We start from the raw sequence: 230,686 nt of genomic DNA on the forward strand, positions 1-230,686 counted from the left end.
CGGGAGGCGGGCCATGGGGAGGTGCTGCAGGAGATGGCGGACCGGTGGCACTTTTTCCAGACCGTGGTCTCCAATGTGGAAATGACCTTGGTCAAGACGGACCTGGACATCGCCGCGCACTATGTAGCCACGCTGGTGCCGGCCCGGCTGCAGCACCTGTTCGACCGGATCCGCGAAGAGTTCGAGCTCACGGTGTCCGAGGTCCGGCGCCTCACCGGCGAAGTGCGGCTGCTGGACAACCAGCCGGTGCTCAAAAAGTCGTTGGAAGTGCGGGACCAGTACCTGGATCCGATCTCCTACATGCAGGTGGAACTGCTGCGCAGGCTGCGCGCGAACGGGACCTCGGGCGGCGGCGCACCGGATGAAAGCCTGCAGCGGGCCATGCTGATCACGGTCAACGGCGTGGCGGCTGGCCTGCGCAACACCGGCTAAGGCTGGCGGCAGACGCCGTAACCACGCCGCCGGGCAGGAAGAGGACGTCGGCGACGCTTCCGGCCAGCGGAAACCGATTGTTGCCACGGCCATGGCGGCTGGTCCACGGTGGGAAGATGACCAAGTTCCTGCCTTCCGCCAACCAGTACGGCCACGACGTCACCGGCGCCATTGCGGCAAATCCCGATGGCGTAATCGCACTGGGCCCGGTCCTCGCCGGGATCTGGGAGCTGGCGGCACCCTTGCTGGCCGTCCGCGACAACGACGCGCACACCCTCTACGCCTTCGGCCTGGCCCACGCCTTACTGGACTTGCACGCAGAGGCGGATGCCGACGTCGTTCTTCCGGCGATCATGCTGCACGACATTGGCTGGTCACAGGTGCCCCCGGACGAGGTGCTCTCCGCAATTGCTCCCGGCGGCGGGCGGCCAGATCTGGTGCTGCTCCATGAGAAGGAAGGTGCCCGCCTGGCCGCGGACATTCTGGCCGAGGTCCACTACGACGCCGCCAAGGTGCCGGCGATTCTGCAGATCATCGACGGGCACGACTCGCGGCGCCAGGCCCTCTCGATCGAGGACGCCATTGTGAAGGACTCAGACAAGACGTGGCGGTTGAGCCCGCACGGCATCGACACCGTGATGGACTGGTTCGGCCTGGAGCGGAAGCAGGCCGTTCGTCTGTGCAGCCAGCGGGTCCACGGTCACCTATTCACCGAAGAGGCGAAAGCCATGGCGCGGGCGTTGTCGGCGCTGGAATCGGTGACCCTGTGGCCGCAACGGCGTGCCCTGCTCGGGGAAGGCTAGACTCGGTTTCGGCCGGCGGAAGCGGCCGCACTGGACCGGACGGACGGTCAATAGCCGGACTTGATCCGCAATTGGTGGGCCGAGGGCAGCCGGAGGAGGAGGCAACGATGGCGGGCGGGAGCCGCGACGCGGGACGGTCCGTGACCTCCAAGGTGCTTGCCATCCTCGAGGCCTTCGAAAAGGCCCGCGGATCGCTCAGCCTCACAGAGATTTCCGAGGGATCTGGCCTGCCGCTGAGCACCACCCACCGGCTGGTCGCCGAGCTGACCGATTGGGGATTTCTCTCGCGTGGAGCCAACGGCCGCTACCAGCTGGGCATCCGGCTGTGGGAGCTGGCGCAGAACGCAGGACGGCAACTGCGCGAGGCCGCGCGACCGTTCGTCCAGGACTTGTTCTCGCTCACCGGTGAGACATCCCAGCTCGCGGTCCGCGAGGGGCACGAAGTGCTTTACATCGAGCGCATTTACGGAACGAAACGTGTCCCGCGGGCTTCACGGGTCGGCGGACGGCTGCCCATGCACGCGACCGCCGTCGGCAAGGTGATCCTGGCCTTCGAGGAGGAGTGGGTCCGCATCGCCTACCTGAACCGCGAGCTGGAGCGCGCCACTGCCCATACACATATCCACGCCGGGCGGCTGGCCAAGGAGCTCGACACCATCCGCGAGCAGGGCTTCGCCACCACGATGGAGGAAGTTCGGCTTGGCTCCTGCTCGATCGCCGTGCCGGTTTTCCACACCGGCGCCATCGGGGCCGGTCTGGGGCTTGTGCTGCCGACAGCGCAGGCAGCCACCATGAACCGGCACCTGCCGGTGCTCAAAGGCGTCTCGCTGCAGATTGAACGCGCCACTGCCCACATCCCGCTCGAAACGCTGCTAGGCAGCCACCGCAAGTAAACGCAGCCGCCCGCAGGCAGGGAACCTGGCCGCCGTCGTCGTTCAATTCGGTTTCCACTGAGTGGAAGACGGTGATGTGCGCCATGGGGTGATCTGGACAACACTGGTGTGAACGAACCCGTTGGATGGCCCAGCAGCCGCCAACGGGAACCAACCCCAAGGAGAACAGATGTCACCCTCGACGGAAACGGCGGCCCGTTGCCCGTTCGGCCACGGAGCCGAGGCACCTGCCGGGCACCACGGCTACGAACCGTTCCAGATGAAGGATCCGTTCCCTGCCTATGCGGAACTGCGGGCCGAGCAGCCGGTCATGTTCGATGAGCGCATCGGCTACTACGTGGTTTCCCGCTACGACGACATCAAGGCAGTCTTCGAGGACTGGGAGACCTTTTCCAGCGAAAACGCACAGGCCCCGGTCCGCGAGCGTGGCCCGGCTGCGAAGAAGATCATGGAAGAGGGCGGCTTCACCGCGTACTCGGGGCTCTCGGCACGGCGTCCGCCGGAGCACACCCGTATCCGCTCGGTAGTGCAAAAAGCTTTCACACCCCGCCGCTATAAGGCGCTGGAGCCTTTCATCCGCCAGAACGTAGTGGACCTGGTGGAGCAGATGCTGGCCCGGCCGGAGCGCACCGGCGACCTGGTGAAGGACCTGGCCTACGATGTCCCGACGATCACTATCCTCACGCTGATCGGCGCCGATGTCAGCCAGGTGGATCAGTTCAAGCGTTGGAGCGATTCCCGTGCGGCGATGACCTGGGGCGACCTGAGTGATGACGAGCAGGTCCCGCATGCGCACAATCTGGTGGAGTACTGGCAGGAATGCCTGCGTCTGGTCCGGGTCGCCCATGAGGAAGGCGGCGACAACCTCACCGCCGACCTCGTGCGTGCGCAGAACGAGGGCGCGGAGATCTCCGACCACGAGATCGCGTCCGTCCTCTACAGCCTGCTTTTCGCCGGCCACGAAACCACCACTACGCTGATCGCCAACTCGTTGCGCGTGCTGCTGGCCCGCCCGGAACAGTGGGCGATGCTGGTCGAGGAGCCGAAGAAGATCCCCGGCGCCATCGACGAGGTGCTGCGCTATGCCGGCTCGATTGTCGGCTGGCGGCGCAAGGCACTCAAAGACACCGAGGTCGGCGGGGTGAAGATCGAAGAAGGCGGGCAGCTGCTGTTGCTGATGGGCTCGGCGAACCGCGAAGAGGGCAAATTCGAGAACGGCGAGGACATCGACATCTCCCGCCCCAACGCCCGCGAGCACCTGTCCTTCGGCTTCGGCATCCACTACTGCCTGGGCAACATGCTGGCCAAGCTGCAGGCCAAGATCGCCCTCGAGGAAGTCGCCCGGCTTGCCCCGAACCTCAAACTGCAGGATCCCGAGAACATCGCGTTCCGCGAAAACCTCTCCTTCCGGGTCCCCGAAACCGTTCCAGTCAGCTGGGAGGCATAAGCACGTGGAAAGCAACGAGTACATCCAGTTTTTCGACGGCGGCCTCGAGCCGAAGCTCGAAACGCTCGGCGGCAAGGGCGCGTCCCTGGTCACCATGACCGACGCCGGCATGCCGGTTCCGCCCGGATTTGTGGTCACTACCGCCCAGTTTGATGCGTTTATGGCAGAAGCGGGCATCACCCTGCACATCAACGAACTGCTGGCAGGCCTCGATCCCGAAAACGTGGCCCAGGTAGACAAGGTCTCCGCTGCCATCCGCGAGGACATCTGCTCCCGGCCGGTGCCGGAAGCCATCCGGGCCATGACCATCCAGGCCTACGACTCCCTGATGTCCCGGTTCGAGACGCCGGTCCCGGTGGCCGTGCGCTCCAGCGCCACGGCCGAGGACCTGCCGGACGCCTCCTTTGCCGGCCAGCAGGATACCTACCTGTGGCTGGAAGGCGTCAAAGCCGTCACCGAGCACATCCGCCAGTGCTGGGCCTCGCTCTACACCTCACGCGCCATCATCTACCGGCTGAAGAACAACATTCCCGACGAGGGACTGTCCATGGCCGTGGTGGTGCAGAAAATGGTTAACTCCAAGGTCTCCGGCGTGGCCATCACCATGGACCCGGCCAACGGGGACCGCTCCAAGATCACCATCGACTCTTCCTACGGGGTCGGCGAAATGGTGGTCTCGGGCCAGGTCACCCCGGACAACATCGTGCTGGACAAGGTGACGCTTGCGCTCGTGTCCGAACACCTGGGCGACAAGCACGCCGAACTCGTTCCCGACAGCACCGCACGCGCCCTGGTGGAACGGGAGGTCGATGCCGAGCGACGCGCCCGTCGCAGTCTGAACGATGAGGAAGCCAAGGCCGTGGCGCAGATGGCCAAGCGGGCCGAGAAGCACTACAAGTGCCCGCAGGACGTGGAATGGGCGCTGGATGCGGACCTGCCTGACGGCGAGAACCTGCTGCTGCTGCAGTCCCGCCCCGAAACAGTGCACTCCTCCAAGCCGGCGGTCCCCGCCGCCGCCAGCACCGGCGGATACGCCGCAGCCTTCGGCGCCACCGGGACCAAGGCTGGTTCCACCACTACCGGCTCCGCCCCGGCAGCGGGCTCTGCAACAGTTGCCGGTTCCGTCACCAGCTCCACCGGCACCGCCAGCAGCGGCTTCAGCCTCGGCAGCATCACCGCTTCGCTGCTCAAACCCTCGGTCTGAAACCCGCCGCTACCGACCCACAGGCTCACCGCCGAGCCACCATCGAAAGGACCGCCATGTCCATGAAGTCTTTCCCGAAACCCTCCGAACTGCCGGTGCCCGCCGGCGCCGAAGGATGGGAGAAAATTTATCCGTACTATCTGGTCTTCCAGGACAAGCTCAAGGAGCAGGAAGACGCGAAGTTCTGGTTCTGCGACAGCCAGCACTGGCCCACGGTCTACAAGCCGTTCGAAACGATCGGCGGGGAGTTCGCGGTCAAGTGCCTGGGCCAGTACAACGCCCGGCACCTGATGATCCCCAACGCCAACGGGATTGAGTTCCGCGTGCACCTGGGCTACCTGTACATGTCACCCATTCCGGTCCCCGAGGACCAGATCGCGGCGCGGGTCCCGCATTTCGAGCAGCGCGTGGGCCATTACTTCCAGAACTGGGAGGAACTGCTCAAGCAGTGGCACTTCAAGGTCCGCGGCACCATCGACGAGATGGAGAAGCTGTCCTTCAACAAGCTGCCGGACATGGTCCCGATGGACGACATCACCACCGGCAAGGCGATGGACGGCTCCGAAGTCCTGCTGGAAAACTACGACCGGCTGATCCAGTTGGCCTACCAGAACTGGCAGTACCACTTCGAGTTCCTGAACCTGGGCTACATCGCCTACCTGGACTTCTTCAACTTCTGCAAGGAAGTGTTCCCCAACATCCCGGACCAGTCCATCGCGACCATGGTCCAGGGCGTGGACATGGAACTGTTCCGGCCCGACGATGAGCTCAAGAAGCTCGCCAAACTGGCCGTGGAGCTCCGTCTGGAATCCGCCTTCGGCAATACGGACGACGTCGATGCCACCCTGGGTGCCATCGCTGCGGCACCGGGCGGGGACCGTTGGATTGCCCAGTACGAGGGCGCGAAGGATCCGTGGTTCAACTTCACCGTGGGCAATGGTTTCTACGGGCACGACAAGTACTGGTACGAGCACCAGGAGATCCCCCTGGGCTACATTGCCGACTACATCCGCCGGCTCGGCGAGGGCCAGAACATCATGCGCCCCACCGAGGAACTCATCGCGGAGAAGGAACGCATCGTCGAGGAATACCGGGACCTGCTCGAAGGTGAAACTCAGGCTCTCTTCGACGCCAAGCGCCAGCTCGCCGCCACCGCCTACCCGTACGTGGAAAACCACAACTTCTACATCGAGCACTGGACCATGGGCGTCTTCTGGCGCAAGATCCGCGAACTGTCCCGGATGATGCATGCCGAGGGCTTCTGGACCGAACCCGATGACCTGCTCTACCTGACCCGCAACGAGGTCCGCGATGCACTGTTTGACCTGGTCACCGGCTGGGGCGTGGGCGCCGAACCGATCGGCCCCACCTACTGGCCGGAGGAGATCGAACGCCGCCGCGGCATTGTCGATGCGCTCAAGACCGCCCGTCCGCAGCCGGCGCTGAACACGCCGCCGGAATCCATCACCGAACCCTTCACCCGCATGCTCTGGGGCATCACCACCGAGCAGGTCCAGCAGTGGCTGGGCGCGGGCGAGGAAGTCGAGGGCGGCGGACTGCGCGGCATGGCGGCCTCGCCCGGCGTCGTCGAGGGCCTGGCCCGCGTCGTCCATGACTCGGATCAGCTCACCGAAGTCCAGCAGGGCGAGATCCTGGTGGCCACCGTGACTTCGCCGTCCTGGGGCCCGATCTTCGGCAAGATCAAGGCCACTGTGACGGACATCGGCGGCATGATGAGCCACGCCGCTATTGTCTGCCGCGAGTACGGGCTGCCGGCAGTCACCGGAACGGGCAGCGGCTCGACCACCATCAAGACCGGGCAGCTGCTACGGGTCGACGGCACCAAGGGCATCGTCCAGATTCTGGATATCGAGGAACCTGAACCCCTCGTGACCGGTCCCGGCGCCCACAGCCACAGCCACGCCTGAGTACCTCCACCTCAGGTGATCCCAGTGCCGGGCCGGGCGAGCCAGCCCTTCCCACGGCCCCGGTCCGGCACAACCCAACGCAAAGGTTTGAAGATGACGCAGCAACCCACCGATGCCAACGACGCCGCTGCTACCAGCAGGGAGCGGACGGATGCTGGTACGGCACAGCGGACCGTGCTGATCACCGGTGCCGCCGGGGGCCTCGGCCGGGCCTTCGCGCTCGGTTTCGCCGGCCGCGGCTACCGGGTGGCCGTCGCGGACGTGAACCTGGAAGGCGCGGAAGAGACGGCCAAGCTGGTCCGCGAAACCGGTGCCGACGCGGCGGCCTACCGGGCAGATGTGACCGACCCGGCGTCCACTGAGTCGCTCGCTGCCCAGGTGGCGGAATTCGGGAACGGTCGCATCGACGTCGTACTCAATAACGCGGCCATTTACGCCACGGTGACCCGCACGCCCTTCGAGGACATCGACCCGGACGAATGGGACCTGGTCATGAATGTGAACCTCAAGGGGCCTTGGCTGGTGACCCGTGCGGCGAGCCCCTACCTGGCCGATGGCGGGCGCGTTATCAACCTGTCCAGTGCCACCATCTTCTCCGGGTCCGAGCAGTGGCTGCACTATGTCGCTTCCAAGGGCGGGGTGGTGGCGCTGACCCGGGTGCTGGCCAAGGAGCTGGGCCGGCGCGGCATCACGGTCAACGCGATCGCGCCGGGCTTCACGCTCACCGAAGCCAGCTACTCGCTGATGGAGGACGCCGAAAGCTACGGCGTGGACCGCGGGGCGCTCAAGCGGGCCAGCCAGCCCGAAGACATCGTCGGGGCGGCGCTGTTCCTGGCCGGTCCGGACAGCTCGTACATCACCGGCCAAACCATGGTGGTCGACGGCGGCCGCCAGTTCATCTAAAAACTTCAACCGTCATTTCCAACAAGATTTCCAGCACAAGGAGGAGCCATGCCAACGGTTTATTTCACCGACACGGAAGGCACCACACGCGAGATCACCGGCAACCCCGGGGACTCGGTCATGGAGACGGCCGTCCGCAACGGCGTCCCCGGCATCGTCGCCGAATGCGGCGGTTCGCTGTCCTGCGCCACCTGCCACGTCTTTGTCCGCGAGGACGAGCTGCCCGAGCTGCCGCCCATGGAGGACATGGAGGACGAAATGCTCTACGGCACCGCGGTGGACCGGGAGGAGAACTCCCGCCTGTCCTGCCAGCTGAAGCTGTGCGAGGGTCAGGACCTCCACGTCACTACACCGGAAACGCAGGTCTGATGATGGGCACCGGAACCGCTGACGCGGAAGCCAAGACCAACGACGGCGCCGCCGCCGCTGCAGGGAAGGCGCCGGCCCGGACCGGGCTGCTGATCATCGGCGCCAGCCAGTCCGGCGTGCAGCTGGCCGTGTCGCTGCGGGCCCTGGGCTTCGACGAGCACATCACGCTGCTCGGCGACGAGGACCACCGGCCCTACCAGCGCCCCGCGCTGTCCAAGGAGTTCCTGCAGGGCACGGTGGAGAGCGAATCGCTGATTTTCCGCTCCAACGAGTACTGGGACGAGCACAACATCACCCTGGTCAAGGGCGAGTACATCACCCGGATTGATAAGAACGACGACGGCTCCGGCACCGCGCACGCCGCCTCCGGTGCCGAATTCGGGTTCAAGCGCCTGGCCCTGACGGTCGGCGCCCGGGCGCGGAAACTCGACCTGCCCGGGGCAGACCTGGGCGGCGTGGTTTACCTGCGCAACGCGGACGACGCCCTGGCACTGAAGGCACAGCTGGACAGCGTGCGCGAAGCCGTGGTGGTAGGCGGCGGCTTCATCGGGCTGGAAGCGGCGTCCAGCCTGCACAAGATGCGCAAGTCCGTCACCGTCCTCGAGTACGGCCCGCGCCTGATCGGCCGCGCCGTGGGCGAGGACACCAGCGACTACTTCCTGCAGGCCCACCGCGGCCGCGGCATCGACATCCGGCTCGATGCCCGGATGAAGCGCCTGACCGCAGCCGAAGACGGAAGCCGGGTGGCCGGCGTCGAACTTGAGGACGGCACGGTGATCCCCGCGCAGCTGGTACTCGTCGGGATCGGCGTGGTCCCCAACACCGAACTCGCCGAGCAACTGGGACTGGAAGTCGACAACGGCATCGTAGTGGACTCCCACGCCTTGGCATCGGACGGCACCACCGTGGCGGTGGGCGATGTGGCGAATATGCCCAACCCGCTGCCCGGCTCGCCCGAGGGAGAGCACATCCGGCTGGAAAGCGTGAACAACGCGATCGAGCACGCCAAAGTGGCCGCCTATTCGCTGATGGGCCGGCGCGAGGACTATGCCGGCATCCCATGGTTCTGGTCCAACCAGGCGGACCTGAAACTGCAGATCGCCGGACTGACCCTCGGCTATGACCAGACCGTGGTCCGGCGCGACGACGAACGCGGCAAATTCTCCGTGCTCTACTACCGCAACGGCCGGATCATAGCCGCGGACTGCGTCAATGCACCGCTGGATTTCATGTCGGTCAAGAACGCTCTGGCCAAGGGCCAGAACATACCCGCGGACGCGGCGGCGGATCCCGCCGTCATGCTGAAGACCATCATCACGGACGGCTAAGGAACCCCATGAGAACCCCCGACACGCAGAGTCCGCAGACCAACCCCGACGCCGCCGCCGGCACCGCCTGGTCCGCAGCGGATCCGGCAGCGCACGCGGAAGATCCCCGCGCCACCGCCTTTGCCGCCGCGTACCCCGTACGGCCCGTTCCGGCCACCGGCACCCTGGACACCTCGCCCATCGCCGGCACACCGGCGGCCGAAGACCTGGACAGGCTCTGGAAGGCCGTGGTGGAGGAAACCCGCAGCCGCGGCAACGACATCCACCTGCCCATCTCGCTGGCCTACGCCGAACGGCTCTGCCGGGCCTACCCGGAGGCCGACGCCGAAGTGGTCCGCGTGGCCATCGTGCTGCATGACACCGGCTGGGCGCACGTGGACGAATCACGCATCCTCTCCGAAGGTTTCACCGGCGACTGGCGGAAGGCCGCCATCCGCTTCGAGCACGAAACCGAAGGCTGCAAGGTGGCCCGCCGGGTGCTGCCCGGACTGGGCTACCCGGACGGCTTCATCGCGCGGGTCTGCGAAATCATCGACGGCCACGACACCCGCCATGTGGCCTTCTCGCTGGAGGATGCCCTGGTCCGCGACGCCGACCGGCTGTGGCGCTTCGACCACGCCGGCATCGCACTGGCCTCGTCCTGGTTCGCCATGACGCCTGCCGTCTACACGGACCGCCTGGCCGCGGAGATCATCCCCGAACTCATCACCGAAGCCGCCTACGCGATGGGCACGGCCGACCTCGCCCGGTCCAACGCACTGCTCAAGACAGGAGTGATCCGATGACTTCCGCCGCCCACAGTGCCACCGAGGCAACCAGGCAAGCGCCGGCGGCGTTCTCCGGCCCTGCCGTGGACGCCCGCGCCGCGCTCTCCCTGCCCTACACCCACGTGGACGACGTCTTCATCAATGGCGCCTGGGTTCCCGCCCGCGGCACCGGCCGCAACCCCGTCACCGATCCGGCCACCGGCCAGATCTGGGGCTCGGTTCCGGACGGCACGCCCGAGGATATCGACGCCGCGGTCGGTGCGGCGCGCAAGGCGTTCGACGGCGGGTGGGCCCGGCTTGCTCCATCCGAGCGGGCCGCCTACCTGCTGCGCATCGCCGACGAGGTGGACAAGCGGGCGGAGGAAATGTCGCTGACCAACACCCGCGAAAACGGTTCGCCGGTCTCCGAGTCCACCGGGGCCGCGGCCAACGCGGCGAGTATCTTCCGCTATTTCGCCACCCTCGCGGAGTACCTGGAGCGCGACGACGTCCGCCCGTTCCCGCGCGGCGGCGGTGAGTCGGTGGTGCGCCGGGATCCGGTGGGCGTGTGTGCGCTGATCGCGCCGTGGAACTTTCCGATCAACCTGATGGTGATCAAGCTGGCGCCGGCGCTGCTGGCAGGCTGCACCGTGGTGATGAAACCGGCCTCGCCCACTCCGCTGTCCTTCCGGCTGGTTGTCGACGCCGTGGCCGCCGCCGGTGTACCCGCCGGCGTGGTCAACCTGGTCACCGGTTCCGGCCGGCTGGGCGATGCGCTGGTCAGGCACCCAGGCGTGGACAAGGTGGCCTTCACCGGTTCAACCCCGGTGGGCCGGAAGATTGCCGCGGCCTGCGGCGAACTGCTGCGGCCGGTCACACTGGAACTCGGCGGCAAGTCCAGTGGCATCGTGCTGCCGGACGCGGACCTGGACGCCATGTCCAGCGGACTGGTGCGCTCCTGCATGCGCAACACCGGCCAGACCTGCTACATCTCCACCCGGATCCTGGCCCCCGCCGGACGCTACGACGAGGTGGTGGACATGGTGACCGCAACCATCGCCGCCGGGGTGCAGGGAGACCCCTTGGATCCTGCAACCGTCTTCGGGCCGGCAGCCACCGAATCCCAGTACCGGACCGTGCTGGAATACGTGGACGCCGGCCGGGCCGAAGGCGCCCGGGCGACCACCGGTGGCCGCGCGGCACGGCTCGGCGGCGGACTCGAAGGCGGCTTCTTCGTGGAACCCACGGTCTTCGCCGACGTCACACCGTCCATGCGGATCTCCCGCGAGGAAATCTTCGGCCCGGTGATCTCCGTCCTGAAGTACACGGACGTGGACGAGGCTGTCGCCTTGGCGAACAACACCGAGTTCGGCCTGGGCGGCCTGGTATTCGGCACGGACCAGGACGCTGCCCTCGCCGTCGCTGACCGGATGGACACCGGCTCCGTGGGCATCAACTTCTTTGCCTCCAACCATTCCGCGCCGTTTGGCGGGCGGCACGATTCGGGTCTCGGCACGGAATACGGCATCGAAGGGCTCAACGCTTACCTCAGCTACAAATCCATCCACCGCCGGCCATAGTCTGCCATCCTGCAGGCTCCTGCTGCCGCACGGAAATGCCCGGATGGAACCTCCACCCGGGCATTTCCTTATCTAGATGTCGGCGGTATGTTCCGCGTCAGTCGAGGTTGACCTTGGTGCCTTCCGGCGTGGCGCGGACGGCAATGGTGCCGGCGAGGATGACGGCGATCCAGAACGCTCCGACCAGCCAGATGCTGCCGTTGCCCGCGATCATCAGGCCGGTGGCGATCATCGGGGTGAAGCCGGCGCCGAGCACCGAAGCGCCCTGGTAGGACAGCGAGGCTCCGGTGTAGCGCATGCGGGTGGGGAACTGCTCGGCGATGTAGGCGCCGATGGGGCCGAAGAGCGCGCCCTGGACGATGCCGTTGCCGACCACGATGGCGATGGCGAAGCCCCACAGCGTGCCGTTGCTCAGCAGCATCAGCAGCGGGTAGGCCAGCACAATGCCGGTGATGCCTGCAACGGTGAGGACCTTGCGGCGGCCGATCCGGTCACTGAGCCGCGCAGTGTAGAAGCACATGATCAGGGTGAGGACGGCGCCTGCCGCCTTCCAATTGAGTACGCCGGAACGGTCCACCCCGTTGCCGACGGCGATGGAAACGCCCCACACGGTCAGGATGCCCTGGCAGGCGTAGAAGCTCATGGTGGCGATCAGGGCAACAACGACGGCGCGGGGATGGTTTCGCAGCACGTCGAAGAGCGGCATGCGCTTTTTCTCGCCGGCTTCCTGCAGCTTCTGGAACATCGGCGTTTCAGCAACCTTGAGCCGAATGATCATGCCGACGGCGATCAGCACCGCGCTGAGCAGGAACGGAATGCGCCAGCCCCACTGCAGGAACGCATCGCCGGTCAGGGCGGACGTCAGCGAAACCACCAAGGTGGCCAGCACGGCACCGGCGGGTCCACCGGCGGTGGCGAAGGAAGTGGCCAGGCCGCGCTTCTTCTGTGGTGCGGACTCCAGTGCCATCAAGGCCGCGCCGCCCCATTCGCCGCCCACGGCAATGCCCTGGATGACGCGCAGGGTCACCAGCAGGACCGGCGCAAGGATTCCGATCACTGCGGTGGTGGGCAGCAGGCCGATGAGGACCGTCGAAGCGCCCATCAGCAGCATGGACAGCACAAGCATTTTCTTGCGCCCGAGCTTGTCGCCGAAGTGGCCGAAGACGATGCCGCCGAGCGGACGCGCCAGGTAGCCTGCGGCCAGCGTCGCGAAGGAGGCGAACAGGCCGAAGGCGGGGCTGAGGTTGGCGAAGAAAACGGTATTGAAGACGATGCTGGCTGCGGTCGCGTACAGGATGAAGTCGTAGTACTCGATGGCGCTGCCGATGAAGCTGGATGCCAGGATCCGGCGCATGTCCTTCGTGTTCAAGGACTCGGAGCCGGACTGGTGCTGCGGTGCGGACGGTGCGGACTGCGTAACGGTCTTCAGTGACTCGGACACAATTCCTCCTGATGATGAGGTCGAGGTATCTGGGGAGGGGTTCATGGATGGAGCGCTGGTATTCAGCGGGACGGGCGGAGCTCGATGTGTTCGAGGTCTGCCGGTACGTGGAAGGTGCCGTGGAAATGTTCCGCGGCCTGCTTCCAGACGGAATCGCCGGCCATGCCGGGAACGAGGTGGTGCAGGGCCAGTTGCTTCACGCCGGCCTCGCTGGCGACCTTCGCGGCGTCGCGGACGCTGGTGTGCGACTTGTAGTGGTGGTCCCTGGCCGCGCGGGAGCCTTCGTCCGTCTTATCCGCGTACATAGCCTCGACAAAATCGAAGTCGATCGCCTCGTGCAGCAGCAGATCGGTGTCCTGCGCCAGCGTGACCATGTTCTGCGTGTAGGTGGTGTCGCCCGAGAACGTCACCGAGCCCTCCGCGGTATCGAAGCGGAACCCGAAGGCCGGTGCCACCGGCGGGTGCTCCACCAGGATGGCCGACACCTTGACGAGGTCGTCTTCGTAGATCACGAACGGATCCATGGCCGGCGTCGGGTTCTCATTCGCGTGGTAGCCGATGCCATCCGGAATCTCGATATCGGAGGCTTCGAACAGCTCGAACGGGGACGGGCGCAGGCTGTCGATGATCCTGTCGTTGAGGTCCGTGGCATGCGCGTACATCAGCTGCTCGAACATTTCGCGGGTTCCCGGCGTCGGGCAGTGCGGGGCCACCGGGACGGGCTCAACCGTGGCCCGCGGCGAGGTGTACGGCAACATGCCGCGGTTGCCAGGACCGATGATCCGGACCGGATCGTTGCGCCGGTCGAGAAGGTCGTACAGCCCGAAAATCGCAAGACTGGCCAGATCCACAGTGTGGTCGGAATGCAGGTGGGTGAGGAAGATGCCGCGCAGGTTGGCCAGCTTCAGGCCGGCCTGGCTCAGCCGGCGTCCAACACCGTGTCCGCAGTCCACCAGGTAGAAGGAATCCCCGACGACGACGGCGGTGGCGATTCCGGTCCGGTTGTTCTCCTCAGCGGGCGTCCACCACCGGGGGCCGCCGGCCGTGCCGAGGGTGACGATGCGGGGCTTGAGGTTCGACGCGGTCATGAATGCTCCTCGAAATGAAGATCGTTGATTTCTTCAAGTGTGGCTCCAATCACATAATGTGTATAGTCAATCAATTTGATGGAGTTCATAAGGGGAGTTGATGGCTGAGTTCACCATCCGCCAGTTGCAGTACTTCGTTGCCGTGCTGGACCATGGTTCCGTCACGGCGGCCGCGAAGGAATCGAATATCTCGCAGGCCGCGGCGTCCATGGCCATCGCCCAACTGGAGCACGCGGTAGGTGTTGATCTGCTGATCCGGACCCGCGCGAAGAAAGTCGTGGCAACGCCGGCAGGATTGGAGCTCGCGGCGAGGGCCAGACACATCCTGAGCATGATCGGTGACATCGAAGGTGCCGTTGCCGGCGGCTTCGACGAAATGCGGGGGGCGTTGCGTACGGGCTGCAGCCCCACCCTGTCCCCGCGCTTGCTGCCTGGCCTGGTGGACTATTTCAGCAGCGAGTATCCGGCAGTGGACGTCTCATTCCGTGAGGCCAGCGCTGCCGAGTTGCAGCAGGACGTCCTGGAGGGGCGGATCGATCTTGCCCTGATCTACTCGCTGCAGGCAGTCGACGGCGTGGAGCTGGCGGAAATCGCCCGGGTGCAGCCACACCTGATGCTGTCGGCAACGCACCCGCTGGCAGGCCAGGAATCCATTACCTTCGCCCAGGTGCGCGATGAGTGGGCCATCCTGCATGACGTGCCGCCCACCATCGAAAGGGTGACCGGCATGATGCGCGCCACCGGCGTCGAGCCAAAGCTCCGCTGGCCCAGCACGGACATGGAAACCATCCGCTCCCTCGTTGCCCGCGGCCTTGGCTATTCCATGGTCAACACCCGCCCGGTAAACGACACAACGGGGGACGGGCTCAAGGTCGCCTATGTTCCGCTGGCCGACGAGTTGCCGCCCAACTCCGTGGTGGCGGCGCTGCCGCCGGGGACCCGCGTCCCGAGGCGGGTCAAAGAGGCGATCCGGTTCCTCCGCGAGGCCGCGACGGCTCCGCCCGCCGGCACCTCTCAGTAGTAGTACAATATCCAGTACCACTAGGAGGAATCATGGCCATAACCGCATCGGAAGCACGCGCGCGCCTCTTTCCCCTGATCGAACAGGTCAACGAGGACCATGCCCCCGTTGAAATCGTGTCGAAAAAGGGCAGCGCAGTGCTCATGTCGCTTGAAGATTACGAGGCCTTGCAGGAGACGGCATACCTGCTGCGTACCCCCGCAAACGCCGCCCGCCTTACCGAAAGCATTGCCCAGCATCGGGCCGGAAAAGCAGCAGCCAGGCAGCTCGCCGAGTGAATGTGCTGTTTACCGACATCGGTTGGCAGGATTACCAATACTGGCTCGCAACGGACAGGGCCATCCTGAAGCGCATCAACCGGCTAATTGAGGAATGCCGGCGCACTCCGTTCGAGGGCATTGGCAAGCCGGAAGCGCTTAAGCACCAACTGGCGGGATACTGGTCACGCCGGATCACCGAAGAACACAGGCTGGTCTACGCCGTGGAGGAGAACCAGTTAGTGGTCATCGCCGCCCGCCATCACTACTGACAGGCTTCTCCGACGGGATTCGTCCGCGCGGCGCAGATAGAGTTGAGCGGTGCCTTCCTTCCGAGCCCAGCTCAACATCACTGGCCTGCACCCCGGACACGTCCCCGAGCAGGTGATGGAGGCCGCCGTCGACGCCATTGGCTCTGCCCACGTGGTGGAAGCGAACCAGCTCGACGTCGTTGCCGGGGTCCCGCGGATCACTGTGCGTTTCACAGTGGAGCCAAATGCGTACGACGCCGAAAACCGCCAGGCGCTGCAGGCCGCCGCCAACATGCGCCATGCCGTCGAGCAGGTGGCCATCACTGAGAGGCTCGCCGTCCTGCGCCGTAGCCGCGGAAAGTGGCAGACACTGCGCTGATTCGGTGTGCCCGTCGCGGAGCCAGCGGCCCTGCGGAGCGCTACCGGAGGTCCGCCACCAGCTGACTGACAGTCGCTACGAGCTGGTCCAGCCCGGGTTGCTCGATCGGGAAATGCCCCGCGTTCTCCAACCTCACGATCTGCTTGGGCGCCGCGATACGCTCGAAAAACGGCTCGCTGATCCCTTGCGGGGTCCACCGGTCCTCGGCAGGATGCACCATCAGGACCCGGCCTGAGCTGAAATCCTCCGGTTCAACATCGGGTTGCCATTCCAAAAAGCTGCGCATCCAACCCAGGGACATCACACCACCGCCGCCGTTGGGGTCCCGGAGGACGGTACGCACCAGCCCGGGATCATTGCTGATGTGGCGCATGTCGGCAAGCCAGCGGATGGGGACCCGCACCCTCGCCAAGGGTCCGGCCAGGAGCCGGAGGGCAGGGCCGGCAACCTTCCCCAGCACCGGATGCCACGTCAGCCGTGCCCGGACCCTATCGTCCCGGGGATCCAGCAAGCACGTCACTACCAGGGCGGCGGCGAGCGAGGTGGCGGCTGCCGTTTCGAAAGCGAGCAGCCCGCCCATGCTGGCTCCCATCAGGACCAGCGGACGGTCGTCGGATTCGGCGCGCACGAAGTCCTGGGCGAACTGCTGCCAATGTCCGTACCGGATGCCTGCCGGATCGGGTGACCGGGTGAGGCCGTAGCCCGGAAGATCCGGAACGCTCACATAGGTTCCCAATGTTGCCAGATGTTCTGCGAAGGGACGCATGGCCGCGGCGTTGCCGCCGGCACCGTGGAAGAGCACCAACCGTACCGGGGCATCCGGGGTGCCGATGCGCTCAACATGGACATCCATGTCACGCCAACGCCACCACGTGTTCTCGCTCGCTTCGGCAGGTCCTGCGGGACGTTGGACGAAAGTACCGTAGTTGCTGGTCATGCTGGTTCCCCTTGGAAGCCGCGGTCCGCCGTCGTTGTTTGGATTTCAGATCTCCGGAACGTAGCCGCGGCGAAAGGCCCGGCGCTCCTCGTGCCCCACCCGGAACCGGCGCGACGTCCCGCAGACCAGCACAAAGAAGAAACCGAATCCGGCCGCGATGACCACCGGCACGGAGCCCGGATCACCCAGGAGCCGGGACACGGCGATCCAGCCCAGCCCCCAGCACAAGGCGACGACGGCGGACATCCGGCCACGACCGGTCATCGCCACTACCGCTCCGGCGAAGGAGACCACGCCGAGGGCGATGACCGCCCAGACATCGGCGCCCCAGCCGAACAGGTCGATGCCGCGCAGGGTGAGCCAACTGGCCGCGTTGGCGCCGGCTGCCACCAGAATCCAGCCGGTGTACAGCCCCACGGGAGCATCTGCAAGGAGCGCTTCCACCAGGGACTTGGCCGGATACCGGGTCAGGACGTAGACCGCGGCCAGCAACACGGCCAGCAGCAGGATCATGACCATCAGGCTCAACCCCACATTCGAGGCCTGCGCGCTCAGGATCCAGCAGGCGTTGAGGACCAGCGAGGCGGCCAGCAGCCAGCCGGCCGCGCGCTGCCTCGGGGTGCGACGCTGCGAAGGCCACCACTGGAAGATGGTGTAGCCGACCAGCCCCACGTAGATCGCCGACCAGATGCTGAATGCGCCCGAAGCCGGGGCCAGCAGCGTGAAGTCCGGGGCGAACGCGCCGCCGGCCGTGTCCTTGATGGCGGTGCCGCCCAGCAGGCCGGCACCGCGCGCCCCGATCAGCAGCGCGAACACCAGGCTGGCACTGACCGCGAGTTGGCGTGCCAGATCGGTGGCGAGGATCGTCCGGGTCTTGTGGAGGTAGGGTTTTACGGCGTCCATAACGGATTGGATCGAAGCGGGGTGTTCACTCCTGCTACTCCTCGATGTCGACGACACCCCCGAGCACCGGCGCCGGCTGGCTGCGGCGGCGCAGGCTGATGACGGCAGCTATTGCCGTGCCCACCAGTATGCCAATCACCGTACCCAAAACAAGATTCACCCAGAACGGCAGATCCGTGGCGAGCCCGGTGGCAAGCCCCAGCCCGGTCATCCACAACGCCCAGATGGTGGAGCCCGTGGCGGACAGAACCAGGAAGTTGTTCAGCGGGACATCCGCCAGTCCCGCTGCCGCGACGGACGCGGTCCGGCCGCCGGGGATAAAGCGCGCGGCGACAATGGCGGCATAAGTGGAGGACCGGCCGGCCTTCTCCAGCGCCTGGGTCACGGCGCGGTCCACCTTGCGGCCCCACCGGTAGCGGTTGAGCAACGTGTTGACGCCGCCGCGGAAGAGCAGGAACAGCAGCACGTCCCCGGCCATGCTGCCGGCAAACGCGGTCAGCACCACCAGCGGGAGGATGAGCTCGCCGTGGGCCAGCAGCGTGCCGCCGCCGATGACCATGATTTCCGACGGCGCGGCAGGCATGGGGGCATCCAGAACGACCATCAGCAAGGTCATCGGATAATACAGCCATTGCCACGGCCCTTCGGGGATTTCCACCTCCCCAATCTACCGGCAATAGCTCGCCGATGGCAGAGTACAAAGTATGGAGATAAGGATTCTCGAAGGTGACATCACGCGCCGCGAGGTGGACGCGATAGTCAACGCGGCGAACTCGAGCCTGCTGGGCGGGGGAGGAGTGGACGGCGCGATCCACCGCGCCGCCGGTCCCGAGCTGCTGGCCGCCTGCCGGGAACTGCGGTCCTCGCAGCTGCCCGACGGTCTGCCGGTCGGTTCCGCCGTCGCAACCGAGGCCTTCCGGCTGCCCGCCCGCTGGGTCATCCACACCGTCGGCCCCAACCTGCACGCCGGCCAGAACGATCCGGCTCTGCTGGCCTCCTGCTTCAGCGAAAGCCTCCGGGTGGCCGATGAGCTGGGCGCACGATCCGTGGCCTTTCCTGCGATCAGCGCCGGGGTCTACGGCTGGGACGGCGGCAGCGTCGCCCTGGCCGGGCTGGGTGAGGCGATGAAGTACGACGGCGGCGTGCAGCTGATCGAATTCGTGCTGTTCTCTGCCGGGTTGGCCGAGACCTTTCGTGGCGTCCACCGGAGTCTGCTGGGCCAATAGCGCTCGCCTTGACCAGCGGCGCTCGCCGTGGGACTCCGGCGCGGCCGCTTCCTCAGGCGTCGCGCGGGTTCCGTACCGGGTCGCGCGGACTGTAGTAGCGCCGCAGCCAGCGGGAAAGGCCGTCGAGGCCGGGGAACAGCACACGTTCGGTCACATTGGCCTGGTCCAGATGGTCCCGGATCCGCCATTTGAGCTGCGCGGGAACGATCACCTTCCGGTACAGCTCAGGATGGCGCTGCAGCCACTCGTCCAGCCCTGCGGCGGCGTCGGACATGGTGGAAAAGATCGCGGCCTGGTTCACAATGCGCTCGTCCAGCGAGGGCGGCTCGAAAAACAACGGGATGCTGTGTCCCTCGTCGTCGTGGAACCGGTCGAACTCGGAGAGGGTGTAGGCAGAGCGGGAGAGCATCTCCGTGGTGAACAACCCGCCGCCGGCCGGCTCGATTTCGCTGCGCAGTTCCGGCGGCAGCAGTTCATGGGCGGCCGCATAATCCACGCACCAGACCGCGCCGTCCTCGTCGTAGCGGGACGTGTCCCTGGTGACAAAGTGCAGCGCGACATAGGGGGAGTGGCTCCAGTCGAGCAGACGCGTCGGCAAGCCGTAGTGTTGGGCGACGCTCAGCCAGTTCCAGTCCGAGTCCCCGGGGGACGTGTCCCGGTGGGCGTACTTGCGGAAGTTGCGCATCAGGTGCGGTTCCACCTCGGCACTGGAGTCCCCGCGTAGCCGAACAAGTCCGGTAGACAGGTCACGCTCGGCCGAGGTGTGGCCGCGGTAGGCCACGGCAACGCGGATGCGCGGACGGGCAGGCAGCCACTGGTCCTGTGTCAGGGCGGCGATCAACCCGTACAGATCGTCCGGGTCAACCTCCACCACGGATTCCATCGCCGCCTGCCCTCCTGCCCTTGCTGTCCCGACTGCCGGTGCTAGGTGGCGCCGCGGCGCACGGCCTCGTCCACTGCTGAGGCAATCCCGCCGCGGTACGGTTCGCCATGGCCGGGCAACGCCGTGCCGGCGCCGGTTTCGGCCAGCAGTTCGAGCGATTTCAGCGCCTGCCTGGTATCTGCCGTGGCTGCCGCGGAGACAATGTGCGGGCCGCGCGTGCCGGTGTAGGGATCGAGCGTGACCAAAGCGTCTCCGGTGATGATGGTGTCCCGTTCCGGAAAGTGGAGTGCGCAGTGGCCTTCGGTATGGCCGGGAGTATGGATCACCGCCGGTGCGCCGGGCAGCTGCAGGCCGGCCTCGGCGCCCAGTACGCGAAGATCCTTGACACCCCGGACATTGAGCGCTCCGGCCAGCGTCATCCGGGTCAGGATGGGAATGCAGGCAGGGTACTTAACGGGGTAGGCCAGCCGGTTCTTTTCATGCTTGTACCGGTACGGGTGCTCGGCGATATAGCTGTCGCCCGGGTGCGCGTAGACCGGCACATCGAGGTCGTGCTGGAGCCTGGCGGCGAACCCGAGGTGGTCGAAGTGCGCGTGCGTCAGGACCAGCGCGGAAATGTCGCGCGGCGATCGGCCAAGCTCGCGGAGGGCCGCGACGGTCATCTTCCACATCGCCGGCAGGCCGGAATCAACCAGCATGACCTGGTCGCCGTCCTCGACGAGGTACAGGTTCACATTGGCATGCTCGATGAGGTGGATCCTCTCGGCTACATTGCGGTGGAACATCCCTAAGACCTCTACTCCTTGTGCAGCTTGTCCTGAACCGAGCCGGCGGTCTTTTCCACGATGTTCGGCAGTTCCGTGGTGCCGTAGAAGCGTGAATCGGGATGCGTCGGTTCCGGCAACGGGCCGGTTGTGGTCGGGCCGTCGTGGTAGGTGAACTCCCCGCGCCCGTCCGGTGCGGGTCCGCTGGCCCAGGACCCTTCGGAAGCGGCGGCTCCGTCCGAGAAGTTCTGGTACTGGTAGGCGACGTCGCGGTTCTCCTTGGAAAGCGGGAAGTTGCTGGGTACGGGAAGTGTTTCGGCGCCCTCTTCCTGGAGCTCGCGAGCGGCGGCGATCCACTGGTTCTGGTGCATGGTGTCGCGGGCCAGCAGGAAGGAGAGCAGATCCCGCACGCCGTGATCATCGGTCATGTGGTACAGCCTCGCCACCTGGAGCCGGCCCTGCATCTCCGCGTTAGCGTTAGCGGTGAAATCTGCCAACAGATTGCCGCTGGCCGTGACATAGGAACCCATCCACGGGTTGCCGTTGCTGTCCACCGGCCGCGCGCCGGCCCCGGCCACGATTGCCTGCTGCACGTCCGTGCCGCCGACAATTGCCGCCACCGTAGGATCTGACTGCACCGCGTCGTCGGTAATTCCCAGCGGGGACTTCTCCAGCAACTGGGCGATCATTTTGGCCAGCATTTCGACGTGGCCGAATTCCTCGGCGCCGATCCCGTAGAGCAGATCCTTATACTTGCCTGGGATATGGATATTCCAAGCTTGGAAGCTGTATTGCATTGCCACGGTGATTTCACCGTATTGTCCGCCCAATACCTCCTGCAGCTTGCGGGCATAAACGGCGTCGGGCTTGTCGGGCGTTGATTTGTATTGCAGCTCTTGCTTATGGAAAAACATGGATGGCTTCCTCCGCATAGCGAGTGCCCGGACGTGCGACAGCCAACTCGTCTTTCTGGGTCGGTTCATGACCGGGCTGGATGTTCCGACTCTACGAGGAAGGATCCGGCGGCATAAGGGGTTTGGCCGAAATGGTCAGCCTGCTTATGGTTTGCCCTGCTCAGCGGCCCGCGGGCTCCGGGGCGGCAGCGGCTGCCCATTCGGAGAGCTCCAGCCGGCTGCGGTATTCAACCGGTGCGCCGGAGAGGGGATCGGTGAAGCGGACGCCCCGGGCAAGCAGTTGCAGCGGCCGGCTGTAATCGTCCGGGGCCTTGTCCAGCAGGACCGGGTAGAACGGATCGTGCAGGATGCCCACTCCCAGCGAGGCCATATGCACGCGCAGCTGGTGGGTCTTGCCTGTATGCGGTTCCAGCCGGTACTTGCCGAGCACGCCGCGGGTTTCTTCCAGCTCGATCCGGGTCTCGGCGTTGAACTCGCCGTCCACTACCTCGGCCAGCAGATAGGTGCGGGACTTGACCATCCGGTTGCGCACGACGAGCGGGAACTCAAGCCGCTGGTCCACCGCCGCAATCGCCTCGTACTCCTTTTCCACCCGGCGCTTCTCGAACAGCACCTGGTACTTGCCGCGGGTGGCGGGGTTGGTGGAAAAGAGCAGCACCCCGGCGGTGAGGCGGTCCAGCCGGTGCATGGGAATCAGGTCCGGGATGTCGAGCTGGACGCGCAGCCGGACCAGGGCCGATTCGCTGATATAGGTCCCGCCCGGCGTCGTCGGCAGGAAATGAGGCTTGTCCACCACCAGGATGTTCTCGTCCTGGTGCAGAATGTCCAGCTCCACCGGCAGCCGGTCCTCGGTCGGCAGCGTCCGGTAGTACCAAATGAAGGTGTGCTCCTCCAGTGCAGTGTCCCGGTGCAACCGCACACCGCCCTCGCCGACAATCTCGCCGCGGTCGAAACGGTCCCTGATGCCCTCCGGATCCACATGGCCCCAGCGGTGCAGCATGTAGTCCAGCGCCGTCTGCCAGGGTCCATTGTCGGGCAGGCGCAGCCGCGTGGCGTTGACGCCGTCGCGCACGGGGAGGGGGGATTTCATCACCCTTCAAGGGTACCGGCGCCCGGCGGAGCAGCCGTCCGGCCGCCGCTGCCCGCGCCCGCCTCCAGTGCAGCTGCCATTCCTGTGGAAAGGGATGACAGCGACCCCGGCAACTGCCCTATAGTGGGGAACCAACGTTCTTGCGGGAGCGTGCTGAAGCGTACGAGGACTGTCAACATTTGAAGTGGAGGCCCGCGATGGCTACAGACTACGATGCACCGCGAAAATCGACCGAGGACGAGCCGGAAGAGTCCATCGAGGAGCTGAAAGCCCATAAGAGCGACAGCCGGTCACCGGAAATCGAGGTGGACGAGGCCGACGCGGCCGAAGGCTTCGAACTGCCCGGCGCGGACCTTTCCGGCGAGGAGCTCCAGGTCCGGATCATTCCGCCGGGCGAGGACGAATTCACCTGCTCATCCTGCTTCCTGATCCGGCACCACTCCATGCTCGCCAGGGAAAAGGATGGCCTCTTCTACTGCAAGGACTGCGAAGGGTAGCTCAGCGCCGCTCAGCCGCAGCCGGTAATCCGGTAGAGCGCAGCGTCGCCTTCGCTGTCCACGAGCTCGAAACCGTTCTCCTCGCCCAGGTCGCGCAGCCCCGGCAGGAAACTGGTTTCGCCAGGATGGACCGAACTCGTGCCGAAGTCCAGGACAAATCCCACGCCGCTTTCGCGCACGGCTTCGCAGACCGCGGGGTCCGAGTCCATCTCGTCCAGCTTCTGAAGAATGAGCTTTCCGTTGACGGCGGGGGAGGTAGTGCCGGAAGGCAGCAGCGTCTGGATCCCTGTGTATGAGTAGGACAAGGATGCGCCGGTCATCGGATTGCCAACGACGACGGCGTCCGCCGGCACATGCTCGGGCAGCCGTTTGATGAGCGCGAGTTCGTCTTCGGTCAGCAGGTACGAATCGTCCGTGAACCGGTACTTGAACGCCGCTTCCTGGATGCTGCGCTGGGCGGCGAACAGCGGTGCGACCGCCAGCGCCACGATGGTCAGCACCGCCGTGGCGGCCGGCCGGAACCATACCGGCTGCTTCTTGTCCTTGTGCGCCAGCCACGCCCGGAAGAAGGACCTCGCCGTCCCGGCCAGCGCCACGCCGCCCAGGGAGGCGATGAGGATTCCGGCCACCGGCAGCATGGCGCTGATCCGGAAAAAGTCGTTGTACCAGACCCCGGCCACCAGCCAGCGGATCAGCGGAGCTTCCTTCCAGTTCCCCACCACGAAAATCACAGCCGCGACCAGATAGATGCCCAGGACCCACCGGTGCTTGCGGACATTAAGTACGACGGCGGCCCCCACGATGGTGAGCACCGTCGTCAGGATTCCGATGGGCCGGTAGAGCGGGGCATGCACCACCACCTCCCAGAGCGCCAGGAGCGCGTTGCCCAGGTTGTCCCAGTTGTCGGAGCTGCTGCGTGCAGGCCGGAGCACTGCCCACAGGACACCGAGCACCACCAGGTAAGCCACGGTAGCGAGCCCGGCTTTCGTCTTGTCGCGGGAAGTACCCGAGCGGGAGACGCCGTACGCGGCAGCCAGTACCATCGGCGTCGCAAGCGCCAGCAGTCCCATCACGGTGGATGGGTGTGACAGCGCCATGCCCGGTATCAGCCCGACCAGCAGCAGGATGTTGCCCTCGGTGGAGATGGTGCCGGGCAGGCCGATCCGCAGCAACTGGATCACCACGCCCAGGGCGGCGGGCAGGATGGCGATGGAGAGCATGAACGGATAGACCACGCCGAATTCCAGCAGCAGGTACGGAAAGCTGCTGAAGGCGGTGGAGAGTACCGCGGCCACCAGCAGCGGCATCATGCGTTCGCCGGTAATGCGGCTGACCAGGAAGAGGCAGCCGGTACTCCAGATGCCGGTGATCAGGACAATGTTGGTGACGTTGATGGCCGCGGCCACGGGGAGGCCGGCGGTGGTCATGACCAGGGAAACCACGGCATGCCAGCCGGCCGGATAGAAGACTCCCTGGTCGGTGGTGCCCAGATAGCCCAGCGTCAGCGAGGACGCGTTGGAGGTATCCGCGATGTAGCGCAGGGCATTGAGATGGAAGATGTTGTCGTGCGATTGGGCGATGTTGTCCGGCGAGCCGATGATCCAGAACATATAACCGGCCAGCGGCAAGGCGGAGACTGCCCAGGTGATCGCGATCGTCCGCCACGGCGCCGGAGCCGAGGCCGCGGTGTGTTCGCGGTGCAGCCGGTTGCGCATCAGCCGCCGCAGCCACCAGAGGGCAGCCGCAACAACCACGGTGACCAGCAGCAGCGTTGGCCAGGCCCAGGGCAATCCGGTCAGCCCGCCGAGTTCCGCGGCGACCACCATGGCGGTGATGCTGAACGGACCGGCCACGGCGACCAGCGCCAGGCGGCGCAGTCCCAGGACGCTGCCCCAGAGCAGGCCGGGTCCGAAGACCAGCACCACGGCCGTCACGAAGGCCGGGATGGTCTCGACCCAGCTCATAGTCCCCCTTCTAGTGTTCCTTGGTAATCATATGGTCTCGGGCTGGCAGCGCGGGCAGAAATACAGGTCGCGCTCCGTTAGCTCCGTCTCGCCCAGCTTGGTATGGACCACGGGGGTGCGGCAGCGCAGGCAGGGCTGCCCGGCGCGGCCGTAGACCCAGACCGGACTCGCGTTCCGGCCCGCCGGCCCGCCGACGGTGTTGCGCCGGTTCCGGTCCTTGTTCGCTTCGAGCAGGGTCTTGGCCAGCTGCACGATCCGGGGCAGGTCCGGTACCTGTCCGACCTTCGCCAGCGGGTGCACTCCGGTAAGGAAACAGAGCTCGCAGCGGTAGACGTTGCCCACGCCGGCCAGGTTCCGCTGGTCCAGCAGCGCCAGGCCGATGCCGCGCTCCGGGTCCGAGCGCAGCCGCCGCAGCGCCTCCGCCGCGTCCCAGTCCGAGCCCAGCAGGTCTGGCCCCAGATGACCCACCGCCTGGGCTTCCTCCGCCGTCGGTATTACTTCGAGGATTCCCAGCAGGAACCCGACGGCGGTGGCGGGCTTCGTCTCCAGCACCACGCGGGCCTGGAACGCCGGCTTGTTCCACCGCTGGCCCGGGGCGTAGATCCGCCAGCTGCCGTCCATCAGCAGGTGGGAATGGATGCTCAGGTCTCCGGCGGGGCCGGAGGTGCGCATCAGCAGGTGCTTGCCGCGGGAGACAACCTCCTCCACGGTGTTGCCCGCGAGGTCCAGGGTGGCCAGCTTGGGCACACGGAAGTCCGAGCGCAGCAGCACTTGCCCGGCCAGCGCCGCATGCAGGCTGCGCGCGGTGCGCCAGACGTTGTCGCCCTCAGGCACGGAACCTCAGCCCCCGCGGCGTGGTGTAAAAGCCTGCGCCGGTCAGCGCCCGCGCCACGTCCGTGTCCAGCACCGGCGCTCCGTTGACCTTCTCCACCGCCATCTTGTCCGCGGCGCCGCGGCGGATGATGCCCACCAAAGCCTCGGCACAGAGCGTCAGCGCGTCCGGATCCGCGGTGAAGGTCAGCAGGGTCTTGCCGCCGCGCTCCACATACAACGCCAGCTCTCCGTCCACCAGCACCACCAGCGCACCGGCCTTGCGGCCCGGCCGGTGTCCGCCGTCCTGCACCGGCCAGGGCAGCGCAGCCCCGTAGGGATTGGCCGGGTCCGTGGCGGCGAGCGCCAGCGCGGCCGGGGCCTGCTCGGCCAGCTGCGCGTCGCGGTTGAAGGAACGCAGCCGGTCCACGGTGGCGGGTACGGCGAACTGCGCGGCGCCGAGGTGTTCAATGAAGTAGCCGCGCCGGCAGCGGCCGGTTTCCTCCAGCCGCGCCAGCACCTTGTAGAGCAGGCCGAAGCCGCCCGGGATCCCTTCGTTGGCCACCGAGCCGCGGGTCACCACGCCGTAGCGGTCCAGCATCAGTTCGGCGGTGGCATGGGCGTGTATGGTCGGATCCGCTTCCGGGGCCGGCAGCAGCGACCAGCGACCGGCCGCGAGCGGGAGGGCGGCGCGGCCCGAGTGTCCCGCGCCGGCGCCCGGCCGCAGCCCGGCGCCCGGCCCGAGGCCGGTCCCCGTGCCGAGCCCGTGCATCCGCCCGATCCGGCCGAGCCGTGCCGAACGGGCCCGCGGCGCGGACGGCCGCTGCTTATGCGTGGTGGTCCCGCCCGCGAGCAGGGCGCGCACCGGGGTGAACGTGTCATTGGTGATCCGCCCGGCCCAGACCAGTTCCCACAGGGCGGTCACCACGTCGGCGTCCGCCGTCTGCGTGCCGCCGGCCGCCAACGCATCCGCGAGTTGGCGGAAGAAGAATGCCGCGCCGCCGAACTGCCCGCCGGAGGCAAGCAGGTTCAGCAGTTCGTACTGCAGGACGCTGGGCTCGAAATCGGGCTGCGGGTTCAGCGTCAGCGGGGCGTTCTCGGCCAGCTGCAGCGTGATCCAGCCGTCGTTTCCGGCCAGCGATCCGGCGCCGGCCCACAGCACCTCGCCGGTGGCGGTCAGCTCGTCCAGCATCGACGGCGCGTAGTTGGCCACCCGGGTGCCCAGGATCAGCGGTTCCCAGGCCGACGCCGGCACGGGCACGCCGGAGAGCTGGTCGATCACGGTGGCCACGCCGTCGAGCCCCCGCAGGCCGGAGCCCACGTTCTGCCAGACCGGCAGGAACCGCGCGTAGGTGGCCGGGTCCACCGGCTCCACTTCCTGGCGGAGCGCGGCCAGCGAGCGGCGGCGGATCTTGCGCAGCACCTCGACGTCGCACCACTCCACCACACCGGTCACCGGCGGGACGGCGCTTTCCGGCGGACGGAACTCGCCCTCCGCCACGCGTCCGTCCTTGAGCAGCCGGCGCAGCGCGGTGTCCACCACGGCGACTCCCAGACCCAGCCGGGCCGCGCATTCCGGCGCGGTAAACGGCCCGTGCGTGCGGGCGTACCGGCCCACCAGGTCCCCGAGTGGATCCGCCACCGGCTCGATGAACGCCAGCGGCACTCCCATCGGCAGCGGCACACCGAGCGCGTCGCGCAGCCGCGCGGCGTCTTCGACGGCGGCCCAATGCCCGACGCCGGCAATGCCCACCTTGAGGGCGCGGTTGGCCTTGGCCAGTTCCGCCAGCAGTGGCTCGACGTAGGCCACGGCGGGACCGTCCACCGCAGCCTCGCTATCCGGCGTCGTGGTCTGCGCTTCTGCCGGCCCCGCGCCCTCGGGGAGCTCGACGCGCAAGGCGATTTCCGCCGTCGTCAGCGGGCCGAGCAGCCGCAGCAGGTCCGCGATGCCTTCGATGCCGCGGACCTTCCGGTCCTCGCTCAGGCGCTGGAGTTCACGCTCCGTGCGCGCGATGATGTCCGCGTCCAGCAGTTCGCGCAGTTCGGCCCGGCCCAGCAGGTCGTTGAGCAGCGACGGATCCAGCGAGAGGGCCGCCGCGCGCCGTTCGGCCAGCGGGGAGTCGCCTTCGTAGAGGAAGGACGCCACGTAGCCGTAGAGCAGCGAGCGGGCGAAGGGGGACGGCTGCGGCGTGGTGGTCTCGACCAGGCGCAGCTCCCGGCGTTCGATGGATGAGGCGATGTCTTTCAAAGCGGGCAGGTCGTAGACATCCTGCAGGCATTCTCGGACGGTTTCGAGCACGATGGGGAAGGTGGGGTACTTCCGGGCGACATCCAGCAGCTGGGCAGAACGCTGGCGCTGCTGCCACAGCGGGGTGCGTTTGGCCGGGTTCTGCCGGGGCAGCAGCAGGGCCCGGGCGGCGCACTCGCGGAACCGGGACGCGAACAGGGCGGAACCGCCCACCTCGGCCGTGACGATCTGGTCCAGCTCCTCCGGGTCGAACAGGAACAGTTCCGCGCCCGGCGGCTCGTCCTCCATCATCGGCACGCGCAGCACAATCCCGTCATCTGCGGCCATGGCGGAGCCGTCCAGTCCGTAGCGCTGGTGCAGCCGGGCGCCGACGGCGAGGGCCCAGGGCGCGTGCACGGGCATGCCGAACGGGCTGTGCAGCACCACCCGCCAGTCGCCGAGCTCGTCGTGGAAGCGCTCCACCACCAGCGCCCGGTCGCTCGGCACCACGTCCGTGGCCTGCCGCTGCTCGGCCAGATACGCCACCAGGTTGGCGGCGGCCCACTCGTCCAGGCCGTTTCCGCGCAGCCGCTCCAGCGCCGGCTCCTCGGCCGATGCGGCCAGCTCGCGCACAAAAGCACCCAGCGCGCGGCCCAGCTCCACCGGCCGGCCGAGCGAATCGCCCTTCCAGAACGGGAGCTTGCCCGGCTGGCCGAAGGCGGGGGAAACCAGCACGCGGTCATGCGTGATGTCCTCGATCCGCCAGCTCGTGGCGCCGAGGGCGAAGACGTCCCCCACGCGCGATTCGTAGACCATCTCCTCGTCCAGCTCGCCGACCCGCCGGCCGCCCTTGCCCGCGCCGTCCTCGGAGCCCACCAGGTAGACGCCGAAGAGCCCGCGGTCCGGAATGGTGCCGCCGGAGGTGACCGCCAGCCGCTGCGCACCCGGCCGCCCGGTGATGGTTCCGGCCACGCGGTCCCAGATAATCCGCGGGCGCAGCTCGGCAAACTCGTCCGAAGGGTAGCGCCCCGCGAGCAGGTCCAGGGTGGCCTCGAAGGCGGAGCGCGGCAGGGTGCCGAAAGGTGCGGAACGGCGTACGACGTCGAACCATTCCTCCACCTCCACAGGACCTAACGCTGTGGCCGCCACCGTTTGCTGGGCGAGGATGTCCAGCGGGTTCGCCGGAATGTAGAGCGGCTCGATCCGCCCGGCCAGCATGCGCTCAACGGTGACGGTGGTGTTGACCAGGTCCTGCCGGTGCTTGGGGAACAGGACGCCCTGGGATGTCTCGCCGACCTGGTGCCCGGCCCGGCCCACGCGCTGCAGCCCGCTGGCCACCGACTGCGGGGACTCCACCTGGACCACCAGATCCACGGCGCCCATGTCGATGCCCAGCTCCAGGCTGGAGGTGGCGACCACGCAGCGCAGCTGGCCGGACTTCAGGTCATCTTCGATCAGCGCCCGCTGATCCTTGCTGACCGAACCGTGGTGGGCACGCGCCAGCAACGGCTCCGCCCCGGACATCGAACCCGCCTGGGCCATGATCTGGGCGGGCATGTGCGGCGGCGAAGCGGCAGCGGCTGGATCGGCGTCGGTGACAGGTTCGGCGGCGGCATTATCCGGTGGCTGCTCCGTCGCCCAGACCTCGGCGGCGGCCTGGCGTTCGGCCCAGATTTCGTTGAACCGGGCCGTGAGCCGTTCGGCCAGCCGCCGGGAGTTGGCGAAGACAATGGTGGACCGGTTCGTGGCGATGAGGTCCACGATCTTCTCTTCGACATGCGGCCAGATGGATGCCGGCTGCGCGCCCGGCCCGAGTTCCTCCGCCGACGGTGCCGCCAGTGCTGTCATGTCCTCCACCGGGACGGAGACGGTCAAGTCCCATTTCTTCTGCGACGGCGGAGCCACGATTTCCACCGGCGCGCTGCCGCCCAGGAAGCGGGCCACCGTGTCCAGCGGTTCAACCGTGGCCGAAAGCCCGATCCGCTGGGCACGCTTCGGCAGCAGCGCGTCCAGCCGCTCCAGTGAGAGGGCCAGATGGGCGCCGCGCTTGGTCCCGGCGACGGCGTGGACCTCGTCCACGATGACCGTGTCCACCGCCGCCAACGTCTCGCGTGCCCTGGAGGTCAGCATCAGGAACAGGGATTCCGGCGTCGTAATCAGGATGTCCGGCGGGTGCGTGAGCAGTCTGCGCCGGTCCGACGCCGGAGTGTCCCCGGACCGTACGCCTACCGTGATGTCCGGGGCGGGCAGGCCCAGCCGCCTGGCGGTCTGGGTGATGCCGATCAGCGGCGCGCGCAGGTTCCGTTCCACGTCCACGCCCAGGGCTTTCAGCGGCGAGATGTAGAGGACCTTGGTGCCGCGGGAGGGTTTTTTGCCGCGCTTGCCTGCCGGGAGTTCTTCGATGGGCAGTTCCGGAGCCTGTTCGGCCGCGGTGATGAAGCTGTCCAGCGCCCAGAGGAAGGCCGCCAGCGTCTTGCCGGAGCCGGTCGGGGCGACCACCAGCGCATGGGAGCCGGCCGATATGGCGTTCCAGGCGCCCTCCTGCGCATCTGTGGGCGCGCTGAAGGCCCCGGCGAACCACGCGCTTGTGGCCGGGGAGAACCTGGACAGAACCGGCGAGCTGTTTTCGATAGTTCGAGACTATCGCCCGCCACCGACAGGATGCATCCGCCAGCGAGTTATGCGGCTACAAAAGTGCCGACCGTCATGAGCACCACGGCCTCGTTGGCGCAGCCGATGGTCTCCTGCGGTGCCGTCAGCCAGGCGGTGTCGTTCGGTGGGTAGACGCGCACTCCGGCCACGTCCGCCTGGTTGCATTCGGGACCGTAGTTGCCCGCGTTGGTCTGCTGCAGCTTGGCCACGGCGGATTCGCCCGGCGCCAGCGTTACCGTCACCGCTTCCGCTGCCGGATCCCGGTCCGCCGGCGCGCCGACCTGGTTACCGGCGGCGTCCACGTAGGACACCCCGGGGTAGCCGCGGACGGTGCAGTCCTCGGAGTCGACATTGGTGACCACCAGGCTGCGGTAGACGCTGCCGGCCGCGCCGGCACCTGGCTCGGTCTTGATGGCGGCCTCCAGTTGGTCCGCCTTGCACTCGCCCGTTTCGGCGGTGCCCTCGGCCGGCGCGTCCGTCTCTTCGGCAGCCGGGGCGGAGGTTTCCGCTTCCTCTGCAGGAGTGCTTTCGGTCGCGGCGGAGCCGGACCCGGAAGCGGAGCCGGAGGCCTGCGCCGAGGCCTCGGGGGCGGCGGGAGACGTGGCGGGAGCACTGCCGGCGGGCTCCTGGGATTCCGGCTGGCCGCACCCGGCCAGCAGTACAGCACAACCCATCAGAACTGCCGCTGCTGCACCGGGCAGCTTGTTACGTTTCACCATGACACCAGCGTACGGCCAGCCGGCCCGGAGTCAACGAAACCCGGCCACTCCGGACCGGGTTTCGCCGACTTGTTACATAGCGTTCTTTACTTCTTAACTCCGCGGGTCCGAACCAGCGCCGCGACACCCGCGAGCAGGCCCAGCAACCCGGCCCCAAGGCCGACCCAGCCGGCCGTCGCCGCACCGCCGTCGTTGGTTCCAGCCGCACCGGCCGCGGAGGTGTTCGAGGCCTGTTCGGTGTCGGCGGAGCCCGCGGCCGTGCCGTGGCCCTGGCCCGCCGCCTCGGCTGCGGTTACCGCGAACGACGGCGCGGGGGACTCCAGGTCATGGGGGTCCTGGCCCACTTCGGCAACCTGCGCCCAGTCCGTGGACCCCTCGGTGCAGGTCTGCAGCACGGGGAAGGCCAGCGTTTCGCCCTCGGCCGCGGGCAGCTGGACCTGGATCTGGAGGGCATCGCGGACGCCGTCGGCCAGCGGCTCCTTGGCCGTGTAGACGATCTCGCTCACGCGCTTGGTGATGGTGGTGCCGTTCTCGAGCTTCTTGGGCGTCTCCAGCGTCTCTTCGACCTTCTCGACGTCCCAGCCCGGATGCGCCGTGGGCGTGGCGTCGTCGATCTGCTCCGGCAGGCTGATCGCGATTTCGGTGGTGGGCGCAGCCTCACAGCCGTGCGCAAAGTCAAAGGTGAGCAGGGATGAGGAGCCGGCGGCCGTGCTGTCCGGGGTGACATGGACGTGGGCCGAGGCCGCGGCGGCACCGACGCCGAGGAGCCCGACGGTCGCGGCGGCTGCAAGCCCGGTGCGCAGGCTGCGCGCCATTCGGCGGTTGGGGCGGCGGTTAGTGCGGGCATCGCCGGTGGCGCGGACAGGGTTCGTGGTCTGCATGGTCATGGCTATTACCTTTCAGGGTGCGCCGAAGCGGCGCGATGAGCTGGAAGACCTGCGGGCGATGGCCGGGGCTGTTGCCTGGCACGGAACGCCGCAAGCCGGATGGCTTAGTGAAAGGAAAGCGCCGGTGGCCCGCGCAGCGGCTCCAGCTTCAGCTGGCACAGGGTCCGCGGACGCAGCAGCGCTCCGCCTGGCGGCATTGCGGGACGGGGAAGAATGGGAAGAACGACGGCGGAGGGCAGCTTCGCGAGCGGCCGCAGCCAGGCGGCAAGCGCCCAGACGGCCTCCTCGCCCCGGACCAGGAGCAGCCCGGTCAGCGCGGCGGCGAGCACGTGGGCGACGACCATGGCGGCGCCATGCTCGGCCGGTCCGTGCACAGCAGCACCAGCAGCGCCAGCGGCAGTGGCCACGCATTCCAGTGACCCGGCCCCCGCATAGGCGTGGTGGCCCGCTTCGGTGCACACCGCCGTCGTACTTAGAACGGTGAAGGCCTGGTGCAGGGCCAGTTGGCTGACCGCGAGGATGGCGGCCATCGTGGTGGGGCCGAGTTTGCGGCCGGCGAGCAAGGTCACCGGAAGCAGCGTCAGCACGCTCAGGCCAATAACGACGCCGGCGGCCGGCATGGTGCCACCGCCGGCAACGTGCGCGGCGGCCGCGAGACTCAGCACGGTGGCGCTGACGGCGGCGGCGCGGAGCAGGCGGACGGGAGCCAGCCTGGACGTAGCCGCGGAATGCATTGCCGCCTCCCTTCCTGGCGTTCTTCTACAGTCCGTAAAAGTCTAGCCGCCAGGGACCCGCGCGCCTCAAATCAGGCATCCGGCAAAGCCCCTGTTGCCTCATTCGTGATGGTAGGGGCGGCCGCTTGCAATTTCCTGAGCCCGGTAGAGCTGTTCGATCAGGATCAGCCGGACCAGCTGGTGCGGAAACACCAACTTGGACAGCGACCAGACGAAGTCCGCGCGCTGGTGGATGCTTTGGTCCACGCCGTAGGCGCCGCCGATGATCAACGTGATGTTGCGCGAGGTATCCAGCGGCGCCTGCAGTGTGCGGGCCAGCGTGGGCGAGTCGATGTTCTTGCCGCGTTCGTCCAGCAGGATGACAAAGTCGTTGGCGTACTTGCCGCCCAGCTTGCCCAGCAGCTGCTCGGATTCCTCCTTGCGGGCAGCGTCATGCTCGCGGGCGGAATGCGGAATGGGCAGCCAAGTGACATCGAAGGGCTTCTTCATCCGCTTCTCATAGCGGTCGATCCCCTCGGCCACCCAGGACTCGTGCTTGCGGCCGACGGTCAGAATGCGAAGTGCCATTGGACTATCTTGTCATCCGGCTGCGGCCCGGCGGGCCAGGAGCCCGCCGGGCCAATGAGAGTTGCCGCTAGCTGCCGGCGTGCTCGTTGTTGTCGGAGACCGCCAGCAGATCCGTGCTGGTTCCGGCGGCCCCCGCCTTGGATGACTTTTCGGCCGTCATGTTCCGGGCCACGTCGGTCAGATCCACGCCGGTCATGGTCTTGAGCATGGACAGTGTTTCCACCAGGTTGGTGGAGATATTCTGGCTGAGCTTGCTCTCGCCGTCATTGGAGATGACGTTCAGCTCCGAGATGTTGGCGTACGGCGCCGCCAGCTCGTGCGCGATCTGCGGGAGCGTGTCCAGCATCCGGTCCAGCACGGCGGCGTCGTTGAACTGCTTGTAGGCCTCGGCCTTGGCCAGCGTGGACGCGGCCTCTGCTTCACCCTGCGCCCGGATGGCGGCGGCCTTCGCGGCACCTTCAAGCTCCACGGCCTTGGCTTCGTTTTCACGCCGCGCCAGTTCGGCTTCGGAAGCCAGCATGGCCTGCGTCTTGGCGGCCTCGGCGATCTGCACCTGGCGGTAGCGCTCGGCATCGGCCGGCCGGCGCACTTCGGTGTCCAGCTGCTTGGCCTTCAGCTCCGCCTGGCGGACGGCGACCAGTTCTTCCTGTTCCAGGATCCGCTGGCGCTGCGCTGCTTCGGCCAGCGGGCCGGCGGCGTTGGCAGCGGCGAGCCGGGCGTCGGTTTCTTCCTTGATTTCGGCCTGCTTCAGGGCCAGCGTGCGCTGGGCGATGGCAACCTTCTCGTCGGCCAGTGCCTGTGCCTCCGAGGCCTCGCGCGTGGCCTGCGCCTCGGCGATGGCGGCGAGCTTGGCAACTTCGGCGGCCTGCGGGCGGCCCATGTTGTTGATGTAGTCGCCGTCATCGTCCACGGCCGAGATCTGGAACGTGTCGATAACCAGGCCCTGGTTGTTCATGGAGTGCTCGGCCTCTTCGGACACCGAGGCGGCGAAGGACGCGCGGTCCTGGATGACCTGCTCCACGGTCAGCGTTCCGACGACGGCGCGCAGCGAGCCGGCCAGGATCTCCTGCGTGTAGTGGTCGATCTGGTCCTGCTGGTTCAGGAAACGCTGGGCGGCCCGGCGGATGGAGACCTCGTCCCCGCCGACCTTGACCTGCGCGACGCCGGTAAGCGACAGCTGGATGCCGTTCTTCGAAATGCCGTCGATTTCCACCCGGATCTGGCGCGAGGCCAGCGACATGGTGTACGCCCGCTGGATGAACGGGTAGACAATGACGCGTCCGCCGGAGACCACCCGCTGGTCATCCTGGCCGCCCCGGCCGGTGATGATGAGTGCCTCGGACGGGCCGGCCACGCGGTAGGCGCGCATGAGACTGAAAATAATGATGAGTACGACGACGACGAGAACGGCTGGCAGGAGTAACTCCACGGCGGACTGCTTTCTTTGCGAGACTGGGCAGGACAGACAACCGCCGTTGTCTGGTGCGTCACTCCGGCGGCCCCACTTCGATCCTAGGCCATGCCCTGCTGGAAGCTTTCACCAGCTGTGGAGAACCGCTGCGGACCCCACAAGGGCGAGCGCCCCCCGCTAAGGTGAGCCCCGCCGTCGTCGTTCGTTGCGGGTTTGGCGCTTACGGCTCGGGGAACTTGCGCACGGTGAGGATCTGCGCGGCCTTGCCCACCAGGCCCCGCTCGTCGTACAGGTCCGTGGCGGTCATGCCGACCCCGGACGCGCCGAAGTGCACGCGGGTGTCCATGCCCGTCCATTCGCCCTCGGGCTGGCGGAACAGGTGCACCGTCAGGTCCAGGTTGGGGAACATGTACTCCCGCGGGCTTTGCCGTACCGCGATGCCGTTGGCCGTATCAACGTGGCCCATGAAGCGGGCAATAGGCTCGGACTCCTCGCCGTCCACAATCGCGTAGGGCGTGCGTATCCACGCGGCGCCGCTGCCCGGGCCGCGCCGCTCCGCCAGGCGGAATTCGGTGGACGCGATGAAGCCGCCGTCCCAGACTGACTCCATTTCATAGGGCGCGCATTCGGCGGGCGGCTTGAGCTGGCCGCCGTCGCCGCCGGCCACTTCGCTGGTGTCGCCGGTGAGCAGGCGCCAGACCAGGGCGCGGATGGCCGGGCGGCCGTTGCCGCTGAGCGTCGCCTCGATCAATTCGATGGTGCGGCCGGGGCGGACTACCTCGGTTGTCACTTCGATTTCGCCGCCCGGAATGATGCCGAGTATCTCGAACGTGACCTGGCTCAGCGCCATTTCCGGCCGCGGATGGTTCTGCTGGACCGCGTGGATCAGCAGCCCTGAAGCGCTGGCCATGTGCTGCTCGTGCGCGTTCCAGGCTCCCTGCGAGTGCAGCGTCGAATGGAAGCGGGTGTCGTCCAGCCGGATGTAGTAGGCGTCCGGGATCGTTTCGCCCGCGGCACCAATGTGTTCGGTGGCGATGGCGGTGGCGGTGGTGGTGAGGGAGTCGGCCATGGTCCAACTTTAGTGACCGCCGCCGAGGATGTGGAATCGCTCAGGCCGCGGCGGGAGCCGGCCCGGTGCCGCGGCGGAACAGCGTGGCGCGCAGGTGCAGGCACATAAACGTGAAGGTGGTGAGCCAGACGGCGCACGCCACCCAGATCCACACCGCGCCGATCCCCTCGACGATCGGCAGGCTGTCGGCCTGGCCGAGAGTCAGGCAGGCGACGGCGTACATCCCGACGGGGAACACGATGCTCCACCAGGTGGCGTCGTACCGCAGCGGCACGCGGTGCCGGAAATGCCGCCACCAGCCGGCGGCAATGAGGGCCGGAATCAGCCAGGTGGCGAAGGACCAGCAGACTACCGAGAGCCCGGCCACCAGACCGCGCGTGGCGTTGACCATCGGAGCGTCTTCCATCTCCACGATCCGCGCGCCAGCGACCACGGAGATTGCCATCGCGCCCATGGCCACCCAGTAGGGCGGCGTCAGGTCCTCGGGCTTGAGCCGGTAGAGCATCATGCGCAGCGCCACGAAGATGCCGCACGCCGCGTAGAGGAAGATGCCGATGGACCAGCAGAACAACGCCACCACGGCGAGCTCGCGGCGCAGCGACGGCAGCGCCGGCTCAATGGTCGCGGCGGCAACCGCGCAGGACTGGGCGGCAACGGCCCAGATGAACCACGTGCCGTTCGCCGTCGCCGTTACCGGGCGGGCGGTCCTGGCCAGCACAGCAGTCCAAGGCACCACGTAGCCGAGCAACAGCCAGGCGATGAAGCCGAGCCCGAGCAAGCCCGTGGTCCAGCCGATCTGGCCATCCATGGAGAGCCGGATGCCCAGCACATTGGTACCGGCGACAAAGGTGAAGAATCCGAAGCCCCGGCGTGGATCGTTGAAGTCCTCGGAGAAGTTGTGGCGATGGCGCACCAGGCGGAGCACGTGCAGCGCCAGCAGCAGTACGTAGCCGGAGGCGCAGACCGCCAGCAAGATTAACGACGGCGCTGTGAAGCCTTGGATCTGCAGCGCGATGGAGACGATGCCGCTGCCCATGACCAGCGCGAAGTAGCCCGGCGCCAGCGTCGCGACGGCCTGGTCCATCCTGCTGCTCAAACCCGTCTGCACCGCTCCAGCTTATCCGCGGGTCTCCGCCGGGCCTGTGCCGGGACAAAGCAATAGCCCCGCAACCGTGGGGGTTGCGGGGCTATCAGTGGCGGTGACGGTGGGATCTGAACTCAATGGGACACCCCGCAGCCTGGTGCCAGACACCCTCTAAATCACGTAGACATCATGCAGCCACCCAGTCTGCCAAACCCCTGAACATCGGCTCGTCCTTGTACTTGCCGACTGCCTGAATGGCGCTACGGAGTGCGCCCTCGACCGCGTCACGGCTACTCAGCCCAGCATGATTCTTCAGAGTGTTGCCGTAGACGGCCAGGAGTAGCTCAGCTATGTCGTGTCCGTATGCGTAAGCGCGCGGGTCGTCGTTGCTTGAAGGCCGAGTGTAGGACTCAACATGGGAGCGGATCGTCATGTCCACCGCAGCCACGACGTCAAAGGACATGAGAGAACGGTTTCTGTTCTTGAACCCAGCCTGATACTTGGGCTTCGGAAGGTGTTCGTTGCGCGACCGGACCGCAAAAAGCTCACCGAGGGCGAACGCAAGGCTGGGCAAAAGATCAGATGCCGGCGGGAGTTTTTCTGCGAAACTCAACAGATTGGCTCGGTCTAAGACCGACTCCTCCACTGCGTAGCTTTCAAGCGCCGGAAAATCAGTCCACGTCAATGTGGTGTACGTGTTCTCTTCGACATGATGACCGCAGTCTCGATCCGCTACGCAGCGCAGATCAATGGACTTCTCGTGAGCCCTGCGCGCGATAAAGACGAGGCGGGCGCGGTTGCCATCGTTGAGACCGATATCGATGAGCCATTGCGGGGCGACATCGACCCTCTCGACGCTCGTGACCACGACGCGCTCGCCACCGGCTATGTCCATCGCCCACGCCCGAAAGAAACGATCGTCGGACGCACCCTCGACCACGATGTGACGTTTGGACGTCAGGCTGACTTCGAGCAGAAGTTCGTCAACCCTTATCCGCGGGATGTCGTTCATTGAGGCTCGCTCGGTCGCACGATGTCCTCAAGCGACACCGCATTCATGACCTGTAGCGAATGAGAAGCAACCAAGAACTGTACCTGCCCAGGCGCACTGCATCGGAGCATCTCCGGTAGGAGGTCACGCTGCCACTCAATGCCGAGCGACAGCTCGGGCTCGTCGACGATTACCAGAGGTCTCTCCCCGGTGGCGAGCACGGCCTGTGACAGCAACAGCAGAAGATGGCGCTCGCCGCTCGACAGGCTCTCGGGGTGGAGATTGTTCCCGTCGCGCCCGACGAGTCTGATGCCACGCGACGCCGTGAACCTGAGCTCTTTGCGGTCAAGAAAGTGATTGACGCTCGTGACGTAGGTGTCGATCAGCTTCTGCGCAGGGGAGAGCGCTGTGATCTGATCTTGGAGGCTGTCGAGGTATGGCCTCAAGACAGTGTGAACTGCTCGCAGATTCTTGTCGTTTGCACGGGCCCCGGTGATCTGATCGGAGATGTCGTGAACCTGCCGCATTGAGAGGAGTCCATAACGCTCAAGTGGTGTACCGCGCTCAAGCAGACTCTCGATCTGCTCCTCCAGCGCGGCGCGGGCTTCACTCGCGAGAATCGGGTTCGATCCTTCCAACGTAGTCCGCGTGATCTGGGCGTAGATTCCAGTTTGCTCGCTTTCACTCGACAGGCCTGCGAGTGCCTCCTGGGTCAGCATGCGCTCGACTGTCTCCAACAGCCGCGAGACAGAACCCTGTCGTCGGCGTGAGGCCGCATAAGAATTGTTCTCGTTCCGGACGCTGTCTCGCACTTCATCTGAAGGGAGCGGGGCGAGCCGGTCGTCCCCAATAAATATTGCCCCGGGAGATAGTTGCGCGACCGCGTCGGAATAACTAGAGAAGTCCGCACGTGTATCCCATATCCGTCGATACATCCGTCCACTTAGCTCGGTCGGATCAACGCTTATGGAAAACGCTTCTTCATTCGTTCCAACCGACGCAGATGCAGTGAACTGCCCAACTACGTCCTCGTCGCGGTCGATCGAAATCAAGCCTCCGTTTGCGAACGCGATCGTGAGACGTGCAAAGGGAATCTCGATTAGCGATTGGAGCGAATCAGGTGTAGGTGTAAGAGCGGCACTAACTGCTCGCAAAAAGTTCGTCTTACCGCGGCCATTCGGCGCGTATATCAACCGCATCCTGTCGGGATCTACCCTTGTTGGATACTCAACGACATACGAAAACTCGCCTAAAACGCCATGCGCCTCAATCGATCTGATTTCGCGTTGAGTGACTTTCATGGGATACGCCCTTACAACTTAGAGAATGCCTGTCGGCCGGTTTTCGACTCCAAACGAGATAGCCATATCTGTCGGCATCTGAGGACCACGAGTTGCTGCTTACGGTACCTCCTCGACCCTTAGGGGTCCCTTTGCTGTGTTCTGCGAACGATGTTTGGGCTCATAACTTCGTGTTCGTGAACGCCATCGCCGCAGACCGATCGGAGGCGTTGCGGAGCATGGTGCTCCGCAAGAATGCTTGGCTGCTGCGCGGCTAACTCCCAGCAAAGCAGAAGACCCTGCTTCCCTTTGTTCATAAAGGAAGCAGGGTCTCGCACGTGGCGGTGACGGTGGGATTTGAACCCACGTTGGCTTGCACCAAACAACATTTCGAGTGTTGCACCTTCGGCCGCTCGGACACGTCACCAGACGCGTCAACTTTACCGGTAGTTGGGCTGTGGCCCAAAACGGCGCCTCAGCAGTCCATCAGCGGTGCATCCGTGGCGTGTTCATGACCCGGGGCAGGCGCTAAATGTCGCGCAAGCGAGGCTACATCTCGACGACGTCGTTCTTGCCGACGTCGGGCTGTTCACCGGTGACCATTCCCTTAGCGAGCTTGAACAGGGTGGCAACCTTGGGTGAGTCGGCCGTCCAGTATTCGGCGGTATCCGCCGCAACACGGATCAGGGCGACTGTGGGGTCATCCTTCCCGTTCTCGAACCAGGGCTCGACGGCGGCGCTCCACAAGTCATCGATCTTCGGCCTGTTGTGCACAATGTCCGCGGTACCGGAGATGGAGAGGTAGCCGCCGCCGGCATGGACCGAGACGTTGACCTGCTGGTTGGCGCGGATTTCGTCGGCCTTGGGGGAGGGGTCCTGGGTGAAGAACCAGAGCAGGCCGTCGAACTCTACTGACTGGAGGGCCAGCGGCCGGCTGACCAACTGGTTTTCGGCGTTCACCGTGGTCAGCACCGCGATGTCGGCGTCCTTGAGGATCTTGGCTACTTCCTGGTGTCCGTTTTCTTGGTTAGTCATCGCTATCCTTTCGGGTTCCGGAAATACCAAGCCTACTTGCTATCGGTGCAATGGCTAGTCGCGGTGGGACTCGAAGAACTCCCGCAGCAGCTTCCCGCATTCATCGGCGCGGACCTCGGGATGGACCTCCACCCAGTGGTTGAGCCGGCGCTCGCGGAGGATGTCGAACACGCTGCCGGCTGCCCCGGCCTTTTCGTCCCACGCACCGAACACCACCTTGGGAACCCGGGCAAGAACCACCGCGCCGGCACACATGGCGCACGGCTCCAGCGTGACCACCAGGGTGCAACCCTCCAGCCGCCAGGAGTCCAGCTTCCGCGCCGCCTCGCGGATCGCCACCATTTCCGCGTGCGCGGTGGGATCGTGGTGGGCTTCGCGTTCATTCCGTCCCGATCCGATGACCGTGCCGTCCGGACCAATAACGACGGCGCCGATCGGTACGTCCGCGGTGGCGAGGGCAAGGCGCGCCTGCTCCAGGGCGAGGTCCATCCACTCTCGGTGCAGCGGATCGGCAGGCATCATGTGCTCAATTGTTGCCGCGGGCACTGCTCCGGACAACTTCGGACGGCCGCGGATAACTCCGGATAACACCGGATAACCTGGGGTTGTTTGTGCTGCTATCCGCGTGACTGTAACTTTGACGCATGCGCGTACTCGAAGTGGACCACCCTCTTGTTGCCCACAAACTCACAGTTCTCCGCGACAAGACCACTCCGTCGCCCGTATTCCGTCAGCTGACCGAAGAGCTGGTGACGCTGCTGGCCTACGAGGCCACGCGCGATGTGCGTACGCAACCGGTGGAAATCGAGACGCCGGTGACCAGGACCGTGGGGACGGCCTTCACCAAGCCCACCCCGCTGGTCGTGCCCATTCTCCGGGCGGGGCTCGGCATGCTCGAAGGCATGACCAAACTGGTTCCCACCGCAGAGGTCGGCTTTCTGGGGATGGCGCGCAACGAGGAGACGCTTGAGGCCATCACTTATGCCGAACGACTACCGGCCGATCTGACCGGCCGCCAGGTTTTCGTGCTGGATCCGATGCTGGCCACCGGCGGCACTCTGCGCGAAGCAATCAAATTCCTGTTCGCGCGCGGCGCCGCCGACGTGACCTGCATCTGCCTGCTCGGTGCCCCCGAGGGTCTCAAGATGCTCGAGGCCGAACTTGGCGACGCCGAAAATGTGACCATCGTGCTGGCATCGGTGGACGACCGGCTCGACGAACATGCCTACATCGTCCCGGGGCTCGGCGACGCCGGAGACCGGCTGTACGGCATCGCCGGCTGATCGAACCTGAGCAGCGCCTCCAGCCGTTTGTGCTACACCCGTCGAGAACGGGCGCAGCGGTCCATATAGTGGGACACTTGCATCTTTGTGGGCGACTATGATCGTTCAAACTGCGTATACATACCGTTAACGTGCATGAATATGCTCTGTGTCCTCGCCATTACCGCGGTAAGCTGCCTTATATTTATTCAGCGCACTGAATGTGAGTTGGAACACAAAAGCGCCAGAAATCTCACGATGCGAGACGAATCGGCTTTTGTTACTTGCACGTACCGTTTATTACGGACAAAATCAGAGACGTGAACAACATTTCAACAGCATCTGCAGCCGCAGCAATCCTGACTGGATCCCATTCCGGATGGACCTTGTGCTGTTGTCGAATGCAGGCCTAACTCACCACCCAAGAGTTATTCAGGCAATTCATCTGTCCGATGGCGGGCAAACAGCATCCCGTGCGGGCATACCCATGCATTCGCGCCGCGATGACGGCCATTCACATATGAGGTTTTAGAACATGTCAGTTTCATCCGGATACGTCCACATCTCCGTCCGCAACGCCCAGAACCGGGCCGCCGCAGCGCAGCGCCAGGGCTTTAACCGCCCGCAGTACGGCGCGCCCCAGGCCAATCCCGCTCAGCAGTACCGTGTGCTCCGCGCTGTTCCCGGGCAGTTCGACGGCGATGCCGCCAACCCGACCACCGCTCCCACCCCGGTGATCACTCCCAATGGGGAGCCAGGCCCGCAGGCAGTGTCAGCTGACAATGTCGCTCGCGGGTTTGTTTTGTATGTAGGCCTGGACGAGTCCGCCGCCGCGGCAGCCGGTACGTCGCTGACACAGCTTGCTTCCCAGATCCGCTCCTACGTCCAGACCTTGGTTCCCGGAGCACAGAGCCATGCCGCTGTCGCACTGGCTCCTGCCGACGCACAGGGCGAGAATATCGACGTCGTCCGCCAGGCCCTTGGCGATCCGACCGTCAGCCGCCGTCCGCGGACCGAGGTCCAGCAGCGCACTGTGCACACGGCGCAGCAGTCGAGCCGTCCCAGCGGCGTGCTGATCGACCTGTCCCGCCGCGAGGTCCACCTGGATGGAGAAACCCTGAACCTGACGTTCAAGGAGTTCGAGCTGCTCAACTACCTGGTGGAAAATGCCACCCGGACCGTGGGCCGCGACGAATTGCTCTCCGGTCTGTGGAAGAACGCCGAAGAGGTGCCGAACGAGCGCACCATCGACGTGCACATCCGCCGCCTGCGTTCCAAGCTCGGGCGCCTGGCCAACACCGTGCGCACCGTCCGTGGCCAGGGCTACCGCTTCTATGAGCACCCCGAGGTTGTTGTCTGGGCCGCCCCGGAGTACTCCATCTAAGTCTTGCTTTTGGCCCGAGGGCGTCTCCGCAAGGAGGCGCCCTCGCCGTTTCAACTAGCCAAGCGACTGGTGCCCGCCAAGCGCGTGCCCTGGTTTAAAGTCCGTATTCCTCGAGCAGCCGGAGCCAGACTTCGCTGATGGTGGGGTAAGCCGGAACGGCATGCCAGAGGCGGTCCAACGGAACCTGGCCGACGACGGCGATCGTCGCCGCGTGCAGCAGTTCGCTGACATCGGGGCCGGCAAAGGTGGCGCCGAGAATGACCTGGCGGTCCTCGTCCACCACCAGTTGCGCCCAGCCGTCATAGCCGTCCGCGTGCAGCGCCGAACCGGCGACGGCGATCGGCAGTTCTACGCCCTTGGCATTGGCACCGCCCTCCCGCGCCCGCTCAAGGGTCAGCCCGACCATCGCCACTTCCGGATCGGTGAACACCACGGACGGTACCGCAGCCTCATCCGCAGTGGCGGCGAAGCGGCTCCATGGTTCCGGCGTCCCGCCGTCCAAGTCGCCCGCTGCCCTTGCGGCGATGGCCTCACCGGCGGCGCGGGCCTCGTACTTTCCCTGGTGGGTCAGCAACGCTTTTCCCACGGCGTCTCCGACAGCATAGAGCCAGCCGCCCTCCACACCGGCCACCTGGCCACTGGAATTGGTCTCCAGATCCTCGGGAACGATGCCGACGTCTTCGAATCCCAGATCGGTCAGGGCTGGATGGCGCCCGGTGGAAACCAGCAGCTTGGTGCCGCTGACAATCGAAGGCGCGGCCCCGCCGTCGTTATTTGTCGGTGTCAACGTCAAATGGATGCCCGAGTCATCCTGCGCGGCCTTCTGCGTGGTGGTGTGCAGCCGGACATCGATGCCGTCTTCGCGCAGGCCGGCTTCCACCAGACGTCGTGCCGGTTCCGGGTAACTGGCCAGCAGGTCACCGCGGACAACCAGCGTGACGGCTGCTCCCAGCCGGGCGTAGGCCTGCGCCAGCTCCGCCCCGGACACCCCGCCGCCGAGCACCAGCAGGCTGCGCGGGATTTCCTGCGAAGCGGTGGCCTCCCGCGTGCCCCAGAAGTCGACGCTGTCCAAACCTTGAATCGGCGGGATCGTGGGCACGGAGCCGGTGGCCACTACGACGGCGTGGCCCGCCTCGATGGAGGTGGTCGTGCCATCCTCCGTTGCCAGTTCGACCATGCGCTCACCTGTCAGCCGGGCAGCGCCGCGGAGCAGTTCGATGCCCGCACCGTGCACCCATTCCACCTGCGACTTGTCGTCCCAGTGCGAGGTAAAACCGTCCCGGCGCTGGAGCACCGCATCCACGTCCAGCGACCCGGTTACTGCCTGCCTGGCGCCGTCTATGCTGCGCGCGGCATTCACCGCCGTGCCGGGACGTAAGAGTGCCTTCGAAGGCATACATGCCCAGTATGAACATTCGCCGCCCACCAGGGCCTTCTCGATCAGGACCGTCTTCAAGCCGCCGCGCGCCGTGCGTTCGGCCACGTTCTCGCCTACGGCACCGGCGCCAATGACTACTACGTCCACCTGCATCGTCCGATCCGCCATGCTCCGAGCCTTCCAGTTGCCCGGTCCCGGCACAAGGGGTCTGCCGGCGGCGCCGCTAGACTCGGAGGATGAGCGAGCACCACGTCAAGAAGCTGCTGATCCTGCGCCACGCGAAGGCCGCTTGGCCGCTGGGTGTGGACGATCACGAGCGGCCCCTGGCCCAGCGCGGGCACAACGAGGCGCCGCTGATCGGCCGGTGGATGGTGGAGCAGGGCCATATTCCCGACTTCATTCTGTGCTCGTCCGCGCTCCGCACCCGGCAGACCTGCACCTGGATCTGCAACGAGCTCGGCGACAAGGCACCCACCCCGATGCTCTCCGACGGAATCTACGAAGCGTCCGCCACTCAGGTGCTCAGCGAGATCAACCAGCTCCCCGACACCATCACGAGCCTGCTGGTGATCAGCCACATGCCCGCGGTGCAGAACCTGGCCATGCGGCTGGCGTCGGTCGAGTCGGACGAGGAATCGGTGATGGATATGGCCACGCACTACCCGACGTCCGGCTTGACGGTGTTCGAGCATGAGAAAAGCTGGGCCGAGCTCGACGGTCGGGACGCCAAGCTGACGCGTTTCGTCGTGCGCCGCTGAGCAGCTGCCAAGCAACAGGTCGCCCTGGTCGCCTATGTCGGCCAAGGCAAGCACCGTGTCGGAAAGTTATCCGGCCTTTTCTCGCCTGCGATGTGTGCGCGGTCACAAACTGTCAGAGGGGGTTCGTAGGGTGGGTGTGTGGAAGATTTCCAGTTTGATTTCATCCCGGCGCCGGAGCCGGACCGGGAGCGCGGCCTGCGGGCGCTCGGTTTGGCGGGGAGCTCGCTGCTGGAAATCATGCTGCACAAACTCCTGCTGGACGCCTGGGCCGAGGAAAACCTGTCCCTCGGCGGCCGGCACGGCGACCGGCTCGGCGAGCCGTTCGACGAGCCGTTCGACGAAGCGGCCGAGGAAGCTGCCCAGGCGTTGGCGACGGCTGCGGTCCTGCCGGAGGTACCGGGCCTGCCGGAGGGCTGGGAGAACCTGGCGCCGGCGGCGCTGGCCGGGGTGCTGGAACGGATTGATCCGGAGGCCCTGGATGATGCCGGGACCATTGATTACCTGCAGGCCTCCGCGAAAGCCGTAGCGTGGCTGCAGTCCGGGCGGGTGAAGGCCTTGAACCGGTTCACCGAGCTGCGCCCGGCCGAAGGCGCCGAGACCGGCAACGCGCACGGGTTCTCCTCCTGCGCGGCGACGGAGATCGCCGCGGCCCTGGCCCAGCCCCGCGGGGCCGCGCAGAAGGACCTGACCGACGCCGCGCAGCTGTGCGAGCATTTGCCGGGCGCGGTGGAGGCGATGGCCGCCGGGAACCTGGACCTGCCGCGGGCTACCGCGATCGCCCGCGGCTCCGCCGACCTGCCCGCGAACCTGCTGCCCGCGTTCGAGGCGAGTGTGCTGCCCAAAGCCGGCAAGGTCACCGTCGAGAGTGTGCGGGCCCGGGCCCGCAAGGCGCGTGAACGTTTGCACCCGGAATCTCTCGCTGTCCGTCACGAACGCGCCAACGAGAGCCGGAATGTCGGTCTGGTGCCGCAGGATGACGGGATGGCCGAAGTCTGGCTCCGCTGCAGCGCGGACAAGGCGCTCATGGTGTTCAACCTGGTCCAGGCTCTCGCGAAGAAGCTGCAGGGCCCCGACGAGGCCCGGATCCTGCCCCAGCTGCGCGCCGATGCCATCACCGACCTGATCCTCAACAACCCCGGCGCCTGCACCGGCAGCTGTACGGGCACGGGGACGGGCACCGGTGCCGGGGCGGGCGTGACCGCCAGTGTCGCGGTCACGCTGTCGTTGGAGACCGCGGCGAGGTTGAGCGAGGAGCCCGGTGAACTCGCCGGGTACGGGCCGGTCCCGCCGGAAATGGCCCGCAACCTTGCCGGACTCGCGGAATCGTGGCTGCCGGTGCTCACCGATGAGTACGCCAACGCGATCGCCGCCGCGAAAGACCTGCGGCACCCGCCCGAATGGCTCAAGCGACTCGTCCGATTACGCGACGGGCACTGCAGCGGCCCCGGCTGCCGCGTGGAAGCCAGCTTCTGCGACATTGACCACACCATCGCGTGGGAGGACGGCGGCGAAACCGTGCTCGAAAATCTCAAGGCCGCCTGTAAACCCGATCATGCTGCGAAACACAAAGGCGGCTGGAAAGTCACCCAGTATCCTGACGGCAGCACCGTCTGGAAATCGCGTACCGGCCACGAATGGACCAGCACGCCGGAAAACAGTTGGTCCATCCGCCCGCCAACTGAACCACCGCCGCCGGACCTCTACACCCCACCACCGTTCTAGAAATGATTGACGCACCTCTGGCGTCAACGTAACCTGACGCCATGGTTTCAAAATCAGATCTGAGCCAAGCAGAAGGCGGCGATCCGCTGCAAGAACTCGGTGCTATCCGCAAGGCTCGACTGCAATTGGAGCGGCAGGAGCACTATTGGGTGCTGGAGGCTCGGAACGCCAATGTTAGTTGGGCCGCCATTGCCGCAGTCCTGGGCGTGAGCAAGCAGGCGGCTCATCAGAAGTTTCGCAAGCCACCGGCAGGGTGATGTAGGAGAGTCGGCTGATGCAAGAAACCAGCTTGATAACGTATGAGTGCAGTTCAACTGTTCCAGAAACAAAAATGAGGCCCGGTCAAAATGTTGACCGAGCCTCATCTCGTATGGTGCGCCCAGAGGGATTCGAACCCCCGGCCTTCTGTTCCGTAGACAGACGCTCTATCCAGCTGAGCTATGGGCGCTTTGGCCTCGCGGCCGGATATAACTCTAGCGTGTTTCCCTCCGGTCACCAAATCGGCGCCGGGGTGAGGATCGCCACTCCGCAAAACCCCCGGAATCATGCGGATGACTCCCTATTGCGGCGATCGATGACTAGTGTGAACTAGACCGGTCTATATGACCTTTATCACTTAATTCAAGAGGCTCGAATCGAAAAACCTTGATTTTCCGCGGTTGACAGTCCCCTTGAACAGTGCTGCGCGTTACAAAGCTGCAGTCCGGTCTACTCCATGGCCCATAGCATCAATACACACCACTGGCCCGAGAAAGGGAAGAGTCATGGGCGATAACGCGCGTCAGCCGGTTCTTGACGAAACACTCAAGAACGCACCAACTACACATGCCAAGCTTCTGGCCTGGGTTGCCGAAGTTTCCGAGCTGACGCAGCCTGACTCAGTCTATTGGGTGGACGGTTCCGAAGCCGAGTACAAGCAACTGACGGATGAACTGGTCGAGGCGGGCACGCTCAAGCGGCTGAACCCCGAGCTGTTCCCGAACTCCTTTGCCGGCTCCTCCGATCCTAAGGACGTGGCTCGCGTCGAAGAGCGGACATTTATCTGCTCGGAGAACGAACGAGACTCCGGCTTCACCAACAACTGGATGGACCCGGCCAAGATGAAGGGCATCCTGCGGGAGCGCTTCGCCGGCAGCATGCGTGGCCGCACCATGTATGTGATCCCGTTCGTCATGGGACACCTGGACGCAGAAGATCCCAAGTTCGGCGTCGAAATTACGGACAGCGCCTACGTGGTCGCTTCCATGCGCATCATGGCCCGCATCGGCTCGGATGTGTTGCGCAAGATCGAAGAGCTGGATGCTTTCTTCGTGCCGGCCCTGCACTCCGTCGGTGCTCCGCTGGAGCCGGGCCAGCAGGATGTGGCATGGCCGTGCAACGAGGAGAAGTGGATTGTCCACTTCCCCGAGGAGCGCTCTATCTGGTCGTACGGTTCCGGCTACGGCGGCAACGCGCTGCTGGGCAAGAAGTGCTACTCCCTGCGCATCGCGTCCGTCATGGCCCGCGACGAGGGATGGCTTGCCGAGCACATGCTGATCCTCAAGCTGACCAGCCCCGAGAACAAGGCGTACCACATCGCGGCGGCATTCCCGTCTGCCTGCGGCAAGACCAACCTGGCCCTGCTGGATCCGACCATCGAGGGATGGAAGGCCGAGACTCTCGGTGACGACATCAACTGGATGCGTTTCGGCAAGGACGGAGAACTGCGGGCGGTCAACCCCGAGTTCGGCCTGTTCGGTGTTGCGCCGGGCACGGGTTGGAGCACCAACCCCAATGCCATGCGCGCCATTGCCAAGGGCAACTCCATCTTCACCAATGTGGCACTGACCGACGACGGCGGCGTCTGGTGGGAGGGAATGACGGATGAAGTTCCCGAGCACCTGACCGACTGGCAGGGCAACGACTGGACCCCGGAGGCCGGCCGTCCCGCCGCGCACCCGAACTCGCGGTTCTGCACGCCCATCGACCAGGTCGACATGCTGGCACCGGAGTACCACGACCCGCAGGGCGTGGCCATCGACGCCATCCTCTTCGGCGGCCGCCGCAAGACCACCATCCCGCTGGTCACCGAGGCCCGCGACTGGACCAACGGCATCTTCATGGGCTCGACGCTGTCCTCAGAAACCACTGCTGCTGCAGCCGGTGCCGTGGGCGTGGTCCGCCGCGATCCGATGGCCATGCTGCCCTTCATGGGTTACGACGCTGGCGATTACCTGCGCCACTGGATCACCGTTTCGGGCAAGGGCAACCAGGATCGTCTGCCCAAGATCTTCCTGGTGAACTGGTTCCGCCGCACGGCCGACGGCGGCTTTGCCTGGCCGGGCTTCGGGGACAACTCCCGAGTGCTGAAGTGGGCCATCGAGCGCATCGAAGGCAAGGCCGACGCCACGGAAACGCCGATCGGCTTCGTACCGACGCCGGACTCCCTCGATCTCACCGGTCTCGATATGACCCCGGAACAGGTTGAGGAAGCCGTCAAGGTTGATCCTGCTGAATGGGCCGAAGAGCTCAAGGGCATCGAGGAATGGTACGCCCGCTTCGGCGAGTCCCTGCCGGAGCAGCTGTCCGCGCAGCTGAAGGTGCTGCAGGAGCGCTTCGCCGCGTAAGGTTGCCCTCCCGCTAGACCGTACGGAAGCAGGTCCCGACACTTGAACTGCTCCCCGAAAGTTGGACTGAGAATTCAGTTCTGATTTTCGGGGAGCAGCTCAACTTGAGTCGGGGCCTGCTTCTTTTAATTGGCTGCGGGCGTATCTTGTAGAGGACCCGCCGTCCGCGACCCCGGAGGATCCTCGGAATGACTCACAGCGCATTTGTAGGACCTTTGGCCGGGTTCGGTGCCGGGAACATTGCCTTGGCGGGCGGGAAGGGCGCCAACCTCGGTGAGCTGATCCGAAACGGCTTTCCGGTGCCGGACGGCTTCGTGATTACGACCCGGGCCTACGCCGCCCTGCTGGACTCCACGCCGCTGGGCGGGAACCTGGCAGAACTGCTGCAATCCGGGGCGGACGGTGCCAGGATCAGGGCGGAATTCGCAGCCACGGCCGTTCCGCCAGAAATCAGCGCGGCAGTAGCGGAGGCTTATGCACAGCTGGGGTCGAAGACAGTAGCCGTGCGATCGAGTGCCACAGCCGAGGACCTGCCGGGCGCAGCCTTCGCCGGCCAACAGGACACTTACCTCAATGTTGCCGGCGAGGATGCAGTACTCGCGGCCGTGGGCGATTGCTGGGCCTCGCTCTGGACGGACCGGGCGATCGCGTACCGCCAGCGGCAGGGGATTGACCCGCACGAGGTGGCCATCGCCGTCGTCGTTCAGGAGATGGTTCCGGCAGAGATGGCCGGCGTGATGTTCGGCGCGAACCCGGTAACCGGTGCGCGGGGTGAGATTGTCGTGGATGCCAGCAGCGGGCTGGGGGAAGCGGTGGTCTCCGGCCTGGTCACTCCGGACCATTACGTCCTCGACGGTGCCGGACGCCTGACGGCATATGCCCCTGGTCGACGTGAAGTAGTGATTCACGCGTACGACGACGGCGGAACCGGCGGGAGCCGAGGCATCGGCGAGAACAACGGTACCAGCGAGAGCCGAGGAGCCGGCGAGGGGCGCAGCCGCGTCGGGGCTCCGGGCGCCGCGGAGCTGCAACGGTCACTCAGCCCGGCACAGCTCGCGGAACTCGCGCGGCTGGCGCGGCGGGCGGCGGAGCTGTTCGGCCGACCGCAGGACATGGAGTGGGCGGTAGCCAAGGGCCGGGTGCATGTCCTGCAGTCCCGCCCGATGACTGCCTTGCCGCCGCAGCCGGTGACACTGAACCGGTTCCAGAGGCTGATGGGGCCGTTCTTCCTAGAGATGTTCACGCAGCGTCCGTACCCGCTGGATGTCTCCGGCTGGCTGGACCGGGGAATCGGCGCCATGCTCCGGGGCATGGCCGGCAGCGTTGGTGTCCGCTTCCCGAGCATTCAGCAGCTGTTGCCGGAAGAGGATGGGGTGGTGGTCCGGCTGGTCCCGCCGATCCCGCGGCCGACGCTCCGGACTCTGGCCGCGCCCTTGTCCATTGCCGTGCGCGTCCGCCGGTTCAGGCCGGAAAAGTGGACCGAGGACGGCCGGTTCACCGCCTTCCTTGCCGAGGTGGAGCAGCTGAATGCCCGGGATCCGCAGCCGCTGCGCTGGCACGAAATCACGCAGTTGGCCGAGGACACTTTCAGAGCGATCCACTGGATTACCGAACTGCGAGCGGCCTATCTGCCCGGCGCCTTTGTCCCGCAGGCCAAGCTGCGGCTGCTATTGCTGCTGCTGGGCAAACCCAAGCTGGCGGCAGCGCTGATCGCCGGCGCCGAAACCCGCACCAGCCAGGCCAACCGCGGACTCGAGCAGTTGGCGGAAGGCGTCCGGCGCTATCCCGCTCTTTCCGCCGCGTTCGGCGAGCTGGCCCCAACGGACCTGCTTGACCGGCTAGGGGATCCGGAGTTCGCCGGCTTCCGCGCTGATTTCGACGCTTTCCTGGCAGAGTACGGCCACCGCGAGACGGTCAGCGTTGTCCTCAGCAGCGCACCCACCTGGTCCGGCGCTCCCGACGTGGTGCTCGGCCTGGTCAAGGCGATGTTGGGCGAGCGGCGCGAGGGCGCTGACCAGACCGGACAGGCCCTGCGGGAGCTGGAGCGGCATCCCGCCCTCCGGATCAGGCCGCTCCGACGCCAAGTTCTTGGCGCCGTCGCGGCTGCCAAAACGGGCATCGCGTTCCGCGAAGACACCCACTTCTATGCCACGAAGCTGCTGCCGCCGCTGCGCCGGGCACTGCTGGAGCTCGGGCGGAGGCTCACAGCGGCCGGCGTGCTGGACTCACCGGACCAGGTCCACCACCTGCGTTTCGACGAACTCCAAACGATGATAATCCACGGCGGCAGCGGCAGCGGCAGCGGCAGCGGCGGCGGTGCGGACAGCGATGAGGACGACGACGGCGGGGCGCTGCCGGCCGCCGACCGCGGGCGATACCGCCGGGTGGTGCTGGCCCGCGAGGCGAAACGCCGCGAGCTTGAAGGCATTCCGCTGCTGCCGATGGATGCCCTCTTCGCCCGCAGGCGCCGGCAGGGGAATGCCCTCGTCTCCGGCACAGCGGCCAGTGCGGGCCGGGCGGCCGGACGGGTGCGGGTGATCCTCTCGCCGGCCGAATTCGGCACCTTGGCCAGCGGGGAGATCCTCGTGTGCCCGTACACCAATCCTTCGTGGACGCCGCTGTTCCAGCGTGCCGCCGCCGTCGTCGTGGATGCCGGCGGCCTCGCCTCGCACGCCGCGATCGTGGCACGCGAGTACGGCATTCCCGCGGTAATGGGAACCGGCACCGGAACCACTGTGCTGCGGGACGGCCAGCAGGTGCTGGTCGACGGGTCGGCCGGCTTGGTGCTTCCTGCCGGCGATGAACGCGCTTGACGATGAGTGCCCTTAACAACGACGGCGGCCCGGACGTTTCCGGGCCGCCGTACGGTGGGATGGTGGCTGGTTTTACGAGCGGCCTTAGTTGGCCGAGGCGAGCCAGAGGTCGGGGCCGAAGACCTCGTAGTGAATCTTGGTGGCGGGGATGCCGGCATCGATCGCCTGGCTGCGGATGGACTTCATGAACGGCAGCGGGCCGCAGACGTAGACGGAGGCATCGGCCGGAAGCTCGACATCCTGCAGGGACATGAAGCCTGTGCTGGCGCCTTCTGCCGGTTCTTCGAGCCACAGCTTGAGGTTGGCGCCGTCGAGCTTTTCGATGTCGTTGACCATCTGGTCGCGGAGAGCCCAGGCTTCCAGGTTCTTTTCGGCGTGCAGCACCATTACTTCGCGGCTGGAACCCTGCCGGGCCAGGGAGCGCAGCGCGGATGCGGACGGGGTGCAGCCGATACCTGCAGTCGCGAAGACCACAGGAGTGTCGCCCTCGTCCAAAGTGACGTCACCATAGGGATTGGACAGCTTGAGGACATCGCCGACCTGGACGTTCCGGTGCAGCACGGGGGAGACCTCGCCGCCGTCGTCGAGCTTGGTGGTGAAGACGCGGCGGTCGGTGGAGTCGACGTCGGCGGAGAGCGAGTACTGGCGGACCTGGCGCAGGCCGTCGGGCAACTGGACCTTGACGCTGACGAACTGGCCGGGGCGGGCGACGGTGACCGGGGTATCGTCCGCCGGCTCGAGGACGAACGTCATGCAGCCGGTGCCGGCCGGGTTCTTCTCCACGACCTTCCACGGCATCCACATCTTGTCATTGGCCTGCTGTGCGTAGAGGCCCTTTTCGATCTTGATCAGCGCGTTGGCCATCAGCCAGTAGACCTCGGTCCAGGCTTCGGCGATCTCGGCCGTGATCACATCGGCCAGCTCTTCAGCGATGGCTTCGAAGAGATACTTGTAGACGATGTCGTACTGGTCCTCGGTGATGCCCAGCGAGGTGTGCTTGTTGGCGATGCGGCTGAGCATGGTCTCGGGGATCAGATCCGGGTTGGCGACCAAAGCGGAGGCGAAGGCGGCGATGGAGCCCGCCAGGGCCTTCTGCTGCTCCCCGTTGCGCTGGTTGGCGCGGCTGAAAAGCCCGTCAAGGAGTTCCGGATGCGCCGCGAACAGGCGGCTGTAAAAGTTCGGTGTAATGCTCCCCAACCGCTCGCCCACGAGGGGGAGGGTGGCTTCAATGATGGGGCGGGATTTCTCCGAGAGCATCGTTACTCCTTGGGTCAGAAGGTGGTTGATGCCTCAAAAGTAGCATTCAAAATGCTGGTTTAAATCCTCATTTCTACCGCGTGTAGAAACTTCCTTGATTTTTCGCGGTCAGGCCGGGCGACGTGTGCTCAACATCACAAAAACCGGCTCCATTTGCGACCGGTGCGGCAGGCTTGAGACGACCAGCTCGTCGAGTTCGCGGTAAAAGGCCTCGCGGGCGCGGCGCAGTGCCCCGCGCAGGCCGCAGTTGTTGCTCATCGGGCAGTTGCCGGCGGCGCTTTCGCAGTCGACGAGGTCTTCGCGCTCGTCCAGTTCGCGCAGTAGCCAGCCCACCGTCGTCGTACGCCCTTTGGCGCTCAATCGCACGCCTCCGGAACGGCCGCGGACCGCGTCCACGAGGCCGAGGGAGCGCAGTTTCAGGACGGCTTTGCTGACATGGTTGTAGGGAGTCCCGACGCCGTCCGCGATGGCCTGGGTGGTCAGCAGTTCGCCTTCGGGCGAGGCGCTGAGCAGCATGAGGGCGCGCAGGCACACGTCAGAGAAGGCATTGATCCGCATGCAGGCATTCTAACGCCGCTGCGGTGATGCTCCGTTCGGGTCAGGCAGGAGGCCAGACGATGCGGTCCTGCGGATCGATGAACGGATCGGGGTAGGTCCACTCGCCGTCGTCGTCATGGCTGTACGGCTGGATGGCCGCGATGGCGGCTCCCCACGAATGCTCGGTGGCGACGTGGATGGCGTCCGTGTCATTGTCGGGCAGGTAGATGTCGCTGATCACCGCGATGGCACGGAACTGGGACTTTTCCTGCTGCAGCGCGGTGTAGATGTCCTGGATCATGGCATCCGCGTCAACCTCTTCGGATTCCTCGTCACCCTCGATGTCCTCGGGCTGGACGGCGATCAGCCGCAGCTCGCCGTCGGTGGTCATCACTAGGCCTACCGGCAGGAAGGCGCCGTGTTCTTCCAGTTGCTCCTGTGCCATGCCCAGGCCGGTGCCGAAGAGCGTGTCGATGTCGTTCAGGACCTCAGGTTCTATGCCTTCGCGCCACGAAGTGCCCTCTGTGCTCATTGGTTATTCCCTTACCAGTCCCAGGACGGTGTCCCGGACCTTGTCCAGTGTTGCGGTGTCGATGGCTTCTGCGTTCAGGCGCAGGAAGGGTTCGGTGTTGGACGGGCGGAGGTTGAACCACCAGGAGCCGTCGCGGGCGGTGAAGGTCACGCCGTCGAGTTCGTCGATGTCCACGTCCTCGCCGGCGAACCGCGCGCGGACGCGGGCGACGGCGGCGTCCTTGTCCTCGATCTTGGAGTTGATCTCGCCGGAGGAGACGTAGGGCTCGTACTCGTGGGCGAGGGCGGAGAGCGGCTGTTCCTGTTCGCCGAGGGCGGCCAGGACGTGCATGGCGGCGAGCATGCCGGTGTCGGCGTTGAAGAAGTCGCGGAAGTAGTAATGCGCCGAGTGTTCCCCGCCGAACACGGCGCCCTCGGCGGCCATGACGGCCTTGATGAAGGAATGCCCTACCCGGGTGCGCACGGCGCGGCCGCCGTCATGGGCGACGAGTTCGGGCACGGCGCGGGAGGTGATCAGGTTGTGGATGATGACCGGGGTGTCCTCCCCGGCGGTCTTGGCGCGGGCGATTTCGCGGCGGGCCACCAGCGCGGTGACGGCGGAAGGGGAGACCGGGTTGCCGGTCTCGTCGATCACGAAGCAGCGGTCCGCGTCGCCGTCGAACGCCAGGCCGATGTCCGCGCCGTGGGCGAGGACGGCGGCCTGCAGATCGCGCAGGTTTTCCGGTTCCAGCGGGTTGGCCGGATGGTTAGGGAAGGTGCCGTCGAGCTCGAAGTACAGTTCGACGATCTCCAGCGGCAGGGCCGGCAGCACCCCGTCGCCCAGGACGGCGGGGGTGGTCAGCCCGGCCATGCCGTTGCCGGCATCGACCACGACCTTCAGGGGCCGGGAACCGGAGAGGTCAACCAGGGAGCGCAGGTAGCCGGCGTAGTCGGCCAGCACGTCCTGTTCGCTGAGCGTGCCGGGGTCGGAGGCGGGGATGCCCTCGGTCAGGTAGCGGGCCGCGGTGTCGCGGATCTCGAACAGCCCGGTGTCGGAGGAGACTGGGACGGCGCCGGGCAGGGCCATTTTCATGCCGTTGTATTCGGCCGGGTTGTGCGAGGCAGTGAAGACGACGCCGGCCGCGGACAGGGTGCCGCAGGCGAAGTAGAGCTCGTCCGTGGAGATCAGGCCCAGCATCTTCGGGTTCGCCCCGCGGGCCGCGGCACCGCGGGCGAAGGCCTGCGCGAATTCGGGGGAGGACGGGCGCATGTCGCCGCCCACCAGGACGGTCTGTCCGGCCAGTCCGAGGACGTCCACAAAAGCGGCGCCGGTGGCCTCCACCGTAGCCGCGGTAATCGTTTCGCCAACGATGCCGCGCACGTCGTACGCCTTGAAGGACTCCTGGAAAGAAACACTAAGATCGAGACTCGTCACCGCCCTAGCTTATAAGGAACCCCTGTGGATAACCGACAGGACTGTCAGGCGCGGCTGTAATACTGGAGTAATGGCTGATTTGCAGAGCATGACCGGACAGGTGACAGACCTTCGGGAAGAAGCAACCGAAATCCTCCGCCGGCTGGTGGGAAATCCGGAGGCACAGTTCCACTCGGGGCAGTTCGAGGCTGTGGAAGCTCTGGTGGCCGGCGGCCGGCGGGCGTTGGTGGTCCAGAGGACGGGCTGGGGAAAGTCCGCCGTCTACTTCGTGGCCAGCCTGCTGCTGCGTGCCCGGGGTGCCGGCCCGACCCTGATCGTCTCCCCGCTGCTCGCGCTGATGCGGGACCAGGTCTCCGCGGCCGAACGCGCCGGGGTCCGCGCCGCCGCCATCAACTCGGCCAACCAGTTGGAATGGGACGATATCCGCGCCAAACTGGCGGGCAACAGTGTGGATGTCCTGCTGGTCTCCCCGGAGCGGCTGAATAATCCTCGGTTCCGGGACGAACAGTTGCCGGAACTGATCCACAGTTCGGGCCTGCTGGTGATCGATGAGGCGCACTGCATCTCGGACTGGGGTCATGATTTCCGCCCCGACTACCGGCGCATCCGGGACCTGATCGAGCAGTTGCCCGCATCCGTGCCGGTACTGGCCACCACCGCGACGGCAAACTTGCGCGTGGTCCATGACATCGAAGAACAGCTCGGGGCCGCGGCCCTTGCCGGTGACGTTGCTGCCGGCGGACATGTGCTGACCATCCGCGGCCCGCTGGCCAGAGAATCGCTGCGGCTGGGCGTGCTGCGCCTGCCCAATGCAAGGGCACGGCTGGGCTGGCTGCTGACGCATCTGCACGAGCTGCCCGGCAGCGGCATTATCTACGCCCTGACCGTTTCCAACGCCGAGGATACCGCCCGGCTGCTGCGCGAGGCGGGCCACGAAGTGCTCGCCTACACCGGCCGGACGGACCCGGCGGACCGCGAAGCCGCCGAGGCTGCGCTGAAGGACAACCGGGTCAAGGCACTGGTCGCCACCAGCGCGCTGGGCATGGGCTTCGACAAGCCGGACCTGGGATTCGTGGTGCACCTCGGGGCGCCGTCCTCGCCGGTCGCGTACTACCAGCAGGTGGGTCGCGCCGGCCGCGGTACGCCGAACGCTGATGTCTTGCTGCTGCCCGGCCGCGAAGACCGCGATATCTGGGAGTACTTCGCCACCGCGTCCATGCCGAACGAGGACACCGCCCTGGCCGTGCTGCGGGAACTGGCGCAGCCGGGGACAGTCCTGTCCACCGCGGCGCTGGAAACCCGGGTCAATCTCAAGCGCTCTCCGCTGGAACTGCTGCTCAAAGTGCTGGCCGTGGACGGTGCCGTGCAGCGGGTCTCCGGCGGCTGGGAAGGCACAGGGCAGCCCTGGGATTATGACCGCGAGCGCTACGAGCGCATTGCGAAGGCGCGCGTCGCGGAGCAGAACTCCATGCTGGATTACGAGAACACCACCGGCTGCCGGATGGAATTCCTGTCCCGGGAGCTGGACGATCCGGCGGCCGCACCGTGCGGCCGCTGCGACAACTGCGCGGGCCGCTGGTACGCGGACTCGGTGGCCGAATCCGCCACCGAAAGCGCCGATGCCGCCCTGCACCGGGTGGGCGTCGAACTGGATCCGCGCGCGATGTGGCCCACCGGCATGAACCGGCTGGGTGTGGAGGTCAAAGGCAAGATCGGACCGGCGGAGGCGAACCTGCCCGGCCGTGCGTTGGCCCGTCTGACGGATCTGGGCTGGGGCGGCAAACTGCGCGAACTGCTGTCCGACCAGTCGCCGGACCAGCCGCTGGACCAGCTGACTCTGCAGGCCTGCGTCCGCGTGCTCGCGGAATGGGGCTGGGCCCAGCGGCCCGTCGCGGTGGTCAGCGTGCCGTCCCGGACCCGCCCGCAACTAATCGGTTCGCTGGCCGAGGGCCTGGCCAGCATCGGACGGATGCCCTACCTGGGCGCTCTGTCCATGCCCGGCGGTGGTCCGAAGAGCGGCCCGGGCGGCAACAGCGCGTACCGCCTGGCCGACGTCTGGGACCAGTTCGAGGTGCCTGCCGGCGGAGCCGAATGGTTCGCGGACAACCCGGGGCCGGTCCTGCTGGTGGATGATCTGGCGGACAGCCGGTGGACCGTTACGGTTGCCGGCCGCACGTTGCGCCGGGCCGGAGCCGAGGCCGTACTGCCGTTCGCCCTGGCGCTGAAGGCCTGATGCCTAGGCGCTGAGAAGGTCAGTGCCCGCCCGGTCGCCGGGCGGGCACAGGGCCACGGGTCCGCAGAAATACGACGCGGAAACGCAAAAGGCCCCTGCGGTTCCTCGCGGAACTGCAGGGGCCAAACGCGGAGACGGGGGGATTTGAACCCCCGGTCGAGTTTAACCCCGACCCTTCATTAGCAGTGAAGTCCATTCGGCCGCTCTGGCACGTCTCCAAGATGCTGTTGCCAGCCCATCAAGATTACCCAGATAACCGGGCCAGATCAAAACGGGCGCCAACAGGTGGTCTCCGCCGCCGGTCTTCAGGCCTCAATCGGTGAGCGCGTTCCACAGGAAGGTGTTGGACAGCGTCTGCAGGCGGGCGGCCTGTTTGTTGTCGCTGGCGCCGGCGTGGCCGCCTTCGAGCGCTTCGTGGAACCAGACATTCTCCGCGCCCAAGGCCTGCATCCGCGCCGCCATCTTCCGTGCCTGCACCGGCCCTACCCGGTCATCCGAGGTTGCCGTCCAGATCAACGTGTCCGGGTAGTCGGTGCCCGACTCGAGCAGGTGGTACGGCGAGAACGTGCGGATGAAGTCCCACTGCGCCGGATCCTCCGGATCGCCGTATTCTGCGATCCACGAGTACCCCGCGGACAATTTTGTGTAGCGGGCCATATCCAGCAGCGGGACCCCGCAGGAGACCGCCCCGAACAGGGGCGGGTACCGGGTGAGCATGTTCCCCACCAGCAGCCCGCCGTTGGAACCGCCGGAGCAGCCGAGGCGTTCCCGCCGGGTCACACCGCGGTCCATCAGATCCTGCGCCACGGCAGCGAAGTCCTCGTACGCGCGGTGCCGGTTCGCCTGCAGGGCTGCGCGGTGCCAGGCTGGGCCGTACTCGCCGCCGCCGCGGATGTTGGCGAGGACGTAGACTCCGCCGCGCCCGTCCGCGGTGCGCTGCTGCAGCCAGGCCCGGCCGACGGTCCCGCTGTAGGCAGGCGTCCTGCTGACCTCGAACCCGCCGTAACCCGAGAGCAGCGTGGGATTGCCGCCGTCGTACGTGAGGTCTTTGGGGCCCACCTGGAAATACGGGATCTTGGTGCCGTCCTTGGACACGGCGAAATGCTGCTCCACCGTGTGGCCGGAGGCATCGAAGAACGACGGCGACGACTTCACGGCCGTCGCCGGGCCTCCGGCCACGGTGCCGCGGGAGAGCGTGGACGGCGTGAGGAAGCCTGTGGCCACCAGCCAGTAGTCGTCGCTGTCCTCATCATCCACGGCCGAGGCGTCCACCGAATGCAGCGGCGGGCAGGCATCGAGTTCCGCGGCCGCCCAGTTTTGCGCGGGGTCCAGGACCAGCACCTGCGAGGAGACGTCCTGCAGGAGGTTCAGCAGCAGGAAGTTCTGCGTCCAGCTCCAGGACTGCAGCGAGGTGCCGGCATCCGGCGTGAAGAGGGCGATGAGGTCGCGGGAGCCGGCGAGGAAATCCTCGAGCCCGGCGGCCAGCAGGGATCCCGCCGGGTAGGTGGTGTCCGTGCCGGCCGGCTGCCAGTCGGTCTGCGGGCGCAGGGTCAGCCACTGTTGGTGGAAGCCGACCTCCACATCCGTCGGCACGTCGATGGGCAGCCATCCGCCGTCGCGCCTGAGATAGTTGCGGTAGTTGAAGAAGTCGATCACGTCGACCGCGATCTCGCGCTCGTAACCGGGGGTGGAGTCGTGCACGGCCTGCGCCAGCATGTGTTCGGCAGGCACCTCGAAATACGGTTCGGCGTCCGCTGGGCTCTGGCCGCGGCGCAGGATGCGGCTGGTGCGCGGGTAGGAGGACGTGGTCATGCTGCCGGGTCCGAAGTCCGTTCCGAGCATGATGGTGTCCTCGTCCAGCCAGCTGGCGTAGGTCTTGGCGGCGGGAATCTCGAAGCCGCCGTCCACGAAGCTGCGGATTTCGACGTCGAACTCGCGCAGCGTGACCGCGTCCCCGCCGTCGGGGGAGAGCCGCAGCAGCGCGCGCCGGTAACTCGTGCCATCCGCGGGGCGGAGGAACTGCGAACCGGCGAAGACCCATTCCGTGCCTTCGGCCGCGGCCAGCGCGTCGACGTCGAGCAGGATGTCCCATTCGGGCGAGTCCTGCAGGTAGCTCTCCCAGGTGGTGCGCCGCCAGAGGCCGCGGGGGTTCGTCTTGTCCCGCCAGAAGTTGTAATAGAAGTTGCCGCGCTTGGTGACGGCAGGAATCCGTTCCTCCGAGTCCAACACCTCGAGCACGCTTTGCTCCAGCTCCAGGAATTTCCGGTCTACCAGCTTGGCTTGGGTGCGGGTGTTCTGGTCGCGGACCCAGTCGAGTGGTTTCTCGCCGTAAATGTCTTCGAGCCAGAGGAATTCGTCGTCGGGCAGGTGGGTGGGCTCCTCAGTCATGCTTCCCATCCTAGGCAGGGCCGGGGCAACCGAACCGTCGCGGTCTGGTGGGAAGCAGCCGGGAGGAGCCCGGAGCGGGCCGGTGCATGTCCCCCGGTTACGCTAGAAGGCATGGAATCTCAGCGCGGCTACCGGGTGGCAATTGTGGGTGCTGGCCCGCGCGGCACCTCCGTGCTGGAACGTCTGGTGGCCAACCACCGGGACCGTGGCGAGACCGGCAGGTTGCACATCCACATGATTGATCCGTACCCGCCGGGCCCTGGCCACGTCTGGCGTGCCGGCCAGTCCAGGCTGTTCCTGATGAACACGCCGTCGCTCTTTCCCACCGTGGTGCCGACCGGGGAACTGGACGCCGCACCCGTGGCCGGAATGTCCTTCGAAGCATGGCGGTCCGCCGTCGTTGCCGGGAGCATCAGCGATGTGCCGCCGGAGGACGCGGACGAAGCCCGCTCGCTCTCCGCGGCGGACTTTCCCAGCCGGGCGCTGTACGGAAGGTACCTGGCCTGGACGTTCGCCCGGCTGAACGAGATGGCCGGAAACCACGTGGTGGTCCATGTCCACGCAACCGAGGCAACCCACCTGCACCGGATCGACGGCACCAACCGGCTGGCCCTCGCCGACGGCAGCACTGTGGACGCGGATGCGGTGGTGCTGGCGCTGGGGCATTTGCCCGCCGCGCTGAACCCGGAACAGCAGAACCTGCAGGACGAGGCCGCGCGGTACGGCCTGCATTACCTGCCGCCGAATGTGCCGGCGGACCTCGACTTCAGCCGCATCCCGGCCGGCCGCACCATGCTGGTCCGCGGCATGGGCCTGAACTTCTTCGACGTAATGATCCAGCTGACCCAAGGCCGGGGTGGAACGTTCCTGCCGGCATCGGACACTGAACCCATGCGGTATGTGCCTTCCGGCAAGGAGCCGAAGCTGGTGGCCGGTTCCCGCCGCGGCACTCCGTACCGTGCCAAGGCTAGGTTGCAGAGTTACCTGCCTGCCGGCGTCGAACTTCGCTATTTCACCCCGTCCGCCGCACGGCTCTTTGCCGACGCCGGGGTGCAGCCGGGTTTCGACCACGACCTGTGGCCGCTGCTGCAGCGCGACGTGCTGTGGACGTACTATGCCACGCTGGCGAGGGTGGAGCCCGGCAGCATCAAAGGGCATCCGCGCGAATTCCTGGCCGGGCTTCAGGAGCTGCTGGACCAGAAAACCGTGCCCGGCAGCCCGACCCTGCGCAACCGCATCCGCGGGTACCTGGACGAACAGGTCGAGCCCGGCAGGCTGCTGGACGTCGAGGCGCTGGCCAGGCCCTTCGCGGGACGGAAGTTCGCCTCCGCGCAGGAGTACCAGCAGGCCATGGTCGATTATCTGGAGGCAGATGCGGCCGGCTCGGCGCTGGGCGAGGATGATCCGTTGAAGATGGCCATCGGGGCGCTGAACGCCGGGCGGAGCCTGCTCAAGGAGATTGTGGCCGACGGCGGACTGACCGACGAATCCTGGCTCGCCGAGCTGCGCGGTTGGTTCGAACCGCTGGTGGAAGGCCTCGCCAGCGGGCCCCCGGCCCTGCGGATCGAGCAGCTGGCGGCGCTCGCCCGCGCCGGAATCGTCGAGTTTGTGGGACCGGACCCGCAGTTCGAAGTGGATCCGGAAACCGAACAGTTTCGGGCCACCTCGCCCTGGGTTGACGGCGCGGCATATTCCGCGACCTATCTGATGGAAGCGATGATGCCGGCCAACCGGGTGTCGCAGAACCGGTCCGCGTTGCTGCGCCACCTGCTGGAAGCCGGTTTGGTCCGGGCCAAGCAGATGCTCGGTGCCGAGGACGCGCCGGTTCCGACCTCCGGTCTGGATGTCACCCGGCCGCCGTACCGCCCCATCGGGGTCAACGGCCGGCCCGTGGAGAACCTCTATGTGCTAGGGCTGCAGTTGTCCTCCGTGCAGTGGGGGACGTCCATTGCCGCCGAAGCCGGTGCGCCGGTGCGCCAGGGCGGCCGCACCCTCAAGGACGCGGACGATATTGCGCGCGCCATCCTAGATGCGGCCAACCCCGCCGGTGCCGCCAGGGTCACGGCGGGCTTTGCCGTGGGCCCTGGCTGACAGGTTCCCTACTGCCCCTACCCTTTGCCGTGTGCCTTGTCCCGCGCGGTCGGCAGGTCCAGGCCGACGACGATCGGGTCGTGGTCGCTGGCCCGAAACATGTCCGGGGCGTAGAAATCGGTCGCGTTGTAGTTGTACCGGCTGTATTCCAGTGCGATCGATTCGACCGAGTTGATGTTCCAGATGTCCGCGCCTTCCACCACGGCGTCGGCCTCGGGTGAGGCGAAGATGTAGTCCAGCGAGCCCACCAGGCCATCGAAGTTGTAGCTGTGCTCGCCGGTCTTGGCGCCTTGGTCGATGTAACCGGCCTCGGTCAGGACGCGGATCGGATCTTCCTGCGCATAGGAGTTGAAGTCACCGGTGAGGTAGACCTTCTCCGTGCCGATCCGCTCCTGCATCGTCCCGGCGAAGTCCACCAGGGATTCCGCCTGCTCGGTGCGCGCTACGTTCCACGCACCCTGGCCGTGGTCCGCGTTTTCGCCCGAGGACGGAGCCGAGCCCTTGGACTTGAAGTGGTTGGCCACCACAATGAACTTCGTGTCCGCGCCGCCGTGCTTGACCTTGAAGGCCTGGGCCAGCGGCTTGCGGGCATTGGCGAAGGCTTCCGTGTCGTTGTGGATGACGGACTCGCCGATGGTCTGCACGGCGTCCTTCTTGTAAATGAAGGCCGTGCGGATGAAGTCCTCGTCCTCCAGCGCGGGCAGCTCTTCGGGCGAACGGACGTAGTCCCAGGCTGCATCTTCGCCGCAGGCGCCCAGGCCCTCGTTCAGGGCGGTGGTCAGCGTGGCGAGGGCGTCGTCCCGGTCCTTGCCGAACTGTGCGGAGTTCTCGATCTCCTCCAGGGCGACGACGTCGGCGTCCAGGGCGTTGATCGCGGCCACGATCTTGGCCTCCTGCCGTTCCAGGTTCTCGGCGTCGTAAGCGCCGCGCGCGTCGCAGTTCCGTGCGGTGACCGGGTTTCCGTCCCGGTCCGTGTAGGCCTTGCAATCGTCCAGCTGGTCGCCGGTGGTGGTGAAGTAGTTCAGCACGTTGAACGAGGCGATCTTCACATTGCCGCCGACCTCCTCCGGCTCCTGCGTGCGGGTATCGGAGAACGACGCCGGCTGGACCGTTTCGCTGCTGGCTGCGGTCAGTTGGGTCAGCGGCTGGAAACGCCACAGACCGAACCGGTAGTCGAGCACCACATTCGTGCCGAAGGATGCGGCTGAGCCTACCCGGACAGGGGTCTCCGGGGTCAGGTACGGCAGCGCGATGTCCTTGTTGGCGTCGGAGCCCAGGTAGTTGATGCTGGCACCGTCGTCCAAGGTCACGGAAAGCGCGGCTTTCTTCTCCGTTTCAGCCCAGAACTCGTCCGAATCGTACGTGCCCACTGCGGTGGGCTGGACCAGCGGCTGGTCGCCGGCGGCCAGGCCGATTTCGCCGTACTGGTTCAGCGAGTAGTTGTCCGTCACGGTGAAGCTGCCCTGCGGATCGAGCAGCATGCCTTCGAACTTCTCCCGCTCGGCGTCGCTGGCGGGCCATTCGATGGCAGCAGGCTTTACCTGCTCGGCCGGTTCGTCCAGCAGGAGCAACCCGTCCTCTTCAACGGTCAGTTCGGTCAGCCCGTGGTATTCGCTGACCTCGCCGGTGACCTCGACGTGGTCGCCGAGGGCAACCTCGTCCACCGTGGCTGGGGAGAAGACGAAGATCCCGTGGGAGGCCGCATGGTCTTCTGCCATGTCGCCGCCGGTGCCCGGCGTCTGGAGGTAGTACCCGTTGAACCCGCCCCTCGGGTACACCGCCGTCACCACGCCGCGGGTGGTCACGTTCTTGCCGGTCAGCGGCGAGACGTCCGACGTGCCCTGGATTTCGGCGATGTCGGCGCGAGGTTCGGCCGCGCTCGCCGGGATCTGGATCGGCAGCCGCACCAGCGTGCCGGACTCGGCCGCGGTGAGCGTAAAGACGCCCTCGCTCAGCTCATCCGGAACAGTGAAGGAGACGGTAGCAGCGCCGTCGGCCACGTTGAAAGTTCCCAGCGTGCTGGCGACGCTGTCGGCCGGTTCGTAGCGCAGCGTCAGCTCGGTGTTGACCGGAGCGCCCAGCGAGGTCAGGTCCAGCTTGGCGACCTCGAAGGAGACCTGCTGGCCCGGCTCAACCGCGGCGGGAACACCCGTCAGGGCTACGGCACGGCGGTGGAAGGACGGGGACAGGGGGCTGTTCTGCTCCAGGAAGGCGATCCATGCGTCGCGGTCGATCAGGCCGGAATCCCGGGTGTCGGTGCCCTCCTTGAAAACGTGGAAGTTGTCCCCGCCCTGCGCCAGGAAGCTGAACGTGCCAATTCGGTACCCGCGGGTTTCGTCCAGCTGCTCGCCGTTGATCCACACGCCGGTGATGTGGCTGCCCCGTTCGGCGTCCGGATCGTACGTGTAGCTGACGTTGTCCGAAAGGCCCAGGTGCAGGAAGGGCCGGCTGGGCACGTTGCCGTCGGCATCCAGCTGCCACTGCTGCTCCAGCAGCGTCTTGAACTGGGCGCCCGTCAGCGTGGTGGTCCACAGGTTGTTCACGAACGGCAGCACCGCGTTGGCCTCGGCGAAGGTGATGGTTCCGTCCGGCGCGTAGTAGAGCTCGGAGCGCAGGCCGCCCGGATTGACCACACCGATTTCGGCGCCGCCCAGTTGCTCGGCCGAGAGTGTTTCCACCAGCGAGTCCGCCACCAGATTGCCCAGTGAGGACTCGGAGGCGCGGTCATCGCGCTCCGGCAGGCTGTCCTCGTCTTCGCCGTCGGGCGTGAAGGCCGTGGTGATATCGCCCGTCACGGAGCCGACCGGCCGTGCCCCCACCACTTCGGCTTCGGCCAAGGCTGCGTCGACGATCCTGCGGACTTCGGCTACCCGAGGGTATCTGCCCGCCAGTTCGTCATCGAGGGCCTTGTTTAGCTCGTCCGCGTTCGCCGCGTCCTCGTCCGGGATCGCCACCCGGGGGACAAGGGCCGTCTCGTAGCTCGTGACATCGAAAGTTGCCTCGCCGTTTTCCTCGCCCTCGGTGACACTGAGCTGGATCTGGCCGATGTTCTCGCCGTACTGCCCGGTCTGGACAATGGGCCGGGTCTCGCCGGCGGCGCCCGGTATTGGAGCGTCGAAGGTGTAGGCCTGGTGCGTATGCCCGGTGAAGATCGCGTCCACCTCGGCGGAGGTCTCGTTGGCGATGCGTGCGAAGACGGCGCTGCCCAGCGCAGCGTCCAGACTCGAACCCGTGGCGGCGCCCTCGTGGTACGACGCCAGGATGATGTCTGCTTCGTCGCCGGTGCCGTCCGTCAGTTTGCCAGCAACGCGGTTGACGGCTGCCACCGGATCGCCGAAGTCCAAGGTCGAAATGCCGCCGGGACTGACCAGGGTCGAGGTTTCCTGCGTCACCACACCGATCACGCCGACCGTCAGTCCCGCCACCTCGACCAGGGCGTATTCCTGCAGCGCGGGAGTCGTCGTGCCCTGCGCATACACGTTGGCGCCAAGTTGCGGGTAACTGGAGTTGGTGGACACCCGCCCCTTCAGGTCCTCGAAGCCCTTGTCGAACTCATGATTGCCGACGGCGGTGGTCGCCAGTTCCAGCGCATTCAGGACATCGATGGTTGGCTGGTCGTCCTGGGAAGCCGAGGCGAACAGCGAAGCGCCGATGTTGTCGCCGGCCGAAGTGAAGAGCGTGCCATCCGGGTTCTGCTCCCGCAGCTGTTCGACGGTGCCGGCAAATTTCACCGTGTTGTCGTCGATGCGGCCGTGGAAGTCGTTGATGCCCAGCAGATTCAGCTCGTAGGTGTCGCCTACGTCCTGCGTTTCGACGGGTTGATCTTCAGCGGGAGCTTCCAGCGGCGCCGTGGCCGGTTCCGGGTCGTTTTCGTTTGCCACGGCGGGCAGGGCTGCGAAGGGAGCGGCCAGCAGACCGATCGACAATGCAGCGCCCAGCGTGGCCTTCATAGATGATGCAGCCTGTGGCACGGTATCTCCAGTTTTCAGTTCCCCATAAAGGTGTGCCGGAGGACGGCGCCCAAGGCGAGCCGGTCCGGCAGCAAGGCAGTGATGGTGTGCGAGCGCACCTGACGATCCCAGCCCAGCAGGATGAACGAGAGGTTACCGCTCGGGTTGTACCAAGGGAATAGTTTCTGTGAAAGAAGGCCTTCGCAACTTCCGCGACGCCGGGAAAGTCTTGACAAAAGCCGCGGCCCGCGCGACTATGTCGGCGCTTAAACAACTCAAGGACCCCGGAACCGGGGCCCTTGAGTAACAGGGAGCGGAAGGTATGGGATTTGAACCCATGAGACGGGGTTACCGCCTACTGGTTTTCAAGACCAGCTCCTTCGGCCGCTCGGACAACCTTCCCTGCCTAGTAGTGTGTCACGGAGGGGCCGGAGATATCAAAACTCCGGCCGGTTTTCGGCGTGCACCAGGAGGCGTGAATGAAGGCGGTTTTTTACCAAGGCTCAGGCGGTCCCGAGGTCATCGAGGTCCGTGAGGTCCAGCCGCCGGCTCCGAAGCCGGGCGAGGTGATTGTCGACGTCGTTGCTGCGGGCTTGAACCGCGCGGATGTGCAGCAGCGCCGCGGAGTCTACCCGCCGCCGCCCGGCGCATCCGACATTCCCGGCCTTGAGGTTTCCGGCCGCATCTCTGCGCTCGGCGAAGAGGTCACCGGCTGGCAGATCGGGGACGAGGTCTGCGCCTTGCTGGCCGGCGGCGGTTACGCCGAACAGGTCGCGGTACCTGCGGGGCAGCTGATGACTGTGCCCGAAGGGGTGGACCTGGTCACGGCGGCGGCGCTGCCGGAAGTGACGGCCACCATTTTCTCCAATCTCTTCATGGCGGCCGGGGTACAGGCGGGCGAAAGCGTACTCATCCACGGTGGCAGCGGCGGCATCGGCACGATGGCGGTCCAGATGGTCCGCGCGTTCGGCGGCCTACCCATGGTGACCGCCGGCTCCCAGGCCAAGCTCGACGTCGTCCGCCCCCTGGGTGCCCAGGTCCTCATCAACTACAAGGAAGAGGACTTTGTCGCCAAGGTCAAGGAAGCCACCGGCGGCCGCGGGGCAGACGTGATCCTCGACGTCGTCGGGGCGAAATACCTGCAGCGTAATCTGGACGCCCTGGCCACGTCCGGCCGGCTGGTGGTCATCGGGCTGCAGGGCGGCGCCAAGGCGGAACTGAACCTCGGCCAGCTGATGGCCAAGCGCGCCGCCGTCATCGGCACCACGCTGCGCTCGCGGCCGGTGGAGGAAAAGTCCGCGATCGTCCGGGCCGTCATGACCCACGTCTGGCCGCTGGTCGCCTCGGGGGATATCACCGCGCAGGTGGGCCGGACCTATCCGCTGGATTCGGCGGCCGAGGCGCACGAGTATTTCGACTCGGGCGAGCACATCGGGAAGATCCTGCTCACCACCGCCGCGGCCTAGGGCCGCCTGGCAACGGGAAACCCGCGGACGCCCAGCGGGAGGGCCGCTGGGCGCATACTCCAGCCTGCTCGGCTATTGGTCGGCCGAATCCCTGTGACTTGATGCATGCTGCTGTTAGATTGCTGATAAGTAAGCTTTTTATCCGCCATGCGTCTGAACAGGGAGCAATGATGAGCCAGACCCCAACAGCAGGATCCGCGCCGGATCCGGACCCGGACCGTGATTCAGCCGTCCTGGTCCAGGATCCCAACCTTCCGCCGGTAGCCCTTGACCCGGAGATCGCCGCTGCCGAGGAGCGCCGGTGGCCGCCGCTGAAGATCGCCATTTGGGTAGTCATCGCGCTGCTGGGCGGCGTGGCCTGGACGATGCTCGCGTTTGTACGGGGCGAAACCGTCAACGCCATCTGGTTCGTCTTCGCCGCGGTGTGCACCTACCTGATCTTCTACCGCTTCTATTCGAAGTTCATCGAGAACAAGATCACCAGACCCAACGACAAGCGGGCCACGCCGGCGGAGTACAAGGCGGACGGCAAGGACTATGTAGTCACGGATCGCCGGGTGCTGTACGGGCACCACTTTGCGGCGATCGCCGGAGCCGGACCTCTGGTGGGTCCCATCCTCGCAGCCCAGATGGGCTACCTTCCAGGCACCATCTGGATCATCATCGGCGTGATCCTGGCCGGAGCGGTGCAGGACTACCTGGTGCTGTTCTTCTCGATGCGCCGCGGTGGACGCTCGCTGGGCCAGATGGCCCGCGAGGAACTTGGCCTGATCGGCGGCACCGCCGCACTGATCGCAACGCTGGCCATCATGATCATCATCGTCGCCATCCTGGCCCTCGTGGTGGTCAACGCGCTGGGCGAATCCCCGTGGGGCGTCTTCTCGGTTTCCATGACCATCCCGATCGCGATTTTCATGGGCATCTACCTGCGCTTCATCCGCCCGGGCAAAGTCAGCGAGATTTCAATTATCGGCTTCGTGCTGTTGATTGCCGCGATCATCGGCGGCGGCATGATTGCCGAAACCGACTGGGGCGTAGCCGTCTTCACGCTGGACCGCATCACCATCGCCTGGGGCATCATCATCTACGGCTTCATCGCCGCGGTACTCCCGGTGTGGCTGCTGCTGGCCCCGCGCGACTACCTCTCCACCTTCATGAAGATCGGCACCATTGTCATGCTGGCCGTGGCCATCGTGCTGGTGCGTCCGGAGATCAACATCCCGGCCATCAGCGAGTTCGCCGGCCGGACCGACGGGCCCGTAGTACCCGGCTCCCTGTGGCCGTTCCTGTTCGTGACCATTGCCTGTGGCGCCTTGTCCGGCTTCCACGCGCTGATTTCTTCGGGCACCACGCCGAAGATGGTCCACAAGGAGAAGCAGACGCGCTTCATCGGTTACGGCGGCATGCTGATGGAGTCCTTCGTGGCCATCATGGCCCTGGTCGCGGCGATCTCCATTGACCGCGGGATCTATTTCGCGATGAACTCCTCGGCCGCCGCGACCGGCGGCACCGTGGAGGGTGCGGTGGCCTTCGTCAACAGCCTGGGCCTGGCCGGCGTGAACCTGACCCCGGACATGCTGACCCAACTGGCCGCCAACGTCGGCGAGGAGTCGGTGGTCTCGCGAACGGGCGGCGCCCCAACCCTCGCCGTCGGCCTCGCCCAGATCATGCAGAGCCTGATCGGCGGCGTAGGCCTGATGGCCTTCTGGTACCACTTCGCGATCATGTTCGAAGCGCTGTTCATCCTCACCGCCGTGGACGCCGGAACCCGCGTGGCCCGCTTCATGCTGCAGGATACCATCGGCAACTTCGCTCCCAAGTTCAAGGACATGTCCTGGCGCCCGGGGGTCTGGATCTGTACGGCGATCATGGTGGCCGGCTGGGGGTACATCCTGATACTCGGGGTGACGGATCCGTTGGGCGGTATCAACACGTTCTTCCCGCTCTTCGGCATCGCCAACCAGCTGCTCGCGGCGATCGCGCTCGCGGTCTGCATGGCCATCGCGGCCAAGAAGGGCGTGTTCAAGTACCTGTGGATCATCGCCCTCCCACTGGCCTTCGCCGCAGTAATCACCATCTGGGCGTCGATCCTGAAGATCTTCTCGCCGGACGTACGCGTGGGCTACTGGGCCAACCACTTCGCCCACCAGGAAGCGCTGGCCAACGGCGAGACCAGCCTGGGCAATGCAGGGTCGGTCGAGGCGATGGAGGCGGTGGTTCGGAACACCTGGGTCCAGGGCACGCTGTCCATCGTGTTCGTGGTGCTGACCATCATCGTCATCGCCACGGCCATCATCGCCACCATCAAGTCCTGGCAGCGGGGCGGCGAAAAGTCCCACGAGGACCTCGCCGTCGTCTCGGCCACGTACGCACCGTCCGGCTTTATCGCCACACCGCCGGAGCGCGAACTGCAGAAGCGCTGGGACGAACTGCCCCAGGACAAGCGGCTGGCGCGGTCGAAGCACTGATGACCATGTCCACGAACAAGGCATTCAACCAGGCCGCCGGCAAGGCACACGCCGGCTGGAAGGGCTTCGTCTGGTATTTCAAGTCCCTGATGGGCGAGAACGCCTACCAGGCGTACCTTGACCACCACGCGCGGACCCACACCGGCACGCCGCCCATGACCGAGCGCGAGTTCTGGCGGGACAAGACGGACCGCCAGGACCGCAATCCCGAAGGCCGCTGCTGCTAGCGGCCCACAGCTGAACAACGACGGCGGCACCCGTCTCGAGCTCCTCACGGAGACTTCGGGGCGGGTGCTGTTTGTAACGGTTGCGCTCCGGCCGATTGATTTCTTCCTAGAGCGACAGCTCACGACACGCTAATGTGGGGGCACCCTAAAGCAGAGGAGAGCCCCGTGGGCAAGGTTGTCATGTACAGCTCGGTGTCGGTGGACGGCTTTATCGCGGACGAGAACGACCAGCCCGGACCGCTGTTCGACTGGTTGACCAGCGGTGACGTCCCGTTGGACGAGAGCGGCGTGCTGAAGGTGTCGCAGACGTCCTACGACTACACCCGGCCGTACTGGGACCAGATCGGGGTGACAATCGCGGGCCGCCACGTCTTCGACCTGACCGACGGCTGGGACGGGAAGCCTCCGAGCGGGATCGACCACGTGGTCGTCGTGACGCACCGGCCGCAGCCCGAGGGCTGGGACCCCGAGGCGCCGTTTCACTTCGTCGGCGGCGTCGAGGCAGCCATGGCCATGGCGCAGGAGCTTGCGGGTGACCGCATTGTCGAGGTCGCCGCCGGCGACGTCGGTGGCCAGATGCTTGCCGCGGGCCTGGTCGACGAGGTGCGCATGGACGTCGCACCCGTCGTGTTCGGGTCCGGCAAGCGCTACTTCGGGTCGGTCCACGCACAGCACCTGTTGGAGGATCCCGACGTGGTGATTCAGGGCAACCGGGTGCTTCACCTGCGCTATCGGGTGCGCCGTTGACCGAGCTAGAGCCGCCAATGTGCGGGAGCAAGGCTGGATTTAGCTTCGGCCTCTGGCAAGATGAAACCATGAGCGACGAGCAGATACCTCAGACGGAAGAACCGGCCATCGAAGGAGCTCTCACCCCTGACCAGCAGCGCGCGGAGGAAGCCGAGGCCCGGAACGAAGCGGGCAGCAACGGGAAGAAGGGTTCGCAGCTCCATGACCTGGTGGATGAACCCGCCAAAGTCATGCGGATCGGGACCATGATCCGCCAACTGCTGGAAGAGGTCCGCAGCGCCCCGCTGGACGATGCCGCGCGCAACCGGCTGGCAGAAATCCACGAACGATCCGTAAAGGAACTCGAGGACGGGCTGGCGCCGGAGCTCATCGACGAACTGCACCGCATCAATCTGCCCTTCACCGACGACTCCACGCCGTCGGACGCCGAACTGCGGATCGCCCAGGCACAGCTGGTCGGCTGGCTCGAAGGGCTGTTCCACGGTATCCAGACCGCCATCGCCGCGCAGCAGGCCGCCACCCAGCAGATGGCCGCACGGATGCAGATGCGCCAGCTCCCGCCCGGCACGGTCATTGCCCCCGGCGTCGTCATCGGCAACGACGGCGAACCCCGCCGCGCTGACGGTGCGGAATCGGAAAACCCGTCCGGCCCCGGCACCCACACCCCGGGCCAGTACCTCTGAGTTCCGTGGCGCTGTTCGGAGCCGCCCGCCAAGCCCGGCGTGACGATAAGGAATTGGGCAAAGGCATCTGGCGGCGCACCCACGACCGGTTCCGCCGCGGGCTGGACCGCTACCATCAGGTTCTTGAGGGTGTGCAGGACGAGGAACTCTACGGCGAGCTCCTGGTCATCGCCGACGAACTCGCCGCACTGCTGCCCCGGGTGCGTGCCTACTGCATGGCGGCCCACGAGCTGCATCCGAGCGATGGCATGGACATCCCCGGCGGGAACCTGGCCGCCGTCCACCGCTGCCTGTCCAAGGCCGGCAACTCCCTGGCCGCGGCTGCGCAGGCCGCCGCGATGATCCGCTTGGACCCAGGACACTCCGATACGCCCTCCAGCGGTTCGGCCAGCGTTGACAACGTACGACGGCGGGCGGACATCGTGATCGAGGACGTTGCGGACGCGCAGCGCTACCTGGAAACCCGGTAGCGGCGCCGTCGGGCAAAGAAAATCCCGCCGCATCTTGATGCGACGGGATTTTCGGATGAGCCCCCTGCCAGAATCGAACTGGCGACCTTTTCATTACGAGTGAAACGCTCTACCGACTGAGCTAAGGAGGCCGGGCTTCCAGGCCGGATAACCGGCCAGAATCCACAAGGAACAACTATAGGAGAGCAAGGGCTCGCTGGTCAAAACCGGCTTAGCAAACAGTGCCCTCATCCGGCATCGTGCCCTCGATGAAGTAGCTGTCCACGGCGTTCTGTACGCAGCTGTCGCCGCGGCCGTAGGCGGTATGGCCTTGCGCCTCGTAGGTCAGCAGCGAGGCGGATTCCAGCTGTTCCGTCATGGACACGGCCCATTCGTACGGGGTGGCCGGGTCGCCGGTGGTGCCGATGACGAGGATCGGATCGGCTCCGGCAGCGTCAACCGGTGCGGGGGTGCGCACCGGCTCCGCCGGCCAGCTCTCGCAGGTGGTGCCACCGTAGGCGAGGTACCGGCCCAGCGTTGGCGAGGCTTCCTCCAGCGCCGCCGCATTTTCCTTCATGCCCGCCAGATCGGATTCCATCGGATAGTCCAGGCAGTTGATGGCGGTAAAAGCAGCCGTGCTGTTGGAGGTGTAGTCGCCGTCCGCCTGACGTTCGGCGCCCAGATCCGCGAGGTAGAGCATGTCCGTCGGATCGCCGTCGAAAGCACCGTCCAAGGCGCGGGTCAGCAGCGGCCAGTTCACATCGTTGTACAGCGGCACGATGAATCCCGAGACGAAGGTGCCCACGGTGACCAGGCGGCCGTCCTGGGCGGTCAGCGGGTTGGCCTCGACGGACCGGATCAGGTCCTGGATCTGGCCGACGGCCTGGTCCACGGTTCCGGACAGGGGGCAGTCCGCGGATGCCAGGCAGCTTTCGGCGTAGCTGCGGATCGCGCCTTCGAACGCCTTGGCCTGGCCGAGCGTGACCTGCTCGTTGGTCAGCGACGGATCCAGTGCCCCGTCGAGCACCATCCGGCCCACCCGCTCCGGAAAGAGGTCCGCATAGGTCGCGCCGAGGAAGGTGCCGTAGGAGAAGCCCAGGTAATTCAGCTTGGCGTCGCCGACCACGGCGCGGATGATGTCCATGTCCTTGGCGGCGCTGGCGGTGTCCACATGGCCCAGGACTTCGCCGGTCTTCGCCGCGCATTTCTCGGCCAGCTCGGCCGAGTCCTCCATGGCTTCGGCGATGCCGGCGTCGCTGTCCAGGTCATACTGCACCTCGCGCGCGGCATCCCGCTCCGCGTCGGTCAGGCAGGTCACCGGGGCCGAACGCTTCACGCCGCGGGGGTCAAAGCCCACGATGTCGTAGCTGCCGCGCAGTTCCTCGGTAGTCATCTGCTCCAGCGAGCCGCGCACGGTGTCATAGCCCGAACCGCCCGGACCGCCGGGGTTCAGCAGGATGGAGCCCAAGGAATCGCCGTCGGTGGTGCTGCGGATCGCGGCGATCTTGATGCTCTCGCCGTCCGGATCGGCATAATCGACCGGGACTTCGATGTCCGCGCACTCGAACCGGCCTTCGCAGCTTTCCCAGCTGACCGACTGGCCGTAGTAGGGCATCAGCTGCTCGTCCACGCCGCCGATGACTTCGGGCGACGACGACGGCGGGGCATCGGTTGTGCCCGGCAGCAGCCCGCACCCGGCCAGCAGGAAGAGCACGACGGCGGCCGCTGCGGTTTTGGCGCTGGGGCCGGATCGTCGCGGTAAGGTGCGCATCAATTGTTCTCCTGGATTGGTCAAGAATCTAAAGCAGGCTGACTGCCATGGCTTCCATGGCCAGTACCGGGGCCACGTTGGTGCTGAGCCGTTTGCGCGTCTGCGCGATGGCGTCCAACCTCTGCAACGTTTTCTCGGGGGTCGATTGTTCCGCGTAGGACGTCAGCTCCGGCCGCAGGTACTCGTTGACCAGGTCCGACGAAGCACCCAGCTGGAGGGCCAGCACGTCCCGATAGAACGTGGTCAGGTCGATCATGACGCGGTCCAGGGAGTCGCTCACGCTGCGCTTGGCCCGGCGTTTCTGCTCGTCCTCCAGTTGCTTCAGCTGGCTGCGCATGGCTGGCGGCAGCGTGCCTTTCTCCGGCGCGCCGAGGGTGTGCAGCAGGGCCTCGCGCTCGGCGGCGTTGCGCTGCTCGGAGGCAGCTGCGGCGTCGGCATTGGAGATTTCCACCAGCTCGCCGGCGGCCATCACCGCATCGGATACCCCGCGCAGGCGCAATGGCAGCCGGACAATCGTGTCCCGGCGGCTGCGCGCGTCCTCATTGGCGGCGAGCCTGCGGGCCACGCCGATGTGGCTCTGCGAAACCCGGGCGGCGAACTCCGCGAGCTCCGGCGTGGCCCCGTCGCGGCGGACCAGCAGCTCGGCCACATCGCCCACTGGGGGAATGCGCAGGCCAACGGGACGGCAGCGCGAGCGGATGGTGACCAGTACGTCCGCCGGGCTCGGCGCGCAAAGCAGCCAGATGGTCCGCGGCGGTGGTTCCTCGATGGCCTTGAGGAGCACATTGGTGGTCCGCTCCGCCATGCGGTCGGCGTCCTCGATGATGATCACGCGCCAGCGGCCCGAGGACGGTTTGTCCTGCGCCTTGGTGACCCAGTCACGGACCTCCCGGATGGTGAAGGACACGTTCTCCGTCACCATGGCAGACACATCCGCATTGGTGCCGCCCAAAACGGTGTGGCAGGCATGGCATTCGCCGCAGCCGCGGGCGGCGGGATCGGGCTGTTCGCACAGCAGGGCGGCGGCGAAAGACCGTGCAGCATTGGACCGGCCGGAGCCGGGCGGGCCGGTAAACAGCCAGGCGTGGTTGGGCCGCTCGGCGGCTGCGGCGCGGCTGAGCTGCTCCATCACGGCGGTCTGGCCGGGCAGGTCGGACCAGACGCTCATGCCAGCAACCCGTCGATGCGCTCGAGGATGGCGGCCGTCAGATCCTCGCGTTCGGCGCGCGCGTCCAGCACCAGGTACTCGTCGGGGCGGGCCGCGGCCAGCTCCAGGAAGGCGGCCCGGATCCGCCCGTGGAAGTCGTCCGGTTCGGATTCGAGCCGGTCTTCCGCGGCTTCACCGGCCAGCCGCCGGTCGCGGCCGTCGTCCGGAGCAACATCAAGGAGCACTGTGACATCGGGCAGCAGCGAAGCCGTGGCCCACAGGTTGATGTCCCGCACCGCGGCAATGCCCAGTTCCCGCCCGGCACCTTGATAAGCCACCGACGAGTCGATGAAACGGTCACACAGCACAATCTCGCCGCGCTCCAGCGCCGGCTGGATCACCTGCTGCACGTGGGCCGCCCGTGAGGCGGCAAAAATCAAAGCTTCGGTGCGGGCGTCGATCTCGCCGTGGCCGTGGTCCAGCACCAGGGAGCGCAGCTTTTCGCCGATGGGCGTGCCGCCCGGCTCCCGGGTCCGCAGCACCGCGTGTCCGGCGGCTTCCAGCCGGGCCTGGACGGCGGCTGCCTGGGTGGACTTGCCTGCCCCGTCGCCGCCCTCGAACGCGATGAACAGCCCCGCGCGGGCGCCAGCGGGGGAGGGGATAGCGGGGGAAGTCACCCAATTAGCGTACCGTTCTTGGCTGCTGCCAAAGAAAGGTCACGAGTTAACCTGTGGACGGCCCGCGGGATTAACCTTGCTTTCATGAGCCAGAGCGCATCCCAGCATCCAGACCATCTTGCCCCGGACACCGTTGTGGTTTCCGCCGGCCGCCCGGAGCGGACCCATGATTCCCCGGTGAACCCGCCGGTGGTGCTGTCCTCGACGTTCTTCGGCCTCGGCGAAGTGGTCCAGGGCGACCGCGCCTACGGGCGTTACTCCAACCCCACCTGGGACCCGTTCGAGGAAACCCTGGGCGAGCTCGAGGGCGCCGAACTGCCGGCCCTGGTCTTCGCCTCGGGGCTGGCCGCCGTGGCCGCGGCGCTGTCCTTGGTTCCCGCCGGCGGCGTGGTGGTCATGCCGCAGCACAGCTACCAGGGCAGCCTGGCTTTGGCCGAAGACCTGGCCGGGCGCGGTGCAGTGAAGATCCGCACCGTGGACATTGCGGATACCGAGGCGGTCAAGGCCCAGCTGGAGGGTGCGGACATGGTGTGGTTGGAAAGCCCCACCAACCCCATGCTCGAGATAGCCGAGCTCGGCGTCCTGGCCCAGGCAGCGCACGACGCCGGTGCTTTGGTGGTTGCCGACAATACCTTTTCCACCCCGCTGGGACAGCGCCCGCTGGAGGTCGGGGTCGACGTCGTCGTCCATTCGGTGACGAAATATCTTGCCGGGCATTCCGACGTCGTTCTGGGCGCCGTGGTCACGTCCAACCCGGACCTGCAGGCGAAGCTGCTCACGCACCGTTCGCTGCACGGGGCCATCGCCGGGCCGTTCGCAACCTGGCTTGCGCTGCGCGGGGTGCGCACCCTGGCACTGCGGGTTGACCGTTCGCAGGCCACGGCGGCGGAGCTCGCCGCGAAACTGCAGCAGCACCCGCGGGTGGAAGCCGTGCGCTACCCGGGCCTGCCGGGCGACCCGGGGCACGAGCGTGCCAAGGCGCAGATGAACGGCTTCGGCTCCATCATCGCCATCCAGATCCGCGGCGGTTCGGCTGCCGCTGAAGCCGTTACCGAGGCACTGCAGCTGTGGCTGCCCGCAACCTCGCTGGGCGGGGTGGAGTCGCTGATCGAGCGCCGCCGCCGGCACGTCAACGAACCGAAGAGCGTACCCGAAAACCTGCTGCGGCTGTCCGTCGGAATCGAGAACGCGGCCGATCTGTGGGCCGATCTGGAGCAGGCGCTGGAAAAAGTGCAGGACTGATAGGCGCAAGAACAGTTAGGCTTGGAAGGTGCTACTTGTCTACGCGTTCCAGCATTGGCTGTATTTCGGCCTGGGGATTCTTGCCCTGGGCATTGAGTTGTGGGCGCTGGTCGACTGCCTCGGCCGGAAGGGCGAGCACTTCCAGGCCGCCTTCAAGCGCACCAAGGGGTTCTGGACCGGCATGACCGCCGGTTCCGTTGCCGTGGGCGCCCTGTCGCTGCTGAGCACGGGCTTGGGCACGTTGATGCTGTTCCAGCTGGCCGCCGTCGCTGCCGCCTCCGTGTACCTGGCGGATGTGAAGCCGGCGCTGAACGAGCTGAAGGGATCCGGCGGCAGCGCCTACGGTCCCTACGGGCCCTGGTAAACGGCTCCTACAAACCCTGGTAACCCGGCTCCACTGCCGCCCAGGCCACCGTCACTTCACCCAGGCGCCACCGCGACGGCCCGTCCAGCACGGGCCAGCCGGCTGCGACCATGCTGTGGCACATCGCCAGCCACCGCTGCCGGTTGCCGAAGGATGCCAGCACGGCGGCCTCCGCCCAGGCCTTATCCAGCGCCTGCAGATAGCGGTGGATCTTCTCGCCCGGGAAATTGTGGTGGATCAGTGCCTTCGGCAGCCGCTCGGCCACATCGGAGGGCCGGACGAAGGCGCCGAACCGCAGCGAGATGCTTAGCGACACCGGCCCCTCGGGCGCAATAGCCACCCAAGTGGCGCGCCGGCCGATCTCGTCGCAGGTGCCGTCGATGAACAGCCCGCCCGGCGCCAGCCGCGCCCGGACCATGTCCCAGTGCGCGGCGTACTCCGTCTCGTCATATTGGCGCAGCACATTGAAGGCGCGCACCACGGCCGGACGGCGTCCCGCCACCGGGATCTCAAAGCCGCCCTGCCGGAAACTCAGCCCCGGACGCTCCAGTGCTTTGGCGCGGCGGACCCGCTCGGGTTCGATCTCGATCCCGATCACTTCGACATCGGGGCGCACCTTGGCCAGCCGGTGGTGGAGTTCGACGGCGGTGATCGGCGCGGCGCCGTAGCCCAGATCGATGACCAGCGGGTCCGCTGCCTTTTTGACGCTGGCCGCGCTCGGGCCGGAGAGCCAGCGGTCCATCCGCCGCAGCCGGTTCGGATTGGTGGTGCCCCGCGTGATCGAACCGACCGGTTTGCCCGGCCTGCCGGGGCCGCCCCTCGGGTACTCCACAGTGTGGCCGGACGCGGCGGGGGCAGTCTTCAGGCTGGGCACAAGGAAAAAGAATAAGTGCCGCGCGGAAACACGAGATGACGACGGCGGCCGCCCACCGCCGTCGTAATTCCCCTGATGGAAACTAAATCCGCAGGTCACAGCGGGAAAGACCCGAATGACGACAGCGGGGCGCGGCGCAGCAGCGTGCGTAACGTCACGGTCGCGGGCGGCTGGGAAAGGCGTGTAAACGCTAGGATTACAGCCATGACTGCCTCTTCGAACTTCAAGCTGATTCTGCTGCGGCACGGCCAAAGCGACTGGAACGAGAAAAACCTCTTCACCGGCTGGGTGGACGTTCCGCTGACCGAACAGGGCCGGGCCGAGGCCAAGCGCGGCGGCGAACTGCTGGTCGAGGCGGGCATCCTGCCCGATGTCCTGTACACCTCGCGACTGAAGCGTGCCATCGTCACCGCGAACATTGCGCTGGAGGCGGCGGACCGGGACTGGATCGACGTCAAGCGGGACTGGCGCCTGAACGAGCGCCACTACGGCGCGCTGCAGGGCAAGGACAAGGCGCAGATCCGCGAAGAGTTCGGCGACGAGCAGTTCATGCTGTGGCGCCGCTCGTACGACACACCGCCGCCCAAGCTGGATGACTCCAGCGAATGGTCGCAGGTGGGGGACCCTCGCTACGCGGACCTCAACGGCAACATCCCGCGCACCGAGTGCCTCAAGGACGTGCTGGAGCGGTTCATCCCGTACTGGGAGTCGGACATTTCCAAGGACGTGAAAGCCGGCAAGACTGTGCTGGTGGCCGCGCACGGTAACTCCCTGCGCGCCCTGGTCAAGCACCTGGACGGCATTAGCGACGACAACATTGCCGGCCTGAACATCCCCACCGGCATCCCGCTGGTGTACGAACTGGACGAAGACCTCAAGCCCGTCAAGGCCGGCGGCACCTACCTCGACGCCGATGCTGCCGCGGCCGCCATCGAAGCCGTGGCCAACCAAGGCAAGAAGTAGCCCGCAGCCTCTCAAACGCCGAAGGGCCGGCCCCAGCGCAGTTGCTGCGCTTGGGGCCGGCCTTCGCTGTTAAATCCGGGGGCTTGCGGCCGGACGGTCGCGGCCCTTGTGGAACGTCTAGTGGGACGCGCCGTTCGGCGCCCACTCGCCGGTCACCAGGTAGGTAACCTTGCGCGCCACCGAGACGCCGTGATCCGCGAAGCGCTCGAAGTAGCGGCTGGCCAGTGAAACATCGACGGCGGTGGGAGCATTGCCGGGGAAGTCGGGAGCCGCAATGGCCTTGAAGATCCCGGCATGCAGTTCGTTGATGCGGTCGTTGTGGCGGTTGATGTCCCGGGCCAGCTCGAGGTTGCGGGTGTCCAGCAACTCCGTCAGCTTCCGGGCAATGGCAATGTCGTTCTCGGCGAGCTCCGCGAAGGTGGGGCGCAGCGACTCGGGGCTGACATTCGCCGGGTAGCGCATGCGCGCCAGCTGTGCCACATGGCGGGCCAGATCGCCCATCCGCTCCAGTGACGCACTCATCCGCAGCGCCCCCACGATCATGCGCAGGTCCGAAGCCACGGGTCCCTGGAGCGCCAGGATCTCAATGGCGCGTTCGTCCAGGTCGTTCTGCAGGAAATCGATCCGCGCATCGGCGGCGATGACCTCCTGGGCGAGTTCGATATCGGCGTTGACAAACGACTGGTTCGCCTTCTCCATCGCTTCGGCTACGAGCCGTGAAATCTCGATCAGCTGTTCGCCGACCTGGTGGAGCTCCGCCTGGAATACCTTGCGCACAGGGCGTCCTTTCGCTTGTTGCAATAGTTATGGTCACACTTACCAAGCAGACTTTCAGTGCCCGGTGAACTGTTACCCGTCTCTAGGTGAACGTTAGTTGAACCCCTGTTTGATTACTACTGGAACGGGTAATTGTGGCGCTGTCGTAGGCATAAGCTAGAGGCGTGAGTGCTCTGATGATCGGCCTGCTGGCCGGACTGGCCGGCATCGTGCTGGGTGCCTTTGGTGTGCTCGCCTTCAGGCTGAGCGAGAGCCAGCGGCGGGACCGCATCGAAGTTGCCGAGCCGACCATTCCTGATGGCTCGGCGGAAGTGCTGTCCGTCGTCGGACGTGCCTACGTGATTGTTGATGTGATCGACGGCGTAGTGCGTGCGAGCCCGGGCGCCTATGCCTTCGGCCTGGTCCGCGGCCACACCGTGGTGCACAAGGAACTGCTGGAACTGACCGCGCGGGTCCGCCGCGACGGCGTCATCGAAGAACGCCAGCTGGAACTGCCCCGCGGCCCGCTGGGCCAGGGCACGATCATCGTGCAGGTGCGGGTAGCCCCCATCGGGGACGAATACATCCTGCTGCTGGCCGACGACCGCACCGAAATCACCCGAACCGAGGCCATGCGCACTGACTTCGTCGCCAACGTCTCGCACGAACTGAAAACCCCGGTCGGCGCCCTGTCGCTGCTGGCCGAGGCGATTGAAGAGGCCGCGGATGACGAGGTGGCAGTGCGTCGGTTCGCCAAGCGGATGGAGAAGGAATCCAAACGGCTCAGCGCGCTCGTGCAGGACATTATCGAACTGTCGCGGCTGCAAAGTGCCGACGTGGTGCAGTCCGGTGAGGCTGTCGACCTCAACGCGGTGGTCGCCGAAGCCGTGGACCGCAACCGGCTGCCGGCCGAAAGCAAGGACATCAAGATTGTGGTGGGCGGCAAGGTGGACAACGAAGTCTACGGGGACGCCGACCTGCTCATGACCGCGCTGCGCAACCTCATCGACAACGCCATCCGCTATGCGCCGGAGGGCTCCACCGTGGGAGTCGGGATGCGAACCCGCGACGGCCTCGCCACCGTATCGGTTACCGACCAGGGACCCGGGATCAGCCAGGACGAGCAGGACCGGATCTTCGAGCGCTTTTACCGGATCGATGCCGCGCGGTCGCGGCAGACCGGCGGAACCGGGCTGGGCCTGAGCATCGTCAAACACGTCATTTCGCAGCATGGCGGCGAAATTTCGGTCTGGTCCCAGCCTGGGCAGGGATCGACCTTTACCGTCCGGCTGCCGGAGATGGAGCAGTCCGATTCCGAGGACGAGGCCGGTGTTGAACCGGCCCAGGGAACACCAAAGGGCGCAGGCGCCCGTGAGCAAGGAGTTAGTGCTTGACCCGCATTCTGGTTGTCGAAGATGAAGAGTCGCTGAGCGATCCGCTGAGTTATCTCCTGGGCAAAGAGGGCTTTGAAGTACAGGTTGTCGACAACGGCTTGGACGCCGTGGTGGAGTTTGACCGGTCCGGTGCGGACCTGGTCCTGCTGGATCTGATGCTGCCGGGACAGTCCGGCACCGAGGTCTGCCGGCAGCTGCGCCAGCGGTCCAACGTACCCGTGATCATGCTGACCGCCAAGGATGCGGAGATCGACAAGGTGGTCGGCCTGGAGCTGGGCGCCGACGACTACGTCACCAAGCCCTATTCCTCGCGCGAACTGGTAGCCCGGGTCCGCGCTGTCCTGCGCCGCCAGGGCGAGCCGGAAGAGCTGATTTCCAACACCGTCCAGTCCGGCCCGGTGCGGATGGATGTCGAGCGGCACGTGGTCAGTGTCAGCGGCGAGCAGGTCTCCCTGCCGCTGAAGGAGTTCGAGCTGCTGGAAATGCTGCTGCGCAACGCGGGCCGGGTGCTCACCCGCGGCCAGCTGATCGACCGGGTCTGGGGCTCCGACTATGTCGGCGATACCAAGACCCTGGACGTCCACGTGAAGCGGCTGCGCAGCAAGGTGGAGCCAGACCCGTCCGCCCCGCGTTACCTGGTCACCGTCCGCGGCCTCGGCTACAAATTCGAGCCGTAGACCCAGTGGTATAGACAGAAGGACCGCACTCCTTGTGAACTGCTCCCCGAAAGTTGGACTGAGAAATCAGTTCTGACTTTCGGGGAGTAGTTTTATGCATGGAAGAAGTTCGTTGTCCGAGGAACAGCGCGAGGCGGCGGTAGCGTTGTTTGAAACGGGTTGGGGTGCTTGGGCGGTAGCGACCCGGCTCGGTGTAGGTAGAAGTGCCATCAAACGGTTGTATGGTCGATGGCGGATACGCGGAGGTTCGACGCTGGTGGCGAAGCCAACCCGTCCGGTGTACTCGTTTGAGTTCAAGCTTGATGCTGTGCAGCGATACCGCGGAGGTGAGCCCAAAGTCGCCCTTGCGAAGGAGCTTGGGCTCTCTTCTCCGCTGTTGATCGAGAAGTGGGCGCGTCAGTACCGGACCGAAGGCGAAGATGGGCTGCGCCCCAAGCCGAAGGGCCGCCCGAAGACGAATCCCGGGGCAGCAAGGAAACCTGAGTCGGAGCTGGCGCGGCTTCGCCGTGAGAACGAGCGCCTGCGGGCCGAGGTGGCGTTCCTGGGAAAAGTGCAGGCCTTGAGGGACGAGGAACGGCGCTAAAGGTTCGCGCCGTCATCGCTCTCAAGGCCGAACACCGCCTCGACGTGCTTTTGGACGTTGCCGGGCTGGCCCGCTCCACGTTTTTCTACCACCAGGCGCGTTTCCAAACGCCTGACCGGCAGTCGGCACTCAAAGCCGAGATCACGAGCATTTTCACGGCAAATCATGCCCGGTACGGGCACCGGCGCATCCACACAGAACTGCTCAAACAGGGCTGGAACGTCGCGAAGAAGACCGTTCTGAAGCTCATGCGTGTCCTTGGACTGGAATGCAAGGTTCGGCGGAAGAAGCGCTACAACTCCTACCAGGGCGACCAAGGCGTCGTGGCGTCCAATCTGCTGAACCGGGAGTTCGACGCAACGGCGCCGAACCAGAAGTGGGTAACCGACGTGACCGAGTTCAGCGTCAATGAGCGGAAACTCTACCTCTCACCGGTTATGGATCTGTTCGACCGTCAGATCATCTCCTACACGATCGGCGCATCCCCAAACCTGGCCCTGACCAACGCTTCACTGCGTCAGGCCCTGACATGTCTGAATCCCGGCGAGCAGCCACTCGTGCACTCGGATCAAGGCTTTCAGTACCAGCATCGTTCCTGGCGCGATCTCCTTGAGGGTGCCGGCGCGGTTCAGTCAATGTCCCGCAAGGGCAACTGCTACGACAACGCTGTGATGGAAAACTTCTTCGGACACCTCAAAGAAGAGCTCGTCCACCAAATCCGGTTCCTCAGCACCGACGCATTGGCAGCGGATCTGCACGAGTATATTCGCTGGTACAACAACGACCGGATCTCGACAAAGCTCGAGGGCCTGAGCCCGGTGCAATACCGTGCCCAGGCCCTCGCGGCCTAGTATCTATTTAGCCAGTCCAACTTTCGGGGACCAGTTCATTGCGAGTGCGGTCCTTCTTATATGCCCAGTCCGGCCTGGCCGGCTCGGGGCAGCGGCTAGTGCGACGCCGTTTCGGTTGCTGCCTCGGTTGCTTCCGGGCTGGCGCTTTCGGCCGGAGTGCTGGTTTCGGCCGGGGTACCGCCGGGTACGAACTCGGTGTATTCGGCGAGGGTGCCGTCCAGGACCGGTACACCGATAACCTGGGAGTCCGAGTTGACCTGAACGGTGACGTCAACGATGGAACCGGGAATGCCGCCCGGGTTGCTGAGGATCGTTTCGTTCTCGTCCTGCTCGAAGCGGATCTGCCCGTTGGCCGGAACGGTAACGCTTGCGTTGGTGCCGGCGACGGCCAGGCTCAGCTGGACGGGGGAGTCCGAGGTGTTTGCGGCCGTGCCCAGCACCCGGCCCGGCGACTCGGCATCGGTGGCGATGATCATCAGGTTGCGCAGGTCGATCGGGCCGATGTCGGCCACGACGCCGTCGCTGGCCGCGTAGGAGAACGTCGTCGCCTGTTCATTGATGGCGCTGCACCCTGCGGTCCCCAGCAGGGCTAGTGCGGCGGCGCCGGCTACAAGGGCACGCTGCACACGGTTCTTCGGCGCAATCTTCACAGCAGGAACTCCTCAATCAAAAGGCTTTGTAGATGAGTGGGCGTTGCGCGGACAGAAAGCACAACACGGTCACTAGCCTAGCCGTAATTGCCCAAAAAACAGGACTCGGCACCCGTAAAGAACGCGTCAGGCCGACCCCGGGATGCATCAATCGTCGGATCCGTCAAGACCATAATGCCGGTCATTTTGGCTCTCCGAGGGCCTCTGACCAGCGCAAACTCGGGGAAGTAGGGCCTTTTTCCGTGGTAAACTTGTAGGCGGGAAAGGGGAAAGTCCACATGGTATTTGAGGTCGGCGAGACGGTAGTTTACCCTCACCACGGTGCAGCGAAGATCGAAGAGATCAAGATGCGCACCATCAAGGGCGAAGAGAAGATGTATCTCAAGCTCCGCGTGGCTCAGGGTGACCTGACCATTGAGGTTCCGGCAGAGAACGTAGACCTGGTTGGCGTTCGGGATGTAGTGGGCAAGGAAGGCCTGGAGCACGTGTTCGACGTTCTTCGTGCCGAGTTCACTGAAGAACCCACCAACTGGTCGCGTCGGTACAAGGCGAATCTGGAAAAACTGGCCTCCGGTGACGTTATCAAGGTAGCGGAAGTAGTCCGTGACTTGTGGCGCCGGGAGCAGGACCGCGGTCTTTCGGCAGGCGAAAAGCGCATGCTGGCCAAGGCCCGCCAGATCCTGATTTCCGAACTGGCTCTTGCGGAAAAGACAGACGAAGACAAGGCAGCTGAAGTGCTCGACGAGGTCCTGGCCTCCTAACCCGGCAGCCTGCAAGGCACAATAAAACTTAAAGCGGCCGGTCCTGATGGACCGGCCGCTTTTTTGATGCCGGTATAGGCTTGGGCCGTGCCCAGAAGTTCCACGCCGCGGATCGGCGTCGTTGTTGTTGCAGCCGGCTCCGGCCAACGCCTTGGCTACGGGCTGCCCAAAGCCCAGGTGCCGCTGGCCGGACGCACCATTCTGGCGCACGCACTCGAGGGCATCCTGGCTTCAGGCATCGCGGAGCGGATCTGCGTGGCCGTGCCGCCGCGGGATTCCGTGCTGCGGGAAGTCTGCACCGGGGCCTCCGGACAGGTTCCCGTGACAGCGGTCGAGGGCGGCGCCAGCCGTGCCGCTTCCGTGAGCCGGGCACTGGCCGGGCTGGGTCCGGACCTGGATGGCATCCTGGTCCACGATGCCGCCCGCGCCCTTACGCCGCCGGAAGTTTTCGTCCGCGTGGTCGAGGCGCTGGCCGCCGGGGCGAAGGCCGTCATTCCCGCGGTCCCCGTAGCGGACACCATCAAGACTGCCGTTCCCTCCGCAGCCGACCAGCAGGCCATCGCCGGTGAAAAGGTGGCCGGAACCCCGGACCGTTCCCTGCTGCGCGCAGTGCAGACCCCGCAGGGTTTCGACGCCGCCGCCCTGACCGCCGCGCACCGCAGTCTGGCGGCGATGGGTCCGCTGGAGGCCGAAGGGATCACGGACGATGCGATGCTGGTGGAAAGCCAAGGTACCGAAGTGTTCCTGGTGCCCGGATCGCCGGAGGCCCTGAAGATCACCACTCCGCTCGATCTGATGACCGCCGAAGCATTGGTGGCGGCCCGCGACCGGACCGGCCCGCCGGCCACCGCAAACCAGCCCGTCCCGACCCTGGAGGATTGATCCGTGGCCACGTTTCCCTACCCGCTTCCGCGCACCGGCATAGGCGTGGACGTCCACGCCTATGCACCCGAGGATGATCCCCAACCGCTGTGGCTGGGCGGCCTGCACTGGGAAGGCGAACGCGGCCTGGCCGGCCATTCCGACGGCGACCCGGTGGCCCATGCGGCCGCGGACGCCCTGTTCTCGGCCGCGGGGGTGGGCGATCTCGGCACCCACTTCGGCACCGACCGGCCGGAATACGCTGGCGCGTCCGGGCTCACCCTGCTGGCCGAAGCCGCCCGGATTGTCCGCGACGCCGGGTTCGAGATCGGCAACGTCGCCGTGCAGTTGATCGGCAACCGGCCCAAGTTCACCCCGCGGCGGGACGAGTCCGAGGCGGCCCTCACCCAGGCGGCGGGAGCGCCGGTGAGCGTCTCCGCCACGACCAGCGACCGGTTGGGTTTCACCGGCAGGGGTGAGGGGATCGCGGCGGTGGCGACCGCCGTCGTTGTTTCGGTTCGCCAGCCCTGACAGCTAATCTGGAGCGGTGAGCCTGAGATTCTATGACACCGCCAGTGCAGAAGTCCGCGATTTCGTCCCGCTGCAGGCGGGCAAGGTAGGCCTCTACTACTGCGGTGCCACCGTGCAGGGGGATCCGCACGTGGGCCACATCCGCTCGGGCATCGCATTTGACCAGCTGACCCGCTGGCTGCGCTACAGCGGCTACGAGGTCACGGTGGTCCGCAATGTTACGGACATCGACGACAAGATCCTGGCCAAATCCGCCGCCTCCTACCTGCCGGAAGGGCTGGAGGACCCGCTGGCGGTCCCCAACGAACCGTGGTGGGCGCTGGCCTACCGCTACGAGCAGGCCTTCGAGCGCGCCTACGACATCCTCGGCGTGCAGCGGCCCACCTACGAGCCGCGCGCCACCGGGCACATTCCGGAAATGCACCAGCTCATCGCACTGCTGATCGACCGCGGCCACGCCTACCCCGCGCTGGACGGCTCCGGCGACGTCTACTTCGACGTGCGCTCGTGGTCCGAGTACGGCTCCCTGACGCGGCAGAAGATCGAAGACATGCAGGCAGCGCCCGACGCCGGTCCCCGCGGCAAGAAGGATCCGCGCGACTTTGCGCTGTGGAAGGGTTACAAGGAGGGCGAGCCCGCCACCGCCAGCTGGCCCAGCCCGTGGGGCACCGGCCGCCCGGGCTGGCATCTGGAATGCTCGGCCATGGTCACCAAGTACCTGGGCCCGGAGTTCGACATCCACGGCGGGGGACTGGACCTGCGGTTCCCGCACCACGAAAACGAGATGGCGCAGTCCCGCGCCGCCGGCCACGGCTTCGCCAACTTCTGGATGCACAACGGCATGGTCACGTACGAGGGCGAAAAGATGTCCAAGTCCGTGGGCAACATCGTCACCCCGACCGAAATGCTGGAGCTGGCCCGGCCTGTGGTGGTCCGCTACTACCTGGGCCAGGCGCAGTACCGCTCCGCGCTGGACTACAACCCGGGCTCGCTCACGGAGGCCGCGGCCGCCGTCGAACGCATCGAAGGGTTCCTGCAGCGGGCGCTGAAGTTCCTCTATGGCGAAGACTTCGGCTTCGTGGACAGCGATGTCCCGGCGGCCTTCCGCGCCGCGATGGACGATGACCTGAACGTGCCGCAGGCGCTGGCCGTCATCCACGAGACCGTGCGCGCCGGCAACACCGCCCTGGACGGCAAGGACAGCGAGGGGATCGAGCGGGCGCTGCACCAGGTGCTGGCGATGACGGACGTGCTCTTCATCAACCCGCTGGATCCGCACTGGAACACCGGCGGGACCGACATCGCCGCACGTCAGGCCCTGGATACTTTGGTCAAGGCGCAGCTTGAGGAACGCCGGGCCGCGCGCGAAGCGAAGGACTGGGCCAGGGCCGATGCCATCCGCGACACGCTGGCTGCGGCCGGCGTCGTGGTGGAGGATTCCGCGGACGGGCCCACGTGGACTGTGGCAGCCCGGTAAACTCGTATGCATAGGCAAGACCTGGACGACGGGAATCGCTAGAAACTGATCCCGCGCCGACCGGTGCGGAGCATATTTGACTGACCGAAGGTAAAACCATGGCCAACAAAGGACGCCCCGGAGCGGTGCGCAAGACCAAGAAGGGCCCCACCACGGGGACCGGAGGGCACGGGCGCAAGTCCCTCGAAGGCAAGGGGCCGACCCCGAAGGCGGAGGACCGGCCGTACCACAAGGCCTACCGCGGCAAGGAACTAGCCGAGCGTTCCGCCGCCAAGCGGCCCGCCGGCCGGGCCGGCGCCTCCCGCGGACGCAGCAAGACCGCCGAGGAGGTCGTCACCGGGCGCAACTCCGTGGTGGAGGCACTGCGCGCCGGCGTGCCGGCGAAGGCGCTGCACGTCGCGGTCCGGGTGGAGATGGATGACCGGGTCAAGGAATCCCTGAAGCTCGCCGCCGAACGCGGTATCCCGGTGATGGAGTCCCACAAGCCCGAACTGGACCGGATGACCGACGACGCCGTCCACCAGGGCCTGGTCCTGCAGATCCCGCCGTACGACTACCAGGACGCGCTGGAACTGGCCGAGGAAACCATGGCCAAGTTCAAGAAGGGCTACATCCGCAACGCGCCGCTGTTCGTCGCGCTGGACGGCATCACTGACCCGCGCAACCTCGGCGCCATCATCCGGTCGGCCTCGGCCTTCAGCGGCCACGGCGTCATTGTGCCCGAGCGCCGCTCGGTGGGCATGACGGCCTCCGCCTGGAAGACCAGTGCCGGTGCGGCCGTGCGCGTCCCGGTGGCCCGGGCCTCCAACCTGAACAACGCGCTCAAAGCCTTCAAGCAGTTGGGCATCTACGTCGTGGGCCTCGACGGCAGCGGTGACGTTTCGCTGCCCGGGCTGGAACTGGCGACCGAACCGCTGTGCATCGTGGTCGGCTCCGAGGGCAAGGGCCTGTCCCGGCTCGTCCGCGAGAACTGCGACCAGATCGTCTCCATCCCGATCGACTCCGACATGGAATCGCTGAACGCGTCCATGGCCGTAGGCATCAGCCTGTACGAAGTATCCCGGCAGCGCGCAGCGCAGTAGTGCCGCCATACCAACAGAACAGGCAGATTTTGGCCGATCCCGTCACTCCCATCAACAGCACGGCGAAGCCGACCGTCGTGCTCCGGGGCCGCGAGAACCGTTCCTCCCGGCCCTCCAAGCCTTCCCCGCTGGGGGTCAGCGCGGGTGCTGCCGGGCTCGCCCCTGGGGAGGTCAACGTGGCGGTGTTCGCGCCGGGGGCTGACGCCCTGGACATCCATTTCGAGGACGCCGACGGCCGATGGGCTTCCGCGCTATTGCCGGAGCTGACCGACGGCGTGCACCACGGGATCGTCCGAGGTCTGCTCCCCGGCAGCCGGTATGCATTGTGGCCGCACGGTGAAGCCCTGCCCGACGGCGGGGCGGGGCAACTGCTGCTGGATCCTTACGGCCGGGCGATTGACGACGACGGCGGCATCTTCCGTTCGGTACATCTGGACGCCGGGTTCGACTGGGCCGGCGACACCCCGCCGGACGTGCCGTGGCGGGACACGGTGGTGTACGAATGCCACGTCAAGGGCCAGACCAAGCTCCACCCGCAGATTCCCGAAGAGCTCCGCGGAACCTATGCGGGCCTGGCGCACCCGGTCATGCTGGAGTACTTCAAGAACCTGGGTATCACGTCCGTCCAGCTGCTGCCCGTGCATTTCCATATCGACGAGCCGCACCTGCAGGAACTTGGCCTGTCCAACTACTGGGGCTACAACACGCTGGGCTTTTTCGCCCCGCACGCCCGGTACGCCACCAGAGCCGCCCGCGCTGCGGGGCCGAAGGCTGTGCAGGACGAGTTCAAGTCCATGGTCAAGAGCCTGCATGAAGCCGGGCTCGAAGTCATTCTCGACGTGGTCTACAACCACACCGCCGAGGGCGGCAAACACCAGCAGACCTACTCGTTCCGCGGCCTGGGCGACGAGACCTACTACCGCCACGACGGCCACGGCAACTATCTGGACACCACCGGCTGCGGCAACACCCTTGACCTGAACGAGCCGCAGGTCCTGGCCTTGGTGCTGGACTCGCTGCGGTACTGGGTCCAGGAGTTCCATATCGATGGTTTCCGTTTCGACCTGGCCGTCTCGCTCTGCCGCGACCAGGACGGCCATTTCAACCCGCGCCATCCGTTTCTGCGCGCGACGGCGGAAGACCCCACGTTGTCCCGCGTCAAACTGATTTCCGAGCCGTGGGACGTGGCACCGGGCGGCTGGCAGACCGGTAATTTCCCCGCCGGCTGGGCGGACTGGAACGACCGCTTCCGCGATACCGTCCGGGACTTCTGGCTCGGCGACCAGCACGCAATCAGCCAGGGTATGCCGGGCGGATCGGTGGCACGTCTGGCGAGCCGTCTGGCCGGCTCGGCCGATGTCTTCGCCGGTTCGGGCCGCAGCTCGCTGGCGTCGGTAAACTTCATCACCGCCCATGACGGGTTCACCCTAGCGGACCTGACGTCGTACGACCGCAAGCACAACGAGGACAACGGCGAAGAAAACCGGGACGGAACCAACCACAACCGCAGCTACAACCACGGGGTCGAAGGTCCCACCGGCGACGCGGCCGTCCTGGACGCGCGTGCCCGCTCCGCCCGGAACCTGATGGCCACGCTGCTGCTCTCGCTCGGCGTCCCGATGATCACCGCCGGGGACGAACTGGGCAAAACCCAGCACGGCAACAACAACGCGTACTGCCAGGACAACGAGCTGTCCTGGCTCAACTGGGTGCTCGACGACCGCCAGGAACAGATGTTCAAGATCACGCGGCGGCTGCTGCGGATCCGGCAATCCTTCCTGACCAGCCAGCCGCGCAGTTATCCCACCCGGGAACAGAGCTCCTATCTGCTGTGGTTCAACGAGGCGGGCGAACCCATGACCCAGGAGCAGTGGACGGATCCCGGCAGCCGGACGGTCCAGTTGCTGATGGGCTCGCCGGACGGCGTCATCGACGGGCTGGTGGTGATCAACGGCAGGTGCGAGCCGCGCAAGATCACGATGCCCAGCGCTGGCGCCTTGAAGGACTTCGGCATCCTGGACGGCAACAACCGGATGTTTGAACTCGTCCTGACCACCTCCAAGCTGGATGACCAGCGCCGCGGCGCCAAGGTGCGCAGCGGCGAACGCGAGATCATCGGCGCGGATGCCCTCAGCGTCTATCGCGCCTGGCTACCGGGCGAAAACTAGAGAACGACGGCGGTGTGCACCACCGCCGTCGTTCCCCTCTACCCGTCTTGGTCAGGTCCCGCTCTGCTACAGTCGCGGACCAATCCGGAGCGGATACCCCTGAAGCGCCCTACACCCGGCCGGCCGGTGGCTCCTGGACGTGCTGCCGTGCCGTATCGGCCCGGTCCTTGACGTCCTGTGCCGCCGTCTGGCCTTCGGCCTTGACGTTCTCCGCCGATTCCTGGGCCGAAGTCTTCAGATCCTCGGCCGCTTGCCGGGCAGGCTCCTTCATATCCTGAGCCACCTGCTGGGCGGAGCCCTTGACCTCTTCGACCAGGGGCTGGGCCTGGTCCTTCACCTTTTCGGCCGCCTGCTGCTCCACCTTGCTGGCGGGGAACAGGGAGGAGACCAGCCAGCCGGCGCCGAAGGCGATCAAGCCGGCGGCCAGCGGATTGCCCTCGGTCTTGCGGGCAATCTGGTGCGGTGCGTCGCTGACTGCTTCGCCGGCGTCGTGCGCCATGGAGCGGGCGGAGCCGCTCGCGTCATCCTTGGCACCCATGACTGAGTCTTTGGCACCCATGACCTTGTCCTTGGCCCGGCCAACGGAGTCCTTCACCTTGTCCGTCTGCCGGTGCACAATGTTCGAGGGCGAGGCCTTCTCTGCGACGGCGTCTACATCCGTGCCAAGCCGCGCGCGGGTACGTTCAATGTCTGCTCGGATTTCTTCTGGTGACTGGCTCATCGTGCTTCCTCACTGGGCTTGAGAGTTTCGGGTATTTTCTTGACGGACTCCGTGGTGCGTGGCATCCCCTGGATGGCCTTCATCTGCTTCTTGCCGACGGCGAAGAGGATGGCGCCGATGATTGCCCAGATGACAGCGACAATCACCGCGGACCAGCCCCAGCCGATGAGGGCACCGAGGGCATCCCACAGGCCGATCGAGAGGAACAGCAGGACGAAGTGGCCCGCGATCGCGGCACCAACCATCATCCCGACGCCCTTGCCGGCCCTTGTACCGGATTCCTTGAGCTCGGCTTTGGCCAGTTCCAGTTCCTGGCGCATCAGCACCGAAAGGTCACGGCTGACTTCGCTGAGCAGATCGCCCAGCGACTCGTTCTCGGCCTTGACTTCGGCGCGCGTGGGCGGGACCTGACCGGGATCGGGCACGCGGTTCTCGGTCATCGGCTCCCACCGCCCTCATACGGGTCTCGTTCCGGAATGGCGGTGCCCCGGCCGCCGGTCGGTGGTTCCTCCGGATAGCTGATGGTCTCCGGCGTGCCAGCCGCTCCGCCGAGCCCGGAATTCGTTTCCTGGCGCTCGGTGGCACCGGTGGGTGTGGCAGCGGGATACCCGATGGTTTCCGGAGCTCCGGCTGCTCCGCCGAGTGCCGAGCCTGTCTGTGCGCCCGGGGCGGCGAAGCCGGCGGCGCTTTGCGTGTCATAGTCATAATCGGTCACAGCCGGCGTCGCGCGGTGTGCGCCGCCGTACTGTGTTGCGCCCTGTCCGGCCTGTCCCGACCCACCGCTGTCGGCGGTCATGCCGCGGGTCAACCGGCCTGCAAGCAGTCCGGCGCCGGCCGCGATCGCGAGGAAGGCACCGGGACGTTGGCGCGCGAAGCGCTTGCACTCGTCCAGCAACGAGCCCGGATCGCGGTTCTCCAGCCAGCCCGCCATGTTGCTGGCCTTGTCTGCCGCCTGGCTGACAAGATGGGTTGCCGTGCCGGAACCTTCCGAGTTTTGGGACATAGAGCGGAGCTCATCGCCGATGGAGCGCAGACCCGATGCAGCGCGCTGCTGCTGGGTGCTGGCCTGACCGTAGACATCATCGCCGAGCTCGGACATCAGGCCGCGGGCCTTCTGCTTGGCTTCCTGTGCTACCTGCTTCGCCTCGCCTTTGGCCGTTTCCTTGACATGCTCGCCGGCGGCTTTGCTCTCGCGGCCTACTTCCCTGGCCTCTTCCTTAGCCGTATCGCTCTTGGACTGCTGGCCTGCCGGCGTGGCATAAGGATCCGGGGCGTAGGGATCCTGGCTGACAGGTCCGCCAGGCTGGCCGTAGCCGGGAACGCCGTCGTCGTAATTGCCGGTATTCGGATTCGTAGTCATCGCAATTCCTTTTCCTTGTCGGTTTCTTCCTGCGGAGCAGATGATGGTTAGCCTGGGCCGCTGGAATCATCCTCGGTCTGGGCGTACTTGCGGCGCAGAGAACGGCCGCGCTCTATGTCCTCCTTTTCTTTTTCGAGCTGCTTGTCGCTCTTGCGGGTATCACGAGGCGGCAACTGGATGGTTTCCTCCGCCTCGATGCCTGCCTGCAGCTGGCGGCCGCGTTCGGTTTCTGCATCGAACTCGGCGCCGAAGAGCAGGGACAGATTGGACAGCCAGAACCACAGCAGCAGCACGATCATGCCGCCGATGGCGCCGTAGGTCCGGTTGTAGTTGGAAAAATTCGCCACGTAGAAGGCAAAGCCGACAGTTGTGATGGCCAGCACCAGCAGGGCGATGAACGCGCCCATGCTCATCCAGCGGAATTTCGGCTGCTTCACGTTGGGAGTGGCGTAGTAGAGCAGCGCCACCACCAGCACGGCGAAGGCAGCGAGCACCGGCCACTTGGCGATGTTCCACACCGTCAGCGCCACGCCGCCGAGTCCTATGGCCGAACCCAGGCCTTCCGCAACGGGACCGGACAGAATCAGGATGAGCAGCATCAGCGCCGCCAGTACTACCACCACGAGGGTGATCAGCAGCATGACCGGGCGCAGCTTCCAGAACGGCCGGCCCTCTTCGATTTCATAGATCCGGTTCATCGCGCGGCTGAACGCGTTCACGTAGCCGGAAGCGGACCACAGAGCGCCGGCGACACCGACGATCAGCGCCAGCCCCGCCGTGGGCGCACTCGCCAGCTGCTCGATCGGCTGGCGCATGGTGTCGGCTGCCCCGCCGGGTGCCACCCGTTGGAGCATGTCTGTCATGAACGTGGTGGTCTGTTCGCCCTGTCCGAAGACGCCGAGCAGTGATACCAGCGCCAGCAGTGCCGGGAACAAGGACAGCACTGCATAGTAGGTCAGGGCGGCAGCAAGGTCCGTGCACTGGTCCGCGGAGAACTCACGGATGGCCTTGCGGAAGACATAGAGCCACGACGGTTTCTTAATGTCGCCGGGGGAATCGGGCTTCCGGGAGTCTTCGGGCGATGGTGCCTGCGATCCCTTTGCCGTCGTATCTTCGTGTGTCATGATCACCTCCTGGGGAGAACCCGACCTGGTCGGACAAATTCCATCGTATTGGTAAGTATGCTTAGAAGTAAGGGGTTCCCTTGGAACAGGAGAAATAATGAAAATGCCTACGCCTCGCGGACCGGTGAGCTCGATCCTGATGGACATCCTCGCCACGGCACCGCAACACCATGTACCCGCGATGTCGAGGCTGGGCGCCGCCATGGATTCGGCGGCCGGTGTGCAACTCATGGACGACGACGACCTGCAGCTTGCGCTCTTCTGTCTCTACGAACTGCACTATGGCGGTATCGATGGGGCGGACGACCGCTGGGAATGGCATCCCGAGCTGACCGCGTTCCGGCTGGAGCTGGAACGCCGCTTCGAGGGCGTTCTCCGCCGGATGACCGACGTGCCCGCAACGCCGCCGCCCGTAGCCGCGGACGTGGCGGCCGCGCTGTTCAAACTGACGGGGGACGACGACGGCCCCAGCGTTTCGAAATACGTCGCCAAGGAGGCGACGGCGGAGCAACTGCGCGAGTTCCTGATCCACCGCTCCGTCTACCAGCTCAAGGAAGCGGATCCGCACAGCTGGGCTATCCCGCGGCTGACCGGACGGGCCAAGGCGGCCCTGGTAGAAATCCAGGCGGACGAATACGGCGGCGGCCGGCCGGAGAGGATGCACTCGGCTCTCTTCGCCCGGTCAATGCGTGGCCTGGGGCTGGACGATCAGTACGGCGCGTATGTGGACCTGATCCCTGCCGTGACGCTGGCCTCGGTCAATATGATGTCGCTGTTCGGCCTGAACCGGCGATTGCGCGGCGCAATCGTGGGGCATCTGGCGGCGTACGAGATGACCTCGTCCATTCCGAACAAGTTCTACAGCCGGGGCTTCCGCCGTCACGGCCACGGCGAGGATGTGACCGGCTACTTCGACGAGCATGTCGAGGCCGACGCCGTCCACGAACAGATCGCCGGGCGCGATCTGGCTGGCGGACTCGCGGAAGCAGAACCGGATCTGCTGCCGGACATCCTGTTCGGGGCCGCGGCGGCTTTGGCCGTGGACGCTTTGGTGGGAACACACCAGCTGTTGGCGTGGCAGGCCGGGCGCAGCTCGCTGCGGATCCCGCTGGATCTGGCGGCATGAGCAGCGGCGGTCCTGTCCGCGGGCAGGCGGGGGCGTCAGCGTGACAGGGACCGAGCGCAGCGGGCAAGGGGTGCAGCTGCCAGAGGCGGAGTACATTCTGCCGTTGCGCTGGTTTTCGGACGAGGGCTTGGATGAGCTGACCGGTTACCTCCGCGTGCTCTCGGGCTGGATCCGGATCATCGTGGTGGACGGCTCCGCCCCCGAACTGTATAAGGCGCATGCCGCGGCGTGGGCCGGGTTGGTGGAGCACCGTAGGCCCGAAGCCTGGCCGGGGCGCAACGGCAAGGTCGCCGGCGTCATGACCGGCGTACGGCAGAGCAGCAAGGAGTACCTGGTGCTGGCCGACGACGACGTCCGCTACACCCTTCCCGCGCTCCGCCGGCTGGTGGGACTGCTGGCAGGCGCGGACGTGGTCCGGCCGCAAAACTACTTCCTGACCCTGCCCTGGCATGCCCGCTGGGACACCGCCCGCACCCTGCTCAACCGCGCCGTGTCATCGGACTTCCCCGGCACGCTGGGGGTCCGCCGCAGCGCGCTGGAGGCTACGGACGGTTATGACGGGGACGTATTGTTCGAAAACCTCGAGCTGATCCGCACGGTCAAGGCCGCCGGCGGAAGGGAACTTCGGGCAGACAATCTTTTTGTCGGCCGGATGCCGGCCACGGCCGCACACTTCAGGGGACAGCGGGTCCGCCAGGCCTACGACGACTTCGCCCAGCCCGTCCGGCTTGCCGTGGAACTTACGCTGCTGCCGCTGCTGATCTTCGCGGCCCGCCGGCCGGCCCGCTGGATCCCGTTGCTGGCGGCGGCTGTCGCCATGGCGGAAGCCGGCCGACGGCGGAAAAACGGGCGCGCTGTCTTCCCGCCGACCGCGGCGCTGTGGGCACCGTGCTGGCTGCTTGAACGCGCCGTCTGCATCTGGCTGGCCTTGGGCCAACGGCTGGCCGGTGGCGTGAAATACGCCGGCAACCGGATGCCTGCGGCCGGCACGCCCCGCTACCAACTGCGGCGGAAGTATGCCGCCCAACGCTTGCACGCCTCATCACCGCTCCCGCCACGGGACCAGGAAAGGAACATCCCATGCAGCCAGCCGAGCCGATCGAGCCAGCCGAGCGAACCGAGCCAGCCGAGCCGCGCAATGTCCTCGTAGCCTGCCCGGACGGGCCCTTCCTGCTGCGCGGCGACGTCGAAATCGTGACCCCGGACGGTGAACCGGTACCGCGTCGCCGGAAGACCGTAGCGCTGTGCCGTTGCGGAGCGTCCTCGATCAAGCCGTACTGCGATGGCACGCATAAGCTGATCGGCTTCAGCACCGCCGTGGGCACAGCGGAACAACCTTCCTCGACGGCGTAGTCCGCGTTGGCGGTCAGCCGCCTAATTCGCGTTGGCCACCAGCCCGAGCTCGGCTTTCGCCGCCATGGAGTCATGCAGCGGCAGGACCCGCACGGTGTAGCCGAAGGAACCGGAACGGTCGATCATGACCTCCCCGCTGAACAGGAACCGGCCCTCGCCCAAGTCCTCTTTAAAGGAGAGCGCATCGAAGCCCGTCTGGTCCAGCTCATCGCCCTCGCCAACCTGGCCGTGGGCTACCTCGACGCAGACGTCCGATGGGCTGAGCTTGCCCAGGCGTACATAGGCATTGACCCGCAGCGGATCCCCGATCTGCGGATTGTCGGACACACCGAGCGAGTCCACATGTTCCACTGACACGTCGGGCCAGGCCGCGCGCACCCGCGTGATCCAGGCCGCAAAATCCCGGGCGACGGCGAAGTCCGCGGCGCGGGCGTCGCGGCCTGCGGCGCAAGCGGGCGTGTAGAGCTGGCGGACATAGTCCTCGACCATGCGCTCGGCCGAAACGGCGGGCCCCAGATTGGCCAGGGTATGGCGGATCATCGCAATCCACTGGTGCGGGAGCCGGTCGGAGGGTGCAACCGGCGCGGATGGCCCGGCGGCAGCGGCGCCCTCGGCGGCCTCCCCGTAGAAGCGCGGGGCCACCTGATTCTCCAGCAGGTCGTACAGGGCGGCGGCCTCGATATCGTCGCGTTCCTCGGGGCTAACCACCGAATCCGTTCCGGATGTCGTGGAAGGATTCGCCGTCGGAATCGCCCAGCCGTTGTCGCCGTCGTACATTTCATCCCACCAGCCATCGAGCACGGACAGGTTCAGTCCGCCGTTGATGGCCGCCTTCATGCCCGAGGTTCCGCAGGCCTCGAGCGGCCGCAGCGGGTTGTTCAGCCAGACGTCGCAGCCCGGGAAGAGCGTGCGCGCCATGGCGATGTCGTAGTTGGGCAGGAAGACAATCCGGTGCCGGATCGCGGGGTCATCGGTGAAACGGACCAGGTCCTGGATCATCCGCTTGCCCTGCTCGTCGGCGGGGTGTGACTTGCCGGCGATGACCAGCTGGATGGGATGCTCCTTGTGCAGCAGCAGTGCCTTGAGCCGGGCCGGATCGCGCAGCATGAGCGTCAGCCGCTTGTACGTGGGGACGCGGCGGGCAAAGCCGATGGTCAGCACATCCGGATCGAGCACGTTTTTGGTCCAGGCCAGCTCCGCATCCGTGGCGCCGCGTTTCTTCCAGGAGGAGCGCAGCCGCCGCCGGACGTCGTCGATCAGGGTGGAGCGCAGTTCGCGGCGCAGGTTCCAGATCTCCTCGTCGTCGACGTCGTAGACCTTGTCCCACTGCCGTGCCACCACGGACTCGGTGCCGAACTTGGCCTTGGCCAGCGCGGCAATCCGGGCGTCCACCCAGGTGGGCACGTGGACGCCGTTGGTGACGGAGGCGATGGGCACTTCCTGCGTGTCGAACCCCGGGAAGAGTCCGGAGAACATGCCGCGGGAGACCACGCCGTGCAGCTTGGCCACGCCGTTGGCCCGCTGGGCCAGCCGCAGGCCCATGACGGCCATATTGAATTTGGTGGGGTCCCCGCCGTCGTAATTTTCCGCGCCCAGGGCCAGGATCTTCTCGATGGGCACATTCGGGGCCAGTCCGGCGCGGAAGAAATGCTCCACTTGCAGCTTCTCGAACCGGTCGATTCCGGCCGGTACGGGGGTGTGCGTGGTGAAGACCGTGTTGGCGCGGCCCGCGGCCTGCGCCTCGTGCCAGTTGAGCCCGGTATCCATCAGCTCGCGGATCCGTTCGACGCCGAGGAAGCCGGCATGGCCTTCGTTGGTGTGGAAAACTTCCGGTGCGGGCGTACCGGTCAGCCGCTCGTAGATGCGCAGGGCCTTCACACCGCCCATGCCCAGCAGCAGTTCCTGCTGCAGCCGGTGGTCGCCGCCGCCGCCGTAGAGCCGGTCCGTAATATGACGCGCGGCCTCGTCATTGCCTGCCACATTCGAATCGAGCAGCAGCAGCGGCACGCGCCCCACGTCGGCACGCCAGATGTGCGCCAGCAGGCGGCGCTCATTGGGCAGCGGCAGTTCCACCTGCGCAGGCGTTCCGTCGGCCTCGCGCAGGAGGGTCAGCGGCAGTCCGTCCGGATCCAGCACCGGGTACGTTTCCTGCTGCCAGCCGTCGCGGCTGAGCGACTGCTTGAAGTAGCCGGCCGCGTAGAGCAGGCCGACGCCGATCAGCGGCACGCCCAGGTCCGAGGCGGCCTTCAGATGGTCCCCGGCGAGGATGCCGAGCCCGCCCGAGTACTGGGGGAGGACGGAGCTGATGCCGTATTCGGGGGAGAAGTAGGCGATCGACGCCGGCGCTTCCGACCCGAGGGTCTGGTACCAGCGGTCATCGCTCAGGTACCGGTCCAGGTCCGCGCTCAGCGCCTGGACCTGCTCCACCAGCGCGGCGTCGGCCGCCAGCGCCTGGAGCTGCTCGCGGTTGAACGAGCCCAGCAGCGCCACCGGGTCATGGCTTTTGGCCCACAGAACAGGGTCAAGGCGCTCGAACAACTGCTGGGTGGGCCGGTGCCAGGACCAGCGCAAATTGCCTGCCAGCCGGCCCAGGGCGGCGATGTTGTCAGGGAGAACAGTGCGGACCGTAAATCTGCGGATTGCCTTCACCCGGCCTACGGTAGCGCAGATGTAACCATATGTCGGTTTCAAATACGTAAACGCTTGAGTAACGATCCGAATTTGTACCCAGTTCGTCTTCAGGCCTTAGCAAACCGGCACATTTGTCGCTAACGTCTAGTCTGTGAGCACATTCACCGAGGAACCGCGTCCGGCACCGTCCAACTCACGCCTGCGCTTTGGCAGGATCCCCATCACCGGGGTCTCTCCGGTGGTGGATTGCGGGCGTTTTCCCGCCAAAACCGTGCCCGGGGAGGACATCGAAGTCGCTGCCACGGTCTTCCGCGAGGGCCACGACCGGCTCGGCGTGACCGCGGTGCTTTACGATCCGGACGGCCATGCCGTGCAACGGACCCACCTGCGTCCGCTCGGCGGCGGAACGGACCGCTGGGCCGGCACCCTGCGGCCCACGTCGCAGGGTAACTGGACCTTCACCATTGAAGGCTGGGGCGATCTCTACGCCACCTGGCACCACAACGCCGAGGTCAAGATCGCCGCGGGCGTGGACGTGGACCTGATGCTGGCCGAAGGCATCCGCCTGTTCAACCAGGCCGCCGGACAGGATGGCCGCCCGGCCGAGAACGCTGAGGTCCTGCGCCGGGCGGCCGGCGCCATCGCCGATGAAGGCCGCTCCGCCGAAGACCGGCTGGCCGCGGGCGGCTCGGAAGAGGTCCTTGCGGCAGTACGCACCCACCCCATCCGCAGCCTCGTCACCGAGTCGCAGCGCTACCCCATCCTGGTGGAGCGGGACCTGGCCGGGCGCGGCGCCTGGTACGAGTTCTTCCCGCGCTCCGAGGGCGCCGTCTTCGACCCGGCCGCCAACAAATGGACGTCGGGAAACTTTACGACGGCGGCCGAGAGGCTCCCAGCCGTCGCCGACATGGGTTTCGACGTCATTTACATGCCCCCTATCCACCCGATCGGCGTGACGAACCGCAAGGGGCCCAACAACACGCTCACTGCCGGACCTGATGATCCGGGCTCGCCGTGGGCCATTGGCGCAGCCGAAGGCGGCCACGACGCCATCCACCCTGACCTGGGCACCTTCGAGGACTTCGACCGCTTCGTCCAGTCCGCCGCGGCCGTGGGTCTCGAAGTCGCTTTGGACCTCGCGCTGCAGTGCTCGCCGGACCATCCCTGGGCACGGGAACACCCGGAGTGGTTCACCACCCGCGTGGACGGCACCATTGCCTACGCGGAGAACCCGCCGAAGAAATACCAGGACATCTACCCGCTGAACTTCGACAACGACCCCGAGGGCCTGTCGGAAGAAGTGCTGCGCATCGTCCGGCTGTGGATCAGCCACGGGGTGAAGATCTTCCGCGTGGACAATCCGCACACCAAGCCGGTCTGGTTCTGGGAGTGGCTGATCGGCGAGGTCAACGCCACCGATCCGGACGTGGTCTTCCTCGCCGAGGCATTCACCGTGCCGGCGATGATGCATGCACTGGGCCGTGCGGGATTCCAGCAGTCCTACAGCTACTTCACCTGGCGCAACCGGAAGACCGAGATTGAGGAGTACCTGACCCAGATCAGCCATGAAACGGCGGCGTTCTTCCGGCCGAACTTCTTCGTTAACACTCCGGACATCCTGACCGAGTTCCTCCAGTACGGCGGTCCGGCGGCGTTCAAGATCCGCGCCGTGCTGGCCTCAATGGGAAGCCCGCTCTGGGGCGTCTACGCCGGTTACGAACTCTACGAACATGTCGCCCGGCCCGGCGCCGAGGAATACATTGACAATGAAAAGTACGAGTACAAGGCGCGGGACTTTGCCCGTGCGGAAGCGGAAGGCCGCTCGCTGGCCCCGTACCTGACGCGCCTTAACCACATCCGGCGCGCCCACCCGGCGCTTCGGGACCTGCAGAACCTTACCGTCCACCGGAGCACGGATGACGCCACCGTCGTGTTTTCCAAGCACAAGGAAAACCTGCCGGCCGCGGACGGCAGCGAGGGCACCGGGAAAGACACGATCATCGTCGTCGTAAATGTGGATCCGCACAGCGCCCGCGAATGCACCGTCAGCCTGGACCTCGCCGCACTCGGCCTGGACCCCGCGGACCTGAACGAGGACGGCACCTTCTGGGTGGATGACCTGATCAGCGGGGAAAGCTGGCGGTGGGGCGAGCACAACTATGTGCGGTTGGACGCGCATTTTGAGCCCGCGCACATCCTGCATATCCGCAGGAGCAGCTAGTGGCCAGTCCCTTCCAACTCCATGCGCCTGGTCTGGCGCATGACCCCCACTGGTATCGCAAGGCCGTCTTTTACGAGGTCTTGGTCCGCGGTTTCGCAGATGCCAATGGGGACGGGTCGGGGGACTTCTCGGGACTGATCGACAAACTGGACTACCTGCAGTGGCTGGGAATCGACTGCCTGTGGGTGCCTCCGTTCTTCAAATCCCCCCTGCGCGACGGCGGCTACGACATCGCCGACTATTACGACGTGCTGGATGAGTTCGGCACCATCAGCGACTTCAAACGCCTGGTGGCCGAGGCCCATGCACGCGGCGTCCGGGTGATCATCGATCTGCCGTTGAACCACACATCGGACCAACACCAGTGGTTCGAGGCCTCGCGGCGGGAACCGGACGGGCCGTACGGGGACTTTTATGTCTGGAGCGACACGGACGAGAAGTACCAGGATGCGCGCATCATCTTCGTCGATACCGAGGAATCCAACTGGGCGTTCGACCCGATCCGCCGGCAGTTCTTCTGGCACCGGTTCTTCAGCCACCAGCCGGACCTGAATTACGAGAACCCCAAGGTCATCGAGGCTGTTTTCGACGTCGTTCGGTTTTGGCTGGACCAGGGGATCGACGGTTTCCGCGCGGACGCCATTCCCTACCTGTTCGAAGAGGACGGGACCAACTGCGAAAACCTGCCGGCAACCCACAAGTTCCTGCAGGACCTGCGCGCCCTGGTGGACTCGGAGTACCCCGGCCGGGTGATCATCGCCGAGGCCAACCAGATGCCGCATGAAGTCGTGGAGTACTTCGGCGAAAAGACCGACGACGGCGGGCTGGTGCCCGAGTGCCACATGTGCTTCCACTTCCCGATCATGCCGCGGCTGTTCTACGCCCTGCGCGACCAGAAGGCCGCCCCCATCATCCAGACCATGGAAGAGACACCGGACATTCCCACCGGCGCACAGTGGGGCACGTTCCTGCGCAACCATGACGAGCTGACGCTGGAAATGGTGACCAATGAAGAACGCGAGGCCATGCTCGGCTGGTACGCGCCGGACTCGCGGATGCGGGCCAACATCGGCATCCGGCGCCGGCTGGCCCCGCTGCTGGACAACTCCCGCGCCGAGCTTGAGCTGATCCACGCGCTGCTGCTGTCGCTGCCTGGCAGCCCGTTCCTGTACTACGGGGACGAAATCGGCATGGGCGACAATATCTGGCTCGAAGACCGCGATGCTTCCCGCACGCCGATGCAGTGGAACCCGGACCGCAATGCCGGATTCTCGACGGCGGACCCCGGCAAGCTTTATCTGCCGGTGGTGCAGTCCTTGGTCTACAACTACAACTACGTCAATGTCGAGGCGCAGTTGGCCCACAGCAGCTCCCTGCTGCATTGGGTGCGCCAAATGCTCGCGGTCCGCAAAGCCCATCCTGCCTTCGGGCTCGGCGGCTACCGCAACGTGCCCACAGAAGCCGAATCCGTCCTGGCATTCATCCGCGAAATTCCGCCGGACAACCGCGAAGGGGCGGAACCGGAAGCGCTGCTGTGCATTTTTAATCTGTCGCAACACCCGGTGGCCGCGCCCCTGCGGATGCCGGAATTTGCGGGGCGGGGTCTGCGCGACTTGTTCGGCGGACTACCCTTTCCTGCCCTTGACGACGCCGGCCAGCTGACCCTGACGCTCGGCAGCCACGATTTCTTCTGGCTGCGTGTGCGTTCGGCCCGGTCCAATCCGGCGTCGCCTTTGACCGAAGCCCTTCCCGTGCTCACTTCGGTGAACACCCGTTCTGAGGTGGAGAGCCCATGACAAACACCGTTACCAATGCTTCGCAGTCCTTGCCGGAACTGCTCCACGAGTGGTTGCCGCAGCAGCGATGGTTCCCGGCCAAAGGCAAAGAAACGGTGCTGCGCCGGCTCGGCGGCATCCGCCTGCAGGACCCAGCAGACGCCGTCGCGCTGGAAGTCCATATTGTTGCGGTCCACACCGACCAGGACGTCTTCATCGTCAACGTGCCGGTCAGCTTCCGGCACGAACCGCTTGAGGGCGGCGAAGCGGCGCTGATCGGCCACACCGGAGCCGAGCCACGGCAGGGCACGGAAAACTGCTGGCTGTACGACGGCACCCACGACCCGGTATTCGTCGCCGCCTGGCTGGAACTGATGCGGCGCGAATCCGTGACCGCGGACGGCCGCACGCGTGGCCACGCCAGCGCAGGCTTCGGCGACTGGCCGCCGTTCGACGCTCCGCTGAAGGCCTCCGTGCTCGCCGGCGAGCAGTCCAACACCTCGGTGGTCGTGGAAACGGACAGCGCATCCCTCATCGTGAAGTTCTTCCGCGTCCTGGAGGCCGGCGCCAACCCCGATGTTGAAATCGGAGCGATGTTGAGCGAGCTTGGCGCCAGCGAAGTTCCCGCCACCTACGGCTGGGTGACCGGAGGCTGGCACACGCCGGGCCAGCACACGGATTCGAATGCGGACAAGCTGTGGGACTCCGGGCATCTGAGCGTGCTGCGCGAGTACATCGCGAACAGCAAGGACGCCTGGCGCACCGCCTCGGCGGCGGCCTTGGACGACGCCGATTTCACCAGGGAAGCCTCTGAACTTGGGCAGGTTACGGGCCGGATCCACAGCCAGCTGCGGAAGAGCTTCGGCGCACACGAGGCTACCGAAGAGGAAGCCGCGGCGCTGGCAGCAGAACTGCGCGAGCGGATCCGGTGGGGTTGGGCGCAGGCAGGATCCGCCGTCGGGCCGCTGGACCGGACGGTGGATGAGCTGCTGCGCCGGCTGGAAAACCTTGAGGAACGCCCCGAGCTTCAGCGGATCCACGGCGACTACCACCTGGGCCAGGTCCTTCACTCGGCCGAACGCGGCTGGGTAGTCCTGGACTTTGAAGGCGAACCGCTGCGTCCCATGGGCAGCCGCGGTACGGACGATGTCGCCCTGCGCGACGTCGTGGGCATGCTTCGGTCCTTCGACTACGCGGGCGGCGTCGCGGTCACCACCGCCGAGGGCAATGAATCAGGACAGGTGGAAGCCGCTGCAGACCGCTGGACAGCGGCGGCCGCCGACGCATTCATCGCCGGTTATGAGCGGGAGACCGGAGTCCGCATCGACACAACGTCCCCGCTGTTCCTGGGCTTGTGGCTGGACAAGGCGCTCTACGAAGTTGTGTATGAACAGCGCAACCGTCCGCGCTGGGTCGGTGTGCCGGTCAAGGCCGTGCGCCGCGCGCTGGAACAGATGCAGACTGCCAACTCTTCTGCCGCCAATTCTAACGCCAACTCTTCTACGGCGGGCGACGGCGAAACGGCTGCAAGCAGTTCCGCGGCAGGCCAGGCCTCCTCCTCGGAAACGGCACAGGCGGTCGGACCTGCAGCGGCAACGCTTGCCGAAGGGCGGGCCGAAACGTCGGCGACCTCTGCCACCAGCGCCGGCAATCCGGTGCCGGTCGACCGGAACACGCTGTCCGCCGTCGCGCATGGCAGTTACTTCCAGCCGCACGCCGTCCTCGGCGCCCATCTGGATGACCACGGCCACGTCACGGTCCGCTCGCTGCAGCCGCTGGCGGACTCCGTTACCGTAATCACCGCGGCAACTCGCGCGTCCATGCAGCACGAGCAGGAAGGCGTCTGGGTTGCCACCCTGCCCGCGGAACGTCCGGGCCATGTGCCGGACTACCGCCTTGAGGTGGTGTACGACGGCGGTGCTCCCCTCCTGGTGGACGATCCGTACCATTACCTCCCCACGCTGGGCGAAATCGACCTGCACCTGATCGGCGAGGGCCGCCACGAAACGCTGTGGACGGCTCTGGGCTCTCATGTCCGCCACTACAATTCCACGCTGGGCGACGTCACCGGCACCAGCTTTGCGGTATGGGCGCCGAATGCCCAGGCCGTGCGGGTCAAGGGTGACTTCAATGGCTGGAACGCCGTCCGGCATGCCATGCGTTCCATGGGCGGGTCCGGTGTGTGGGAAATTTTCATCCCGGGTGTCGCATCGGGCGCGATCTACAAGTACGAGCTGCTGGGCCGCGACGGGCACTGGCATGAGAAAGCGGACCCCATGGCCCGCTGGACCGAGGTGCCGCCGCTGACCGGTTCACGTGTCGTCGATACCCGGTACAACTTTTCCGACGGCGAGTGGCTGGCCCGGCGTGCGGCCCGGGATCCGCATAACTCGCCGATGAGCGTGTACGAGGTGCACCTCGGTTCCTGGCGGGTCGGTCTGGACTACCGCCAGCTTGCCGAGCAGCTGGTCGAGTACGTCACATGGCAGGGCTTCACGCATGTCGAGCTGATGCCCGTGGCCGAGCACCCCTTCGGGGGGTCCTGGGGCTACCAGGTCACGTCCTACTATGCGCCTACCTCGCGCTTTGGCCATCCGGACGACTTCAAATACCTGGTGGACAAGCTGCACCAAGCTGGCATCGGCATCATCCTGGACTGGGTGCCGGCGCACTTCCCCAAGGACGAGTGGGCTTTGGCCCGCTTCGACGGCCAACCGCTGTACGAACACGAAGATCCCCGGTTGGGCGAGCACCCGGACTGGGGCACGCTCATCTTCGACTTCGGCCGCCGCGAGGTACGCAACTTCCTGGTTGCGAACGCCCTGTACTGGTTTGAGGAGTTCCACATCGACGGGCTGCGCGTGGATGCTGTCGCTTCCATGCTCTACCGCGACTATTCGCGTGAAGAGGGCCAGTGGTACCCCAACATCCACGGCGGCCGCGAAAATCTCGAAGCCATTTCCTTCCTGCAGGAAGTCAACGCCACGGCCTACAAGCGAGTGCCGGGCATTGTCACCATCGCGGAAGAATCCACCGCGTTCGACGGCGTCACCAGGGCCACCAGCGCCGGCGGCCTGGGCTTCGGGCTGAAGTGGAACATGGGCTGGATGCATGACACCCTCCAGTACATTTCGGAAGACCCCATCAACCGGGTCCATCACCACAACAAGGCCACGTTCTCCATGGTCTACGCCTACACGGAAAACTTCCTGCTCCCGATCAGCCATGACGAGGTTGTGCATGGGAAGGGCTCGATGCTCCGCAAGATGCCGGGGGACAGGTGGCAGCAGCTCGCAAACCTGCGCGCTTACCTTGCTTTCCAGTGGGCGCATCCGGGCAAGCAGCTGATTTTCATGGGGACGGAGTTCGGGCAGGAAGCTGAATGGTCCGAGCAACACGGCCTCGACTGGTGGCTGTCCGAAAACGTTCCGCACAAGGGACTGCAAAAGCTGGTGCGCAACCTCAATGGGCTTTACCGTGAGACCCCCGCCCTGTACGAACGGGACAACGAACCTGCTGGCTTCCAGTGGATCGACGAAAACGACGGGACGCGCAACACGCTCTCCTTCATCCGGTGGGACAACCACGGCAACCCCGTCGTCTGCATCGCGAATTTCGCCGGACACCCCCATACCGACTTCCGAATCGGACTGCCCTGGGCCGGTAACTGGCAGGAGGTCCTGAACACGGATGACCCGGAGTACGGGGGATCGGGCGTCGGGAACAAGGGGCTTGTCGCCGGTGCAGAAGGGGCTTGGAGTGGCCATCCGGCCTCCGCCGTGCTGGCGGTCCCGCCGCTGGGAGTCCTGTATCTGAAGCCGGCGAGCTAAAGCTGCCGCAGCGAAGACCCCCGGAATTCCGCGGGTCTTCGCCAGCCGGCAACCTTGGATTTACATTAGGGCCGAACCGGTGTAGAGTTTATATCCGCGCTGAGGGAACAGTTGAACAGCTCGAAACCACACAAGGCTTAGGTCGAACCTCATTGAGAGGTGTGCGGGAACGGGTTGATTTGACAGGGACCAGCAGTGCGGGTAAATTTGAAAAGTTGCTCCGGAGCGATGGAGGGCCTTGAAGAAGGGTCCGACTGGTGCCGGGTGCTCCTGTTGTTTGAGAACTCAATAGTGTGCCAAGTTTGTTGATACCAATTATTTTATTGGTTGAATTATTGTCGTGGGGCACCGCCTCCGTGGTGTGCCGCGATGTTTTTTAGCCTGGTTTGAATTTAGTGCAGTGCTGGTTCCCGTTTTCCCGGGGGCCGGTGTTGTGTCTGTTAGTAAACATTAACGGAGAGTTTGATCCTGGCTCAGGACGAACGCTGGCGGCGTGCTTAACACATGCAAGTCGAACGATGATCCGGTGCTTGCACCGGGGATTAGTGGCGAACGGGTGAGTAACACGTGAGTAACCTGCCCTTGACTCTGGGATAAGCCTGGGAAACCGGGTCTAATACCGGATACGACCTGTCACCGCATGGTGGTGGGTGGAAAGATTTTTTGGTTTTGGATGGACTCGCGGCCTATCAGCTTGTTGGTGAGGTAATGGCTCACCAAGGCGACGACGGGTAGCCGGCCTGAGAGGGTGACCGGCCACACTGGGACTGAGACACGGCCCAGACTCCTACGGGAGGCAGCAGTGGGGAATATTGCACAATGGGCGAAAGCCTGATGCAGCGACGCCGCGTGAGGGATGACGGCCTTCGGGTTGTAAACCTCTTTCAGCAGGGAAGAAGCGAAAGTGACGGTACCTGCAGAAGAAGCGCCGGCTAACTACGTGCCAGCAGCCGCGGTAATACGTAGGGCGCAAGCGTTGTCCGGAATTATTGGGCGTAAAGAGCTCGTAGGCGGTTTGTCGCGTCTGCTGTGAAAGCCCGGGGCTCAACCCCGGGTCTGCAGTGGGTACGGGCAGACTAGAGTGCAGTAGGGGAGACTGGAATTCCTGGTGTAGCGGTGAAATGCGCAGATATCAGGAGGAACACCGATGGCGAAGGCAGGTCTCTGGGCTGTAACTGACGCTGAGGAGCGAAAGCATGGGGAGCGAACAGGATTAGATACCCTGGTAGTCCATGCCGTAAACGTTGGGCACTAGGTGTGGGGGACATTCCACGTTTTCCGCGCCGTAGCTAACGCATTAAGTGCCCCGCCTGGGGAGTACGGCCGCAAGGCTAAAACTCAAAGGAATTGACGGGGGCCCGCACAAGCGGCGGAGCATGCGGATTAATTCGATGCAACGCGAAGAACCTTACCAAGGCTTGACATGGACCGGACCGCCGCAGAAATGCGGTTTCCCTTCGGGGCTGGTTTACAGGTGGTGCATGGTTGTCGTCAGCTCGTGTCGTGAGATGTTGGGTTAAGTCCCGCAACGAGCGCAACCCTCGTTCTATGTTGCCAGCGCGTTATGGCGGGGACTCATAGGAGACTGCCGGGGTCAACTCGGAGGAAGGTGGGGACGACGTCAAATCATCATGCCCCTTATGTCTTGGGCTTCACGCATGCTACAATGGCCGGTACAAAGGGTTGCGATACTGTGAGGTGGAGCTAATCCCAAAAAGCCGGTCTCAGTTCGGATTGAGGTCTGCAACTCGACCTCATGAAGTCGGAGTCGCTAGTAATCGCAGATCAGCAACGCTGCGGTGAATACGTTCCCGGGCCTTGTACACACCGCCCGTCAAGTCACGAAAGTTGGTAACACCCGAAGCCGGTGGCCTAACCCCTTGTGGGAGGGAGCCGTCGAAGGTGGGACCGGCGATTGGGACTAAGTCGTAACAAGGTAGCCGTACCGGAAGGTGCGGCTGGATCACCTCCTTTCTAAGGAGCGCCTCAGACTCGCAGGGCCTTCCCAAGTGTTGGTTGTGCGGTTTGCAGGAGAGCCCATTGCGCAGGCGTTTGTTCTGCGGTGGGTGCTCGAGGGTGGAATATCAACGGATAGATGGTCTTTTGGCGGTTTCCATGCCAGTACGGTGTCCCCTTTGCGGGGGTGCCTGGAACGTGTGGGGGTTGTCCGGGGGGTTGTTGTTTGGCACACTGTTGGGTCCTGAGGCAACAGGGACCGGTTCGTGAATGGGCCGGTGTTTGTTTGTTTCTGGTTTCCTGCGCAGTCCTTATCCGGGCCACGGTTTATCCGTGGTGCGGGGATGGGTGCGACGGGGTTGTTGTTTGAGAACTACATAGTGGACGCGAGCATCTTATAAAGAAGCAATTTTGATGAACCTGGATCTGTTTTGGATCTGTGGTTCTCTCGATATTAAATGCTGATTTTGATCTTTTGTGGTCAAGTTTTTAAGAGCACACGGTGGATGCCTTGGCATCAGGAGCCGAAGAAGGACGTGGGAATCTGCGAAAAGCCTGGGGGAGTTGATAACCGAACTTTGATCCCAGGATGTCCGAATGGGGAAACCCCGCCAGGGGCACTTGTGTTACCTGGTGACCCGTATCTGAACACATAGGGTACGTGGAGGGAACGCGGGGAAGTGAAACATCTCAGTACCCGCAGGAAGAGAAAACAACAGTGATTCCGTTAGTAGTGGCGAGCGAACGCGGATGAGGCTAAACCGAGTCATGTGTGATAGCCGGCGGGCGTTGCATGGCCGGGGTTGCGGGACTTTCCGTTGCTGTTCTGCCGGACAGCTGAAGTGAGTGCAGATGCATAGGTGAACGGTCTTGAAAGGCCGGCCGGAGAAGGTGTTAGCCCTGTAACCGTAATGTGTGCTGCCGCTTGGAGAGTATCCCAAGTAGCACGGGGCCCGAGAAATCCCGTGCGAATCTGCCAGGACCACCTGGTAAGCCTAAATACTACCTGATGACCGATAGCGGACAAGTACCGTGAGGGAAAGGTGAAAAGTACCCCGGGAGGGGAGTGAAACAGTACCTGAAACCGTGTGCTTACAATCCGTCGGAGCAGCCCTAGCAGCTGTGACGGCGTGCCTTTTGAAGAATGAGCCTGCGAGTTAGTGTTACGTCGCGAGGTTAACCCGTGTGGGGAAGCCGTAGCGAAAGCGAGTCTGAACAGGGCGTTGCAGTGGCGTGATCTAGACCCGAAGCGGAGTGATCTACCCATGGCCAGGTTGAAGCGCGTGTAAGAGCGCGTGGAGGACCGAACCCACTTCAGTTGAAAATGGAGGGGATGAGCTGTGGGTAGGGGTGAAAGGCCAATCAAACTCCGTGATAGCTGGTTCTCCCCGAAATGCATTTAGGTGCAGCGTTGCGTGTTTCTTGCCGGAGGTAGAGCTACTGGATGGCCGATGGGCCCTACAAGGTTACTGACGTCAGCCAAACTCCGAATGCCGGCAAGTGAGAGCGCAGCAGTGAGACTGTGGGGGATAAGCTTCATAGTCGAGAGGGAAACAGCCCAGACCACCAACTAAGGCCCCTAAGCGTGTGCTAAGTGGGAAAGGATGTGGAGTTGCGAAGACAACCAGGAGGTTGGCTTAGAAGCAGCCATCCTTGAAAGAGTGCGTAATAGCTCACTGGTCAAGTGATTCCGCGCCGACAATGTAGCGGGGCTCAAGTACACCGCCGAAGTTGTGGCATTCACGTATTACCCAAGCCGGGGACTTGTTCCCTTGGTTCAGGGGCGTGGATGGGTAGGGGAGCGTCGTGTGGGCAGTGAAGCCGCGGTGGAAACCAGCGGTGGAGCCTACACGAGTGAGAATGCAGGCATGAGTAGCGAAAGACGGGTGGGAAACCCGTCCGCCGAATGATCAAGGGTTCCAGGGTCAAGCTAATCTGCCCTGGGTAAGTCGGGACCTAAGGCGAGGCCGACAGGCGTAGTCGATGGACAACGGGTTGATATTCCCGTACCGGCGAAAAACCGCCCATACCGAGCCGGTGATACTAACCGTCCAAACCGTGCATCCGTGCCCTTCGGGGCCAGTATGTGCGGGGCGCGCGGGACCTGAACCGGGGAGGTAAGCGTATTAACAGGTGTGACGCAGGAAGGTAGCCAGGCCGGGCGATGGTAGTCCCGGTCCAAGGATGTAGGGCGAACGGTAGGCAAATCCGCCGTTCATTAAGCCTGAGACCTGACGGGACCCCCGTATGGGGGGATCTGGTGATCCTATGCTGCCGAGAAAAGCATCGACGCGAGGTTTTAGCCGCCCGTACCCCAAACCGACACAGGTGATCAGGTAGAGAATACCAAGGCGATCGAGAGAATTATGGTTAAGGAACTCGGCAAAATGCCCCCGTAACTTCGGGAGAAGGGGGGCCTGCCCCGTGATACAGACTTGCTCTGTGGAGCGGGTGTGGGCCGCAGAGACCAGGGGGAAGCGACTGTTTACTAAAAACACAGGTCCGTGCGAAGTCGCAAGACGATGTATACGGACTGACTCCTGCCCGGTGCTGGAAGGTTAAGAGGACCGGTTAGCCCCTTCGGGGGCGAAGCTGAGAATTTAAGCCCCAGTAAACGGCGGTGGTAACTATAACCATCCTAAGGTAGCGAAATTCCTTGTCGGGTAAGTTCCGACCTGCACGAATGGAGTAACGACTTCCCCGCTGTCTCAACCATAAACTCGGCGAAATTGCACTACGAGTAAAGATGCTCGTTACGCGCAGCAGGACGGAAAGACCCCGAGACCTTTACTATAGTTTGGTATTGGTGTTCGGTGTGGCTTGTGTAGGATAGGTGGGAGACTGTGAAGCCCGGACGCCAGTTCGGGTGGAGTCATCGTTGAAATACCACTCTGGTCACTCTGGACATCTAACTTCGGCCCGTAATCCGGGTCAGGGACAGTGCCTGATGGGTAGTTTAACTGGGGCGGTTGCCTCCTAAAGAGTAACGGAGGCGCCCAAAGGTTCCCTCAGCCTGGTTGGCAATCAGGTGGCGAGTGTAAGTGCACAAGGGAGCTTGACTGTGAGAGAGACATCTCAAGCAGGGACGAAAGTCGGGACTAGTGATCCGGCGGCACATTGTGGAATGGCCGTCGCTCAACGGATAAAAGGTACCTCGGGGATAACAGGCTGATCTTGCCCAAGAGTCCATATCGACGGCATGGTTTGGCACCTCGATGTCGGCTCGTCGCATCCTGGGGCTGGAGTAGGTCCCAAGGGTTGGGCTGTTCGCCCATTAAAGCGGTACGCGAGCTGGGTTTAGAACGTCGTGAGACAGTTCGGTCCCTATCCGCTGCGCGCGCAGGAAATTTGAGAAGGTCTGTCCTTAGTACGAGAGGACCGGGACGGACGAACCTCTGGTGTGTCAGTTGTACTGCCAAGTGCATCGCTGATTAGCTACGTTCGGATTGGATAACCGCTGAAAGCATCTAAGCGGGAAGCCGGCTTCAAGATGAGATTTCCATACACCCTCGAGGTGTGGGAGGCCCCCAGCCAGACCACTGGGTTGATAGGCCGGATGTGGAAGCAGGGACTAAAGACCTGTGAAGCTGACCGGTACTAATAGGCCGATAACTTACACCACACACTTCCCTGGCCGTCGAACCGACTTCAAACGGTTCCACGGCAATACACAGGGGAAGGAAAAGATACTTGCATCGCGTCCACTATGTGGTTCCCGGACAACAAACGTCCCAGGGAACACCACAATTGCATACAGTCCAAGAATGAACTGATGTAACCGAAGGTTTCACCCCTTCCGCCCGCCCGCGCGGGCCGGAACCGGGGTGGCAAGGGTTACGGCGGTCATAGCGTGGGGGAAACGCCCGGTCCCATTCCGAACCCGGAAGCTAAGACCCACAGCGCCGATGGTACTGCACCCGGGAGGGTGTGGGAGAGTAGGTCACCGCCGGACATCTTTTGAGCGTGAAGGGCTCCACCATGACGGTGGAGCCCTTCACCCATTTAAGGCCCGTTGCCGGAAACCACGCCAACCTGCATAACCTCAACGCCGTTCCGGTGTCCTGGCTGCAGGCCTGCGTGCCGGCTCCCGCCGCGGGGCTGCAGCTGCTCCGTCGGGGTCGGGCCGGGCCCGGGATTCCGGTGCTCCTGCCGCGGGGCGCTGGCGCCGTGCCGGCGTCCTGGCCCGGGTGCTGCCGGTGGCCGGCGCGGCCTGGTTCCGCTCCGGCATGCAGGTGGCGGTCCTGCCGGCCGTGGGACCGGCTGGTGCGCAGCGCGAAGTGCCGGCTGGTGTTGGATTTTAAGCACACTTTTCCCTGCGGGGTTCCGGTAGCGTTCTGGCGGCGGGAGGTCCGCGCGGATTCCGGACGGATGCGGGCAGGGGAGCCGCGGGCGTTTGAGTGCTTGGCCACACCGGCCGTGCTGCGGACGGGGCTTTGCCGCCGGTTCCGTGTTCGGGATGATGGACTTGGTTTTGCTGCCGTGCCTGTTCGGTGCGCGGCCGGCCGGGGCCGTCGCCGCGGATCCGGGAGCGGGAAGATCCGCGTGGATCCGCGGTTTTCCGCGGCAGCCGGCGCTGTCCCCGGAGGCGGATTTGCGGTGGTCCGCGAAGGCGTGTAATGTCTTCCAAGCCACCGCAGCTAGGAAGCGAAAGCGCTTAGCAGGCAGGGAGGCCAACCCCTTCAAAACAATCACTTTCAAACGGTTCGATTTACCGTGCGGATGAGGTTGCGGGGACCGTGGTTGCAGTAGGAATCAGCCGGAAGGCGATTTGCGAACTGCTGCAGGATCGGGTAAATTTGAAAAGTTGCTCCGGAGCGATGGAGGGCCTTGAAGAAGGGTCCGACTGGTGCCGGGTGCTCCTGTTGTTTGAGAACTCAATAGTGTGCCAAGTTTGTTGATACCAATTATTTTATTGGTTGAATTATTGTCGTGGGGCACCGCCTCCGTGGTGTGCCGCGATGTTTTTTAGCCTGGTTTGAATTTAGTGCAGTGCTGGTTCCCGTTTTCCCGGGGGCCGGTGTTGTGTCTGTTAGTAAACATTAACGGAGAGTTTGATCCTGGCTCAGGACGAACGCTGGCGGCGTGCTTAACACATGCAAGTCGAACGATGATCCGGTGCTTGCACCGGGGATTAGTGGCGAACGGGTGAGTAACACGTGAGTAACCTGCCCTTGACTCTGGGATAAGCCTGGGAAACCGGGTCTAATACCGGATACGACCTGTCACCGCATGGTGGTGGGTGGAAAGATTTTTTGGTTTTGGATGGACTCGCGGCCTATCAGCTTGTTGGTGAGGTAATGGCTCACCAAGGCGACGACGGGTAGCCGGCCTGAGAGGGTGACCGGCCACACTGGGACTGAGACACGGCCCAGACTCCTACGGGAGGCAGCAGTGGGGAATATTGCACAATGGGCGAAAGCCTGATGCAGCGACGCCGCGTGAGGGATGACGGCCTTCGGGTTGTAAACCTCTTTCAGCAGGGAAGAAGCGAAAGTGACGGTACCTGCAGAAGAAGCGCCGGCTAACTACGTGCCAGCAGCCGCGGTAATACGTAGGGCGCAAGCGTTGTCCGGAATTATTGGGCGTAAAGAGCTCGTAGGCGGTTTGTCGCGTCTGCTGTGAAAGCCCGGGGCTCAACCCCGGGTCTGCAGTGGGTACGGGCAGACTAGAGTGCAGTAGGGGAGACTGGAATTCCTGGTGTAGCGGTGAAATGCGCAGATATCAGGAGGAACACCGATGGCGAAGGCAGGTCTCTGGGCTGTAACTGACGCTGAGGAGCGAAAGCATGGGGAGCGAACAGGATTAGATACCCTGGTAGTCCATGCCGTAAACGTTGGGCACTAGGTGTGGGGGACATTCCACGTTTTCCGCGCCGTAGCTAACGCATTAAGTGCCCCGCCTGGGGAGTACGGCCGCAAGGCTAAAACTCAAAGGAATTGACGGGGGCCCGCACAAGCGGCGGAGCATGCGGATTAATTCGATGCAACGCGAAGAACCTTACCAAGGCTTGACATGGACCGGACCGCCGCAGAAATGCGGTTTCCCTTCGGGGCTGGTTTACAGGTGGTGCATGGTTGTCGTCAGCTCGTGTCGTGAGATGTTGGGTTAAGTCCCGCAACGAGCGCAACCCTCGTTCTATGTTGCCAGCGCGTTATGGCGGGGACTCATAGGAGACTGCCGGGGTCAACTCGGAGGAAGGTGGGGACGACGTCAAATCATCATGCCCCTTATGTCTTGGGCTTCACGCATGCTACAATGGCCGGTACAAAGGGTTGCGATACTGTGAGGTGGAGCTAATCCCAAAAAGCCGGTCTCAGTTCGGATTGAGGTCTGCAACTCGACCTCATGAAGTCGGAGTCGCTAGTAATCGCAGATCAGCAACGCTGCGGTGAATACGTTCCCGGGCCTTGTACACACCGCCCGTCAAGTCACGAAAGTTGGTAACACCCGAAGCCGGTGGCCTAACCCCTTGTGGGAGGGAGCCGTCGAAGGTGGGACCGGCGATTGGGACTAAGTCGTAACAAGGTAGCCGTACCGGAAGGTGCGGCTGGATCACCTCCTTTCTAAGGAGCGCCTCAGACTCGCAGGGCCTTCCCAAGTGTTGGTTGTGCGGTTTGCAGGAGAGCCCATTGCGCAGGCGTTTGTTCTGCGGTGGGTGCTCGAGGGTGGAATATCAACGGATAGATGGTCTTTTGGCGGTTTCCATGCCAGTACGGTGTCCCCTTCGCGGGGGTGCCTGGAACGTGTGGGGGTTGTCCGGGGGGTTGTTGTTTGGCACACTGTTGGGTCCTGAGGCAACAGGGACCGGTTCGTGAATGGGCCGGTGTTTGTTTGTTTCTGGTTTCCTGCGCAGTCCTTATCCGGGCCACGGTTTATCCGTGGTGCGGGGATGGGTGCGACGGGGTTGTTGTTTGAGAACTACATAGTGGACGCGAGCATCTTATAAAGAAGCAATTTTGATGAACCTGGATCTGTTTTGGATCTGTGGTTCTCTCGATATTAAATGCTGATTTTGATCTTTTGTGGTCAAGTTTTTAAGAGCACACGGTGGATGCCTTGGCATCAGGAGCCGAAGAAGGACGTGGGAATCTGCGAAAAGCCTGGGGGAGTTGATAACCGAACTTTGATCCCAGGATGTCCGAATGGGGAAACCCCGCCAGGGGCACTTGTGTTACCTGGTGACCCGTATCTGAACACATAGGGTACGTGGAGGGAACGCGGGGAAGTGAAACATCTCAGTACCCGCAGGAAGAGAAAACAACAGTGATTCCGTTAGTAGTGGCGAGCGAACGCGGATGAGGCTAAACCGAGTCATGTGTGATAGCCGGCGGGCGTTGCATGGCCGGGGTTGCGGGACTTTCCGTTGCTGTTCTGCCGGACAGCTGAAGTGAGTGCAGATGCATAGGTGAACGGTCTTGAAAGGCCGGCCGGAGAAGGTGTTAGCCCTGTAACCGTAATGTGTGCTGCCGCTTGGAGAGTATCCCAAGTAGCACGGGGCCCGAGAAATCCCGTGCGAATCTGCCAGGACCACCTGGTAAGCCTAAATACTACCTGATGACCGATAGCGGACAAGTACCGTGAGGGAAAGGTGAAAAGTACCCCGGGAGGGGAGTGAAACAGTACCTGAAACCGTGTGCTTACAATCCGTCGGAGCAGCCCTAGCAGCTGTGACGGCGTGCCTTTTGAAGAATGAGCCTGCGAGTTAGTGTTACGTCGCGAGGTTAACCCGTGTGGGGAAGCCGTAGCGAAAGCGAGTCTGAACAGGGCGTTGCAGTGGCGTGATCTAGACCCGAAGCGGAGTGATCTACCCATGGCCAGGTTGAAGCGCGTGTAAGAGCGCGTGGAGGACCGAACCCACTTCAGTTGAAAATGGAGGGGATGAGCTGTGGGTAGGGGTGAAAGGCCAATCAAACTCCGTGATAGCTGGTTCTCCCCGAAATGCATTTAGGTGCAGCGTTGCGTGTTTCTTGCCGGAGGTAGAGCTACTGGATGGCCGATGGGCCCTACAAGGTTACTGACGTCAGCCAAACTCCGAATGCCGGCAAGTGAGAGCGCAGCAGTGAGACTGTGGGGGATAAGCTTCATAGTCGAGAGGGAAACAGCCCAGACCACCAACTAAGGCCCCTAAGCGTGTGCTAAGTGGGAAAGGATGTGGAGTTGCGAAGACAACCAGGAGGTTGGCTTAGAAGCAGCCATCCTTGAAAGAGTGCGTAATAGCTCACTGGTCAAGTGATTCCGCGCCGACAATGTAGCGGGGCTCAAGTACACCGCCGAAGTTGTGGCATTCACGTATTACCCAAGCCGGGGACTTGTTCCCTTGGTTCAGGGGCGTGGATGGGTAGGGGAGCGTCGTGTGGGCAGTGAAGCCGCGGTGGAAACCAGCGGTGGAGCCTACACGAGTGAGAATGCAGGCATGAGTAGCGAAAGACGGGTGGGAAACCCGTCCGCCGAATGATCAAGGGTTCCAGGGTCAAGCTAATCTGCCCTGGGTAAGTCGGGACCTAAGGCGAGGCCGACAGGCGTAGTCGATGGACAACGGGTTGATATTCCCGTACCGGCGAAAAACCGCCCATACCGAGCCGGTGATACTAACCGTCCAAACCGTGCATCCGTGCCCTTCGGGGCCAGTATGTGCGGGGCGCGCGGGACCTGAACCGGGGAGGTAAGCGTATTAACAGGTGTGACGCAGGAAGGTAGCCAGGCCGGGCGATGGTAGTCCCGGTCCAAGGATGTAGGGCGAACGGTAGGCAAATCCGCCGTTCATTAAGCCTGAGACCTGACGGGACCCCCGTATGGGGGGATCTGGTGATCCTATGCTGCCGAGAAAAGCATCGACGCGAGGTTTTAGCCGCCCGTACCCCAAACCGACACAGGTGATCAGGTAGAGAATACCAAGGCGATCGAGAGAATTATGGTTAAGGAACTCGGCAAAATGCCCCCGTAACTTCGGGAGAAGGGGGGCCTGCCCCGTGATACAGACTTGCTCTGTGGAGCGGGTGTGGGCCGCAGAGACCAGGGGGAAGCGACTGTTTACTAAAAACACAGGTCCGTGCGAAGTCGCAAGACGATGTATACGGACTGACTCCTGCCCGGTGCTGGAAGGTTAAGAGGACCGGTTAGCCCCTTCGGGGGCGAAGCTGAGAATTTAAGCCCCAGTAAACGGCGGTGGTAACTATAACCATCCTAAGGTAGCGAAATTCCTTGTCGGGTAAGTTCCGACCTGCACGAATGGAGTAACGACTTCCCCGCTGTCTCAACCATAAACTCGGCGAAATTGCACTACGAGTAAAGATGCTCGTTACGCGCAGCAGGACGGAAAGACCCCGAGACCTTTACTATAGTTTGGTATTGGTGTTCGGTGTGGCTTGTGTAGGATAGGTGGGAGACTGTGAAGCCCGGACGCCAGTTCGGGTGGAGTCATCGTTGAAATACCACTCTGGTCACTCTGGACATCTAACTTCGGCCCGTAATCCGGGTCAGGGACAGTGCCTGATGGGTAGTTTAACTGGGGCGGTTGCCTCCTAAAGAGTAACGGAGGCGCCCAAAGGTTCCCTCAGCCTGGTTGGCAATCAGGTGGCGAGTGTAAGTGCACAAGGGAGCTTGACTGTGAGAGAGACATCTCAAGCAGGGACGAAAGTCGGGACTAGTGATCCGGCGGCACATTGTGGAATGGCCGTCGCTCAACGGATAAAAGGTACCTCGGGGATAACAGGCTGATCTTGCCCAAGAGTCCATATCGACGGCATGGTTTGGCACCTCGATGTCGGCTCGTCGCATCCTGGGGCTGGAGTAGGTCCCAAGGGTTGGGCTGTTCGCCCATTAAAGCGGTACGCGAGCTGGGTTTAGAACGTCGTGAGACAGTTCGGTCCCTATCCGCTGCGCGCGCAGGAAATTTGAGAAGGTCTGTCCTTAGTACGAGAGGACCGGGACGGACGAACCTCTGGTGTGTCAGTTGTACTGCCAAGTGCATCGCTGATTAGCTACGTTCGGATTGGATAACCGCTGAAAGCATCTAAGCGGGAAGCCGGCTTCAAGATGAGATTTCCATACACCCTCGAGGTGTGGGAGGCCCCCAGCCAGACCACTGGGTTGATAGGCCGGATGTGGAAGCAGGGACTAAAGACCTGTGAAGCTGACCGGTACTAATAGGCCGATAACTTACACCACACACTTCCCTGGCCGTCGAACCGACTTCAAACGGTTCCACGGCAATACACAGGGGAAGGAAAAGATACTTGCATCGCGTCCACTATGTGGTTCCCGGACAACAAACGTCCCAGGGAACACCACAATTGCATACAGTCCAAGAATGAACTGATGTAACCGAAGGTTTCACCCCTTCCGTCCGCCCGCGCGGGCCGGAACCGGGGTGGCAAGGGTTACGGCGGTCATAGCGTGGGGGAAACGCCCGGTCCCATTCCGAACCCGGAAGCTAAGACCCACAGCGCCGATGGTACTGCACCCGGGAGGGTGTGGGAGAGTAGGTCACCGCCGGACATCTTTTGAGCGTGAAGGGCTCCACCATGACGGTGGAGCCCTTCACCCATTTAAGGCCCGTTGCCGGAAACCACGCCAACCTGCATAACCTCAACGCCGTTCCGGTGTCCTGGCTGCAGGCCTGCGTGCCGGCTCCCGCCGCGGGGCTGCAGCTGCTCCGTCGGGGTCGGGCCGGGCCCGGGATTCCGGTGCTCCTGCCGCGGGGCGCTGGCGCCGTGCCGGCGTCCTGGCCCGGGTGCTGCCGGTGGCCGGCGCGGCCTGGTTCCGCTCCGGCATGCAGGTGGCGGTCCTGCCGGCCGTGGGACCGGCTGGTGCGCAGCGCGAAGTGCCGGCTGGTGTTGGATTTTAAGCACACTTTTCCCTGCGGGGTTCCGGTAGCGTTCTGGCGGCGGGAGGTCCGCGCGGATTCCGGACGGATGCGGGCAGGGGAGCCGCGGGCGTTTGAGTGCTTGGCCACACCGGCCGTGCTGCGGACGGGGCTTTGCCGCCGGTTCCGTGTTCGGGATGATGGACTTGGTTTTGCTGCCGTGCCTGTTCGGTGCGCGGCCGGCCGGGGCCGTCGCCGCGGATCCGGGAGCGGGAAGATCCGCGTGGATCCGCGGTTTTCCGCGGCAGCCGGCGCTGTCCCCGGAGGCGGATTTGCGGTGGTCCGCGAAGGCGTGTAATGTCTTCCAAGCCACCGCAGCTAGGAAGCGAAAGCGCTTAGCAGGCAGGGAGGCCAACCCCTTCAAAACAATCACTTTCAAACGGTTCGATTTACCGTGCGGATGAGGTTGCGGGGACCGTGGTTGCAGTAGGAATCAGCCGGAAGGCGATTTGCGAACTGCTGCAGGATCGGGTAAATTTGAAAAGTTGCTCCGGAGCGATGGAGGGCCTTGAAGAAGGGTCCGACTGGTGCCGGGTGCTCCTGTTGTTTGAGAACTCAATAGTGTGCCAAGTTTGTTGATACCAATTATTTTATTGGTTGAATTATTGTCGTGGGGCACCGCCTCCGTGGTGTGCCGCGATGTTTTTTAGCCTGGTTTGAATTTAGTGCAGTGCTGGTTCCCGTTTTCCCGGGGGCCGGTGTTGTGTCTGTTAGTAAACATTAACGGAGAGTTTGATCCTGGCTCAGGACGAACGCTGGCGGCGTGCTTAACACATGCAAGTCGAACGATGATCCGGTGCTTGCACCGGGGATTAGTGGCGAACGGGTGAGTAACACGTGAGTAACCTGCCCTTGACTCTGGGATAAGCCTGGGAAACCGGGTCTAATACCGGATACGACCTGTCACCGCATGGTGGTGGGTGGAAAGATTTTTTGGTTTTGGATGGACTCGCGGCCTATCAGCTTGTTGGTGAGGTAATGGCTCACCAAGGCGACGACGGGTAGCCGGCCTGAGAGGGTGACCGGCCACACTGGGACTGAGACACGGCCCAGACTCCTACGGGAGGCAGCAGTGGGGAATATTGCACAATGGGCGAAAGCCTGATGCAGCGACGCCGCGTGAGGGATGACGGCCTTCGGGTTGTAAACCTCTTTCAGCAGGGAAGAAGCGAAAGTGACGGTACCTGCAGAAGAAGCGCCGGCTAACTACGTGCCAGCAGCCGCGGTAATACGTAGGGCGCAAGCGTTGTCCGGAATTATTGGGCGTAAAGAGCTCGTAGGCGGTTTGTCGCGTCTGCTGTGAAAGCCCGGGGCTCAACCCCGGGTCTGCAGTGGGTACGGGCAGACTAGAGTGCAGTAGGGGAGACTGGAATTCCTGGTGTAGCGGTGAAATGCGCAGATATCAGGAGGAACACCGATGGCGAAGGCAGGTCTCTGGGCTGTAACTGACGCTGAGGAGCGAAAGCATGGGGAGCGAACAGGATTAGATACCCTGGTAGTCCATGCCGTAAACGTTGGGCACTAGGTGTGGGGGACATTCCACGTTTTCCGCGCCGTAGCTAACGCATTAAGTGCCCCGCCTGGGGAGTACGGCCGCAAGGCTAAAACTCAAAGGAATTGACGGGGGCCCGCACAAGCGGCGGAGCATGCGGATTAATTCGATGCAACGCGAAGAACCTTACCAAGGCTTGACATGGACCGGACCGCCGCAGAAATGCGGTTTCCCTTCGGGGCTGGTTTACAGGTGGTGCATGGTTGTCGTCAGCTCGTGTCGTGAGATGTTGGGTTAAGTCCCGCAACGAGCGCAACCCTCGTTCTATGTTGCCAGCGCGTTATGGCGGGGACTCATAGGAGACTGCCGGGGTCAACTCGGAGGAAGGTGGGGACGACGTCAAATCATCATGCCCCTTATGTCTTGGGCTTCACGCATGCTACAATGGCCGGTACAAAGGGTTGCGATACTGTGAGGTGGAGCTAATCCCAAAAAGCCGGTCTCAGTTCGGATTGAGGTCTGCAACTCGACCTCATGAAGTCGGAGTCGCTAGTAATCGCAGATCAGCAACGCTGCGGTGAATACGTTCCCGGGCCTTGTACACACCGCCCGTCAAGTCACGAAAGTTGGTAACACCCGAAGCCGGTGGCCTAACCCCTTGTGGGAGGGAGCCGTCGAAGGTGGGACCGGCGATTGGGACTAAGTCGTAACAAGGTAGCCGTACCGGAAGGTGCGGCTGGATCACCTCCTTTCTAAGGAGCGCCTCAGACTCGCAGGGCCTTCCCAAGTGTTGGTTGTGCGGTTTGCAGGAGAGCCCATTGCGCAGGCGTTTGTTCTGCGGTGGGTGCTCGAGGGTGGAATATCAACGGATAGATGGTCTTTTGGCGGTTTCCATGCCAGTACGGTGTCCCCTTCGCGGGGGTGCCTGGAACGTGTGGGGGTTGTCCGGGGGGTTGTTGTTTGGCACACTGTTGGGTCCTGAGGCAACAGGGACCGGTTCGTGAATGGGCCGGTGTTTGTTTGTTTCTGGTTTCCTGCGCAGTCCTTATCCGGGCCACGGTTTATCCGTGGTGCGGGGATGGGTGCGACGGGGTTGTTGTTTGAGAACTACATAGTGGACGCGAGCATCTTATAAAGAAGCAATTTTGATGAACCTGGATCTGTTTTGGATCTGTGGTTCTCTCGATATTAAATGCTGATTTTGATCTTTTGTGGTCAAGTTTTTAAGAGCACACGGTGGATGCCTTGGCATCAGGAGCCGAAGAAGGACGTGGGAATCTGCGAAAAGCCTGGGGGAGTTGATAACCGAACTTTGATCCCAGGATGTCCGAATGGGGAAACCCCGCCAGGGGCACTTGTGTTACCTGGTGACCCGTATCTGAACACATAGGGTACGTGGAGGGAACGCGGGGAAGTGAAACATCTCAGTACCCGCAGGAAGAGAAAACAACAGTGATTCCGTTAGTAGTGGCGAGCGAACGCGGATGAGGCTAAACCGAGTCATGTGTGATAGCCGGCGGGCGTTGCATGGCCGGGGTTGCGGGACTTTCCGTTGCTGTTCTGCCGGACAGCTGAAGTGAGTGCAGATGCATAGGTGAACGGTCTTGAAAGGCCGGCCGGAGAAGGTGTTAGCCCTGTAACCGTAATGTGTGCTGCCGCTTGGAGAGTATCCCAAGTAGCACGGGGCCCGAGAAATCCCGTGCGAATCTGCCAGGACCACCTGGTAAGCCTAAATACTACCTGATGACCGATAGCGGACAAGTACCGTGAGGGAAAGGTGAAAAGTACCCCGGGAGGGGAGTGAAACAGTACCTGAAACCGTGTGCTTACAATCCGTCGGAGCAGCCCTAGCAGCTGTGACGGCGTGCCTTTTGAAGAATGAGCCTGCGAGTTAGTGTTACGTCGCGAGGTTAACCCGTGTGGGGAAGCCGTAGCGAAAGCGAGTCTGAACAGGGCGTTGCAGTGGCGTGATCTAGACCCGAAGCGGAGTGATCTACCCATGGCCAGGTTGAAGCGCGTGTAAGAGCGCGTGGAGGACCGAACCCACTTCAGTTGAAAATGGAGGGGATGAGCTGTGGGTAGGGGTGAAAGGCCAATCAAACTCCGTGATAGCTGGTTCTCCCCGAAATGCATTTAGGTGCAGCGTTGCGTGTTTCTTGCCGGAGGTAGAGCTACTGGATGGCCGATGGGCCCTACAAGGTTACTGACGTCAGCCAAACTCCGAATGCCGGCAAGTGAGAGCGCAGCAGTGAGACTGTGGGGGATAAGCTTCATAGTCGAGAGGGAAACAGCCCAGACCACCAACTAAGGCCCCTAAGCGTGTGCTAAGTGGGAAAGGATGTGGAGTTGCGAAGACAACCAGGAGGTTGGCTTAGAAGCAGCCATCCTTGAAAGAGTGCGTAATAGCTCACTGGTCAAGTGATTCCGCGCCGACAATGTAGCGGGGCTCAAGTACACCGCCGAAGTTGTGGCATTCACGTATTACCCAAGCCGGGGACTTGTTCCCTTGGTTCAGGGGCGTGGATGGGTAGGGGAGCGTCGTGTGGGCAGTGAAGCCGCGGTGGAAACCAGCGGTGGAGCCTACACGAGTGAGAATGCAGGCATGAGTAGCGAAAGACGGGTGGGAAACCCGTCCGCCGAATGATCAAGGGTTCCAGGGTCAAGCTAATCTGCCCTGGGTAAGTCGGGACCTAAGGCGAGGCCGACAGGCGTAGTCGATGGACAACGGGTTGATATTCCCGTACCGGCGAAAAACCGCCCATACCGAGCCGGTGATACTAACCGTCCAAACCGTGCATCCGTGCCCTTCGGGGCCAGTATGTGCGGGGCGCGCGGGACCTGAACCGGGGAGGTAAGCGTATTAACAGGTGTGACGCAGGAAGGTAGCCAGGCCGGGCGATGGTAGTCCCGGTCCAAGGATGTAGGGCGAACGGTAGGCAAATCCGCCGTTCATTAAGCCTGAGACCTGACGGGACCCCCGTATGGGGGGATCTGGTGATCCTATGCTGCCGAGAAAAGCATCGACGCGAGGTTTTAGCCGCCCGTACCCCAAACCGACACAGGTGATCAGGTAGAGAATACCAAGGCGATCGAGAGAATTATGGTTAAGGAACTCGGCAAAATGCCCCCGTAACTTCGGGAGAAGGGGGGCCTGCCCCGTGATACAGACTTGCTCTGTGGAGCGGGTGTGGGCCGCAGAGACCAGGGGGAAGCGACTGTTTACTAAAAACACAGGTCCGTGCGAAGTCGCAAGACGATGTATACGGACTGACTCCTGCCCGGTGCTGGAAGGTTAAGAGGACCGGTTAGCCCCTTCGGGGGCGAAGCTGAGAATTTAAGCCCCAGTAAACGGCGGTGGTAACTATAACCATCCTAAGGTAGCGAAATTCCTTGTCGGGTAAGTTCCGACCTGCACGAATGGAGTAACGACTTCCCCGCTGTCTCAACCATAAACTCGGCGAAATTGCACTACGAGTAAAGATGCTCGTTACGCGCAGCAGGACGGAAAGACCCCGAGACCTTTACTATAGTTTGGTATTGGTGTTCGGTGTGGCTTGTGTAGGATAGGTGGGAGACTGTGAAGCCCGGACGCCAGTTCGGGTGGAGTCATCGTTGAAATACCACTCTGGTCACTCTGGACATCTAACTTCGGCCCGTAATCCGGGTCAGGGACAGTGCCTGATGGGTAGTTTAACTGGGGCGGTTGCCTCCTAAAGAGTAACGGAGGCGCCCAAAGGTTCCCTCAGCCTGGTTGGCAATCAGGTGGCGAGTGTAAGTGCACAAGGGAGCTTGACTGTGAGAGAGACATCTCAAGCAGGGACGAAAGTCGGGACTAGTGATCCGGCGGCACATTGTGGAATGGCCGTCGCTCAACGGATAAAAGGTACCTCGGGGATAACAGGCTGATCTTGCCCAAGAGTCCATATCGACGGCATGGTTTGGCACCTCGATGTCGGCTCGTCGCATCCTGGGGCTGGAGTAGGTCCCAAGGGTTGGGCTGTTCGCCCATTAAAGCGGTACGCGAGCTGGGTTTAGAACGTCGTGAGACAGTTCGGTCCCTATCCGCTGCGCGCGCAGGAAATTTGAGAAGGTCTGTCCTTAGTACGAGAGGACCGGGACGGACGAACCTCTGGTGTGTCAGTTGTACTGCCAAGTGCATCGCTGATTAGCTACGTTCGGATTGGATAACCGCTGAAAGCATCTAAGCGGGAAGCCGGCTTCAAGATGAGATTTCCATACACCCTCGAGGTGTGGGAGGCCCCCAGCCAGACCACTGGGTTGATAGGCCGGATGTGGAAGCAGGGACTAAAGACCTGTGAAGCTGACCGGTACTAATAGGCCGATAACTTACACCACACACTTCCCTGGCCGTCGAACCGACTTCAAACGGTTCCACGGCAATACACAGGGGAAGGAAAAGATACTTGCATCGCGTCCACTATGTGGTTCCCGGACAACAAACGTCCCAGGGAACACCACAATTGCATACAGTCCAAGAATGAACTGATGTAACCGAAGGTTTCACCCCTTCCGTCCGCCCGCGCGGGCCGGAACCGGGGTGGCAAGGGTTACGGCGGTCATAGCGTGGGGGAAACGCCCGGTCCCATTCCGAACCCGGAAGCTAAGACCCACAGCGCCGATGGTACTGCACCCGGGAGGGTGTGGGAGAGTAGGTCACCGCCGGACATCTTTTGAGCGTGAAGGGCTCCACCATGACGGTGGAGCCCTTCACCCATTTAAGGCCCGTTGCCGGAAACCACGCCAACCTGCATAACCTCAACGCCGTTCCGGTGTCCTGGCTGCAGGCCTGCGTGCCGGCTCCCGCCGCGGGGCTGCAGCTGCTCCGTCGGGGTCGGGCCGGGCCCGGGATTCCGGTGCTCCTGCCGCGGGGCGCTGGCGCCGTGCCGGCGTCCTGGCCCGGGTGCTGCCGGTGGCCGGCGCGGCCTGGTTCCGCTCCGGCATGCAGGTGGCGGTCCTGCCGGCCGTGGGACCGGCTGGTGCGCAGCGCGAAGTGCCGGCTGGTGTTGGATTTTAAGCACACTTTTCCCTGCGGGGTTCCGGTAGCGTTCTGGCGGCGGGAGGTCCGCGCGGATTCCGGACGGATGCGGGCAGGGGAGCCGCGGGCGTTTGAGTGCTTGGCCACACCGGCCGTGCTGCGGACGGGGCTTTGCCGCCGGTTCCGTGTTCGGGATGATGGACTTGGTTTTGCTGCCGTGCCTGTTCGGTGCGCGGCCGGCCGGGGCCGTCGCCGCGGATCCGGGAGCGGGAAGATCCGCGTGGATCCGCGGTTTTCCGCGGCAGCCGGCGCTGTCCCCGGAGGCGGATTTGCGGTGGTCCGCGAAGGCGTGTAATGTCTTCCAAGCCACCGCAGCTAGGAAGCGAAAGCGCTTAGCAGGCAGGGAGGCCAACCCCTTCAAAACAATCACTTTCAAACGGTTCGATTTACCGTGCGGATGAGGTTGCGGGGACCGTGGTTGCAGTAGGAATCAGCCGGAAGGCGATTTGCGAACTGCTGCAGGATCGGGTAAATTTGAAAAGTTGCTCCGGAGCGATGGAGGGCCTTGAAGAAGGGTCCGACTGGTGCCGGGTGCTCCTGTTGTTTGAGAACTCAATAGTGTGCCAAGTTTGTTGATACCAATTATTTTATTGGTTGAATTATTGTCGTGGGGCACCGCCTCCGTGGTGTGCCGCGATGTTTTTTAGCCTGGTTTGAATTTAGTGCAGTGCTGGTTCCCGTTTTCCCGGGGGCCGGTGTTGTGTCTGTTAGTAAACATTAACGGAGAGTTTGATCCTGGCTCAGGACGAACGCTGGCGGCGTGCTTAACACATGCAAGTCGAACGATGATCCGGTGCTTGCACCGGGGATTAGTGGCGAACGGGTGAGTAACACGTGAGTAACCTGCCCTTGACTCTGGGATAAGCCTGGGAAACCGGGTCTAATACCGGATACGACCTGTCACCGCATGGTGGTGGGTGGAAAGATTTTTTGGTTTTGGATGGACTCGCGGCCTATCAGCTTGTTGGTGAGGTAATGGCTCACCAAGGCGACGACGGGTAGCCGGCCTGAGAGGGTGACCGGCCACACTGGGACTGAGACACGGCCCAGACTCCTACGGGAGGCAGCAGTGGGGAATATTGCACAATGGGCGAAAGCCTGATGCAGCGACGCCGCGTGAGGGATGACGGCCTTCGGGTTGTAAACCTCTTTCAGCAGGGAAGAAGCGAAAGTGACGGTACCTGCAGAAGAAGCGCCGGCTAACTACGTGCCAGCAGCCGCGGTAATACGTAGGGCGCAAGCGTTGTCCGGAATTATTGGGCGTAAAGAGCTCGTAGGCGGTTTGTCGCGTCTGCTGTGAAAGCCCGGGGCTCAACCCCGGGTCTGCAGTGGGTACGGGCAGACTAGAGTGCAGTAGGGGAGACTGGAATTCCTGGTGTAGCGGTGAAATGCGCAGATATCAGGAGGAACACCGATGGCGAAGGCAGGTCTCTGGGCTGTAACTGACGCTGAGGAGCGAAAGCATGGGGAGCGAACAGGATTAGATACCCTGGTAGTCCATGCCGTAAACGTTGGGCACTAGGTGTGGGGGACATTCCACGTTTTCCGCGCCGTAGCTAACGCATTAAGTGCCCCGCCTGGGGAGTACGGCCGCAAGGCTAAAACTCAAAGGAATTGACGGGGGCCCGCACAAGCGGCGGAGCATGCGGATTAATTCGATGCAACGCGAAGAACCTTACCAAGGCTTGACATGGACCGGACCGCCGCAGAAATGCGGTTTCCCTTCGGGGCTGGTTTACAGGTGGTGCATGGTTGTCGTCAGCTCGTGTCGTGAGATGTTGGGTTAAGTCCCGCAACGAGCGCAACCCTCGTTCTATGTTGCCAGCGCGTTATGGCGGGGACTCATAGGAGACTGCCGGGGTCAACTCGGAGGAAGGTGGGGACGACGTCAAATCATCATGCCCCTTATGTCTTGGGCTTCACGCATGCTACAATGGCCGGTACAAAGGGTTGCGATACTGTGAGGTGGAGCTAATCCCAAAAAGCCGGTCTCAGTTCGGATTGAGGTCTGCAACTCGACCTCATGAAGTCGGAGTCGCTAGTAATCGCAGATCAGCAACGCTGCGGTGAATACGTTCCCGGGCCTTGTACACACCGCCCGTCAAGTCACGAAAGTTGGTAACACCCGAAGCCGGTGGCCTAACCCCTTGTGGGAGGGAGCCGTCGAAGGTGGGACCGGCGATTGGGACTAAGTCGTAACAAGGTAGCCGTACCGGAAGGTGCGGCTGGATCACCTCCTTTCTAAGGAGCGCCTCAGACTCGCAGGGCCTTCCCAAGTGTTGGTTGTGCGGTTTGCAGGAGAGCCCATTGCGCAGGCGTTTGTTCTGCGGTGGGTGCTCGAGGGTGGAATATCAACGGATAGATGGTCTTTTGGCGGTTTCCATGCCAGTACGGTGTCCCCTTCGCGGGGGTGCCTGGAACGTGTGGGGGTTGTCCGGGGGGTTGTTGTTTGGCACACTGTTGGGTCCTGAGGCAACAGGGACCGGTTCGTGAATGGGCCGGTGTTTGTTTGTTTCTGGTTTCCTGCGCAGTCCTTATCCGGGCCACGGTTTATCCGTTGGTGCGGGGATGGGTGCGACGGGGTTGTTGTTTGAGAACTACATAGTGGACGCGAGCATCTTATAAAGAAGCAATTTTGATGAACCTGGATCTGTTTTGGATCTGTGGTTCTCTCGATATTAAATGCTGATTTTGATCTTTTGTGGTCAAGTTTTTAAGAGCACACGGTGGATGCCTTGGCATCAGGAGCCGAAGAAGGACGTGGGAATCTGCGAAAAGCCTGGGGGAGTTGATAACCGAACTTTGATCCCAGGATGTCCGAATGGGGAAACCCCGCCAGGGGCACTTGTGTTACCTGGTGACCCGTATCTGAACACATAGGGTACGTGGAGGGAACGCGGGGAAGTGAAACATCTCAGTACCCGCAGGAAGAGAAAACAACAGTGATTCCGTTAGTAGTGGCGAGCGAACGCGGATGAGGCTAAACCGAGTCATGTGTGATAGCCGGCGGGCGTTGCATGGCCGGGGTTGCGGGACTTTCCGTTGCTGTTCTGCCGGACAGCTGAAGTGAGTGCAGATGCATAGGTGAACGGTCTTGAAAGGCCGGCCGGAGAAGGTGTTAGCCCTGTAACCGTAATGTGTGCTGCCGCTTGGAGAGTATCCCAAGTAGCACGGGGCCCGAGAAATCCCGTGCGAATCTGCCAGGACCACCTGGTAAGCCTAAATACTACCTGATGACCGATAGCGGACAAGTACCGTGAGGGAAAGGTGAAAAGTACCCCGGGAGGGGAGTGAAACAGTACCTGAAACCGTGTGCTTACAATCCGTCGGAGCAGCCCTAGCAGCTGTGACGGCGTGCCTTTTGAAGAATGAGCCTGCGAGTTAGTGTTACGTCGCGAGGTTAACCCGTGTGGGGAAGCCGTAGCGAAAGCGAGTCTGAACAGGGCGTTGCAGTGGCGTGATCTAGACCCGAAGCGGAGTGATCTACCCATGGCCAGGTTGAAGCGCGTGTAAGAGCGCGTGGAGGACCGAACCCACTTCAGTTGAAAATGGAGGGGATGAGCTGTGGGTAGGGGTGAAAGGCCAATCAAACTCCGTGATAGCTGGTTCTCCCCGAAATGCATTTAGGTGCAGCGTTGCGTGTTTCTTGCCGGAGGTAGAGCTACTGGATGGCCGATGGGCCCTACAAGGTTACTGACGTCAGCCAAACTCCGAATGCCGGCAAGTGAGAGCGCAGCAGTGAGACTGTGGGGGATAAGCTTCATAGTCGAGAGGGAAACAGCCCAGACCACCAACTAAGGCCCCTAAGCGTGTGCTAAGTGGGAAAGGATGTGGAGTTGCGAAGACAACCAGGAGGTTGGCTTAGAAGCAGCCATCCTTGAAAGAGTGCGTAATAGCTCACTGGTCAAGTGATTCCGCGCCGACAATGTAGCGGGGCTCAAGTACACCGCCGAAGTTGTGGCATTCACGTATTACCCAAGCCGGGGACTTGTTCCCTTGGTTCAGGGGCGTGGATGGGTAGGGGAGCGTCGTGTGGGCAGTGAAGCCGCGGTGGAAACCAGCGGTGGAGCCTACACGAGTGAGAATGCAGGCATGAGTAGCGAAAGACGGGTGGGAAACCCGTCCGCCGAATGATCAAGGGTTCCAGGGTCAAGCTAATCTGCCCTGGGTAAGTCGGGACCTAAGGCGAGGCCGACAGGCGTAGTCGATGGACAACGGGTTGATATTCCCGTACCGGCGAAAAACCGCCCATACCGAGCCGGTGATACTAACCGTCCAAACCGTGCATCCGTGCCCTTCGGGGCCAGTATGTGCGGGGCGCGCGGGACCTGAACCGGGGAGGTAAGCGTATTAACAGGTGTGACGCAGGAAGGTAGCCAGGCCGGGCGATGGTAGTCCCGGTCCAAGGATGTAGGGCGAACGGTAGGCAAATCCGCCGTTCATTAAGCCTGAGACCTGACGGGACCCCCGTATGGGGGGATCTGGTGATCCTATGCTGCCGAGAAAAGCATCGACGCGAGGTTTTAGCCGCCCGTACCCCAAACCGACACAGGTGATCAGGTAGAGAATACCAAGGCGATCGAGAGAATTATGGTTAAGGAACTCGGCAAAATGCCCCCGTAACTTCGGGAGAAGGGGGGCCTGCCCCGTGATACAGACTTGCTCTGTGGAGCGGGTGTGGGCCGCAGAGACCAGGGGGAAGCGACTGTTTACTAAAAACACAGGTCCGTGCGAAGTCGCAAGACGATGTATACGGACTGACTCCTGCCCGGTGCTGGAAGGTTAAGAGGACCGGTTAGCCCCTTCGGGGGCGAAGCTGAGAATTTAAGCCCCAGTAAACGGCGGTGGTAACTATAACCATCCTAAGGTAGCGAAATTCCTTGTCGGGTAAGTTCCGACCTGCACGAATGGAGTAACGACTTCCCCGCTGTCTCAACCATAAACTCGGCGAAATTGCACTACGAGTAAAGATGCTCGTTACGCGCAGCAGGACGGAAAGACCCCGAGACCTTTACTATAGTTTGGTATTGGTGTTCGGTGTGGCTTGTGTAGGATAGGTGGGAGACTGTGAAGCCCGGACGCCAGTTCGGGTGGAGTCATCGTTGAAATACCACTCTGGTCACTCTGGACATCTAACTTCGGCCCGTAATCCGGGTCAGGGACAGTGCCTGATGGGTAGTTTAACTGGGGCGGTTGCCTCCTAAAGAGTAACGGAGGCGCCCAAAGGTTCCCTCAGCCTGGTTGGCAATCAGGTGGCGAGTGTAAGTGCACAAGGGAGCTTGACTGTGAGAGAGACATCTCAAGCAGGGACGAAAGTCGGGACTAGTGATCCGGCGGCACATTGTGGAATGGCCGTCGCTCAACGGATAAAAGGTACCTCGGGGATAACAGGCTGATCTTGCCCAAGAGTCCATATCGACGGCATGGTTTGGCACCTCGATGTCGGCTCGTCGCATCCTGGGGCTGGAGTAGGTCCCAAGGGTTGGGCTGTTCGCCCATTAAAGCGGTACGCGAGCTGGGTTTAGAACGTCGTGAGACAGTTCGGTCCCTATCCGCTGCGCGCGCAGGAAATTTGAGAAGGTCTGTCCTTAGTACGAGAGGACCGGGACGGACGAACCTCTGGTGTGTCAGTTGTACTGCCAAGTGCATCGCTGATTAGCTACGTTCGGATTGGATAACCGCTGAAAGCATCTAAGCGGGAAGCCGGCTTCAAGATGAGATTTCCATACACCCTCGAGGTGTGGGAGGCCCCCAGCCAGACCACTGGGTTGATAGGCCGGATGTGGAAGCAGGGACTAAAGACCTGTGAAGCTGACCGGTACTAATAGGCCGATAACTTACACCACACACTTCCCTGGCCGTCGAACCGACTTCAAACGGTTCCACGGCAATACACAGGGGAAGGAAAAGATACTTGCATCGCGTCCACTATGTGGTTCCCGGACAACAAACGTCCCAGGGAACACCACAATTGCATACAGTCCAAGAATGAACTGATGTAACCGAAGGTTTCACCCCTTCCGTCCGCCCGCGCGGGCCGGAACCGGGGTGGCAAGGGTTACGGCGGTCATAGCGTGGGGGAAACGCCCGGTCCCATTCCGAACCCGGAAGCTAAGACCCACAGCGCCGATGGTACTGCACCCGGGAGGGTGTGGGAGAGTAGGTCACCGCCGGACATCTTTTGAGCGTGAAGGGCTCCACCATGACGGTGGAGCCCTTCACCCATTTAAGCGACAAATGGAGCGGGTGGACCCCGTTAGGCTTGGGGTATGAGCCCATCGCTGTTCTCGCACGCTGCTGAGGAACCTCAGCCTGCCAACGTCTTGGAACCGATTACCTTTGAGGTCACGGTTCCGCACCCGCCGGAACAAGCCTTTGAGGGTTTCACCGACCTGATCCACCTCTGGTGGCCGGTGGATACCCACAGCATTTTTGGCGATGGTGCACACATTGAGTTCGAAGACACAGTCCTGACCGAGACATCGGACCGGGACGAGGTCCGCAACTGGGGCGACATTCTTGAATGGGAGCCGGGCCGGCTGCTATCCCTAACCTGGCACCCCGGAGCCGGGCCCTTATCAGCCACCAGACTCGAAGTCCGCTTCACTGCGGAGGGCGAGAGCACCGTGGTACGGCTGAGACACTCAGACTGGGAACAAGCAGCCGATGGCGCAGCCCGCCGACTAAAGTACCAGCAGGACTGGCCTTCCGTGCTGAGCAAATATGCAAGGTTCATGGGAGCGATTCGCTGAAGTAGCGCTCCCTCGAAATCGATACGGTGGGGACTTGCGGCTCTGGCCCGCTTTCCCTGCCGTGCACCGCCCACGTCCTTTGACCGAAAAATGAACGACGAGACTCGGAAGGCCCTACCTGATGACTGACTCCATCATTAGCGCATTGCAAGCGACGCTGCCGGCAGAACAGGTCAGCGTACGGGAGGACGTACTGGCCGCGCATGCCTTGGACCAGGGGCCCGTGACGGACCACAAGATGCCCATCGCCGTCGTATGGGCGCAAAGCGTTGAAGACGTGCAGTCCGTCATGAAGCTGGCGCACACGCACAGCGTGCCGGTAGTTTGCCGTGGCGCTGGTACAGGAGTGTCCGGCGGGGCCCATGCCACGACCGGCTGCCTCGTCCTGAGCCTGGAACGAATGGACCGCATACTTGAGATTCACCCCGAGGACGAAATTGCCCGTGTGGAGCCGGGAGTCGTCAACGCCGATCTAAATACGGCAGTGGCGGAATACGGGCTGATGTATGCTCCCGATCCGGCCAGCTACAAGATATCCACGATCGGCGGCAACGTCGCGACGAACGCGGGAGGCCTGCGCTGCGCCAAGTACGGCGTTACCCGTGAGTCAGTCCTGGCGCTCGACGTCGTGCTTGCTGATGGCACTCTTATCCGGACCGGGCGCCGGTCTTTCAAGGGCGTGGCGGGCTATGACCTGACGGGTCTTTTTGTGGGCTCCGAGGGCACCCTCGGCGTCGTTGTAGGGGCCACGGTGCGGCTGCGCTACCTTCCTGCCGATGTACAGACGATCGCCGCATTCTTCCCCGAAGTGACGACAGCGGCGGCCGGTGTGCTGGCGGTCGGCAAGGCGCGTGTGCAGCCGGCAATCATGGAATTGCTCGACGGCAATACGCTGGTCCAGCTGGACGCAGAACAGGGCTCCGACTTGCGCCAGCGCGGCGGTGCGCTGCTGTTGATCCAGACTGATGGGTTTGCGGCAGAGACCGAAGCGAAGATCGTCCGGCAGGTGCTGGGGGATCTCGGTGCCACCGTCACAGCTGAAGTCAGCGAGGAAGCAGTCCGGTTGGTGGAGCTGCGCAGGCACAGCCGTGGTGCGGAAATGGACGATGTCTTCCGTGTGGGTGAGGATGTCGCCGTGCCACGCTCCCAGCTGGTCCACTACATCGCCGAACTCGAACGGATAGCCGCGGACCACGAGGTCGGGCTCAAAGTTGTGGCGCATGCCGGTGACGGGAACCTCCATCCAACCTTTTGGGTTACCGCCGGAGAGACGGAGAAGATTCCGCTGCTTAACGCCGCGTTGGATGAGTCCATCGAGGTGGGCCTTGCGCTGGGCGGCACGATTACCGGCGAACACGGCGTCGGCCAATACAAAGTGCGTTGGCTTCCGCTTGAACAGCGGGAGGAAGTGCTGGAGCTGCAGCGCGGGATCAAGGCGTTGTTCGATCCTAAGGGGCTGCTGAACCCGGGCAAGGCGTTGCCGGAACGGATCGAGGCGTAGGCTGTGGTTGTGCGTAAAGAGACATTATGGGAGGCCCAGAAGCGTGAGAACCCGGGCCATTCGGCCTGGTACATCAAGCGATTCGAGAATATGCGGGCCCAAGGAAACGACCTTCACGGCGAGGCCCGGCTGATCGATGCCATGGCAGAGCGGGGCAGCAGGATTCTGGACGCCGGCTGCGGTCCGGGCAGGCTGGGCGGTGAGCTGGCGGTCCGCGGGCACCAAGTGGTGGGGGTCGACGTCGATCCTGAACTGATTGAAGCCGCGCGGCGCGACCACCCCGATGTCAACTGGCTGGTCGGGGACTTGGCAGAACTGGATCTGGCTGCACGAGGAATCGCCGAGGCCTTCGACCTGATCGTCTGTGCGGGCAATGTGCTCACCTTCCTGGCTCCCGGTACGGCTCCGGAAGTCCTGGCCAGACTGGCCCGGCATTTGGCTCCGGAAGGCCGGCTGGTGACCGGGTTCGGCGCGGGCAGGGGATACGACTTCGACCAGTTCATGGCGGACGCCGCCGGTGCCGGTCTGGCGACCGACCACAAGTTCGGGACCTGGGACCTGCGACCTTTCACGCCGTCGTCGGACTTCCTGGTGGCTGTCTTCAGCGTGGCTGCATAAGGCAGCGGCCGCGCCGGGGCAGCGGGCTCAATGACGCTCATGCGGTTCCGGGGGCTCCGGGGCCAAGCTTATTCGTCGTCGTCTCGTTGTCGAGTGAGTTCGCGGCGAGCAGCCGGGCGGTCTTGTCGTCGGGGTTGAGCAGAATCGCCGCTTCGTCCCGGCGGTGGCGCAGCACGTCGTCGATGTAGGCCTGGACCGCTTCCGCCAGCGGCACGTTGCGGCGCTGGCTCTCGGAGATGTACCAGCGGTGCTCGAGCACCTGGTGGACCACCTCGGCCGGTTCCAGCTTGCCCGCCAGCTCGCGCGGGATGGCACGCACCACCGGCTCGAAGACGTGGCGGACCCACGCGTGCGCGCTGATTTCCTCATCCAGATCCGGATTGTTGTCCGCCCGGTAGCTGTCCAGGTCATTGAGCAGCCGCCGCGCCTGGTTTTCCTGCACGTCCAGTCCGGTCAGGCGGATCAGCCGGCGCTGGTGGTGCCCGGCATCCACGACTTTGGGCTGGAGCTGGATCTGGGACCCGTCCGGCGTCGTTTTGATGGAGAACTCTTCGACGTCGAAACCCAGATCATTCAGCCGGCGGATACGGGCATTGACCCGCCAGCGGTCGCCCAGCTCGAAGGACTCCTTCTCGGTCAGTTCGGCCCAGAGCTTGCGGTAGCTGTCCATGATCCGCTCGCTGGTGGCCAGCGGATCGACTTTGTCCTCGATTAATCCGCCTTCGAGCAGATCCATCAGCTCGCCGGCAATGTTGACCCGGGCTATTTCCAGGTCGTACTCGCGCTGGCCGGTGGAGAGCTTCGGGTACAGCTCGCCCGTTTCCGCGTCCACCAAGTAGGCGGCGAACGCACCGGCATCACGGCGGAACAGCGTGTTGGAGAGGGACACGTCGCCCCAGTAGAAGCCGACCAGATGCAGCCGGACCAGCAGCAGGGCCTGCGCATCGATCAGCCGGGTCAGCGTGTCTTTGCGCAGGGTCTGGGAAAACAGCGCCCGGTAGGGGAGCGAGAACTTCAGGTGCCGGGTGACCAGCACCGGGTCCAGCTCCGCGCCGTCCGTGGTGTGCCGGCCGCTGATGACGGCGACCGGCTCTACACAGGGCACGTCCAGCCGCTGGAGCTTGCGGAGCATATGGTATTCGTGCCGGGCGATATGCTCGCTGGTTTCCTTGATGGCGATCACCGAGCCGCTCAGGTGGGCGAACCGGACGATATGCCGGGAAATGCCGCGCGGAAGAGCGGCCAGGTTTTTCGCCGGCCACTCTTCCAACGCGATATGCCAAGGCAGGTCAAGCAGGCTTTCGTCCGTGGTGGCCGAGGTGATATTCAGCGAACCCAGTACTGCGGCGGTTCCCCCGTTGTGCGGGCGCGGCAGTTTTCCCACCTGGCCGAAGTCGGTAGGTTCGTTGTGCCAGTTGGCGTCCATCTGCACCGATCCGTCGAAAGCGCTGCCGGTGCTCAGGCCTTGTCCGCCTCCAACGGCCGTTCCAGATCAGCAAGGGATGCATGAGGCGCCGCCGGCACATTATCGCCCAGTCGGAGGCCGGTCTGGGTGTCGAACAGGTGCACATGGCCCTGCTTCGGACGCACATACACGGTGGTGCCGGCCTTCGGCGGAGTCCGGCCGTCCACGCGGCCCGTGATGTCGTGGCGGCTGCCATTGACTTCGGTATGGCCGTACACGTAGGCGTCGGCGCCAAGTTCCTCGACCACATCGACCTCCACGGCCAGACCCTGGCCGTCCGGGGCCTGCTCCAGGTCCTCCGGGCGCACGCCGAGCATGACGGTGCTGCCGTGCGCCGAGCCGAGCACGTCGCGCGGGACCGGATAGACCGTTCCGCCGAACTGGACGCCGCCGTCGGCCACTGGCAGTTCCAGCAGATTCATGGCCGGCGAACCGATGAACCCGGCCACGAAAATGTTGGCCGGGGTGTCGTAGAGGTTGCGCGGGGAGTCCACCTGCTGCAGGATGCCGTCCTTGAGCACGGCGACGCGGTCGCCCATGGTCATCGCTTCGACCTGGTCGTGGGTGACGTAGACGGTGGTGACGCCGAGGCGCCGGGTCAGCGAGGCGATCTGCGTCCGGGTCTGGACACGCAGCTTGGCATCGAGGTTGGAGAGCGGCTCGTCCATCAGGAAGACCTGCGGATTACGGACAATCGCGCGGCCCATGGCAACACGCTGGCGCTGGCCGCCGGAGAGCGCCTTCGGCTTGCGGTCCAGATACTCCTCGAGGTCCAGCAGCTTGGCGGCCTCGCGGACGCGCTGGGCGCGCTCCTCCTTGCCGATGCCGGCTATCTTGAGCGCGAAGCCCATGTTGTCAGCGACGGACATATGCGGGTAGAGCGCGTAGTTCTGGAACACCATTGCAATGTCCCGGTCCTTCGGCGGAACATCGGTGACGTCGCGGTCGCCGATCAGGATCCGGCCCGAATTCACATCTTCCAGGCCTGCCAGCATCCGCAGGGAGGTGGACTTTCCGCAGCCCGAGGGGCCGACGAGGACCAGAAACTCGCCGTCCGCGATTTCCAGGTCAAGCTTGTCCACTGCCGGCTTCTCTGTGCCCGGGTACAAGCGCGTAGCATTATCGAACGTTACCGTTGCCATGGTGTTTCCCTTCACGGGCAGGTACGTGCCCGACGATCCGTTGTGATGGGTTGATATTCAGTTAGGTGAGCTGGCTCACGGAACCAAGTATGGCACGCGGAGGCAAATTCCTCGGTTCCGTTGGAGACGATTCAATTCTGCGGTGACATCCGGCGCAGTTCCGCCAGGGTTTCGAGCACCCGGGCAAAAGCCTCCGGAGAGTCAACCCGGAACGCTGCTCCCGAGATCCCCGGGCCGATCTTGACGCCCAGATCCTGCGGCTGCAATGCCTTGATGGCGTCCTCGTCCGTAACATCGTCGCCCGCGAAAAACACCGCCGTAGCCTCCGTAAAGGCGCGCAGGAGCTCCAGTCCCTGCCCCTTGTCCGAACTGAGAACCGAGGTTTCGAGCACCCGCTTGCCGTCCGTCAGATGCAGTCCCTCGATCGCCGACAGCTCCCGGCGCGCTTCCTCGGTGGCCGCTTCGGCCACTGCGTCTTCCGCGGTGCGGGTATGGAGTACGACGCCGGCCGGCTTGGCTTCCAGCCTCGTTCCGGGGTGGGCGGCGACCACCTTTTCAACCACGGCGGTGGCCTGCCGCAGCGCCAACGACTGCGCCTCGTCCAGGGTCAGGGCGGGGCTGCCGGGGCCGGTGAAGACTTCGGCGCCGTGCGAACCGATGAGCAGGGTTCTATCGTCCGGCGAGGCGACCAGCCGCAGACTCTCGAGAGCGCGGCCGGAAATGAACGCCGTCGTTGTTTCGGGTAGTGCGAGCAGTTCCTTGACGGCCGCGGCGGCGGCCGGCAGCGCCCGGGCGTCTTCGGCGCGGGCGACAATCGGCGCCAGCGTGCCGTCGAAGTCCAGCGCCACGAGCAGCCGCGGTGTGCTGCTGATTTCCTCCAGCGCACGCCGCAGTGCCGGATCCAGCTCCCCGCGGTTTTCGCTCGTTGCGGCACGGTTCTCATTCATTGCCGCTCCCCGCGGTCTTGCCCAGGGTTTCGCCGTCGAGGGCGCGCAGGAAACTCTGGGACCACTGCTCGACGTCGTTCTGCAGGATCTGGCGGCGCATGACGCGCATCCGGCGGGTCGATTCACCGGGGGCGATTTCCACGGCGCGCATGATCGCGTCCTTGAGTCCGTCGATGTCGTGCGGGTTCACGAGGATGGCCTGTTTCAGGTGGTCGGCGGCGCCGGCGAACTCGCTGAGCACCAGCGCACCGTTGACGCCGGTCCGCGAGGCGACGTACTCCTTGGCCACCAGGTTCATCCCGTCGCGCAGGGCGGTGACCAGCATGACGTCCGCGGCAAGGTAGAGCGCCACCATCTCTTCCTTGGGATAGCTGTGGTGGAGGTAGCGGATCGCGGTGTTGCTCAGGGTGTCGTAGGTGCCGTTGATACGGCCCACCGCGCCCTCGATCTCCTCGCGCAGCAACCGGTAGGACTCGACGCGCTCGCGGCTGGGACTGGCAACCTGGATCAGGGCCGCATCCTCCACAGTGACCCGGCCGTCCTCGAGCAGTTCGCCGTACGCCTTGATCCGGTGCTGGATGCCCTTGGTGTAGTCCAGCCGGTCCACGCCCAGCAGCACGGTCTTGGGATTGCCCAGCTCCTCGCGGATCTGACGGGCCCGTTCGATCACCTCGGGGCTCTTGGCAAGCTGGTTGATCTGGTCCACATCGATCGAGATCGGAAAGGCGCCCGCGCGGCAGATCCTGTCGCCGTCGTCGGTCCTGATGTTTACATGCTGGGACTTGATCGTGTGTCCGCTGAAACGCCGGACGCAGCGCAGGAAGTTGCTTGAGTCGCTGGGACGCTGGAAGCCCACCAGGTCCGCACCCAGGAGCCCCTCGATCACCTGGCGGCGCCAGGGCAGCTGGGCAAAAATCTCCAGCGGGGGGAAGGGGATGTGGTTGAAGAATCCGATTTTCAGGTCGGGCCGCAGCTCGCGCAGCAGTTTGGGGACCAGCTGCAGCTGGTAATCCTGGACCCAGACGGTGGCACCTTCCGCCGCGGATTCGGCAGTGGCTTCGGCGAAGCGCCGGTTGACTGCCTTGTAGACCTCCCACCAGGTGCGGTGGAACTCCGGCGGGGCGATGACATCGTGGTAGAGCGGCCAGAGCGTCGCGTTGGAGAATCCCTCGTAGTACAACTCCACATCATCGGCACTGAGCTCAACCGGCACCAGCCGCATATTGTCGTGGTCGAAGGGCTTCAAGACTTCATCCGCGGCACCGTGCCAGCCGATCCACGCACCCTCCGTTTTCGCCATCACCGGTGCCAGGGCGGTGACCAGGCCTCCCGGCGAACGGCGCCAGCTGTTGCCGCCGCCCTCGCCTGTAACGCGGTCTACCGGTAACCGGTTGGAGACTACGATGAAGTCATAGTCTCCATAGCCGGATCCGTCTGTCGCGCCAGAATTGTTCGCCTTGGTTTCCGCCATGTGACTCTCCTGACCGTAGTGAATCCTGATATTGACTCTATAAGACAGGAACCATCCGGCAGGCCCGGTGCGTTAATAATGAATGTAAGCGCGGTGAGCTGCACCACGAGAGCACCGTGAATATTGTAGTTTCAACTAAGCTGTTGCTTGGACGGCCGGACGTGGCCATCAGCAGAGCCGAAAGACTTGAGGACATATGGCATCCCAGAACACCCCCAGGCCCAGCAAGGCCGAGCGCACCGCCGAGGCGCGTGAAAAGGCCCGTCAAATGCGTGAAACGCAGCAACGCAAGGAAAAGCGCAATTCGCTGCTGGTCCGCTGGGGTGTTATCGGAGCTGTTGTCGCGATCGTCGCCATTGTCGCCATCATCGTGGCCACAAACCAGCGCGGCGACTTCCCGGATGCCGGCCCCACTCCGTCCAACGGCAACGAATACGGCGGCATGACGCTGACGTCCAGCACCGAGCTGGAACCGACCACCCAGACCACGGTGGACGTGAACAGTATCGACGCCGAGGCGGAGCCTCCGGCCGTGCCTAGCGGCATCGCAGAGGCCCCCGAGGGTGAGCCGACCCAGATCGTCATCTACGTGGATGCGGCCTGCAGCCACTGCGCCACCTTCGAAGCCACCTACAGCGATCAGCTGAAGGAGTGGCTGGACAACGGCGATGCCACGGTTGAATACCGTGCTGTGGCGTTCCTCGACCAGCCAGCTACCGGCAACTTCTCTTCCCGCGGCGCCAACGCCCTGGCATGCGTCGCCGAATCTTCGCCGGAGAACTACCTCTCCTTCATGGACCTGCTCTTCGAAAAGCAGGTACCCACAGGTCTCTCCAGCGATGAGCTTGCCGCCACTGCTGCCGAGGCTGGCGCTGAGGGTGCAGAAAGCTGCATCCAGGACGGGACCTACCGCCCCTACGCCGCGTACACCGATGCTCTGGCCCGCGCCGAAGGCGTCGGCGGAACCCCTGCTGTGTACGTCGACGGCCAGGTCTGGGACAACACCGGCGACTTCGTTGAGTTCGCCCAGCCGATCATCGACGCCCGCTCCTAATTCACATTCCGAAGGGGACGCCCGGTTGGAAGCTTTGCGTTTCGCGCGAAGCGCCCAACTGGGCTAACCTTATCTAGCTGGAATTTCCAGCAGAGCTGGCTGCGAAGCCAGCACGCCTCCTTAGCTCAGTTGGCCAGAGCACCTGTCTTGTAAACAGGGGGTCGCCGGTTCGAATCCGGCAGGGGGCTCGATAAAACACCTAGTCAGAGCCGGAATACCGAGAAATCGGGGTTCCGGCTCTGACGTTTCTCCCTCTATGTCTCCCTCAATAAACGACGACTTTTCTCCGGCTCCCTCCATCTCCCCTCAGATGAAGGACGGTGCCCTGATGCCGGGCAGGCGAGGTTCTCACGCTCAAGGTCGTCGTCCGGCTGATGGGCGACGGCTCATGCGGCCAGCCCCGCCGCACCTGCGATCAACTTCGGACAGGATTGCCCGGATGTTGTGATTCTTGCTGACCGAACCGAATTGCCGGTGTCCAGCAAAGTATCGAGCTGGATGGAAGCTTTTCCATTCTTTCCAAAGCACTGACAGCGGGAAGCACACGGCTGTGTAGCTTCAAGCCTGCATCAGCATGACCTTGCTCAGATCGGTAAGGCCGTGGGCTAACTGGGTCGAGGTGATTCCGGTTTTGGCGCCGATCGCCGACCAGAGGTCCGAAATAACCATGAAACGATCCTCCGGCGGTGGACACTCTCGGCCAGCATCCTTCGCCCATGCCTGTGCGACGCTCGGAGCCGTCCGAAAACGAAGGGGTTGCGGGATTATCGGTACCGGGCGACCAAGGCGTCTCAGAAGCTAAATGTCAGTGAGTTCTCATACGTTCAGTGCAGGACAACGACATTGATCGTGTATGCGAGGGTTTCGACCACTGACCAGAAGCTTGATCTCCAGCGCTGTGTTCAGGTCTTCTTTGAAATTGTTGGGCTTGAGTGTCTCCTGCTATGGCAGGAGTAGCCAATGCAGGTGAGGCTAGACCTGCCGGGGCGTCTTTTTTTGGTTTTTGTCCTGTGCGGTCGAGCGCTTGATTGTGTCCTTGAAACAAAATCTTCTATACATATCCAAGTGGCGGAGGTCGGCCGGTGGGCAGCGGGGGCTACCCGGTCATTACAGCAAGGCTCGGTGCCGGCACGAGTGGCCGCGCCAATACCGTCTGACGTTCGCAGTGGACCGGCTTCTGCCGATACAGGGCGTGGAGCCGCCACCGGTGCTCCATACGCCACGACGGCATCATGATGCGGCAGGAACTTGTAGATGATGTCTCTTGCCGGGATTTCGCGGGGCTGCATGTGCCGCTTCACGTAGGAAGCGCGACCTTCTCGCAGCGATGTGAGGGTGTGGACGGACCAGTTCCGGCTTCGGAAGAACGCCTTGCCTGTCCATCCGGCGTCTGTCCGCTTGTGGCGTGACCGAGCGGTGCTGGTAGTAATTTCACCGAGAGCGTGTTGCAGGTCAATGAGACGGTGGGCTGCGTCTTGTGCCAGCGCTACATGCTGGCCTCGCATGCCTATCGGAGGAAGCATGAACGGGGACATCGCGGTGAGGGTTTTGAGGACGTACTCGATACTCGTCGGCTGCTTAGGCGTGACGACCTCAGCAAGAATATTCGAGCCCCACTGCATCAGGAACTGTTCACCGGCCAGCAGCGTAGTGGTCTTGAGTTGTCTGAAGACGGATTCTATGACACCGGAGCGCAGACGGAAGGCCTTGTCGATGAAGGTCCCAAGGAGCCGCTCGGGCAGGTCCAGCGCAATAACCATGTGGATGTGCAGCATCCCGACCCCCCGTCGGTCTGGGGCACCAAACCAACGGACATCAACGTCGGTTGTACCACGAAGGGTTTGCGCCTCCTTCTTGACCGCTTTCAGGGTTCTGGTAATTAGTGTGGGCAGCAGAAAGTTCCGGCGGACATACTGGTCATAGTCGAACTCCTTGACGGGCGTTCCGAGGATCGGCGAGTCCGGTTCATGTACCGTTCCGCATCCGCATGGGTGGGAGACGTCATGGAAATGGAGTGGTCCACTTGAGGGGAGAGTCGCCGTGACTTTGACGTATTTCAGGTTTCGATTATTTAGACCGTCGTATCCGATGCGGACTGCATCACGGTGGAAGAGCCCGGAGCATGATTCACACTCGTTCCGAAACCGAGTGTTGCATCGGGTCTTATACACGTCGAGCAACGACATGCTCTCACTGTCGTACTTGGCAATGTGTACAGGATGTGAGCAAGCCGAGGTGACAGCGGCAGCAAAAGGTGGTGCGGCAATCGGTGAGACGTCCGCGTGTGAGAAAGAAGAAGCCAAAAAGAGTCCAACCCTCGTTGTTACGAAGCGGTTGGACTCCTGAATAATGCCCGAAGGCTTCTTAGGTGTCCGGTCCGGGGGAAGCGATCGGCGCTTCCTCCGGATGCAGCGGCTCGTTGCTGCATATGAGCTGACCCGGAGTCGCCGGAACCCAGCTTTTATCGGGGCCGGCTTACCAGACCGACACCGCACCGGGTTTGCGCGTACCCGGTGAAAGCGCCAGCGACCTGCTGGGCGGTGTTCTTCTCTTGGAACTCAATATACATCCGTTTATAGAGTGACTTTTTTGCTCAAGCGGATCGATGTTTAGCGGCACGATAGGAACAGTTTGCAGCCCGGGTTGGGCGTCAGATGCGTGCCGCCAAGCCGCTGATTACTGCCGTTGGCGCGTGGGATGGATACGGCCCCCAATCATGATTGTGACTGGGGGCCGTCTTCGGGTTGAGGCGCAGCCCGGGTGGTTCGCCCGTTTGACGCTTCACGCGCCGCTCCGAGGGTTACCTGCGCGCAGTGGAATTGTCTTGCAAGGAGGAAGTGCACCACCTGCCGAGCGAAACGAGAACATTCTCATTGATACGGTACTCGCGAGAAGTGGTGCCTGTGATCCTCCGGCTGTAAACGACTCCGGTACGGCGCAGTATGGCTAGTACGTGGGAACATTGCGGTTGACTTATGCCCATCAGGGCGGTGATCTCATTGACCGTTAGCGGACCAGCCCGAAGCAGATCTACGATCTCTGCTGCGCGAGAGTAGCTGAGGGACTTAAGAAGGACTGTAGGTGGCAATGCCGGCGCTGCCTCAGGACTCCCGGTACAAGCGGAAGTGTGAGGATTTTTCGGGATGGCCGGCTCAACGAAGATAGGTGCATGGGCAGTGAGATGGTCGTGATTAGCTGGCATGGAAGTAGCTCCTGACGAGGTTGGGCGACGAGATGAACAGGGTGTATTCCGCCGTTTGCCGGTCGGGGGCCTCACGGGTCCGCTTTCTGCGCCCTGTAGCGCTATATCAAATTTTAATTCGTATTCTGCAAGAGTTTTTTGGCGGATCAGAGTCAACAAAAGCCAGAGGCATGAGGGTTATTCATCGTCAGACAGGGACGCTCCGCACAGAGCTGCACAAATGGCCTCCGTCAAGGGAGAGGTCCAACGTCGATGGCCTAGCCTCTCCGTTTCAGCTTCGTTGGCCCGTCCAAATAACGATCGTTTGATGGATTACCGGGGCAGGGCGGGCCGAGTCCCCGAAATGGCGTCAGAAAGCCGTCCAACAATCAATGTCTAAATACTTGTAACGCCTGTAAGTTTCTGGATAGAGTGCGGGCATGACAACAAGATCCATCGCCACAGGCCATCTCGTCGGCTACGCACGTGTCAGCACCGGTGCTCAGGACGCGTCTTTGCAGATCGATGAACTGGAGCGGGCGGGATGCGTGCGGGTGTACACCGATCATGGCGTCAGCGGTGCCAAGACATCACGACCGGAGCTTGACCGTTGCCTCGACCGGCTGGAGCAGGGCGACACCCTCGTCGTATGGAAGCTGGACCGTCTAGGAAGGTCGCTCTCGCACCTGATCATCACCGTGGAGGACCTCGCCGCACGCGGTGTCGGGTTCCGGTCGCTGACCGAAGGTATTGATACGTCTACCGCTGCGGGCCGTTTGACGCTGGGCATCTTCTCGACACTATCGAGCTTCGAACGGGACCTCATTAGGGAGAGGACTACTGCTGGGCTGGCCGCAGCCCGTTCGCGTGGCCGCGTGGGAGGTCGGCCTCCAGTCATTGATCAGCGGAAGGGGCGGTCCATCCGCACGCTCTACACGGGCGGCGGGTACACGGTCTCTGAAATCGCGTTAGAGGTGGGTGTCAGCAGGGCATCCGTGTACAACTACCTCAAGGCGCAAGGCTTGTCCGGCGCCGCTACGCTCGCATGAGCGAGTATAAGATCCCCCAATACGTGCAGCGAGGTCATGCGCGGGACTCCTTGCGGCAGTCCCAGAACCTGACGAAGTCAGCCACGGCGAGGTGACCTGTATCTGCGTGCGCAGGGGATTTCCGTCGGGGCATGAGAAAGGCGGTCCCGAGGTGGGGGCGGCTTGGCTCCGGGTACTGGGCAGTTAAGAGGTAGCTGTCCGGCCGTTGATGAGCGCGGCCACGACCACTCCCAGTCGATCACCGCCACTAGCAGCTGGAAGAACAAGAACAACCGCTGCGGCGCGAGCACCAGCGCCCGTCCTCGGACCTGCCCCCCGCACAAGGTAAGCAACAAGAAGGCCGCCGCACCCGACCGCGATCATCAGCAGCGCGATCCATAGGGGAACGGCGGCTGTACCGTGTACGTCGAGAAATAGCCGAGCGCCAGCGAAGCTATACGCAGCAAGGCCACCGTTGCCGCAGCCACCAGCCGCAGCGTCCTCTGTCTGCGCACCATCATGGAATAATCAGACGGCCTTGGGGAGGAGTGTCAACCGCAATGGCCGATGGAGTGGAAGGTCGCCGAGGTGCTGCCCCCGGCGGCAGTCTGTAGAGTCATTCCATGCAGTGCGCCGACGACGTGGCACCTCGTCACACTAGGGCGTGTCTCCTACTGCTGCGCTCCGGATGACGACTGCCCGCAGACGGTTTGGCTGGTCTGCGTTCAAACCGCAGCCGGAGTGGGCGGCGCGATCAGTTCCTGTTGAGACCGAATTCGCGTGTCATCAGCGTCGCCTTGTAGTGGGACTCGGCTGTATGCACCTCAGAGGAAGGCGTGCTGGGCCCGAACACGCGGAGGAGGCTGAAAACGAAGTGCCGGGCATGCTCTGTCTTCGTCCCTGCCGCTTCCCCGGCCGCGCTGTGGCGGGCAAGCTCGGGGAGGGCGATGTTACCGCCGTGGCCATCGCGCGCGTAGGCCTTCCACCGACCAAGGATACGTTCGGAACCGTCGGCCTTGCCAACGTACTGCTTGCCGTTGCTGGAGTCCGTGCTGAGGTAGATGCCTTGGACCTCCGACAAGGCAACACGCCAGTCGGCGTAGCGGCGATGATCAACCATGTCGCACAGTTGGTGGTAGGTGAGCAGCACGCCGTCGAACCCCGGGAAGGGAACCTTGTCCCGGTCGGCAATCTCCAGCACGGGCATCCGCGCGGCTTTGGCGGAGGCGGCGCTCCGGTGCCAGCTGATGGGGCTGTCCCATTCGACCACGAGCCGGTCTTTGAGGGACGCAAGGAATCCTGACGGGCGCAGGTCGAAGTACCTGTTCTTCGGAGTGCGTTCTGCGGCTAACTCGCCGTGGTTCTCGTAGGTACCCCAGAGACGGGAGCGTTTTTGCCCGTCTCTAATGAAGGCCACCCAGTAGCGGGGAGGGTCCGAGGGGAAGCTGCGGGGCGAGATGTCCTGCTTTCTGGTGTAGGCGAGGACCCGCTCCTCGGTCCGGTCCTCCGGACCACGCAGCCCATCTGGCCTGAAAACATGGCGGATGACATGCACGTCCTCCGGCCGAATCGCCGGGTTATGGTCCGCTCCCATGCCGGTGAGCACATGATCGAGGGTGATGGAAGCAGGAGGAGCTGGACTGGCAGGGGCCGCCCTCTCCGCAGGAACAGAGAGAGCCGGAGACGGGAGATTCGACATGGTGATACCTTATGTCGCCGGCTCAGGCATTCTTGTGGTCAGCTGATCACAAAGGTCTATCTCGTCTCGGACGCGCGCAGGCGGCCTCTTCCGCATATCTCGCCTCCGCTGGAGGACTTGAGCACGACGTCAAGGGTGAGCACGGTGTGGGCAGCAATGGTCCAGCAGCGGAGCAACCACAGCTACCTTGGCGGTGAACGCCCGGTTCCAAGCCATTCAGCACGTGTGCCTTCCGGTCGGTACATGCTGCGCTGGACCGTGCGACGATTAGCGGCACGAACGCCATCTGAAGCAGATCACGAGGGTCAAAAAACAGCTGCCAGAGGATCAGTGCGGTAGCGACTGTCACGAAGAATCCGGCGAAGATCAGCTGCCACGGGAACGGCTTTAACGCCAGCGGCTTCCCCGTCCGCGTGGCGCGCAGCAGCGGCGGCATCCAGTCGGGCGGACGTTTGGAACGCATCGTGCAGGACGCGCCCCCGCAGTGCCGCCACGACGAGACGTTCTATGTGCGGTCCGTGAGCGAGGCAAAAGCGGGCTGACCCCGCAGGCCTCACCCCACCTCCGACCCCGACCGGTCCCGTACAGTGATTGTGGGAGGATTCCCCTGCGGGTCCCGGCACTCGGGGTAGAGCATGGTTGCTGAACGTCTGGTGGAGCAAGCCCATATCTGCCCCGGAGACGGGGTTGTCGTCGACGGTCTCGGGCTGACCATCCTCAGTGACTTCTTCGCCGAGGACTTCATTCCACTCTTGGCCAAGCGCCGCCCGTGGTCAGTGCTGCTCGATCAAGGCCCGCCCGAGTGGCACACAGCGGCTGCTGAGGCTGCTACCGCCGTCGGCTTGCCGTTCGAGATCAGGGCGGACTATCTGCCGGGCTACAAGTGGCCGGTCTTTTAATTGTCAACGACATTGGCTACGCTGAGCCGCATGGGGAATCAGTTGGGGATCAAAGAGCCGGAGCGCATGACGGCGACACTGCGAGTGGACGCGGGCCGCGACACTATCGATGCGCTGGTCCCCACCCTCATGGCCATGCGCTTTGCGCTCACGGCCCGCCTATACTCCGTCCTCGGCTGGCAGGATGTCCCACCGGACGAGGTGCACGGGCGCAGTTATCTTGTCGGCGGTCATGCTCACCTTGTCGTGCTGCACCAGCCACGCAGCCTCGACGCAATCCTTGTCGGCGGTTCCCACGACGGTGCCGAGATTCCGATGGATGTTCGCATCCCGCCGCTGACAATGGGCATCTTGTCCGGGACGGATTGCGACGGCGACGGCTGCTCCTGCTATGACCGTGGTGATGTGGAGGAGGGCGCCGAGGAGTGGTCCTGCTGGCAGCATGCGGGCCTTGCGCGAGACTCAGAGGGCAGCTGGCGCTGGGCATACTCTCCGGCCTCCGTGCGGGGCATTACGCGCGCCGAGCAGCGGCACCACGATCACGACGGCGAGGACCACGATGATGCTCATTGCTCGCTTTGCAGGCTCAATGTCTGGTCGGAGCGTACGACGCGACTTCGCCTGCCGGATGTGATCCGCGAAAACGAAGCTCGCCAACATGTGGAGAAATCTCCGCATTCTTCGCTCACCTGTTCGGCCTGCCGGGCTGACCTCCTGACGTCAAGGAGGTAGACCGTTGTCCCATGACCTGTACGATCGCGGCGGTAAACCTATTAATGGCGAAACCTTCGAGCGCCTGATGAAAGACCCGACATACTTCATGCTGGCAGACGACCGCGTCGTGTTGCCGGGACAAGACCGCCCCATTCGGATTGCCACGAAGTGGATTGGACTTTTGAAGACGATTACTGACCCGCTCTTCGTTTGTTACATCTACGGTGATCCGGAAACGGACGGCGTCGAGGAAATCTGCTCAGACTACGAAGACGAGGCCTTGTCGGTTCACGCCGCCGCAGTGAAGCGCTACGAGGACATTGCCGCAGTCCGCCGCGCTTATCTCGACAACGGCGGACCAGAAACTTTAATCGGCGGTGCGTTGTGAGACCGGTTGTCTCCGCTCGAACTCTCGCTGAGATCAAGGCCTTCGTCCTTGGCTCCATCGCTGATGACTTGGCTATGGCCTTCGAGGCTCAACAAGCCCTCGACGGTGAGCAGTGGGACTGGCAGCCGCATGCCCGGCTGTGCCTGATCGCCGGTGGCGCTGTCGCGACACCGTCATCGACACTTGCCTCGTTCCTCGTCCTCCATGCCTCCCCCGCCGTGGTCCGTGATGCCGCGCTGCGTGACCGCGAGCTCATCCTCATGATCGACCGCGAGCTGATCGTCGGCGAAGCGATGCTGCGCGTCCTGCACGGCCTGCTGAGCAAGTACGGCGAGAACATCGAGGGCTTCGACCCGAGTTGGCGCAGCAAGATCGAAATGGTCCTGCATGGCGCCGTGATCACAGTCAGGTAGCAGTCACGGTCAATTCGAGCCGGCGATAGGGCAGCGCGCCAGAGAAAACGATGCTATGGACACGCACGAAACTTTGCGAACCGCGGGGCGTCTTGACCGCAAACATATTATCTCCATTGCATAAGATTTAATGGCAAGCAGTATACTGGAGCAGTGGATGATGCCTCTCAGAGGTTGCCTTTCAAAATCCGCTAGTGATGAGATTGAAGCCCTCGGGAGTGATGCCCTGAGGGCTTTCTCTTTGTGCCACGGCCTTCAGGTAGCGGATGGGGCCTTTCCCGTCGGCAGCCTGCTGAGTCGTCGTCGGTGCGTTCGTAGTTTGCGGCGGAGATTGGATAATTACCGATGGCAGAATCATGAGCCGCTGCTCTCGGCCGCAACGAATTTCCCGCCGGCGTCGGTTTTCTTAGAAGACGCGGTTTTCGATTTTCAGCATAAAGCTGTTAGGCACCCCCGTACGCCCCATATGCTACGTGTCTGCGGTACCTGTCCCGCCCTCACTTCTAATCCCGTTTGTTTCTCCCATATATTTCTTCCTCATCTCTCGTCGTAGCAGCATTTGCAAGGACCATTCCTCGCTGCATTCGAGTGCGCGCTCCGCAGCTATGTACATCATCAGTGCATTCCGCATTGTGACATGTTCACGGCTCGTTCCTCTCTTACTGCGCGTCCCAGTACCCCATTTGCTTCATGCACCTCTAGACTCGGCCTATGGACGCTGCGCCCCGCATCTGTCGGAATCGAGGGCGGGTGCCGTTTCCAATTTGCACCGGCGGCGCCGATGATGAGTCCGGTTGGGATGAGAGCGTCCACAGGGCGCTGACCGGTCGGCAAGCATTGAATGTTTGCTGCACTAAACGTCGCGCCGGACTTCGAGACTCTGAATGTTTTGGCCGCATTGCTTGCGGAGTCTTCCCTGCGCCGTCAGATCGTTTCCTTGCCTAGGAGATTTGGCGATGCACCCGTGCCGGGCTACCTGCTGCTGCGTCCCGGCGCCGGGAGATCGCCCCACCAACCGAGCCCGGCCCTGTCGTAGTGCAGCCGGGCGGCGGCGGTGCCCAGTGGTTCTGCGACATCGAAGTCGGCGATGAACTGTGCGGCCTCGACCGGGTCCTCGCCCTGCATGGATGCACGTCGACGGACGAGCCCGACATCCGGTCCCCACGGCCAGCTGTAGGTGATGGCGAAGGCGTCCGGTGTCGACCATGCGTCGTGCACTTCGACGTCCTCCCATTGGGTCGGGCCTCCGTCGCGCAGGCGCTCAAGGCAGGCTAGCAGCGCTTCGTCCATCCACGACCTGTCGTGGCGGGCTCGCAGCTCGGCAATGAGGCGGGCAAGGCGGGGCACCATGCCTCGATGGTAGCTGCCCCAAGTCCCTTGCTAGGGATCGGATCGCTTCGTTTCCTAGGGAACTTGGCCGTGGACCGCCGCACTGGTGGCTGGTGATGGCGCCGGTGGTTCTCGGTCATCCGTGCAGTCCGGTGACCTCAAGGCTCCGGCGCTGAGGTTGGCTCGGTCAATGGGCGGGCGCCACGCGGCGGGCAGAGCGGATACGGCCTGCCACCCGTGGCAATTCGGTCCGTTTCATCTCGTCCTCTCTATGTGAATCCACGTTAGCTGTGCGCCGGTTTGACTGGCAGGGCCGCTGCCTCTTCGGGCCCGTCGTGAGGCGCCGCCGCCCATGCCGGGGAACCAGTATCAGCGGCCCAGCGCGTCCATCTCCGCCACGCGCTGGGAATAAGACCAAGCCGGCGAAGCGAGGGTACGGTCATTTATGGGACTGAACTGATAGGCCGTTTCAGCCATAAGGAGGGGACAGGCGCCGGGATGGTCCCCGATCGGGGTACTGAACCAGCTTTTCCTGAAATGACATAGATGGCCGGGCGGAACATCTCGCTCCGCCCGGCCCCTCAAGTAGACAGCGTGACGCCTATGCCGCCCGGTTGGCCTCAATGATGGCCGCCTTGGCGTTCTCCGCTTCCCAACGGACTGGCTGCTGTCGATGGCCGCTTCAGCACGCGCATCGTGCCCTGTGGGGCCAAGGTGCATGTCTAGGAAACACCTCGGGGCGGTGCCGCCGGTGAAGGTTTCCAGCTCGAAGTCCAACTGCTCCAGCTCGCTCAGCAGGTCGTACTTCCCTTGCAGGCAGGCGGCCGTCGCAAGACCGTGCGTTCGCGCCTGATGGTCACGATCTCCGTGATGAGGGTCCCGCCGCATTAGTCCGGGCCATTGATTGCAATGTCGTACCTCGCGACATCGTCGTCGTCCTGCATGGGGGAGGGCCACGAGTCGTCTGCATCGTAGGTTGCCGCGAGCTCCGCTGCGGGGAGGGAGTCGCGCCACGTCAGGTCCTCGGTCAGGGGCACGAACGCGTAGGCGACGGGATGGAAGTTGGCTGCCTTCGGGCAGAAGTCGTTCAACTCGTCGCGTGACATCCGGGCGGCTGTTGAAGAGTGCGCCGGTCACAGCGTTGCCCACTCCGGCGAAGTCCTGCGGGTCGCGGGCAAGCGTCTCTGCTACACGGTCGAGGTACTTCATGACCGCCTCTGCTTCGCGGTTCCGGTCGGCGATGGTGCGTTGGACCTGCGGATCGTTGCTGCTGCGGATGTGGACGCCGTCTTCACAATGCTCCTTCTGCATTGTCGACGGTGGTGGCGGGTACGTTCAGATTTTCCATGGTGATTCTCCTTGAATCGTGATGGACGGAGGTCCCCGCCGCACGTCGACGATGTCTGTGACGGCAGGGACCGGGATGAAAATCCCGTGGGTCAGTCGGCGAAGTGCCGGGCGATAAGTTTTAGGTCACGGACTATGTCCGGCGTGATGATGCAGGCGTGTCTTGTGCCCGTTGCGCGGCCGGAACCGAAAGGGCTTAGGTCTGCTGGCTCGGACATCTTTTATCGGCGCGGATTTGTAGGAAGATTGTTATTCTCCTCACGTTTTGTGAGTTATGGCCACAGGTGTGCGTCTTAGACTGGTGCCCTCATCACCTACATCACTGAAAGACATGGGGGGTCGTCGTCGTGACAAAAACGCGTCGAACAAAGGGGCTGGGATCGATCAGTCAGGCAGCCAAGGGCGGATGGAAAGGCGCCGTCAGCATCGACGGAAAGCGGAAGTACTTCTACGGCAAGACCAAGAAAGAGGCCGAAGCCAAGCGCAAGCATCTGCTGGCACACCCTGAAGAGGTGCGGGCGAAGCGGGCCGCTGCAAACAGAAATGGCGTAAGCGCCGACGCCGCGAAGGGTGGCTTCACCGTGTCGGCCATCGCCGAAGCGTGGCTGGAGTACAAGCGGAACGCCCTCAAAAAGCCCCACCGCCCCAAAACTGCTGGGGGATACCGCGACCACCTGCGGCTGCATGTGAACGACGCGACGATCGGCATCGGTGGACGAGATGCCCGCACCTTGGTCAGCGACGATGTGCGGATGTTCATTGATAGCCTGCTGAGGGCCAAGAGCCTGACACCCAATACGGTCAGGGGCGTCCACTCCCTGCTGCGCATGAGCTTTGAGCACGCCGTTTCCCAAGGCAAGGTGGATGCCAACCCAGTTTCCCTAGCCGATCGTCCCGACCCGGAGACCAAACGCATCCGCGAGCTCACCGAGGCTGAGGTAAAGGTCATCGTGAATCACCTGCGCGACGCTTCGGCGGGAGACCGGGCGCGCTGGTGGATCGCCATTTACATGGGCCTCCGTCCCGGTGAAGCCATTGCCATCGAGGAGTCCGCCATCGACTGGGACAAGAAGACCCTCCACGTCTACCAGCAGCTCCAGCAGGACAGCGTGTCAGGCAGGCTGGTCCTCGGGCCGACCAAGTCAGACACCTCCGACCGTCTCCTGACGATGCCGGACTTCATCGTCAATGCGCTGCATGAGCGGATGGCTGAGCGCGACGGTCAGCGGCAGGCCCGGCTCGATGCGGGCAAGGAGTGGCAGCGGTGGCAGGACGCCTCCGGTCGTGAGCCAAACTTTGTCTTTACGCAGGCCAACGGGCAGCCCATCCGTCCCCGGCTCGATACTACGCGCTGGAAGCAATTACTGGTCGGCGCGGGACTGTACACGCTGCATCCAAGCAAACTGGACAGGAACGGCGCCGCGGTCAAGGTGCCCCGTTCGATACCGAGGTATGCTTGCCGACACTACGCCGCCACTTGGATGCTCGGAAAGAAAATCGAGATGCAATTCGTCTCCCGGTACCTTGGCCATGCGGACGTGGGGCTGACCATGCGCACCTACGCCGCCAAGAGTCTGCCCGGCATGGAAACGCTCGGGCAGCGGATAGGCAAGGCCTTCGCCGTCCAGCACGCGACAGGGGTTGAGTGGGACGAGGAGCTCGGGGAGGAGGTCCACATCTGGTAAGGATGTCTCCCTCTAAGTTCCCTCTATATCGACCCCACAAATGACCCTTGAGGGAGTAAATCGGCTCCTGTACCTCCTTCAAATCCGCGGAAACACAGGATATTGACAAGAATCGCGCACGTAAGCGTCTATCTTGTAAACAGGGGGTCGCCGGTTCGAATCCGGCAGGGGGCTCCACCGCGAGAGGCTTCGGTTCCTGAACGTTAGGGACTGGAGCCTTTTCGTTTTGGCGGGTCCCGCTAACGCGGACGCCCTGATGGTCGCCGCATGCGGCCCGGCCGGTGGACGGCGACTTTCCCCAAAGCTCATCGAGGGGAAGAATGAAACGATGACGGACGCGCAGGTTCATGCGATACCGGGGGAGGGCTGACCGGTGAAACCTGTGCCGGTCGGAGTCATTCTGGTTATCGGCGGGACAGTCATCGGCGCCCTCGTCGGCGCAATCTACGGGTTCGTGCCTACAACATTATTTGCGTTCGCCAATTCGCCGACAATTGGCCGCGCCGGTGGCGTCGATATGGGGCAGTTTGCCTTGATTCTCGGTGCCGTTGCTGGAGCATTCATGGGGATCACGGCCAGCGTCGCATCGATTACGGCTCTTCTCATCACCGGGCGCTGGTTGCAGGGCAGGCGGTGGATCAGGGCGGCCGTTGCCGGAGCCGGGGCAGTGCTGGGTGCAGCTTTCGCGTTCATCGTGGTGATGACGGTGCTGGGCGGCGGGGCGCCAGCCTGGGCGGACCTGCCCTCGGCTGCACCGGTCTTCCTCTCGACGGCAATTTTGGCGACCGTGGCCGTGCGGCTCGTGGACCAAATATCGGGAGCAAAACCGGACACGCCGGAGCCTCATCCTTGACCAGAGAATGAAAAATGGTTAAAGGATTCCAAAAAACGTTCCATCACGGGAAGTAAGCATCTAAGCTTCTACTTGTGCAAAAAACTGTTAAACCATTCATTGCCTTGGCTGTGCTGCTGATGATGCTCCTGTCGGGCATGGGGCCTGCGTCCGCGGTGACCCGGACGGCCAGCGACCCCTTCGTCAAAGAGGTGCTGCGCCTGATCAACGAGGAACGGGCCGGCCACGGACTGTCGCCGGTGGTCTGGAACCAGAGCGTCGGCAACGTCTCCCAGCAATGGGCGGAAGAGCAGAACAACCGGATCAACAGGGACACATACAGTCTCTCGACGATCCACCGTCCCGGGTACGGAAGCCAGCAGATCCCCGACGGTTACGACTGGTACACGGAAATCATCGGCATCAACAACAACGCCCAGCAGATTGTGGACTGGTGGATGAACTCTCCTGTGCACAAGGCAGGCATGTTGAGCCCAAGCGCCACGGACATCGGCATCGGCTACATGAAGACGACCAAGTCCGGCTGGTACGGCATGTACGTCGTCGTCGCCAATATCGCGGGCTATCCCGACACACGCGCGGAACTGCCGCCGCATCCTGGTATCGACATGGCGTCCTTCAAGGACGGAGACATTGCCGCCGTCGATTCCGCCGGAAACCTGTTCGCCTATCCCACCGCCTTTGGCGGCGACCTGTGGAAGCGCAGCTATATCGGCTCCGGGTTCACGGGGGCGCTTGAAGTTGAAGTTGCCGACTGGAACGCAGACGGCATCCAGGACATCGTTGCCAGGTGGAGCTCAGGGAAGCTGACCGTGCATTACGGGCTGGCACGAGGAGGTCTGGCAGCTGCCCGTACCGTGGGCAGTTCCGGCTGGGCCAACTACGACATTACCGTGACCGATTGGAAGCAGGGCGACCTGTATCCGGCTATCGTCGCCAAGAACCAGTCGAACGGCAGGCTCTATTACTACAACAATCCATACGGTGAACGGCACGGTTCCCGCACTCTCATCGGTGCCTCGGGATGGGCGAACCTGGAAATTTTCACCCTCGACTTCGACTACGACGGCAGGATGGACCTGATCGCCAAGACACCGCATGGCCAGCTGAAGCTGTACCGCACCAATGGCAACGCAAGGTTCGTTTCCGAATACCGCAGGATCATCGGCGCGTCCGGCTGGAACACCATGCACCATTTGTCATCCATCAACAATCACTTGGGAAATGGCAGGCCGGGCATTCTGGCGCGGGACAAGTACGGGAACCTGCATCATTACCCGGTCTCGCCGAACCTGGTCAACCGGCGCAGCACCATCGGCCAAGGCGGCTGGGACACACTCATGCTCGGCAGCTAGCAGCGGGCCTGCTCCGTCCAGCTTTCGCGGTTTCGCCCAGCGTCTCGGCAGGTCCGGCTTATAGTGGCGGAAAGAGCCAAGGAGGCGGATTGTGAGCGAAGACAAACCGGAACTGGATCCGGAGATTGACCAGCGAGAAGACGGCGTCGTTATTGAACCCGGGTCGGAGATCGATGAGGACCTGCAGGACACGGTGCCCCCGGTATCCGGGGGAACTAGCGACGGAACGTCAGACGGCGGTGCCCGCAGCGCTGAGCCGCCGGCATAAGGCCAGGCGCCCGTCCGGTCAGGAAGCCTTGGCGATGGACGGGTAATGGCTCCAGTTGCCATGGTCCACTTCGAGGACCCTGCCGTGCTCGCCGTAGAGGACGTTGACCGATTCCCCGAAGTACTCGCAGTCTTCATCCGGGCAGGTGTCCGAGAGGTCTCCGGCGTAGTCGTTGGCGAACCGCTGCTCCCATTCGTCTACTTTGCCCATGGCCCAGGGGTTGCCCTCATCCGCCAGGGCTTCAAGCTCTTCGATGCTGTAACGCCGGCCCCGCTGAGGATGCCGGGCGGCTGCCGTGTCGACGCCGCGTTGCAGTGATCCGGTGCTGGGTGTGTTCTTCGTGGTCATGCTCCCAATTTACGTCCCGCTACTGACAGTATTTGTTCCCTGCGTCGGCGCGTCCGGTATCAGGGACGCTCAGGGCGAGTGTCCGGCTTCCAGGTCCAGCACCTGGGAGAAGTGCAGGGGCTCCATTCCCGGATCAGCTTCTACCTGGGAAGGAGCCAGCAGGAAGCCCACATGGTCGCCCAGATCAAACCGGTCCAGAACGTCCGCGATCATTCGGCGGGGGCAGTCCGTCAGGACCGGGACGCCGCCCGGTCCCGGGCGCCAATTGCAGGAGGCGAACTTGTCCACCTCGTCGCCGGTATTTTCCCCGAACAGGGCCGCGAGCTCCCGTTGGCCGGAGCCGGGGACGTGAACGCCGAGCACGGTGGCGTACTCCGCCACACGGTAGGTGTGGTTCTGCTTTGACAGGCACACGATGAACCTGACGGGGCTGATGCTGCACTGGGTGGCAAATCCGACCAGGCAGCCGGACAATGACGTATCGCCGCCTTCGGCCGAAGCCGCCGTGACAATGTACATCGGATAATCGAGCCCGGCGACAAAAGCATCCGTGTCCACTTCAGTACTCATGCACTCTCCCGCCGCTCGTCATGCCAAATACCGGTGTCCGGACCTTTCGTTTCCATCCTACGGGCGTGCCGTGCCGGTCTAGGAGCCGTCTTCGACGTGGGACAGCACGGGTTCTTCAGCGCCGCTGCCACGGAGGAAGAACGCGCCGACGGCGCCTGCCAAGGTGGCGAAAACGGCCACCGAATAGACGGCAAGCAGCACTTCCAGCAGCCGCGGGAAGCCATCCGCGGCAGTCAGCTCGCTGCCGGTAATGGTCGACATGGCGGCTTCATGCAGGGCATCGCCATAACGCTCATAGGAGCCGGAGACATAGAGCAACTGGCTGGAGACCATGATCACCATGGCCGTGACTGCGGCCAGCCAACCGATCCGGCTCGAAAGCAGCCTGCCGGCCGAACGTCCGCCGCGGATACCGGCCGAGAGCACACTGCCGAATCTGGCCAAACGTGCCGCCCGGAATACCCGGAGCGCCTGCAACGCACGGAAAAAGCGCAGGAAGGGCACCAGCAGGAAAATGATCTGCCACCAGTTGCGCTTCCAGAACCGGCGCTGGAATCTGGCTATATAGGCGCGCAGCAGGAATTCCGCGACGAAGATGCCCCAGAACAGCCAGCCAAGAACCGCCAGGAACGTCAGCAGCCCGGGCTGGGTGGCCAGCATCTGGCCGAGGACGACGAACACAAACAGCAGGCCCAGGACGCCCATCGGCCGGTCGAGCCGGGCAGCCAGTGACTCGGCGCGGTCCAGACGTGCCGCTGTTTCCAGATCGTCGCGTGGCTGCGCCATGTACCCTCCAGCTCGTCCGTGCTGTGAAGGCCCGCTCATCTACCGGACCATTCCCTGCCAACGCTAGCGACTGGACAGGGCCTCGGCCAGCCGCTGAATCCAGGTCCTGCCACGGCGCGGGCCGGTTTTGCCCATTCTCCGTTTGGGCCTTGACGCCATCACGACGACGGCGTTGGCTGGTGACAGTGCGAAGGAGACAACGATGCGGCTGCATTTCCAGTCAAAACCAATATCCAGCGGCTCGTCTGCAGACAGCGATGGCAGCGAGGCCGGCAGCGCCACGGAACACAGCCGCAACGTAAGGCGGACCGGCGCAGCGGCCGCGGTTGCCGCCGTCGTGCTTCTATCAGGTTGTACCGCAACGGAGCAGGAGCCGGGCACGCAGACGGAGGGCGCAGTCTCATCCCCTGCAACAGGGGAGGCGCCCGAGCAAGGTAGCAGGGAAGGCGTCTCCATACCGGACATAGTTGCGAGTGTGGAACCGTCAGTGGTGACCATCTTTACGGAGAGAGGCGGCCTGGGCAGCGGCGTTATTTACAGCGCGGACGGTTTGATCCTGACGAACGAACATGTGGTCCGCGGGGCCGATGAAGTTGAGGTTGGTTTTGCCGATGGCAAGCGCGAGGCTGGCACCGTAGTGGCGGAGGATCCCGTGACGGATCTGGCCCTGGTCCAGGTAGAGCGGACCGGGCTGCCCGCGGCGGAATTCGAGCCGTCGCTGCCAAGGGTGGGGGAGCTGGCGGTGGTGATCGGGTCTCCGCTCGGCTTCGCGAATACGGCGACGGCGGGGATCATCTCGGGGCTGCACCGCGAGATTCCCGGCTCGGCTTCCAACAGCCAATCGCTGGTGGACCTGATCCAGACCGATGCGCCGATCAGCCCGGGCAACTCGGGCGGGGCGGTGGTCAACAGCGAGGGGAAAGTCATCGGCATCAGCGAGGCCTACATTCCGCCGCAGGCGGGGGCGGTAGCGCTGGGCTTCGCCATTCCGGCGGCGACGGCAATGGAGGTTGCCGAACAACTGCGCGAGGACGGCAGCGCCGAGCACGCCTTCATGGGACTGGGCCCGGCGGCCATCACGCCCCAGATCGCAGAGCAGCTTGGCCTGCCGGATACGCAGGGCGCCCTGGTGCTGTCCGTTGTGGACGGCGGTCCGGCGGCGGAGGCCGGACTGGAGCCCGGCGACGTGATCGTGGGGCTGGGCGGCGAAGAGATCCGGACGCCTGAGGACCTGCTTGCGGCCTTGCGCGGCCTTGCGCCGGGGGACGAGGTGGATGTCGAGATCAGCCGGGGCGGTGAAGCCAGCCAGGTGACCGTCACGCTCACGGACCGGCCCTCCGCCGAATGAGGCGGAGGCACGGAACGCTGCATGAGGGCAACCCACCAGCAGAACGGGGCAACGCGGAGCAGCCGGAATAGAACAGGCTGCTGGCCGTTATGACTGGTGTGCCGCTGACGAAAATTCCCGTATCCATTCTCGACCGTGCCAACTCCCGTTCCGGAGGAACCGAGGCGCAGGCCTTGAGCGCGACGGCGAATCGTGCGCGCCGGGCGGAGGAACTGGGCTACCACCGGTTCTGGGTGGCCGAACACCATAGCGTGCCGGGGATTGCGGGCTCGGCACCGACGGTCCTGATGGGGATCATTGCCGCCCGGACGGAGCGGATCCGCGTCGGCTCCGGCGGCGTAATGCTGCCCAACCACCAGCCGCTGGTGGTCGCCGAACAGATCGCGACGCTGCAGGCGCTCTTTCCCGGCCGGATCGATCTTGGCGTGGGCCGCTCCGTGGGGTTCACTCCCGCCGTCCGGCAGGCGCTGCGGCAGGACAAGGACGGTGCGGACCGCTTCGAGACGGATCTGGCCGAGTTGCTGGAGTTCCTGACCGGGGAGGCCGCCATCACCACCCGGCCATACGACGGCGGTGCTACGCCGCCTTTCGTGCTCGCCACGGGCCAAGGTGCCGACATCGCAGCCAGGGCGGGACTCGCCGTCGTCGTTGGTGGTCCTGCCTACACCGGGCGCATGGGCATGCCGACGGCGCTGGCCCGGTACCGGCGGAACTTCCGTCCCTCCCGGTGGTATCCGGAACCGTATGTGATCGTTTCGGCCAATGTCGCCGTGGCGGCGACCGCCGGGCAGGCGCGCGAGCTTCTTCTCCCCGAGGCCTGGGCGCTGGCACAGTCCCGCACCCGCGGCGAGTTCCCGCCGTTGGAACCGGTGGAAAGCGTCCGGTGGGGCCAGCTGACGGGGCGGCAGCAGAAGCTGATCGACGAAAGCCTTGCCTCATCGATCTACGGCAGTCCTGAGGATGTCGCGGAGCAGCTCGCCCGCTTGCTCGACGCCACAGGCGCCAACGAGTTCATGGTCACCGGGAACACCTTCGATCCGGCCGCGCTCGCAGACTCGGACGCCAGGCTGGCGGAGCTGATGGGGCTGCACAGTCGCAGCCCCGCTTAAACCGGACCGCTCCCGTTGCAATGAACGGGAGCGGTCCGGTAGGGGAGTGGCAAGGGTCAGGACTGGGAGACGCGGCCTGCCAGTTCGGAGGCATCGTCGGGGATGGACAGTGCCGACCGTTCATCGGCTATGTCCGGTGCATCTTCCATGCCGGACGACTTCATGAAGTAAGCCACCAAGCCGGAGATGAGGCACCCGGCGGCAAGGTAGGCAGCCACCAGGTACCAACTGCCCCCGCCGAAGCCGACTAGCGCTGCGGCGATGAAGGGGGTGAAGCCGCCGGCGATTGCACTGGCCACCTGGTAGCCCACGCCTGCGCCGCTGTTGCGGTGCTCCGCGCCGAACATCTGGGTGATCAGCGGCTGCTGGACGCTGACGGCCATGTCGTGCGCAACGTTGACCAGCAGAATGGAGAAGACGATGACGCCGACCAGGGAACCGGCCTCTAGGAAGATGAAGAACGGCACGGAGCTCAGGACGCCGATCACGCTCGCAGCCAGATAGATCTTCCGGCGTCCGAACCTATCGGATAGATACGCGAAAGTGGGAATGCTGATCATGCCGATCGCGCCCACTATCAGGCCGATGTTCAGCATGAAGCTATTGTCCATGCCCAGCGTGTTCACCGAATAGCTCAGCGCGAACGTCGTCACGATGTACATGGTGAACAGCTCGATCAGGCGCAGGCCAATGATCTGGAAGAAGGCCTTAGGGTTCTCTTTGATCGCGTTGACGATCGGCAGCTTGTGCTTGCCTTCCGCACGCACTTCTTCTGCGGGAGCTTCGAACGTTTCCACGACCTTGCTCCGGATGATCAGGCCGACGCCGACCAGCACGATGCTGGAAATGAAGGGTATGCGCCAGCCCCACTCGACGAACTCGTCGCCGGCAACGTTACCCATGATGGTGACAAAAGCGGTAGCGAGCATCAGGCCTACGGAAAAGCCGATCTGGACGCCGCTGGAATAGAGCGCCTTTTTGCCCTTAGGCGCGCTTTCCACTGCCATGAGGGCGGCGCCGCCCCATTCACCGCCGACGGCGAAGCCCTGCACGGCACGCAGCAGCACCAGTGCCAGCGGAGCCAGCCAGCCGATCGTCTCGAAGTTGGGGATCATGCCGATGCCGGCCGTGGCGAAGCCCATGATCGTCATGGTTATCACCAGGGTCCGCTTGCGGCCAATCCGGTCGCCGTAGTGCCCAAAGACCAGGCCGCCCAGCGGACGGAAGAGGAAGCCGACCCCGAAAGTGGCGAACGCGGCCAGCACACCGATGGCGGGCGAGACGTCCGGAAAGAACTGGGTGTTGAAGACTGTGGCGGCAACGAGGCCGTAGAGCAGGAAGTCATACCACTCGATGACGGCACCGGCGAAGCTGCTGACGGCCGCGCGCCGGGCCTGCACCTGGGGGTTCTGAATCTTGGTCATAGGCTCGTACTTTCACTAGGGATGAAGTCTCTTGTGCGCATTGTGAACAGCTGTGCGCTTTGTGGACTGCTAAGTGATGATAGTCACCCCAAGGCGTGCGGGTCAACACGTGGCCGTTTGGTCAGGAAACAATCAGCCGCCGGCAAGCCGGCACTGAATCTCGTCTATGCTGTGTTCCGCAAGGTCTCTAGCGTGCAGCCGGGCCGGTGGAATCCCGGACCTGCAAAGGCGTAGCCAGGCTGAGCCGCCGGGGCTGAGGCCGGCCATTGATTGCGTCAAGAAGCATGTCGACCGCCGCCCGTCCGGCTTGCTCAACAGGAGCTGAAAGGCAGGTTAAGGGCGGTTGGCAGAAATCCGAGCCGAAGGCGTCGTCATAACCGACGACGCTCACCTCTTGCGGCACCGGAACTTCACGCTGCCGCAGGCGCTTAAGGACACCGATCGCGAGCTGGTCGTTGAAGGCGACTATGGCAGTTGGCTTGCTAGCGAGCGCGACGTCGGCAGCGGCGGCTCCTTGCGTGACTGTGGGCATGAACGGGCCCGTCCTGACTAGTTCGATTCCGGCTGCCGCCGCTGAGCGGGACAACCCCTGCCACCGCTGAGTGTCGGACCAGGCCAGGCGGGGACCTGCCAGGTAAACCACCCGCCGGTGGCCCAATGAGACGAGATGTTCAATCAGTTGCCGACTGCCGTCCATGTGATCCGTGGTGACACTGCTCAGCCCGTCCGCTTCTCGATTGAAGAGCACTACGGGCCTTTTGCGATTCAGTTCCAGCAGTTCGGCGTTGGAACTCCAGCGTGCGGCAATGATGAAGCCATCGACGCTGTCCATCATCCGCTTGATGTGGGTGCGCTCCATGTCGGCGGACTCCTCGGCGTCGCTAAGGATGGCGGTATAGCCCGCTGCCCGCGCCTGATGGACCGCACCTTTAACCAGGCCCGCATAGAAGGGGTTGGCGATATCCTGCACAAGTAGGTCCAGTGTCTTGCGTTCAGAGCCGCCGGCTGGGTCTGTCAGGGTGCTCGGCCGGTAGCCGAGTCTTGCAGCGACGGCATGGATATGTTCCAGCGTCTGGAAGTTTACCCGCTGGGGGTTGGCAAAGGCCCTAGAGACCGTCGATGCCGCTACACCGGCTTCCTTGGCGATGTCGTAAAGCCGTACAGGCTTGGGCAAGGCCGTTGGTGCTGCAGGTGCGGTCTTGGTGGTGGGGTGCAGATTTGTGGCATCAGCGGCTTCGGGTGTCGGGGTGCGGGGCCGTGAAGTGTGGGTCATCATAGGACTCCTCAGCAAGGCAGGCAGGTCTGGTCCAGCTATCATTTTGGCACGATTTGGCAATTTTCTTGCCGGTCGTTTCCATGCCGTGCAACCGTTGATGCACATCGTCTTGAGGAGCATGGCTATGGTTTCACCGCAGAAATCCGTGCACACAATCAGAATCGGCATCATCGGTGCCGGCTACATGGGTAGCCAGCATGCCAGTTTCATTTCCCGCCAGGAGGGCGTGGAACTGACCGCCGTCGCGGATCCGTTCAGCCGGACTCTGGCCGGAGCCACCGGCGCCGCCTACTTCAGCGACCATCGCGAACTGCTGGCCTCGGACATGGTGGACGGCGTCATCATCGCCAACCCCAATGCCGCCCATGTGTCGACTGCGATCGATGCCTTGAACGCCGGTATCCCCTCGCTGCTGGAAAAGCCGCTGGCTACGTCGCTGGAAGAAGTGCAGTTGCTGATCGGTGCGCAACGCAACAGTGCCACGCCAGTGCTTGTCGGCCATCACCGCCGGCACCATCCGGCCGTGACTGCTGCCCGCGCCGCCATCGCCAACGGCGAGCTTGGCAAGATCGTGGCAGTCAACGGCATGTGGCTGACCCGCAAAGCGGACACCTACTTCGACGCCGCGTGGCGCCGCGAAAAGGGGGCAGGCATCATGCTGATCAACGCCGTGCATGACCTGGACCTGCTGCGCTTTCTCTGCGGCGAGATAGTCTCAGTCCAAGCCATGGTCAGCAACACAGCCCGCGGCCTCGCAGTCGAAGACACCGCCGGATTTGTCCTGCGTTTCGCAAACGGCGCCGTTGGTTCCTTTATCGCCTCCGATGCGGCAGTGTCGCCGTGGACATGGGACCAAGCCACCGAAGACGACGCGACTTTCCCGTACAACCGGGGCTCCTTCTGCTACTCCATTGCCGGCACTGCAGGCGCGCTGGGTTTCCCACAGCTGGCATGCCATTCGTATTCGAGCGAACTGGTTCAGTCGGGCCGCGCGGACTGGAACCACGAGCTGAGCCTGCACTACCTGAGCCGGGACAGCGGGGATTCCTATACCAATCAGCTCCGGCACTTCGCCGCCGTCGTGCGCGGCGAGGTGGCTCCGCTGATCACTGTTGACGATGCGGCCCGCACGCTCGCCGTGATTCAAGCGTCCCAGCAGGCCGCAGCCAGCGGTACCGCCGTCCAACCTCAGCTCGTTTTCACCACGGCAGGAAGCGCCGCGCCATGAAACACCCTCTCGCCCTGTCCGCTTTGACCGTACTGGAGCTGACTCCGCCCGAGATGGTCAGCTGCGCGGCCGAAACCGGTTACGACTTGGTTGGACTCCGGCTGATTCCCGCGACCCCCGAGGAACGCCGCTATCCAACTATCGGCCGTACCCGCATGGTGCTGGAGACCCGGAAACGGCTAGATGAGACGGGCATGAAGGTCTGGGATGTTGAAATCCTGCGGCTCAAGCCGGAAACAAGCGTGACCGCCGACTACGAGGCGTTTCTGGAAACCGGGGCGTTTCTCGGCGCCAGCCAAGTGCTTGTTGCCGGCAACGACGGCGACCGCAGCCGCCTCGCGGATAATTTCGCCGCTCTGGCCGAACTCGCCCAGAGCTACGGGCTGACGCCGAACATGGAATTCATGCCGTGGACCGAAGTCAAGGATCTGGCAGACGCTGCCGACCTGCTGCACCAGGCCGGCCATCCGAACTCGGGCCTGCTAATCGACTCCATCCACTTCGACCGTTCGGCCAGCTCTGCAGAAGACATCGCCGCGCTGCCGCCGGAGTGGTTCCGCTACCTGCAGCTCTGCGATGCTGTCGCCGAACGCCCGGAGACAACCGAGGAACTGCTGTACCAGGCCCGCGTCGGCCGGTTGCTGCCCGGCCAGGGCGGGCTAAATATCCTGGCCCCGCTGCGTTATCTACCCGAAGAACTGCCCATCTGCATCGAAGCGCCGGTAGTTACAAACGTTCCCGTGCCACCACGCGAACGTGCCGCCGCTGCACTGGAGGCCGCTCGCACCACCCTGTCCAACCTCGACGGCGTGCCCCGACCTAGCCGCGCACCGGTACCTGCCGCTTCACAGAACAAGGAAGACTGATGAGTAATACCGATACTCCCCCCTCTGAACGCCCTGCACTGGATTGCGACGTTCTGGTCATCGGCTCCGGGGCCGGAGGCCTTTCCGCCGCTGTTACCGCCGCCCACCATGGACTGAAGGTCATCGTGGTGGAAAAGGCGACCGTCTGCGGTGGGGCCACTTCCTGGTCCGGAGGGTGGGCCTGGACGCCTGGCAACCCGCTGGCCAAGGCCGATGGAGTGAACGAGGACACGGAAGAGTTCCGTACCTATTTGCGCCACAGGCTGGGGGATAATTACCAGGCGGATAAGGTCGATGCCTTCCTCGAGGCCGTGCCGCACATGGTGGGATTCTTCCAGAACCAGACGTCCCTGCAGTTCGTCCCCGGGACCAAAATCAGGGACATCTACGGCAAGACCCCCGGTGCCGGCACCGGCCACCGCTCGGTCGGCCCCAAGCCCTTAAACGCCCGCAGTCTCAAGCCCGAGTTGCGGGCCAAGATGCGACACCAGCTTTACGAGACGTCCTTCCTCGGCATGGGCATCATGGCGGGACCCGATCTGACCAAGTTCCTCTCCGCCTCCCAGGGCAGCATCGCGGGCCTGTTCCATGCGGCCCGCCGGTTCACTCCGCATTTATGGGACTTGCTGGTCCACCGCCGGAACATGCAGTTGGTCAACGGAACCGCGCTGACCGGCCGGCTGATGAAGTCTGCAGACGATCTCGGCGTGGACATCCGCGTCTCTACCCCCGCCCGGAGCCTGCTTACGGATAACAGCGGAAAGGTGACGGGCGCCGTCGTGAGCTCCCCGGAGGGAGAGCTGCGCATCAAGGCGGCCCGGGGCGTTGTGCTGGCGGCAGGCGGGTTCCCCAACGATGTTCAGCGCCGGAAGGGACTGTTCCCGAAGACGCCGACGGGTGCAGCGCATTGGTCCCTGGCGCCCAAGGAGGCTAACGGAGATGGCATCAGCCTGGGCCAGTCCGTCGGCGGACACTTCAAGACGGACGTCCAGTCCCCGGCGGCCTGGTGCCCGGTTTCGCTGGTGCCCTACCGCAGCGGCCGGGTGGGAACGTTCCCCCATATTATGGACCGTGCGAAGCCTGGCAGCATCGGCGTGCGTGCCGACGGCCGGCGGTTCGTGAACGAGGCCAACGGCTATTACGACTACGTCTCAGCCCTGATCGGGTCCACACCCGACGGGGAGGAGGTGCAGTCCTGGCAGATCGCCGATTCGGTCTTCGTGCGCAAGTACCCGCTGGGAATGGCGAAGCCGCTGCCGGTACCGCTGTTTCCGTACCTGCGATCGGGATACTTGATGAAGGGCCGCACCCTGGAAGATCTCGCCGCCAAGTGCGGGATCGACCCAGTGGCACTGAGGGAAACGGTTGAGCGGTTCAATGAGAACGCCCGCAAGGGTGTAGACCCGGACTTTGACCGCGGCGGGACCGAATTCAACCGCTACGGCGGCGACCAGAAGGTCAAGCCAAATCCCTCGCTGGCCCCGATTGAGAGGGCCCCCTTCTACGCGGTCCGTGTGGTGCCTGGCAGTTTCGGCACTTTCGCCGGGCTGGAGGCGGACGGCCGTGCACGGGTATTAAATAGCGACGGCGAGCCCATAGAAGGTCTGTATGTCGCCGGCAATGACCAAGCCAGCGTGATGGGCGGCCATTATCCGGCTGGGGGAATCAACCTCGGACCGGCTTTGGCGTTCGGCTACATAGCCGGGCGGGATCTGGCCGGCGCCACCAGCTACGAAGACGACGGAAGCGTACAGACGGCCTCACCGGCATGAGCCCGGAACACGGTGATCCACCATCCTGCTGATGGCCGCCACCGATGGTCTGTCGGCCAGGGACTACTGTCTTGCGCCACGTCCGCCGAAGTCGTCGGCGATACGCTCCGCCGCCGCTTGCAGTCGGGGGAGGATTGTTTCGGCGATGGTCGCCTCCGGACCGCGGTGGGTCTGCAGCGAGACGTTGAGCGCGGCGATCAGGTCGCCGCCGCGGCGTACCGGAACCGCGAGCCCGCGCAGGCCGTCGTCGAGCTCCCGGGAGACCAGGGACCAGCCGCGCTCTGCCGTGCGTTCGACCTCTTCCCGCAGCTCGGCGATGCTGCTGACAGTGTGCTGCGTGTACTGCGTGATCTCGATACCGTCGAAGAACGCTTCGCGGCTGGCCAGCGGCAGCCCGGCGACGAGTACGCGGCCCATCGAAGTGGCCCAGGCCGGGAACCGGGTTCCCACGTTGACGGATACCCGGAGCATCCGCGGGGCCAGCACCCGGGAAATGTAAACCACATCGGTGCCGTCCAGGATGCACAGCGATGCAGTCTCATCCAGGTCTACGGCGAGTTGCTTCAAGTGCGGTTCGGCGATTTGCGGCAGGGTCAGGCTGGAGAGGAAAGTGGCGCCGATATCCAGCGCGCGCGGCGTCAGCTCGAAGACGCTGCCGTCGTTGCGCAGGTAGCCCAGGTCGGTCAGCGTCAGCAGGAACCGCCGTGCCGCGGCGCGGCTGAGGTCTGCCTTCGCGGCGGCCCGGGTGATGGTCAGGCGCGGTTCATCGGCGCTGAAGGCCAGTAGGACTGCGAGGGTCTTCTCCGCCGACTTGACCCAATAGGCAGGGGTCTCCTCGCTGACGGCTTCGTCGAGCTGTTCCATGGTCCTAACTTTCCTTGCGGGCAATCCCAGTGATTCTAGCCGTGTTTGCTCAGCAGGTACTGCGCGGACAGGCGGACCGGGGCGTTCGGTGCGCCATACCCGTCGTAGCTGCTGCGGCGTTCGACTACTTCGAAGAAGACACTTCCCACGGTGGCGGTGTAGAAGTGCAGGAACTCGCCCGTCTCGTCCCGATCGTAGAGCAGGTTCAGTTCCTGCAGCGTGGCCAGCAGCTCCGGGGCAAGCCGGAAGCGGGCCTGCAGGTCCGCGTAGTAGTTGGCCGGGATCTTCAGGAACTCCAGCCCGCTGGCCACCGCGTTGCGGGCCAAGGCGATCAGGTCGGTGCAGGCGAAGGCGATGTGCTGCGGGTAGGCAGACTCCGCCGAGGGGCCCGGCTGTTCCATCACCAGCGGGGCGATGTTCAGCGCGAGGCGGACATTGCCGTCCTCGGTGCGCATGACCTGGCTGCGCACCAGGCCTACCGGGCTGGGGACCTCGGTGGACGGCCGCGGGGCCAGCGACAGCGTGCTTTCGTAGAAGAGGACGCTTTCGTCGAAATGCTGCCAGGGCTGGGCCAGATTGACGTGGTCGATATGGGTGATCAGGTCCTGGCCCGACCGCTTGGCGCCGTCGGTAGCGAATTCGTCCGTCCAGGCTGCCGTTCCGTCCGGCGTCGCCTCGCAGAGGAAGATCTCCGTGGAGTCCGGTGCCTTGACCGCCTGAAGCACGGCCTCGTTGGCCTGGCTCTGGCGCGGCACGGCGGTGGCCTTGAGCTGGAGCGCGCGGGAGGCGGCGACCAGCGGGTCTTCGACGTCGAAGGCCAGGGCCGCGATGGTCGGCTCAAGCCCGCGTGCCTGCTGCTCATTGATGATGATGCGGGCCTGGCCCTGCGTCCACAGCTGCACCGGCTTGGTGCGGTGCCGGCCCCGGAACGTGAAGCCGAGTTGCGAGAGCAGTTGCTGGACGTGCTCCGTGTTCTCCGCTTTGACCTCGGCGAAGTTGAAGCCGGTGGGCTCGGCGACCTGCGGCAGGGTGGCCAGCTGCATCGGGTAGCGGGCGTCCGGCCCGTCGGTTTCGAGCAGGTGGACCGAGGTGCGTTCCTCGAGCCAGATCAGCGAACGCATGGCATCGACGGCGGTGCGTTCCTCGTCGGCCTGGCGGAAGACGTCGTTGAAAATCTCCAGCGACACCGGCCCGTTGTAGCCGCTGCGGACCAGGTGGCCCATGAACTTGTCCAGTTCCCAGGCACCCTCGCCCGGGAAGACGCGGTAGTGCCGGCTCCAGGACAGGATGTCCATGCTCAGCTGTGGCGCGTCGGCCAGCTGGACGAAGAAGATTTTCTCCGCCGGGATCTTCTCGATTCCAGCCGGATTCCAGCCACGGGAGAGGATATGGAAGCTGTCCAGGCACGTGCCGATGTTCGGGTGGTCCGCCAGGTCCACGATCCGCATGGCGTGTTCGAAATCGTTGACAAATGTGCCCCAGGCCAGTGCCTCGTAGGCGATGCGGATGCCGTACCGGGCGGCGAGGTCGCCGAGCCGGCGGAGCTGGGCCGCGGCGAGTTCGTCGTCGTCGATCGTGGCGGTGCCGACGTTGCTGCAGAGCAGCATCAGGTCCATCCCGAGGCTGCGCATCAGCCGGAACTTCGCCTCGGCGCGGTAGAGGTTCTCCGCCAGCAGCTCTTCGGGCACGCCCTCGAAGTCCCGGAACGGCTGGTACAGGTCCAGGCTGAGGCCGAGCCGGGCAGCCAGGTCCCGGATTTCCTCGGGGCTGTGCGGGGAGACCAGCAGGTCCTGTTCGAAGATTTCGATTCCGTCGAAGCCCGCGTTGGCGCAGGCGTGCATCTTTTCTTCGAGCGTTCCGCTCAGGCAAACGGTGGCAATGGAGGTGCGCAACAGGGGACCTTTCGAAGGCAGTGGAGAAATGCTAGAGGCCTTGGGCCAGGAGTTCGAGGAAGTGTCCGCGCATGCGGGCCGGATCGGGCTCCAGTCCGGTGATGTAGCGGAAAGCATCGACCGCCTGGCCGACGGCCATGTGCCCGCCGTCGAGCACGCGGCAGCCCTTGGCAGCGGCGGTCTTGATCAGTTCGGTCTCCACCGGGCGGTAGATGACGTCGGCCACCCAGTGCCGCGGCTCAAGCAGCTCGGTGTCCAGCGGCAGGCCCGGGTGGTTGTACATGCCCACCGGTGTGGCGTTGAGGATTCCGTCGGCGGCGGCGAGGACGGCGGGGAGGTCTTCCATCGGTGCGGCGGCGACCTGCTGCTGGGGGAAGAGCTCGGCCAACGCGGCGGCACGTTCGGCGGCGCGGGCCGGGTCAAGGTCCAGCAGCGTCAGTTTTTGCGCGCCCTTCTTGAGCAGGGCGAAGGCGACGGCGGAACCGGCGCCGCCGGTGCCCAACTGCACCACCGAACTGAGTTCCGCATCCGGCAGCCCGTTGTCCATGCCCATGCTGAAACCGGAAAAATCCGTGTTGTGGCCGAGGAACTTGCCGTCCTGGATCAGGACGGTGTTGACCGCGCCGAGCCGGCGGGCGTCGTCGGAAATCTCATCCAGGTGTTCCATCACCAGCTGTTTGCAGGGGTGCGTGATGTTGAACGCGTTGTAGCCGAGCTCGCGGCCCTGGCGCAGCAGCTCGCCGACATCTTCGCCCGGACGGCCGAGCGACGTCAGGTCAATGGGCCGGTACAGATAGCGGATGCCATGGTGGTCAGCCTCGCGTTCGTGCATGGGCGGCGTCAGCGACACCGTGATCCCGTCACCGATCAGGCCGACTAAATAGGACTCCGACACCGTGCTCATGTGACTACCTTCCCTCGTTCGGTTTCTGCACAATTGTACGCATATCGCACAGGAGATGGAAGGCCGGGGGCGCGGAAGGTGAGGGAAGCCGGATGCGGGCGACCTGAAGGCTGGTCGGGCAGACGTCTTGCACATGCCCTGTGAGGTGGGCTACCTTTTAACAACCGTTCGATTTGTGCACATCCGTGCGGATTGCGCACATCATCCAGGCGGGCCACCCGCCTCCGGCCGTTTCCCCGGCCCGCCAGATCCCGCAGCAGTTGCAAGGAGCACTCCATGACCGCCGTTCACCAAGAGGATGAGGCCTTCGCCCATCACGGCAAGACGCCGAAGCGGGCTGCCATCGCCAGCTTCATGGGCAGCGCCGTCGAATACTACGACTTCTTTATCTTCGGCTCCGCCGCAGCGCTGATCTTCCCGCACGTGTTCTTCCCGGACGAAAGCGCGAATGCCGGAATCATGTCGCTGGCGACGTTCGGCTTCGCCTACATCGCCCGCCCGGTCGGCGCCATCTTCGTGGGGCACTTCGGCGACCGGATCGGCCGGCAGAAGGTCCTGATGTTCACGCTGGTGCTGATGGGTGCCTCCACGTTCATCATCGGCTGCATTCCGGACTTCCAGACCATCGGCTGGTGGGCTCCCGCCATCCTGGTGCTCTGCCGCCTGATGCAGGGGCTTTCCGCCGCCGGCGAGCAGGCCGGTGCCAGCTCGCTGACGCTGGAGCACGCTCCCGACAACCGCCGGTCCTTCTTCACCTCCTGGACCCTGACCGGCACCCAGGGCGGCCAGATCCTCGCGGCCCTGGTCTTCATCCCCGTGGTGGCCCTGCCTGACGAGATCAAGTACGGCATCGGCTGGCGCATCCCGTTCTGGCTCAGCGCTATCGTCGTCATCGTCACCTACTTCATCCGCCGTTCGCTGCATGAAACCCCGACTTTCGAGGCCGCCAAGGCCAACAACGAAATCGCGAAGCTCCCGGTCGCCGTGCTGCTGAAGAGCCACTGGCGCGACGTCCTGCGCGTGATCTGCTGCGCGTTCATCGCCGCCGTCTCCACTGTCTACGGCACGCTGGCAATCAAGTACGGCGCCGAGGTCGGCAGCGTCGATGAAGGCATTACGCTGTGGCTGGTGGTCGCGGGCAACATCGGCGCCCTGTTCACCCAGCCGCTCTTCGGCAAGCTTGCGGACAGGATTGGCCGCAAGCCGGTCTTCATCTACGGTGCCGTCGGCAGCGCGGTCTTCATGCCGTTCTATCTGCTCTCGATGGAATCGGGCAACACGCTGCTGCAGTTCACCCTGTCCGTGGTGACCTTCTCCTGCGCCTACGCCGCGGCCAACGCCGTCTGGCCCTCGTTCTACGCCGAGATGTTCAGCGCCAAGGTCCGCTTCTCCGGGCTGGCCATCGGCACCCAACTGGGCTTCCTAATGGCCGGGTTCGCCCCGTCCATCGTGGCGGCGATCGGCGGTATCCAGGAAGGCGGCTGGGTTGCCACCAGCATCTTCACCGCGGCCATCTGCGCCATCGCGGCGGTCTCCGCGCTGACCGCCCGGGAAACCTACAAGGTTCCGACCGAAGAGCTCGGCAAGCGCAAGCCGGTCACCGTCTAAATCCAATGCAGTAAAAGCCAGCGTACGACGCCGGCGGGAGACTTTTTCACAAGTCTCCCGCCGGCGTCGTGCTTGGTTGGGCAGTAGTTGGATGGCCTTGGCTGGTTGGCCTGGTTTGCCGGCCTATTCCGCGGCGAGCTGCTCGCGGACGGCGGGGGCCACTTCCTTGCCGTAGAGCTCGATGCTGCGCATCAGCTTCTCATGCGGGAGCGTGCCGAGGCTGTACTTCATATCCCAGCGGTTCAGCCCCAGACCCTTGGCCACCTTGACGATCTTGGTGGCCACGGTCGCGGGCGAGCCAACAAACAGGGCGCCGTCCGGGCCGGCCTCCGCCTCGAACTGTCCGCGGGTCATGCGGCTCCAGCCGCGCTCGCGGCCGATGCGTTCCTGCATGTCCACGTAGTGCGGCCACATCTCTTCCTTGGCCTGCTCGTCCGTGGCGGCGATGTAGCCGGGGGAGTGGGCGCCGACGGGCAGCCGCGGCTGGCCGAACTGGTCCAGGGCCTTGTGGTAGAGCTCCACGAAGGGCGCGAAGTTCATCGGGGCGCCGCCGATAATGGCGAGCATAAGAGGCAGGCCGTAGTGGGCGGCGCGCACCACGGACTGCGGCGTGCCGCCCACGGCAATCCAGGTGGGGAGCGAGCCCGAGGCCGTCGGCGGGTAGATCGTTTTGTTCTCCAGCGGCCCCCTCGTCTGCCCGGCCCAGGTAACCGGCTTTTCCTTGCGGAGTTCGGTGAAGAGCTGGAGCTTTTCGTCGAACAGGATGTCGTAGTCGGCCAAGTCCAGGCCGAACAGCGGGAAGGACTCGGTGAAGGAGCCGCGGCCGAGGATCACTTCGGCGCGTCCGTTGGAGACGGCATCGAGCGTGGAGAAACGCTGGAAGACGCGCACCGGATCATCCGAGGAAAGCACGGTGACGGCCGAGCCCAGCCGGATGTTCCTGGTCTGTCCCGCAATGGCGGCCAGGACCACCTCCGGTGCGGAGATGGCGAAGTCCTCGCGGTGGTGTTCGCCGATGCCGATGAAGTCCAGCCCTACCTCGTCCGCCAGCACCGCCTCGGCGACAACATTGCGGATCACTTGGTCCTGCGGGAGGGGCCTGCCGTCGGCGTCGTAAGTTACGTCCCCGAAAGTGTCCAGACCCAGTTCGATTTTCCGTGCCACGCTGCGGGCGCCTTCCTGAAGAATGATCAATGCGTTTGCATCATTTGTGGCAACCGCGCGGTGCGGAATCTTATTCCGGCCGGGTTATTCCGGCCGGCTTAGTCCGATCGGGCCTTCTTCATCGGTGCCACGAACATGCCGACCGGCCGCCGGATCCACCACAGCCCGGTGGCCTTCTTTTCCTGCCGGGTGGAGTAGCGGTAGTGGTAGACCAGAGCCCGGACCTGCCGGGGCGGTTCGCCGTCGAACGGATCGATCCTCAGCAGTTTCAGGGTCGCCCGGTCCGCAGCCAGCAGGCGCCGCAGGAACGGGATGAACCAGCTCTCGCCCGGTGCGCCGAGGGCCAGGAACCACATCAGCCAGTCCAGCCTCAGATGGTAGGGCGCGAACTGCCGCGGCATGCGTCCCGGGTCCCCGGGCTTGCCCCTGAACTCGTATTCCTGCCAGCTGACGCCGTCCGCCGTTCCCTCGACGATGATTTCGTAGCGCTCGCGGGTGATGCTGCCGAAGGCGCCGTAGGCATTGGCCAGATGCCAGCGGTTGAAGCTGGTGTTCATCAGCTGCCGCTTCGAGACCAGGTTGCGCGCCGGCCAGTAGCTCAGATAGACCATCAGGGCGGTCATGGCCAGGACAACGACGGCGAACCAGATCGGCGTGGGCTCGTAGTCCGGCGTCAGTTCCGGACTGCCGGGCAGCACCGCGGCGAGGGCATCGTCGCTGAGGGCAGCGGCGGCGGCCAGGATGGTCAGCCAGTTCAGCCACGCGAAGTTGCCCGAAACCACCAGCCACAGCTGCGTGATGATAATGATGACCGCGGCAATGCTGCCCACGGGCTGCGGGAAGAACAGGAAGAACGGCACCACCAGCTGGGCGAAATGGTTCCCGATGACTTCGGCCTTGTGCAGCGGCTTGGGCAAATGATGGAAGTACCGGCTGGCGGGGTTGGGCATCGGCTGCGTCTCGTGGTGGTAGTACAGGGCGGTCAGGTTCCGCCAGACCCGGTCCCCGCGGATCTTGATCATGCCGGCCCCGAATTCCAGCCGGAACGTGAGCCAGAGGAAGAGCCAGAGCACCGTAACCGGCGGGGCAATCTCGTTGGAGCCCAGGAAGGCGGCGAGGAAGCCGGCTTCGAGCAGGAGCGTCTCCCAGCCGAAGCCGTAGAACGTCTGCCCAACGTTCACGATGGACATGTAGAGGCCCCAGAGCAGCAGGAAAGCAAGCATCGGCAGCCACGGCGGCCCCAGCTGCGGCAACCCGGCCACCAGGGTTGCGGCCACGGCGGCGCCGGTCCACGCGACCGCGAGCAGCAGCTTGTCTGAATAACGCCAGCTGAACAGCGTCAGCCCGCGGGCGGCGGAGCGGGCCAGATACCGCGGCACGGGCAACAGCCCATGCTCCCCGAGCAGGGCCCGGAACTGCGCGACGGCGGAAAGGAACGCAATCACGTAGACGGCGGCGATCCCGCGCTGCAGCACCTGCCGCGCGACCTCGAAACCCTCGGCGTCCAACCAGTTCATGTACTTCCAACGTTAGGACGGCCGGCAACACTGTCAAGGTTTGCCCGGCGGAACATCCTGTCCGGACCGAAGCTGGCGGCTGCCGGATACCGGGCCTGCAACAGCCGGACCATGTTCACCGGGAGCCGGACCTGGCCCGAGGGGTTACATCCCCCGTGTCCCGGGGCCACAATGAAGGCATGAGGGATGCGGCGCAGGCAGAACAGAGACGGGCCGTCCTCGGAACAGCGGCCTTCGCGGTGGCTCCGGTGGTGGCCGCCGGTGTTGTGCCCTGGCTGCTCACCCGCTGGCAGGCCCGGACCCCGCTGCCGGGTGGGTTGCCGGCCAGAGCCGCCGGTGCGGTGCTCACCGCCGGGGGTGCCGCCGTCGTTATTGAATCTTTCATGCGGTTCGCGCGGGAGGGCCTGGGCACGCCCGCACCGATCGCGCCGACGAAATACCTGGTGGTCACCGGGCCGTTTCGCTACGTGCGCAACCCGATTTACGTGGCGCTGCTGGCGATGATCCTCGGCGAGGCGCTGGTGCTGGGCCGGCCAAAGCTTCTCGCTTACTGCGCTGTCATGGCCGTTCCCGTGGGGCTTTTCGTCAGGCTGTACGAGGAACCGGCCTTGGAGCGGCAGTTCGGTGATGAATACCGCCGCTATAAGCGCAACGTACCAGGTTGGCTCCCGCGGCTGACGCCGTGGCGTGCCGAGGGAAGAAGCGGCATCGAAAGCTAGCCATCCGGCCCGTCGCGGACAGCGCAGCCGCCGCCGCATGTGATGCGTTTCTCGACGCTTTCACGGCTTGCGGCAACGGCCGTGTGGGAGGATGAAACCGGCCAAAAATTCACCCCGAAAACACAGGAACGGAGGGGCAGTGCAGGACAAGGACGGCCAGCAGGATTCAGGTACTCCAATGTCGCCGCGGGTCGGCAGCCTGCCCATCATCAAGATCCCCCGCAGGCCCGCCGATATGCCGGAAAACGGGGCTGCCGGGGAGACCGGAGAGAGCCCGGATCCGGGTTCGGCGACACCGCCGACGGCGAAGCAGCCGGTCGGCAAAAACGGGCATCCCAAGCGACCGGGCACCAAGCCCAAGGCCAAGCCTGCTATCCCCGGGAAACCGGTGGCCAAAGAAGCCAAGCCCGTTCCGTTCGGCACCGCTCCGCTGCCGGCGCCCAAGGGCCAGCAGCGCACCAACGCCGCTGCCCGCCGGATGCTGCGCAAACTGGTGCAGGGCGAGGCGCCGCCCACGGCCCCGATGAGCATTGTTGAACGGCTCGCGGGGAGCCCGTATGCCAACCCCATGATCCAGGCCGCCGGTGTGGACACCTCCGCCCGGCTCACCCTTGATTTTGCGCTGGATCTGGCCGAGACCATGTTCCGCTACGGCGCCGGCGCCCTGGAAGTGGAAACGAGCATCATTGCCGTGACCGCGGCCTTTGGGCTGCGCGAGATCGACGTCGACATCACCAACCAGTCCGTGCTGATCAACTATGCCAAGGCGGATACAGTCCCGCTGACCCTGATGCGCGTGGTGCGGTCCTGGACGAACAACTACGCCGGTTTGTCCCTGGTACACCAGCTGGTCACGGACATCGTCAACGGTGGTGTGGGGCGGACCGAGGCCAAGGAGCGGCTGCAGGAGATCGCCGCACGGCCCAAGCCGTTTGCCAAGTGGATGGCCATCGGCGCCGGCGGCGTTTTCGCCGGTTCCATCGTGGCGTTCCTCGGCGGCGGGATCTTCGCGTCGCTGGTGGCCATGCTGTCAACCGTGCTGATGGGTCTGCTGGGCCGCAAGCTGGGCAAATGGCGGGTTCCGGACTTCTTTGTCACCGCGATCGGATCCTGCCTAGCCACGGCGGTTGCCCTGCTGTTCTGGCAGCTGCAGGTTCCGTTGAGCCCGTCGCTGGTGATCGCGGGCGGGATACTTTACCTCCTGCCGACAGGCCGACTGGTCTCTGCGACCCAGGATGCGATCAACGGCTTCCCCGTCACGGCGGCCGGCCGTTTCCTCTCTGCCTTCCTCACCTTTGCCGCCATCGCCTCCGGTGTGGCCGTGGGCCTGGTGGGCGGCGAACTGGTGGGCGTCAGCCTGCCCGAGGTCTTCGTGAACGGGGAGGGCGAATACCCCTATGTGGTGCGGGCGCTGCTGCTCATGATCGCCACCATGGCCATCTGCATCACCGAGCAAACCAAGCTCAGCATGCTGGTGCCGACGGCCTTGGTCGGTCTCGTGGCACTGCTGCTCTACGACCTTGTCCTCATGGCCGGAATCGGGGAGCGGATAGGTCCGGCGCTGGCCGCCGTCGTTATTGGTTTCCTGGGCCGCATTGTCGGCTTGCGGATGGGCTCACCGCAGCTGGTTGTGGCGGTGCCCGCGATCCTGTTCCTGCTGCCCGGGCTGTCCGTCTTCCGCGGCACCTACGACCTGACGGTCAACGTGGACGACCCCTTCGTGGGCGTGCTCAACCTCTTCGGTGCGCTGACGGTGATCCTGGCGATCTCGGGCGGCACGGTCCTCGGCGACAATTTGGCTCAGCCCTTCACCCGGGACATGGGCTCAAACGAAGGCCGCCGCAGGAACCGCCGCCGCTAACTGGTGCGGCCGCTTAGCCGCCGACAGGCCTAGGTGGCCGGGTAGTTCTCCGGAAAGATCTGCCCGACCTCGGTCCGCTTTTCCGCCTGGAACGCGTCCTCGGCCCGGCCGTAGGCCCAGTAGCCGGAGATGGAAACCTGCTTGCGGTGCAGCCCGCGCTCCTTGAACAGCACGTCGCGCAGCGATTTGATGGCACCGCGCTCGCCGTGGACAAACGCATCCACGTCACCGGCAGGCCAAGCCAGCGTCGCCACCGCATCCCGCAGCAGCGTGGTGGTGCCCGGGACCTGGCCCTCGCGGAAGAGCCAGTGGAACTGGAGGCCGGCGGGAGCATGGAGCTCCTGGATGTCCGCTTCGGAATCCACCTCGATCAGGGCATGTCCGATGGCGTGTGCCGGCAACGCTTCGATGGCCGCGCCGATGGCCGGCAGCGCGGAATCGTCTCCGGCCAGGAGGTACCAGTCGGCGTCGGGGTTGGGAGAGTAGGCTCCGCCCGGACCGGTGAACATGACCCAGTCCCCGGTCTGGGCCTTGAGCGCCCACGGTCCCGCCAGTCCCTCGTCGCCATGCACGACAAAGTCAATGGCGATTTCGCCGGCGGTATGGTCCACGTTGCGGACCGTGTAGGTGCGGGTGACCGGCAGCTTGTCCGCTGGCAGGGTCTCCTTCAACTCTGCGACGTCCACCGGGAGCTCAACATCCAGTTCCGGGTCGAGGAAGAAGATCTTCACGTACTGGTCCGTGGCGTCCTTGGCCGCGAACTTCCCGAAGCCCTCGCCTCCGGCGAAAACCCGGACCATGTGTTCGGAGAGGCGTTCGGTCCGCAGCACCTGAAGGTTCGTCTGGGGCTTTCGTGGACGGGCGGGGCGGGCTCCGGGCTGGGCAGACATGAAAACGGCTCCTGAATACGCAAGGCGTGGGGAAGGCTGATGGGGTACTACTAAGGACAACCTAACCCACCACAGGTTTTGTTCCCAACCACTATTACTGTGGCAACCGCCAGTCCACCGGATCCGCGCCCTGCGCCCGGAGCAGTTCGTTGATCCGGCTGAAGGGGCGGGAACCAAAGAAGCCGCGTGAGGCGGACAACGGACTGGGGTGCGCGGATTCGATCCGCGGCACGGCGTCCAGCAAGGGTGTCAGGTTCTGGGCATCCCTGCCCCACAGGACCACCACCAGCGGACCGCCCCGCGCCACGAGCGACTTGACCGCCAGCTCGGTCAGCTCTTCCCACCCCTTGCGACGGTGCGCCCCGGTCTTGCCAGCCTCCACCGTGAGGACCCGGTTGAGCAGCAGCACCCCCTGATCAGCCCAGGCAGTCAGATCCCCGTGCGGTGCCGGGGGAATGCCCAGGTCCGAGTCCAGCTCCTTGTAAATGTTGGCCAGGCTGCGCGGCAGCGGCCGAACATGGCCTTCCACCGCGAAACACAGGCCGATCGAATGCCCGGGCGTAGGGTAAGGATCCTGCCCGATCACAAGGACTTTGACGGCCGAGAGCGGCCGCTGGAAGGCCCGCAGAATGTTGGCGGGCGCCGGCAGGATTTCACCGCCGGCGGCGCGCCGCTGTTCAAGGTAGGCAGCCAGCTCATGCACCGTTTGCGTCACCGGCGCCAGGACTTCGGCCCACTCGGGATGCATGACTTCATCCAGTGCGGCCGGGGCAGAGAACGGAAAAGGTTCCCGGGTGGCCACCGCTGACCCCGTGGCCGGAAGCTGGAACAGTGCGCCGTCGTCGTCAGTCATCTTCCTATGGTCGCTGATCGCTGCCCGGGCGGGCGAACCGCCGTCCAACCTTAGGCGCCATGCGCGGGCGCCGCGGCGTGCACAAATGACAGGCTAGTGATTCGTTACCATGGTGGAGGACAGTTTCCCCTGCAAACAAAACGGAAGTGATGGTGTGTCTTGGCTGGTTCCGTCGATGCCAGTGCGTTTTCCCTTGACGCCGAGCTGGATTCATCGAGCCCGCTGAGCGAACGCGACCAGAAAATGCTGGCGCTGGAACGGCAGTGGTGGAAGTATGCGGGTGCCAAGGAACAGGCCATCCGCGAGCTCTTCGATATGTCCGCCACGCACTACTATCAGATCCTCAACGGCCTGATCGACACCGAAGAGGCGCTGGCCCACGATCCGATGCTGGTCAAGCGGTTGCGCAGGCTGCGGACGTCCCGTCAGCGCGCACGCACTGCCCGCCGGCTGGGCACGGACGCCTAGCCTCGGGTCAAACGGTTCGACCGACCGCGCAGATATTTTCGATACAACTAAGGACGCACTCTTAGCGATGACCAAGTATTCCCGGGACGAGTTTGACCAGGTGCCCGAAACTTCAGACCGCCACGGCGTCCACCGGGCCCACATGGCCGCGGCGAAATCCAGCGGACTCGGCCTGATCATCCTGGCTACCGTACTGGCGCTCGCCGTCGGCGTCCTGTCCTTCTTCGTCCTGCCGCTGCTCGGAGCGGGCGGCGCAAGCACGGAACTCCAAGCCACCGCGGCGCCCTCGGCCAAGTCGGCATCCCCGCATGCCGCTGAGGGAACGGCCGAACCCACGGATGACGCCAGTGAACCAACTGTGGACGCAGCGGGAGAGGCCACGGAGACTGCCGAGGCGCCCACTGCGGACGCCACCACCGAGGCCGCCGAGGAACCGGCCGAGGAGCCCGCGGATGAGGCCGCCGAGGCTGCGGCGGCCGTGAATAAAGCCGATCCGGTGCTGATCTTCAACAGCGTCGGCGTCACCGGGCTCGGCGGCGCGGTCTCGCAGACGGTCACGTCAGACGGCTGGGCCGTCGGGGTCGTGGACAACTGGCAGGGCACGCCCATGGCCAACTCCGTGATCTTCTACAACCCCGGCCAGGGCGCCAACGCGCAGGCGCTGGGCGAACTCCTGGGCATCACGGACCTGCGCGAGACCGCGCAGAGTGCGGTCTCCGAATATGTCACCGTGGTGCTGGGCCCCGGATTCCAGCAAAACAGCTGATCACGTCCCTGTTTCCGCCGGTTCCGAGAGTCTTCGGCCGGCCCCGTATTACACCTCCATAACATCTCTGTGCCGCCGCTCACACCCGCGCTGCAGCGTGGGTAGAGTGAGCGCATCTCCGGCGCCGGAAACAGAGGCGGCGGGGCCAGGTCTAGAAATATGGAGAGCATATGGCGCAGGGAACCGTCAAATGGTTCAACGCGGAAAAAGGCTACGGCTTTATCACCGTCGATGAAAACGAAGCTGACGTATTTGTGCATTGGTCCGCCATCCAGATGGACGGTTACCGTTCCCTTGAGGAGGGCCAGCGCGTTGAGTTCGAAATCGGGGAAGGGCAAAGGGGGCCGCAGGCTGAGGAAGTGAAGCTCGCTTCCTGATCTTTGCCAAATTACGACGGCGGCGTGCGGCTAATGATTTAGCCGCACGCCGCCGTCGTATGCAGTTATAAAGACCGCCCTCGCCTGCTTGGGCGGGATGCCTGTTACTCCTTGAGCGGAACGCCCTTGGCATCGCGGCGGAACATTTCGGCTCCGACCAGGATCATGATGCCTTCGACGAAGCCCCAGACCGCACCGAGGCCGAAGGTGACGATCGTGACGACGATCTGCAGGATCCCGATGCCGACGTAGCCCAGATAGAAGCGGTGGATACCCAGACCGCCGAGCAGAATGCCCAGCAAGCCGCCGATCAGGCGGGACTTCTGTTCCGGGTAGCCTGCGTAATACGGCTGGCCCGGCTGGCCGTAGGGAGCCTGGCCGTACTGCGGCTGCGCGTAGGGATTCTGGCCAAGTGGCTGCTGGCCGTGCGGCTGTTGTCCATAGGGGGCCTGCCCCTGCGGCGGCTGGCCGTAAGGCGGTTGACCCTGAGACTGCCCGTACGGTGGTTGGCCTTGTTGTGGCTGCCCGTACGGAGCCTGCCCCTGTGGTGCTTGGCCGTAGGGAGGCTTTCCTCCGGGTGCCGGCTCACCGGGCATATTGCCCAGGGGCTGGGTGGGGTTGGGGCCCGCGCCCCGCAACGGCTCGGTGGGATTCTCCCCGCGGGATGGTCCGGGCTGGTCCTGCCCGGCTTTGTCCTGCTTGCCGTCCGGATTTTCCGACATGTTCTTTTCCTTCGGTATGTAATGGTGCTGCGTGACTACCTACAATCTACGGCCCGGCACGGGCCGGTTCTATCGGGGGCCACCCTGATCTTGGGGTCAGTGGGGCTCAGGGTATTACGCGTGTGGTGAAGCGGCCCGACTAATGCTGGATGCAGCTTGCACTCAACCGTGGTGAGTGCTAATTATTGTGTTAGCACTCTCGCTGGTTGACTGCTAAGCAGTCGGCCGACGGGGGAGAGTGAAAAATCCAAACCACTGGGGTGAGGGTAGCGGTGCGGCGTAAAGAGATCGCCGCCGTCGTTATCCGTCCGTCGCGGGCATCGCAGTGGTTAGCAGTCCTGGGTTACCCAGGCTGCGCCCGCTGTCTACTGTCCAGAAGGGACGTATGCCGCCATGGCAAAGATCATTAGCTTTGACGAAGAGGCCCGCCGCGGCCTCGAGCGTGGACTGAACATCCTCGCTGACGCTGTTAAGGTCACGCTCGGCCCGCGTGGTCGCAACGTTGTCCTCGAAAAGAAGTGGGGCGCCCCCACGATCACCAACGATGGTGTTTCCATCGCCAAGGAGATCGAGCTCGACGATCCGTACGAGAAGATCGGCGCAGAGCTCGTCAAGGAAGTTGCCAAGAAGACCGACGACGTCGCCGGTGACGGTACCACCACCGCAACCGTCCTCGCCCAGGCCCTGGTCAAGGAAGGCCTGCGCAACGTTGCCGCCGGTGCCGATCCGCTGAGCCTCAAGCGCGGTATCGAAAAGGCTGTTGACGCTGTCACCGCCGAGCTGATCTCTTCCGCCAAGGAAATCGAGACCAAGGAGCAGATTGCTGCTACCGCCTCGATCTCTGCAGGTGACCCGCAGATCGGTGAACTGATTGCTGAAGCCCTCGACAAGGTTGGCAAGGAAGGCGTTGTCACCGTCGAGGAGTCCAACACCTTTGGCCTCGAGCTCGAACTCACCGAAGGTATGCGCTTCGACAAGGGCTACATCTCCGGCTACTTCGTCACCGACGCAGAGCGCCAGGAAACGGTCCTCGAAGACCCGTACATCCTGATCGTCAACTCCAAGATCTCCAACGTGAAGGACCTCGTTGCAGTTCTGGAGAAGGTCATGCAGTCCGGCAAGCCGCTGCTGATCATCGCCGAAGACATCGAGGGCGAGGCTCTGGCCACCCTGGTAGTCAACAAGATCCGTGGCACCTTCAAGTCCGTCGCCGTCAAGGCTCCGGGCTTCGGTGACCGCCGCAAGGCTCAGCTGGCTGACATCGCCATCCTGACCGGTGGCCAGGTCATCGCCGAGGAAGTTGGCCTCAAGCTGGAGAACGCAACCCTCGAACTGCTGGGCCAGGCCCGCAAGGTTGTTGTCACCAAGGACGAGACCACCATCGTTGAAGGTGCCGGCGACGCCGAGGAGATCGCAGGCCGCGTTTCCCAGATCCGCGCCGAGATCGACAACTCCGATTCCGACTACGACCGCGAGAAGCTGCAGGAACGTCTGGCCAAGCTGGCCGGCGGCGTTGCAGTCATCAAGGCCGGTGCCGCAACCGAGGTTGAGCTCAAGGAACGCAAGCACCGCATCGAGGACGCTGTCCGCAACGCGAAGGCTGCCGTTGAAGAAGGCATCGTCGCCGGTGGCGGCGTGGCCCTGATCCAGGCCGGCGCCAAGGCGTTCGCCAACCTGAACCTTGAGGGCGACGAAGCAACCGGCGCCAACATCGTCAAGGTTGCTATCGATGCTCCGCTGAAGCAGATCGCCTTCAACGCTGGCCTCGAGCCGGGCGTTGTTGCCGACAAGGTCCGCGGGCTGCCTTCCGGCCACGGCCTGAACGCTGCAACCGGCGTCTACGAAGACCTGCTGGCTGCCGGTGTGAACGACCCGGTCAAGGTGACCCGCTCTGCTCTGCAGAACGCGGCCTCCATCGCCGGCCTGTTCCTCACCACCGAGGCCGTTGTCGCTGACAAGCCCGAGAAGAACGCTCCGGCCATGCCGGGTGGCGACGACATGGGCGGCATGGGCGGTATGGGCGGCTTCTAGGAAGTCCGGCGAAAGCCACTTCCGAGCCGGTCAACGTCTGACCAGTTCCAACAGGAAGGCACGGTTCCCGATCGGGAACCGTGCCTTCCCGGGTTAAGCCGCGGCCAGTTCGGCGCGCAGGTTCTGCCGGGCCTGGGCCAGCCAGAGCCTGCGGGCGGTGGCCGTCCGGTACAACGGCTCCAAGGCCAGCAACCGGCGGACGACGGCGGTGCGGCCAGCTACGAAATCAGCGTCACCGACGTGCGCATACTCTTGCCGGACTGCGGCGAGGTAGCGGTCGTAGGTGTCCGGAGGGCTGCCGAGAACCGACAGGTCTGCATCGCACAGCAAGGCACCGGACGCGTCGCTATCAGCCGGAGCGTGATGCGCTGTCAGCAGCACCAGACGGGCCGTCTCAGCGACCTCCTCAAGTCGGCAGCCTGCGTCGGCCAGCTTCCCGCGTGCCAGTGCCGCCGAATCTTCTTCATCCTTGCCTGCCACTCCGTTGTAGACGGCGTCGTGGAACCACGCGGCCAGCCAGACCGCCCGGGATTCCGTGCCCGGCCGCTCGCCATGATCCTGAAGGGTGCGCAGGGCCTCAATGACCGCGAGCAGATGCGAGTGATCGTGGTAGCGCCGGTGCTTCTCGCCCCATCTGGCAATGAGCTCCCGGCCCAGACGCTCCCGATCAGGCAGCAGAGCATTCCAATGCTGCAGCAGTACGTGCTCCAGCTTTCCGGGTCTGCGGCGCGCCGGCACCCGCAGTCCGCTGGCGATCAGCCGACGCACCAGCTCACCGCCGGAAACGGCCAAGGCACCCCGGGCGACAAGTTCCGCATGCCGCTCGGCTGGAACATCGTAATGGTCCAGATCAAAGGCCCGGCGGGGGACTCCGGCGGCGGCCGCAAACTCGTGCAGCTGATCCAATGAGGAGTCCGAGACCAGGTGCGAAAAATGCGTTCCGTGGGCCGGCCACAGCGGGGGATCAATAAGAATTGCCACCCTGCCAGCCTATGTCCGATAGGGCCTTGCCGATCTGAAAAGATGGAGACTATGACGATTACTGCTGCCGCCGACGGCTCTGCCCTCGGCAACCCGGGCCCTGCCGGCTGGGCCTGGTACATTGACGAAAATTCCTGGGCAGCCGGAGGCTGGCCGCACGGAACCAACAACCAGGGCGAGCTCATGGCGGTGCTCGATTTGTTCCGTGCCACGGAACACTTGCCGGAAGAGTCCCTGCACATCCTCTGCGACAGCCAGTACGTCATCAACTGCATCACCAAATGGATGCCGGGCTGGAAGCGCAAGGGCTGGCGCAAGGCCGATGGGAAAGCTGTGCTTAACGTTGACCTCCTCAAGCAGATCGACCAGGTCATTAAGGGCCGCAGTTACAAGTTCGAATGGGTGAAGGGCCACGCAGGGCATGACCTGAACGAGGCTGCCGATGTCCGCGCCCGGGCTGTTGCCTTGGCTTTCCAAAACGGATCGGTGATTCCTCACGGGCCCGGCTTCCAAGGGCGAGCGGCCTCAGCCGCCGCTGATACTCCCGCCGTCGCCCAATCGGCCGTCCGGGTTGCGGAGCCGCGCCTGCCTCAGCGGGCCGACAGCCCGGAGAGCCCGGAGCCCGATCTGTTCTCAGAGCTGGAGGACTTCTCCGCGGAGGACACCCAGGAACCTGTCGAGGAACTGATCGTCAGGCTGGAACAGGAACTCCTCAGCCCCGGCACGCGAGCCGACTTCGGACGTCTTGCTGTGCTCCTGCACCCGGACTTCACCGAGATTGGGCAGTCGGGCCGGATGTGGACCAGGGACGACACGATCAGTGCGCTCCAGGGAGATCCGGAGACGGAAGCAACCGTGGAGGTCTTCGCCGCTGAACGGCTTGGCGAAGACAGCGTCCTGCTGACCTACCGCAGCAGCTCGCGGACGGGTTCGGCTCTGCGCAGCTCACTGTGGCTCCGCGAGGGGGAACAGTGGCGGCTGCGGTTCCATCAGGGAACGCCGGAACAGAGCTGACCGGCAGCGGCGGCGCGGGTCCAGGTGCGGGATTCCGGCCCGACTGCGGTTCTTGGTCACGCCATGAACATACGTGCGTTGGCTTCTTCGGCCTGAGCATACTGCTGCGATGCTTGGGCAAGCGCCGTATTGATGCTGGCCAGGGACTCTTCAACCTTCAGCTGCGTTGCACGCCAGTCAGTGATCAACTGCTGGAAGTTCGCGGAAGCGGAGCCCGTCCACAATGATTCCAATTCCCGCAGCCCGGACTGCATGGTGTTTACCTCGGCCTGCAGCCGGCCGATGGTGCCCTGGACCGCCATGCTCTTAGCGTTCAAGGCCTCACTGTCCACATGGAATACAGCCATGATGTTCCCTTCGAAGTAGTTGATCCAACGGATACTTCGAGGCTAGGGAGCGTAAGGAGTGCACGCGAGGGGCCAGCCTGAGATTGTGGATAACGCAGAGTCTTGGGACCGGGTGGAGGACGACAGCTCCGTGGCTATTACGGCTTCCCCCGGTCCAGGGGCAAATGTCGCAGCCCCTGAATCAGTTGTATTCGAAGACGCTGCGGTCGTCGTCGGGCGCTGGCTCATAGGGAATCCGTATGGACATGGTCGCCCCGCCGCCTTCCGTGTCGAGCAATCGCACCGTGCCGTCATGCTGGGCGACCAGTGCCGCGACGATGGCCAGGCCAAGTCCGGTACCGCCGGTCTCGCGGTAGCGTGAGGAATCCGCGCGGTAGAAGCGTTCGAACACCCTGGCCGCTTCTTCCTCCGATATCCCGGGACCATGGTCGCGGACCTCGATCACGGAGTCCTTCTTGTCGTCGATGACCGGTTCAACACCGACCGCGATTTCGATGGGCGATCCCTCAGGCGTGTAGCGAAGTGCATTGGTCATCAGGTTGGCGACGACCTGACGCAGTCTGCCTTCGTCCCCAACGATCGGCGCAGGCTGGGCCCCGGCACCGTCGAGCCCGATGACTTTGATGTCCCGGTCCGGAGCGCTTGCGCGGGCGTCCATGGCCGCATCGTTTCCGAGCAGCAGCAGGTCCAATGGCTTTGCCTCCAACGGACGGGCTTCGTCCACGCGCGCGAGCGTGAGGAGGTCTTCCACGAGCTGGCCCATTCGGGTGGCCTCGCTCTCGATCCTGCCCATGGCCGCGCCGACGTCGTCCTGGGTCTGCAAGGCCCCGTGGCGGTAGAGCTCGGAGAAACCGCGGATGGTCACCAGAGGGGTGCGCAGTTCGTGGGAAGCGTCCGCGACGAACTGCCGCATCCGCTTTTCGGAAGCTGCGCGGCCGGCGAAGGCGGTTTCGATGTGGGCGAGCATAGCGTTGAGCGAACTGGAAAGCTTGCCGATCTCCGTGTTCGGGTTACGCACTTCGACACGGCGGGTCAGATCCCCGGCGGCGATGGCTGCTGCAGTTTTTTCGACTGTGCTCAGGGGTTTAAACGCTCGCGTGATTGCCAACCAGGCGATGATGGACGCCGCCGCCGTCGCGAACAATCCGAGCAGAAGACTCAGCGCCGTGGCCGTCTCGACCGTTGTTTCCACCTCCTCATACGAGGCCGCAATCGTCACCGTGCCGAGTTGATTTTGCAGGGTATATACGTAGGCTCGCCAATGAGGACGGTCCGGATCCTTGCTTTCGACGGTGTACCAAAACTCTCCCCCTTGTTGACGCACGTCGGCATACGTCCATTTTTGAAGGGCGGGAACATCTTCACTGGTCTGAGGAGTTTCCTTGGCAATGCCGCCATTAGGAAGAAGCATCAGCCCGTGGTAGTCTCCGAGCGGAACTGCCCCTGAAGGGGACAACAGTGCGATACTCATGCTTCCGGCATTAGCCTTGAGCGTTTCGTCCAATCGGTTGACGAGGTCGTTTCTCAGGAAATGGATAGTCAGCGCCGACGTCAGTGCGATGGTAGCGGCCATCAGCACACAGATGATCGCAACCAACTGTGTGCGAAGCGAGACCGACTTCCACCGTTGGATCACTGTCAGCGCTTTTCTGCTGTGCGCAGCAGGTACCCCACACCACGCTTGGTCTGAATGAGTGCCGGAGCCTCGGGATTGGCGTCGATCTTCCGGCGCAGGTAGGAGATGTAGGACTCCACGATGGACGCGTCGCCGTTAAAGTCATACTCCCAGACGTGATCCAGGATCTGCGCCTTGGACAGCACGCGGTTCGGGTTCAGCATCAGGTAGCGCAGCAGCTTGAATTCGGTGGGGGAGAGGTCGATGACCAGTCCGCCCCGGCGGACTTCGTGCGCATCGTCGTCGAGTTCCAGGTCGTCAACCTGGATGACGGCGTCGTCTTCGAGCAGCGGCTGGGTTCGGCGCAGCACGGCACGGATCCGGGCCACCACCTCGTCCAGGCTGAACGGCTTGGTGACATAGTCGTCGCCACCGACGGTCAGGCCGGTGACTTTGTCATCGGTGTCATCGCGGGCCGTGAGGAAGACGACCGGGAAGTGGCGACCGGCCGCGCGCAACCGGCGGGTCACGGTGAACCCGTCCATATCCGGCAGCATGACATCCAGCACCGCGAGGTCAGGGTTGTGTTCCTCAGCAGCGGCGAGGGCGTCACGGCCGTTTGCGGCGGCAACAACTTCGAACCCGGCAAAGCGCAGGGAGGTTGAAAGAAGTTCCCGAATGTTCGGTTCGTCGTCAACTACGAGCAGTTTTGCTTCAGGTTCGTTTTTCTTCACGCTTTTCAGTATGCTCACAGATTCTGGGAGTTGTCTGTACATATCTTGGGTGCCGGCCCGGTGCCAGCCGTTACCCAGCCGTAAGGAATAACGACGGCGGGGGCCTCCTATTGTGCCAACGGGGCCTTGGGCATCTGGTCCTCAGACCCCATCCCGCTGGCTGAAAATTTCTACCGGAGCGAGCGTTCCCGCGCGGATCGCTTGGGCCAGATGTCCCATCCGGACCAGTCCTTCCGGCCCTAGCACCATCTGCATCCCGGCCAGCCGAGGATCGTTGTCAGCCAGCCGGGCCTGTGCACGGGTCAGGAATTCCAACGCAAAGCCGTGCCGGTTGCGCTCGCCGGTCACCGCGAAACCGGCTTCCTCCAGCTCCCGTTCATAGTCCAGGGGCGAACGGAGGAAGGACGTTTCTGCGTTGGCGGCCCATGGCAGGGGAAACTGCGGTTCGCCCTCCCCGGTGACCATGATGTCGTAGACAGCGAAGACCCCGCCGTGCCTGAGCACGCGGTGCACTTCCCGGAACAAGGCGTCCTTGTGTTCGACATTCATGCCGACGTGCATCATGGTTGCGGCGTCGAATTCGCCGTCGCTGAAGGGGAGGTCCAGGCCGCTGGCCTGGGAGAAACTGACCTGGCCGCTCAGGCCGCAGCGTCGGGTCAGGGATTGGGCCGTGGCCACGAAGGACGGAGTGAGATCCACGCCGTGTACTGTGGCGCCGAACCGGTGCGCGAACAGGCGTGCCGGTCCGCCGATGCCCGAGCCGATGTCCAAAACCCGCATGCCGCTGCCGATGCCGGCACCGCGGGCCACGTTTTCGGCAGCTTCGGCACCGCCGACATGGAAGTGGTCCACCGCGGCCAGATCATCCGGCTCGAAATGGTCCGGATCGAGGCCGACGGCGGCTACCCCCGCGAGGATGGCATTCTCCAGATCCGGCTTCCCGTAATGCTCGGCGACAACTTTTTCAGCGTCCACGGCGGCCTCCCCACTGGTTTGGATGGCTGAAATTCTACGCCCCGACGGCGTCTTAGGACCGGCTCAGCTCCCCGTCTTACCTATATCTTTGGCGTCGAGAATGGTGTAGGCGTAGCCCTGTTCGGCAAGGAAGCGCTGGCGTTTGGCGGCAAAGTCCTGGTCCAGCGTCTCCCGCGCCACCACGGTGTAGAACCGCGCGGCCCGGCCGTCCGACTTGGGCCGCAGCAGCCGGCCCAGCCGCTGGGCTTCCTCCTGCCGGGATCCGAACGAACCGGAAACCTGGATCGCCACCGCGGCCTCGGGCAGGTCGATCGAGAAGTTCGCCACCTTGGAGACCACCAGGGTGTGCAGCGAGCCGGAGCGGAACTCGTCGAAGAGCCGCTGGCGTTCCTTCACCGAGGTCTCGCCCTTGATCAGCGGCGCGTCCAGCCGTTCGGCGAGCTCGTCCAGCTGGTCGATGTACTGCCCGATCACCAGCAGCTGCTCGCCCTTGTGGTGGGCCACCAGCCGTTCCACCACGGCGTTCTTGGTATCGGACGTCGCACAGAGACGGTACTTGTCGGCGTCGTCGGCCATTGCATACGCCGTACGCTCGTCGCGCGGCAGATCCACCCGCACCTCCACGCAGTCCGCCGGCGCGATGTAGCCCTGCGCCTCGATGTCCTTCCACGGGGCGTCGTAGCGCTTGGGGCCGATCAGCGAGAACACCTCGCCCTCGCGGCCGTCCTCGCGCACCAGCGTCGCCGTGAGACCGAGCCGCCGCCGGGCCTGTAGATCCGCGGTCATCCGGAAGATCGGCGCCGGGAGCAGGTGCACCTCGTCGTAGATGATCAGGCCCCAGTCATTGTTGTCCACCAGCTCCAGGTGTGGATAGAGCCCGCCGCGACGCAGCGTAAGCACTTGGTACGTCGCGATGGTTACCGGGCGCACTTCCTTGAGCGAGCCCGAGTACTCGCCGATCTCGTCCTCGGTGAGCGTGGTGCGCTTGAGCAGCTCGTCCTTCCACTGCCGCGCGGAGACCGTGTTGGTCACCAGGATCAGCGTGGTGGTCTGGCTCGTGGCCATCGCCGCGGCGCCTACCAGCGTTTTGCCCGCACCGCAGGGAAGAACGACGACGCCGGAACCACCCGCCCAGAAGTTCTCCGTAGCAACCTGCTGGTACGGGCGGAGCTTCCAGCCGTTTTCCTCCAGCGCGATCGGATGCGGCGTGCCGTCCACGTAGCCGGCGAGATCCTCGGCGGGCCAGCCGAGCTTGAGCAGCAACTGCTTGAGCTGGCCGCGCTGCGAGGAATGCACCACGGTGGTCTCGCCGTCGATCCGCGGGCCGAGCAATGGCTGGATCTTCTTGGCGTGCATGACTTCCTCAAGCACCGGGTAGTCGTCGGTGCGCAGCACCAGCCCGTGCTGCGGGTCCTTTTCCAGCCGCAGCCGCCCGTACCGGGACATCGTCTCTTCGATGTCGATCAGCAGCGCGTGCGGCACGGGGAAGCGCGAATACTGCAGCAAAGTGTCCAGCACCTGTTCGGCATCCAAGCCCGCCGCGCGCGCATTCCACAGGCCCAGCGGCGTGATCCGGTAGCTGTGCATATGCTCCGGCGCGCGCTCGAGTTCGGCGAAGGCGGCGATGGCGTGGCGCGCCTCGGTGGCCTGCCCGTGATCCACCTCCAGCAGGATGGTCTTGTCGCTCTGGACGATCAGTGGCCCGTCAGCCATCGGTGGTACTCCTGTTCTTGCCGCCGGCCTCGTCGGCCAGCTCGATGTCCATCACGCGGTGGATCGAGACCACGCGCTCGCTGTCTCGCTCGGCGTCGAAAACGCGCAGCCGACCGCCGCCCACAGAGAGCGGCTGCAGCACTTCGTGCCGGTGGGTTCCGTTGGGCTCCACAATCCCGATCCGCACCGGCCGCTTGAGCCGGATCGCCTTGCGCAGGGTTTCCAAGGCCAGCAGCGGTTCGGCTTCGGCGCCGGCGGCGGACTTGGCCGGCGTGCCCGCTCCGCGCAACCGGTCCAGCTGGGCCTGCAGGTCTTCGTCCGTGAGCAGCCAGGGATTGGTCCGGACCGGGAACGACGACGGCGCGCTGCCGGCTCCTCGGGTCATCCCACCTTGCGCAGGGCTACTACCCGCCGCGCCGTCGGTGCTACCCGCAGCGGTGAGGGCAACGCCGTCGTCGTCCTTATCCGGTGCGGGGGAGTAGCCGAGCTCGCGCAGGGTGTGCAGCAGTTCGCGGGCGCTCGACTTCGACGCCAGCACGGTGGGCGCCAGCCTCCGCAGCCCCAGCGGCGCGGCCCGCGGATCCGCCAGCAGCGCGTCCAGGAGTTCGAGGTCCTGGCTGCGCAAATAGGCGGACATGCTGCCCACCCGGACGGCACCATGCCGAGCGGCGGTGTCTTCGACAAGGTAGCGCAGGGGCTGCGGCACCTCCGTGGCCGAGTGGCGGGTCAGGAAGGCGAGGATGCCCTCGGCGTCCTGCCCCGCGTCCAAGGCACGGCGGACGGAATCCGCGGAGAACCGGTAGATGGCGGCCGGACCTTGCCCCTCGGCGGTGGAAAGCAGCGCGAGTTCGCGGTTCACGGCCGGCTCCAGGTACCCCGGGGCCACGGCAGTGAGATCCGCCTGCAGCAGGAAGTGGCTCAGTGGTTCCGGCAACTGCCGATCCAGCAGCTCCGCGGCCTCTTCCGGCTCGTCGGCGGCCAGTGCGGCACCCAGCTCGGTCAATGCGCCGGAGCCGAGCAGGCCCAGCCGCGCGGCCTCGACCAGCATGCCCGGAACCAAACGCTCGAAACGGCGACAGAGCCGCGGCTGGTGCCAGCAGAGGTAATCGGTCACCAGGGACTCCGCCGGGGCCGCCACCGATGTGCCGTCGCCAACCGGGACGGAGAGTTCGGCGAGGGCATCAAGCAAACGACGGCGGACGGCGGGTGCGTCGGGACGCGACGCTTCCGCGGCGAGGGCATTAATGCCGGACTTCGCCGCGTCCGGCCGGGAGTCCGGCCGCACACTTGGCTGGGAACCCGGCCGGGAACCAGGCTGGGCCGGGGAGCCCACCAGCGCGGGCGCGCGGTCGAGTGCCAGCCAGGCCGTGGCCAGCAGCAGCCACTGATGGTGACGGTCGAGCGTGGCGTAAGTGCCGGCGTCGTTGGTCCTCCACTTGCTGGTATCCACGTCCAAGGTGAGCAGCCCGGCCGCGGCAGTCAGCTCGAGCAGCCAGGCCACCTCGCCGGTGTCGATGCGTAGCTCATCCGCCAACCGCTTGATTTCCCTCACGCCGACACCGCCGGCGCGCAGGGTTGCCACCGGCGTCGTGTCCGCGAGCACCAGGAGCTCGGAGACCAGCCGCAAAGTCTCGGCGACGGCGGAGTAGGCGGCATTGTCGCGAAGGCTGGCCCGCACCGTCCGCGCTGTCCCCGTGCCGGAACTTGCGGCTTCCTCATCCGTCCCGAGTCCGGGGGCCGCGGTTTGCCAGGGGTTGATCAGGGCGCCGCCGCGGGCCGCGATCCCGGCGGCGCGAGGCAGCTCAACGTGGCTTGCATCCACCGGCACCAGCAGGCCGCGGGCCAGCAGCCACTCCACCGGCGAGGCCCCGCCGTCGTGCACTGGCAGATTCCGGAGCGCCTGGGGGACCGTGCCCACCGGCGAGCGGCGGAACCGCTCTAGCAGCTCGCCGGTCTTCGGCGGCGCCTCAGCCAGCAGCGCCTCCCAGGTGCCGGGAGCGGAGAGCCAGGCTTCCAGGGCGCGGGCAGCCGCGGAAGCCTTGTCCGCCGGAGACGACCCCGTATCACTGTCGACACCCTCGGCCACGGCGGGCAGCAGGTATCCCGCACCCCTGAGCGCAGCGACGACGGCGACCATCCGTTCGCCCGCCTCGGCGTTGGCGGCGGCTAGCTTCGCATAGGTGCGGCCCAGACCGGCCGGATAAGGACCAAGCACGTCAGGCAGGCTGGCCACCGGCAGGAATCCCGCCGGCTGGTCCGCTTCGGCAGAAACCGGCACCAGCAGGCCCAGCGAGTGCAGCCTGGCGAGGTAAGCGTCCAGCTGCTGCTCGGCAGTGTTGCCGGGCTGCCGCATAGTGGTGTCCGGCGCAGGGACGAGCAGCGGTTTGAGGGCGTCTGCGCCAATGCCTGTGCCGGCGTCGACGTCGGTGGTCAGGACGATCGTTTCGAGCAGGTCCAGCTCCGGCCGGGAGAGTTTCTCCAGCGCCCGCTGCAAACTGATTCTGGTGCAAGCCCGCGCGGCCAGAGCGGGAAAATCCGGCACCGGCGGCAGGCACAAATCCGGGCGGGCGCTCAGCAGCGCCCGCAGCTGATTATCGCTGCGGGCAGCCAAATCATCGGCCAACGCACGGATGGAGGACATCAGATTAACGTTACCCCGCCCGGCAAGTCCCGCAGCTGGCCAGAAGGCGCGGGTATCAGCGCCCGGGCACGATCAGAGGTTGCGCCGGCGCCTGATGCTGCGCAGGATCAGGAAGCCCATCAATAGGAACGCCACGGGAAAACCGGTCCAGGCGATGGCCAGGAAGCCGGGCCAGGCTTCGTTCCCGAAAAGGGCGCTGACCAGGATCACGGTCAGGCTGGCAAGTCCCGCGAGGGATACGACGGCGGCAATCGTCACCAGGGCGATCAGCAGCCTGCCCGTCTCCGGGCGGGCCGCGGGACTGGACGACGGAACAGGGGCGGACATGCAGATAACGCTAACAGCGGACATGTTGCCGGCAAAGTCCGGGACGGCTGTCGGAACAGGCTAATCTAGATAGAGACTTCCCCGTCTATGGTTACCGTACAGGCAGCACAGATCGCTGGCGCCGGAACCTGCACGGGACATGGAAAGCGCAGCAGCGGGCGATTACCCTGCACGGAATCGTAGAACGAGGTAACTGAAGTGCCCATCGGCAAGGTCAAATGGTTTGACACGGAAAAAGGTTTTGGATTCCTGGCCACGGATGAGGGCCAGGAAGTGTTCCTGCACGCCTCCGCCCTTCCGGCCGGTGTCACCGAGGTCAAGGCCGGTACCCGTATGGAGTTCGGCGTAGCCGAGGGACGCCGTGGAGCGCAGGCCCTGTCTGCCCGCATCATCGATGCCAAGCCGTCGGTCGCGAAGGCCGTCCGGAAGCCGGCAGAAGACATGGCCGTCATCACCGAGGACCTCATCAAGCTGCTCGACGACATCTCCAACGGGCTCCGCAAGGGCCGCTATCCCGACAAGGCGCACTCGGCCAAGGTCGCTGCCGTGCTGCGCCACGTCGCGGATCAGCTGGACGTCTGAGCCGGCGGAGTCCATACATGAGCAGCGCTGAGACAGAAACGGAATCTGCAGTGGAACCAACAGTAGACACCGCCGCGGAAAGCCCTGCTCCGGTCCGACGCCGGCCCGCTGCCAAGCGGCCCGCCAAACTGGATGCGCTGCTGGCCGCTGCCGTGGACCGTGCCCGTCAGGGCGTGCTCGAGATGGCCCCGGCGGAACAGGTCGGCGACCATGTGGGTGTGGTGGCGGAAGCCGAGCGCCTGGTGGTCCACCGGTTCGAATCCAAACTCCCCGGCTACATCGGCTGGCAGTGGTTCGCCTCGCTGGCGCGCGCACCGCGGAGCAAGGAGATCACGGTCTGCGAAATCGGCCTGCTGCCCTCGGAGAAGTCGTTGCTGGCGCCGGACTGGGTTCCGTGGGCCGAGCGGGTCCGTCCGGAAGAGGCCGCCGCGGAAGCCGAGAGCATCGCGGACGAAAACAACGACGGCGAAAACAACGACGGCGCCGGGCAGGCCGCGGACGAAGCCGTGAACGACGCCGATGGCGCAGCCGAAGCTGGCCGGGTAGGCGAAGCTGCCGCTCCAGCCGCCGTGGACGGATCTGCTGATCAAGCATCGGCCGACCCGGATCGTTCAACTCCAGCAACCTCGGAAGCCTCAACTCCTGACTCCGCAACTTCGGAGAACACAGACTCAGCGGACGCAGTGCTTGAGCCCTCGTCATCGGAGACCTCGGCTGACGAACCTGTTGCGGACGAGCTCGGCTCGGACGCGGCGACAGCTGAGGCTAATGCGGAGGCAGCTGAGGCCGGACCGGAGACAGCCGGGGTCCACCTCGAGGCACCTGAGACCACCCCGTACCCGGAGGCAACCGCCTAAACCATCCGCGGCCATGTGAATCCTGCGGCAGAAAGGAGCGCCTGTATAGATGTTCCGTTCGCTGCAGTTCTTCAACTACCGCATCTGGTTTGTGGGGGCGATCGTCTCCAACATAGGCACCTGGATGCAGCGGACCGCCCAGGACTGGCTGGTCTACGACATCCTGACCAAGCAGGACGCTGCTGCCATGGGCATCGTCATGGCGCTTCAGCTCGGTCCGCAGCTGCTCATGGCTCCATGGTCGGGACTGATCGCGGACAGTTTCAACCGGCGCCACCTGCTCATGATCACCCAGATTTCCATGGCACTGCTGGGCCTTGGGCTGGGCATCATGGTGATCACGGGCGTTGTGGAGCTCTGGCACGTCTACGCCTTCGCCCTGGCCCTGGGCATGGTGTCCTCCGTGGATGCCCCCGCCCGGCAGACCTTTGTCTCGGAGCTCGTCCGCGATGACTTCCTGCCCAACGCCGTCGCGCTGAACAGCACTTCCTTCAACCTGGCCCGCATGGTGGGGCCGGCCGTTTCGGGCGTGCTCACGGTCGCCGTCGGGCCTGGCTGGGTTTTCCTGATCAACGCGGCAACGTTCGGTGCGATGATCGCCGCACTGCTGGTGATCCGCGGCAGCGAGCTGCGTTCGCTGCCCAAGGCTGCCAAGGGCAAGGGCAGGATCCGCGAGGGGTTCCGCTATGTGCGGCACCGGCCGGACCTGATGGTCGTCATGACGGCGATCTTCATCATCGGAACCTTCGGACTGAACTTCGCCATCTATATTGCAGCCATGGCCCGGACCGAATTCGGCGGGCACGCCGGCGACTTCGGTCTGCTGTCGTCCGTCATGGCCGTCGGTTCGGTCATGGGGTCACTGCTCGCTGCACGCCGCGACCGGCCCCGGCTGCGGTTCATTTTCGGAGCCGCTGCAGCCTTCGCGGTCGCCTGCACGGCGGCAGCCTTGGCACCCAACGCCTGGTTGTTCGGCCTGGCCCTCGTGCCCATCGGGGTCTCCGCGCTGACCATCATGACCAGTGCGAACGCCTACGTGCAGACCAACACGGACCAGGTGATGCGTGGACGGGTGATGGCCCTGTATATGGCGATTTTCATGGGCGGAACCCCGATCGGTGCTCCCATCGTCGGCGCCGTCACCGATGTATTCGGGCCCCGGTGGGGCCTGGGCGTGGGGGCGCTTGCCGGACTGGCCGCGGCACTGGTCGGTTTCATCTGGGCATGGCGCGCCAAGCAAATGCGTTTCCAGTTCGACCGCACTGCCAAACGGAAGCTGCGCATTACTTATCTGCAGCAACAGCCGTAGGCTGCCTGAGCCACGGCGCGGCCGTTGAAAGGTATCTTCCAGGCCTGAGGCCCGAACCCTTGCCAGCGCCCGCGCAACACAAACAACGAGGCACCCTGGGAAAACCAGGGCGCCTCGTGTTGCACTTGGCAGGAATCAGCCGTTCAGCTGCTCAATCACGTAGTCCACGCAGTTGAGCAGGGCACTGACGTCCTCCGGCTCGATCGCGACGAAGGTGGCGATGCGCAGCTGGTTGCGGCCGAGCTTGCGGTACGGCTCAACATCCACCACGCCGTTGGCACGCAGGACCTTGGCGACCGCGGCGGCATCGACCGAGTCATCGAAGTCCACCGTGGCAATGACGTTCGACCGGTGCTCGGGATTGACCACATAGGGCGTTGCGACGTCGGATGCTTCGGCCCAGCTGTAGACGCGGCCGGCGGAATCGGCCGTGCGCTTGGCGGCGAACTCCAGGCCGCCGTTGCCATTGAGCCACTCGATCTGGTTGTTCAGTGTCACCAGTGTGGTCAGCGCCGGCGTGTTGTAGGTCTGGTTCTTCAGCGAGTTGTCGATCGCCGTCTGCAGGTTGAGGAAGTCCGGGATCCAGCGGTCGGTGCCGCCGATCTTTTCGGCGCGTTCCAGCGCTGCAGGGGAGAACAGGCCCAGCCAGATACCGCCGTCGGACGCGAAGTTTTTCTGCGGCGAGAAGTAGTAAACGTCGCTCTCGGAGACGTCTACGTGCAGCCCGCCGGCGGCGGAGGTGGCGTCGACGAGTACCAGCGACCCTTCGTCCGCGCCGGCCACGCGCTTGACCGGAGCGGCGACGCCGGTGGAGGTTTCGTTCTGCGCCCAGGCGTAGACGTCTACGCCGGCTTCCGCCTTCGGGCTGGGCAGGGAGCCGGTCTCCGCCTTAATGATGGAGGATTCCGCCAGGAAGGGGGCCTTGTTCGTGGCCGAGGCAAACTTGGAGCTGAATTCTCCGAAGGAGAGGTGCTGCGCCTTGTTCTCGACCAGGCCGAAAGTTGCAACGTCCCAGAAAGCAGTGGCCCCGCCGAGGCCGAGGATGACTTCATAGCCCTCGGGAGCCTGGAAGAACGTCTGAAGACCCTCGCGCACGCTGCCCACAAGGTTCTTGACCGGGGCCTGGCGGTGGGAGGTGCCCAGCAGATCCCGGCCGGCCGCCACGACCGCGTCGATCTGTTCGGAGCGGATCTTGGACGGCCCGGCACCGAAACGACCGTCGCGGGGGAGCAGGTCTGCGGGAATGCTTATTGACTGGTGGTCGCTCATAGAGGCTTCTTCCTGGCGGGCTTACGGGGATCTCTAGACAGTTCGCCTTTGAACCTCCTCACATTCTGTCGCAGCCGCCCCGTCGTCCGATACTTGAGACGCGCATATTTCGCATAATGGACTTGTCCCCGTCGCGTCCCGTAATTTGTCCTGCGCTTGGTGCAAACACGGGATTATCGGCACCTGTGGCAAACAAGATAACCTTGTTGGGGGACCACGACGCCGGTGCGTCGGCTTTCGGATCTATCCCGCCACCTGCGCTGAGGAGCAAGAATTCCAGTGACTGATCTCATCGACACAACCGAGATGTACCTTCGGACCATTCTCGAGTTGGAAGAAGAGAACATCGTTGCCCTGCGGGCCCGCATTGCGGAGCGCCTGCGCCATTCCGGACCTACCGTTTCCCAGACCGTGGGGCGGATGGAGCGTGACGGGCTGGTTGTTGTCTCCGGAGACCGACACCTGGAGCTTACGGAGAACGGCCGGCGCCGCGCCACCGAGGTGATGCGCAAACACCGGCTGGCCGAACGGCTCCTTGCGGATGTCATCGGTCTGGACTGGGCTTATGTCCACGACGAAGCGTGCCGGTGGGAGCATGTGATGAGCGAGCGCGTGGAGCAGCGCCTCTATGAGCTGCTGGGCAAACCAACCGAGTCGCCCTACGGCAATCCCATCCCGGGGCTCGAGGCCTTGGGCGGAAAGCCTGCTGAGCAGTTCATTAACGGTGTTGTTAATCTCACAGAGGCCATGCGGAAGTACCAGCCGTCGGACACCGTGACCATTATCCGGCTGGCCGAGCCGATCCAAGTGGAGCCGGAGTTGCTCCTCCAGCTTGATGAAGGCGGCCTGAAACCCGGGGCCAAGCTGCAGCTGGAATCCGTCGGCGAATACATCTCAGTACGTGTTCCGGGGATCGAGGGCGCCCTCGAACTGCCGCCCGAGGTGGCTGCCCACATCTTTGTGGCGTTCGACACCGTCCCAGCTGGAAACGCTTAACCGCATTGTCCACAGGTCTGGATAAAGGAATTATTACTCTGAAGGGTTTCCCTTTATAGTTGTTGCTTGACGCCGATGCATTGGCGTTACCTGATCCGTAGCCGAACCCTGTCAGCGGATCAGCGACCCGCATTGACAGGGGCGGAGGACCCACCATCGGCAGCCTACCCAGCTGCCTAGGGGTGAAGCCACGCTTGATTTCGGTACCAGCTGCTTTCCGCGCTGATGCCGCACGTCTTGTGGCCGAGTTATCTCTTACTCGAATCCGACAGCTAACTTCGCAGGCTTATAGGAGAGGGAAGACTTTTGTCAGAACAAAGAGCCACGGGACGGCGTCGTTCGGCCGCCCCGGCAGGTAGGTCGCGTCCGCGTTCAGGAAGCACCGGCCGTCGACGCGCCGAAGCTGCTCCGTCGCCCGTTACCGCAGTAGTCCGAGGAGCCGGCCACAAGGCCGCTATCGTGGCAACCGCATCCGGCATGGCGCTTACTGTCCTGCTGCCCACCACTGCAGGTGCCTCTGCATCCGGCGAACCCGCCGTTGACGCGGCAGCAGCCGAGGTCGCTGCCGTCGCCGCAGCGCCCGTAACAGCGGCAGCGGAAGTAGACCTGCACTTCCAGCGCGCGGGCCTGACGAGCAATTTCGATCCCGACACCAAACTTGAACAGGTCATGGTGGCATCCGGCGGCGATGCCAAGGCGGTCAGCAGCGAAGGAACGCTGTCCCAGCCCATGGCAATGGACAGCATGAAGATGACCTCGCCCTTCGGTATGCGAGTTAACCCGGTAACCGGATATGCCGGTGAAATGCACACCGGCCAGGACTACGGCGCAGCCTGCGGCTCGCCGGTCTACTCGGCCGCTGGCGGCACGGTCAAGGAAGCCGGCTGGTTTGGCGGCTACGGCAACCGCGTCGTAGTGGACCACGGCAACGGCCTGGAGACCACGTACAACCACCTGACAAGCATTAGCGCCAAGGTCGGCGACGCTGTCAGCCGTGGGGATTTGTTGGCTCAAAGCGGAACGACCGGTAATTCCACCGGCTGCCATCTCCACTTTGAGGTAGTTGTCAATGGCGACATGGTTGACCCCAAGGGTTGGCTGTAACCAAAGACACACCATTCCGTGACCGGAATGTGACTTAGAAGATGAAACGTTATAGTGTCGAACCCGTGCCGAAGACCGGATCATGGTTTGGCACCTCCGGGTGGATTGCCTAGCTCTGCCACTTCCCGGGGTCCGTTCGCAACGATTTCGCATGGCAGGGGCGGGGGAACCAACTTCCGGGCTTCTTAGGAGGCCCTTGGGGTTAAGTGGTGGGTGTTCTTGGCTGAGGCCGGGGCTCCCATGGCCGGATGACTCCCATCCGAACCCGACAGCTCACCTCGCAGGCATTGGGAGAGGTAATCACTCGTGTCTAAGAACACTGCTGCTTTGGGCCGCCACCGTGCTGTGCCCGTCCGTACCAGCCCGTTGGAGACTATTTCCAAGGCTGTTTCTTCGAATGCCGGTTCCGTGGGCCGCCAGGCTGCTGTGATTGCTGCCGCGTCCGGTCTGGTTCTTTCGGTCGGCGTTCCGGCGCAGGCGACCAATATTGAGCGTGAGGCTTCGGTCCAGGCTGCTGCTGCGGCTCCGTCGCGGGTGCAGGTTGAGGCTGTGCAGGCTTCTGGTGCTGTTGAGCTGGATCTTGAGCGTTCGGGTGTGACCTCGACGCCTGCTCCGGTGGTTGAAGAGCCGGAGCCTGTGGTTGAGGCTGTGGCCGAGGAAGTCGCTCCGGTGGTTGAGGAAGCCGAGCAGGTTGTTGCCCCGGTTGAGAAGGCCGAGGAAGCGCCGAAGCCCGAGGCGAAGGCTGATGTTGCTGCCAGCGGTATTGGTGCCGCTTTGGTGGCGTCGGCTTATGGCCAGATCGGTGTGTCGCAGGACTGCACTGCGATGGTGGAGAACGCGCTGCGTTCGGCCGGTATTTCCGTGGGCGATCTGGCTCCGGCGCAGTTCATGGCGTACGGTACCCAGGTTTCGACGCCGCAGCCGGGCGACATGATCTACTACGACGATGCCGGCGCCGGTGTGCCGCACATCGCGATTTACGTGGGCAACGGCCAGGCCATCCATGGTGGTTGGACCGGTTACACGACCGCGCTGGCCGATGCCTACATCGGTTCGGGCCCGGTCTTCATCCGCCCCAACGGCTAAAACGCATTAGCACCGCCGGCTGAGTCAGCCGACATGTTCAAGCGGACGGGTTCGCATTCGTGCAGGATGCGGGCCCGTTCCTTGATTTTTATATCGGTCTTTCCATGCCTGCCATTTCGGTCAACTCCCGTATTCCGTCCGCTTTTCCCGCATTTTTCGTCACATTCAGGTAACGGCGGCAAAATGTGAATTGAATCACGTAGAAGTGGAAGAAAACCGCGAATTTTCGGGGTCTGATGAAACGATCCGAGCTGGACTGACGCTGTCTGGCGGATTCAAAGCGGATTGCCCGTGATCTGAATGTGACTTAGCCCCGGAAATCGTATACCGTCTTGTTCGTGCCAAATCCGAATCATGGTTTGGCACCTCCGGGTGGATTGCCTAGCTCTGCCACTTCCCGGGGTCCGTTCGCAACGATTTCGCATGGCAGGGGCGGGGGAACCAACTTCCGGGCTTCTTAGGAGGCCCTTGGGGTTAAGTGGTGGGTGTTCTTGGCTGAGGCCGGGGCTCCCATGGCCGGATGACTCCCATCCGAACCCGACAGCTCACCTCGCAGGCATTGGGAGAGGTAATCACTCGTGTCTAAGAACACTGCTGCTTTGGGCCGCCACCGTGCTGTGCCCGTCCGTACCAGCCCGTTGGAGACTATTTCCAAGGCTGTTTCTTCGAATGCCGGTTCCGTGGGCCGCCAGGCTGCTGTGATTGCTGCCGCGTCCGGTCTGGTTCTTTCGGTCGGCGTTCCGGCGCAGGCGACCAATATTGAGCGTGAGGCTTCGGTCCAGGCTGCTGCTGCGGCTCCGTCGCGGGTGCAGGTTGAGGCTGTGCAGGCTTCTGGTGCTGTTGAGCTGGATCTTGAGCGTTCGGGTGTGACTTCGACGCCTGCTCCGGTGGTTGAAGAGCCGGAGCCTGTGGTTGAGGCTGTGGCCGAGGAAGTCGCTCCGGTGGTTGAGGAAGCCGAGCAGGTTGTTGCCCCGGTTGAGAAGGCCGAGGAAGCGCCGAAGCCCGAGGCGAAGGCTGATGTTGCTGCCAGCGGTATTGGTGCCGCTTTGGTGGCGTCGGCTTATGGCCAGATCGGTGTGTCGCAGGACTGCACTGCGATGGTGGAGAACGCGTTGCGTTCGGCCGGTATTTCCGTGGGCGATCTGGCTCCGGCGCAGTTCATGGCGTACGGTACCCAGGTTTCGACGCCGCAGCCGGGGGACATGATCTACTACGACGATGCCGGCGCCGGTGTGCCGCACATCGCGATTTACGTGGGCAACGGCCAGGCCATCCATGGTGGTTGGACCGGTTACACGACCGCGCTGGCCGATGCCTACATCGGTTCGGGCCCGGTCTTCATCCGCCCCAACGGCTAAGAGTTTTAACCGGGTACCGCGCTACCCGAAAACGTTTCCTAGGTCATAGCAGTACCGCATCCCGGGCGTTCCGCCGTACGGAGGCCTGCCGGCATCTGCCAGCGGCCCCAGTTGCAAACGCCGGTCCGCTCATGGCGGAACTGGATCAGACCGGGATCAACGTTTTTATCTGCAGGGCCGTCCTCCAGCGAGGGCGGCCCTGTAGTGGTTAAAGGGGTTGGTACAGAGTGCGCTCTTAGTCGGCGGTGTTCCCATCTGAGGAAGGCCGCAAACAACGTTTCATCAACGCCGGCGGGCACTCCGGCGAAATTTCGATGGGCGAATAATTAGCGCAGCGGGTGTGATTCCGCTTACTCTAACTCTTGTCAGTGTCGAATCACCATGACCGGGATGCAGCCGATCCCGCAGCCCCGGGCGTGGCCGGACGGACAGGAACGTGCATGCGCACACTCGTTCTGAACGCTGGATACGAACCGCTGGCGGTAGTGACCTTCCGCCGGGCGCTGCTTCTTGTGCTCACTGGTAAGGCGAGCATCATCGCTGAGGACGGTGAGCCTGTCGTCGGGCCCAATGACATCTTCGGTAGGCCATCGGTCATCCTGCTCAACCGTTACATCAAGATTCCCTATCCTCAGGACATGACAGTGACACGGCGGGGCGTGCTGCGCCGGGACAATTACGAGTGCGCGTACTGCGGGAAGACGGCCAATACCGTTGACCATGTGAAGCCGCGTTCGCGCGGCGGAATCGACAGTTGGGAAAACCTCGTCGCCTGTTGCCTGCGTTGCAACAATGCCAAGGGGGACCGGACATTGAAGCAGATGGGCTGGCATTTGCGCATAACCCCGCGCGCTCCCCGCGGCAGCCACTGGCGCATCCGTGAACTGGAGCGCCCGGCTCCGGCATGGAGCGAATTCCTCGACTCCAACCCGGCGGCTTGATGAGCCTGTCCGGATTCGACGCCGTCATCCTGGCTGGCGGCCGTTCCTCGCGATTGGGCGGCGAGCCCAAGGCCCTGCTCCGCTACAACGGCCAATCGCTGCTGCGCCGCACCTTGGACAACGTTCGAGCGGCCGGGCGCATCGCCGTCGTTGGTCCTGATGAGCTGCGCGTGGAAATGGATGCCTTCATCGATGCCGAGCCCGAAACAAGAGTGCTTCTCACACGTGAAGATCCTCCTTTTTCCGGCCCTGCGGCAGGAATCGGTGCGGCAGTCAACGCGCTGCTCGAAGGCTTTGCCAACGACGACGGCGGCGCCGCCCTCAGGGCGCCCCTGACGTTGATCTTCGCGTGCGACATGCCCGCATTGGGCACACTTCCGCAGCAGCTCCTTGACGCGGCCGAACAGAATCCGGATGTTGAGCTGGTACTGCCTGTGGACGCGGATGGCCGCACCCAACCCTTGGCGTCTTGCATCGACAGTGCGGCATTAGACGCAGCAGTGGCCGGATATGGCCCAGACGGGCTGGCCGGAATGCCGGTACGGAAGCTGTTCGAGGGGCTGAAATCACTGAAGCTCCCACTGGCATCGACCGCGACCGCGGACGTGGATACCTGGGATGACGCGCAACGCTTTGGCATAGCTCCGCCGGCACCGTAGCCTGAACTCATTATTGAGCTGTTCCTGCACGCGCTTTGCGCCCGGCGCAGGGCGGATAGAACATCGGAGGACCAGGTGGCCGGAGCCGAAGAAATGCTTGAACCTTTCGTCACAGAGCTGCTCGCAGCCCTGGAGATCGAGGACACCCCGGTAGACCTTGAAGCCGTCCTGGGGCTGGCCGGAGTCGCGGCCCACAGCGTGATCCGTCCGGCAGCGCCCGTCACCACGTTTATCGTCGGTTATGCCGCAGGACTCGGTGCCGCCACCGGACAGGCAGCGCCGGCCGTGGCCATGCGTGCCGCCAGCCGAGTGGCGGATGAAGTCGCCCGTCGTCACGCTACCGAAGGAGCAACCGGAGGAACCGGAGCAACCGGAGCAACCGGAGCGCCGGGGAACGGAAGCGCCGGGAACGGAACTGGCGAGACCGGACAGGCGTGAGGCACCAAGAACCCTCCGTGAGCTGGGACGAGGCGCGCGAACTGGCTCATAAAACGGGGCAGGACAACCGCGCACGCCCCGCGTCCATGGACCTGGCCCACTGCGTGGGGCTCACGTTGGCGCACGATGTCGCCGCCGAGTTTGCCGTGCCGCATTATGCCTCTTCGGCGATGGATGGCTGGGCCATTGCCGGCGCCCCTCCGTGGGAGCTGGCCCTGCCCGGAACGGCGCTCTCTCCGGGGCACGCGACCCCTGTCGTCACCGGTGGGCTGATACCGGCCGGTACCGAAGCGGTGCTCCGGAGCGAATACGGCGAGATGGAAAGCGTTGCGGAGCAAACCCTCCTCCACCGCCTCCAGGACGTTCCAGCTACGGAGCCACCTCCCGGTCGGCATATTCGTCCCGCCGGGGAAGAAGCCGTTGCGGGGGAGCAGATCATCGCGGCCGGAACCAAGCTCACCCCCGCGCACATCGCCATTGCCGCAGTCTGCGGCCACGACCAGCTCCCGGTTTACCCGAGGCCATCGGCAGCGCTCTTGCTGACCGGGGACGAAGTGGTTACGTCCGGTGTTCCGGCGCCCGGCCAGGTCCGGGATACCTTCGGGCCAACCCTGCCGGCGATCATCCATGTCCTTGGGGGCGAAGCTTCCAGCTCGCGCCGGTTGCCGGATGACTTTGAGGCCACCCGTCGAGCCATTCTTGAGTGTGGCGGGGACGTTGTGGTCACCACCGGCGGAACCGGGCATTCACGGGCAGACCACCTGCGCCGGGTCCTGGCCGAACTGCAGGCCGAGGTCCTGGCTCCTTCCATCCGCATGCGCCCCGGCCACCCCGCGCTCATGGCCCGCCTCGCCGACGGGCGGACGCTGATAGGTCTGCCCGGGAATCCGCTCGCCGCCATGATGGCGCTGCTGACCCTCGGCGGACCCCTGCTCGCCGGCATGACCGGCAGGCAGCTTCCGGACACGGGCCGTGTTGCGGCGGGAGCGCGCTTCGCGCCGTTGGATGGCAGGGACCGATTGATTCCGTATGCCATGACGGGGGTGGGCGCTGTTCCCGCCGGCCATGTCGGTTCCGCCATGATGCGCGGGCTGGCCAACGCCGACGGCGTCATCGTGGTGCCTCCGGAAGGTGCCGCTGTTGGGCAGGAGCTGCGTACCCTGCCGCTGCCTTGGTGAATTAAGCTGGCAGTAGTAAGCAAGGAGATTTTTATGGGACGCGTAACCCAGCGCCGCAAGGTGCTCAGACTCAGCCTCGACGGCCAGACCAATCGCCGGATGGATACCCTCGCCGCGGAAGAGCCGTTGGAAATCAGGCTCGGTGCCAAAGCCTTCAGTATCACCATGCGCACTCCCGGGGACGACTTTGATCTGGTCGCCGGCTTCCTGGTTTCGGAAGGCGTGGTCTGGGAGGCCGCCCAGCTTGGCGCTATGCGCTTCTGCGCCGGCGAAGACGAACAAGGCCGCCAGACCTATAACGTGATCGACGCCCAGCTGGCTCCCGGCGTCGCGCTGCCGGACACCTCGTTGGAGCGCCACGTCTACACCTCGAGTTCGTGCGGGATCTGCGGAACGGCGTCCATCGACGCGGTCACCAAGAGCTCGCATTTTCCGATCCTGGGGGCGGACACAGCCGATGCTGGTCAGGACACAGGGAACGACGACGGCGCGCTCGCCGGCAACGCTTCGCCGCATTTGCCGTTGGCGACGCTGCTTTCCTTGCCCGACAAGCTGCGTGAGCGCCAACAGGTCTTCGACCGGACGGGCGGTGTCCATGCTGCTGGACTATTCAGCTTCGACGGTGAGCTGCTCTGCCTGCGGGAAGACGTCGGCCGGCACAACGCCGTCGACAAGGTGGTGGGCTGGGCATTGCGGGAAGGCCGGTTGCCCCTGAGCGACACCGTCCTGCAGGTTTCAGGCCGCGCTTCCTTCGAGCTCGTGCAGAAGGCCTACCTGGCCGGAATCCCCGTACTGGCCGCCGTCAGCGCGCCGTCATCACTCGCCGTCGAACTCGCGGAGGAGTCGGGACTGACGCTGGCCGGCTTCAGCCGAGGTAACACTGTGAATATTTATGCTCATCCAGGACGAATTATCGGAGCCAAGGTCGAGATTCCCCTGTGACACGGGATACATTGGGGTCATGGCTCGCCGTGCACCTATTGATGACATAAATGAAGACTCTCTGGAAGTCCAGGATCCCAAGACAGCCGCTGCCGGCGTCAAAGCGGTCATGGTCTCCATGGAACGAGGACTGGCCCAAGCTGGCGTAACCCGGACTGTGCGCTCCATGCTCCGGGTCAACCAGCATGGCGGCTTCGACTGCCCAGGCTGCGCTTGGCCCGAATCGATCACGGGGAAGCGCAAGCCCGCCGAATTCTGTGAGAACGGCGCCAAGGCCATTGCCGAGGAAAACACCCTCCGGACCGTAGGCCCGGAATTCTGGGCCGAGCATTCCATCAAGGACCTGGAAGAGAAGACCGAGTATTGGCTCGGCAACCAGGGGCGGATCACCCAGCCGGTTGTCATCCGGGAAGGCGACACGCATTATTCGCCGATCAGCTGGGCGGAAGCATTCGACCTGATCGGCGAGCATGTCCGGGCGACGACGCCGGACCGTTGCGTTTTCTACACCTCGGGACGTACCGCGAACGAGACAGCGTTCATGTACCAGTTGTTCGCGCGGTCGCTGGGCACCAACAACCTTCCGGACTGCTCGAACATGTGCCATGAATCCTCAGGTTCGGCGTTGAACCCCACGATCGGCATCGGTAAGGGCACTGTCTCGCTGGAAGACCTGCACGAGGCCGAACTGATTTTCGTCGTCGGACAGAACCCGGGCACGAACCACCCGCGGATGCTTTCCGCGCTCAGGGAGTGCAGGGACAACGGCGGAAAGGTGGTGTCCGTTAATCCGCTGCCGGAAGCCGGACTGATGAAGTTCAAGGACCCGCAGAGCGTTGAGGGGCTGGTCCAGGGCGGTAGCCAGATTTCCGATGAGTTCCTGCAGATCAAGGTCGGCGGGGATCTGGCCTTGTTCCAAGCATTCGGCCATCTGTTGCTGGAAGAGGAAGAACGTGTTCCCGGCTCAGTGGTGGATAAGGCTTTCATCGAGCAGCAGACCGAAGGTTTCGAAGCCTACCGGGCGGCACGCAAGACCATTGACTGGGACGAAACCGAGAAAGCCACAGGGCTTTCGCGGATGGAAATCGCGAAGATCGCCGACCTGCTCGCCAAGTCCAAGGCAACCATCATCTGCTGGGCGCTGGGCCTGACCCAGCAGCCCCACTCCGTGGACACCCTGAAAGAAATCATTAACCTGCTCCTGCTGCAGGGCAACTTCGGCAAGCCCGGTGCGGGCGCTTGCCCGGTCCGTGGGCACTCCAACGTTCAAGGCGACCGGACCATGGGCATCTGGGAGAAGCCCAAGGAGTGGCTCCTCGAAGCTCTGGACAGGGAATTCGGGATTGAGTCGCCGCGCGAACACGGCTTTGACTCCACGGAAGCATTGCATGCCTTCGAGTTGGGTGACGTTGATGTTTTCGTGTCTTTGGGCGGGAACTTCGCGCTGGCCAACTCGGATACCGAGGCGCTCGAGGCAGGCATGAAGCGGGCCGGGTTGACCGTTCATATTTCCACCAAGCCCAACCGCTCGCACGTTGTACATGGCAAGACCTCACTCATTCTGCCCACCTTGGGACGGACCGATACGGATGACAAGCACCCGAAGGGGCCGCAGTTCCTGTCCGTGGAAGACTCCATGTCCGTTGTTCACTCCACCCGCGGACGCCTTACCCCTGTCTCGGAGCATCTGTTGGCAGAGCCGGTAATCATTGCCCGCATGGCCCAGGCTGTCCTGGGTGACGACCATGTTGTGGATTGGCGGGCCATGGCCGAAGACTATGACGTCATCCGCGACCATATTTCGCGTGTACTGCCGGGCTTTGAAGACTTCAATCAGCGAATCCGCAACAAGAATGGGTTTGTGCTGCCCAACCCGCCGCGGGATTCACGTTCCTTCGCCACGGATATCGGGCGTGCAAGGTTCACCGTGAGCCCGCTGGAATACCTGTCGGCTCCGGAAGGGCACCTGATCCTGCAGACCATGCGCAGCCACGATCAGTACAACACCACGTTCTACGGCTTGGACGATAGATACCGTGGCATCTCCAATGGCCGCCGCGTCATCCTCGTGCATCCTGATGATCTTAAGGAACTGGGTTTCGAAGACCGCGAGCTGGTAGATGTCATCAGCACCTTCCAAGGCACGGAACGCCGAGCGAACAGCTTCCGGCTCGTTTCCTATCCGACGGCACGTGGCTGCGCGGCTGCTTACTTCCCTGAGGCAAACGTCTTGGTCCATAGGGAATTGGTTGCACGTGAATCGAACACTCCCGGATTCAAAGCGATCACCGTCCGGTTCGTCCCGGTCAAGGAAAGCGAGACCGAGACTCTTGCCGCTGGGCAGACCGAGCAGGCGGATAGTGTTAGCGAGCTCATGCCGAGCTAACGGCCGCTTCACCGTCAGAATGGTGGTTCTTTTTCTTCGTCGGGTGGTTCCGGTGGTGGTGGTTTTTTGCGTTTGAGGCGGCGGCGGAAGTTGTCGGGCAGCGCGTCGAGGACCCGGTCGGTGAAGGACGGCGGCCCGGCACCGGTGTCGCCGGGTTTCGTGGTGTAGGTCTGGTTCCCCGGCGTGGTGGTGGTGAACTCGCCGGGCCTGGTCTGGGTGACTTTCCAGCCGGCGAGGGATTTGAGCCGGTGGTCCGACCCGCAGCGCGGACCAAGGTTGCCGAAATCCGTGCGTCCGTGCCCGCCGTTGCCATGGAAGTCGATCGTATGGTCCAGATCGCAGTCCTTTGCCGGGACATGGCAGCCCGGCGCCGTGCACGTGGTGTCGCGGTGCCGGACCGCGCGGGCCAGGTCCGCCGGCGGCCGGTAAGTGGTTTTGCCGTAGGAGAGGATGGTCCCGGTCTCGGGATGGGTCAGGATCCGGTAGAACGACGTGGCGCCTTCGCAGAGTTTCCGGGCGGCGCCGGCGGGGATCGGCCCGTACCCGTCGAGGGTGGCCGGTTCCTCGTCCAGGCCCATCAGCGTGAACACCGGCACGGTGAGCGCGACTTCGGGCCGGATCCCGGCCGCGGGCCCGGCCTCCATCCCCGCGTTCAGGAGCAACTCGATAAACACGTCCGCGCGCAACTGCCCCGCGGTGCGGGTTTCCGTCCCGGTTTGCAGGCCCCGCGCCGATTGGGTGAGCCGGTCATACGCGGCGTAGGCTTCCTCGGCGGTCACGTACGCGCCGAGGTACGCCATCCCGTCATCCGCCGGCTCCAGAAACACGCTGCGGCACTTGGTCTGGCGTTCGCGGCGCACCTCGATGGTTTCCGGGTTGCATTTCTCCCGCTGCTTCCGTGCCGCGGCGCGCAGTTCGCCCGGCGTTTTATCCGGCGCCTCGCCGAGCAGGGCTGCTTCGAACCCTGGTTTCGCGTCGTCCGGGAGGGTGTCGCCCTGCCGGGTGATCACCCCCGCGTGCTCCAGGTCCAGGTCCCCGGCGGTGAGCGCGGCCAGCGTGCCCGGGTAGTGCTCGCACAGCTCCTGCGCGGTCTCGTACCGGCCGCGGGCCTGCTTCTCGGTGATCCGGTACAGGCAGGCCAGTTCCTTCACCACGGACTGCTCGGCCAGCTCCTCCAGCCCGGCCCGGCTGGCCGGCGGCGTACCCGGCTCCCGCGGCGGCAGCTCCTCGACGGCGGTCTGCCCGATCCGGTGCGTCAGGCGCACCAGGCCCGCGTCCAGCCACGCCGCCAGCCTCTTGCCCGCGGCCAGCTGCTCCACCGCCGACCGGTAATCCAGCTCCGCAAACCCCCGCACCCCCGCCCCGGCAACCACAACGGTACCCGCAACGGCCGTCGCGGCATCGCCGTTGCCGGCAGCACCGGCAGCGTTCACAGCGTTGCTGCTGCCGTCGCTGGCGGTGGCGGTGGCGGCCTCAGCGCCAGCCGCGGCATTTGCCGCGTCATGTGCATCACCGGGGCTGGTGTTGCTGGCGTTTGCGGTGGCTTGGAAGAGTCTGAACCAGTCGGCGGGGGTGCCGGCGGTGACCCGGGCCAGGCGTTCGGCGTAGTACTCCGCGTGGGTTTCGGTGAACAGGTCCCCGGGCAGCCCCTCGAGGTCTTCGGCCGGGCCCCAACTGGCGGGGAACGGTCCGGACGGCGGCCAGCAGGCCCAGGATTCCTCGCGCTCCCAGGCCGCGAAGTCATCGATCCCGGCGCTGGCACCGAGATGCTCCGGCTCCCCGACCCGGGCGGGGACCTCCTGCCCGGCCAGCGGGTCCTCGCCGTAGGACTCCAGCGTCGGCGGATCCAGCACCGGGCCGCGGGCCTCGGCGTAGATCTCCTCCATGTAACCGGCCATCGTGGCATGCTTCGCCGGTTTGCCGGCCGCAATGTATTCGCGGGCGTGTGCCAGGCCGCGCTTGCGGTCCTGCGCAGCATGCAGATCCAGCCGCTCCAGGGCCTTGCGCAGCGCTTCCTGCCGCTGCCCGGCGGCCGTGGGCCGGCCCTCCTGCAGGCGGCGCAGCGAGAACCCGTGCTCCACAAGCCCCTGTGCCCCGGACTCCGGCCCCGCGGACTCCTGTCCGGGGCCCGGGGAACCGGAAACCGGTGCCGACTGCTCTTCCGCTGCCATAACCTCAGTCCATCATCCGGCTCTGACAACCAAGAGGGAAAATCAACGCATCTTCCCGCTTCCACGAAAACTCATTAAAATTCTTTCCCGCACCGGGGTTTCCCGAGCCCGGCAGGAAACACACCGGCGCGCACCACGCCGGGGCGGACCGCGCGGCGACGCTGCAGCCGGACCGCGGGTATCCCGGGAACCGCTGCCGAAAATGCGTTGCCATGACTCCAGTCCATCACCTGCCTCCGACAACCAGACCCGTATTCAGCAGCGTCGACACTAACAGCTGAAGCTTTTCTGATCTTTCGGATTTTTCCCCCTGGAACCGAGCGGCTCTGAACGGCCAGTGTTAGTGAGGTGCACGTCGTCGCCGTCATAAAGGGAATAGCCGCCTGTGTTTAGAGGTTGCGGCAGGTATGGAACTCGGCATCTACAGCTTCGGCGACATCCACCCCGATCCGCTGACGGGGGAGCGGACATCGCCTCAACAACGGATGGCGGATCTGCTGGAGCGGGCCCGGCTTGCTGATGAAGTGGGTCTCCACTATTTCGGGATAGGGGAGCACCACCGCCCGGACTATGCGGTCTCTGCTCCGGTTCCCGTGCTGGCAGCGGCGGCTGCCCAGACCAAGAACATCAAGGTAGGCTCCGCGGTCACGGTATTGAGTACTGAGGACCCAGTCCGCGTCTACCAGCAGTTTGCCACGCTGGATCTGCTGTCCGGCGGCCGCGCCGAGCTGACCGCCGGCCGTGGTTCCTTCATCGAGTCCTACCCGCTCTTCGGCGCCGCTTTGGCCGACTACGACGAGCTGTACGAGGAGAAAATCGCTCTGCTGCTCCAGCTGGACGAGCAGGAAGAGGTCACTTGGAGCGGAAAGTTCCGGCCCGCGCTCGACAACGCCAGAATCCTGCCCAGGCCGTCCGGCCTTCCCACCGGCAAACGGACCGGCAAACCCGGCGCTGGCCAGCTGGATATCTGGATCGCCACCGGCGGCACGCCCGCGTCGACAGGCCGCGCTGCCACGCTGGGCAAGAACGTCATCTATGCGTTGCTGGGCGGCACCGTCCACAGCTTCGCACAGCACGCACAGCTCTACCGCACCGAAGCCGCAAAGGCGGGGCACGACGTCGGACGTCTGAAAGTGGGGGTCAGCAGCACCGGCCTGGTGGCGCGGGAGGATGCGGCGGACAAGTTCTATCCCCATTGGCTGGACTCGCTCACCCGGATTGCGGCCGAGCGCGGGTTCTCCAAGCCCAGCCGCGTCAGCTACAACATGCAGGCGGCGCGGTCCGGCGGCATCTACGTGGGGAACCCTGAGGAGGTGGCCGAGAAGCTGGTGCTGACCCACCAGTACATGCAGCACGACCGGCACATCCTGCAGATGGACCTGTCCTCCGTGCCGCAGAAAACCGTCCTGGAATCCATCGAGCTGCTCGGAACCGAGGTGTTGCCGCTGGTGCAACGCGAGCTCGCGCCGGAATAAGACCTAGGCTGTATTAGTACATTCGTTCCCAGTTTCAAAAGGAGTCAGCATGTCCATGGAAGGGGCGGCGTGGAGTTCGCTGTACCGGCTTTCCATGTCGGACAAGGCCAAGCACGGGTTCTCCAAGAAGACCGTCAAACGTACCCTGGCGTTCGCAGCGCCCTACAAGGGCAAGCTGATCTTCTTTGTCATCGTGTCCATCATCTCGGCCGCTTTGGCGGTTGCGACGCCGGTTCTCGCCGGCCAGGTGATCGACGCGATTGTGGCGAAGACAAGTATTGAGACGATCGTCTGGCTGGCCGTCATTATCGCCATCGTCGCGATTGCGGACGCGGCGCTGAGCATGGTGACCCGTTGGGTTTCCTCCGGCCTGGGCGAAGACGTCATCCTGGACCTGCGCACGGCGGTGTTCGACCATGTGCAGAAAATGCCGATTGCGTTCTTCACCCGCACACGCACCGGGGCGCTGGTCAGCCGACTGAACAACGACGTGATCGGTGCCCAGCGCGCCTTCGCCGGCACACTTTCCGGCGTCGTCAGTAATTTTGTGGCCCTGGTGCTGACGCTGATTGTCATGCTCAATACGTCCTGGCAGGTGACGCTGCTGGCGCTGGTCATGCTGCCGATTTTCCTGCTGCCGGCCAGGCAGATGGGGTCGCGCTTGGCGGAGATGCGCCGCGAGGCCGCCAACCACAACTCAGCGATGAGCACGCAGATGACGGAGCGTTTTTCCGCCCCCGGCGCCACGTTGGTCAAGCTTTTCGGCCGGCCCGAGGCGGAGTCTCGGGAGTTCAAGGTCCGGGCCGAGCGGGTGCGCAACATCGGCATCAAATCCGCGGTACTGCAGTGGACCTTCGTGACCGCACTGACCCTGGTCTCTGCGCTGGCGCTGGCACTGGTTTACGGTCTCGGCGGGTTCTACGCCATCATCGGCCGGCTCGATCCGGGGGACGTGGTGGTGCTGGCGCTGCTGTTGACCCGGCTATACGCGCCGTTGACCGCGCTGGCCAATGCGCGCGTGGAGATCGCCAGCGCCCTAGTCAGCTTTGAGCGGGTCTTCGAGGTGCTGGACCTGGATCCGCTGATCAAGGAAAAGCCCGACGCCGGTGCCGTCCCGCCGGGGCCGGTCACCGTTGAGTTCAAGGACGTCCGTTTTGCCTACCCGTCAGCCGACAAGGTTTCGCTGGCGTCGCTGGAAGAGGTCGCCACGTTGGACACCCGCGGCGGCGAGGAAGTCCTGCACGGCATCAACTTCAAGGTGGAGCCGGGGCAGACCCTGGCGCTTGTGGGGTCTTCCGGTGCGGGCAAGTCCACCATCGCCTCCCTGCTGGCCAGGTTGTACGACGTTGACTCCGGCTCCGTGGAACTCTCCGGCGTTGACCTTCGTGATCTGAGCTTCGATTCGATCCGCTCCACCATCGGGCTGGTGACTCAGGACGGACACCTGTTCCACGACACCATCCGGGGCAACCTCACGCTGGCCCGCCCGGAGGCTTCCGACGAGGAGATCTGGGACGTGCTGCGCCGGGCTAGGCTCGAGCCGATGGTCCGGTCCCTGCCGGATGGTCTGGAGACCATGGTGGGGGAGCGCGGCTACCGGCTGTCCGGCGGTGAGCGCCAGCGGATGACCATCGCTCGGCTGCTGATCGCCCATCCGCAGGTGGTCATCCTGGACGAGGCAACCGCCGCGCTGGATTCGACCAACGAAGCCGCGGTACAGGCTGCCTTGACCGAGGCACTCGAGGGGCGCACCGCCGTCGTTATTGCGCACCGGCTGTCCACCATCCGTTCCGCGGACCAGATCCTGGTGGTCGAGGGCGGCGAAATTGTGGAACGGGGCAGCCACCTTGAACTGCTGGCGCGCAGCGGGCGGTACGCAGAGCTGTACCGGACGCAGTTCCGCACTGAAACGACTGAAACGCCTGAACCGACCGAAACGCCTGCCGTGCCCTGAGCCGCAAGGCCCACCGTGCCCTGAGCGGCGCGCGGTATTTTTTATCAGTGCTATCCGGTCCGTCATTCGTTACAGTGTCATAGGTTGACCTAAGTCACAGCAGAGTTTTGGGGAGCAGGGCTCATTAATGCAGCGCGGTAGTAATCTTGGCCGTCTTGGCGGCTACAACCAGGCGGTGATCCTGGATGCGATCCGCCGCGCACCCGAAGGCATCGCCCGGGTCGAGCTGGTGGAGCGCACGGGCCTGTCGCCGCAGACCATTTCCAATGTAGTGCGCCGCCTGGTCGACGACGGCCTGGTCCGGGAAGACCGCAAGACGGTTTCCGGGCCGGGCAAACCCCGGACGGTGCTGGAGTTGGAGGTGTCCAGCCGCATTGCCATCGGCATCCACCTGGATCCTGCCGTCATGACCGTGGTGGCCCTGAACCTGCACGGCGAGGTTGTGGCCAGTACGGACCACCGGATGCCGGGGGTTGGTGAACCTGACGGCATAGTGTCCCAAATGGCTGACGCCGTCGAGACCCTGATTGCCACCGCACGGCTGGATCGCAAGCGGATCCTGGGCGTGGGGCTTGCCGCGCCGGGGCCCATCGATGGCATCGAGGGCATGATGGTTTCGCCGCCGATGCTGCCTGGCTGGGATAGGGTGCCGCTGCGGGAACCGCTGGAAGAATTGATCGATCTGCCGGTGTGGCTGGACAAGGACGTGACGGCGGCCGCAGTTGCCGAGCTCTGGGCGAGCGATAGGGACGCGCCCTCCAGCTTTGCCTTCATCTACCTGGGCACCGGACTTGGTGCCGGTGTGGTGCTGCAGAACGAGGTGCAGCACGGTTCCTCCGGAAACATCGGCGAGATCGGGCATTTCCCGGTGCCGGACGAAGTGCCGCTGTGCGAATGCGGCCGGCGGAACTGCATCGGCATGAGCCTGAATTTCGTGACACTCATCCGGCAGGGCATCGAAGCCGGGATCTTCCCCAAGAACCACGACGAGCAGGGACTGGACGGGACAACTGCGGCTATTTTCGAGCTGACCAGCATGGCCGGAGCGGGCAACGCCGAAGCGCAGGCCATCGTGAACCGGGCGGCGCGGAATCTTGCGTTCGTCGTGGCACAGGTGGCCAACGTGCTCGACGTCCAGCGGATCATCTTTGGCGGGCCGCTCTGGGATGGCCTTGCCGGTGTCGGCCTACCGCCGCTGCGCGAGGAGATCCAGAAGCACTTCGTGGCGAAGGACATCCACCAGCTCGAAGTGGTGGGATCGGACCTCGGCGAGCAGGTGGGGGCCATCGGCGGAGCATGCCTGGTGCTGGACCAAGCCTTCTCACCCAAGACCCGTGGACTCTTGCTGGAGACGTAAAAAAACGTCATAAAGTGTATTTGACGTCACATATCGCGAAATTGACCCGGGTTAATCAATTGTTCACCCACTGGGCTTGATTTAGTCCATCGTATGGATAAACATGGTTAGTGACGGCAGGCGTTCGTATGATCGCGCCAACTCTTGGAATGAACGGTCCAAGAGCGGGCGGGGCCCTGGGGAGGGGCGCGTGCCGTCAACCAAGTAGGACAACAGCGATCGCGAGTAGTTCCGGCGAACGGGAAGAAGCCCGGGACTGCAACTTCTCTTTTGAGGTTCTCGCAGTTGAAATGCTTTGGGATGCACCAAATGCGGTAGCCGCCGGCTGCGCATCCGTGGGGGGATGCGCAGACGGCGGCTTTCCTGCTTAACTACGGCACCAGCGGTGGTTTTGCGAGAGTGCCCCTGGCCGGAATCGAACCGACGGCCTACCCTTTAGGAGAGGGTCGCTCTATCCAACTGAGCTACAGAGGCGCGGACCTATCCAGCTTACCCTTTTGCCGCCGTCGTTGTTTCATTCTGTTTCCGGCGTGGTCCGCGGAAAACCGCGTAAAGAGCAGCCAGGATGCTCAGGCCGAACAGCACGGATTTCGCGACCGTGAGGAAGCTGGCCAGCGATGCGTCGCCTACCGGATCCGTGCTCATGATCGAGTCCAGCACCCAGTTCTCGGCCAGGTCGGCAATGACATACAGCAGTACGGGCGCCCAGCAGAGCCAGCGGAGCAGCCCGCGTTTGAGTTGCTGGCCGATCAGCAGCAGCCAGGTGAAGCCGAACAGCAGCGGGAAGATCGTGTCGGCGGTTTTGTGCCAGTAGTTGTATTGGCCGGCGCCGTCCTCGCCGAAGGCGGTGCGCACGTCCTGCACGTACTCGGTGCTGTAACCGGTGACCAACGTGTCCGGCATGGCGAGGCCGCCGGTCAGCTGCTGGAACTGCGGCATGATCAGGATGAACGAGTACCCGAACAGGAACGCCGAGGCCACCGCGCCGGCGATGACGATCATGTTGGCGTTGCCTGCCGCCTTGGCCGGCGTGCGGCCAGTGCTCGGATTGACGACGCCGGATCCTGGCTTTGTGGAGGAAGGGTCACCAGTGCGGGCGTCGGCTGCTGCGGGACCGTGCTTGCGGAGGCGCTGCGCGCGGGACTTGGACATATCTCCATTATGGCCCCGGGCGGCGACGCACCTTCGAGCTAGGCCGAGGGCGAATCCGGCACCGAGTGTCAGCGGTGGCTAATAGACTGGTAGAACCATGGATTTTCTGACTGACCCTGCCTACGATGCTCCTGCCCCTGCCTTGCCTGATGCGCAGGAACTGCTGGCTGGGCTGAACCCGCAGCAGGAAGAGGCAGTCAAGCATGCCGGCTCGCCGCTGCTGATCATTGCCGGCGCCGGATCCGGGAAGACCCGCGTGCTCAGCCACCGGATCGCCCACCTGCTGGCCACCAAGCGTGCGCGCCCGGGAGAGATCCTGGCCATTACCTTTACCAACAAGGCGGCCGCGGAAATGCGTGAGCGGATCGAGTCGCTGGTGGGGGACCGGGCGAAGAACATGTGGATTTCCACGTTCCACTCCTCCTGCGTGCGGATCCTGCGCCGGGAGGCCAAGAATGTTGGGCTCAATTCGAACTTCTCCATTTATGATTCGGCGGACACCCTGCGCCTGATCACCCTGGTGGCCAAGGGCTTGGACCTGGATCCGAAGCGCTTTCCGCCGAAGTCCATCCAGCACAAGATCTCCGCGCTGAAGAACGAGCTGATCGACGACGAAGCCTACGCCGCGACGGCTAACTACTCCGATCCGTTCGAGCAGGCCGTAGCTGAGGTCTACAAGGACTACACACAGCGGATGCGCCAGGCCAACGCCATGGACTTCGATGACCTGATCGCCCAGGTGGTCTTCATCTTCCAGGCCTTCCCGGCGGTGGCGGATTCCTACCGGCGGCGCTTCCGGCACGTCCTGGTGGACGAGTACCAGGACACCAACCACGCCCAGTATGTATTGGTCCGCGAACTCACCGGCGGAACGGGCGAAACGGAGCAGGACTTCCCGCCCGGCGAACTGACCGTGGTGGGGGACTCGGACCAGTCCATCTACGCCTTCCGCGGTGCCGACGTGCGCAACATCGTCGAGTTCGAAAAGGACTACGCCAACGCACGGACCATCTTGCTGGAACAGAACTACCGCTCCACGCAGACCATCCTGACGGCGGCCAACGCGGTGATCTCCCGCAACCCCAACCGCCCGGCCAAGAGGCTCTGGACTGCGGAAGGGGACGGCGAACGGATCATTGGCTACGTCGGCGAAAACGAGCACGACGAGGCCCGGTTCATCGCCAACGAGATCGACCGGCTGCAGGACGCCGAGAACCTGCGCCCGGGGGACGTAGCCATCTTCTATCGGACCAACGCGCAGTCCCGTTCCATCGAAGATCTGCTGATCCGGGTGGGCCTGCCGTACAAGGTGGTGGGCGGAACACGCTTCTATGAGCGCAAGGAAATCAAGGACGCACTGGCCTACCTGCGGGTGCTGGTTAACCCGGATGACGTGGTCAACCTGCGTCGGATCCTGAACGAGCCCAAACGCGGCATCGGGGATCGGGCCGAGTACGCCGTGGCTGCGCTCGCCGAGCGGGACCGGCTGTCCTTCATGGAAGCCCTGCGCAAAGCCCATGATGCGCCGGGCATGGCCACCCGCTCCGTCAACGCGGTGGCCGGCTTCGTGAAGCTCATCGATGACCTCACCGAAGTGGCCAATGGATCCGGGGCCTCGGCTGCGCTGGAAGCGGTGCTGGAGCAGACCGGCTACCTGGCGGCGCTGCGGCAGAGCAATGATCCGCAGGACGAATCCCGGGTGGAAAACTTGGCCGAACTTGTCGCCGTCGTGCGTGAATACGAACGGGACAATGAGGACGGAACGCTCGGCAGCTTCCTGGAGCAGGTGGCGCTGGTGGCGGATGCGGACCAGATTCCGGATGCGCCGGATGAGGAAAGCGCGCAGCTGGCCAAGGACCAGGGCGTGGTCACCCTGATGACCCTGCATACAGCCAAGGGGCTGGAATTCCCGGTGGTGTTCCTGACCGGCATGGAGCACGGCGTGTTCCCGCACCAACGGTCCATGACGGATCCGAAGGAGCTGGCCGAAGAACGGCGGCTGGCTTATGTGGGGTTGACCCGTGCCCGCAAGCGGCTCTATTTGACCCGCTCGGAATCGCGGAGCCTGTGGGGCCAGAGCCAGTACAACCCGGCAAGCCAGTTCATCGAGGAAGTCCCGCCGGAGCTCATCGACTGGAAGCGTGAAGGCAGCAAGCGCCCGGCGTTCACCTCCTCCGGCAGCTTCGGCTCCAGCCGGTACAGCGGTTCCCACTGGGGTGCCGGTGCCGGCGGAAACCAGGATGTTTCCTCGCTGCCCGGTTCGGCACGTTCCATGGCGCCCGCCGCCGTGCGGGCAGGGCGCGTCCAGCCGCAGAAGGAGGTCATCGCGCTGACCGTGGGCGACAGGGTCAACCACACCAGCTTTGGAAACGGGACCGTCCTCTCGCTTGAAGGCGCCGGGGACAAGACTGTGGCGAAGGTCAAGTTCGACATCGGAGAGAAGCGCCTGCTGCTGCGTTACGCGCCGCTGACCAAGTCGGACTAGGGACGATGTCCCGCCGGCGCGGGATGTCCCCCGCGCCGGAACCCGGCGGCACAGCGCAGAAGACGCCGTGGCGGCGATCCGCATTTGGTCACGCTGGCATAACAACATAGCGTTTTTCGTATGGATTTGAATGTGGCGGATGTGGATGTAGCCCAGCTGGGCACTCTGGGATTTTGGATGGATAAACCGCTGCGCGTCGCGGTGATTCTGATCGGCGGGTTCCTGCTGAACCTGCTGGTGCGGATTGTCATTCGCCGGATGTCGACGAAGATTGCCAATGGCGAGACGGCGAAGCTCGAGAAACTCGACGCCGACGCCATCGGCAAAAACATCAAGGACCCGCGCTACTGGCTGATGCAGGATTCGCCGATCGCGGCCGTGCGCCGGGCCCAGCGGGCACAGACCATCGGCTCGGTGCTGCGCTCCATCGCCACAGTGGTCATTGGTGTCATGACGATCCTGATGGTCATGACCGAACTCGGGTTCGACCTCGGGCCGCTGCTGGCCAGTGCCGGTATCGCCGGTGTTGCGATTGGTTTTGGTGCCCAGACCCTGGTCAAGGACTACCTCTCCGGGTTGTTCATGGTGGCCGAGGACCAGTACGGCATCGGCGACGTGGTGGACCTGGGCGAAGCCTCGGGCACGGTGGAATCGGTTGGATTGCGCGTCACGCAGGTACGTGCCGTGGACGGTACGCTCTGGCACGTGCGCAACGGCGAAATCCTGCGGGTGGGCAACTCCTCGCAGGGTTGGGCTCGCGCCGTGCTGGATATCCCGGTTCCCTATGATGCCGACGTCGAAAAGGTCAGCGACCTGATTCTGAGCTCGGCCAAGGACCTGCGTGCGGACCCGGACTACCGGCGGCTCATCCTGGACGATCCGGAGATCTGGGGCGTCGAGGCGCTCACCGGCGAATCCGTGGTCATCCGCCTCGCCATCCGGACCAAGCCGCTGGAACAGTGGGGCGTGGCACGGGCCATGCGCGCACGCCTGAAGGGCGATCTGGACCGTGCCGGACTGCGCATTCCGCTGCTGAACCAGACCGTCATCAAGGACGGGAGTCCCGTGCTGGTGCCGGCCGGCTCCGAAAGCCACGCCGACGCCTCCGCGGATGCCTCTGCCGGCACCCCGGATGAAAGCCGCCAGGCCAAGCAGTAGCCCAAGAATGAGCCCGGCCCGCGGGGCCGTGAGCGGCGCGTCACAAAGTACCGCAAGGGGTTACTTTTCTACAAACCATAGAACTGTGCCCTTGATCACTAAAGCGGTACTCTAGGACAGGCGTCGCACGCCAAGGGACTAAAGTTCCCCTTGGAGCGCGAACGGATTTGCACCGAAAAAATGTCCGCCTACGCAGGCACGAAGTGACGCAGATCCGCGCTCCGAGTCAGAAACGACTTCGACGTAGAAGGACACAACCCGTGGACCTGTATGAATACCAGGCGCGCGATCTCTTTGAGGCACATGCTGTACCCGTGCTTGCAGGAATCGTTGCCTACACTCCAGAAGAAGCCAAAGCAGCAGCCGAAAAGATTGGCGGCGTTGTTGTCGTCAAGGCTCAGGTAAAGGTTGGCGGCCGCGGTAAAGCCGGCGGCGTCAAGGTCGCAAAGACTCCGGATGAAGCGTTCGAATACGCCACCAACATCCTCGGCATGGACATCAAGGGCCACACGGTCAACAAGGTCATGATCGCCCAGGGTGCGGACATCGCCGAGGAGTACTACTTCTCCGTCCTGCTGGACCGGGCCAACCGCAACTACCTGGCCATGTGCTCGGTGGAAGGCGGCATGGAGATCGAGCAGCTGGCTGTCGAGCGCCCCGACGCTCTGGCCAAGATCGCCGTTGACCCCGCCGTCGGAATCGACCAGGCCAAGGCCGACGAGATCGTCGCCGCAGCCGGCTTCGCCGAGGAACTGCGCGGCAAGGTCGCCGAGACCATCGTCAAGCTCTGGGATGTCTTCATCAAGGAAGACGCCACCCTGGTCGAGGTCAACCCGCTGGTCAAGACCGGCGCCGGCGACATCGTGGCCCTCGACGGCAAGGTCTCCATCGACGAGAACGCTGCTTTCCGCCACCCGGAGCACGCTGAGCTCGAAGACAAGGACGCCGCGGATCCGCTCGAGGCCAAGGCCAAGGAACTGGACCTGAACTACGTCAAGCTCGATGGCCAGGTCGGCATCATCGGCAACGGCGCCGGACTGGTTATGTCCACGCTGGACGTCGTCGCCTACGCCGGCGAAAACCACGGCAACGTCAAGCCCGCCAACTTCCTGGACATCGGCGGCGGCGCTTCGGCCGAGGTCATGGCCAACGGTCTGGACATCATCCTGAACGACGCGCAGGTCAAGAGCGTGTTCGTCAACGTCTTCGGTGGCATCACCGCGTGTGACGCCGTCGCAAACGGCATCGTCAAGGCCCTGGAGATCCTGGGCGAGAAGGCCACCAAGCCGCTGGTTGTCCGTCTGGACGGCAACAGCGTCGAGGAAGGCCGCCGTATCCTCCGGGACGCGAACCACCCGCTGGTCACCCTGGCAGTCGGTATGGACGAAGGCGCCGACAAGGCCGCCGAACTGGCGAACGCCTGAGGATCGAGGAAAAAGAACATGTCTATCTTCATTAACAAGGACTCCAAGGTCATCGTCCAGGGCATCACCGGCGGCGAGGGCTCCAAGCACACCGCCCGTATGCTCCACGCCGGCACCAACGTTGTCGGTGGCGTGAACGCCCGCAAGGCCGGCACCACGGTTCAGCACAAGGACCAGCGCGGCGCGCAGCTCGAACTGCCCGTCTACGGTTCGGTCAAGGAAGCCATCGCCGAGACCGGCGCTGACGTCTCGATCGTCTTCGTTCCGCCGGCCTTCACCAAGGACGCCGTGGTCGAGGCCATCGAAGCCGAAATCGGCCTCGTCGTCGTCATCACCGAAGGTGTTCCGGTCCAGGACTCCGCAGAGTTCTGGGCACTGGCACAGTCCAAGAAGGACGCCGACGGCAATCAGATCACCCGCATCATCGGCCCGAACTGCCCCGGCATCATCACGCCGGGCGAGTCCCTCGTGGGCATTACCCCGGCGAACATCACCGGCAAGGGCGGCGTGGGCCTGGTCTCCAAGTCCGGCACGCTGACCTACCAGATGATGTACGAACTGCGCGACCTGGGCTTCTCCACCGCCATCGGCATCGGCGGCGACCCGGTCATCGGCACCACGCACATCGACGCCCTGGCCGCGTTCGAGGCTGACCCCGACACCAAGGCCATCGTGATGATCGGCGAGATCGGCGGCGACGCCGAAGAGCGTGCGGCCGAGTTCATCAAGAACAACGTCACCAAGCCGGTTGTCGGCTACGTGGCAGGCTTCACCGCGCCCGAGGGCAAGACCATGGGCCACGCCGGCGCCATCGTTTCCGGTTCCGCCGGTACCGCCCAGGCCAAGAAGGAGGCCCTCGAGGCCGCAGGCGTCAAGGTCGGCAAGACGCCGTCCGAGACCGCCCACCTGCTGCGCGAGGTCTACCCCGAGCACGAGGAACCCTCGAACCTCTAAGGGTTCGTCCGCGCAAGCGGAAAGTTCAAGCTAACGACGGCGGCGCTGTCACCTTCATCGCGAAGGTGACAGCGCCGCCGTCGTACTTTTTAACCTGTTGCCTGGGGCGGACGCGCCGAAATCGCCGGCCGTTACGCAGCATGACTTCCTGCGGTCCGGGGGGCTGGCTAGGCTGGAAACAGCCGTTCCCGACGCAAGGAGAGCACATGCGCGCCACCATCATCCACGGACCCCGCGACATCCGGGTGGAAGAGCGGCCCTATCCCAACGTGCGGCTTCCCCCGGACGTGGTGGTCAAAGTGACCGCGTCTTGTGTCTGCGGCTCGGATCTCTGGCCCTACCGGGGTGTCCGCGAGACGGCAGAGCCGCGCGCCATCGGCCACGAATTCGTCGGTGTGGTCGAGAGCGTCGGGGATGCCGTGACGGCCCTGGTTCCGGGTGACTTCGTGGTCGCGCCGTGGGTGGGCAACTGCGGCGAGTGCCCGCAGTGCCGCAACGGCATTACGGTGGCGTGTGACCACCGGGCCTCCTGGGGCAGCATTGACGAGCACGGTTTCCACGTTGACGGCGGCCAGGGCGAGGCCGTGCGCGTGCCGCGGGCCGAGGCAACGCTGGTGAAGGTGCCCGGCGTGGACCGGCCGGATGCAGAATTGACCGCCAACCTGCTGGCGCTCTCCGATGTCATGGGAACGGGGCACCATGCGGCGGTGAGCGCGGCGGCAGGGCCGGGCCGTTCCGTCGTCGTTGTTGGCGATGGGGCCGTGGGGCTGTGTGGGGTGCTGGCGGCGAAACGACTCGGGGCGGAGCGGATCATCATGATGTCCCGGCATGCGGAGCGGCAGGCGCTGGCCAAGGAGTTCGGCGCCACCGACATCGTCGAGGAGCGGGGAAAGGCCGGGGCGGAAGCGGTGCGTTCGCTGCTGGGCGGGGTGGCCGCGGATTCGGTGCTCGAATGCGTGGGGACCAAGGAATCGATGGACCAGGCGCTGCGGTCCACGCGCCCCGGCGGCAGCGTGGGCTTTGTCGGCGTTCCGGCAGGCGGAGCGGAACTGCCCATCGGCGTGCTGTTTGCCAAGAACATCTCGGTGGCAGGCGGTGCTGCGTCCACGCGTGTCTACCTGCCCGAGCTGCTGGAAGACGTGCTTGCCGGCAAGATCAACCCGGGCAGGGTTTTCGACGTCGAAATGCCCCTCGACGACGCGGCCGAAGCGTACAAGGCCATGGACGAACGCCGCGCGATCAAGGTGCTGCTCAAACCGTAAAGGCAGGCCGTCCGACTCATTTGCATCGGCATGGGAGAATGGTGTAGATGTCTGTTTTGAATTCTTCCCCCACCGCCACGTCTTCCCGGCCACAGGTCCGTCCTGCTGTAGAAGGTGCCGAGCCCGCTGTCACCAGCGACGGCCGACCGCTGCTGCAGTTCAAGTCGCCGCGTGTGAAGCAGCCGCCGACACACCTGGCTGATCTGACCCTCGCCGAGCGGCAGGCCAAGCTCAAGGAAATGGGCCTGCCCGCGTTCCGCGCCAAGCAGCTCTCCACGCACTACTTCCAGCACTTCACCACGGACCCGGAAGCCATGAGCGACCTGCCCAAGGACGGCCGCGAAGAACTGGTGGCCGAGATGTTCCCGACGCTGCTGACCAAGGTCAAGCAGCTCAAGACGGACAACGGCGACACCATCAAGTTCCTGTGGCGGCTGTTCGACGGCTCGCTGGTCGAGTCGGTGCTGATGCGCTACCCGGGCCGGATCACGCTGTGCGTCTCCAGCCAGTGCGGCTGCGGCATGAACTGCCCGTTCTGCGCCACCGGCCAGGCCGGGCTGACGCGAAACATGTCCACCGCGGAGATCCTGGACCAGATTGTCCAGGCCAACCGGGTGATCGCCGAAGGCGCGCTGGGCGGCAAGCGCAAGGACGGCGGGCACGACGCCGAGCGCGTCACCAACATTGTCTTCATGGGCATGGGCGAACCGCTGGCCAACTACAAGCGCGTGATGGCAGCGGTGCACCGCATGGCAGCCGAGGCGCCCGAAGGCCTGGGCATGTCCGCCCGCAACATCACCGTCTCCACCGTGGGTCTGGTGCCGGCGATCAACAAGCTCGCGGCCGAGGACATCCCGGTGACCTTCGCGCTGAGCCTGCACGCGCCGGACGACGAACTGCGCGACGAGCTGATTCCGGTCAACAGCCGGTGGAAGGTCGACGAGGCGCTGGATGCTGCCTACAACTACTACGCAGTGACCGGCCGCCGCGTCAGCATCGAGTACGCGCTGATCAAGGACATGAATGACCACGCGTGGCGTGCGGATCTGCTGGCCAAGAAGCTGAACAAGCGCGGCCGCGGCTGGGTGCATGTGAACCCGATTCCGCTGAACCCGACGCCCGGTTCCATCTGGACCTCGTCGGAAAAGGCGGTGGAGACCGAGTTCATCAACCGGTTGATCGCCGCCGGCATCCCGACGACGCTGCGCGACACCCGCGGCAAGGAGATCGACGGCGCCTGCGGGCAGCTGGCCGCTGCCGACGACGACGAAAACGTCGCAGACTAAACGCAGCTAAACGCAGCAAGCATCAAGCACAGCGCAGCGGCCCCGCTCCTTCCAACTGGAGCGGGGCCGCTGCTGTCCGTTGCGGCGCTAGCCGGTCAGTGGTCCGTCACCTGCTACCCGCGCAGCCGTTCCATCTTCGGATCCACCAGCGGCTCGGCAGCGATGGTCGCGGCGACCTTCCGGCCGAAGTAACCGATCTCCACGGAATCGCCCTCCGCCAGGCCTGCCGGCAGCCAGGCGTACGCGATCGGCCGGCCAACGGTGTAGCCGTAGGCCGCGCTGGTGACGTAACCCGCGGGCTCGCCGTCGACGAACACCGGTTCCTTGCCCAGCACCACGGACGTGCCGTCGTCGACCGTCAGGCACTTCAGTTCCCGGGAGGCAGGCTCGGCGCGGCGGGCGGCCAACGCTTCGTAGCCCACGAAGTCCGTCTTGTCCTTGAAGACCGAGAACCCGAGTCCGGCTTCATACGGGCTGTGCTCGGGAGTGACATCGGTGCCCCAGAGCCGGTAGCCCTTTTCCAGCCGGAGGCTGTTGAAGGCACCGCGGCCGGCGGCGATGATGCCGTACTCCTGGCCGGCTTCGAAGAGCAGATCCCACAGCTTCAGCCCGTATTCGGCCGAGGTGTACAGCTCCCAGCCGAGCTCCCCGACATAGGACAGCCGCCAGGCCGTGACGGGGATGCCATCGATGTGGACCTCCTTGGCCCGGAAATAGCGCAGCGAGTCATTGGTGTAGTCGTCCTCGCTGACCTTGCCGATGACCTCGCGGGCCAGCGGTCCCCACAGCCCGATGCAGCAGGTGCCGCCGGTGATATCGGAGACATGGACCCACTGCGCCGGATCGGCCGCGGACTGCTTGCGGGCCTCGACCCGGAAGTAGTCGAAGTCGATGTTGCCGTTGACGCCGAGCTGGAAAGTCTCCTCGGCGAGCCGTGCGATGGTCACATCGCTGCGGACGCCGCCGTCGTCCGCCAGCAGCAGGCAGTAGGTGACAGCCCCCGGCTTTTTGGCGATGTTGCCGGTGCTCAGCCGCTGCAGCAGCGCCAGCGCGCCCGGGCCGGTAACCTCTAGGCGCTTCAGCGGAGTCATGTCGTAAAGCGCGACGGCGGTACGCGTCTTCCACGCTTCGGCGGCGGAGATGGGGGAGTGGAACATGTTGGACCAGCTGTCCCGCTCCGGTGCCTGCCACTCTTCCGGCAGTTCCTGCAGCAGCGTGCTGTTGGCCTCGTACCAGTGCGGACGCTCCCAGCCGGCGGACTCGAGGAAGAAGGCGCCGAGTTCGTGCTGGCGTACGTTGAACGGGCTGACGCGGAGGTCGCGCGGAGATTCCCGTGGCTGCAGCGGGTGGAGCACGTCGTAGATCTCCACGAAGTTCTGCTGCGAGGTTTCGCTGACGTACTCCTTGCTGACCTGGATCTTCTCGAAGCGGGTCGCCTCGCACTCGTGCAGGGGCGTGCGGGACTGGCCTTCCACCAGCAGCTCGGCGACGGACTTGGCGACGCCGGCCGAGTGGGTCACCCAGACGGCCTCCGCGAGGTAGAACCCCTTGACCTCAGGCGATTCGCCGATCAGCGGGCCGCCGTCCGGCGTAAAGGAGAAGATCCCGTTGAAACCGTCCTCAATCTCAGCGCCGCGCAGGGCGGGCAGCAGCTCCTGGCTGTCCTGCCACGACGGCAGGAAGTCGGCTTCGGTAAACTCCAGCCGCGAGGGCATGCGGTGTTCGGACATCTGGTCTGCCCGTACCTGCGGCAGCTCATCCAGGTCCACAGGCATGGGGCGGTGAGCGTAGGAACCGATGCCGATCCGCTCACCGTGCTCGCGGTAGTACAGGTCCTTGTCCTGGTGGCGCAGGATGGGCAGGCGGGCGCCGTTAGGCAGTTCGTTCTGACCTGCCAGTTCCGGCACTGCCGTGGTCTTGACGTACTGGTGTGCCAGCGGCAGCAGCGGCACCGGCATGCCGACCATGGCACCGATCTTGGGGCCCCAGAAGCCAGCGCAGGAAACCACAATGTCCGCAGGCACCACGCCGTCGGGGGTCTCAACGCCGGTGACCTTGCCGCCGGCCTGCTCGATGCCGGTTACGGGGGTGGAGCCGATGAACTTTACGCCCGCTTCGCTGGCCTTTTCGATCAGCAGCTGCACCGCGCGGGCGGCGGAGGCCAGACCATCGGAGGGCACATACAGTCCGCCCAGGACCATGTCCCGGTTGATCATCGGGTAGCGCTTCCCGCACTCATCCGGGTCGATCAGCCGGCCTTCAAGACCCCAGGAGGTAGCGAAGCCCAGCCGGCGCTTCAGCTCCTCGAGGCGCGCTTCGGTAGTGGCGACCTCAAGCCCGCCGACCTGGTTGAAACAGGAGCGCCCGTCCGCACTGAGCGAGAGCAGCTTCTCCACCGTGTAGCCAGCGAGCTCGGTCATCGTCTTGGACGGGTTGGTCTGGAACACCAGGCCAGGTGCATGCGAGGTGGAACCACCGGCTAGATGCAGCGGTCCTTGCTCGATGACAGTGACGTTGTTCCAGCCGCGAGTGGCCAGCTCGTCGGCCAGATTGGCGCCGACAATGCCGGCCCCGATGATGACTACGCGGGGTGTGGGGCTCATAGGTATTCTCCTTGGATCGCGTTTAGCGGAAGACGACGGTGCGGGTGTTATTGAGCAGGACGCGGTGCTGGCAATGCCACTTCACGGCGCGGGACAGAGCCTGGGCCTCGGCATCGCGGCCCACCGTGACCAGGGACGCAGGGTCCAGGCTGTGGTCAACCCGGAAGACCTCCTGCTCGATGATCGGGCCCTCGTCCAGATCGGCGGTGACGTAGTGGGCGGTGGCCCCGACCAGCTTCACGCCGCGGTCATAGGCCTGGTGGTACGGTTTTGCGCCCTTGAAGCCGGGCAGGAACGAGTGATGGATATTGATCGCGCGCCCGCGCAATGCCTCGCAAAGGCCGTCCGAGAGCACCTGCATGTAGCGTGCCAGCACCACCAGGTCGGCGTCGTGTTCTGCGACGAGGTCCAGCAGCCGCTGCTCGGCCTCGGCCTTGGTAGCGGCAGTGACAGGCACGTGAACAAAGGGCAGACCCGCTGCCTCGGCCATCGGGCGCAAGTCCTCATGATTGGAAACAACGACGGCGATGTCGGCACCAAGGCTTCCGGCCTGCCACCGGAAGATCAGGTCGTTGAGGCAATGGCCGAATTTTGACACCATGACCAGCAGCCGCTTGGGGCTGCCATCATGGATTTCGAAGGTCATATCGAACCGGTCCGCCACATCCACGAATTCCTTAGCCAAGGCCGCGGCCATCGCCGGGCGATTTGCCTCGCTGCCCTTGTCTTCGTCGGATCCAGCAGTTATACCTGCCGGCGCAAAAGCTGTCCGCAGGAACAACGTGCCACTGACATGGTCGTCGAATTGCTGGTGCTCCGCGATGTCGAAACCGCGCTCGGCCAGGAAGCTGGTCACAGCGTGGACAATGCCGGGGCGTTCCGGACACGAGAGCGTCAGGACAAACGGGGCTGTGCGTTGTCCAGCGTACGCGTGAACACGGCCAGCCGGAAGGTCATCGTTGAGTAGTTCAGTGGGGGCCAGAGCCGTCATAGTCATTTACCTCGCAAGTTCAGTAGAAAAAATCAGGAGCCGGAGTTCCGGGTTGGGCACTTATCGCTGGAAGC

Annotated in this window: 177 protein-coding genes, 7 tRNA genes, 12 rRNA genes and 3 riboswitches (2 of these 199 only partly in view); of the genes, 112 read left to right on the top strand and 84 right to left on the bottom strand. The window is 64.3% G+C overall.

The genetic code is table 11. The features are described 5' to 3' along the window. From ppc to AC20117_RS09970, 11 genes are all read left to right on the top strand, one after another. Positions 1 to 432: the final stretch of a phosphoenolpyruvate carboxylase gene (ppc, locus tag AC20117_RS09920; protein ID WP_074699866.1), read on the top strand. Its footprint begins 2,358 nt before the window's first position; only the last 432 of its 2,790 coding nucleotides appear in the window; its start codon lies off the left edge, out of view; it ends in the stop codon at positions 430 to 432. 116 nt (positions 433 to 548) lie between these two features. After that, on the top strand, positions 549 to 1,235 hold the full coding sequence (locus tag AC20117_RS09925) for an HD domain-containing protein (protein ID WP_074699865.1): 687 nt from the start codon (positions 549 to 551) through the stop codon (positions 1,233 to 1,235). Between the two features lie 107 nt (positions 1,236 to 1,342). Beyond that, positions 1,343 to 2,128, top strand: a complete 786-nt coding sequence (locus AC20117_RS09930) for an IclR family transcriptional regulator (RefSeq protein ID WP_074699864.1) — start codon at positions 1,343 to 1,345, stop codon at positions 2,126 to 2,128. 169 nt (positions 2,129 to 2,297) lie between these two features. Next, on the top strand, positions 2,298 to 3,575 hold the full coding sequence (locus AC20117_RS09935; protein ID WP_074699863.1) for a cytochrome P450: 1,278 nt from the start codon (positions 2,298 to 2,300) through the stop codon (positions 3,573 to 3,575). A 4-nt stretch (positions 3,576 to 3,579) separates the two neighbouring features. Then, positions 3,580 to 4,779: a PEP/pyruvate-binding domain-containing protein gene (locus AC20117_RS09940; protein ID WP_074699862.1), complete on the top strand. Its 1,200-nt coding sequence runs from the start codon at positions 3,580 to 3,582 to the stop codon at positions 4,777 to 4,779. A 56-nt stretch (positions 4,780 to 4,835) separates the two neighbouring features. Then, the gene (locus AC20117_RS09945) at positions 4,836 to 6,707 is read left to right on the top strand and encodes a PEP-utilizing enzyme (RefSeq protein ID WP_074699861.1); all 1,872 of its coding nucleotides are present in this window, start codon (positions 4,836 to 4,838) and stop codon (positions 6,705 to 6,707) included. A gap of 93 nt (positions 6,708 to 6,800) precedes the next feature. Beyond that, positions 6,801 to 7,610: an SDR family NAD(P)-dependent oxidoreductase gene (locus AC20117_RS09950; RefSeq protein WP_083339630.1), complete on the top strand. Its 810-nt coding sequence runs from the start codon at positions 6,801 to 6,803 to the stop codon at positions 7,608 to 7,610. 48 nt (positions 7,611 to 7,658) lie between these two features. After that, positions 7,659 to 7,979, top strand: a complete 321-nt coding sequence (locus AC20117_RS09955) for a 2Fe-2S iron-sulfur cluster-binding protein (RefSeq protein ID WP_074699860.1) — start codon at positions 7,659 to 7,661, stop codon at positions 7,977 to 7,979. Beyond that, a complete protein-coding gene (locus AC20117_RS09960; protein WP_236777496.1) occupies positions 7,979 to 9,307 on the top strand; it encodes an NAD(P)/FAD-dependent oxidoreductase in 1,329 nt (442 codons plus the stop codon). Before AC20117_RS09955 ends, AC20117_RS09960 begins: the two co-directional genes overlap by 1 nt. 8 nt (positions 9,308 to 9,315) lie before the next feature. After that, positions 9,316 to 10,092 carry an HD domain-containing protein gene (locus AC20117_RS09965; RefSeq protein WP_074699859.1) on the top strand — a complete coding sequence of 259 codons (777 nt, stop codon included), beginning with the start codon at positions 9,316 to 9,318 and terminating at the stop codon, positions 10,090 to 10,092. Further along, positions 10,089 to 11,633 (top strand): aldehyde dehydrogenase family protein, encoded by a 1,545-nt coding sequence (locus tag AC20117_RS09970; RefSeq protein WP_083339629.1) that lies wholly within the window; start codon positions 10,089 to 10,091, stop codon positions 11,631 to 11,633. The genes AC20117_RS09965 and AC20117_RS09970 overlap by 4 nt, the downstream gene beginning before the upstream one ends. Positions 11,634 to 11,730: 97 nt before the next feature. Here AC20117_RS09970 and AC20117_RS09975 read toward each other — a convergent pair whose 3' ends face one another. Together AC20117_RS09975 and AC20117_RS09980 are read right to left on the bottom strand one after the other, a co-directional pair. Continuing rightward, on the bottom strand, positions 11,731 to 13,074 hold the full coding sequence (locus AC20117_RS09975) for an MFS transporter (RefSeq protein WP_236777497.1): 1,344 nt from the start codon (positions 13,072 to 13,074) through the stop codon (positions 11,731 to 11,733). Positions 13,075 to 13,136: 62 nt separating this feature from the next. Further along, on the bottom strand, positions 13,137 to 14,162 hold the full coding sequence (locus AC20117_RS09980) for an MBL fold metallo-hydrolase (protein WP_074699858.1): 1,026 nt from the start codon (positions 14,160 to 14,162) through the stop codon (positions 13,137 to 13,139). Between the two features lie 100 nt (positions 14,163 to 14,262). On the opposite strand from AC20117_RS09980, the gene AC20117_RS09985 reads away from it, so the two are divergent. From AC20117_RS09985 to AC20117_RS10000, 4 genes are read left to right on the top strand one after another with little or no spacing between them, the layout of a single operon-like run. Continuing rightward, on the top strand, positions 14,263 to 15,183 hold the full coding sequence (locus AC20117_RS09985) for a LysR family transcriptional regulator (RefSeq protein ID WP_074699857.1): 921 nt from the start codon (positions 14,263 to 14,265) through the stop codon (positions 15,181 to 15,183). Between the two features lie 32 nt (positions 15,184 to 15,215). Next, positions 15,216 to 15,461 carry a type II toxin-antitoxin system Phd/YefM family antitoxin gene (locus tag AC20117_RS09990; RefSeq protein ID WP_074699856.1) on the top strand — a complete coding sequence of 82 codons (246 nt, stop codon included), beginning with the start codon at positions 15,216 to 15,218 and terminating at the stop codon, positions 15,459 to 15,461. Further along, entirely contained in the window at positions 15,458 to 15,712 is a 255-nt protein-coding gene (locus AC20117_RS09995; protein ID WP_074699855.1) for a Txe/YoeB family addiction module toxin, read from the top strand. The genes AC20117_RS09990 and AC20117_RS09995 overlap by 4 nt, the downstream gene beginning before the upstream one ends. A gap of 49 nt (positions 15,713 to 15,761) precedes the next feature. Beyond that, entirely contained in the window at positions 15,762 to 16,070 is a 309-nt protein-coding gene (locus AC20117_RS10000) for a hypothetical protein (protein WP_074699854.1), read from the top strand. A 40-nt stretch (positions 16,071 to 16,110) separates the two neighbouring features. Here the strand turns inward: AC20117_RS10000 and AC20117_RS10005 are convergent, their stop codons facing one another. Genes AC20117_RS10005 through AC20117_RS10015 form a run of 3 tightly spaced genes read right to left on the bottom strand, consistent with a single transcriptional unit; the run spans position 16,111 to position 18,568 of the window. Continuing rightward, positions 16,111 to 17,007: an alpha/beta hydrolase gene (locus tag AC20117_RS10005; protein WP_074699853.1), complete on the bottom strand. Its 897-nt coding sequence runs from the start codon at positions 17,005 to 17,007 to the stop codon at positions 16,111 to 16,113. Positions 17,008 to 17,052: 45 nt separating this feature from the next. Next, entirely contained in the window at positions 17,053 to 17,910 is an 858-nt protein-coding gene (locus AC20117_RS10010; protein ID WP_074699852.1) for a TspO-related membrane protein, read from the bottom strand. Positions 17,911 to 17,944: 34 nt separating this feature from the next. Then, on the bottom strand, positions 17,945 to 18,568 hold the full coding sequence (locus tag AC20117_RS10015) for a DedA family protein (protein WP_139186752.1): 624 nt from the start codon (positions 18,566 to 18,568) through the stop codon (positions 17,945 to 17,947). A gap of 46 nt (positions 18,569 to 18,614) precedes the next feature. Between AC20117_RS10015 and AC20117_RS10020 the strand changes: the two genes are divergently transcribed. Further along, complete coding sequence (locus tag AC20117_RS10020) at positions 18,615 to 19,136, top strand: O-acetyl-ADP-ribose deacetylase (RefSeq protein WP_074699850.1); 522 nt, start codon at positions 18,615 to 18,617, stop codon at positions 19,134 to 19,136. Positions 19,137 to 19,188: 52 nt separating this feature from the next. Here AC20117_RS10020 and AC20117_RS10025 read toward each other — a convergent pair whose 3' ends face one another. The 4 genes from AC20117_RS10025 to AC20117_RS10040 form a co-directional block, all read right to left on the bottom strand. Beyond that, positions 19,189 to 20,019: an FRG domain-containing protein gene (locus AC20117_RS10025; protein WP_074699849.1), complete on the bottom strand. Its 831-nt coding sequence runs from the start codon at positions 20,017 to 20,019 to the stop codon at positions 19,189 to 19,191. Between the two features lie 41 nt (positions 20,020 to 20,060). Beyond that, positions 20,061 to 20,804, bottom strand: coding sequence for an MBL fold metallo-hydrolase (locus tag AC20117_RS10030; RefSeq protein WP_074699848.1), 744 nt, complete (start codon positions 20,802 to 20,804; stop codon positions 20,061 to 20,063). An 11-nt stretch (positions 20,805 to 20,815) separates the two neighbouring features. After that, complete coding sequence (locus tag AC20117_RS10035) at positions 20,816 to 21,697, bottom strand: manganese catalase (protein WP_074699847.1); 882 nt, start codon at positions 21,695 to 21,697, stop codon at positions 20,816 to 20,818. A gap of 160 nt (positions 21,698 to 21,857) precedes the next feature. Continuing rightward, complete coding sequence (locus AC20117_RS10040; RefSeq protein WP_074699846.1) at positions 21,858 to 22,787, bottom strand: RluA family pseudouridine synthase; 930 nt, start codon at positions 22,785 to 22,787, stop codon at positions 21,858 to 21,860. A 197-nt stretch (positions 22,788 to 22,984) separates the two neighbouring features. Here AC20117_RS10040 and AC20117_RS10045 point away from each other — a divergent pair, with 197 nt between their 5' ends. Further along, the gene (locus AC20117_RS10045; protein WP_074699845.1) at positions 22,985 to 23,284 is read left to right on the top strand and encodes a DUF4193 domain-containing protein; all 300 of its coding nucleotides are present in this window, start codon (positions 22,985 to 22,987) and stop codon (positions 23,282 to 23,284) included. An 11-nt stretch (positions 23,285 to 23,295) separates the two neighbouring features. On the opposite strand, the gene AC20117_RS10050 is transcribed toward AC20117_RS10045, so the two are convergent. The 15 genes from AC20117_RS10050 to tadA form a co-directional block, all read right to left on the bottom strand. After that, on the bottom strand, positions 23,296 to 25,248 hold the full coding sequence (locus AC20117_RS10050) for a DUF6541 family protein (protein WP_074699844.1): 1,953 nt from the start codon (positions 25,246 to 25,248) through the stop codon (positions 23,296 to 23,298). 27 nt (positions 25,249 to 25,275) lie between these two features. Then, positions 25,276 to 26,082 carry an Fpg/Nei family DNA glycosylase gene (locus AC20117_RS10055; protein WP_074699843.1) on the bottom strand — a complete coding sequence of 269 codons (807 nt, stop codon included), beginning with the start codon at positions 26,080 to 26,082 and terminating at the stop codon, positions 25,276 to 25,278. Continuing rightward, on the bottom strand, positions 26,075 to 30,916 hold the full coding sequence (locus AC20117_RS10060) for an ATP-dependent helicase (protein ID WP_074699842.1): 4,842 nt from the start codon (positions 30,914 to 30,916) through the stop codon (positions 26,075 to 26,077). Before AC20117_RS10060 ends, AC20117_RS10055 begins: the two co-directional genes overlap by 8 nt. Before the next feature lie 47 nt (positions 30,917 to 30,963). Further along, a complete protein-coding gene (locus tag AC20117_RS10065) occupies positions 30,964 to 31,656 on the bottom strand; it encodes a DUF4232 domain-containing protein (RefSeq protein ID WP_074699841.1) in 693 nt (230 codons plus the stop codon). Between the two features lie 86 nt (positions 31,657 to 31,742). Further along, on the bottom strand, positions 31,743 to 32,543 hold the full coding sequence (locus tag AC20117_RS10070; RefSeq protein WP_236777498.1) for a YcnI family copper-binding membrane protein: 801 nt from the start codon (positions 32,541 to 32,543) through the stop codon (positions 31,743 to 31,745). Between the two features lie 104 nt (positions 32,544 to 32,647). Then, positions 32,648 to 33,277 carry a hypothetical protein gene (locus AC20117_RS10075; RefSeq protein WP_074699840.1) on the bottom strand — a complete coding sequence of 210 codons (630 nt, stop codon included), beginning with the start codon at positions 33,275 to 33,277 and terminating at the stop codon, positions 32,648 to 32,650. A gap of 99 nt (positions 33,278 to 33,376) precedes the next feature. After that, positions 33,377 to 33,844, bottom strand: coding sequence for a 23S rRNA (pseudouridine(1915)-N(3))-methyltransferase RlmH (locus AC20117_RS10080; protein WP_170837942.1), 468 nt, complete (start codon positions 33,842 to 33,844; stop codon positions 33,377 to 33,379). A gap of 67 nt (positions 33,845 to 33,911) precedes the next feature. Beyond that, positions 33,912 to 35,273 carry a flotillin family protein gene (locus AC20117_RS10085; RefSeq protein ID WP_074699839.1) on the bottom strand — a complete coding sequence of 454 codons (1,362 nt, stop codon included), beginning with the start codon at positions 35,271 to 35,273 and terminating at the stop codon, positions 33,912 to 33,914. A gap of 202 nt (positions 35,274 to 35,475) precedes the next feature. Further along, a complete protein-coding gene (locus AC20117_RS10090; protein WP_083339627.1) occupies positions 35,476 to 36,324 on the bottom strand; it encodes a thioesterase family protein in 849 nt (282 codons plus the stop codon). A 40-nt stretch (positions 36,325 to 36,364) separates the two neighbouring features. Continuing rightward, the gene (locus tag AC20117_RS10095) at positions 36,365 to 37,432 is read right to left on the bottom strand and encodes a tellurite resistance/C4-dicarboxylate transporter family protein (RefSeq protein ID WP_236777499.1); all 1,068 of its coding nucleotides are present in this window, start codon (positions 37,430 to 37,432) and stop codon (positions 36,365 to 36,367) included. Between the two features lie 163 nt (positions 37,433 to 37,595). Then, complete coding sequence (locus tag AC20117_RS10100; RefSeq protein ID WP_074699837.1) at positions 37,596 to 38,420, bottom strand: hypothetical protein; 825 nt, start codon at positions 38,418 to 38,420, stop codon at positions 37,596 to 37,598. Continuing rightward, a complete protein-coding gene (locus AC20117_RS10105; protein WP_074699836.1) occupies positions 38,417 to 39,700 on the bottom strand; it encodes an AAA family ATPase in 1,284 nt (427 codons plus the stop codon). Before AC20117_RS10105 ends, AC20117_RS10100 begins: the two co-directional genes overlap by 4 nt. Before the next feature lie 318 nt (positions 39,701 to 40,018). Next, positions 40,019 to 40,106: transfer RNA gene (locus AC20117_RS10110), tRNA-Ser, on the bottom strand. A gap of 122 nt (positions 40,107 to 40,228) precedes the next feature. Continuing rightward, entirely contained in the window at positions 40,229 to 40,714 is a 486-nt protein-coding gene (locus AC20117_RS10115) for a pyridoxamine 5'-phosphate oxidase family protein (protein ID WP_074699835.1), read from the bottom strand. A gap of 54 nt (positions 40,715 to 40,768) precedes the next feature. Continuing rightward, entirely contained in the window at positions 40,769 to 41,236 is a 468-nt protein-coding gene (gene tadA, locus AC20117_RS10120; RefSeq protein WP_101632577.1) for a tRNA adenosine(34) deaminase TadA, read from the bottom strand. A gap of 122 nt (positions 41,237 to 41,358) precedes the next feature. Here tadA and upp point away from each other — a divergent pair, with 122 nt between their 5' ends. Beyond that, entirely contained in the window at positions 41,359 to 41,997 is a 639-nt protein-coding gene (gene upp / locus AC20117_RS10125) for a uracil phosphoribosyltransferase (RefSeq protein WP_074699834.1), read from the top strand. A gap of 514 nt (positions 41,998 to 42,511) precedes the next feature. Further along, complete coding sequence (locus tag AC20117_RS10130; RefSeq protein ID WP_074699833.1) at positions 42,512 to 43,360, top strand: winged helix-turn-helix domain-containing protein; 849 nt, start codon at positions 42,512 to 42,514, stop codon at positions 43,358 to 43,360. A gap of 94 nt (positions 43,361 to 43,454) precedes the next feature. Here the strand turns inward: AC20117_RS10130 and AC20117_RS10135 are convergent, their stop codons facing one another. Then, the gene (locus tag AC20117_RS10135; RefSeq protein ID WP_074699832.1) at positions 43,455 to 44,906 is read right to left on the bottom strand and encodes a dihydrolipoyl dehydrogenase family protein; all 1,452 of its coding nucleotides are present in this window, start codon (positions 44,904 to 44,906) and stop codon (positions 43,455 to 43,457) included. A gap of 68 nt (positions 44,907 to 44,974) precedes the next feature. On the opposite strand from AC20117_RS10135, the gene AC20117_RS10140 reads away from it, so the two are divergent. The 3 genes from AC20117_RS10140 (at position 44,975) to AC20117_RS10150 (ending at position 47,475) form a co-directional block, all read left to right on the top strand. Beyond that, the gene (locus AC20117_RS10140) at positions 44,975 to 45,496 is read left to right on the top strand and encodes a SixA phosphatase family protein (RefSeq protein WP_074699831.1); all 522 of its coding nucleotides are present in this window, start codon (positions 44,975 to 44,977) and stop codon (positions 45,494 to 45,496) included. A 138-nt stretch (positions 45,497 to 45,634) separates the two neighbouring features. After that, on the top strand, positions 45,635 to 47,218 hold the full coding sequence (locus AC20117_RS10145) for an HNH endonuclease signature motif containing protein (RefSeq protein WP_074699830.1): 1,584 nt from the start codon (positions 45,635 to 45,637) through the stop codon (positions 47,216 to 47,218). Between the two features lie 41 nt (positions 47,219 to 47,259). Next, on the top strand, positions 47,260 to 47,475 hold the full coding sequence (locus AC20117_RS10150; protein WP_074699829.1) for a hypothetical protein: 216 nt from the start codon (positions 47,260 to 47,262) through the stop codon (positions 47,473 to 47,475). A gap of 114 nt (positions 47,476 to 47,589) precedes the next feature. On the opposite strand, the gene AC20117_RS10155 is transcribed toward AC20117_RS10150, so the two are convergent. Further along, a tRNA-Arg gene (locus AC20117_RS10155) sits at positions 47,590 to 47,666 on the bottom strand. Between the two features lie 316 nt (positions 47,667 to 47,982). Between AC20117_RS10155 and AC20117_RS10160 the strand changes: the two genes are divergently transcribed. After that, positions 47,983 to 49,824, top strand: a complete 1,842-nt coding sequence (locus tag AC20117_RS10160; RefSeq protein ID WP_074699828.1) for a phosphoenolpyruvate carboxykinase (GTP) — start codon at positions 47,983 to 47,985, stop codon at positions 49,822 to 49,824. 188 nt (positions 49,825 to 50,012) lie between these two features. After that, complete coding sequence (locus AC20117_RS10165; protein ID WP_074699827.1) at positions 50,013 to 52,637, top strand: PEP/pyruvate-binding domain-containing protein; 2,625 nt, start codon at positions 50,013 to 50,015, stop codon at positions 52,635 to 52,637. A gap of 84 nt (positions 52,638 to 52,721) precedes the next feature. Here AC20117_RS10165 and AC20117_RS10170 read toward each other — a convergent pair whose 3' ends face one another. The 4 genes from AC20117_RS10170 to AC20117_RS10185 form a co-directional block, all read right to left on the bottom strand. After that, positions 52,722 to 53,894 (bottom strand): globin domain-containing protein, encoded by a 1,173-nt coding sequence (locus tag AC20117_RS10170; RefSeq protein ID WP_074699826.1) that lies wholly within the window; start codon positions 53,892 to 53,894, stop codon positions 52,722 to 52,724. Positions 53,895 to 54,002: 108 nt separating this feature from the next. Beyond that, positions 54,003 to 54,452, bottom strand: coding sequence for an RrF2 family transcriptional regulator (locus AC20117_RS10175; protein WP_074699825.1), 450 nt, complete (start codon positions 54,450 to 54,452; stop codon positions 54,003 to 54,005). Positions 54,453 to 54,492: 40 nt separating this feature from the next. After that, positions 54,493 to 54,963 (bottom strand): hypothetical protein, encoded by a 471-nt coding sequence (locus AC20117_RS10180; protein WP_074699824.1) that lies wholly within the window; start codon positions 54,961 to 54,963, stop codon positions 54,493 to 54,495. A 3-nt stretch (positions 54,964 to 54,966) separates the two neighbouring features. Next, positions 54,967 to 56,376 (bottom strand): phosphomannomutase/phosphoglucomutase, encoded by a 1,410-nt coding sequence (locus AC20117_RS10185; protein ID WP_074699823.1) that lies wholly within the window; start codon positions 56,374 to 56,376, stop codon positions 54,967 to 54,969. Between the two features lie 70 nt (positions 56,377 to 56,446). Here AC20117_RS10185 and AC20117_RS10190 point away from each other — a divergent pair, with 70 nt between their 5' ends. Continuing rightward, positions 56,447 to 58,609 (top strand): RecQ family ATP-dependent DNA helicase, encoded by a 2,163-nt coding sequence (locus AC20117_RS10190; protein ID WP_074699822.1) that lies wholly within the window; start codon positions 56,447 to 56,449, stop codon positions 58,607 to 58,609. Positions 58,610 to 58,738: 129 nt separating this feature from the next. Here the strand turns inward: AC20117_RS10190 and AC20117_RS10195 are convergent. Together AC20117_RS10195 and AC20117_RS10200 are read right to left on the bottom strand one after the other, a co-directional pair. Continuing rightward, positions 58,739 to 58,827: transfer RNA gene (locus tag AC20117_RS10195), tRNA-Ser, on the bottom strand. Between the two features lie 94 nt (positions 58,828 to 58,921). Continuing rightward, complete coding sequence (locus AC20117_RS10200; RefSeq protein ID WP_074699821.1) at positions 58,922 to 61,006, bottom strand: prolyl oligopeptidase family serine peptidase; 2,085 nt, start codon at positions 61,004 to 61,006, stop codon at positions 58,922 to 58,924. Between the two features lie 102 nt (positions 61,007 to 61,108). Here AC20117_RS10200 and AC20117_RS10205 point away from each other — a divergent pair, with 102 nt between their 5' ends. Then, positions 61,109 to 63,088, top strand: a complete 1,980-nt coding sequence (locus AC20117_RS10205) for an FAD/NAD(P)-binding protein (RefSeq protein WP_074699820.1) — start codon at positions 61,109 to 61,111, stop codon at positions 63,086 to 63,088. 17 nt (positions 63,089 to 63,105) lie between these two features. On the opposite strand, the gene AC20117_RS10210 is transcribed toward AC20117_RS10205, so the two are convergent. Together AC20117_RS10210 and AC20117_RS10215 are read right to left on the bottom strand one after the other, a co-directional pair. Continuing rightward, a complete protein-coding gene (locus tag AC20117_RS10210) occupies positions 63,106 to 67,059 on the bottom strand; it encodes an ExeM/NucH family extracellular endonuclease (RefSeq protein ID WP_236777500.1) in 3,954 nt (1,317 codons plus the stop codon). Positions 67,060 to 67,352: 293 nt separating this feature from the next. After that, positions 67,353 to 67,440: transfer RNA gene (locus AC20117_RS10215), tRNA-Ser, on the bottom strand. A 77-nt stretch (positions 67,441 to 67,517) separates the two neighbouring features. On the opposite strand from AC20117_RS10215, the gene AC20117_RS10220 reads away from it, so the two are divergent. The 6 genes from AC20117_RS10220 to AC20117_RS10245 all read left to right on the top strand — a co-directional run bounded on the left by AC20117_RS10220 (position 67,518) and on the right by AC20117_RS10245 (position 73,099). Beyond that, positions 67,518 to 68,504, top strand: a complete 987-nt coding sequence (locus AC20117_RS10220) for an NAD(P)H-quinone oxidoreductase (protein ID WP_074699819.1) — start codon at positions 67,518 to 67,520, stop codon at positions 68,502 to 68,504. Positions 68,505 to 68,674: 170 nt separating this feature from the next. Further along, positions 68,675 to 70,972, top strand: coding sequence for a carbon starvation CstA family protein (locus tag AC20117_RS10225; RefSeq protein WP_083339624.1), 2,298 nt, complete (start codon positions 68,675 to 68,677; stop codon positions 70,970 to 70,972). Positions 70,973 to 70,977: 5 nt separating this feature from the next. Further along, a complete protein-coding gene (locus AC20117_RS10230; RefSeq protein ID WP_074703069.1) occupies positions 70,978 to 71,199 on the top strand; it encodes a YbdD/YjiX family protein in 222 nt (73 codons plus the stop codon). A 165-nt stretch (positions 71,200 to 71,364) separates the two neighbouring features. Next, positions 71,365 to 71,946, top strand: a complete 582-nt coding sequence (locus tag AC20117_RS10235) for a dihydrofolate reductase family protein (RefSeq protein WP_074699818.1) — start codon at positions 71,365 to 71,367, stop codon at positions 71,944 to 71,946. 68 nt (positions 71,947 to 72,014) lie between these two features. Next, on the top strand, positions 72,015 to 72,629 hold the full coding sequence (locus tag AC20117_RS10240) for a bacterial proteasome activator family protein (protein WP_074699817.1): 615 nt from the start codon (positions 72,015 to 72,017) through the stop codon (positions 72,627 to 72,629). Positions 72,630 to 72,634: 5 nt separating this feature from the next. Beyond that, positions 72,635 to 73,099: a hypothetical protein gene (locus tag AC20117_RS10245; RefSeq protein WP_074699816.1), complete on the top strand. Its 465-nt coding sequence runs from the start codon at positions 72,635 to 72,637 to the stop codon at positions 73,097 to 73,099. Positions 73,100 to 73,157: 58 nt separating this feature from the next. On the opposite strand, the gene AC20117_RS10250 is transcribed toward AC20117_RS10245, so the two are convergent. From AC20117_RS10250 to tmk, 4 genes are all read right to left on the bottom strand, one after another. Then, positions 73,158 to 73,230, bottom strand: a tRNA-Thr gene (locus tag AC20117_RS10250). Positions 73,231 to 73,310: 80 nt separating this feature from the next. After that, positions 73,311 to 74,849: an alpha/beta hydrolase gene (locus AC20117_RS10255; RefSeq protein ID WP_074699815.1), complete on the bottom strand. Its 1,539-nt coding sequence runs from the start codon at positions 74,847 to 74,849 to the stop codon at positions 73,311 to 73,313. Positions 74,850 to 74,877: 28 nt separating this feature from the next. Continuing rightward, positions 74,878 to 76,017 carry a DNA polymerase III subunit delta' gene (locus AC20117_RS10260; RefSeq protein ID WP_074699814.1) on the bottom strand — a complete coding sequence of 380 codons (1,140 nt, stop codon included), beginning with the start codon at positions 76,015 to 76,017 and terminating at the stop codon, positions 74,878 to 74,880. Beyond that, a complete protein-coding gene (gene tmk, locus AC20117_RS10265) occupies positions 76,014 to 76,673 on the bottom strand; it encodes a dTMP kinase (RefSeq protein ID WP_236777501.1) in 660 nt (219 codons plus the stop codon). The genes AC20117_RS10260 and tmk overlap by 4 nt, the downstream gene beginning before the upstream one ends. 84 nt (positions 76,674 to 76,757) lie before the next feature. Here tmk and AC20117_RS10270 point away from each other — a divergent pair, with 84 nt between their 5' ends. Together AC20117_RS10270 and AC20117_RS10275 are read left to right on the top strand one after the other, a co-directional pair. Continuing rightward, on the top strand, positions 76,758 to 77,915 hold the full coding sequence (locus AC20117_RS10270) for a trans-sulfuration enzyme family protein (RefSeq protein WP_074699813.1): 1,158 nt from the start codon (positions 76,758 to 76,760) through the stop codon (positions 77,913 to 77,915). Positions 77,916 to 77,943: 28 nt separating this feature from the next. Beyond that, a complete protein-coding gene (locus AC20117_RS10275) occupies positions 77,944 to 78,279 on the top strand; it encodes a DUF2516 family protein (protein WP_074699812.1) in 336 nt (111 codons plus the stop codon). A gap of 7 nt (positions 78,280 to 78,286) precedes the next feature. Here AC20117_RS10275 and AC20117_RS10280 read toward each other — a convergent pair whose 3' ends face one another. Continuing rightward, positions 78,287 to 79,021 carry a class I SAM-dependent methyltransferase gene (locus tag AC20117_RS10280; RefSeq protein ID WP_236777564.1) on the bottom strand — a complete coding sequence of 245 codons (735 nt, stop codon included), beginning with the start codon at positions 79,019 to 79,021 and terminating at the stop codon, positions 78,287 to 78,289. A 336-nt stretch (positions 79,022 to 79,357) separates the two neighbouring features. Here AC20117_RS10280 and AC20117_RS10285 point away from each other — a divergent pair, with 336 nt between their 5' ends. Next, positions 79,358 to 80,116 carry a phosphoglyceromutase gene (locus AC20117_RS10285; protein WP_074699810.1) on the top strand — a complete coding sequence of 253 codons (759 nt, stop codon included), beginning with the start codon at positions 79,358 to 79,360 and terminating at the stop codon, positions 80,114 to 80,116. Between the two features lie 117 nt (positions 80,117 to 80,233). Here the strand turns inward: AC20117_RS10285 and phoU are convergent, their stop codons facing one another. Beyond that, positions 80,234 to 80,893, bottom strand: coding sequence for a phosphate signaling complex protein PhoU (phoU, locus tag AC20117_RS10290; protein ID WP_074699809.1), 660 nt, complete (start codon positions 80,891 to 80,893; stop codon positions 80,234 to 80,236). Between the two features lie 173 nt (positions 80,894 to 81,066). Here phoU and AC20117_RS10295 point away from each other — a divergent pair, with 173 nt between their 5' ends. The 4 genes from AC20117_RS10295 to AC20117_RS10305 all read left to right on the top strand — a co-directional run bounded on the left by AC20117_RS10295 (position 81,067) and on the right by AC20117_RS10305 (position 84,377). Then, entirely contained in the window at positions 81,067 to 82,266 is a 1,200-nt protein-coding gene (locus AC20117_RS10295) for a sensor histidine kinase (RefSeq protein WP_074703065.1), read from the top strand. Then, positions 82,263 to 82,943, top strand: coding sequence for a winged helix-turn-helix domain-containing protein (locus AC20117_RS10300; RefSeq protein WP_074699808.1), 681 nt, complete (start codon positions 82,263 to 82,265; stop codon positions 82,941 to 82,943). The genes AC20117_RS10295 and AC20117_RS10300 overlap by 4 nt, the downstream gene beginning before the upstream one ends. A 256-nt stretch (positions 82,944 to 83,199) precedes the next feature. Beyond that, positions 83,200 to 83,526: a helix-turn-helix domain-containing protein gene (locus AC20117_RS23695; RefSeq protein ID WP_211482271.1), complete on the top strand. Its 327-nt coding sequence runs from the start codon at positions 83,200 to 83,202 to the stop codon at positions 83,524 to 83,526. Positions 83,527 to 83,570: 44 nt separating this feature from the next. After that, the gene (locus AC20117_RS10305; protein WP_236777502.1) at positions 83,571 to 84,377 is read left to right on the top strand and encodes an IS3 family transposase; all 807 of its coding nucleotides are present in this window, start codon (positions 83,571 to 83,573) and stop codon (positions 84,375 to 84,377) included. A 95-nt stretch (positions 84,378 to 84,472) separates the two neighbouring features. Here the strand turns inward: AC20117_RS10305 and AC20117_RS10310 are convergent, their stop codons facing one another. Continuing rightward, a complete protein-coding gene (locus AC20117_RS10310; protein WP_083339622.1) occupies positions 84,473 to 85,027 on the bottom strand; it encodes a hypothetical protein in 555 nt (184 codons plus the stop codon). Between the two features lie 278 nt (positions 85,028 to 85,305). Here AC20117_RS10310 and AC20117_RS10315 point away from each other — a divergent pair, with 278 nt between their 5' ends. The 6 genes from AC20117_RS10315 to glgX all read left to right on the top strand — a co-directional run bounded on the left by AC20117_RS10315 (position 85,306) and on the right by glgX (position 91,907). Continuing rightward, positions 85,306 to 85,788 carry a CarD family transcriptional regulator gene (locus tag AC20117_RS10315; RefSeq protein ID WP_074699806.1) on the top strand — a complete coding sequence of 161 codons (483 nt, stop codon included), beginning with the start codon at positions 85,306 to 85,308 and terminating at the stop codon, positions 85,786 to 85,788. An 87-nt stretch (positions 85,789 to 85,875) separates the two neighbouring features. After that, complete coding sequence (ispD, locus tag AC20117_RS10320) at positions 85,876 to 86,670, top strand: 2-C-methyl-D-erythritol 4-phosphate cytidylyltransferase (RefSeq protein WP_083339621.1); 795 nt, start codon at positions 85,876 to 85,878, stop codon at positions 86,668 to 86,670. Between the two features lie 3 nt (positions 86,671 to 86,673). Beyond that, complete coding sequence (gene ispF / locus AC20117_RS10325; protein WP_074699805.1) at positions 86,674 to 87,180, top strand: 2-C-methyl-D-erythritol 2,4-cyclodiphosphate synthase; 507 nt, start codon at positions 86,674 to 86,676, stop codon at positions 87,178 to 87,180. A 16-nt stretch (positions 87,181 to 87,196) separates the two neighbouring features. Then, positions 87,197 to 88,657 (top strand): cysteine--tRNA ligase, encoded by a 1,461-nt coding sequence (gene cysS, locus AC20117_RS10330; RefSeq protein WP_074699804.1) that lies wholly within the window; start codon positions 87,197 to 87,199, stop codon positions 88,655 to 88,657. A gap of 98 nt (positions 88,658 to 88,755) precedes the next feature. After that, the gene (gene rlmB / locus AC20117_RS10335; RefSeq protein WP_074699803.1) at positions 88,756 to 89,739 is read left to right on the top strand and encodes a 23S rRNA (guanosine(2251)-2'-O)-methyltransferase RlmB; all 984 of its coding nucleotides are present in this window, start codon (positions 88,756 to 88,758) and stop codon (positions 89,737 to 89,739) included. Between the two features lie 77 nt (positions 89,740 to 89,816). Beyond that, positions 89,817 to 91,907 carry a glycogen debranching protein GlgX gene (gene glgX / locus AC20117_RS10340; RefSeq protein WP_074703059.1) on the top strand — a complete coding sequence of 697 codons (2,091 nt, stop codon included), beginning with the start codon at positions 89,817 to 89,819 and terminating at the stop codon, positions 91,905 to 91,907. A 109-nt stretch (positions 91,908 to 92,016) separates the two neighbouring features. Here glgX and AC20117_RS10345 read toward each other — a convergent pair whose 3' ends face one another. From AC20117_RS10345 to AC20117_RS10360, 4 genes are read right to left on the bottom strand one after another with little or no spacing between them, the layout of a single operon-like run. Next, positions 92,017 to 92,628, bottom strand: coding sequence for a DUF3618 domain-containing protein (locus tag AC20117_RS10345; RefSeq protein ID WP_074699802.1), 612 nt, complete (start codon positions 92,626 to 92,628; stop codon positions 92,017 to 92,019). Next, a complete protein-coding gene (locus AC20117_RS10350) occupies positions 92,625 to 93,068 on the bottom strand; it encodes a phage holin family protein (RefSeq protein ID WP_074699801.1) in 444 nt (147 codons plus the stop codon). The genes AC20117_RS10345 and AC20117_RS10350 overlap by 4 nt, the downstream gene beginning before the upstream one ends. Continuing rightward, positions 93,065 to 93,988 carry an ATP synthase subunit B family protein gene (locus tag AC20117_RS10355; protein ID WP_074699800.1) on the bottom strand — a complete coding sequence of 308 codons (924 nt, stop codon included), beginning with the start codon at positions 93,986 to 93,988 and terminating at the stop codon, positions 93,065 to 93,067. The genes AC20117_RS10350 and AC20117_RS10355 overlap by 4 nt, the downstream gene beginning before the upstream one ends. A 47-nt stretch (positions 93,989 to 94,035) precedes the next feature. Beyond that, on the bottom strand, positions 94,036 to 95,112 hold the full coding sequence (locus AC20117_RS10360; RefSeq protein WP_074699799.1) for a YihY/virulence factor BrkB family protein: 1,077 nt from the start codon (positions 95,110 to 95,112) through the stop codon (positions 94,036 to 94,038). Between the two features lie 97 nt (positions 95,113 to 95,209). On the opposite strand from AC20117_RS10360, the gene AC20117_RS10365 reads away from it, so the two are divergent. The 3 genes from AC20117_RS10365 to AC20117_RS10375 are packed head-to-tail and all read left to right on the top strand — an operon-like array spanning position 95,210 to position 97,591. Further along, the gene (locus tag AC20117_RS10365) at positions 95,210 to 96,238 is read left to right on the top strand and encodes an iron-containing redox enzyme family protein (protein ID WP_074699798.1); all 1,029 of its coding nucleotides are present in this window, start codon (positions 95,210 to 95,212) and stop codon (positions 96,236 to 96,238) included. A gap of 40 nt (positions 96,239 to 96,278) precedes the next feature. Beyond that, complete coding sequence (locus AC20117_RS10370; protein ID WP_083339620.1) at positions 96,279 to 97,388, top strand: glycosyltransferase family 2 protein; 1,110 nt, start codon at positions 96,279 to 96,281, stop codon at positions 97,386 to 97,388. Beyond that, complete coding sequence (locus AC20117_RS10375; protein ID WP_074699797.1) at positions 97,319 to 97,591, top strand: CDGSH iron-sulfur domain-containing protein; 273 nt, start codon at positions 97,319 to 97,321, stop codon at positions 97,589 to 97,591. Before AC20117_RS10370 ends, AC20117_RS10375 begins: the two co-directional genes overlap by 70 nt. A gap of 21 nt (positions 97,592 to 97,612) precedes the next feature. On the opposite strand, the gene glgP is transcribed toward AC20117_RS10375, so the two are convergent. Further along, on the bottom strand, positions 97,613 to 100,240 hold the full coding sequence (gene glgP / locus AC20117_RS10380; protein WP_074699796.1) for an alpha-glucan family phosphorylase: 2,628 nt from the start codon (positions 100,238 to 100,240) through the stop codon (positions 97,613 to 97,615). Between the two features lie 133 nt (positions 100,241 to 100,373). Here glgP and AC20117_RS10385 point away from each other — a divergent pair, with 133 nt between their 5' ends. The 18 genes from AC20117_RS10385 (at position 100,374) to AC20117_RS10470 (ending at position 136,287) form a co-directional block, all read left to right on the top strand. After that, on the top strand, positions 100,374 to 102,443 hold the full coding sequence (locus tag AC20117_RS10385) for an alpha-1,4-glucan--maltose-1-phosphate maltosyltransferase (RefSeq protein ID WP_074699795.1): 2,070 nt from the start codon (positions 100,374 to 100,376) through the stop codon (positions 102,441 to 102,443). Continuing rightward, positions 102,443 to 104,239 carry a maltose alpha-D-glucosyltransferase gene (gene treS / locus AC20117_RS10390; RefSeq protein ID WP_074699794.1) on the top strand — a complete coding sequence of 599 codons (1,797 nt, stop codon included), beginning with the start codon at positions 102,443 to 102,445 and terminating at the stop codon, positions 104,237 to 104,239. The genes AC20117_RS10385 and treS overlap by 1 nt, the downstream gene beginning before the upstream one ends. After that, on the top strand, positions 104,236 to 108,048 hold the full coding sequence (gene glgB / locus AC20117_RS10395; RefSeq protein WP_074699793.1) for a 1,4-alpha-glucan branching protein GlgB: 3,813 nt from the start codon (positions 104,236 to 104,238) through the stop codon (positions 108,046 to 108,048). The genes treS and glgB overlap by 4 nt, the downstream gene beginning before the upstream one ends. 450 nt (positions 108,049 to 108,498) lie before the next feature. Next, positions 108,499 to 110,022: ribosomal RNA gene (locus AC20117_RS10400) — 16S ribosomal RNA — on the top strand. A 461-nt stretch (positions 110,023 to 110,483) separates the two neighbouring features. Then, positions 110,484 to 113,626: ribosomal RNA gene (locus AC20117_RS10405) — 23S ribosomal RNA — on the top strand. A 213-nt stretch (positions 113,627 to 113,839) separates the two neighbouring features. Then, positions 113,840 to 113,956, top strand: a 5S ribosomal RNA gene (gene rrf, locus AC20117_RS10410). Positions 113,957 to 115,043: 1,087 nt separating this feature from the next. Next, a 16S ribosomal RNA gene (locus AC20117_RS10415) occupies positions 115,044 to 116,567 on the top strand. A gap of 461 nt (positions 116,568 to 117,028) precedes the next feature. After that, positions 117,029 to 120,171: ribosomal RNA gene (locus AC20117_RS10420) — 23S ribosomal RNA — on the top strand. 213 nt (positions 120,172 to 120,384) lie between these two features. After that, a 5S ribosomal RNA gene (rrf, locus tag AC20117_RS10425) occupies positions 120,385 to 120,501 on the top strand. A gap of 1,087 nt (positions 120,502 to 121,588) precedes the next feature. Next, a 16S ribosomal RNA gene (locus AC20117_RS10430) occupies positions 121,589 to 123,112 on the top strand. A 461-nt stretch (positions 123,113 to 123,573) separates the two neighbouring features. Then, positions 123,574 to 126,716, top strand: a 23S ribosomal RNA gene (locus AC20117_RS10435). Between the two features lie 213 nt (positions 126,717 to 126,929). Continuing rightward, positions 126,930 to 127,046, top strand: a 5S ribosomal RNA gene (rrf, locus tag AC20117_RS10440). A gap of 1,087 nt (positions 127,047 to 128,133) precedes the next feature. Then, a 16S ribosomal RNA gene (locus tag AC20117_RS10445) occupies positions 128,134 to 129,657 on the top strand. Positions 129,658 to 130,119: 462 nt separating this feature from the next. Then, positions 130,120 to 133,262: ribosomal RNA gene (locus AC20117_RS10450) — 23S ribosomal RNA — on the top strand. Between the two features lie 213 nt (positions 133,263 to 133,475). Further along, positions 133,476 to 133,592, top strand: a 5S ribosomal RNA gene (gene rrf / locus AC20117_RS10455). Together the 16S, 23S and 5S rRNA genes form the textbook arrangement of a ribosomal RNA operon. A 93-nt stretch (positions 133,593 to 133,685) precedes the next feature. Further along, positions 133,686 to 134,168, top strand: a complete 483-nt coding sequence (locus AC20117_RS10460) for an SRPBCC domain-containing protein (RefSeq protein WP_074699792.1) — start codon at positions 133,686 to 133,688, stop codon at positions 134,166 to 134,168. A 121-nt stretch (positions 134,169 to 134,289) separates the two neighbouring features. After that, positions 134,290 to 135,669 (top strand): FAD-binding oxidoreductase, encoded by a 1,380-nt coding sequence (locus tag AC20117_RS10465; protein ID WP_074699791.1) that lies wholly within the window; start codon positions 134,290 to 134,292, stop codon positions 135,667 to 135,669. Between the two features lie 9 nt (positions 135,670 to 135,678). After that, positions 135,679 to 136,287 carry a class I SAM-dependent methyltransferase gene (locus AC20117_RS10470; RefSeq protein ID WP_074703055.1) on the top strand — a complete coding sequence of 203 codons (609 nt, stop codon included), beginning with the start codon at positions 135,679 to 135,681 and terminating at the stop codon, positions 136,285 to 136,287. Positions 136,288 to 136,324: 37 nt separating this feature from the next. On the opposite strand, the gene AC20117_RS10475 is transcribed toward AC20117_RS10470, so the two are convergent. The 4 genes from AC20117_RS10475 to AC20117_RS10490 form a co-directional block, all read right to left on the bottom strand. Next, positions 136,325 to 137,713: a DUF4032 domain-containing protein gene (locus AC20117_RS10475; RefSeq protein ID WP_074699790.1), complete on the bottom strand. Its 1,389-nt coding sequence runs from the start codon at positions 137,711 to 137,713 to the stop codon at positions 136,325 to 136,327. A 32-nt stretch (positions 137,714 to 137,745) separates the two neighbouring features. Continuing rightward, positions 137,746 to 138,894 carry an ABC transporter ATP-binding protein gene (locus tag AC20117_RS10480; RefSeq protein WP_074699789.1) on the bottom strand — a complete coding sequence of 383 codons (1,149 nt, stop codon included), beginning with the start codon at positions 138,892 to 138,894 and terminating at the stop codon, positions 137,746 to 137,748. A gap of 131 nt (positions 138,895 to 139,025) precedes the next feature. Beyond that, entirely contained in the window at positions 139,026 to 139,841 is an 816-nt protein-coding gene (gene otsB / locus AC20117_RS10485; protein WP_074699788.1) for a trehalose-phosphatase, read from the bottom strand. Beyond that, the gene (locus AC20117_RS10490; RefSeq protein ID WP_074699787.1) at positions 139,834 to 141,312 is read right to left on the bottom strand and encodes an alpha,alpha-trehalose-phosphate synthase (UDP-forming); all 1,479 of its coding nucleotides are present in this window, start codon (positions 141,310 to 141,312) and stop codon (positions 139,834 to 139,836) included. The genes otsB and AC20117_RS10490 overlap by 8 nt, the downstream gene beginning before the upstream one ends. 196 nt (positions 141,313 to 141,508) lie before the next feature. Here AC20117_RS10490 and AC20117_RS10495 point away from each other — a divergent pair, with 196 nt between their 5' ends. Together AC20117_RS10495 and AC20117_RS10500 are read left to right on the top strand one after the other, a co-directional pair. Beyond that, the gene (locus tag AC20117_RS10495) at positions 141,509 to 142,366 is read left to right on the top strand and encodes a DsbA family protein (protein WP_074699786.1); all 858 of its coding nucleotides are present in this window, start codon (positions 141,509 to 141,511) and stop codon (positions 142,364 to 142,366) included. Between the two features lie 114 nt (positions 142,367 to 142,480). Continuing rightward, positions 142,481 to 142,554 (top strand) — tRNA-Thr (locus tag AC20117_RS10500). A gap of 714 nt (positions 142,555 to 143,268) precedes the next feature. Here the strand turns inward: AC20117_RS10500 and AC20117_RS24310 are convergent. Both AC20117_RS24310 and AC20117_RS24315 read right to left on the bottom strand, forming a co-directional pair. After that, complete coding sequence (locus AC20117_RS24310; protein WP_418202247.1) at positions 143,269 to 144,552, bottom strand: replication initiator; 1,284 nt, start codon at positions 144,550 to 144,552, stop codon at positions 143,269 to 143,271. Between the two features lie 614 nt (positions 144,553 to 145,166). After that, positions 145,167 to 145,568, bottom strand: coding sequence for an ArsR/SmtB family transcription factor (locus AC20117_RS24315; protein WP_074699783.1), 402 nt, complete (start codon positions 145,566 to 145,568; stop codon positions 145,167 to 145,169). A gap of 419 nt (positions 145,569 to 145,987) precedes the next feature. Between AC20117_RS24315 and AC20117_RS10520 the strand changes: the two genes are divergently transcribed. Further along, on the top strand, positions 145,988 to 146,596 hold the full coding sequence (locus AC20117_RS10520; RefSeq protein WP_074699782.1) for a recombinase family protein: 609 nt from the start codon (positions 145,988 to 145,990) through the stop codon (positions 146,594 to 146,596). 362 nt (positions 146,597 to 146,958) lie between these two features. On the opposite strand, the gene AC20117_RS23700 is transcribed toward AC20117_RS10520, so the two are convergent. Both AC20117_RS23700 and AC20117_RS10525 read right to left on the bottom strand, forming a co-directional pair. Continuing rightward, the gene (locus AC20117_RS23700) at positions 146,959 to 147,096 is read right to left on the bottom strand and encodes a hypothetical protein (RefSeq protein ID WP_170837941.1); all 138 of its coding nucleotides are present in this window, start codon (positions 147,094 to 147,096) and stop codon (positions 146,959 to 146,961) included. 233 nt (positions 147,097 to 147,329) lie between these two features. Beyond that, positions 147,330 to 148,274 (bottom strand): GIY-YIG nuclease family protein, encoded by a 945-nt coding sequence (locus AC20117_RS10525; protein ID WP_211482285.1) that lies wholly within the window; start codon positions 148,272 to 148,274, stop codon positions 147,330 to 147,332. A 635-nt stretch (positions 148,275 to 148,909) separates the two neighbouring features. On the opposite strand from AC20117_RS10525, the gene AC20117_RS10530 reads away from it, so the two are divergent. From AC20117_RS10530 to AC20117_RS10545, 4 genes are read left to right on the top strand one after another with little or no spacing between them, the layout of a single operon-like run. Then, positions 148,910 to 149,173 carry a hypothetical protein gene (locus tag AC20117_RS10530; protein WP_074699780.1) on the top strand — a complete coding sequence of 88 codons (264 nt, stop codon included), beginning with the start codon at positions 148,910 to 148,912 and terminating at the stop codon, positions 149,171 to 149,173. Between the two features lie 30 nt (positions 149,174 to 149,203). After that, a complete protein-coding gene (locus AC20117_RS10535) occupies positions 149,204 to 149,905 on the top strand; it encodes a hypothetical protein (protein ID WP_074699779.1) in 702 nt (233 codons plus the stop codon). A gap of 4 nt (positions 149,906 to 149,909) precedes the next feature. Beyond that, positions 149,910 to 150,275, top strand: coding sequence for a hypothetical protein (locus AC20117_RS10540; protein ID WP_074699778.1), 366 nt, complete (start codon positions 149,910 to 149,912; stop codon positions 150,273 to 150,275). Further along, the gene (locus AC20117_RS10545) at positions 150,272 to 150,688 is read left to right on the top strand and encodes a hypothetical protein (RefSeq protein WP_074699777.1); all 417 of its coding nucleotides are present in this window, start codon (positions 150,272 to 150,274) and stop codon (positions 150,686 to 150,688) included. The genes AC20117_RS10540 and AC20117_RS10545 overlap by 4 nt, the downstream gene beginning before the upstream one ends. Positions 150,689 to 151,660: 972 nt before the next feature. Here the strand turns inward: AC20117_RS10545 and AC20117_RS10550 are convergent. Together AC20117_RS10550 and AC20117_RS10560 are read right to left on the bottom strand one after the other, a co-directional pair. Continuing rightward, the gene (locus AC20117_RS10550) at positions 151,661 to 152,038 is read right to left on the bottom strand and encodes a hypothetical protein (protein ID WP_074699776.1); all 378 of its coding nucleotides are present in this window, start codon (positions 152,036 to 152,038) and stop codon (positions 151,661 to 151,663) included. Positions 152,039 to 152,904: 866 nt separating this feature from the next. Then, entirely contained in the window at positions 152,905 to 153,123 is a 219-nt protein-coding gene (locus AC20117_RS10560) for a hypothetical protein (protein ID WP_074699774.1), read from the bottom strand. A gap of 588 nt (positions 153,124 to 153,711) precedes the next feature. Here AC20117_RS10560 and AC20117_RS10565 point away from each other — a divergent pair. From AC20117_RS10565 to AC20117_RS23285, 4 genes are all read left to right on the top strand, one after another. Continuing rightward, positions 153,712 to 155,049, top strand: coding sequence for a site-specific integrase (locus tag AC20117_RS10565; protein WP_074699773.1), 1,338 nt, complete (start codon positions 153,712 to 153,714; stop codon positions 155,047 to 155,049). A 373-nt stretch (positions 155,050 to 155,422) separates the two neighbouring features. Further along, positions 155,423 to 155,902 carry a hypothetical protein gene (locus tag AC20117_RS10570; protein WP_139186751.1) on the top strand — a complete coding sequence of 160 codons (480 nt, stop codon included), beginning with the start codon at positions 155,423 to 155,425 and terminating at the stop codon, positions 155,900 to 155,902. 74 nt (positions 155,903 to 155,976) lie between these two features. Continuing rightward, on the top strand, positions 155,977 to 157,257 hold the full coding sequence (locus tag AC20117_RS10575) for a CAP domain-containing protein (protein WP_074699771.1): 1,281 nt from the start codon (positions 155,977 to 155,979) through the stop codon (positions 157,255 to 157,257). A gap of 91 nt (positions 157,258 to 157,348) precedes the next feature. After that, on the top strand, positions 157,349 to 157,525 hold the full coding sequence (locus AC20117_RS23285; protein ID WP_158300452.1) for a hypothetical protein: 177 nt from the start codon (positions 157,349 to 157,351) through the stop codon (positions 157,523 to 157,525). Positions 157,526 to 157,543: 18 nt separating this feature from the next. Here the strand turns inward: AC20117_RS23285 and AC20117_RS10580 are convergent, their stop codons facing one another. From AC20117_RS10580 to AC20117_RS10590, 3 genes are all read right to left on the bottom strand, one after another. Continuing rightward, on the bottom strand, positions 157,544 to 157,873 hold the full coding sequence (locus tag AC20117_RS10580) for a hypothetical protein (protein ID WP_074699770.1): 330 nt from the start codon (positions 157,871 to 157,873) through the stop codon (positions 157,544 to 157,546). 69 nt (positions 157,874 to 157,942) lie between these two features. Further along, on the bottom strand, positions 157,943 to 158,443 hold the full coding sequence (locus tag AC20117_RS10585) for a flavin reductase family protein (RefSeq protein WP_074699769.1): 501 nt from the start codon (positions 158,441 to 158,443) through the stop codon (positions 157,943 to 157,945). Positions 158,444 to 158,521: 78 nt separating this feature from the next. Further along, positions 158,522 to 159,229: an ion transporter gene (locus AC20117_RS10590; protein ID WP_074699768.1), complete on the bottom strand. Its 708-nt coding sequence runs from the start codon at positions 159,227 to 159,229 to the stop codon at positions 158,522 to 158,524. Between the two features lie 475 nt (positions 159,230 to 159,704). Between AC20117_RS10590 and AC20117_RS10595 the strand changes: the two genes are divergently transcribed. Then, positions 159,705 to 160,577 carry a S1C family serine protease gene (locus AC20117_RS10595; RefSeq protein WP_236777503.1) on the top strand — a complete coding sequence of 291 codons (873 nt, stop codon included), beginning with the start codon at positions 159,705 to 159,707 and terminating at the stop codon, positions 160,575 to 160,577. Positions 160,578 to 160,666: 89 nt separating this feature from the next. Beyond that, positions 160,667 to 161,686, top strand: coding sequence for an LLM class flavin-dependent oxidoreductase (locus AC20117_RS10600; protein WP_074699767.1), 1,020 nt, complete (start codon positions 160,667 to 160,669; stop codon positions 161,684 to 161,686). A 56-nt stretch (positions 161,687 to 161,742) separates the two neighbouring features. On the opposite strand, the gene shiA is transcribed toward AC20117_RS10600, so the two are convergent. Then, the gene (gene shiA, locus AC20117_RS10605) at positions 161,743 to 163,110 is read right to left on the bottom strand and encodes a shikimate transporter (RefSeq protein WP_074699766.1); all 1,368 of its coding nucleotides are present in this window, start codon (positions 163,108 to 163,110) and stop codon (positions 161,743 to 161,745) included. 187 nt (positions 163,111 to 163,297) lie between these two features. Then, positions 163,298 to 164,557 carry a LacI family DNA-binding transcriptional regulator gene (locus AC20117_RS10610; protein ID WP_211482284.1) on the bottom strand — a complete coding sequence of 420 codons (1,260 nt, stop codon included), beginning with the start codon at positions 164,555 to 164,557 and terminating at the stop codon, positions 163,298 to 163,300. On the opposite strand from AC20117_RS10610, the gene AC20117_RS10615 reads away from it, so the two are divergent. Genes AC20117_RS10615 through AC20117_RS10625 form a run of 3 tightly spaced genes read left to right on the top strand, consistent with a single transcriptional unit; the run spans position 164,511 to position 168,252 of the window. Further along, positions 164,511 to 165,614, top strand: a complete 1,104-nt coding sequence (locus AC20117_RS10615; protein WP_074699765.1) for a Gfo/Idh/MocA family protein — start codon at positions 164,511 to 164,513, stop codon at positions 165,612 to 165,614. The genes AC20117_RS10610 and AC20117_RS10615 overlap by 47 nt on opposite strands. Beyond that, the gene (locus tag AC20117_RS10620; RefSeq protein ID WP_074699764.1) at positions 165,611 to 166,480 is read left to right on the top strand and encodes a sugar phosphate isomerase/epimerase family protein; all 870 of its coding nucleotides are present in this window, start codon (positions 165,611 to 165,613) and stop codon (positions 166,478 to 166,480) included. Before AC20117_RS10615 ends, AC20117_RS10620 begins: the two co-directional genes overlap by 4 nt. Continuing rightward, complete coding sequence (locus AC20117_RS10625) at positions 166,480 to 168,252, top strand: FAD-dependent oxidoreductase (protein ID WP_074699763.1); 1,773 nt, start codon at positions 166,480 to 166,482, stop codon at positions 168,250 to 168,252. Before AC20117_RS10620 ends, AC20117_RS10625 begins: the two co-directional genes overlap by 1 nt. Positions 168,253 to 168,315: 63 nt before the next feature. Here AC20117_RS10625 and AC20117_RS10630 read toward each other — a convergent pair whose 3' ends face one another. The 3 genes from AC20117_RS10630 to AC20117_RS10640 are packed head-to-tail and all read right to left on the bottom strand — an operon-like array spanning position 168,316 to position 171,912. Continuing rightward, positions 168,316 to 169,116 carry an IclR family transcriptional regulator domain-containing protein gene (locus tag AC20117_RS10630; RefSeq protein ID WP_074699762.1) on the bottom strand — a complete coding sequence of 267 codons (801 nt, stop codon included), beginning with the start codon at positions 169,114 to 169,116 and terminating at the stop codon, positions 168,316 to 168,318. A gap of 35 nt (positions 169,117 to 169,151) precedes the next feature. Next, complete coding sequence (locus AC20117_RS10635) at positions 169,152 to 171,008, bottom strand: bifunctional sugar phosphate isomerase/epimerase/4-hydroxyphenylpyruvate dioxygenase family protein (RefSeq protein WP_074699761.1); 1,857 nt, start codon at positions 171,006 to 171,008, stop codon at positions 169,152 to 169,154. Between the two features lie 31 nt (positions 171,009 to 171,039). Beyond that, on the bottom strand, positions 171,040 to 171,912 hold the full coding sequence (locus AC20117_RS10640; RefSeq protein ID WP_074699760.1) for a shikimate dehydrogenase: 873 nt from the start codon (positions 171,910 to 171,912) through the stop codon (positions 171,040 to 171,042). Positions 171,913 to 172,188: 276 nt separating this feature from the next. Between AC20117_RS10640 and AC20117_RS10645 the strand changes: the two genes are divergently transcribed. Beyond that, positions 172,189 to 173,520, top strand: a complete 1,332-nt coding sequence (locus tag AC20117_RS10645) for an MFS transporter (RefSeq protein WP_074699759.1) — start codon at positions 172,189 to 172,191, stop codon at positions 173,518 to 173,520. Positions 173,521 to 173,643: 123 nt separating this feature from the next. Here AC20117_RS10645 and AC20117_RS10650 read toward each other — a convergent pair whose 3' ends face one another. Together AC20117_RS10650 and AC20117_RS10655 are read right to left on the bottom strand one after the other, a co-directional pair. Further along, the gene (locus AC20117_RS10650; RefSeq protein WP_074699758.1) at positions 173,644 to 174,684 is read right to left on the bottom strand and encodes an LLM class flavin-dependent oxidoreductase; all 1,041 of its coding nucleotides are present in this window, start codon (positions 174,682 to 174,684) and stop codon (positions 173,644 to 173,646) included. A 98-nt stretch (positions 174,685 to 174,782) separates the two neighbouring features. Continuing rightward, entirely contained in the window at positions 174,783 to 176,201 is a 1,419-nt protein-coding gene (locus tag AC20117_RS10655) for a lipase maturation factor family protein (protein ID WP_074699757.1), read from the bottom strand. A 179-nt stretch (positions 176,202 to 176,380) separates the two neighbouring features. On the opposite strand from AC20117_RS10655, the gene AC20117_RS10660 reads away from it, so the two are divergent. Both AC20117_RS10660 and AC20117_RS10665 read left to right on the top strand, forming a co-directional pair. Then, positions 176,381 to 176,920: a methyltransferase family protein gene (locus tag AC20117_RS10660; RefSeq protein ID WP_074699756.1), complete on the top strand. Its 540-nt coding sequence runs from the start codon at positions 176,381 to 176,383 to the stop codon at positions 176,918 to 176,920. 478 nt (positions 176,921 to 177,398) lie between these two features. Next, positions 177,399 to 178,781 carry a threonine/serine exporter family protein gene (locus AC20117_RS10665; RefSeq protein ID WP_170064973.1) on the top strand — a complete coding sequence of 461 codons (1,383 nt, stop codon included), beginning with the start codon at positions 177,399 to 177,401 and terminating at the stop codon, positions 178,779 to 178,781. A gap of 29 nt (positions 178,782 to 178,810) precedes the next feature. On the opposite strand, the gene AC20117_RS10670 is transcribed toward AC20117_RS10665, so the two are convergent. Continuing rightward, complete coding sequence (locus tag AC20117_RS10670) at positions 178,811 to 179,671, bottom strand: siderophore-interacting protein (RefSeq protein ID WP_074699755.1); 861 nt, start codon at positions 179,669 to 179,671, stop codon at positions 178,811 to 178,813. 94 nt (positions 179,672 to 179,765) lie between these two features. Continuing rightward, positions 179,766 to 180,524 carry a uracil-DNA glycosylase gene (locus AC20117_RS10675; protein ID WP_074699754.1) on the bottom strand — a complete coding sequence of 253 codons (759 nt, stop codon included), beginning with the start codon at positions 180,522 to 180,524 and terminating at the stop codon, positions 179,766 to 179,768. A 159-nt stretch (positions 180,525 to 180,683) separates the two neighbouring features. Here AC20117_RS10675 and AC20117_RS10680 point away from each other — a divergent pair, with 159 nt between their 5' ends. From AC20117_RS10680 to AC20117_RS10690, 3 genes are all read left to right on the top strand, one after another. Continuing rightward, positions 180,684 to 180,992, top strand: a complete 309-nt coding sequence (locus AC20117_RS10680) for a DUF3263 domain-containing protein (RefSeq protein ID WP_074699753.1) — start codon at positions 180,684 to 180,686, stop codon at positions 180,990 to 180,992. A 67-nt stretch (positions 180,993 to 181,059) separates the two neighbouring features. Then, on the top strand, positions 181,060 to 181,758 hold the full coding sequence (locus tag AC20117_RS10685) for a LytR C-terminal domain-containing protein (protein ID WP_074699752.1): 699 nt from the start codon (positions 181,060 to 181,062) through the stop codon (positions 181,756 to 181,758). A 170-nt stretch (positions 181,759 to 181,928) separates the two neighbouring features. Continuing rightward, complete coding sequence (locus AC20117_RS10690) at positions 181,929 to 182,135, top strand: cold-shock protein (protein ID WP_074699751.1); 207 nt, start codon at positions 181,929 to 181,931, stop codon at positions 182,133 to 182,135. 104 nt (positions 182,136 to 182,239) lie between these two features. Here the strand turns inward: AC20117_RS10690 and AC20117_RS10695 are convergent, their stop codons facing one another. Further along, on the bottom strand, positions 182,240 to 182,857 hold the full coding sequence (locus AC20117_RS10695) for a TM2 domain-containing protein (protein ID WP_074699750.1): 618 nt from the start codon (positions 182,855 to 182,857) through the stop codon (positions 182,240 to 182,242). Positions 182,858 to 183,250: 393 nt separating this feature from the next. On the opposite strand from AC20117_RS10695, the gene groL reads away from it, so the two are divergent. After that, positions 183,251 to 184,888 carry a chaperonin GroEL gene (gene groL / locus AC20117_RS10700; protein ID WP_074699749.1) on the top strand — a complete coding sequence of 546 codons (1,638 nt, stop codon included), beginning with the start codon at positions 183,251 to 183,253 and terminating at the stop codon, positions 184,886 to 184,888. 93 nt (positions 184,889 to 184,981) lie between these two features. Here groL and AC20117_RS10705 read toward each other — a convergent pair whose 3' ends face one another. Further along, positions 184,982 to 185,869, bottom strand: coding sequence for a DUF4031 domain-containing protein (locus AC20117_RS10705; protein ID WP_074699748.1), 888 nt, complete (start codon positions 185,867 to 185,869; stop codon positions 184,982 to 184,984). A gap of 51 nt (positions 185,870 to 185,920) precedes the next feature. Between AC20117_RS10705 and AC20117_RS10710 the strand changes: the two genes are divergently transcribed. After that, entirely contained in the window at positions 185,921 to 186,883 is a 963-nt protein-coding gene (locus tag AC20117_RS10710; RefSeq protein WP_074699747.1) for an RNase H family protein, read from the top strand. Positions 186,884 to 186,939: 56 nt separating this feature from the next. Here AC20117_RS10710 and AC20117_RS10715 read toward each other — a convergent pair whose 3' ends face one another. From AC20117_RS10715 to AC20117_RS10745, 7 genes are all read right to left on the bottom strand, one after another. After that, positions 186,940 to 187,230 (bottom strand): WXG100 family type VII secretion target, encoded by a 291-nt coding sequence (locus tag AC20117_RS10715; protein WP_074699746.1) that lies wholly within the window; start codon positions 187,228 to 187,230, stop codon positions 186,940 to 186,942. 181 nt (positions 187,231 to 187,411) lie between these two features. Beyond that, the gene (locus AC20117_RS10720) at positions 187,412 to 188,803 is read right to left on the bottom strand and encodes a sensor histidine kinase (protein WP_170064959.1); all 1,392 of its coding nucleotides are present in this window, start codon (positions 188,801 to 188,803) and stop codon (positions 187,412 to 187,414) included. Between the two features lie 65 nt (positions 188,804 to 188,868). After that, positions 188,869 to 189,579, bottom strand: coding sequence for a response regulator transcription factor (locus AC20117_RS10725; protein ID WP_074699744.1), 711 nt, complete (start codon positions 189,577 to 189,579; stop codon positions 188,869 to 188,871). Between the two features lie 141 nt (positions 189,580 to 189,720). Next, a complete protein-coding gene (locus tag AC20117_RS10730; protein ID WP_074699743.1) occupies positions 189,721 to 190,554 on the bottom strand; it encodes a class I SAM-dependent methyltransferase in 834 nt (277 codons plus the stop codon). A gap of 63 nt (positions 190,555 to 190,617) precedes the next feature. Continuing rightward, entirely contained in the window at positions 190,618 to 192,267 is a 1,650-nt protein-coding gene (locus tag AC20117_RS10735; RefSeq protein ID WP_074699742.1) for a DNA repair helicase XPB, read from the bottom strand. Further along, positions 192,260 to 194,908: a helicase-associated domain-containing protein gene (locus AC20117_RS10740; RefSeq protein WP_074699741.1), complete on the bottom strand. Its 2,649-nt coding sequence runs from the start codon at positions 194,906 to 194,908 to the stop codon at positions 192,260 to 192,262. The genes AC20117_RS10735 and AC20117_RS10740 overlap by 8 nt, the downstream gene beginning before the upstream one ends. Positions 194,909 to 194,980: 72 nt before the next feature. After that, positions 194,981 to 195,235 (bottom strand): hypothetical protein, encoded by a 255-nt coding sequence (locus AC20117_RS10745; RefSeq protein ID WP_101632579.1) that lies wholly within the window; start codon positions 195,233 to 195,235, stop codon positions 194,981 to 194,983. A gap of 198 nt (positions 195,236 to 195,433) precedes the next feature. Between AC20117_RS10745 and AC20117_RS10750 the strand changes: the two genes are divergently transcribed. Genes AC20117_RS10750 through AC20117_RS10760 form a run of 3 tightly spaced genes read left to right on the top strand, consistent with a single transcriptional unit; the run spans position 195,434 to position 197,983 of the window. Beyond that, positions 195,434 to 195,817, top strand: coding sequence for a cold-shock protein (locus AC20117_RS10750; RefSeq protein ID WP_074699739.1), 384 nt, complete (start codon positions 195,434 to 195,436; stop codon positions 195,815 to 195,817). Positions 195,818 to 195,867: 50 nt separating this feature from the next. Then, on the top strand, positions 195,868 to 196,674 hold the full coding sequence (locus AC20117_RS10755; RefSeq protein ID WP_236777504.1) for a DUF3027 domain-containing protein: 807 nt from the start codon (positions 195,868 to 195,870) through the stop codon (positions 196,672 to 196,674). Positions 196,675 to 196,723: 49 nt separating this feature from the next. Continuing rightward, positions 196,724 to 197,983 (top strand): MFS transporter, encoded by a 1,260-nt coding sequence (locus tag AC20117_RS10760; RefSeq protein ID WP_074699737.1) that lies wholly within the window; start codon positions 196,724 to 196,726, stop codon positions 197,981 to 197,983. A gap of 135 nt (positions 197,984 to 198,118) precedes the next feature. On the opposite strand, the gene serC is transcribed toward AC20117_RS10760, so the two are convergent. Next, the gene (serC, locus tag AC20117_RS10765; protein ID WP_074699736.1) at positions 198,119 to 199,252 is read right to left on the bottom strand and encodes a phosphoserine transaminase; all 1,134 of its coding nucleotides are present in this window, start codon (positions 199,250 to 199,252) and stop codon (positions 198,119 to 198,121) included. A gap of 279 nt (positions 199,253 to 199,531) precedes the next feature. Here serC and AC20117_RS10770 point away from each other — a divergent pair, with 279 nt between their 5' ends. The 10 genes from AC20117_RS10770 to AC20117_RS10815 all read left to right on the top strand — a co-directional run bounded on the left by AC20117_RS10770 (position 199,532) and on the right by AC20117_RS10815 (position 210,340). After that, positions 199,532 to 200,248 (top strand): iron-dependent transcriptional repressor DtxR, encoded by a 717-nt coding sequence (locus tag AC20117_RS10770; protein ID WP_074699735.1) that lies wholly within the window; start codon positions 199,532 to 199,534, stop codon positions 200,246 to 200,248. Between the two features lie 89 nt (positions 200,249 to 200,337). Then, positions 200,338 to 200,550, top strand: a riboswitch (cyclic di-AMP (ydaO/yuaA leader). A 157-nt stretch (positions 200,551 to 200,707) separates the two neighbouring features. Continuing rightward, positions 200,708 to 201,352: a M23 family metallopeptidase gene (locus AC20117_RS10775; protein ID WP_236777505.1), complete on the top strand. Its 645-nt coding sequence runs from the start codon at positions 200,708 to 200,710 to the stop codon at positions 201,350 to 201,352. A gap of 132 nt (positions 201,353 to 201,484) precedes the next feature. After that, a riboswitch (cyclic di-AMP (ydaO/yuaA leader) is annotated at positions 201,485 to 201,653 on the top strand. A gap of 5 nt (positions 201,654 to 201,658) precedes the next feature. Then, positions 201,659 to 202,438: an NlpC/P60 family protein gene (locus AC20117_RS10780; protein ID WP_074699733.1), complete on the top strand. Its 780-nt coding sequence runs from the start codon at positions 201,659 to 201,661 to the stop codon at positions 202,436 to 202,438. A 404-nt stretch (positions 202,439 to 202,842) separates the two neighbouring features. Next, positions 202,843 to 203,011, top strand: a riboswitch (cyclic di-AMP (ydaO/yuaA leader). A gap of 5 nt (positions 203,012 to 203,016) precedes the next feature. Beyond that, positions 203,017 to 203,796, top strand: coding sequence for an NlpC/P60 family protein (locus tag AC20117_RS10785; protein WP_074699733.1), 780 nt, complete (start codon positions 203,017 to 203,019; stop codon positions 203,794 to 203,796). 440 nt (positions 203,797 to 204,236) lie between these two features. Then, a complete protein-coding gene (locus tag AC20117_RS10790) occupies positions 204,237 to 204,737 on the top strand; it encodes an HNH endonuclease (protein WP_074699732.1) in 501 nt (166 codons plus the stop codon). After that, a complete protein-coding gene (gene mobA, locus AC20117_RS10795; RefSeq protein WP_074699731.1) occupies positions 204,737 to 205,396 on the top strand; it encodes a molybdenum cofactor guanylyltransferase in 660 nt (219 codons plus the stop codon). Before AC20117_RS10790 ends, mobA begins: the two co-directional genes overlap by 1 nt. Before the next feature lie 93 nt (positions 205,397 to 205,489). Further along, complete coding sequence (locus AC20117_RS10800; RefSeq protein WP_074703047.1) at positions 205,490 to 205,834, top strand: DUF6457 domain-containing protein; 345 nt, start codon at positions 205,490 to 205,492, stop codon at positions 205,832 to 205,834. Between the two features lie 17 nt (positions 205,835 to 205,851). After that, positions 205,852 to 207,012 carry a molybdopterin molybdotransferase MoeA gene (locus tag AC20117_RS10805; protein WP_236777506.1) on the top strand — a complete coding sequence of 387 codons (1,161 nt, stop codon included), beginning with the start codon at positions 205,852 to 205,854 and terminating at the stop codon, positions 207,010 to 207,012. 33 nt (positions 207,013 to 207,045) lie between these two features. Then, entirely contained in the window at positions 207,046 to 207,954 is a 909-nt protein-coding gene (fdhD, locus tag AC20117_RS10810; protein ID WP_074699729.1) for a formate dehydrogenase accessory sulfurtransferase FdhD, read from the top strand. A gap of 19 nt (positions 207,955 to 207,973) precedes the next feature. Then, positions 207,974 to 210,340, top strand: coding sequence for an FdhF/YdeP family oxidoreductase (locus AC20117_RS10815; protein ID WP_074699728.1), 2,367 nt, complete (start codon positions 207,974 to 207,976; stop codon positions 210,338 to 210,340). A gap of 14 nt (positions 210,341 to 210,354) precedes the next feature. On the opposite strand, the gene AC20117_RS10820 is transcribed toward AC20117_RS10815, so the two are convergent. Further along, the gene (locus AC20117_RS10820; RefSeq protein WP_074699727.1) at positions 210,355 to 212,511 is read right to left on the bottom strand and encodes an HNH endonuclease signature motif containing protein; all 2,157 of its coding nucleotides are present in this window, start codon (positions 212,509 to 212,511) and stop codon (positions 210,355 to 210,357) included. Between the two features lie 407 nt (positions 212,512 to 212,918). Here AC20117_RS10820 and AC20117_RS10825 point away from each other — a divergent pair, with 407 nt between their 5' ends. The 3 genes from AC20117_RS10825 to AC20117_RS10835 all read left to right on the top strand — a co-directional run bounded on the left by AC20117_RS10825 (position 212,919) and on the right by AC20117_RS10835 (position 217,297). Next, a complete protein-coding gene (locus AC20117_RS10825) occupies positions 212,919 to 213,986 on the top strand; it encodes an LLM class flavin-dependent oxidoreductase (RefSeq protein WP_074699726.1) in 1,068 nt (355 codons plus the stop codon). A gap of 49 nt (positions 213,987 to 214,035) precedes the next feature. Then, complete coding sequence (locus tag AC20117_RS10830; RefSeq protein WP_074699725.1) at positions 214,036 to 215,940, top strand: ABC transporter ATP-binding protein; 1,905 nt, start codon at positions 214,036 to 214,038, stop codon at positions 215,938 to 215,940. 127 nt (positions 215,941 to 216,067) lie between these two features. Continuing rightward, the gene (locus AC20117_RS10835) at positions 216,068 to 217,297 is read left to right on the top strand and encodes an ROK family transcriptional regulator (protein ID WP_074699724.1); all 1,230 of its coding nucleotides are present in this window, start codon (positions 216,068 to 216,070) and stop codon (positions 217,295 to 217,297) included. A gap of 400 nt (positions 217,298 to 217,697) precedes the next feature. Here the strand turns inward: AC20117_RS10835 and AC20117_RS10840 are convergent. Both AC20117_RS10840 and AC20117_RS10845 read right to left on the bottom strand, forming a co-directional pair. Continuing rightward, a tRNA-Arg gene (locus tag AC20117_RS10840) sits at positions 217,698 to 217,771 on the bottom strand. 15 nt (positions 217,772 to 217,786) lie between these two features. Next, positions 217,787 to 218,449 (bottom strand): hypothetical protein, encoded by a 663-nt coding sequence (locus AC20117_RS10845; RefSeq protein ID WP_074699723.1) that lies wholly within the window; start codon positions 218,447 to 218,449, stop codon positions 217,787 to 217,789. A gap of 97 nt (positions 218,450 to 218,546) precedes the next feature. Here AC20117_RS10845 and pcrA point away from each other — a divergent pair, with 97 nt between their 5' ends. From pcrA to rlmN, 6 genes are all read left to right on the top strand, one after another. Then, on the top strand, positions 218,547 to 220,934 hold the full coding sequence (pcrA, locus tag AC20117_RS10850) for a DNA helicase PcrA (protein WP_083339617.1): 2,388 nt from the start codon (positions 218,547 to 218,549) through the stop codon (positions 220,932 to 220,934). Between the two features lie 120 nt (positions 220,935 to 221,054). Next, on the top strand, positions 221,055 to 222,092 hold the full coding sequence (locus tag AC20117_RS10855) for a mechanosensitive ion channel family protein (RefSeq protein WP_074699722.1): 1,038 nt from the start codon (positions 221,055 to 221,057) through the stop codon (positions 222,090 to 222,092). 260 nt (positions 222,093 to 222,352) lie between these two features. Continuing rightward, positions 222,353 to 223,516: an ADP-forming succinate--CoA ligase subunit beta gene (gene sucC / locus AC20117_RS10860; protein WP_074699721.1), complete on the top strand. Its 1,164-nt coding sequence runs from the start codon at positions 222,353 to 222,355 to the stop codon at positions 223,514 to 223,516. Between the two features lie 18 nt (positions 223,517 to 223,534). Next, positions 223,535 to 224,470 carry a succinate--CoA ligase subunit alpha gene (sucD, locus tag AC20117_RS10865; protein WP_074699720.1) on the top strand — a complete coding sequence of 312 codons (936 nt, stop codon included), beginning with the start codon at positions 223,535 to 223,537 and terminating at the stop codon, positions 224,468 to 224,470. Positions 224,471 to 224,676: 206 nt separating this feature from the next. Then, positions 224,677 to 225,732 carry a zinc-dependent alcohol dehydrogenase family protein gene (locus tag AC20117_RS10870; RefSeq protein WP_074699719.1) on the top strand — a complete coding sequence of 352 codons (1,056 nt, stop codon included), beginning with the start codon at positions 224,677 to 224,679 and terminating at the stop codon, positions 225,730 to 225,732. 47 nt (positions 225,733 to 225,779) lie between these two features. After that, the gene (gene rlmN, locus AC20117_RS10875; protein WP_074699718.1) at positions 225,780 to 227,018 is read left to right on the top strand and encodes a dual-specificity RNA methyltransferase RlmN; all 1,239 of its coding nucleotides are present in this window, start codon (positions 225,780 to 225,782) and stop codon (positions 227,016 to 227,018) included. 113 nt (positions 227,019 to 227,131) lie between these two features. Here the strand turns inward: rlmN and AC20117_RS10880 are convergent, their stop codons facing one another. The 3 genes in view from AC20117_RS10880 to AC20117_RS10890 are tightly spaced (at most 32 nt apart) and all read right to left on the bottom strand, a layout consistent with a single transcriptional unit that may run on beyond the window. Further along, positions 227,132 to 229,621, bottom strand: a complete 2,490-nt coding sequence (locus tag AC20117_RS10880; RefSeq protein ID WP_074699717.1) for a GcvT family protein — start codon at positions 229,619 to 229,621, stop codon at positions 227,132 to 227,134. Positions 229,622 to 229,643: 22 nt separating this feature from the next. Beyond that, positions 229,644 to 230,612: a formyltetrahydrofolate deformylase gene (purU, locus tag AC20117_RS10885; protein WP_083339616.1), complete on the bottom strand. Its 969-nt coding sequence runs from the start codon at positions 230,610 to 230,612 to the stop codon at positions 229,644 to 229,646. A 32-nt stretch (positions 230,613 to 230,644) separates the two neighbouring features. After that, a protein-coding gene (locus AC20117_RS10890) for a BCCT family transporter (protein ID WP_074699716.1) crosses the window boundary here: on the bottom strand, positions 230,645 to 230,686 show its 3' end. 1,872 nt of this gene lie beyond the right edge of the window; only the last 42 of its 1,914 coding nucleotides appear in the window; the start codon falls outside the window, past its right edge — the gene reads right to left on this strand; its stop codon occupies positions 230,645 to 230,647.

The organism is Arthrobacter crystallopoietes, from assembly GCF_002849715.1.
Taxonomy (GTDB): Bacteria; Actinomycetota; Actinomycetes; order Actinomycetales; family Micrococcaceae; genus Crystallibacter; species Crystallibacter crystallopoietes.

What these genes read in the sequence shown, in the direction of transcription:
- AC20117_RS10045 (WP_074699845.1), top strand. Translation starts at nt 22,985, where the DNA reads ATGGCTACAGACTACGATGCACCGCGAAAATCGACCGAGGACGAGCCG.
- AC20117_RS10815 (WP_074699728.1), top strand. Translation starts at nt 207,974, where the DNA reads ATGGCTCGCCGTGCACCTATTGATGACATAAATGAAGACTCTCTGGAA.
- AC20117_RS09970 (WP_083339629.1), top strand. Translation starts at nt 10,089, where the DNA reads ATGACTTCCGCCGCCCACAGTGCCACCGAGGCAACCAGGCAAGCGCCG.
- AC20117_RS24310 (WP_418202247.1), bottom strand. Translation starts at nt 144,552, where the DNA reads ATGTCGTTGCTCGACGTGTATAAGACCCGATGCAACACTCGGTTTCGG.
- AC20117_RS10160 (WP_074699828.1), top strand. Translation starts at nt 47,983, where the DNA reads ATGGGCGATAACGCGCGTCAGCCGGTTCTTGACGAAACACTCAAGAAC.
- AC20117_RS10075 (WP_074699840.1), bottom strand. Translation starts at nt 33,277, where the DNA reads ATGCATTCCGCGGCTACGTCCAGGCTGGCTCCCGTCCGCCTGCTCCGC.
- AC20117_RS10165 (WP_074699827.1), top strand. Translation starts at nt 50,013, where the DNA reads ATGACTCACAGCGCATTTGTAGGACCTTTGGCCGGGTTCGGTGCCGGG.
- pcrA (WP_083339617.1), top strand. Translation starts at nt 218,547, where the DNA reads ATGGATTTTCTGACTGACCCTGCCTACGATGCTCCTGCCCCTGCCTTG.
- AC20117_RS10480 (WP_074699789.1), bottom strand. Translation starts at nt 138,894, where the DNA reads ATGGCAACGGTAACGTTCGATAATGCTACGCGCTTGTACCCGGGCACA.
- AC20117_RS10465 (WP_074699791.1), top strand. Translation starts at nt 134,290, where the DNA reads ATGACTGACTCCATCATTAGCGCATTGCAAGCGACGCTGCCGGCAGAA.
- AC20117_RS10115 (WP_074699835.1), bottom strand. Translation starts at nt 40,714, where the DNA reads ATGACTAACCAAGAAAACGGACACCAGGAAGTAGCCAAGATCCTCAAG.
- AC20117_RS09990 (WP_074699856.1), top strand. Translation starts at nt 15,216, where the DNA reads ATGGCCATAACCGCATCGGAAGCACGCGCGCGCCTCTTTCCCCTGATC.
- AC20117_RS10720 (WP_170064959.1), bottom strand. Translation starts at nt 188,803, where the DNA reads ATGGCCGCTACCATCGCACTGACGTCGGCGCTGACTATCCATTTCCTG.
- otsB (WP_074699788.1), bottom strand. Translation starts at nt 139,841, where the DNA reads ATGAATGAGAACCGTGCCGCAACGAGCGAAAACCGCGGGGAGCTGGAT.
- AC20117_RS10585 (WP_074699769.1), bottom strand. Translation starts at nt 158,443, where the DNA reads ATGAGTACTGAAGTGGACACGGATGCTTTTGTCGCCGGGCTCGATTAT.
- AC20117_RS10090 (WP_083339627.1), bottom strand. Translation starts at nt 36,324, where the DNA reads ATGGCCGACTCCCTCACCACCACCGCCACCGCCATCGCCACCGAACAC.
- rlmB (WP_074699803.1), top strand. Translation starts at nt 88,756, where the DNA reads ATGGCCAACAAAGGACGCCCCGGAGCGGTGCGCAAGACCAAGAAGGGC.
- AC20117_RS10610 (WP_211482284.1), bottom strand. Translation starts at nt 164,557, where the DNA reads ATGATGCCGATTCTGATTGTGTGCACGGATTTCTGCGGTGAAACCATA.
- AC20117_RS10170 (WP_074699826.1), bottom strand. Translation starts at nt 53,894, where the DNA reads ATGCTCTCGGAGAAATCCCGCCCCATCATTGAAGCCACCCTCCCCCTC.
- serC (WP_074699736.1), bottom strand. Translation starts at nt 199,252, where the DNA reads ATGAGCGACCACCAGTCAATAAGCATTCCCGCAGACCTGCTCCCCCGC.
- AC20117_RS10205 (WP_074699820.1), top strand. Translation starts at nt 61,109, where the DNA reads ATGGAATCTCAGCGCGGCTACCGGGTGGCAATTGTGGGTGCTGGCCCG.
- AC20117_RS10355 (WP_074699800.1), bottom strand. Translation starts at nt 93,988, where the DNA reads ATGACTACGAATCCGAATACCGGCAATTACGACGACGGCGTTCCCGGC.
- tadA (WP_101632577.1), bottom strand. Translation starts at nt 41,236, where the DNA reads ATGATGCCTGCCGATCCGCTGCACCGAGAGTGGATGGACCTCGCCCTG.
- AC20117_RS10660 (WP_074699756.1), top strand. Translation starts at nt 176,381, where the DNA reads ATGAGGGATGCGGCGCAGGCAGAACAGAGACGGGCCGTCCTCGGAACA.
- AC20117_RS10615 (WP_074699765.1), top strand. Translation starts at nt 164,511, where the DNA reads ATGGTTTCACCGCAGAAATCCGTGCACACAATCAGAATCGGCATCATC.
- AC20117_RS10590 (WP_074699768.1), bottom strand. Translation starts at nt 159,229, where the DNA reads ATGGCGCAGCCACGCGACGATCTGGAAACAGCGGCACGTCTGGACCGC.
- AC20117_RS10675 (WP_074699754.1), bottom strand. Translation starts at nt 180,524, where the DNA reads ATGACTGACGACGACGGCGCACTGTTCCAGCTTCCGGCCACGGGGTCA.
- AC20117_RS10190 (WP_074699822.1), top strand. Translation starts at nt 56,447, where the DNA reads ATGGCTGATTTGCAGAGCATGACCGGACAGGTGACAGACCTTCGGGAA.
- AC20117_RS10230 (WP_074703069.1), top strand. Translation starts at nt 70,978, where the DNA reads ATGTCCACGAACAAGGCATTCAACCAGGCCGCCGGCAAGGCACACGCC.
- AC20117_RS09930 (WP_074699864.1), top strand. Translation starts at nt 1,343, where the DNA reads ATGGCGGGCGGGAGCCGCGACGCGGGACGGTCCGTGACCTCCAAGGTG.
- AC20117_RS10130 (WP_074699833.1), top strand. Translation starts at nt 42,512, where the DNA reads ATGTCAGTTTCATCCGGATACGTCCACATCTCCGTCCGCAACGCCCAG.
- AC20117_RS10010 (WP_074699852.1), bottom strand. Translation starts at nt 17,910, where the DNA reads ATGGACGCCGTAAAACCCTACCTCCACAAGACCCGGACGATCCTCGCC.
- AC20117_RS10665 (WP_170064973.1), top strand. Translation starts at nt 177,399, where the DNA reads ATGCTGCGCAAACTGGTGCAGGGCGAGGCGCCGCCCACGGCCCCGATG.
- AC20117_RS10365 (WP_074699798.1), top strand. Translation starts at nt 95,210, where the DNA reads ATGAAAATGCCTACGCCTCGCGGACCGGTGAGCTCGATCCTGATGGAC.
- AC20117_RS09955 (WP_074699860.1), top strand. Translation starts at nt 7,659, where the DNA reads ATGCCAACGGTTTATTTCACCGACACGGAAGGCACCACACGCGAGATC.
- AC20117_RS10790 (WP_074699732.1), top strand. Translation starts at nt 204,237, where the DNA reads ATGCGCACACTCGTTCTGAACGCTGGATACGAACCGCTGGCGGTAGTG.
- AC20117_RS10375 (WP_074699797.1), top strand. Translation starts at nt 97,319, where the DNA reads ATGCAGCCAGCCGAGCCGATCGAGCCAGCCGAGCGAACCGAGCCAGCC.
- AC20117_RS10135 (WP_074699832.1), bottom strand. Translation starts at nt 44,906, where the DNA reads ATGGCGGATCGGACGATGCAGGTGGACGTAGTAGTCATTGGCGCCGGT.
- AC20117_RS10080 (WP_170837942.1), bottom strand. Translation starts at nt 33,844, where the DNA reads ATGGCACTTCGCATTCTGACCGTCGGCCGCAAGCACGAGTCCTGGGTG.
- AC20117_RS10280 (WP_236777564.1), bottom strand. Translation starts at nt 79,021, where the DNA reads ATGGACCGCTGGCTCTCCGGCCCGAGCGCGGCCAGCGTCAAAAAGGCA.
- AC20117_RS10460 (WP_074699792.1), top strand. Translation starts at nt 133,686, where the DNA reads ATGAGCCCATCGCTGTTCTCGCACGCTGCTGAGGAACCTCAGCCTGCC.
- AC20117_RS10270 (WP_074699813.1), top strand. Translation starts at nt 76,758, where the DNA reads ATGAGCCAGAGCGCATCCCAGCATCCAGACCATCTTGCCCCGGACACC.
- AC20117_RS10670 (WP_074699755.1), bottom strand. Translation starts at nt 179,671, where the DNA reads ATGTCTGCCCAGCCCGGAGCCCGCCCCGCCCGTCCACGAAAGCCCCAG.
- shiA (WP_074699766.1), bottom strand. Translation starts at nt 163,110, where the DNA reads ATGACCAAGATTCAGAACCCCCAGGTGCAGGCCCGGCGCGCGGCCGTC.
- AC20117_RS10360 (WP_074699799.1), bottom strand. Translation starts at nt 95,112, where the DNA reads ATGACACACGAAGATACGACGGCAAAGGGATCGCAGGCACCATCGCCC.
- AC20117_RS10530 (WP_074699780.1), top strand. Translation starts at nt 148,910, where the DNA reads ATGGTTGCTGAACGTCTGGTGGAGCAAGCCCATATCTGCCCCGGAGAC.
- AC20117_RS10640 (WP_074699760.1), bottom strand. Translation starts at nt 171,912, where the DNA reads ATGAGCACGGTGTCGGAGTCCTATTTAGTCGGCCTGATCGGTGACGGG.
- AC20117_RS10150 (WP_074699829.1), top strand. Translation starts at nt 47,260, where the DNA reads ATGGTTTCAAAATCAGATCTGAGCCAAGCAGAAGGCGGCGATCCGCTG.
- AC20117_RS10175 (WP_074699825.1), bottom strand. Translation starts at nt 54,452, where the DNA reads ATGCGGATCAATGCCTTCTCTGACGTGTGCCTGCGCGCCCTCATGCTG.
- AC20117_RS10745 (WP_101632579.1), bottom strand. Translation starts at nt 195,235, where the DNA reads ATGTCCGCCCCTGTTCCGTCGTCCAGTCCCGCGGCCCGCCCGGAGACG.
- glgB (WP_074699793.1), top strand. Translation starts at nt 104,236, where the DNA reads ATGACAAACACCGTTACCAATGCTTCGCAGTCCTTGCCGGAACTGCTC.
- AC20117_RS09945 (WP_074699861.1), top strand. Translation starts at nt 4,836, where the DNA reads ATGTCCATGAAGTCTTTCCCGAAACCCTCCGAACTGCCGGTGCCCGCC.
- AC20117_RS10005 (WP_074699853.1), bottom strand. Translation starts at nt 17,007, where the DNA reads ATGACCAGCAACTACGGTACTTTCGTCCAACGTCCCGCAGGACCTGCC.
- AC20117_RS10835 (WP_074699724.1), top strand. Translation starts at nt 216,068, where the DNA reads ATGCAGCGCGGTAGTAATCTTGGCCGTCTTGGCGGCTACAACCAGGCG.
- AC20117_RS10315 (WP_074699806.1), top strand. Translation starts at nt 85,306, where the DNA reads ATGGTATTTGAGGTCGGCGAGACGGTAGTTTACCCTCACCACGGTGCA.
- AC20117_RS10105 (WP_074699836.1), bottom strand. Translation starts at nt 39,700, where the DNA reads ATGAAAGTCACTCAACGCGAAATCAGATCGATTGAGGCGCATGGCGTT.
- AC20117_RS10525 (WP_211482285.1), bottom strand. Translation starts at nt 148,274, where the DNA reads ATGTCGAATCTCCCGTCTCCGGCTCTCTCTGTTCCTGCGGAGAGGGCG.
- AC20117_RS10020 (WP_074699850.1), top strand. Translation starts at nt 18,615, where the DNA reads ATGGAGATAAGGATTCTCGAAGGTGACATCACGCGCCGCGAGGTGGAC.
- AC20117_RS10180 (WP_074699824.1), bottom strand. Translation starts at nt 54,963, where the DNA reads ATGAGCACAGAGGGCACTTCGTGGCGCGAAGGCATAGAACCTGAGGTC.
- AC20117_RS10820 (WP_074699727.1), bottom strand. Translation starts at nt 212,511, where the DNA reads ATGGCAGCGGAAGAGCAGTCGGCACCGGTTTCCGGTTCCCCGGGCCCC.
- AC20117_RS10830 (WP_074699725.1), top strand. Translation starts at nt 214,036, where the DNA reads ATGTCCATGGAAGGGGCGGCGTGGAGTTCGCTGTACCGGCTTTCCATG.
- AC20117_RS09925 (WP_074699865.1), top strand. Translation starts at nt 549, where the DNA reads ATGACCAAGTTCCTGCCTTCCGCCAACCAGTACGGCCACGACGTCACC.
- AC20117_RS10065 (WP_074699841.1), bottom strand. Translation starts at nt 31,656, where the DNA reads ATGGTGAAACGTAACAAGCTGCCCGGTGCAGCAGCGGCAGTTCTGATG.
- AC20117_RS09965 (WP_074699859.1), top strand. Translation starts at nt 9,316, where the DNA reads ATGAGAACCCCCGACACGCAGAGTCCGCAGACCAACCCCGACGCCGCC.
- AC20117_RS10345 (WP_074699802.1), bottom strand. Translation starts at nt 92,628, where the DNA reads ATGAGCCAGTCACCAGAAGAAATCCGAGCAGACATTGAACGTACCCGC.
- AC20117_RS10285 (WP_074699810.1), top strand. Translation starts at nt 79,358, where the DNA reads ATGACTGCCTCTTCGAACTTCAAGCTGATTCTGCTGCGGCACGGCCAA.
- AC20117_RS10495 (WP_074699786.1), top strand. Translation starts at nt 141,509, where the DNA reads ATGGCATCCCAGAACACCCCCAGGCCCAGCAAGGCCGAGCGCACCGCC.
- fdhD (WP_074699729.1), top strand. Translation starts at nt 207,046, where the DNA reads ATGGGACGCGTAACCCAGCGCCGCAAGGTGCTCAGACTCAGCCTCGAC.
- rlmN (WP_074699718.1), top strand. Translation starts at nt 225,780, where the DNA reads ATGTCTGTTTTGAATTCTTCCCCCACCGCCACGTCTTCCCGGCCACAG.
- AC20117_RS10760 (WP_074699737.1), top strand. Translation starts at nt 196,724, where the DNA reads ATGTTCCGTTCGCTGCAGTTCTTCAACTACCGCATCTGGTTTGTGGGG.
- AC20117_RS09935 (WP_074699863.1), top strand. Translation starts at nt 2,298, where the DNA reads ATGTCACCCTCGACGGAAACGGCGGCCCGTTGCCCGTTCGGCCACGGA.
- sucD (WP_074699720.1), top strand. Translation starts at nt 223,535, where the DNA reads ATGTCTATCTTCATTAACAAGGACTCCAAGGTCATCGTCCAGGGCATC.
- AC20117_RS10845 (WP_074699723.1), bottom strand. Translation starts at nt 218,449, where the DNA reads ATGTCCAAGTCCCGCGCGCAGCGCCTCCGCAAGCACGGTCCCGCAGCA.
- AC20117_RS09960 (WP_236777496.1), top strand. Translation starts at nt 7,979, where the DNA reads ATGATGGGCACCGGAACCGCTGACGCGGAAGCCAAGACCAACGACGGC.
- AC20117_RS09950 (WP_083339630.1), top strand. Translation starts at nt 6,801, where the DNA reads ATGACGCAGCAACCCACCGATGCCAACGACGCCGCTGCTACCAGCAGG.
- AC20117_RS10710 (WP_074699747.1), top strand. Translation starts at nt 185,921, where the DNA reads ATGACGATTACTGCTGCCGCCGACGGCTCTGCCCTCGGCAACCCGGGC.
- AC20117_RS10225 (WP_083339624.1), top strand. Translation starts at nt 68,675, where the DNA reads ATGAGCCAGACCCCAACAGCAGGATCCGCGCCGGATCCGGACCCGGAC.
- AC20117_RS10695 (WP_074699750.1), bottom strand. Translation starts at nt 182,857, where the DNA reads ATGTCGGAAAATCCGGACGGCAAGCAGGACAAAGCCGGGCAGGACCAG.
- AC20117_RS10070 (WP_236777498.1), bottom strand. Translation starts at nt 32,543, where the DNA reads ATGACCATGCAGACCACGAACCCTGTCCGCGCCACCGGCGATGCCCGC.
- AC20117_RS10645 (WP_074699759.1), top strand. Translation starts at nt 172,189, where the DNA reads ATGACCGCCGTTCACCAAGAGGATGAGGCCTTCGCCCATCACGGCAAG.
- AC20117_RS09985 (WP_074699857.1), top strand. Translation starts at nt 14,263, where the DNA reads ATGGCTGAGTTCACCATCCGCCAGTTGCAGTACTTCGTTGCCGTGCTG.
- AC20117_RS10050 (WP_074699844.1), bottom strand. Translation starts at nt 25,248, where the DNA reads ATGAGCTGGGTCGAGACCATCCCGGCCTTCGTGACGGCCGTGGTGCTG.
- AC20117_RS10100 (WP_074699837.1), bottom strand. Translation starts at nt 38,420, where the DNA reads ATGAACGACATCCCGCGGATAAGGGTTGACGAACTTCTGCTCGAAGTC.
- AC20117_RS24315 (WP_074699783.1), bottom strand. Translation starts at nt 145,568, where the DNA reads ATGCCAGCTAATCACGACCATCTCACTGCCCATGCACCTATCTTCGTT.
- AC20117_RS10600 (WP_074699767.1), top strand. Translation starts at nt 160,667, where the DNA reads ATGACTGGTGTGCCGCTGACGAAAATTCCCGTATCCATTCTCGACCGT.
- AC20117_RS10220 (WP_074699819.1), top strand. Translation starts at nt 67,518, where the DNA reads ATGAAGGCGGTTTTTTACCAAGGCTCAGGCGGTCCCGAGGTCATCGAG.
- AC20117_RS10030 (WP_074699848.1), bottom strand. Translation starts at nt 20,804, where the DNA reads ATGTTCCACCGCAATGTAGCCGAGAGGATCCACCTCATCGAGCATGCC.
- AC20117_RS10655 (WP_074699757.1), bottom strand. Translation starts at nt 176,201, where the DNA reads ATGAACTGGTTGGACGCCGAGGGTTTCGAGGTCGCGCGGCAGGTGCTG.
- AC20117_RS10550 (WP_074699776.1), bottom strand. Translation starts at nt 152,038, where the DNA reads ATGGTGCCCCGCCTTGCCCGCCTCATTGCCGAGCTGCGAGCCCGCCAC.
- AC20117_RS10625 (WP_074699763.1), top strand. Translation starts at nt 166,480, where the DNA reads ATGAGTAATACCGATACTCCCCCCTCTGAACGCCCTGCACTGGATTGC.
- AC20117_RS09980 (WP_074699858.1), bottom strand. Translation starts at nt 14,162, where the DNA reads ATGACCGCGTCGAACCTCAAGCCCCGCATCGTCACCCTCGGCACGGCC.
- AC20117_RS10715 (WP_074699746.1), bottom strand. Translation starts at nt 187,230, where the DNA reads ATGGCTGTATTCCATGTGGACAGTGAGGCCTTGAACGCTAAGAGCATG.
- AC20117_RS10620 (WP_074699764.1), top strand. Translation starts at nt 165,611, where the DNA reads ATGAAACACCCTCTCGCCCTGTCCGCTTTGACCGTACTGGAGCTGACT.
- AC20117_RS10740 (WP_074699741.1), bottom strand. Translation starts at nt 194,908, where the DNA reads ATGTCCTCCATCCGTGCGTTGGCCGATGATTTGGCTGCCCGCAGCGAT.
- AC20117_RS10825 (WP_074699726.1), top strand. Translation starts at nt 212,919, where the DNA reads ATGGAACTCGGCATCTACAGCTTCGGCGACATCCACCCCGATCCGCTG.
- groL (WP_074699749.1), top strand. Translation starts at nt 183,251, where the DNA reads ATGGCAAAGATCATTAGCTTTGACGAAGAGGCCCGCCGCGGCCTCGAG.
- AC20117_RS10035 (WP_074699847.1), bottom strand. Translation starts at nt 21,697, where the DNA reads ATGTTTTTCCATAAGCAAGAGCTGCAATACAAATCAACGCCCGACAAG.
- AC20117_RS10800 (WP_074703047.1), top strand. Translation starts at nt 205,490, where the DNA reads ATGCTTGAACCTTTCGTCACAGAGCTGCTCGCAGCCCTGGAGATCGAG.
- AC20117_RS10200 (WP_074699821.1), bottom strand. Translation starts at nt 61,006, where the DNA reads ATGGGAAGCATGACTGAGGAGCCCACCCACCTGCCCGACGACGAATTC.
- purU (WP_083339616.1), bottom strand. Translation starts at nt 230,612, where the DNA reads ATGACGGCTCTGGCCCCCACTGAACTACTCAACGATGACCTTCCGGCT.
- AC20117_RS10630 (WP_074699762.1), bottom strand. Translation starts at nt 169,116, where the DNA reads ATGGAACAGCTCGACGAAGCCGTCAGCGAGGAGACCCCTGCCTATTGG.
- AC20117_RS10140 (WP_074699831.1), top strand. Translation starts at nt 44,975, where the DNA reads ATGAGCGAGCACCACGTCAAGAAGCTGCTGATCCTGCGCCACGCGAAG.
- AC20117_RS10690 (WP_074699751.1), top strand. Translation starts at nt 181,929, where the DNA reads ATGGCGCAGGGAACCGTCAAATGGTTCAACGCGGAAAAAGGCTACGGC.
- AC20117_RS10880 (WP_074699717.1), bottom strand. Translation starts at nt 229,621, where the DNA reads ATGAGCCCCACACCCCGCGTAGTCATCATCGGGGCCGGCATTGTCGGC.
- AC20117_RS10560 (WP_074699774.1), bottom strand. Translation starts at nt 153,123, where the DNA reads ATGTCACGCGACGAGTTGAACGACTTCTGCCCGAAGGCAGCCAACTTC.
- AC20117_RS10260 (WP_074699814.1), bottom strand. Translation starts at nt 76,017, where the DNA reads ATGAGCGTCTGGTCCGACCTGCCCGGCCAGACCGCCGTGATGGAGCAG.
- AC20117_RS10350 (WP_074699801.1), bottom strand. Translation starts at nt 93,068, where the DNA reads ATGACCGAGAACCGCGTGCCCGATCCCGGTCAGGTCCCGCCCACGCGC.
- AC20117_RS10870 (WP_074699719.1), top strand. Translation starts at nt 224,677, where the DNA reads ATGCGCGCCACCATCATCCACGGACCCCGCGACATCCGGGTGGAAGAG.
- AC20117_RS10855 (WP_074699722.1), top strand. Translation starts at nt 221,055, where the DNA reads ATGGATTTGAATGTGGCGGATGTGGATGTAGCCCAGCTGGGCACTCTG.
- AC20117_RS10240 (WP_074699817.1), top strand. Translation starts at nt 72,015, where the DNA reads ATGAGCGACGAGCAGATACCTCAGACGGAAGAACCGGCCATCGAAGGA.
- AC20117_RS10255 (WP_074699815.1), bottom strand. Translation starts at nt 74,849, where the DNA reads ATGCGCACCTTACCGCGACGATCCGGCCCCAGCGCCAAAACCGCAGCG.
- AC20117_RS10685 (WP_074699752.1), top strand. Translation starts at nt 181,060, where the DNA reads ATGACCAAGTATTCCCGGGACGAGTTTGACCAGGTGCCCGAAACTTCA.
- AC20117_RS10490 (WP_074699787.1), bottom strand. Translation starts at nt 141,312, where the DNA reads ATGGCGGAAACCAAGGCGAACAATTCTGGCGCGACAGACGGATCCGGC.
- AC20117_RS10580 (WP_074699770.1), bottom strand. Translation starts at nt 157,873, where the DNA reads ATGACCACGAAGAACACACCCAGCACCGGATCACTGCAACGCGGCGTC.
- AC20117_RS10520 (WP_074699782.1), top strand. Translation starts at nt 145,988, where the DNA reads ATGACAACAAGATCCATCGCCACAGGCCATCTCGTCGGCTACGCACGT.
- AC20117_RS10040 (WP_074699846.1), bottom strand. Translation starts at nt 22,787, where the DNA reads ATGAAATCCCCCCTCCCCGTGCGCGACGGCGTCAACGCCACGCGGCTG.
- AC20117_RS10535 (WP_074699779.1), top strand. Translation starts at nt 149,204, where the DNA reads ATGGGGAATCAGTTGGGGATCAAAGAGCCGGAGCGCATGACGGCGACA.
- AC20117_RS23700 (WP_170837941.1), bottom strand. Translation starts at nt 147,096, where the DNA reads ATGATGGTGCGCAGACAGAGGACGCTGCGGCTGGTGGCTGCGGCAACG.
- AC20117_RS10025 (WP_074699849.1), bottom strand. Translation starts at nt 20,019, where the DNA reads ATGGAATCCGTGGTGGAGGTTGACCCGGACGATCTGTACGGGTTGATC.
- upp (WP_074699834.1), top strand. Translation starts at nt 41,359, where the DNA reads ATGCGCGTACTCGAAGTGGACCACCCTCTTGTTGCCCACAAACTCACA.
- mobA (WP_074699731.1), top strand. Translation starts at nt 204,737, where the DNA reads ATGAGCCTGTCCGGATTCGACGCCGTCATCCTGGCTGGCGGCCGTTCC.
- AC20117_RS10475 (WP_074699790.1), bottom strand. Translation starts at nt 137,713, where the DNA reads ATGGACGCCAACTGGCACAACGAACCTACCGACTTCGGCCAGGTGGGA.
- AC20117_RS10735 (WP_074699742.1), bottom strand. Translation starts at nt 192,267, where the DNA reads ATGGCTGACGGGCCACTGATCGTCCAGAGCGACAAGACCATCCTGCTG.